The following is a 230,686-nucleotide window of genomic DNA, read 5'->3' on the forward strand; positions in this document are numbered from 1 at the left end:
ATTGATGCCGCTGACAAAGCGTCGAGATTCATCCGTTTTTGCGACGCGTTTCATATTCCGCTATTGACGATCGCTGATGTTCCTGGATTTCTTCCGGGCCTTCAGCAGGAACATGCGGGAATCATCCGTCACGGAGCAAAATTGCTGTATGCTTTTGCCGAAGCGACGGTGCCGAAAGTGACGCTCATCATCAGAAAAGCTTACGGAGGCGCCTATGTGGCCATGAATTCGAAAGGGCTCGGGGCAGATCTTGTATTCGCCTGGCCCAATGCGGAAATCGCCGTGATGGGAGCGGAAGGCGCGGCGTCGATTTTATACAGCAGAGACATACAGGCTTCTGACGACCCGGAGAAAACGAAGCGCGAAAAAAAAGCCATATACGAAAAGGAAAACGCCGGTCCGTATAAAGCGGCGGCCTGCGGAATGGTGGATGATATCATCCGGCCGGAAGACTCGAGGAAAAAATTGATTCAGGCATTTGACATGCTTGCGCATAAGGAAGAGGAAAGACCGAAAAAAAAGCACGGTAATATACCGCTTTAAACGGAGGGAACTGAAAATGGTAAACGAAAAACGTCTGCTTGAAGAATTTCTTGAACTCGTTCAAATTGATTCAGAGACAAAACATGAAGCGGAAATCAGCAAAGTGCTCAAACAAAAATTCACTGATTTAGGATTGAGCGTAAAAGAAGATGGTACAAAAGAAGTGACCGGGCATGGAGCCGGCAACTTAATCTGTACGTTAAAGGGCACAAAAGATGCGGATACGATTTATTTTACATCGCATATGGACACGGTTGTCCCGGGCAAAGGCGTTAAGCCGATTGTGGAAGACGGCTATGTAAAATCCGACGGCACGACGATTCTAGGCGCTGATGATAAGACGGGTCTTGCCGCAATGTTTGAAGCCATTAAAGTGCTGAAAGAACAAAACATCGAGCACGGCACCATTGAATTCATTATCACGGCCGGAGAAGAATCGGGATTAGTCGGGGCAAAAGCAATGGATCGTTCAGACATTACCGCGAAATACGGTTTTGCGCTTGATTCAGACGGAAAAGTCGGCAACATTATTGTAGCCGCACCGACACAAGCGAAAGTGAGAGCAACCATTTTCGGGAAAACGGCTCATGCAGGGGTAGAACCGGAAAAAGGCATCTCCGCGATTACAATCGCATCAAAAGCAATCTCTAAAATGCCGCTCGGCCGTATTGATAAAGAAACAACGGCTAATATCGGACGTTTCGAAGGCGGCACGCAAACCAATATCGTCTGCGACCAGGTTGATATTCTGGCTGAAGCGCGTTCATTAGTGCCTGAAAAAATGGAAGCGCAAGTGCAGAAAATGAAAGAAGCTTTCGAATCTGCTGCAGCTGAGATGGGAGGCCGCGCGGAAGTGGACATCGCGGTCATGTATCCGGGTTTCAAATATCAGGACGGCGATCAGGTTGTGGAAGTCGCGAAAAAAGCGGCGGCAAAAATCGGCCGGCCGAGCGAACTTCAGACAAGCGGCGGCGGAAGTGACGCAAACGTCATTGCCGGCCACGGTATTCCGACAGTCAACCTGTCAGTAGGCTATGAACAAATCCATACGAAAAATGAAAAAATGCCGATTGAAGAGCTCGTCAAAACGGCGGAAATGGTCGTTGCCATTATCGAAACAGCGGCCAATTAAAAACGAAGCACCCAGTTGATTGGGTGCTTTTTTCATTCTTCATGATAATTGGCTTAAAGCCTTACAGATACAAGAAAAAACCCTGCCGGATAGGTTCCGGCAGGGTTTCAGTATTATGATTTGGCGGGCTCCGCCTGAGCCGCAGCTTGTTTCTTTTTATGATGCGTCTGCTGTAAAAGTACATTCTGCACTGTCAAAAACAGTCCGCTTGTAAACCAGTAAAGCGGCAGCGCAGCCGGTACGTTAAGTGAAAAAACGGTCATCATGACCGGGAAAATAAAGACCATGATTTTTGCTGACTGCATCGTAGCCGGATTTTGAGCGGCCGGTGAATATTTCTCGTTTAATTTTTGGGAAATATAAGCCTGTAAGAAATACATGGCCCCCGCGCACAGTGATACAAGAATATCAGAATGCCCTAAGCTGAACCACAGAAATGAGTGTGAAGCGATTTCCGGCGTTGAGCGGATGGCGTAATAAAAACCGATCAAAATCGGGAATTGCACCAGCATCGGAAGACATCCCATTGCCATCGGATTCAGATTGTGCTCACGGTAAAGCTTCATCATTTCCATTTGCAGTTCTTTTTGTTTTTCCGCATCTTTCGTTTGTTTCATTTTAGCCTGAATGCTGTCGACCTGGGGTTTGATCACAGCCATTTTTTCCTGGAACACCCGCTGTTTCTTAAATTGGTTCACAAACAAAGGCAAAACAACGATCCGGACGATAATCGTCACCAGAATAATCGACAATCCGTACTCACCGTGGAACAGGCCCGCCACACCTTTTAAAAGTGCCGAAAACGGCTCGATCAGGTAATCGTGGAAAAACCCGATATTCCCGAGGCCTCCCGTCTGAGTCTGAGATGTCGCCGCAAAAGCCGAGCGGCCTGTGCACAGTACGATAAAAAACAATCCGAATGCAATCCATTTTTGATATGTTTTAGACAATTATGTCTCCTCCTTTTTATCTTCACTTGCCGTTATAAAAGGAGGAATCTGACATCTTCATCATCATTCGCCGGTGAATTCATGCGGATGACTTTACGTATCCAAGTTGTAATGCGATGATATATAATAATAAGAAAGTCTGTTCGGTTCAGCTGAACGACTGCTTGATGTTCATCTATTCGTTTCGTTCTCCAATGCTCGCCTGCGCGGCGCTCACGCAAAAGAAAAGCGATGCCGATCGCGGTCAGAGCGGGAAGAATAATTGTGAAAAAATCGACTAAAAATAAAAAGTCATTCATTGACTCAAGAATCATTTTATCACATCCATTCAGCTCTTATTTTACTACATATATATAAGGTTGTCTATGAAAGGAAAGGAGGCGCCGGGAGTGGCCGGAAAAGGGAGAATTATATTTCATATCGATATGAACAGTTTTTATGCCTCCGTAGAAATGGCGTATGATCCGTCTTTAAGAGGAAAACCTATCGCCGTTGCCGGAAACGTGAAGGAACGGAAAGGAATCATCGTCACCTGCAGCTATGAAGCGAGAGCGCGGGGCGTAAAGACCACCATGCCGGTGTGGCGGGCAAAACGCCTCTGTCCGGAACTCATCGTCGTGCCTCCGAATTTTGACCGCTATCGGAGTTCGTCAAAAGAAATGTTCAGCATTCTGAGGGAGTATACGGATTTAGTCGAGCCTGTTTCTATTGATGAAGGATACATGGATATTACGGACACACCGCACAGCCACAGGGCGTATGAGACAGCCGCAGACATTCAGGCGAGACTGCAAAAAGAGCTTTTGCTTCCGTCAAGCATCGGCATCGCCCCGAATAAATTTCTCGCTAAAATGGCTTCTGACATGAAAAAACCGCTCGGCATCACCATTTTAAGAAAAAGAGAGCTGCCGGACGTATTATGGCCTCTTCCGATTGAAGAGATGCACGGTATAGGAACGAAAACTGCGGAAAAAATAAAAACGCTCGGCATCAAAACGATCGGTGATTTGGCAAAAGGAGATGAACATGCGCTGAAAACGCTTCTCGGCATAAACGGCCCGAGGCTGAAGGATAAAGCGAACGGCATCCATCCTGCAGAAGTCAATCCCGAGCGGATATATGAATTTAAAAGCGTCGGCAACTCATCCACCCTGTCGCATGATTCGGCTGACTGGGATGAATTAACGGGCGTGTTTGACCGGCTCGCGCTGTCTGTGAGCGAACGGCTCCAGCGTAAGGAGGTCATGGCCTGCCGGCTGTTCATCATGATTCGGTATGCGGATTGGAAAACGGTCACAAGAAGTATGACCCTCAGCAATCCGGCTGATCAGAAAAAAGACATCATGGAAGCGGCGATGGAACTGTTTGACAAGCACTGGAACCAAAATCCGGTAAGGCTTCTCGGCATCACCGGAACGGAACTGGTTGAAAAACAGCAGGCGTATAAACAGCTTGATCTGTTTTCATTCAAGGAGGACGCAAAGGATGAGCCGATTTTTCAGATGATGAACGAGCTGAATGAAAAGTACGGCCAAAACCTGATCAGAAAAGGCGCCGTTATAAAAAAAGAAGAAAGCAAAACAAGGGGAACGAGCTTTAACAGAGACTTTTTTCAGGATGAAAAGAAAAGGTGAATAACTTGAAAAAAGGGGTCATGTATGATAATTTCTTTAGTATAAATATCATTTTATTTTAATTTAAATTTTAAAATGGTTAAACGTTTGAAGAAGGGACGTTAGAATATGTCAAAACAACAAATCGGAGTTATCGGTCTTGCGGTAATGGGTAAAAATCTGGCTCTTAACATCGAAAGCCGGGGATTTTCTGTGTCTGTATACAACAGATCAAGCAGCAAAACGGAAGAGTTTTTAGAAGAGGCAAAAGGCAAAAATGTTGTTGGTACATACAGCATTGAGGAGTTTGTCCAGTCTCTTGAAACACCCCGTAAAATTTTATTAATGGTTAAAGCGGGAACTGCAACGGATGCGACGATTCAATCTCTTCTTCCTCATCTGGAAAAAGACGATATTTTGATTGACGGCGGAAATACATACTATAAAGATACACAGCGCCGGAACAAAGAGCTTGCCGAAAGCGGCATTCACTTTATCGGAACGGGTGTATCAGGCGGTGAAGAGGGAGCGCTGAAAGGGCCTTCTATTATGCCGGGCGGCCAAAAGGAAGCGCACGAACTCGTAAAACCGATTTTAGAAGCCATTTCTGCTAAAGTGGACGGAGAAGCTTGTACGACATACATCGGCCCGGACGGAGCGGGGCACTATGTAAAAATGGTGCACAACGGTATCGAATACGGTGACATGCAGCTGATCTCTGAGTCATATTTCATTTTGAAACAGGTGCTCGGATTGTCTGCCGAAGAGCTTCACGAAGTATTCGCTGAGTGGAACAAAGGAGAGCTTGACAGCTATCTGATCGAAATCACGGCTGACATTTTCACTAAAAAAGATGAAGAAACGGGCAAACCGCTAGTTGACGTGATCCTTGATAAAGCAGGCCAAAAAGGAACGGGTAAATGGACAAGCCAAAGCGCTCTTGACTTAGGCGTGCCGCTTCCGATTATCACTGAATCTGTTTTTGCGCGTTTCATTTCCGCAATGAAAGAAGAGCGTGTGAAAGCAAGCAGCCTTCTGTCCGGACCAGACGTTAAGCCGGTCACTGAAAATAAAGAAGAGCTGATTGAAGCGGTCAGAAAAGCGCTCTTCATGAGTAAAATCTGTTCTTACGCACAAGGCTTCGCCCAAATGAAAGCCGCGTCTGAAGAGTATAACTGGGATCTGAAATACGGTGAAATCGCGATGATCTTCCGCGGCGGCTGTATCATCCGCGCGGCGTTCCTGCAAAAGATCAAAGACGCATATGACCGTGAACCGGAGCTTGACAACCTGCTGTTAGACAGCTATTTCAAAAACATTGCAGAAAGCTACCAAGGCGCCCTTCGCCAAGTGATTTCACTTGCCGTAGCCCAAGGCGTGCCGGTACCTTCGTTCTCAAGCGCACTTGCGTATTACGACAGCTACCGTACGGCAGTGCTTCCTGCAAACTTGATTCAAGCGCAGCGTGATTACTTCGGCGCGCATACGTATGAACGCACAGATAAAGAAGGCATTTTCCATACTGAATGGATGAAGTAATGAAGAAGCCCCCACAGTTATTGAGGGGGCTTTTCTGATATTAAAAACCGCGGGCCGTCATGAACGGCGCCGCGGTTTTTGATGTTTTCTTATATATTCCACCAGTGGAGACCGTCTTTTTCAAGAAGATCGTCCGAAGCTTTCGGTCCCATTGACCCGGCTTCATAATTCGGAGAAAGGGTTTTGTCGGCTGCCCACGTTTCGGAAATCGCATCGACGAAATTCCATGAAAGCGCCACTTCGTCCCAATGGGCAAAGTTTGTCGCATCACCGAGCAGACAGTCATGGATTAATTTTTCATAGGCTTCCGGTGTGTTCATTTCGTCACTGCAGTTGCTGCAGTAATCCAGCTTAATCGGCTGAGCATGAGCGGCTCCGCCTAATTTTTTAGCGTTCAGATATAGTGTGATGCCTTCGTCCGGCTGAATATGGATGACAAGCAGGTTCGGATTTACATTCGTTTCATTGCCGTAATAAAGGTTCATCGGAATGTCTTTAAATTGAACGACGATTTTCGTTGATTTTTCTTTCATCCGTTTCCCTGTGCGGATATAAAACGGAACGCCGGCCCAGCGGAAGTTATCGATTAACAGCTTTCCGGACACGAATGTTTCCGTATTGGAATCCGGTGCTACATTTTGTTCATCTGTATAGCTCGGTACAGCGTTTCCGTCAATCGTTCCCGCTTGGTATTGTCCGCGGACGAAGAAGTCACTCACTTCGTTTGGAGCGACAGGGCGGAGAGCTCTCAGCACCTTCACTTTTTCGCTGCGGATTTCTTCCGTGTTCAGTTTAATCGGCGGTTCCATCGCCAAGAGAGCGACCATTTGTAAAATATGGTTTTGAACCATGTCACGGAGTGCGCCTGATTTCTCGTAATATCTCGCACGATCCTCAACGCCGAGATCCTCACTTGACGTAATCTGGATGTTTGAGATGTAGCGGTTATTCCACAGCGGCTCAAACAGCGCATTCGCAAACCGGATGACTTCGATATTTTGAACCATTTGTTTGCCTAAGTAATGGTCGATCCGGTAAATTTGATCTTCCGTGAAAGCTTCGCGTATTTCTTTGTTAAGCTCTTTCGCACTCGGCAGGTCATGGCCGAACGGTTTTTCAATGACGAGACGGGACCAGCCATTTGTCGCTGTGACACCTTCGTTTTTAAGTGATTTTGCGATAGTGCCGAAAAACTCAGGAGCCATCGCCAAGTAAAACATTCTGTTGTTCGGGATTTCATATGTATGTTCAAGCTGATCAAGCAGGACATTCAGCTCCTGATAGGAACCCGGATTCGTTACATCAAACGGATGGTAATAAAAATGAGATGTGAAATCGTCTATGTCTTTTTGCCCGGCAGAAGAAACAGACGTTTTAACGGTTTCCCGGAGGTCCTCGTTTGACCAAGGTCTTCTTCCAACACCTACAACTGCAAACTCTTCACCAATTTGACCATTTTTATATAAACGGTGAATGGATGGGTAAAGTTTTCGTTTTGCCAAATCCCCTGTGGCACCAAATATTACAATTACTGCTTTTGGTTTGTCGTTTGTTTTCACTTAGAGTACCTCACTTTATCTGAAGCATGGTTTAAAACCCCGCATATTTCCTTCATTTTAAATCTAAAATTCGTTGAAAGCAAACATTTCAGCCTGTTTTTTGCGGTTTGCGGAAAAAAATTAATCAGGCCGGAGAAGGCCCGGGTGAATTCACATTTTCAGCCTGATCCTGTATCCTTAGTAGTACAAAGATCTAGGAGGAAGCATTGTGGAATTATTATTTTTAGGGACGGGGGCCGGCATGCCGGCAAAGACGAGAAACGTAACGTCCGTCGCGCTGAAGCTTCTTGAAGAAAGGCGTTCCGTATGGCTGTTTGATTGCGGAGAAGCCACTCAGCATCAGATATTACATACAACAATCAAACCGAGGAAAATTGAGAAGATTTTCATCACCCACCTTCACGGCGACCATGTTTACGGGCTTCCGGGTCTGTTGGGGAGCCGTTCATTTCAGGGCGGTGAAGAAGAGCTGACGATTTACGGGCCAAAAGGCATTAAAGCCTTTATCGAAACAAGCCTGAACGTGACGGCGACTCATCTGACGTATCCTCTTACCGTACATGAAATCGAAGAGGGGACGGTTTTTGAAGATGAGCAATTCATTGTTACCGCAGTATCCGTCATTCACGGCGTGGAAGCGTTCGGCTACCGGGTTCAGGAAAAGGATATTCCCGGCGCATTGCAGGCCGGCAGATTGAAAGAAATGAATATCCCGCCCGGACCCGTCTATCAGAAAATCAAAAACGGCGAAACGGTCACACTTGACGATGGCAGAATCATTAACGGGCGGGATTTTCTGGAACCCCCGAAAAAAGGAAGAATCGTCGCTTTTTCCGGGGATACGAGGGTATCAGAGCGGGTAACGGAGCTGGCGCACAATGCGGATGTGCTTGTTCATGAAGCAACATTTGCAAAGGAAGATGCAAAGCTCGCGCATAATTATTATCATGCGACGACAGAACAGGCTGCGCAAACGGCAAAAAAAGCAGGCGCCAAACAGCTGATCTTAACTCATATCAGCGCAAGGTATCAGGGTGAATCGCCGATAGAGCGTCTCGAACATGAGGCGAAAGCGGTATTTGAAAACAGTAAGATCGCATTTGACTTCATGGAGGTCACTGTGGAGCGGTCTTAAAAAATGGACGCTTGACATTTTTTTCTGATGAGATATAATAAAACGCAATAATTACGATTTAAAGGGGTGGAAATGATGCGTGTGAATGTTACATTGGCCTGTACAGAGACAGGGGACAGAAATTATATTACGACGAAGAACAAACGGACGAATCCGGACCGGTTAGAAATGAAAAAGTATTCACCCCGGTTGAAAAAGTATACGCTGCATCGTGAGACAAAATAGATCACGATAACAAAAGCCATTGTGCCGTTGCACAATGGCTTTTGTTTTATCAGTTTACCGCCTGATAGGCAGGAGCATTCATTTGCTGGCGCACCGCGCACCAAACATCATAAATGGCAAGGTGGACGATGTGCGGTTCATCGTGGTGAATGGCATGAGAACTGTTTTTGGCCTGAATCCATCCGCTTTGATAAGAGACATCAAGCATGCTTCTGTGCAGTTTCACCCATTGTTCATGAGCGTGCTTTAAACGCTCATCCCGCTCTCCCGATGATAAAATCAACAGCGGCATATCGCCGAAATGAATCTGCTGATGCTTGATCTGACGAAGGCTCGTCAAAAATTCGGCGTGTGATCCTTCCAATATGAACTGTTTCAAATAGGCGGCTTTCATTTCTTCGGGAAGAAGCGGAAGCACTTTCGTCTCCTGATCCTCAGAAACCGGATCAAGCATCACCATCCCGAGAATATCCCGGCGGTTCCGGCTCGCCCAAAGTCTGCTGATAATCGCGCCGTATGAATGCGAGACGACAAGATAAGGAGGCTTGACGCCGGCCTTCAGAAGAAGAGCGTTTAATTCCTGTACCATGTGGTCCGCCGTTCTCTTGTTTCGGCTTTGTCCGCTTTTGCCGATTCCGGCTCTGTCATATGTGAAAACCCCAAATTCTTCATCTATGTCAGCGAGTAATGATGTCCATGTTTCAGAAGAAGTGCCGTAGCCGGCTTCAAAGACGATCGTCACTTCGCCGGCGCCTTTACGGTGTTTCGTATAAAACGGACACCCGTCAATCAGATATGTCCTTTCCATCCATGCTGCTTTCATTGGAGTCATCCCCTCTAATTGGTTCTATAGGGAAGACGGAGAAGCTTCGGCAATCGTTTCTCAAAAAATAAAAAAAGAGACAGCCGGATCGAAAAACTCCGGCTGTCACTTCATCACCATGCTCTGTCGTATTGAACCGGTGACGGTATTTCAGTATTCAGCTGCTTCGCTGCACTCCTTGCAAAGTGCGGATCGCGCAGAAGTTCTCTTGCGACAAAAATAAGGTCAGCGCGGTTGTTTTGCAGAATTTCTTCCGCCATTGTTCCCGTCGTTATCAAACCGACGGCGCCTGTTGCGATTTCGGCCTGTTCACGGATTTTCTCTGCGAAGCTCACTTGGTAGCCTGGGAAGACATTAATATCAGCTTGAACGAGTGCGCCTGAGCTGCAATCAATGAGGTCGACTCCCTGTTCTTTCATCCACTTCGCAAAACCGATATGATCCGCAATGTCCAGCCCTTTGTCTGTATAATCCGATGCAGAAATACGGACAAATAACGGGCCGTCCCAGACTTCCTTGACAGCTTCAATGGTCTCGCCTAAGAAGCGGTAGCGATTTTCATGTGAGCCTCCGTATTCGTCTGTACGGTGATTGGACAGAGGGGACAAAAATTCGTGCATTAAGTAGCCGTGTGCCGCATGAAGTTCAATAATATCAAAGCCGGCTTCTTTCGCGCGCGCCGCTGCCTGTTTGAATTCCTGAATGGTTTCTTTAATTTGTTCTGTCGTCATTTCAGCCGGTGTTTTGGACTGCTCATCGAACGGAATGGCTGACGGAGCGTAAATGTCTCCCTCAAGCTCAGCTTTACGTCCGGCGTGCGCAAGCTGAATGCCGATTTTAGATCCTTGCGCTTTCACTTGTTCCGTCAGTTTGGCAAAACCTTCGATATGATCATCGCTCCAAATGCCCAAATCCTGATCGGAAATGCGCCCCTGCGGATTAACGGCTGTCGCTTCCACGATAATCAGGCCGACCTGTCCGATTGCACGCGATATGTAGTGCGCCATATGAAAAGGCTGCAGTTTTCCGTCCTTCTCATGTGAGGAATACATGCACATCGGTGCCATAACAATACGGTTTTTGATCGTTACATCTTTAACGGTCCATGGTGTGAATAATTTTCTGGCCATTTATTTCGCCTCCCGGAATGTTTTTAGACATTGATTATAACAACTCATGATCATTCAGTCATATAAACTGCTCACAACTGAACACATCGTTCTTATTGTTCTGGACGGGCATTTTTTTATACACAGCGGTGCCGTATCTTCATAACAGGCATTTACAGCCGATCATATAGCAAATATAGATGAGAAACGCACCGATGACTGCGTGGCCTCCTTTGAACCAGTTTGTCAGGATGAAAATAGAGCTGATGAAGATCACCGCGCCGAAGGCACCGAATATTCCGTTTTTTTGAGCGGCTCTGAAATCGTCGGGGCTCATATTTTTCAGCTGCAAGTGAATATTCAGTAACGTCATGGGCGCAGCCTGTATTAAAGTGGCTTTCTTATGTGCCGGTCTGCATTCTTACAGCAAACGCTTTTGATCAATTGGCCGGGTTTGATCGTGCTTATCCCGACCATCGTGATCGCCTTGAAAACAAAAAGTTTGACCGTGACGGTGGTGAGCGGGGTTATTTCGGTGTCGGGCTTTCGTCTGTTTATATAAAAAAAGCATCAACGGCACATGCTGTTGATGCTTTTTTTGAAATGCTAGGGTTTGGAGAGCACTTCAATTCCGACGTTGACCATTTTGTCCAGTCCCATAAAAGACAGGCAGATTTTGGCGCGTCTTTTTCTTTTATCGATCTTTTTAATAATGCCTTCCATTCCTTTAAGAGGCCCTGAGGCAACGGTTACTTTTGAATTTTCAATATAGACTTTTGAATAATCTACAGTGTCTCCTTCTCCGATCAGCCTGATGATAGGGAGGATTTCTTCATCCGTAATTGTCGTGAAATAGGTTTTACGCTCTTTGGAATAATATGCGCCGTTATTCACGATTCTGCATGAAATGGGGAGTTCTTTGATTTTATGAAATGTCCGCTCTGTCATCTTCGTTTTAAACAGCACATATCCCGGAAACATCTTTTTGAGTGCCTCGTATTTGATTCCGGCTTTTCGTTCTGTGACTTTTTTCTTGGGTATGATTGAGTAGAGAGCCTGCTCATCAAACTGCAGACGCAGAAATTTTTGAACTGTTTCTTCTTTTCCGGACTCTACAAAAAGTGCGTACCATTTCATGACTGGGTCCTCCTTAGAATAATAAGAAATTATTATACAAAGAAAGTATTTAATGGATAGTATTTAAAATGATTAAAAATTTTTCTAATTCGTCTTTTTTTTACATAATATACGAAAATGAAAAATAAGTATAGACCCAATTGACAGGGAAGCGATGAAATTTTCTTTGACATGAAAAGGGTTCAGGGAATTATCTGACATTTATCCCGAAACAATTATGCCGACTGTCCACCGAATATAAAACTGTGGAATAAATGTCAGAAAATAACGAAATAAAGCCTTGACATTATTATCTATAAATTGATATTATTCTCTTTAAATAGCAACTATTTGTTAAATTTATTAAATTGATGTAAAGCACCTATTAAATTTCAATCGCTGTTTCGGCACGTTGAAGAGGAAATAGGGATTATAAAAATGATTGTAGTGTATATATCTACATATACATGATAAGGGAGAAGTGTGCCGTCATGGCTGTTTTCGGGCATATTGGCACTGCAGCTTGTCATGCGAAACATTCGGTAAACAAGCAAGATGTCTTTATATAAATTATGTTAGAAAAGGAAAACACAATGCGTTTGCGATTTTTAAACCTGTGCTGAATCGCAAACGCGTTTGTGTTTTTATTTTTATGCCGGTGTTTACACCAGTCAATATATGAAATAAGAGACGTTTTTGTATGGAGATCCACATGTGATGTGATGTACAAAATTGGCGATGCGGAAAGGATGAGGATAAGATGCTTACGTTTGTGTTCCCGGGGCAGGGTTCTCAATTTAAAGGAATGGGAGCCGGACTGTTTGATGAATTTCAAGATCTGACACGTCAGGCTGATGACATATTAGGCTACTCTATAGAAGAATTGTGTCTGGAGGATCCGAATCACCAGCTGGGGAAAACGCAATTTACCCAGCCGGCGTTATATACGGTGAGTGCACTCAGTTATTTAAAGAAAATGAAAGAGTCCGGCAGAGAGCCTGATTACGCCGCAGGGCACAGTTTAGGAGAATATAATGCGTTATTTGCGGCCGGCTGCTTTGATTTTGAGACCGGTTTGCAGCTTGTAAAAAAAAGAGGGGAGCTCATGAGCAAGGCAGCTCCCGGAGGCATGGCGGCGGTTTTGGGGTTTACCGCTGAACAAGTAAAAGAGGTTCTATCCGATTATCATCTGACCGGCATTGATATCGCTAACCACAATTCACCTTCGCAAATTGTGATCGCCGGAACGAAACAAGACATTGAAAAAGCGGGCCCCGTCTTTGAAAAAGCCGGCGTGAGAATGTACCTTCCTTTAAATGTGAGCGGCGCCTTCCATTCCCGCTATATGAAAGATGCTGAAAAAGAGTTCGCGGATTATTTAGAAGAAACGGCGTTTTTGCCTCTTCGTTTTCCGGTGATCTCAAATCTTCATGCCGCACCTTATAAGAATGATGAAATCAAAACAAATCTGACTTTACAAATGACCAATCAGGTAAAGTGGACGGACACGATACGCCGTCTGATGGGACTTGAAAATAATGAAATTGCAGAAGTCGGGCCCGGGGAAGTGCTGACAAAACTGACGCGTCAGATTAAAAAAGATGCCGTCCCATTACCTATGCCGAAAGAAGAGTCTGATACTGCTGATGTTAAAGCATCGGCAGCTGATCCGCAAAAAACGGCGGGAATGAGATTAGGGAACGAAGATTTTAAAAAAGATTATAACATCCAATATGCTTACATGACGGGCTCCATGTACAGGGGAATTGCTTCGGAACAGATGGTCATTAAAGCGGCAAAAGCGGGAATGCTGGGCTTTTTCGGAACGGGCGGATTGAGTATCGAACGGATCGGACAGGCCATCGGAACCATCCGGTCTGCACTGCGGCAAGGGGAAACATTCGGAATGAATCTTCTTCATCATATGATGTCACCTGACAAGGAAGTCAGAATGATAGATTTATATTTGAAAAACGGCATTCATCTTATTGAAGCATCGGCATTTATGGGCATAACCCCCGCTCTTGTTATATACAGGGCAAAGGGATTAACCAGGAATCATGACGGGTCGGTGTCAGTTCAAAACAGAATCATCGCGAAAGTATCCCGGCCTGAAGTCGCTGAGGCCTTTCTGAATCCGGCTCCGGCTCATGTGCTGGAAAGACTTGTGTCTGACAATCGGCTGACAGCCGGGGAAGCGGCGCTTGCAAAAGAAATTCCGATGGCTGATGACATTTGCGTTGAAGCGGATTCAGGAGGGCATACCGACCAAGGGATTCCGTATACATTAATGCCTGCCATGATCAGACTCAGAGACCGCATGATGGAGAAGCACGGTTATGCGAAAAAAGTAAGAATCGGCGCAGCGGGCGGCATCGGCACTCCGGAAGCGGCTGCTGCCGCGTTTCTGCTCGGCGCCGAATTTATCGGAACCGGTTCTATTAATCAATGCACGGTCGAAGCCGGGACAAGTGATTCAGTGAAAGATCTGCTTCAGGAAGCGAACGTTCAGGATACGTCATACGCTCCCGCGGGAGATATGTTTGAAGCGGGAGCAAGGGTGCAGGTGCTGAAAAAAGGCCTGTTTTTCCCGGCAAGAGCCAATAAACTCTTTGACTTGTACAGACAATACAATTCTTTAGATGAAATAGATGAAAAAACGAAAACATTAATTGAAGAAAAGTATTTCCAGCGCAGTTTTGAAGAGGTGTATGAGCAGTTGAAACGTGATAAATCTCCTGAGCAGATCGCCAAAGCCGAACAGAATCCGAAACACAAAATGGCGATGGTATTTAAATGGTATTTTTCTTATACGACAAGGCTCGCTCTGGAAGGAAAAAGCGAAAGTAAAATAGATTACCAAATTCATTGCGGCCCTGCGCTCGGCGCGTTTAATCAATGGGTGAAAGGAACCCCGCTTGAAAATTGGAGAAACAGGCATGTCGATCTGATCGGCAAACAGCTCATGGAAGAAACAGCCGGCCTTCTTGCGCAAAGGCTGGTATCGATTACAGGCTGAGTATGACCAGCCATTACATTTTTTCTGCGGAGGACAGACCATGCTGATTGAAAATCATGAATTAACGATGAGCCATGTCGGGTTAGGGAATTTGAATGAGTACGCGCTGCTGCTGTTATTCGGCAACGCACACAGTCACCATTTAACGGACGGAACGGGATTCCGGCCTGATCAGATGGCCGATCACCAAGGGCTGATTTTGTATCCGGCTTATTTTATGACACATCTCAAAGTTCCTTCAGATCAGCCTCTTGATCAGTACCGATTATGGGACGAGGTTTCCATCGGAGTCGATATCTCCCGGTTTGGAGAAACCATATTAGAATCTGATTATTTGTTCGGGCCGAAAGGAGCGGTCAGCTCTGATAAAAGCGAGTGGGACCGGGGACGGTTTCCTTCTATGAAAGCCAATAGTTTAATTGTCGTCGACGTCACACAAACAGAAGGTTCGACGCGCAAAGTCTCAGCGCCTAAGGCTGAATGCATTGCGGAACTTTCTAAGCTAGCCAAGCCGCCTTACGCCCTGATGCGGTCAAAGAAAATCAGAACGGACGCCTTCGGTATGAAGCCGGGCAATCTCAAAACAGCAGACCCCGTTTCATATCGGGTTCCTGTTGATCAGGATGCTGCGCCCGGGCATGCCATGGTGTTTGCGAAATTCAGCAAGATAATGGATGCGGCGGAATTTGAATGGATGACGCGCCGATCGAAGCCGGGTTTTCCGGTTTCAATCGCGCGGCATTTATTTTTGCTTGAAAGAGAGACGTATTATTACGGAAATTGTTTTGCAGATGAAGAGCTTGATATTTATATGACGGGACACATTGAAGAATGCGATCCCGACTTTCACGGTGAGTCCCTCGGTATGATCTCAGTGGCGAAAATCAGCTATCAGATTGAAGTCTATATGAAAAGAAATCATACATTGCTGGCCATTTCCAAGGTGGACAAGCTGCTGGCGGTGCCGACCTCTTCACAAGATCATATTCCGGATTATAAGCGGGTCATCAGAAGTTTATAAAATGAAGAATGGAGCTGAAAGCAAATGGAACAAACCAAGGAAATGAAGCAGATCATCGCTCAAATCATTCAGGATATTCAAGAACAGCAGTCATATCGGGCCGTCGAAGCGGGAGATGATGTGAGAGTCATAGAGGATCTGGGCTTCTCATCACTGGATATCGCTCAATTAGTCGCACAGATGGAGATGGAAACCGGAGTAGATCCTTTTTCCCAAGGAGAAACAATTTCAAGCATTACAACCGTCGGCAGCATTTGTGATATTTATCAAAAATATATGGACAGTGCTCAATCATGAAAACAGAAAGCGGGGGAGATATCAGCTGGGTGACTGATAAGCTTAGGGAAACGCAAGACAGTGAGTTTCTCATTTTTAAAGGGCAGACTTTTACGTATGATGATTTACTGGCACGAATTAGCTTTTTTCAGAAAGAACTTGAACAAAACGGAATACGTGAAGGAGAATGTGTGGCGCTTATCGGGGATTATTCCCCGAACGCTATTTTTTTGCTGATGGCGCTTTTGTTAAACCGAAATATCGTTGTCCCTCTCAGCAATGAATCAAGGGAAAAGCATCTCGATATGTTTGAAGACGCGAAAGTGAATCAAATCATTGAAATAAATGAAAATGACAGCTGGACGCTTCGTGAAGGTTCTGAAAGCGCCTCCCACCCTCTGCTTGATGACCTGCGCGAGAGAGGGGAGTCAGGCATTATTATTTTCACATCGGGAACCTCCGGCAAAAGCAAAGCATCCGTGTTAAGCGCCGGCCGGCTGCTTGAAAAATATAAAACGGCGAAGAGAAAACCGCTGCGTACGCTCATTTTTCTGAAATTGGATCATATCGGCGGCATTAATACGCTGTTTGCGATTCTGTTTAACGGGGGGACCATCGTCACATCAGACAGCAGAACGCCGGAGTCCGTTTATCAGGCGGTCGACAAGCATGCTGTCCAAGTGCTCCCCGCAACCCCGACCTTTTTAAACATGCTGCTGATGTCCAAGGCGGATGCCGGCTATAACCTCTCTTCACTCCGGCTGATCACTTACGGCACAGAACCGATGCCCCAATCAACGCTGCGCGGCATTCACCGGCTGTTTCCGGATGTACGGCTGAAACAAACATACGGATTAACTGAACTGGGTATATTCTCAACGAAATCAAAAGACAGCCAATCCACTTGGATGAAAGTGGGCGGTGCCGGAACAGAGACCAAAATTACCGGAGGCACGCTTTGGGTCCGTTCTGAGTCGGCGATGCTCGGCTATTTAAACGCACCGTCACCTTTCGATGAAGACGGCTGGTATGACACCGGTGACCAGGTGGAAACAGACGGCGAATATATAAGAATCCTTGGAAGAAAGAGTGAAATCATTAATGTGGGCGGAGAGAAAGTGTTTCCGGCAGAGGTGGAAAGCGTCTTTCTGGAGATACCGAATGTCCGGGATGTTCTCATAACGGGAAGAAAAAATCCGATTACGGGCGAGATTGTCGCAGCAGAGGCCGTGCTTGAAAAAGAGGAAGATATCAAATCTTTCAGAAAGCGGGCCGTAGCTCATTGCAAACAAAAGCTGCAGCCATATCAGATACCGCAGATCATCTCTGTTACAGATCGGAAACTGTCTAATGACCGATTTAAAAAAATAAGAAACGTGTAAAACAGGAGGCAAATATGAATAACGGAAAAGTAGCGGTCGTCAGCGGAGGAAGCCGGGGGCTCGGAAAAGCGATTGTACAGACGCTTTTGGATGAGGATTACAAAGTAGCCGCTTTCAGCCGCAGTGAATCTGATTTTATTAACACATTGAGAGAGAGTGAAAAGTACCGCGGCCGCTTTTATTGGGAAGCGGCGGATGCGGCGGATGATGCCGCCATGAAACAGTTTGTTCTTCAAGTATACCGCAAGTTTTCCAGAATAGACGGCTTGGTCAATAACGCCGGTTTGAACCTTGATCAGCTGCTGCCCCTGACCAATGATGAAGACATTGACCGCATCCTCAACCTGAATATCGGTTCAGTCATCAAGCTGACCCGAAACGTTTCCCGTGTCATGCTGAAACAAAATTCCGGATCAATCGTTAACATAAGCTCCATTATCGGCTCAAGAGGATTTAAAGGCACTTCAGTTTACAGCGCATCCAAAGCGGCTCTTGACGGCTTAACGCGAAGCCTGGCCAGGGAGCTCGGGTCTAAAGGAATCCGTGTCAATTCACTTGCGCCCGGTTTTGTGGACACCGATATGACGAAAAATATGCCGGAAAAACAAAAATCGCAGATTATCAGAAGGACGCCGATGGGACGTTTAGGCGAAACAGACGATATGACCGGACTCGTTCGTTTCCTGCTTTCTCCTGAATCGTCCTTTATGACCGGACAGACAATGGCAATAGACGGCGGATTAACTTGTTAAAGCACAGAAAAATTCTTTTGTACAAGGGATGGTATCCTCATGAAATGTATTAACGAATTTTTAAGAACGGTAATAGCGGAAAAGCTGGGTGCCGAGGTAACCGAAGCGGAAGATAAAACCGCTTTTTTTACTCTTGGCGTGACGTCTCTCATCAGTGAAGAAATCATGACCATATTGCATAAAGAGTTTACCGGCCTTTCTGAAACGCTGCTGTTTGAATATCCGAACATTGAGAAATTGAGTGAGTTTTTAAGTGCGCAGAAACGAAATCCCGAAAGCGTTCTTGAATTCAAAGAAACGGAGCCTGATACGGGAAGCCCGCAGGAAGAAGAATTGCTTCCCGTACAGGCGGCTGAAAAGGTGCCTGAACCGGCAACGGACGGGAGCTCTGATATTGCGGTTATCGGAATGAGCGGGATGTTTCCGAAAGCGGAAAACCAGCATGATTTTTGGGACAATTTAATGGAAAATAAAGATTGTGTCTCCGAAATCCCAGAGGACAGATGGGACAGCTCTTATTACTCGGAAGAGAAAACGGCAGAATACGCGTCATACAGTAAATGGGGAGGTTTTATTGATCATCCGGATCAATTTGACCCGCTGTTTTTTTCTGTTTCCCCGTGGGAAGCTGATTTAATGGACCCCCAGCAAAAATTGTATGTCACGTGCTGCTGGGAAGCGATGGAGGATGCCGGTTACGGGAACCCGGCGGCGAGGCCGACGGATCAAATCGGTGTATTCGCCGGAGTGACCTGGAATGAATATTCATTAATTGCACACGAAGAAGGTTTCCTCAAAGATCAGTACAAAGGCCCCGGCTCCTTATATTGGGGCATTCCGAACCGGGTTTCTTATTTCCTTGATCTCCATGGCCCGAGCATCGCTGTTGATACGGCGTGTTCTTCATCGCTTGTCGCCGTCCATCAGGCTTGTCAGGCCATTATGTCGGGCGACTGTGAAATGGCGCTGGCCGGAGGCGTCAACCTCAGCTTACATCCGCAAAAATACATGTTTTTAAGCCAATCGCATTTTCTGTCTTCTGAAGGAAAATGCCGCAGTTTCGGTGAAGGCGGAGACGGTTACGTGCCCGGCGAAGGCGCGGGAGCCGTTTTGTTAAAACCATTGAAAAAAGCGATTGCGGATAAAGACCACATCTACGGTGTCATTAAGGGGTCCGCCACTAACCACGGCGGCAAAACGACCGGGTATACGGTGCCGAATCCGGAAGCGCACCGGGACCTGATTTTATCCGCTCTAAACAGAGCCGCGGTAAGTCCGGCGGATATCAGCTACATTGAAGCTCACGGAACCGGCACGGCACTCGGCGATCCGATTGAGATACGCGGCCTGTCTATGGCATTTGATAAACAGACCGATGAGAAAAATGACTGCGGAATCGGCTCGGTGAAATCCAATATCGGACATTTGGAAGCGGCTGCAGGGATCGCCGGTTTAATCAAGGTGCTTTTAAGCATGAAACATGAAACGCTTCCCGCCAGTCTGCACTCCGAGGAACTGAACCGCAAGATTTCTTTTTCTGATTCGCCATTTTATGTCGTCCGAAACAACCGGCCGTGGCCGGCTGAAGGAGATAAACCGAGAATCGCCGCAATCAGTTCATTCGGCGCAGGAGGCTCTAATGCCCATCTGATCGTAGGTGCTTATCAGCCAAAACGGCAAGCGGACGGGAATACTGAGCAAAAACCGCATGCCGTCGTATTAAGCGCACATTCCGAACAGCAGCTGAAAGAATATGCCGGGAAATTAAGCTCCTTTCTTGCCCGATTGGAAAACCTGCCTTCTGCCGGTGGATACAGTCTAAAAAATATCGCTGCCACCTTATTGTCAGGCAGAGAGCCTTTCTCCTTCCGGCTTGCTGTCATTGCATCATCCCTTTCTGAGCTGAAACGGCGATTGGACGGATTTGTAAGCGGTCACAGCGACGGCAGGTATATGTATTTCGGAAAAGCGTCACCCGGGCGTCCGGACGTTTCAGGCCAATCCGTTTCAGATCCTGAGAAATTTGCCGCGCTGTGGGTGAAAGGCCTTCAAGGTTGCAAAAAGCCGGAAACGCCGTATCAGAAAGTTCCGCTTCCTACGTATCCGTTTTTAAAGGAAACGTCCTGGCTGACCGATCAAAAAAAGCGGTATACAAAAAAGCCCCAAAATATCAAAAGGCGTGAAGCGCTGCATCCTCTGCTTGATGAGAATATTTCATCCGCCCGGAAAGGGACGTTTCAAAAGATATTTTCCAAGGATGAATATTTCTTTAAAGATCATTTAGTGAACGAAAAATATGTGCTTCCCGGAGTCTGTCATCTGGAAATGGCGGCATACGGCGCGGGATTGTGGGGAGAACGCCCGGCCGTCTCTCTTCAAAGTGTGTGGTACATGGAGCCGATTGTGACAGGGACAGACCCAAGATCCGTCATGATAGAGTTTGAAGCAGAAAAAGAGCGTATAAGCTATGTCATTAAAGAAAAAGGAGCGGACGGCACCCTCTTTTCGCAAGGAGAAGTGATTTGTAAAGAAAAAGGAGCGTCTTTTGAGGCCCCGGCCTTTCAGCTCCCGGCGGCATTTGCGCAGAGAACGGAGCCGGAAGACATCTATCACTCGTTCTCTGAGGCGGGAATCGTGCAAAAGGACAGTTTTCAGGTCATCCGCGAATTCTCTTATACAGAAAGGAAAGCACTGGCCAAATTAACGCTCCCATCACACTTGGAAGCCGATTTTAAACAGTACATCCTACATCCGTCCTTAATGGATGGCGCTGTTCAAACCGCAATGGCGCATGTGCTGCAATTTCAAAAAGAGCCTATGCTTATCGTACCGTTTTCCTTCGGAGAAATACAGCTGCTTGAACCGTTAGCGAAAACCGTATTTGTGCATGCAGAGGTAAAAGCGGCCTCCGTTCACCAATTTGATCTGCATATTTGTGATGAGCGCGGCGTGCTGTTGGCGGCAGTGAAAGATTTTATCATAAAAGAGGTGCAGGAAAGCGCCGGGTTTAACCAAAAAGCCGGCGTCACGCCGAAGACAAGCCGTGAAACGGAATTGCTTATGACACCGGTTTGGAACACCGTCACCATTCCGGAAACCGGCATGTCTTTCATGCGTGAAGAAAAAATAATCGTCATCGGGGCCGGGCCGGATTTTCAGCAGGCTTTGAAAGAGATGTATTCCGATGTCCGTTTTCCGGACATCACTTCTTTGGACAGCGCGGAACAAATGGCTGAAACACTGAAAGCGCAAGGCTCTTTTCAACACATGATATGGGCGGCGCCGGATCATCCCATTCCATCCGTTTATGATGCGGGTACGGCCGAGGGACAGGAGCACGGGGTCATGCAGCTTTTCCGGCTGGTAAAAGCGCTTCTGCTTCTGAATTTTGACACGGAACAACTATCATTGACAATCTGCACGTTTCAAGCACAGCCGATTCATGAACATGATGAGGTCAATCCGAGTCATGCAAGCATACACGGATTAGCGGGGTCGCTCGCAAAAGAATACAGCAATTGGAGCATCCGGCTTCTTGATTTGGAATCTCAAAGGGGAGACCGGCATCTTCCCGATGTCTTCTCTTTAACGGCGGATCCCGAGGGAAATCCGTGGGTCTTTCGTGCAGGTCAGTGGCACCGCCAGCAATTGGCCGTCTGCCGGCCTCATGCAGATGAGCCTTCATTATACCGGCACGGCGGGGTTTATGTGATTATCGGCGGAGCAGGCGGAATAGGAGAAGTATGGACTGAATATATGATTCAGACCTATCAGGCGAAAATTATCTGGATCGGGAGACGGAAAAAAGATACACAGATTGAAAGAAAGCTGAAAAGACTTGCGGCTTTAGGTCCCGCACCGCAATATTTCAGCGCAGATGCTGCCAATTATGACTCTCTCAAACGGGCATATGACACCATTGTGAAGGAAAATGGAAAGGTCCGCGGAATCATCCATTCCGCCATCGTGTTATCAGACCGAAGTTTTGCCAATATGGAAGAGGATCAGTTCCGCGCGTCACTTTCTGCAAAAACTGATGTCAGCTTGCAGATTGCCCGGGTAGCTGAGGGGGAGCCCCTGGATTTCTTGCTGTTTTTCTCTTCGATGATGTCGTTTCAAAAAGCGCCGGGACAGAGCAATTATGCCGCCGGGTGCACGTTTAAAGACGCTTTTGCTAAGCGGATCTCACAGAAAGCGCCGTATGCCGTAAAAGTTGTCAATTGGGGCTTTTGGGGAAGTGTCGGCGTTGTCGCTTCAGAACAATACCGGAAACGGATGGAGCGGGACGGAATCGCTTCTATTGAGGCGCCCGAAGCGATGAAAACGCTGGAAACCCTGCTTTCCGGACCCCATGACCAGCTGGCGCTGATCAAAACGACAGATCCGGTTTTTATGAAAGACGATCTGAATGAACAAGTAACGGTTTATCCGGAAAAGATTCCTTCCGCACTCGGACAATTAACGGTTAACATCACGCAGAATGACGAAGCTGAACGGTTAAAAGCTTCAAGTGTCATGAGCTGCATGAGAGAGATGGAATCCCTTATTGAAAAAATGCTTGTATCAACCCTTTATGAGATGGGAGCCGGGCTTGATCAGGCTTTGCCGTTATTTCAATCCGCTGCCGGCATAACGGAACAATACAGCAGATGGCTGAAAGAGAGCTTTGTCCTCCTGAATAAATTAGCGCTTGCTCCGGAAAAAACGGATTTAGGGCAGGTGTGGGAGGAATGGGAGCGGAAAAAAGAGACTTGGCTGCGCCAGAAAGACATGAGGGCGCATGTCAGATTGGCAGAAGAGACATTGCGTGTGCTTCCAGACATTTTAACCGGTAAGCTTCCGGCAACGGAAGTGATGTTCCCTGACTCCTCCTTCCGTCTTGTGGAAGGCATTTACCGCAATAATATCATTTCTGATTTTTTCAATGACAAGCTTGCTGACACATTGATTGCTGTTTTGAAGGAACGTCTGGAAAAAGATCCGCAGGCGAAAATCCGCATTTTAGAAATCGGAGCCGGAACGGGCGGGACAAGCGCTGCGGTCATGAGAAAATTGAAACCGTATGAAGCGCATATTGTCGAATATTGTTTCACGGATATTTCTAAAGCATTTCTTTTACATGCAGAAGACATATTCGGTCCGGAATATCCTTATGTCACTTATAAAATATTCAACGCTGAGCAGCCGGTATCAGCAGAAGCGCCGGACATCGGCACGTATGACGCAGTGATCGCGACCAATGTGCTTCATGCGACAAAAAATATCCGCTCTACGCTGCGCCATGCGAAAGCAATGCTGCAAAAAAACGGCCAGCTGTTTATAAATGAGATCAACAGCCGCACCATATTCAACCATGTGACGTTCGGCCTTCTTGAAGGCTGGTGGCTGTATGAGGATCATGATTTACGGATTCCGGGCTGTCCGGGGGTTGATCCGGCCGGCTGGGCGGAAGCGCTTTCGCTTGAAGGATTCGTCCATCCTCTGTTTCCGGCTGAAGCCGCACACGACTTAGGCCAGCAGATTATAGCGGCTGAAAGTGACGGAACGGTCAGGCTTGCCCTCACACAGGCGTCAGAAGAGAAGCCGGAGCGCCGTCCGTATGACGCAGAAGGTCTTTCGGATGATACTTTGCATGTCAGCCTGAGAGAAAAAAGCGTTGAACTGATGAAGAAGGTAATCGGTGAAGCGCTTAAAGTGCCGGCGCATCGTCTTTTATCCCATGAACCTTTAACCGCATACGGATTGGATTCCATACTGGTCGTCAGACTGACCAACGCGTTAAAAGACGTCTTCGGTTCTGTCAGCAGCACTTTGTTTTTTGAATATCAAACCATTGATGAACTTGCTGATTACTTTCTGTCTTCCCGTAAAGAAGCGCTCGAGCGGCAATTCGGGAATGGACGGGCTCATCCCGAAAACGCCGGACGGGTGCAGGCTCCCGCAGAAAGCGCCGCACCGATTCCAAACGTAAGGGAACGGGGCATCACATATCTGACGGAATTAATAGGAAAAACGCTGAAGATTCCGAGCGGGAGAATGGATCCGTCGGTTTCCTTAACCGCATACGGTTTGGATTCTATTCTGGTCGTCAGGCTCACAAATGCCTTTCGTAACGTGTTTGACCAAATGACCAGCACCCTCTTTTTTGAATATCAGACGATAGAAGAAATCGCGGATTACCTGCTTCTTTCTCAGCGGGGAGCATTTATGAAAGCGATGGGTGTGCGTGAGGCACAGCTGTCTGATCACACAGATAACCTGAATGTAAAACAAAACAAGATTCCTCAAAACGAGGAAGGCGAAAGGACGAACGGAGATCCTTCTATCCAGGATATCGCTGTCATCGGTCTGTCAGGCCGGTATCCGGGCGCCGATCACGTTGATGAGCTGTGGGAAAATGTAAAAGCCGGCAGGCATTCTATTACTGAAGTGCCGAAAGATCGCTGGGACTGGAAAACGTTTTATAACGAGGAACGCGGAAAATGGGGGTCCATTTATTCAAAATGGGGCGGTTTTCTCGATGACATTGATACATTTGATCCGCTGTTTTTCCGTATATCTCCCGCGGAAGCTGAAAGGATGGATCCGCAGGAAAGGTTGTTTCTGCAGACTGCTTATTCAAGCATTGAAGATGCGGGGTACACCCCGGCCACGCTTTGTGACAGCCGGAAAATCGGAGTCTTTGTCGGTGTGATGAACAGCAATTACCCGACAGTTCCCAGCGACTGGTCTATCGCAAACAGAGTATCGTTTTTGTTCAATTTCCAAGGGCCGAGTATGGCTGTGGATACAGCATGCTCTTCTTCTTTAACAGCTGTCCATCTCGCCGCAGAAAGCCTGCGGAGCGGAATGAGTGAAACAGCGATTGCCGGCGGAGTCAATCTTATCGTTGATCCGGCCCACTATGAGCGGCTGTCCGCTTTTTCAATGCTGTCTCCCGGTGATAAATGCAAATCTTTCGGAGACAGTGCGGACGGTTTTGTTGACGGTGAAGGAGTAGGGGCGATTGTGTTAAAGCCGCTTGCTCAAGCGGAGAAAGACGGCGATCATATTTACGGTGTTATCAAAGGAAGCATGCTGAACGCAGCAGGAAGAACAAACGCTTATATGGTGCCGAATCCGAAAGCGCAGTTTGATCTGATCGCAGAGACGTTGAAACGGACAGACATTCACCCGAGAACGGTCAGTTACTTGGAAGCCCACGGAACGGGCACTGCGCTCGGTGATCCGATTGAAATCGACGGGTTAACGAAAGCTTTTCGCCTGACAACAGAAGATCGGCAGTTTTGTTCCATCGGTTCCATTAAATCAAATATCGGACATTTAGAAAGCGCTGCCGGGATTGCGGGGATCACCAAACTGCTTCTGCAATTGAAACATAAGAGGATTGCCCCTTCATTGCATGCGGCGGAATTGAATCCGAATATTGAGTTTGAGCACACTCCGTTTTTCGTACAGCAAAAAGAAACGGAATGGAAGCGACCTGTCTTGAATATCACGGGTGAAATGAAGGAATATCCGCGAATTGCCGGCATTTCCTCGTTTGGAGCAGGAGGTTCAAACGCGCATGTCATCATTCAGGAATTTGTGCCGTCTGACAGCCTGAAACCAATGGAAAACGCGTCTGTTTCTCCGCAAAAACCGGCTGTTATTATTTTATCAGCGCGAAATGAGCAGCAATTGACAGAGCGCGCCCGCCAGCTTCTGGATGATGTCATAAGAAAAAAACGTTCTGACGGGGATTTAGCCAAGATCGCTTACACGCTTCAGGCGGGAAGAGAACCGATGGCTGAGCGGCTTGCATTTACGGCCGAGTCGATAGAAGAACTGAAAATGAAGCTTATGAGTTTCTCAAACGATCATAATATCGAACATGCTCATATCTGGCGGGGCAGGACAGCCAAACATCATTCATTGGCGGCTTCGCTCACTTCTGATGAAGATATGGCGCTTACCATAAATGCCTGGCTGAGAAAAGGGAAATACGGAAAGCTGCTTGACCTTTGGGTTAAAGGACTTGACGTCGATTGGTCAGCTCTTTATCAGCGCAACCCGGGCCGCATCAGTCTCCCGGCCTACCCTTTTGCCAAAGACCGATATTGGGTGACAAAAGCTGATGTGTCACTTGACAAAACAGGCTCAGCGAAAAGTGAGAAAGCAGCCAGACTTCACCCGCTGCTCCATGCGAATACATCGACTTTTACCGCCCAGCGCTTTACTTCTGTTTTTTCAGGACACGAACCGTTTTTTGCCGATCACATCGTCAATGGAAAACCGGTGCTTCCGGGCGCGGCTGCTTTAGAAATGACCCGGGCCGCCGTTACACTTGCCGCCGAAGACTTGCCCGGCGGGAAAACGGGTGTCCGGCTCAAACAGATCGTTTGGCTCCGTCCGGTGATGGCGCTTTCTGAAGGAGTGACGCTTCATGTAAAGCTTCAGCCGGAAGAAAACGGAGACATCGCTTTTGAAGCGTATGCCGAAGGAGAAGAGCCGCTTGTCTTTTTCCAGGGAAAGGCCGTGCTCGAAGAGACGGAGCGTGCTCCTGTTCTCGATGTGGAAGCGGTTCAGGCGCGCTGCAGCGGCCGTCACTTGTCAAAGGCTGAGTGCTATGAAGCGTTCGACAGCCTCGGCATCACCTACGGACCGTCTCATCAGGCGCTTGACGCCGTCTATGCCGGAAACGGAGAAGTGCTCGCGAAGCTCACTCTTCCGCCGTCCGCCCGCGAAGAAAAGGAGCCGTTCATCCTGCATCCGAGCATGCTGGACGCCGCCCTTCAGGCTTCTATCGGTCTCGTGCTCTCAGACGGTTCCGCGTCCGGACGGCCGTTTCTGCCGTTTGCCCTGCAGGATATGCAGGTGTTTTCTGCGTGCCGGGAGACGATGTGGGCGGTGCTTTCCTCAGCGGACGGCGCCTATCATATTGAGCTGTGTGATGAAAACGGCGCGGTATGTGTCCGATTGACGGGGCTCACCGCCCGTTTTCTGGAAGAGGAAACGGAGGAAAAACCGCTCTTGCTTCAGCCAAAGTGGCAGGAATCACCGCCGGGTGAAGGCGGCGGACAAGAAGAGTCTTTCAGATACGTGACGCTGTATGGCGGAATGAACGCTGAGGACATAAGCGGCGCCGTATGTGCGGCTGACGGCGAAGGTCCGATTGAAGACCGTTATGACGCCTGCGCGGCGGAGCTGTCAGCGATCGTCACGCGTCTTATCAAAGAAAAACAGAAGAAAAAAACGCTGATCCAGCTTCTTGTCCCCGACAGGGGGGAAGACAATGTATTGGCGGGGCTGGCCGCTTTCCTGAAAACGGCTCACCTTGAACATCCGAAGCTGTACGGCCAAGTCATCCAAGCCGATCCGGACGAGTCAGCATCAGCGCTTCTTGCCAAGCTGAAAGAAAACCGGGCGCATCCTGAACAAGCGGAAATCCGTTATGAAGCCGGCAAACGTCTCGTCAGAAACTGGCGTCATCTGCCGGCGCCTCAAAGCGGCGCCGTTCCGTGGAAAGACGAAGGGGTCTACCTCCTCACCGGGGGAGCGGGCGGCATCGGCCTGATTGTCGCTGAAGAAATAGCCTTCCGCGTCAAAAACGCCGTCCTCGTATTAACGGGGAGGGCGGAAGCGCTTGATGAAGACCGCTCCGCCCGCTTACGGCGCTTGGAAGCGTCGGGTGCCCGCGTACTGTATCAACCGGTAGACGTGACAGACAGGGCGGCGGTCATCGCCCTCGTCCGCGGCATACAGGAGGAGCACGGAACACTCGACGGGATCATTCACGGCGCAGGCGTGATCGCTGACAACTACATTCTGAACCAGACAGAAAACGAACGGAAGACCGTCATGGCGCCGAAGGTGAAAGGGCTTATCAATCTTGATGAAGCAGCGAAAGATGTGCGGCTGGACTTTTTCATCCTGTTTTCTTCCTTGGCGGGAGGTATGGGAAATCCGGGGCAGGCCGGTTATGCGGCAGCCAACGCATTTATGGATGTTTATGCAGCCCGCCGGAACCGTCTCGTGCGGGACAACAAGCGGAGCGGGCAGACTCTGTCCGTCAACTGGCCGCTTTGGGAAGAAGGCGGTATGCGCGTGGACAAAGAGACCGAACGGCTGATGTATGAACAGACCGGAATGAAAGCCATGCGATCGGCCTCAGGCATCCAAGCGCTGTACGCCGCTTTTGCCTCCGGAGAACACCAGGTCATGGTGGCAGAAGGCGACGAAAAACGGATTCGAAAAAACCTGATGCCTGAAACGCCGGAACCGTCCCGTAGCATTCATGTGTCAAGGAAGACGCCCGTCCATATGCCGAATAAAGTACAAGCGGAACTCAAACATATGATATCAGGCATTCTGAAGGTGAAAGAAGACGAGATAGATGCTGAATCAGAGATGAGAGATTATGGCTTTGATTCGGTTTCATTCACGCAGTTTGCAAATGAACTAAATAAAATGTATGGGCTTGAACTGACACCGGCCGTGTTTTTTGAATACCCGACAGTCTTTCGTTTTGCCCAATACTTGCTGACGGAACATCCGGATACATTCGGATCACAGGCAGAAACAGAAACGGAGAAACCGGTTGTGCGTAAAAAAATGAAGACGGAGCCATTCTTGATTCCGTCCCGCCTTCCTAAAACAAAAACCGCAGCTGCACCTGAGCCCGTGGCGATAATCGGAATCAGCTGTGCATTTCCAATGGCTGAAAATCCGGAAATGTTTTGGGAGAATTTAGCCGGAGAAAAGGACTGCATTTCTGAAATACCGCCGGAGCGCTGGGACTGGAGACAGTATTACGGAGATCCGCAGAAAGATAAAAATGCGAGCAATGTAAAGTGGGGCGGCTTCATTGATGAAACCGCTCAATTTGATCCATTATTTTTCGGTATTTCTCCGCATGAAGCCGAAATGATGGATCCTCAGCAAAGACTTTTAATGATGCATGTATGGAAAGCGATTGAAGATGCCGGCTGCTCTGCCAAAAGCCTGTCAGGTACAAATACAGGCATTTTTGCAGGCACGACAAACAGCGGTTACGCCCAGGAAGCTTCAAAGTTCCATATAGAGATTGAGGGTTCTTCCGCCGCCGGGACGGTTCCGTCAATCGGTCCGAACCGTATGAGCTATTTTCTGAATATACATGGGCCGAGCGAACCGATTGAAACCGCCTGTTCAAGCTCATTGGTCGCTGTTCACCGTGCGGTCAGGGCAATTCAGGCCGGAGACTGCGGCATCGCGATTGCAGGAGGCGTCAATGCTATTGTATCGCCGGATATGCATATCAGCTTTAATAAAGCGGGAATGCTCAGTGAAGACGGGCGATGCAAAACATTTTCCGATCAAGCGGACGGGTATGTCAGAGCTGAAGGTGCGGGCATGATTGTTTTGAAAACATTATCCGATGCGGAACGTGACGGCGACCGTATTTATGCCGTTATACGCGGAACGGCGGAAAATCATGGCGGACGGGCGGCTTCCCTTACATCGCCGAATCCGAAAGCACAGACAGAAGTCATGATAAAAGCGTATCAGCAAGCGAACATCGACCCCCGTACAGTGAGTTATATTGAAGCCCACGGCACGGGAACGGCGCTCGGAGATCCGATAGAAATCAACGGACTCAAAGCGGCTTTTGCAGCGCTTTATCAGAAAGCCGAAGTAACGGCACCCGATCAGCCTCATTGCGCCATCGGTTCCGTCAAAACGAATATCGGCCACACAGAGCTTGCCGCCGGCATGGCCGGGCTTTTAAAAATTATTTTGCAGATGCAGCACAAAACGCTCGTGAAAAGTCTGCATTGTGAAACCGTTAATCCGTATATCAGCCTCGACGGCAGCCCGTTTTATTTCGTCCGCGACACTCAGCCGTGGAAAGCGGCGACTGATGATAGCGGAAATGAACTGCCGCGGAGAGCGGGTGTCAGCTCGTTCGGATTTGGCGGTGTCAATGCTCATGTCGTGCTCGAAGAATATGTTTCTCCTGTTGAAGAGAAACAATGGACGGCCGGTGAACTTCAGCCGTCCTTATTCATTCTCTCGGCAAAGACGGCGGAACAGCTGAAGGAACGTGCGGAACAGCTGCGCAGATATTTGGAAAAGACACATTCAGCTGACGGAGCTCTTGCGGGTATCGCTTATACGCTTCAGCTTGGCCGGGATGAAATGGAAGAGCGCCTTGCCGTTATTGCTGAAACAAAAGAAGAGCTTACGAACGCGCTGAATGATTTCCTCAGCGGCAAGGAGACGGGGCAGAATTTCTTTACAGGCCGGAACAAAGCGATGAAACAGCTGTTTACAGAGATGACGGACAACGCAGAAATGAGCGGGACAGTAGATCAATGGATTGAAGCAGGAAAGTATACAATGCTTGCAAAATTATGGGTGCAAGGTTTACATGTCGACTGGAATAAATTATATCCGGACCAAAGGCCAAAAAAAGTCAGCCTGCCCGTCTATCCTTTTGCGAAAACACATTGCTGGATACCGCACAGTGCGCAGCATATAAGGCACCGGGAGACTTATGAGATTGATACGTCCCCGCTGGAGACTTATGAACGCCTGCTTGATGAATTGGAGAAAAACGAAATAAGCATAGAAGCCGCTGTAAAAAGAACGATCGGTTTTTACAGGGATTAGCGTAATGGAGGAAACCATATGAAAGAGTTTCTGCACCGGGTTTTTTCTGACGTCAAAAATAAAAAAATGACAAAACAGGATGCGATCGGCATTTTGCGCGATTATGATATGCGGATGGGACTTCGCCAAGCGGCTTCCCTTCATCCGCTTGCTCAGCAGCATATTTCCGATGAAACGGGACAGGGATTCTCGGCAGCTTTCAGCGGCCGGGAATTTTTTCTCGCTGATGTTTCTTTACAGCGTAAAAAGCTTATGCCCGGAGAACTTCTTTTGGAAATGGCGAGAGCTGCGGCTGTTTTGACAGTAAAGGAGACTGAGGCTGTCCGGCTGACACATATCGTGTGGTCAAAGCCCATTCTGACTGAGGCTGAACCGTTCCATATCGAAATCAGGCTGATACCCGCAGAGGGTGAAGCCAAAAGGTTTGAGATTTACAATCCATTTTCTGCCGATTTCAGTCATCATGATGTGTACAGCCAAGGGACGATTCAGCCAGTTGATGCTGCGCCTGGCATGCTGGATATCAGCCGCTTGAAGGAAAACAGCGGCTTCCTGATGGATCAGCAGCAAATTGAAGCCATCACTCAGAACGATACCGTTCAATACAGTGAGCACATGAAAGGAATTGAGCGTATTTACGCCTCAGCAGGACGGATGCTGGCAGACATATCAATTCCATTGACAAACCAAAAAGAATGCGCCCGATTCGGCCTCCCTCCCTGTGTGATGCAAAGTGTGACAGAGGCATGCGCGCTGCTTGGCGGCAAAGAATATAAAACGCTCGCCCCGGTTTCATTGGACGAGCTTTTGTTTTATGAATCTTGTCCTGACAAGGTATGGGCCGAGATACAAGAGAAGGCGGGGAGCTTTTATATTGATTTATGTGACGAAGAAGGGAAAATATGGGCTTCCCTGTCGGGGTTGAAGCTGCAGCCTGTCATCAAGACGGGCGCTCCCGGAAAAACCAATGCCGAACACCGCAGTGAACGTTTGTATGAACAAACGCTTCTTCAGCTCAAAACGCTTTTTGCCCTGACTGCAAAAATTGCTGTTTCCAACATAGATACTGAAGAGCCGCTGGAAACCTACGGAATCGACTCAGTCACTGTGACGAAATTGAACCGCGAATTGTCTCTGCTTTTCGGTGACCTTTCCAAAACGGTTTTTTACGAATATAAGACACTGGGCTCCCTGGCAGCTCACTTTGTCACGGATTATCCGAATGAATGCCGAAAATGGACAAATGATGATGAGCACCGTTCAGGCATATCAGAACAGGTTTTGGCAAATGAAGATTTTCCGGTGCTTCCGTCGTTTATCAAGCGAAAGAAACGACCTGCTTTTTCCAATGAGAAACAGACAAAAGAAGGGATTGCGATTATCGGAGTCAGCGGACGTTATCCGCAAGCTGAAACACTTGAAGAGTACTGGGATAACTTAGCGGCCGGAAAAGACTGTGTGACGGAAATTCCCGAAGAGCGCTGGGAAAAGGACAAGTACTACAACCCTGATCCCGAAGCGGCCGTGAAAGAAGGGAAAAGTTACAGTAAGCGGGGCGGGTTTCTGAAAGATGCCGCTTTCTTTGATCCGCTGTTTTTTCAAATTTCACCCCGTGATGCTTTGAATATGGACCCGCAGGAGCGTCTCTTTATTGAAATGTGCTGGCAGGTGCTGGAGGATGCCGGTTATACGAAGGAACAGCTTGAGAATTTGTATAACGGCCGGGTCGGCGTTTTTGCGGGCATTACGAAAAACGGGTACGGAATGTACTGGAAAAACGGCGGCGCCCTGCAGCCGAAAACGTCGTTCAGTTCAGCGGCCAACAGAGTTTCCTATTTTCTTAATCTGAAAGGGCCGAGCATGCCGGTCGACACGATGTGCTCGTCTTCGCTGACTGCAATCCATGAAGCGTGTGAAAACATCCTTCGCGGCGAATGCGACATGGCGATTGCCGGCGGTGTGAATGTGTATACGCATCCTTCGGCTTATGCGGAGCTCAGCGCCTATCGAATGCTTTCAAAAGACGGAACGTGCAAAAGTTTCGGTGAAGGCGGGGACGGATTTGTTCCCGGGGAAGGCGTCGGGGCCGTGCTGTTAAAGCCGCTGTCAAAAGCGATGGCTGATAAGGACCATATTTACGGGGTGATTCGCGGCACTCATATCAATCACGGCGGCAGAACAAACGGGTATACAGTGCCGAGTCCGAGCGCCCAGGCTGACGTGATTTCCGGCGCGCTTGAAAAATCAGGAATACATCCGCGGATGATCAGCTGTATCGAAGCCCACGGCACGGGCACTGAACTCGGAGATCCGATCGAAATAGACGGTTTGACCCGCGCATTTCAAACGAAAACGTCAGATAAAGGCTTTTGCGCCATCAGCTCAGTTAAATCCAATATCGGGCATTTGGAAGCCGCGGCAGGCATTGCCGGTGTAACGAAACTGCTGCTTCAGTTTCAAAAACGACAGCTGGCTCCCTCTTTACATTGCCGAAAATTGAATCCGAATATTGCATTCGACCGGACGCCGTTTGTGGTGCAGCGTGAATTGGCAGACTGGAAACGGCCGGTCATTGAGGAAAACGGAGCGCAAAAAGAGATTCCGAGAATCGCGGGAATCTCTTCTTTTGGCGCGGGCGGGGCAAATGCCCACATATTGATAGAAGAATATATTGAACCTGATAGGGAGATTTATGAGCCATTCACAGATGAAGATCCCGCAGTCATTTTATTATCCGCCAAACAGGAGGCCAGCCTGAAGCAGCGGGCGCAGCAGCTTCTTCAAGCGATCAGAAAAAATGACGTCACAGACCGCAGCCTCCGGGATGCGGCTTACACCCTTCAAACCGGAAGAGAAGCGATGGAAGAACGTGCTGCGTTTATCGTGACGTCGACAGAGCAGTTAGCGGAAAAACTGCAGCGTTTTATTGACGGCGGGACAGACGGCTGCTTCAGGGGAAAAAGCAAACAGTATAAAGACATTCTAGCCGTTTTTAAGGATGAAGATATGCAGGAAGCCGTCCGTAAATGGATGAAAAGAAAAAAATTCGCGAAGCTTCTGGAACTTTGGGTAAAAGGGCTGAAGATTGAATGGTCAGAGCTTTATAACGGCAGCCTGCCGCATCGCATCAGCCTTCCCGGTTATCCATTTATAAAGGATCGGTATTGGCCGGACGATGCAGCGCCGGACAATGTTCGTGATGCTGAATCACATTCTGAAACATTTCGTGAAATCCGCTTTTTACAGAAAAGCTGGGCAGAAAGCAGCCGTGTTCCGGCTAAGGAAGTGCGGGGCGTCATCGGAATAGCTGCTGATCACCAGACAGGAAATTTAGCCGTTGAGCTGTCCCGTTATTTCCCCGAGTCTGAAATCATTGACGCTGCATCACCGGAAATATCCGGGGACGCGGCCCGATTCGGCGGTTTGATTGATGTGACCGGATGCGGGACGGAAATCAATCATGATGACGGCTGGATTCATCGTCTGCAGTCTCTCATTGACAACAGAAACCGCGGCCGAAAGCTTCAGCTGCTTTGTGTGACAAAGGGGCTTGAACCCTTTGCAAATGAAACGATAAATCTCTCAGGTGCAAAAAAGGCCGGATTGTACCGGATGCTCCAAAGTGAGTATAAGGATATCCGCTCACGGCATATGGATGCAGAACGGACTGCCGAAGATCCTGAGCTGGCAAACCAGATCGCAGAGGAGTTTTTTCGCGATTCTGAAGACATCGAAGTGTGTTACCGAAACGGTGTGCGCTATCACGCGCGGTTAAAGGAAACAAACAGCTTAGCTGAAAAAGAATTTTCATTTCCGAAAGACCATGTGCTCTGGATCACCGGAGGAACCCGGGGACTCGGATATTTATTCGCCCGGCATTTTGCCGAACGATACGGAGTCACGAAACTCGTGCTTACCGGAAAAGAAACAATGCCGCCGAAAGCGGAATGGGATGATCATATCAAACGGAATTCCCCTTTTTCCGATAAGGTGAGAAGAATCAGAGAGCTCGAACAAAAAGGTGTCCGAACGGAAGTGCTGTCTGTATCTTCCGGCCCTGAATATGAGCAGGCCGTCAGCCGTGTGAAAGATCAAATGGGGCCGATAGGAGGCGTGTTACACGCAGCGGGAGCCGTAGATCTCGATCATCCGGCCTTTATCCGCAAAACAAGCGAACAGATGATGCCCGTGCTTGAGCCTAAAACAGACGGACTGGACCTTTTGTATCAAGCGCTGCACAAGGAGCCTCTCCGGTTTTTTGCGCTGTTTTCTTCAGTGTCCGGCGTGATGCCGGAATTAGGAGCGGGACAAAGCGATTATGCCATGGCTAACGCCTATATGGATTATTTTGCGGCCGCAAAAGGTTTTCCGGTGCTGAGCATCCAGTGGCCGAGCTGGAAAGAAACGGGTATGGGCGAATCAAAAAGCCGGGCTTATCTGAAAAGCGGTTTAAAGAGCATCACTGACAGAGAAGGGCTGAGCCTGTTTGATGCCATCATGGCAGGAGATTGCGGGTCTGTTATTATGCCGGCCGTCATTCACCCGGAAAAATGGGAGCCTGACCGTCTGCTGCTTTCATCCGGCCTTACTGAAACAAAGCAGCAGGAACAGGCCGATACAGAAAGCGTTGAGGAGTGGCTGACGGGCATTTGCTGCCGGGAATTAAGACTGGAGCCGTCAAGATTTGAATCTGATACACCGTTTCAAGATTACGGAGCCGATTCCATTATGCTTGCTCAAGTGTCCAGAGCGATCGGAAAGAGGATCAAAGCTGACCTTGATCCGGCGGTGCTGTATGAATACCCTACGGTTGCTGCGCTGGCGGGATGGCTTGAAACAGCATATCCGGAAATCAAAGCTGCCGTTTCAAAACCGGTTCAGCCTGAAATTCCGGACGTTCCCAAACAAACGGCAGCCGCTGTTATTCAGCCTTCTGGTGCTAGAGCGGCGCAGGACATTGCTGTGATCGGAATGTCCTGCCGTTTTCCGGGAGCTGAATCAATCGAAGCTTATTGGAAGCTGCTGTCTGAAGGAACGTCAGCCATTCAAAGGGTGCCGAAAGAGCGCTGGAAAACGGAGAAGGCGGATTATGCGGGCCTTTTACAAAATGTAACGCATTTTGACCCGGAGTTTTTCCTTATTCCGGAAGAAGACATCAAGGCAATGGATATCCAGTCCTTTCTTATATTAGAAGAAGCGCTTCATCTGTTCAGAGACAGCGGGTACTCTTTACAAGAAATGAAAGGCAGGTCAGCCGGTGTCTATTTAGGAGGACGCGGCGGCAGTATGCCTGACGAAAACCATCTGAAGCATGCAAAAAATCCGATAGTCGCCGCCGGCCCGAATTACTTGGCGGCCAATCTTTCTCAGTTCTTTGATTTGAAGGGGCCGAGTCTCGTTTTGGATACGGCCTGTTCTTCAGCGCTTGTCGGTATGAATATGGCGATACAGGCGCTTTCTTGCGGTGAAATCGACTCAGCGGTGGTCGGGGGAGTCAGTCTGCTGGAATCCGGTCAAACCCACCGGATGTTCGAACTTCGCAATCTGTTAAGCGAAGAGGCTGCGTTTCATATTTTTGACCGCCGCACCGGCGGCATTGTATTGGGAGAAGGCGTCGGAATGGTGTATTTAAAAACAGCGGCCCAGGCTGTAAAAGACGGGGACCGGATTCATGCGGTCATTAAAGGCATTTCCGTAAACAATGACGGCAGAACCGCGGGGCCTGCCACACCGAATATACAGGCGCAGAAAGAAGTGATGGCCAATGCGCTTGCCAAAAGCGGCAGAAAAGCGGAGGATATCAGCTACATTGAAGCAAACGGTTCAGGCTCTGAAGTAACGGATCTTTTGGAACTGAGGGCGATTGAAGCGGTCTACCGTATGCAAAACAGCGCGCCTTGTGAATTGGGATCGATGAAGCCGAATATCGGACACCCGTTATGCGCTGAAGGGATTGCCGGATTCATTAAAACAGTGCTTATGCTCTCGCGCCGAATGCGTGTGCCTTTCCTTTCGGGCAAAGAGCCGATGACGCATTACGATCTGTCCGCCTCGCCGTTTTATTTTTCGCACGTTCTGCGTGAATGGACGGATTCACCGCGGATTGCCGCTGTCAGCAGTTTCGCTGACGGAGGGACAAATGCCCATGTCATAGTGGAAGCCTGGGAGCAAGAGGCGTATACCCCTGTTAGAAAGCCTTTGCCGAGACAGGAATTAAAACGCCGGCCTATTCGTCCGGACAAAGCCGAAAGCCTGCATGAAAACACACATAAGTCCCGTCCGAATACGTTTTGGAAACAAATGAAGACTTACTGATTGCGCTGAAAATTGAACGTCGATATGGAGGAAGTTCATATGCAAGAGCAGCTTCTTATTAACAATCAGCATCCCGTTCTGAAACATCATAAAGCCTATGGAAAGGAACTGCTGCCGGGTCTGGCTTATATTGACCTGATCTATCAGACTTTCAGAGAAAACGGTTTTTTTCATGCCGGCCTTGAACTCAGGCACTTATCGATTTTTCACCCTTTAGCTCCTGAACAGGGAGAAACAATCCTGCTTTCCGTTGACTGTACAGAGAACGGCGAAGAGCAGTGGAAGGTAGAGGTGAAAGGGCAAAAACAAGGTGACGAAGCAGCAGAGACAAAGGTATATGCCGCGGCGCAAATGCATTCCGTCAATCCCGCCGGCTTCCAAGAGAGCGTCCCGATGGATGCCGTAAAACAAACGGCGGCAGAAATACCGCTTGAGGACATTTACGCGGAATGCAGGGATCAAGAACTGGTTCATTCAGGAATGATGAAAGGCTGCGGAAGCGTCTACCAAACTGAAAAAGAGATTTATATTGATCTGTCGGTGCAAAAGGATCAGCTGGAACATGCAGAAGAGGCGATGTTTCATCCCGCATTGATAGATGCGAGCAGCATCGGCTCCAATGTATATCTCGCTCCTTTGACGAGGGAGGAGGGGCAATTATTTCTGCCGCTGTTTTATGAATCGTTTTATTGCACCGAATTGCTGCAGACAACATGTATCACCAAGATAAAAAAAGAATCCGTCACCCGTAAGAAAGATCTCGTTTACGTGACAATGGAGTTTTTCAATGAGGAAGGCAGAAAAGTCGGCGAACTGAAAAACTTCGCCAATAAACTGGTGAGGGACCCGGAACTGATCAATCAGAAACGGCTAAAGAAAGAACCTGACGGGCGGAATGCCGTCCCGGCTCCGCAAGCGGAACCGGCGCCTTCTGAGCCCCGCCGTGCGGAGGCTTCCGCCGGCCTTACTGAAGAGTGCATCCTTTATTTAAAAGAATTGCTTGCCGCCCGATTGAACAAACCTGTGAAAGAGATTGACCCGGATATCGGCTACTATGAAATGGGGCTGGATTCTCCGGGGCTGTTGGACATGGTAAAGGAAATTGAACGAAAAATCGGAACGCAGCTTCTGCCGACACTGTTATTTGAATACACGACAATCGCGGAATTGGCGGGATATTTGTGCGAACATTACGGAGCCGGTTTCGGCCATGCTCAAAGCGGGCATTCAAGTGCTGAGCCTTTGCACCGGGAAAAAAAGAGGACGACCCAAATCCGCGTGAAAAAATCGGCGTCAGCCGGAACGCAGAATGGAGATATTGCGATCGTCGGGATGGCGGGACGGTACCCCGGCGCCAAAAATCTTCGTGAATTTTGGGCAAATTTAAAAAATGGAGAAAACAGCGTAACGGAAGTGCCCCGTTCCCGCTGGGATACGAGGACATATGAGCATTTGCGATCGCCGTCCGGCAAGCCGATTTCCAAATGGGGCGGTTTTATAGACGATCCGGATTGTTTTGATGCGAAATTTTTTCGGATTTCTCCGCGGGAGGCAGAAGCTAAAGATCCGCAAGAACGATTGTTTTTAGAAACATGCTGGGAAACGATTGAGGATGCGGGCTACACCCCGGAAACAATCGTTCAGCCGAAAGGGCCGAATAAGAGAATGAACGTCGGTGTGTTTGCCGGGGTGATGCATATGGATTATTCTCTCGCCGGCGCTGAAGCTGCGGCTAAAGGGCTGGTCTTTCCTTATCCCTTGAACTATGCGCCGATCGCAAACCGGGTTTCATATTTTTGCAATTTTCACGGGCCGAGCATGGCGGTTGACACGGTGTGTTCGTCATCTTTGACGGCCGTTCATATGGCGGCGGAAAGTCTGAGACGCGGTGAATGTGAAGCAGCTCTTGCCGGCGGCGTCAATTTATCATTGCACCCGACAAAATATATCACATACGGCTTGATGGATATGCATTCGAGTGACGGGCTGTGCCGCACGTTCGGCGAAGGAGGCACAGGCTATGTCTCAGCTGACGGCATCGGAGCCGTGCTGCTGAAGCCGCTCCACAAAGCCGAAGAAGATAAGGATCATATTTATGCGGTGATAAAAGGCAGCGCCGTCAATCACGTGGGGACCGTCAGCGGGATTACCGTGCCGAGCCCCGTGGCGCAGGGGGATATGATAGCTGAATGTCTTGAAAAGACGGGGATCGATCCCCGGACGATTTCTTATGTGGAAGCGCACGGAACCGGAACTTCTTTAGGAGATCCGATTGAAATACAAGGCCTTGTTAAAGCTTACCGCACGTTTACGGAGGATCGGCAATTTTGTGCGATCGGTTCCGTTAAATCGAATATCGGACATGCGGAATCAGCTGCCGGGATCAGCGGGCTTCATAAAACGGTTTTGCAGCTGTTTCACAAAACGCTTGTCCCTTCTTTGCACTCAGAGACGATTAATCCGTATCTCCGTTTAGAGGACTCGCCATTTTACGTGCAGCAAAAAACCGAGTCATGGAAAAAGCCGGCGTATACAGAGAACGGCCGTGAACATGCCTGCCCGAGACGCGCAGGCATCAGTTCATTCGGGGCGACGGGTTCAAACGTTCATCTCATTTTAGAAGAGTACAGGCCTAAAAACCCCGGCATTACGGAGAATCAAGAGAGACCGTATATCGTGCCTCTGTCAGCGAAAAATCTGGAGCGGCTGAAGGAATACGCTGCCCGCCTGCTGATGTTTCTCAAAGATAAAGCGCTTGAAGGAAGCGGTCCGCTTCATGACAAAATAGATACAATGCAAAATCAGCTGGAAAATGCGTTGCGAGGTGTTCTGGCCGAAGTTCTGCATGTTGCGGCCGGCTCGGTAGATGATGAACAGGATTGGAAGGAATTCGGCTTGGATGTCATGCAGCTGACACAGTTTTCTGAGCTGATGACGGATCAATACGGGCTGGCAATAGACATGACTGATCTCATACAGCATACTTCCGTCCGGACTTTAGCAGAATGTCTTACAAACGATGAGAAACATAAGAATATTCTTTCCGGTCTTTTCGGTCAGTCCGGCTTAGATAAGCAGCCTGATGAATCTTTTTCCCTGCTGTCACTGGCGTATACGCTGCAAACGGGACGGCTGGCAATGGAAGAGCGGCTTGTTTTTTTAGTGAACGATCAAGCAGACCTGATCAGGAAATTAACTGAATTTACAGAACAAAAACGGCAGATTGACGGCTGCTTTCAAGGGCGGTCTGACAGCGGAACGGAAATCAGGGGTTTCCTGAATGATGATCAGGATACGGAGGAGCTGATCCGAAAATGGATGGACAGCGGCACTTACAAAAAACTTGCGGAGCTGTGGTCAAAAGGATTTGAGATAGACTGGACGCGGCTGTATCAGGAGGAGAAACCGCGCAGGATGAGTCTGCCGACGTATCCGTTTGCAAAGGAACGATATTGGATACCGGAGCCCGATCATCCCGTCACTTCCGTAAATACAGAAAGCAGGCTTCACCCGCTGCTTCACCGCAATACATCAGATTTGCTAGAACAAAAATTCAGTACGATACTGAACGGAGATGAATTCTTCTTAGCCGATCATATCGTCCGAAACAAGCGTGTTCTCCCCGGGGCGGCTTATCTTGAAATGGCGAGAGCCGCGGCTGAACTGGCTGCCGCGCCGTTAGCCGCTGAATACACGGCTAAAACCGGCATTTCGCTGCGGTATATCAGCTGGATACGCCAGGCCGTTCACAAAAAAGAGACGCTGCGTATGACGACAGGGCTTTCTTTGGAGGATAACGGCAATGTTTCATTTCAAGTGTACAGCAATGAAAATGATTCAGACATTTATTGTGAAGGCAGTGCTGTGATTGAGCCGCTGTCTGAGGCGCCGGTTTTGCATATTGAACAGCTGAAAGCGCGATGCCGCAAAAAAGTGCTGTCAAAAGAAGACTGCTATGCGGCGTTTGCAAAGACGGAAATTGTATACGGACCTTCACATCAAGGAATTGATCACATTTATTGCGGGGAAAAAGAAGCCTTGGCTAAATTGGTGCTCCCTGCTTCCGTTTCTGATGAGGCTGAACAGTTTGTGCTCCATCCTAGTCTGATAGATTCCGCTTTTCAGGCGGCCATCGGCGTTATGAATGAAGATCAAGCGGGTTATCCGGAGCAGCCGTTAATGCCTTTTGAATTGCATGAACTGACCGTTTTTCATCCGTGCAGGCCAAACATGTGGGCTGCCGTGTTTGTGACGCATGAAACACCGGCCGTGCGAAGAATGGACATTGATATATGTGATGAACGCGGCAATGTGTGTGTAAGGATAAAAGGATTTTCTGCCCGGATGGCCGAAAGTGAACCGGCCGTTACCGATAATAAGCAATACGATCTCCCGGGTAACCTTACCGGAGCCGTCAAACTGATGCAGGTATGGGACGCGGAACCGATAGACAACCAAACCGGCTTCCCCATTTCTGAAGCAAAAGCGGTCATCATAGGCGGTACAGACGGGCAGGCGGACGCGGTTTTACGATTGTTTCCTAAAGCTGTGCGATTTGATATCGGCCAAAGTGCTTCCGTTGAAGTGATATCTGATCGGCTCCGCCGTCTCGGTGAAATTCAGCATATGGTCTGGTTTGCCCCTCAGCCGGCTGATTCTGACAGCCATGATCAAAAAAGCGGGGTGCTGCAAATTTTCAGAGCGGCCAAAGCTCTTATCGGTCTCGGGTATGGAAAAGAGCAGCTCGGGATGACGGTGATTACGCACCAAGCACAGCCTATTACCCAATATGATGAGGTGCGTCCCGCTCATTCCAGTGTGCACGGTTTCGTCGGGTCTCTCGCTAAAGAACATCCGAGCTGGCACATCCGTCTCGCCGATCTTGAAGACGGGGGGGATTTCCCCGCAGAAGACATATTCAGCCTGCCCCGCGACCGTACGGGTAAAGCATGGGTGCGCAGACATCAGGAATGGTACCGGCCTCAATTGCTTCCGGTCCAAAGCGGGCCGTCTGAAAGTGTTCCTTACCGCTATGGAGGCGTATATGTCATCATCGGCGGTGCGGGAGGCATCGGCGAGGTTTGGACAGATTATATGGTGACGACGTATAAAGCCCGAGTCGTCTGGATCGGGAGGCGGCCGCTGGACAGCCGGATACGCCAAAAAATAGACCGGTACCGGCCATCAGGCCCGGCTCCCGAATATATAGCCGCAGATGCTTCTGATCTTCCATCGCTTCAGCGCGCCTATGAACAGATTAAAAACACATACGGCACCATCAGCGGCGTCGTTCATTCAGCGATGGTATTTGCGAATGAAAGCGTAAAAGATATGGAAGAATCACAGTTTCACGCCGGCCTTGCGGCGAAAGTGGATATTTCCGTCAACATTGCCGAAGTATTTGCGAAAGAGTCTTTGGACTTTATTCTCTTTTTCTCTTCGGTTATTTCATATATTAAGAATCCGAATCAAAGCCATTATGCGGCGGGATGCGCATTTAAAGACGCATTTGCCCATGAGCTTTCCGGACGGCTGTCATGCCGGGTCAAAGTGATGAACTGGGGTTATTGGGAGCGGGCTGACAATCACATTTCTGAAGAGTTTGACAGACTGAGTGCAATCGGTCTCGGGCTGATCAGCCGGGCGGAAGGGATGCAGGCGCTGGAAACTCTGCTGACGCAGCCGATCTCCCGCATGGGGCTGATGAAGCTGACCAAGCCGATTCCGATCGAGGGAATGAACCCTCATGAATTTGTGACTATCTGATTGCCTGTCAAAATGACGGAGCAAATTTAATTTTCTTAGGAGGATAAGGTTTTGGGTAAGGGAGACAAACAAAAAGACCGTACACAGTTATCCTTAAGAACAGAAATAAGCAATCAAATGAAAGAATTGAATCGGCTTTTGCTGCAAGTGCTGCGGGTGACGCTGCGTTCAATGGGTCTGACCGGCGAAGCGCCGGCGGCTTCCTGTCTGCCTTTATATGAACGCTGGCTGGAAGAAAGCATCCGTCTTTTAGACAGCGATTTTAAAAGCGGTGAAACGGCCGCGGTTTGGGAAGAGTGGCATAAGAAGAAAAACGAATGGCTGAAAGATTCGGATATGAAAGCGCAGGTTCTGCTGGCGGATACCGTCATTCAAGCTTTGCCTGACATTTTAACAGGCAAAATAAAAGCCACTGACGTGATGTTTCCCGATTCTTCAATGGAGCTTGTTGAAGGAATCTATAAGCATAACATTCTCGCTGATTATTACAACGATGTGCTGGCAAATGAAGCGTGTATGTATGTGGAAAATGTAATGAAAAACAATCCTGATGCAAACATCCGTCTGCTGGAGATCGGAGCGGGCACCGGCGGAACGAGCAGCACACTGTTTAAAAAGCTCCGCCCCTATCAAAACCATATTCAGGAATACTGTTATACCGACTTGTCAAAAGCTTTTTTAATGCATGCCGAAAAGGAATACGGCGCGGACAATCCGTATTTGACGTATCAGCTGTTTAATGTGGAGCAGCCTGCGGCGGGCCAGGGATTACATCTGCGAACCTACGATATCGCTATTGCCGCAAACGTGCTGCATGCCACCAAAAATATCCGGAAAACCTTACGGACGGCAAAAGCCGTATTGAAAAAGGACGGTTTGCTGCTCGTTAATGAACTGGGCGGGCATACGCCGTTTACACATGTTACATTCGGCTTATTAGAGGGCTGGTGGCTGTACGAAGACGAGGCGCTGCGGATTCCGGGGTGCCCCGGTCTTTATCCGGAAACATGGAAATCCGTTTTAATGGCTGAAGGTTTTCATTCCATTCAATTTCCGGCTGAAAACGAACGTCTGCACACCCAGCAGATTATCACGGCGAAAAGCAACGGAGTCATCAGGCAGAGCAGGGAAGCTTACACCGCGCAAAAGCGCCAATCAAACGTACCGCAAACATCCTCTGATCGTCAGCTCCCCATCAAACAAGCGGGAGAGGGGCTTTCGGAAAAGACAGCGGCTTTTCTGATAAAGGCTGCGGCAAAAGTATTAAAAATGCCGGCAGAAGAGATAAATCCGCTGGCTCCTCTGGATGAATACGGCATTGACTCTATTCTGATCGTTCAGCTGACGAATGAGCTGCGGGATCTCGTCCCTGATATCAGCAGCACGCTGTTTTTTGAATACCGGACGATAGGAGAGCTTGCCGCATTCTTGGCTGAAACGAAGGAGCGCGAACTGCATGCGCAATTTTCTGAAGAAGTCCCTCATACTGAAGCGGCATCATCCGGCTCTTTGCTTGAAAAAAGCACAGAGTACCTGAAACAGATCGTCAGCGCCATCTTAAAGATGCCGATTGAGGACGTTCAAGCCCATACGCCCCTTGAAGAATACGGAATCGATTCCATCTTAATCGTACAGCTGACCAACCGCGTGCGGGAAGACGTCCCTGATATCAGCAGCACTTTGTTCTTCGAGTATCCGACAATCGGCGGATTAGCGGACTATCTCGTCAGCTCAAGACAGGAAGATATGGCTGGGATTTTCAAGACAAATAAAGAAGCCGAAAAGGCGCCGCACACTTTACAGAAAAAGCAAAGCCGTAAAAAAAGCGCCGGATTGACGAAGCGCCAAGCGGCATCTTTTTCTGAAAAAGCGCCGCCCGCTTCCGAACCGCCGTCAAAACACTTTGAAGTGGCAATTGTCGGTCTTGCCGGACGGTATCCCGGAGCTGAAAATGTTAATGAGTTCTGGGAACGGTTAAAGACCGGTGAACACGGAATCACCGAAATTCCGAAAGACCGCTGGGATTGGCGGGACTACTATGATGAGACAAAAGGTAAGGAAGGCCGGATGTATACAAAGTGGGGCGGCTTTTTAACAGATATTGATAAATTTGATACGCTGTTTTTTAAAATCTCCCCGAAAGAAGCGGAGCGCATGGACCCGCAGGAGAGACTGTTTCTGGAAACCGCTTATGCGGCCCTGGAGGATGCCGGATATACCCCTGATTCACTATGCGCCGGTAAAAAGGTTGGTGTCTTTGCGGGTGTTATGAACGGCAACTATCCGACAGGGGCCCACTACCACTTTATCCCGAACCGCGTATCCTATGTGTTTGATTTTCACGGTCCGAGCATCGCGGTCGATACCGCATGCTCCTCATCCTTAACCGCCATTCATCTCGCCGCAGAAAGCATCAGAACAGGTGCATCTGAATGCGCGATTGCCGGCGGCGTAAACCTGATTACAGATCCGGTTCATTATATCGGACTTTCTTCTATGAGAATGCTGTCACCGTCAAACGCGTGCAAAGCGTTCGGTGATAAGGCTGACGGGTTTGTTGACGGAGAGGGCGTCGGCTGTATCGTGTTAAAGCCGTTGAAAAAGGCTGTTGAAGATCATGATCATATATACGGTGTCATTAAAGGAAGCGCTCTGAACGCCGGCGGCAAAACGAACGGGTTCACCGTTCCGAATCCGAAAGCACAAGGAGAAGTGATCGCAGACGCGATGGAGCGGGCAGGGATTGACCCGAGAGCAATCAGCTATCTGGAAGCCCACGGCACCGGCACTTCCTTGGGAGATCCGATTGAAATCGCAGGGTTAACCAAGGCTTTCCGCCGCTATACGGATGCAAAGCAATTTTGTTCCATCGGTTCTGTTAAATCCAATATCGGACACCTGGAAAGTGCGGCGGGCATTGCTGCGGTCACCAAAATTCTTCTTCAGATGAAACACGGATACCTGGTGCCGTCGCTGCATTCAAAGCAGCTGAACCCGGAAATTGATTTTGAAACTTCTCCTTTTATCGTGCAGCAGGAAACAGCGGAATGGAGACGGCCGGTCATAGAATCTGAAGGAGTAACACGGGAATATCCGAGAATCGCGGGTACATCTTCTTTCGGAGCGGGCGGTGCAAATGCTCACCTGCTGATAGAAGAGTATGAACCGGCTGAAATGACTTCGGCAGACACCGGCCGTCCGGCGCTTTTTGTTTTATCGGCAAAAGATAAAGACCGCTTGCGCGAGCGGGCTCTGTTGCTGTCGGATGCCGCCGGAAACGGAACAATTACAGATGCGAATCTGCTTGACGCGGCATTTACCCTTCAAGTCGGCAGGGTCCCGATGGAAGAACGGCTGGCGATGACAGCGGACTCTGTTTCTGAATTGGAACAGAAGCTGACTGCTTTTCTGAATAATTCCGGTTCTGTAAGCGGGGTGTTTACGGGCCGGAGTGATAGTGCTGTCACGGAGACGGGAGGCACAGTCAGTGAATGGATGGAAAAACGTCAATTTGACAGTCTTTTGAATGCCTGGGTTCACGGGGCGCCCGTCGATTGGGCATCTTTATATAAAGGCGCGCTGCCGCATCGTATCAGTCTGCCGTCTTATCCATTTGCAAAAGAAAGCTACTGGATGAAGCGGGAAGAACCAAAAACAGGAACAACTGAATATGTGCATCCTTTCCTGCATGAAAATACGTCAACCTTGGCGGAGCAAAGCTATCATACATCTTTTACAGGCCGGGAACACGTTTTCCAGGATGTGAGCGGGGAGCGGGTTCTGTCGGCAGCCGTTTATTTAGAAATGGCGCTTGCGGCTTTTCATCATGCGGCAGACAGCTCTGAAGAAAAAGAGATATGGATCCGAACGGCGGCATGGACTGACCCGATTACCGGCGGACATCACGGTGCGGGCGTCAATCTCTCCCTTCTGTCTGAAGACGAGGAAGGCATCCATTATGAAATATACAGTGACGAAGAGAAGCTGCATCATTATGGAATCATCGGACAAGGGAACATACAGCCATCCCGCGTGCTTGATATTGCCTCCTTACAAAAAGACTGCCGCCCGCTGTCATTCGATTATGAAACACCAGGCACATCAGGTGTAACGATCAGTAAGGAGTTCCGCACCGTTGAAAAGCTTTATGCGGGAGAAAGTGCGGTTTGGGCGAAGCTTGCTCTCACAGATGAAAGCGGCCGTAATCCGGGATATCATCTGCCGCCGGAATTTCTGGACGCAGCTTTTCATGTCCTGGCAAAAACGGAGCCGTCAGTCCATATCGTGCCTGAAGCGGTTGAAGAACTGCGCGTCATGCGTCCGTGCTCATCCGGCATGTGGATGTATATGAATAAAAAGAATCAAACCGGCTGTGACATTCAATTTTGTGACGAAACCGGCACTGTCTGCGCAGAAATCAAAGGGATAAGAATGAGACAGCCGTCTCAGCAGGATCACGGGCAAGAGGAACAATCCGAGATGATGATATTTGAAGAAATGTGGACGCAGCAGCCTCTGAAGAAATCTATTCATGAAGAGCTGAAAACGGTCATCTGTTTTCTTACGGGAGAAGCTGCCAGAAAGCATGCTTATCAGTCTTTACAAACCCTTTATCCGGGAGCCGGCGTGTTTTTTATTTCACAGGGTGAGGAAACTCAAAAGCTTTCAAACACGCATTATCAAATTAAAATCACTGACGGACAAGCATATCAAGAAACGTTTCGGCATATTGAAACGGCTGCAGGCAAAGCAGATGCCGTTTTATATGGATGGCCGCTTGAAGATGAAAAGGCCGTGAAAGACTATTCCGTTCTGTATCATGTGATCCGCGCAGCTGCTTCTTTGCGTTCTAAACCGAGGCGGATCCTTCTTTCCGCTCAGTGCGGGAGCGATACCGATATCAGTTACGCCGAGTCATGGATCGGCCTGGAACGGTCGCTGAAACTGATCTTGCCGGAGACGGATACGGCCGCGGTTTATTTTGAACAAAAAGGACCGTTAGAAAAACTGATCCATAACGTATGTGAAGAACTTCACAGCGAGTCGTTCGGCAGTGTCATGTACAGTGGGGAAATCCGCCACGTCATGGAAATGAAGCAGACGGATATTGCCCCTGTTGAGAAGCGTGTGATAAAGAGCGGAAAAACGTACTTGATTACCGGCGGATGCGGGGGTTTAGGCTTGTTATTTGCCGGATATTTCGCTGAAAAAGGACCGGTTACGCTCATTTTGACGGGGAGATCAGCGGCAGCCGGCCCGGTGCTGAACAAGATAAAGAGATTGGAAGAATCAGGCGCCAAGGTGTTTTACGTGCAGGCGGATGCCGCAGATCAGGCCCAGATGGAGAAAGGTTTGCAAGAAGTGAAAGAGAAAGGATGCGGGCCGATTCACGGTGTCATTCACGCTGCAGGTCTTCAAGGCACTGAAAGCATTCTGGAGAAAGATCTGCAAACCTTTCAGCAAGTCTTATCGCCAAAAGCGGACGGCACCGCGGTGTTAGATCAGGTTCTGTCACGGGAGCCGCTTGACTTCTTCTGTTGTTTCTCTTCTTCTTCAGCGATTTTAGGAGACTTTGGTTCTTGTGACTACGCGATGGGGAACCGCTTCCAAATGGCTTTTGTCCGTCATCGGGATAAACTTGTGAGCCTCGGGCTCAGAAGCGGCAAGTCACTTGCAATCAATTGGCCGCTTTGGAAAGAAGGGGGGATGCATGTCGGCACGGCGGAAAGCACCGATATATATTTAAAATCAAGCGGACAGCGTTATTTATACACTGAGGAAGGACTCGAAGCTTTTGAAACATTGTTAGTCCAGCCGTCCAGCCAGTATCTCGTCCTGGCCGGTTTTCCGTCGAGGGCCAAACGCTTCCTGCAGATAGATCAAGGCGAACGGCCGATTTCGGGTTCTGTAAACAGGAACGTCCCGTTTTCAGGAAGGCGGAGTGAAATGAAAGGCTTTACACTGGAAGAATGCGTAAGCTGGGATGTGAAAGAACTGGCGGCGGGGCTTTTGAAAATAGACAAGAACAGACTGACGGACGCTGACAATCTGGCTGATTTCGGCTTTGATTCTATCAGTTTGGCGGAATTCGCCTCTTCTTTGTCCGCCCATTACGGAATTGAAGTGACACCGGCCCTGTTTTTCGGACATTCCACACTGGAGAAGGTCGTCCGCTATTTTCTGACGGAACACCAGTCCGTCATGGAGCATGTCTATGAAGAAAAGAAACCTGAATCCGCAGATCAATCTGTCTTTGAAAAGGCAGGAACGGAAAAGCGAAAGAAGCAGAGGGGAAGAAATAAGCTGAACGCCGGAACCGAGGGCAGTCAGGCAGCTGATTCCATTGCCATTATCGGCATGAGCGGCCGATTTCCTCAGGCGCGCACGGCGGACGAGCTGTGGGATATTCTGTTTCAGGAAAAGGACGTTGTCGCACCGGTCGCAAAAAAAGGCTTCATAAGTTCAAAATGGAAACTCGGTGCTGTACCGGGGGCGGACGAATTCGACCCTTTATTTTTTGAAATATCGCCGAGGGAAGCTGAAACGATGGATCCGAAACAGCGGCTGCTTCTTCAGGAAGCGTGGAGGGCCCTTGAGGACGCCGGCTACGGCGCCAGTCACATCAAGCAGCAGACGATCGGTATGTTTGTGGGGGCGGAAGAAGGAGATTATCACCTTTTAACACGGGACAAAGGCAATGTCACGTCTCATCATAACGGTATTTTGGCGGCGCGGCTGGCTTATCACTTGAATTTATCCGGTCCTGTGATGGCGATAAATACAGCATGTTCTTCGGGGCTCGTTTCTGTCCATCAGGCGGTATTAAGCCTGCAGAATAAAGAGTGCACAACAGCTGTTGCGGCCGGGGTGAATATCATGAATACCCCGGACTTTTTTGAAACGATAGATAAAGCCGGAATGCTGTCGGAAAACGGGACATGCTTCGCGTTTGATAAAAGGGCTGACGGCATGGTTCCGGGGGAAGCGGCCGCGGCGGTTGTTCTGAAGCCGCTGAGAGAGGCGGAAAAAGATGGTGATCCGATTTACGGGGTGATTCGGGCGAGCGGCATCAATTATGATGGGAAAACAAACGGAATTACCGCTCCGAGCGGCGTCGCGCAGACCCGGCTGCTTACTTCCGTTTATGACCGGGGGCGTATCAACCCTGAAGATATCGAATATATCGTCACACACGGCACAGGTACAAAACTCGGTGATCCGGTGGAAATTAACGCGCTTTATGACGCATTTTCTGCCTATACAAACGAAGAAGCTTTTTGCGCGCTCACATCAATTAAAACCAATATCGGCCACACGTTTGCCGCATCAGGCATTGTCAGTTTAATCAGTCTTTTACAGGCGTTCTCCCGTGAGATGATTCCCGCCAGTCTGCATTGCAGCGGGGAAAACCGCTATATCAACTGGGAGAAGAGTCCTTTTTATGTGAATAAAACGGGTAAACCGTGGCCTTCTCTGCCGGGTAAAAACCGAATGGGGGCAGTCAGCGCATTCGGGATGAGCGGAACAAACGCCCATGTCGTTATGGAAAGCTATAAGCGCAGCGCTTCACCTCATCGTGATGCCCCTGCATATTTACTTACTTTGTCTGCAAAAACAGAGGAGGCCCTTCAGGAAAAAATCGAAGATATGATCACTTGGGCGGAAAATGGCGGACTGAAAGAAAATGATCTGGCCCAGCTCAGCTATACGTTGTTAAAAGGACGGCATCACTTTAACCATCGCGCCGCCATCGTGGTGCAAGATGCTGATGACGCAGTGTATGTATGGAAGCAGGCAAAGCTTAATGAACATCATCCTTATGTGTTTTCGGGAAAAGTACCGCAGCACTTTGCAGGGCGTCAGCATATTCAGGAGCACATAATAGAAGTGCTCGGCAAGTGCAGCGCCTCATATTCTGACCATAGAAAATATCAGGAGCTGTTATGCGTGCTGGCAGATTTTTATTGTCAAGGTTATGAAATCGAAGGGGACTTGCTTTATGGCGGACCTTTGCCGCGAATCGGCAATCTGCCGGGCTACCCGTTTGCCAGGCAGACGTATTGGGCGTCCGATCGTCTTCAGGGAGAGCTTGAAAGCCGGAATTCAGACGAACGTGAAAAGCTTCACCCGCTGCTCCATGCGAATACATCGACCTTGACCGCCCAGCGCTTTACTTCTGTTTTTTCAGGGCATGAACCGTTTTTTGCCGATCACATCGTCAATGGAAAACCGGTGCTTCCGGGCGCGGCTGCTTTAGAAATGGCCCGGGCCGCCGTTACGCTTGCCGCCGAAGACTTGGCCGGCGGGAAAACGGGTGTAAGGCTCAAACAGATCGTTTGGCTCCGTCCGGTGACGGCGCTTTCTGAAGGAGTGACGCTTCATGTAAAGCTTCAGCCGGAAGAAAACGGAGACATTGCTTTTGAAGCGTATGCCGAAGGAGAAGAGCCGCTTGTCTTTTTCCAGGGAAAGGCCGTGCTCGAAGAGACGGAGCGTGCTCCGGTACTCGATGTGGAAGCGGTTCAGGCGCGCTGCGGCGGCCGTCACTTGTCAAAGGCTGAGTGCTATGAAGCGTTCGACAGCCTCGGCATCACCTACGGACCGTCGCATCAGGCGCTTGACGCCGTCTATGCCGGAAGCGGAGAAGTGCTCGCGAAGCTCACTCTTCCGCCGTCCGCCCGCGAAGAAAAGGAGCCGTTCATCCTGCATCCGAGCATGCTGGACGCCGCCCTTCAGGCTTCTATCGGTCTCGTGCTCTCAGACGGTTCCGCGTCCGGACGGCCGTTTCTGCCGTTTGCCCTGCAGGATATGCAGGTGTTTTCTGCGTGCCGGGAGACGATGTGGGCGGTGCTTTCCTCAGCGGACGGCGCCTATCATATTGAGCTGTGTGATGAAAACGGCGCGGTATGTGTCCGATTGACGGGGCTCACCGCCCGTTTTCTGGAAGAGGAAACGGAGGAAAAACCGCTCTTGCTTCAGCCAAAGTGGCAGGAATCACCGCCGGGTGAAGGCGGCGGACAAGAAGAGTCTTTCAGATACGTGACGCTGTATGGCGGAATGAACGCTGAGGACATAAGCGGCGCCGTATGTGCGGCTGACGGCGAAGGTCCGATTGAAGACCGTTATGACGCCTGCGCGGCGGAGCTGTCAGCGATCGTCACGCGTCTTATCAAAGAAAAACAGAAGAAAAAAACGCTGATCCAGCTTCTTGTCCCCGACAGGGGGGAAGACAATGTATTGGCGGGGCTGGCCGCTTTTCTGAAAACGGCTCACCTTGAACATCCGAAGCTGTACGGCCAAGTCATCCAAGCCAATCCGGGCGAGTCAGCCTCGGCGCTTCTTGCCAAGCTGAAAGAAAACCGGGCGCATCCTGAACAAGCGGAAATCCGTTATGAAGCCGGCAAACGTCTCGTCAGAAACTGGCGTCACCTGCCTGCCCCTCAAAGCGGCGCCGTTCCGTGGAAAGACGAAGGGGTTTACCTCCTCACCGGGGGAGCGGGCGGCATCGGCCTGATTTTCGCTGAAGAAATAGCCTCCCGCGTCAAAAATGCCGTTCTCATATTAACGGGGAGGGCGGAAGCGCTTGATGAAGACCGCTCCGCCCGCTTACGGCGCTTGGAAGCGTCGGGTGCCCGTGTATTGTATCAACCGGTTGACGTGACAGACAGGGCGGCGGTCATCGCCCTCGTCCGCGGCATACAGGAGGAGCACGGAACACTCGACGGGATCATTCACGGCGCAGGCGTAATCGCTGACAATTACATTCTGAACCAGACAGAAAACGAACGGAAGACCGTCATGGCGCCGAAAGTGAAAGGGCTTATCAATCTTGATGAAGCAGCGAAAGATGCGCGGCTGGACTTTTTCATTCTGTTTTCTTCCTTGGCGGGAGGTATGGGAAATCCGGGGCAGGCCGGTTATGCGGCAGCCAACGCATTTATGGACGTTTATGCAGCCCGCCGGAACCGTCTCGTGCGGGACAACAGGCGGAGCGGGCAGACCCTGTCCGTCAACTGGCCGCTTTGGGAAGAAGGCGGTATGCGTGTGGACAAAGAGACCGAACGGCTGATGTACGAACAGACCGGAATGAAAGCCATGCGATCGGCCTCAGGCATCCAAGCGCTTTACGCCGCTTTTGCCTCCGGAGAACACCAGGTCATGGTGGCAGAAGGCGACGAAAAACGGATCCGCAGCCATATTTTCGATCTGGGGGAAGAACAAAGCGCCGCCGGACAAGCTCCGGCAGTGACAGATGCAACAGATCTGAAAGATCAGGTTCAAGAGAAACTAAAGCGGCATGTATCAGATCTTTTAAAGGTAAGCATGAAAGATATCGAGGCTGACAGCGAACTGACGGAATACGGATTTGATTCGATCATTTTCACTGAATTTACAAATCTATTAAATCGGTCTTACCAGCTTGAGCTCAGCCCGACTATCTTCTTTGAATTTCCGACATTGCGCAAACTGAGCGGCCATTTGATATCTGAATGGAAAGAAGCATTCAGCGGCTTAGAAAGAGAGAGTTTAAAAACCGCTCCAAAAGCCGGAGTAAGAAAAGCTGAAGCTCCGGCGGCCGTTCATGTCAAGCGGGAAACGCCCGTATCCGTAAAAGGAAAATCAGAAGAAAAAACCGAACCGATAGCCATTATCGGAATCAGCGGTATTTTTCCGCAGGCGAAAGACATAGATGAATTCTGGACACGTTTACAAAAAGGAGAGCATTGCATCACAGAAATTCCCCGAGATCGCTGGGATTGGCGCGAATATTACGGCGATCCGGCAGCGGATGCAAATAAAACGTCAATTAAATGGGGCGGTTTTATAGATGGAATCGCCGGGTTTGACCCGCTGTTTTTCGGGATATCTCCGAAAGAAGCTGAAATGATGGATCCTCAGCAGCGTCTATTAATGATGTATGTGTGGAAAGCCATTGAAGACGCGGGGTACTCAGCAAAACGGATTGCCGGAACAAAAACCGGCATTTTCACCGGCACACTGGGAAGCGGATATCAAACTTTAATCAATAAGGCGGGTCTTCCTGTCGAGGGGTATACGATGACCGGAATCGTGCCGTCCGTCGGGCCGAACCGGATGAGTTATTTTCTTGATATCCACGGGCCGAGCGAGCCGGTAGAAACCGCTTGTTCAAGCTCTTTAGTCGCCATTCACCGCGCGGTAAAAGCCATTGAAACGGGAGATTGTGATATGGCGGTCGCAGGGGGCGTCAACACGATCGTCACGCCTGAAGGGCATATCGGTTTTCAAAAAGCAGGCATGCTCAGTGAAGACGGGCGCTGCAAAACATTTTCCGATCAGGCTGACGGTTATGTCAGAGGAGAGGGTGCCGGCATGATTGTCTTGAAAAAGCTTTCAGAGGCAGAGCATGACAGGGATCACATCTACGGCCTCATCCGCGGTACAGCGGAAAATCACGGCGGACGCTCAGCGTCACTTACCGCGCCGAATCCGCATGCTCAGACGGATGTGCTGAAAAGCGCTTATCAAAAAGCCGATATTCACCCGTCAACCATCACTTATATAGAAGCGCACGGAACCGGAACGGCACTCGGCGATCCGATTGAGATCAATGCATTGAAAAAAGCTTTCCAAACAGACGGGGCGCCGGGCGGATATTGCGGGATAGGCTCAGTGAAGACAAATATCGGACATTTGGAGCTCGCAGCAGGTATTGCGGGCGTTATCAAAGTATTGATGCAGCTGAAACATCGGACGCTCGCCAAAAGTCTGCATTGCGAGAACATCAATCCCCATATCAAATTGAAGGACAGCCCGTTTTACATTGTGACAGAAACAAAGGAGTGGGAAGCGCTACGTGATGAAAACGGCCGGGTCCTGCCCCGCCGGGCGGGTGTAAGCTCATTCGGTTTCGGAGGTGTCAATGCGCATATCGTTATTGAAGAATACATGGGCAGAAGTGAGACGGAACAGCAGGAAACCCGTGAGAAAGCGTCATCTCTTTTTGTTTTGTCGGCTAAAAATGAAGAGCGGCTGAAAGAAAGAGCGCGTCTCCTTCGCGATTTTATCCAAAACGGATCATCCCGCCATATCGATCTTGCAGATGCCGCATACACACTGCAGACCGGACGGGATGCGATGGAAGCGAGGCTGGGAATCATTGCAGGCTCCGCAGAGGAACTGACTGAAAAACTGAACGCGTTTCTGATGGGAAAAAACAGCGAAGATATCATCAGCGGCCGTAAAAAACGCGAGAATAACACGATCTCCATGTTCTCAGACGATAAAGACGCTGCTGACCTCGTCAGCGCCTGGCTTGAGAAAAAGAAATACAGGAAAGTGCTGCGGCTCTGGGCAAACGGATTTGACACGGATTGGGAGCAGCTGTATACGGACAGGAAGCCGCGCCGCATCAGCCTGCCCTCCTATCCGTTCAGAGCCGACCGCTATTGGGTGCCGAAACGGGAGCAGCTGCCGCTTTCGAATCAAAAAACAGTATTATTGCAAAAAACATGGGAACCGTGCGAGGCAGTGTCTTCATCCGAGCCGTTCAACAACAAAATAGCGCTCATCGTCTCTGAAGATACAAAAGACCTTGCCGCCGAGGTGAAAAAACAGCTGAATGATGCTGACATTGTGCAGGAAAATCAGCTCATCTCTTTCTTACAGGGTCCGAACGCGGCCATCTATTCCGGGTTTATTGACTTCACCGGCTGCGGCTCCCGACAAAAGCGGCAGGACATCAGCTGGGTGGCATCGCTGCAGCAGCTGATTGAATACGGCCGCGGACAAGAAAACATGAAAATGCTTTACCTTACAAAAGGGCTTGAAGCCTTCAAAAATAAGGCTGCCGTTATGCATGGTATTGAAAAAGCGGGGCTTTATCGCATGCTGCGGAATGAATACAGCCATATTCTCACTTGTCACGCCGATATTGATCCTGAAGGGCCGCTGGAGCAGACAGCCGCTTTTATTAAACAAGAAATTCAATCAGACTTAACGGAGTCTGCTGTTTGCTATAGGGACGGCATGCGCTTCAGCTATGTTCTTCGGCAGACTGATCAGATTGAACCAGAAGCCGTGCAAACAGACCGGACTGCGTTTCCAAAAGACGCCGTCCTGGTGATAACCGGAGGAACGCGCGGACTCGGCGCGTTATGCGCCAAGCATTTCGTTTCCGCATACGGTGTGAAGAAACTGCTTCTGACAGGCAGAAAGGAGCTGCCGCCGAAAACCGAGTGGGATCTTGAGCAAACAGACCCTGTCGTTTCGGAAAAAATACAGCTTATCCGGCAGCTGGAATCACAAGGCGTAAAAGTGTGCGTCTCAGCAGTTGATCTGACGGATAAGCAGGCCGTCGGACGGCTTATAAAAGAGGTAACCTCAACGCTCGGACCTGTCGGAGGCATTCTGCATTGCGCGGGAATTGCGGACCGTGAAAACCCTGCTTTTCTCCGCAAATCCAAAGACAGTATTGCGCGGGTGCTCGCCCCGAAAGCAGACGGCCTTCACAGTCTGTATGAGAGTGTAAAGGATGGTGCGCCGGCATTTTTCGTCCTGTTTTCATCTGTCTCGGCAGCCGTCCCGATTCTTGCGACGGGTCAGAGCGATTATGCGATGGCTAATTCTTACATGGACTATTTTGCAGAAAACAATGAGAGCGGTATCATTAGCATACAATGGCCGGCATGGGATGATACGGGCATGAGCAGGGATACAAAAAGCGGGATGTATCAGCAAACGGGATTGCTGCGGCACTCTGACGCGGAAGGTCTCAAGATGCTTGATTACATTTTAAGAGAAAGACCCGGAGCTGTCGTGCTGCCGGCACAAGTGAAACATGATTGGGACATCAAAGCGCTGGAAAACGCCAAGCCAGCCGCCAATAAAGGAATGAAAGCAGCTTCCAAACCCCCTGAAACCAAAAAACGGGAACATAACCGGATTGATATTCAATCTTGGCTGAGGTCGCTTTTGGCAAAAGAGCTGAGTATCGATGAAACGCATATGGATATCGATGTGCCTTTTCAGGAATACGGAATGGATTCTATCTTTCTGGCGCAAGTGCTGACAAAGATCGATCAAAAACTGCCGTCCGTTTCAATTGATCCGACTGTCCTTCTGGAACACCCTACCATAGAACAGCTCGCGGATTATTTAGCCGCACATTGTCCGGAAGCTTTTTCGGCAGATGCAACAGTTCCCGCGGAGAAGGTCCCTTTGCAGAAGACGCCGAAACGGAGCAAAAAAACGGCAGATAACCCCGGGAAACGGGGAAAGGTTGCGATCATCGGCATGGCCTGCCATTTTCCGAAAGCGGGGGATATAAGAGAATTTTGGAAGAATCTCCGCAGCGGAACGGATGCCGTCACTGAAGTTCCGCCGGACAGATGGAACGCCGGGGAACACTATCGGCCGGGTGAATATCAAGAAGGAAAAAGCATCAGTAAATGGGGCGGTTTTATTCACGATATTGATCAATTTGACCCGGAGTATTTTAATATTTCAGAAACGCTGGCACCGATGATAGACCCGCTGCAAAGGCAGTGGCTCGAAGTGAGCGCGGAAGCTTTGGCCGATGCCGGTTATCAAAAAGAGGATCTCTGGGGCCGCCGTATCGGCGTTTTTGCCGGTGCAAGGGCAGGTGCGTTTCATCAGAAATTTCAATATTTGCAAAAAGACGCGATTATTGGCGCGGGGCAAAATTTTATTACCGCACACATGGCGCACATTTATAACTTTACAGGGCCCAACCTGGTCGTGGATACGGCCTGCTCCAGTTCGCTTACGGCAATTCATTTGGCCGTGCAGGCCATTCAAAATGGAGAAGCGGAAGCGGCCTTTGCGGGCGGGGTTGACATTTTGCTTGATGAAAAACCTTTTCTCACAATGAGCGCGGCGAGAATCTTATCGCCAAATGGCCGTTCAAAATCTTTCGATGCCGATGCGGACGGAACAGGAATCGGAGAGGGCTGCGGTGTGCTGATGCTGAAGCCGCTCGAAAAAGCGATAGAAGACGAAGATAAAATATACGGCGTTATTGACGGCTCTGCGATAAATAATGACGGCAGCACAATGGGCGTGACGACGCCGAATCCCCGGGCGCAGCAGGACTTGATTGAGCAGGCGGTTCAATCAGCGGAAATCGATCCGGACACCATGACATACGTAGAGACGCACGGAACCGGTACATTGATCGGCGACCCGATTGAATTAAAGGGATTAACCAATGTCTTGTCTGCTTATTCCGATGAAAAACAATTTTGCGGTGTAGGAAGCGTCAAAAGCAATATCGGCCACTTGCTGAGTGCGGCGGGCGCGGCGGGAATCATCAAAGTTTTGCTGGCGATTGCCAATGAAGAACTGCCGCCGACTTTGCATTGCCATAAACCGAACCCCCGCTTCCAATTTAAAGATTCTCCGCTTTATCCTGTGCTTGAGCTGAAGCGGTGGAACGGAAAAAAAGAGATACTCAGGGCCGGGGTCAGCGCGTTCGGTTTGGGCGGGAATAACGCCCATATCATTGTCAGCAACGAAGGAATTCCGAAAGAGCGAAAAGCGGCCATGGAACCGAAAGGCGGCCAGACAGTATACCGAAAACAACGGTATTGGCCTGAAAAAGCACAGTTGTCCGAAGCGGAAGAAAATGAGGCGGGCACAGAAGCAATGTTTGAAATAAGCGAGGTGTGATAGATTGGCAGTTGCTACCGATCAAGTCAAAACGTTCCTGCAGAAAATCAGCCATACGAATTATATCGTCCGGGATCATCGCGTTCATCAAATCCGCGTCCTCCCGGGCGTGACTTTAATAGATATGCTGTATCGGCTCGCCGCCGGGTATCTCGGTGAACGGCCTATAGAATTAAGACAGATTATTTTTAAGCAGCCTGTTGTAACATCTGAAGAGTTTGATAAACACCTGTATGTGACCTTTACGCCGGCGCGTGACAGCTGGAAAGTTGAGATTACTAGCGAAAAAGCAAAAAACGGCACACCGCTTGGCGGAAACCGGGATGAGAATATGGAATGTCAGCTTTATTTGCAAGAAGACACGCCGCGGGCAAAAGAACTGAATATTGAAGCGTTCATGAAAAACGCAAGCCGAAAATGGGACATGCATGACATTTATGGAATTGCAAGAAGAAGCCATATTGAGCATGGCGAGTTTATGAAAAATGAAGGGGCCGTTTATCAGCTTCAGGATAAAGAAGAATTAATGGAGCTTACTCTGAGTGATTTGGCTGAAGGATTCCGGGAGAAATTTAAGGCGCATCCGGCTTTTTTGGATGCGTCCACCCTTGCCGGCTCTTCCTTTGCATTGTCGGCCCAAAAGCAGAATGACACACCTTATATTCCTTTTATGATCAATCGTTTTTGCATGTATCAGCCGTTTCCGAAAACGATTTACACTTATTCTGCGAAAAACAGCCGCACTGAAAGCGGCGTATCAGATAGCGAACCTGATGTTTATTCGGCCGACTTCACGATTTACGACAGGGCAGGGAACGTATTGGCCGAATGTGAGAAACTGACAGTAAAAAGGGTCAGACAAGCGAATATGATTACCCATCTGATAGACAAAGAGAAGCCGCCTCAGCAGAACAGAAGCGGCCGTGGTGAGTCGGAAAATTCTGTGGCCGCAGAAGACGTGTCTGAACAGCAAACGCCGGAACAAAACATGGTGACTTACATAAAGTCGGAAATCGCCAGGCTGGTCAATCGTCCGGCACAGGATATTGATGTGAGGAAAGGCTTTTATGATATGGGGCTTGACTCGGCGCATTTGCTGAAGCTTGTAAAGATATTAGAGCAGACTTTTCAGCAGCAGTTTTATCCGACACTGCTTTTTGAATATTCATCTGTCCGCCGCCTTGCGGATTACCTTATCAATGAAGCGGGCTGTGTGCTGAAAGATTCGGCAAAAGAACGCCATACATCAGACGCTGACACTGCTGATGAGGTTCTGTTTTTTGAACCCGCCTGGAAAGATCATCCGCTGGAAACGGCGGTGCAGAACGGGCAAAAACACACCCGTCATCTCATTATCGCTGCCGATGCAGGACCCCGTCTCACAGGTGAACTCGGCACATATTGCCCGGAAGCGGAAGTGATAGAACTGAAAAGGGAGCATGAGGCTGCAGATGAGCAGTTTGGAGCAGATGCCGAGCGCATATTTCGTATGCTCAAACGGGAACTGACAGACCATCCGAAAGAACATACATTGATTCAGCTTGTATGCGCCGTTGAGAATGGAGCGGCATTGTCATCCGCTCTCGGGGCTATGCTGAAAACGGCACATCTGGAAAATCCAGCTCTTCGCATTCAGGTCATCACCTTCTGTGAAAAGAATGAGAGATTGCCAAGTGAGACGGCCGCAATCATTAGAACAGAAGCAGACTGCTCTCATGCAGGATGTACAGACATTCGGTATAAAGACAATATGCGGCAGATCAGATTGTTCGAACGTATTGAGAAACTGGACGGGCAGACACAGTCTCCTTGGAAACAAAACGGCGTATATGCCATTACAGGAGGCCTCGGCGGTCTTGGATTTCTGCTTGCCCGTCACCTTGCAGAAAAAGAAAAAGTGAAGCTCGCACTCATCGGCCGTTCGCCGGAACAGTCTGAGAAGATCAGCAGACTGAAAGCATTGGGCGCAGAAGTTCTTTACGTTCAAGCGGACATCGGCAATAAAGCCGAAACAGAGCGGGCATTTGCTCAGATTACAGAAACCTTCGGCCGGCTGACGGGCATTTTTCATTGCGCCGGTGTTTTAAAAGATCAATTTATCATCCAAAAAGACAGTTCTGACTTGAAGGGGGTGTTCCTGCCGAAAATCAGCGGCCTGATTCATGCGGACGAAGCTTCACGGCATGAACCGCTTGAATTTTTCGCCGTATTTTCCTCATTCTCGGCGTTGGCCGGAAATGCGGGCCAGACAGATTATGCCGCAGCGAACGCTTTTATGGATGAATATATGAAATATCGCGATTGCAAAGCGGAAAAAGGCGAACGGACCGGGGCTTCTATGACGATCAACTGGCCGCTTTGGGAAGATGGCGGCATGCAGGTTGACAGCTTGATGAAAGAGATCATGAATGCTGCAACTGGCACCAGCCCGCTTCCGGCCAGGGAAGGGATGGCTGCACTTGAATATATGCTGCGTCTCGGCAAGCTGCAATCCGCTATTTTATACGGGAAGGAGCCCGCTGTAACTGAAAGCATGGCCCGATTGGTTCCGATGGCAGACAAGAACCGCTCTTCATTATCCCATGCAGCTGTCAAGAGAAGGAGCCGAAAACAAGAGAGACATACAGAAGAGCGCGATATTGCGGTAATCGGATTGGCGGGAAAATACCCGCAGGCGGGAAGCATTGATGAATTTTACCAAAATCTGCGCTCGGGGAAAGACTGCATCACAACAATGCCGAAAGACAGATGGAAAGGTTATCCTTTCTCATATGAAGCAGATCAGTTCTACCGTTACGGAGGATTTTTAGATCGCATAGACAGCTTTGATCCGCTGTTTTTCAATCTGACTCCTCGCCAGGCTGAAATGATGGACCCGCAGGCGCGGCTGTTTTTAGAGACGGCTTGGGAAGCTTGTGAAGATGCCGGTTTTTATCAGGACAGAACGGCGCGCGGGCCATCTTCGCAAAAGAGAAAACGCGTCGGGGTATTCGCAGGTGTGTTTTGGAGCCATTATGAGCTGTTCGGGGCTGAAATCACACAGCGGGGCACACCGCTGTCTATGGGCGTGACGCCTGCCTCTGTTCCGAATATCGTGTCTCACTGCCTGAACTTTACGGGACCGTCAATGGCTGTTGATACGATGTGCTCTTCTTCGCTCACATCCATACATTTGGCATGTGAAAGCATTAAAAGAGGGGAGTGTGAATTCGCCATTGCCGGCGGTGTGAATGCGGTCACACACCCGCATAAGTATGCGTTTTTGGCGAATGCCGGATTTCTGTCTTCAGAAGGCGTCTGCAAAAGCTTCGCCGACGGCGGTGACGGTTATGTGCCGGGAGAAGGCGTCGGCGCGGTGTTACTGACAACCGTTCAAGAAGCGCAAAGAATGGGCTGTCCGATATATGGCGTCATAAAAGGCTCCGCTTTAAACCATGTCGGAAAAACATCCGGTTTGACCGTGCCTGATCCGGCATCACAGGCGGAAGTCATTACAGATTCTTTTCGGGGTGCCGGCATTGATCCGGAGACACTGAGCTATATTGAAGCCCACGGAACAGGCACGTCTCTGGGTGATCCGATTGAAATTGAAGGGCTGAGCCGCGCTTTCCGCAAATGGACAAACAAGAAGCGGTTTTGCGCCATCGGCTCTGCCAAATCAAATATCGGCCATTTAGAAGGAGCAGCCGGGATCGCCGGATTAACAAAGGTGCTTTTGCAGCTGAAGCATGGAGAAATCTTTCCGTCATTGCACGCGGACACGCTGAATCCCCATATTCCGTTTCCGGACACGCCGTTTTATGTGGCGGACCGGCTGGAAGAATGGGAACGGCCGTCACATTCTGACCAGCCGAGAAGAGCGGGTTTAAGTTCTTTTGGCGCCAGCGGGAGCAATGCCCATTTTGTCATAGAAGAATATCTGCCGCCGCAGGCTGAAAAGAAATCGGTGAATATACGGGAAGACGAGCCGGTTCTGTTTCTGCTTTCGGCAAAAAATGAAGAACGCCTATTAGAATATGTCAAACGGTATGACCGCTTTTTACGGGAAAAAGAAGTCAACCTTAAAGACCTGGCCTACACGCTTCAAGCTGGCAGAGAAGCGATGCCTGAACGGCTGGCATTTATCGTTACATCCGTTTGCGGCCTGCAAGCGAAGCTGAAGGATGTGCTTGAACGGAAAACAGAAATTGAAGGATGTTTCCGCGGACGTGCTCAAGATGATATTTCATCAAGTGGAATGGCCGAGCTGCTGAAAAACAAGCAATATTCCAGATTGCTCACTGAGTGGGCAAAAGGAGCCGCCGTTGACTGGAGCCTGTTATACGAAGGAGAGAAGCCGAAACGGGTCAGCCTTCCTGTATATCCGTTCGCGAAGGAGCGGTATTGGGTACCTGTGCCTGCGGATATCCGGAAACAGACAGACGAACCGGCGGAAAACCAAAAGATCATTCTTCAAAAAGACTGGAAGCAGCAAGATCCGGCGGAATCTGAAGCATTATCAGGAACAGTAATGATACTTGCAACTGATAAGACGAGCCGATTGGCTGATGCTCTTTTTAAAGGAAACGGCCATATTGAAACGATCTGCTTCATCCATCAGGCAAAAGACGGCGCCGATTATTATGCCGCCGCATCGGGGCGAAACCTTTACGGCAGAGTGCGGGAGTCTCTTCAAAACAAACAGATACTCGGGGTCGTCGACATAACCGCATATGACGCGGAATATGAACGGCAGGAAGAGATAGAACACGGAAAGCTTGCCTTTTTACAGCAGGCTCTGGAATCACTCCGTCATAGCGGCGCTGTGTTCAGCCAAGTGACACACCGCCTCCAGCCTTTCAAGGAAAGTAAACCTCTGATGCAAGGGGCGAAAACGGCGGGGCTGTACCGGATGCTGGGCGCTGAGTATGCCAACATTCATTCTTTTACGATAGATAGCGATTGTGAGATTGAGCATACAGAAGAATTAAGCAGACAGATTGAGATTGAATTTTTACAGCCGCGGGCCAAAAGCGTCAGTGAATGCTGCTACAGGCTGAATCGCCGTTATGTGCCGTTTCTGAAGCAGGGTATGAATGTTTCGGCGGCGCCTGAGCTTTCCTATTCGTCTGATGATGTGCTGTTAATAACGGGCGGATCGCGCGGGATCGGCGCAATTGCGGCGGAGCATGCCGTTTCACGCGGCTGCAGGAAACTGGTCATCATGGGGCGGGAGCCGCTTCCCGATTCCTCAGAGTGGGCAGACATGAAAAAGGACGGCATTCTCCCGGAAAAAGCCGAGCGGATGCAGAGGTTAGCCGAGCGGGGCGCGGAGATCCGTTATTACAGCGTTTCTCTTACGGATCAAAAGGGGCTCCGGAACATGACGGACGGCATCCGCGGCACGATGGGGCCGATTACCGGCGTTTTTCATTGCGCGGGTGCAATGGGAGAACACCCCGCTTTTTATAACAAAACCGAAACTGAAATCAAAAGCGTTTGCACACCGAAAGTAACAGGGCTTCGCGGTCTCTTTGAAGCCGTTCAGAATGAGCCGCTGTCGTTTTTTATTTTGTTCTCATCCGTTTCGGGTCTGATCCCTTCGCTTGCTGCGGGGCAAAGTGACTACGCGATGGCTAATTCATTTATGGACTCTTTTGCAAATCATCAAGCAGGTAAAGGAAACGTGTTTGTTAAAGCCGTTCAATGGCCCGTCTGGAAAGAAACCGGCATGGCTGAAGGCCTGCCGGAAACACCTGCTTATCAAAAATCAGGACTTTCCAGGCTGTCTGCTGAAGACGGACTGAAGTTTTTAGATTACATCATCTTAAACGGACAAAGCTGCGGAATTCCTTGTGTTCCCGAAGACAGTGAGGCTGATTTTGGTGATCTTCTGAAGGTGAAGAAAGCTGAAGCTCCCACGAAAAAAAGCACTGCCGGTGACCAAAAGGTGAAGGATATGATTCGTCAATGGGTGCGCACCGTTTTCAGCGAAGAACTGAAAATGACGGATGAGCAGATAAAAGATGATATGCCGTTTGATGAATACGGGATTGACTCAATACTCTTTGCGGAATTGGTTCAATCATTGCAAAAACGGATCAGCATAAAGTTAACACCGTCCTTAATGCTTCAATATCAAACGATTACAGAAATGGTTGACTATTTCGCAGCGCATCATGAAGCCGATTTTGTGACAAAAGAAAATGGTTTCGTTCAAGACAGGGACGTAGAGCCTGATTTAATCGCTGACGCTGAAGAGAGAACATTCATGGAGCCGAAAGCGGATACTGAAGACGATATTGCCGTCGTCGGCATATCCTGCCGTTTTCCGGGGGCGGGCGGAACGGATGCTTTTTGGGAGCTGCTGATGAAAGGGAACACCGCCATTCGGCCTGTCCCCGCATCGCGCTGGCATGCAACAGCAAATACAAAGGATTATGCGGGGTGGATTGATGATATCGACATGTTTGATGCGGGCTTTTTCGGCATCTCTGAAAAAGACGCGGCAATTATGGATCCGCAGGCGCGGATCATATTAGAAGAAGCGGTTCATTCTGTTTATGATGCCGGGTACGGCCAAAAGGATTTATCGGGCCGGAAAGTCGGCGTGTACATCGGCGGCAGGGCGCAGCCTTCAGCCGGTATAGAACATATCCTGCAGGCGCCTAACCCGATTTTGGGGGCGGGACAAAACTATTTGGCGGCCAACATTTCACGATTTTTGAATGTCACAGGGCCGAGCCTTGTCGTGGATACAGCATGTTCCTCAGGGCTGATCGGGCTGTCCTTTGCAAAAGACGCCCTTTTGGCCGGAAGGATTGACGCGGCCTTAGTCGGTTCGGTGAGTCTGCTCTTATCTCCGTCTGCGCACCGGTTATTCGGAGCGCGCCATATTTTAAATGAGAACGGCGTGTTTCATATATTCGACCGTGAATCAGCGGGAGAAGTGCTCGGAGAAGGAGCGGGGGCGGTTTTTATCAAACGATTGAGCGATGCGGTACGGGACGGAGACCGTATTTACGGCGTCATAAAAGCCGTCTCGGTAAACAATGACGGCCGGACGCTCGGTCCCGGTTCACCGAATATAAGAGCGCAGAGAGACGCCATTCAAACTGCGCTTGACATGGCGGAAAAGTCGCCCGAAGACATTGGATATATAGAAGTGAACGGAGGCGGTTCCCCAATCGTTGATTCGGTGGAAATCAAGGCACTCTCAGATGTCTATCAGCTGAACCGGAAAACGCTTCTGCCCTGCCGGATCGGATCGGTGAAACCGAATGTGGGGCATTTGCTTCTGTCTTCAGGTCTTGCGGGCTTCATCCGATGTGTGCTGAGCGTCTATCATAAGCGGATTCCGCCTTTCTTATCAGCGCGTGAGCCATTTGAACATTATGACTTTGAAGCGTCGCGTATTCATTTTAATCGTGAACCCGTTGATTGGCATTCAGAGAAGAAACCCCGCGTCGCAGCTCAGAGTTCATTTCCTGACGGCGGGACAAATGCTCATATCCTCGTTGAAGAATACAGAGGTGAAAGGCAGCGGGAACACCACCTGGCGCCTCAGCCGCCGGAATTCAGAAAAAAACACTACCCGCTTTTGGGCGGCTGGAACAGCACGGAGAATGAAGCGGAAAAAACAAGTAATGAAAAAACAGACATTGCGGATATTTTAAAGAAATATGAGAAAAAAGCAGAGACAAGCACTGCACCTGCAGACTCGTTTTGGCAGGTGACAACGTGACGTTTTTAAAAGGGGACGAACCATGAAAAAAACAGTGAATCTGCGTCTGACGGCAGAACATCCCATTATGAAACACCATCTTGTTCACGGAGAATCTGTCATGCCCGGTCTGGCCTATATTGATATGCTGTATCAGCTGGCAAAGCAAAGCCTTGATCTTTCATTCCGTTCCATCTGTCTGAAACGGGTGACCATTTATCATCCTTTATCAGTGAAACGGTCAGAGCGGCTTGATGTGAGTGTCATATTCAGTAAAGAAAAGGAGTTCTGGACTGCCTTGATTTGCGGGGCGGATTCCGGGACGGTTTTCTTATCAGCGGAGGTGCATGAAGGGGTTTTCTCATCAGATAAGCGCCTTGACGCGGAAGAGAAAAAACAAGTTGCGCTTCCATCAGTCTCCTTGCATACGGTTTACGAAGCCGCGAGAAGCCGCGGACTGTCGCATGACGGGCTGATGAAGCCGGAGGGAGAGATCTATGCAAATGAAGAGGAATGTTTCCTTGATATTCGGCAGTCTGATTCATGCCAGGAAAATCTCCCCGGCGCTCTCTTTCATCCCGCGCTGATGGACGGTGCCGCCATGGCCTCCGGCGTATTGCAGACAGCTGCAGGCGCCGGTTTGTTTTTACCGATTTATTATGATTCGTTTAGTGCCGCTGAAACCGTTACGGAGCGCTGTTACGCGGTGATTTCGAAAAAATCCGGCACGCCTTCTGAAATGGTGAAAATGGATATTGACTTTTACAACCCCAGCGGTGCGCATATTGCTTCACTGCTCGGCCTGACAGCCAAAAAGGTGCGGACAGACCGGCAGCTGATATCAGGCGTTCAGCAGATGGATGAAACCTTATACCGCATTTTTTCAACATACGTAGGCCGTCCTGTCACAAGAAATGATGCGCACACCGTGTTTTTTGAATTAGGCCTTGAATCGTCACAGCTTCTGGCCATTATTAAAGACATCGAAGGGGCGTTTGATCTGCGGCTGAATCCGACTCTTTTATTTGAGTGCAGCAGCATATCCGAACTGCTTGAAGACATAAAAACAAAAGGAACAGGTGAATCTTCCGGCCTTGTCGCGGATGCAGCACCGGTCTCTGAAACGCAATCAGTCAGTCAGACATTTACTTTCTATGAACATGAATCATTCCTTCAGGATCATCTGGTTTTCGGCAAACCGGCACTGATGGGTGTAGTGTATCCGTGTCTGGTGCTTGAAGCATCCGGCACGTATCCCGCCGAGCTGAAAGATATCCGCTTTACGGGCGGGCCCGTCACGCTGGAGCCGGGAGAGGCCGCACAGATTGACATTTCATTTGCGGCAGAAAAGAGTGCCGAACGCTTTACCGCAAGCTGCACTGTTTCCGGTAAAGAAAGCCGGAAGACGTGTGCCGAAGGAGAAATAAGCAGATATACAGAGGCACCCGTAAAAAAATCGTATGACGTTGAACAAATGAAGGCGCATGCACAAAAGGTGGCGCCGGATGTTATTTCCCGTCTGTACGATTCGGTTGCCGGCTTCACGATAGGCCCGATGCTGAAAACGGTAACGGCGGGATACAAAATGAGTGAGAGCTCCTTTTTATTGCAGCTGGACTTATCAGGAAAAAAAGAAAAAGGCGATCTGCGTCACTTTGCATTTGACCCGCTTATATTGAATTCTTGTTATATGTCGCTCGGTGAAGAAGAATTGCAGCTGAAAAAGCGGATTCACGTCCCGCTCATGATTGAGAGGCTGACGCTGTACGGACCAGTCATGTCTGATACCGCCTATGTGGTGAATACAATCAAACATAAAAAAGACGGGTTTCTCTCATTTGATGCCGCAGTCCTCAGTCATACCGGGGAACAGCTGGCGGAATTGAAAAACGCGTCTGTGAAAGAAGTGCTTCAGCCAAATCGGCTTGAAAATGCGTCTTTTGCCCCGTCCGGGAATCAAAGCCGTCAGAAAACGAAAGGAAAACCGCTGGATATTGCCATTGTCGGGATTTCCGGCAAGTATCCGCAGGCCGATGATATCAATGCGTTTTGGGAAAATCTCAAACAAGGAAAGGATTGTATTACCGAAATTCCGAAAGACCGCTGGAAATGGGAACATTACTTTTCCGAGGACCGGACGGCGCCGGGAGCGATTTACAGCAAATGGGGCGGATTCATTGACGGGATCGCCGATTTTGATCCTGAGTTCTTTAAGATTTCCCCCCGTGAAGCGGAACACCTTGATCCTCAGGAACGGCTGTTTTTAATGCATGCGTGGATGGCCATGGAGGATGCGGGATATACGAGGACATCACCTGAACTTGGCCGTCAGGTAGGTGTGTATGCCGGTGTCATGTATCAGGAATACCCGCTATTCGCGGCTGAAGCGGGAGTGAAAGGACGGCATATCGGGCTCCCCGGCGGGATTTCATCCATTGCTAACCGTGTCTCCTATTTTTGTGATTTTCAAGGGCCGAGCATTTCGGTCGATACGATGTGTTCGGGTTCGCTGACTTCATTGTACATGGCGTGCCGGGATCTGCGGGATCATCGGATTCGCGCGGCGCTTGCCGGCGGAGTGAATCTCACCGTTCATCCTAACAAGTACTTCATGCTGAGCCAGGGGCAGTTCATCTCATCTAAAGGACACTGCGGGAGTTTCGGCGCCGGGGGTGACGGCTATATTCCGGCAGAAGGGGTCGGGGTGCTGCTTCTTAAACGTTTAGAAGACGCCGTACAAGACGGAGATCGGATTTACGGCGTCATTAAAGGAGCTGCCATTAATCATGGCGGGAGAGCGAGCGGTTACACCGTACCGAACCCCAAGGCGCAAAGCGAAGTCATTTCTCAAGCTTTACAGGAGGCGGGGGTATCTCCGGGCCAGATCAGCTATGTGGAAGCGCACGGGACAGGGACGAAATTAGGCGATCCGATTGAAATCCGGGCTTTAACCGATGCATTCGGTGATGTTTCTGAAACATGTCTCATCGGGTCTGTCAAATCAAATATCGGACATGGGGAATCTGCAGCGGGCATCGCCGCTGTCACAAAAGTGCTGCTGCAGATGAAGCACAAACAAATCGCCCCATCTTTGCATGCGGATGTTTTAAATCCGAATATCCAATTTGACGAAGGGCCGTTTTCCGTCTGCCGGGAATTAACAGATTGGAAACGGATTTCAGCAGACGGAGCAGAACAGCTGCTCAGGGCGGGGGTCAGCAGCTTTGGGGCGGGCGGTTCTAACGCGCATATCATTATTGAAGAATATGAGGCTCCTGTCAAACAAGCAATCAGCAGCCAAGAGCCGGCTGTCATTCTGCTGTCTGCGAAAAATGGGGAGCGTCTGACAGAATATGCGGAGCGCCTTCTTGCTTTTCTTCAAAAGAAGCATACGGATAAGCCGGACTTATTTGATGTCGCGTACACTTTACAAGCGGGGCGGGAAGCGATGGATGAGCGGCTGGCTTTCATTGCGGACTCTCTTAAGGAGCTGGAGGACAAGCTCAGATCGTACTTGGAAAATGAAAACGCACCGCATCTTTACAGGGGGCGGGCGAAGCGAAATCATGAGACAGTGGCTGTGTTTGAATCTGATGAAGATTTGCAGGAAGCCATGGTCAAATGGCTGAAAAAGAGAAAGTACGGTCATTTGCTGAACATGTGGGTGCAGGGAGTCGATGTGGACTGGAACTTGTTATATTCGGGACAAAAACCCCGGAGAATCAGCCTTCCCGCCTATCCGTTTGCAAAGGTCAGATGCTGGATTCAAGATGAAGCCGAGGCGGTTTCAAAACGGAATGACGGCAAAACGGTGATCCATCCGCTGCTTCATGAAAACACATCCGATCTGTGGGAGCTGAAATTCACCTCTGTTTTTACCGGACGGGAATTCTTTTTCACTGATCACACAGTCAATGGACAGAAGGTGCTCCCGGGAGCCGCCGTGATCGAAATGGCCAGGGCGGCCGTTGAGCGTGCCGCATACGCTGTGCCGGACGGACGTAAAGGAATGTATTTGAAAGATCTCATATGGATGAGGCCTGTCGTTCATAAGGGGACGGATGTAGAAGTCCATATCAGCCTTATCCTTAAGGGAAATGAAGACATTGAATTTACGATTTACAGCCTATCGGAAGAACCCGGGGGAGAACGGATTTTATACAGTAAAGGCACCGCGGTATCAGGAGAGATAGCAGCGGTTCCGTCAGTTCACTTAGAGGGCTGGCTGTCCGGCTGCAGCCAATCGGTTATGACGTCTGATGAGGTTTATCAGGCTTTCCGGCATGCGGGTATGATATACGGGCCGAGCCATCAAGGAATTGATCAGCTGATGATCGGAGAGAGGGGTGCTGCAGCCCGGCTGTCGCTGCCGGAATCGGCAGACAGTACCGCCGATCAGTTTGTCATCCACCCGAGTCTTTTAGATGCCGCGTTTCAGGCGTCACTGGGTGCCGGTTCAGATACTGCCGGAGACACTCCGATGCTGCCGTTTTCCCTGCGGCAGGCAGAAATATTTCAGCCGACTCAGAAAACGATGTGGGCGCTTGTCCGCAAACAGAGCGATCGGTCAGATAACGGAGCGCTGACGCTGGATATTGATTTATGTGATGAAAACGGCGCTGTTTGTATGAGGTTAACAGGATTCTCCTGCCGGGCTGTCCGGCAGACAAACCAAACCGAAAGCAAACGGCAGGAAGTTCAGACGGCGATGCTTGCCCCTGTTTGGGACAAAACTTTCTTTTCTCTGGAAGAAAATCGAGCGGTTGATCAGGAACAATTGCTGATCATCGGAAAGCCGGGAAATACAATAAAGGCTGCGGCAAAAATGTGGCCCCGCGCCCATCTGGCGGAGACGCCGGATCATTCAAGCGAGCAAACATTACGTGAATTGACAGCCGGGTATCAGGATATCCGCCATTTCTTATGGATTGCGCCGGATCGTTTCGCACCCGCATCCGTCAGTCAGGAAATGCTTGATGAGCAGGAGAATGGGGTGATTCAATGTTTCCGTTTCATCAAAGCGCTGCTGTCACTCGGGTATGGAAACCGAAACATCAGCTTTACGGCGGTGACCCGGCAGACACAGTCCGTGTATCCGGGTGATCTGCCGCAGCCTGAGCATGCAGGCGTACACGGTTTGATCGGTTCATTGGCAAAAGAATATCCAAACTGGGACTTCAGGCTGATTGATGCAGAAGAAGGCAGTGATTCGTCTGAAATGAAAGACATCTGGCGCCTCCCTCCAGATCCGGACGGAAATGCTGCCGCGTACCGTAACGGAGCTTGGCACAAGCAAAAAACAGTCCGGGTGCTGACAAGTTCCGCTCCGCGTATGTCGTACAGAGAAGGCGGCGTTTATGCTGTCATCGGCGGAGCGGGCGGCATCGGAGAAGCATGGAGCAAATACATGGTCACCCGTTACAAGGCACGGATGATATGGATCGGCAGGCGGCCGAAGGATCAGGAGATTCAGAGCAAAATAGACAGGCTGGCGCTATCAGGCCCCGCGCCGCATTATATACAGGCTGATGCTCAAGATGCCGCAGCGCTTAAAGCGGCCGTCCGTTCCGTAAGAGAGCAATACGGCAATATAACGGGAGTCATCCATTCCGCGATAACGCTTGCCGACAAAAGTATGGCGAATATGGATGAAGCTTCTTTCAGAAACGCTTATTCAGCTAAGGTGAATACGAGCGTCCGAATGATCGAAGCTTTTAAGGAAGAACCGCTTGATTTTGTGCTGTTTTTCTCATCCGTTAATTCTTTCACAAAAAATGCCGGGCAAAGCAACTATGCGGCAGGGTGTACATTTCAAGACGCCTTTGCCCGCCATATCGCTTCCTTGCTTGATTGTGAAGTGAAAGTCATGAATTGGGGATATTGGGGCAGTCTGGGTGTTGTATCAGACCCGTCTTACAGAAAACGAATGGAGGCGTCAGGAATCGGTTCTATTGAACCCGATGAAGCAATGGAGGCGCTGGAAGTCTTACTATCAGAACCGTTCAGCCAAGCGGCATTCATCAAAGCTGCTCCGCACGGCTTAGCCGCGCTGACGGATCAAGATGCAATATCGGTTGTATCCGGCCCGAAGCCTTCATTTATGGAAAGCGTCAAGCGGCAAAATCCGGATCGGAATGAACGGCTTGAGACTTTAAAACGAGAAATGGAGTTGCGCATATGAACAGCCTTCTTTGCAAACTGCTCTTTTACCAATTACAATCAATCGGGTTTTTCAGCGAGCCTGTCACCACACCTGCAGCATCCATGCGGAGCGCCGGCGTGATCGGCACATACGGCAGATGGCTGGAAGAAAGCCTGAATCTATTAAAAGAAAACGGATATATCGCGTATGACGGATACACGATCACTCTTCTCACGGATCAGCCCCCGGACGGCCGCACAGTCTGGAATGAGTGGAATGCCCATAAACGCCTGCTTCCCAATGGGGAGCAGGCACAAGCTGAATTGGCCGAGGCGACGATAAAAGCGATGCCTTCCATTTTAAAAGGAGAACGTCCGGCTACGGATATCGTATTTCCCGATTCATCAATGCGGCTCGTTGAAGGTGTTTATAAGCATAATCCTGTCGCGGATTATTTTAATGAAGTGTTAGCAGATTCCGCGGCCGCTTACCTGAAAGCCTATCTTACAGAACACTCCGATGCCCGTATCAGGCTGATAGAAGTAGGGGCCGGGACGGGCGGAACGAGCGCCATGCTGTTTACAAAACTGAAACCATTTGCAAAACAGATTGCGGAATATTGTTATACGGACGTTTCTAAAGCTTTTTTAATGCATGCCGAACAGGAATACGGACCTGATGTGCCGTATTTGACAACAGCCTTGTTTAATGCGGAGGAGCCTTGCGAATCACAAAATATCAAAACGGGTGTTTACGATATTGTCATCGCCGCCAATGTGCTTCACGCCACAAAAAATATCGGTTTGACACTGCGCCGTCTGAAAGCGCTCCTGAAATACAACGGGATGATTTTGATAAACGAAATCAGCGATCGTTCTGTTTTTACCCATTTAACCTTCGGGCTGCTTGACGGCTGGTGGTCCTATGAGGATGCTGAGCTTCGGATTCCGGGAAGTCCCGGCCTATATCCAAAATCGTGGGAGCGTGTGCTGCATTCGGAAGGATACAGAGCGGTTTGTTTCCCTGCTGAAACGGCTCATGATTTAGGCCAGCAGATTATCGCAGCTGAGAGTGACGGACTCGTTCGGATGCAAGGGATCAGAGACGGCAGAAAGCCATACGCCGCCCCGGCCGAAGTTTTCCGAAAGCCCGCGCAGCCTGTTTCCCGCAGCCGCGCGCCAGAGGAGCATCAAGCTGTTAAGGCTGATGGGGAATCGGTCGCTTCCCATGTCCGCTCTGTCATCAAAACAAGTATTGCCGATGTATTAAAAATGAAAGAAGAGGATATTCAGGAAGAACTGAATTTCTCTGAATACGGCATTGATTCCATTCTGGCCGTCAATGTGATTAACGAGATTAATAAGCGATTGAATCTTACACTGCAGACAACGATTTTATTTGATTACTATCATGTGAAACTGCTGACCGGTTATATCTCGGAAGAATACGAAACCATCATAGCCTCGTCTCTGAAGACCGATAGAGCGAAAATCCGCCCGGCGCTTCAGGAAGAACGGCCTGCTGAAAAACCTCTGCAGACGAAAAGAAAGGAAAACGGTTATCAGAAACCGAAACAAGAACGTATGCCGCCTTCTTTCGCAAAGTCCGATGACTCGGGAATGTTCCGGGTTGTGATTGACCGTCCGGGCGGCATTGAAGATCTGACGATTGCCCGCAGTGAGGTGCCCGAGACAAAAGATGACGAAGTTCAAATAGCCGTCCGCGCCTTTTCTTTAAACTTCGGAGACTTGCTTTGTGTCAGAGGGCTGTACCCGACGATGCCGCCTTATCCGTTCACTCCGGGATTTGAAGCAAGCGGCGTCGTGATCAAGACAGGGAGGCATGTAACATCCGTCATTCCAGGTGATGAAGTGATTGTCGGCATGGGAGAGGAATTTGGATCTCAGGCGAATCTCATCACATGTAAAGAACATCAAGTCTATCATAAACCGGCCCGGCTGACCTTTGAAGAAGCATGCGCTCTTCCCACCGTGGCGGTGACCATGATAGACGCCTTCCGGAAAGCCGGACTTAAAAAAGGCGAAAAAATATTAATTCAGACCGCGACGGGAGGAACGGGGCTGATCGCGGTGCAAATGGCCCGGCATATCGGCGCGGAAATATATGCCACGGCCGGATCACAGAAAAAAATTGAGTATTTGCATTCGCTAGGGGTCCGTAATACCATTTGCTATTTAGAAGAAGATTTTGAAACGGAAATCATGCGAATGACCGGCGGCCGTGGGGTGGATGTTGTCATTAATACCCTGGCCGGTGATGCCTTGCAAAAAGGAATGAATTGCCTGGCGCCGGGCGGAAGATATATCGAAATTGCCATGACTGCGCTGAAATCCGCTAAATCAGTCGACTTGTCCGTCCTTCATAACAATCAATCGTTTCACAGCGTGGATTTGCGGAAGCTGTCCCTTCAAAATCCGGACCAGGTCAAGGACTATCAATTGGAATTGCAGCGGCTGGCTGAAGAGGGAGTCATTCAGCCTGTCATCTCAAAAATCTTTTCCTTTGAAGACATAAAAGAAGCGTATCACTGTCTGGATGACCGCGGAAATATCGGGAAAATCGTCATCAGCGTTTCTGAGCCGTATCAAATGACGTACCGCCCCGAACAAAAGGATCCGGCCGATACAGTAAACTCAGCAGCTGTGTTACCTGAAAAAGAACCGATCGCGATTATCGGGATGAGCGGGCGGTTTGCTGAATCGGAGAATCTCCATGAGTTTTGGGAACACTTAGCCGCCGGTCAGGATCTGATTAAAAAAGCAGACAGATGGGATGTCTCTGACAGCCAATGCCAGTATGGCAGTTTTATAGAGGACATTGAATGTTTTGACCCCGTTTTCTTTCATATATCGGGACGTGAAGCGACCTATATGGACCCTCAGCAGCGGCTGTTTTTGGAAGAATCATGGAAAGCGCTTGAAGATGCGGGATATGCGGGAGACTCGGTAAGAGGCCGGGAATGCGGCGTGTATGCCGGCTCCTGCGGTGGAGATTACCAGGCCATTTTTAAACAGCAGGGGCCCGCGCAGGCTTTTTGGGGCAATCACAATTCCGTCACTCCGGCAAGGATCGCCTATCACCTTAATTTACAAGGGCCGGCGATCACTGTTGATACAGCATGTTCCAGTTCACTGACAGCCATTCATTTGGCATGTCAGGGGCTCTGGACGAAAGAAACGGAAATGGCGGTGGCGGGCGGGGTTTTCATTCAATCCACTCCCGCTTTTTATCAGTCGTCAAATAAGGCGAATATGCTGTCACCGACCGGACGCTGCCATACGTTTGATCAAAGCGCGGACGGGTTCGTGCCGGGTGAAGGCGTGGGAGCGGTGGTGCTGAAACGTCTTAGCGACGCCGTTAGTGACGGAGATCATGTGTACGGCGTCATAAAAGGATCTGCAATGAATCAGGACGGCGCTACAAACGGAATCACCGCTCCAAGCGCGCTTTCTCAAGAACGATTGGAACGTCATGTCTATGATACTTTTCACATTGATCCGGAAACCATTCAAATGGTGGAAGCTCACGGAACGGGCACTGCACTGGGCGACCCGATCGAATTCGGCGCCTTAACGCGCGCTTTCCGCCGCTATACGGATAAAAAAGGATATTGCGCCATCGGCTCTGTAAAAACCAATCTCGGACATGCCGCTGCGGCCGCGGGGATGGCCGGACTGTTTAAAATCCTGCTGTCGCTGAAGCATCGGCAGATTCCGGCTTCCCTGCATTTTCACCAAGCCAATCAGCATATTCAATTTGCGGACAGCCCGTTTTTTGTGAATGAAAAGCTGATACCGTGGGAACGGAATCCGGATACACCGCGCAGAGCCGCCATCAGTTCATTCGGATTCAGCGGAACAAATGCCCATCTTGTGATTGAAGAGGCGCCGCAAACCGTGCGCCGGTCGCCGGCAAAACCGGCCTGCCTCATTCCTTTATCTGCGCGGACGGAGCGTCAGCTGGAAATTCAGGCAGAACGCCTGCTGGATTCACTCAGCAAGAACAAAGACAGCGATCTGGGAAATATAAGTTATACGCTCCTGCTCGGCAGGAAGCATTTACATCACCGGTTTGCCTGTATCGTAAGCAGTGCGGACGAACTGAAGCGGGTATTATCGGAGTGGCTTGTAAAAAGAGAGCTTCCGGGTGTGTTTATGTCCAATTTGAAGGATCAGAAGCCGGCAGAAGAAGCCGGAATGAAAACATTCGGAATGGAATGCATTGAACAGTGCCGCTCGGCGGCTTCGCCCGCACAGTACAGAGAAAACCTGGCACATATCGCTGACCTTTTTTGCAGAGGGTATGATCTTCCTTTTACACGGCTTTTTGACGGAGGACAATATTATAAAACGCCGCTGCCGGCCTACCCGTTTTTAAAAGAAAGGTATTGGGCGGCTGATGTAAACAGTTCTTTACCAGGCCAAGCCATGAAAAAGTCTGAAACGCAAACCGTTCTCCCGTCTTCGCCGCAGCCTGAACATGAAGGGCTGATTTCTCTGAGTCCTTTAACTGAGATCGAAATGAGAGCGTTTGAACCGGAGACATTGCAAAAGCCAATCGTGTTACAGCCTTTGGATTGTACTGTTTCTGTCCAACAGCCGAAAAAAGCCGTTTCCGAAGACAATAGAACATTGCTTGAAGAATTGAGGACAAGCCTGGCAGATATTTTATTTTTGTCACCGGAAGATATTGATGCTGATGAGCCTTTCATCGATATGGGTCTTGACTCCATTATCGGGGTTGAATGGATACAAACAGTAAATAAAACGTACCACACTGAGATTACTGCCAATAAGGTGTATGAACACCCGACGCTTGAAGAGCTTGCGGAATATATAGCGGGACAAATAAAGAAACCCGAGTATGCTGAAGCGGAGGAAACCGCGGTACGTCCGGAAATCCCGGAAGCAGAAACTCCCCTTGCCGGCATCTCTGACGGCACTTTGCGCAAAGAGCTCAAAGAAAGCCTTGCGGACATCCTGTTTCTGAAGCCGGAAGATATTGATGAGCATGAGGCATTCATTGAGATGGGGCTGGATTCTATTATCGGTGTGGAATGGGTTCAGTCCATTAATAAAACCTATCAAGCGTCTATTACGGCAAATCTGGTCTATGAATACCCGACAATCGCAACATTAGCCGGGTATCTGACCGGTTCTGTCCAAAAAGACACTGAGGAAGTACATGGGGAACATACGAAACAAAACGATATATCAGAAGAGACAGATGATCAAGAACCGCCCGAGCTAATCTGTCTTAACCCGGGGGGAAAGGGAAGACCGATTTTCTGGTTTCATTCCGCGCTGGGGGCAGTGGAGCTGTACCAGCCTGTTGCCGAACGGACCGGGCGTCCTTTTTACGGAATTCAGGCAAGAGGGTGGATGACAGACCGGGAACCGATCCGCGGCATTAAAAACATGGCGGAATATTACGTTAAGCTCATACGTACCGTGCAGCCCCGGGGTCCTTACGATGTAGGCGGCTATTCATTAGGGGGCATGCTCGCTTATGAAGTCACCCGGCAATTGCAGCTGGCTGGAGAAACCGTTGAGTCAATCGTCATGCTCGATTCCTTTGACTCAGCTGGTGCGCGGGAAATAAACATTCCTGATGAATTATTTGATAAAAATATGATGCTGCAGACGGTGAACATGGCTTTATTTGCACCGGTCTATCAACATCCGGAACGCATTTCTGAAAACTTGATTCACCGTGATGAACTAGATGCCGATCTTCATGAAGACATATTTTTAGAGCAATTAATCGCAAAAGCCAAACAGCGGGGGTTAACGAAGACGGACGCGTTGGTGAAAAATCTGATCAGGCAGAATATAAACGTTCAGGACGCTTACGAAATCACTGATTACGAACTCCTGCCGCTTCCGGATCCGAACGGGGTGACATGCTATTATTTCCGAAATAAAAACGGTATTTTCTTGGGTGAGCTTGATCCGTATTTTACGATCAGGGCCGATATTTTATCCGCTGATTTCGTCAACTACTGGAGCCAGTGGGAAGAGCATATGACAAACATCGCCATCATGGATGTGGCGGTATCCAACCATATGACGTTATTGGCTGAAGACAGCGCAGCCGAAACGATTTCTGAATTTTGCGGCGTTTTATATTCGGCAGACGGAATGAGAGAATACAGCTTTCTGCAGCTGCAGGAAAAGATACTGAACGTGCATGGTGAGATGCTGAAGCAGCCCGCCAAAACAAGACCGTAAATTCACATATCCGCCCGCCGGGTTTACTCGTAAGCTTTGGCGGGTCATTTCAAATCTTGATCACATCTTGGAGGAATGAAAATGACCAGTTTAACAAAAATCAGACAGCAGCAGCCGTACAAGTGGTACCAAACGATGAGAGAAACCTCTCCCGTTCATTACAATGAAAAGGAAGATTGCTGGGAAATCTTCACCTATGATGAAGTGAAGCGGGTGATTTCTGACTACAGTCATTTTTCTTCCGATCATAAATACTTAAGTGCGGACAAACAGGAAAAAATGATCCGGCATATTAACAAAGACAGCCTTTTGAAAATGGACCCGCCCGAACACACCGTCTTCAGAAAATTGGTCAATCAGCCGTTCATGCCGAAATCGGTTGAGTCTCTTGCACCGCGTATAGCCGCTATCGCTGATGACCTGCTTCAGGCCGTCCGTTCAAAAGACAGGATGGACATTATTGAAGATTACGCATTTCCGCTTCCGATTATCGTGATCGCAGAGCTTTTAGGATTTCCTCCGAAAGACAGAGATATCTTTAAAAGCTGGGTCGACCAAAGCCAGAATGTAAAAGATGAAAAGAAAATGAATGAAGTGCAAAAGCAGATGATCGGATACTTCATGCAGTTTATTTTACAGCGGAGAAAACAGCCGCAAAATGATTTAATCAGTCATTTAATTTCAGCTGATTTAGACGGAGAGCCGCTGTCAGACAAGCAATTAATCGGTTTTTGCGGCTTGTTGATCGTCGCGGGGCACGTAACGACGGAAAATGTGATCGGAAATTCATTTCTCAGTCTCAAGGAGTTCCCGCACATTCTGCCCCGGCTGCTTGAAAACAAGGCGCTCCTTCCTGACTTTATTGAGGAAGTCATCCGCCTCAGACCTTCCATTCAGCGGGTAACCCGCTACACTGCGGTTGAGAGCGAGATTGGCGGAAAAACGATTCCGGCCGGAGAAAAAGTGTATGCGTGGATTGGATCGGCGAACAGAGATGAAAAGAAGTTTGAAAATGCCGATCAGATTGACTTGGGACGAAAGCCGAATCAGCATCTGTCATTCGGTCAGGGCAGCCATTATTGTTTAGGAGCGCCGCTGGCCAGGCTTGAAGCGAAAATCGCGCTTTCCCACTTTTTTGAACAGATGCCCGCATGGCGTTTTACTGAGGATCAAGAGCCGAATCTGGTTCCGAGCCCTGTATTTCACGGCGTTGACAGGCTGCTTGTTGAGTTTTGAGCGAAAAAATAAAAGAGGCTTCCACAGGAAGCCTCTTTACTCTGGGGGCTTGGAGAAATGAATGTAGGAATCGAAGCAATGAACGTTTTTGGCGGAACCGCGTATGTAGACGTCATGGAGCTTGCGGAACATCGGAACTTGGATAAAAAAAGGTTTGAGAACCTGCTGATGAAAGAAAAAGTGGTGGCGCTTCCGTTTGAAGATCCGATTACGTTCGCCGTAAATGCCGCAAAACCGATTATCGACTCTCTGTCAGAAGAGGAACGGAATCAGATTGAAATGGTCATCACCTGTACGGAATCCGGGATTGATTTTGGCAAATCCATCAGTACATACGTCCATGATTATTTGCAGCTGAAGCGGAATTGCCGGTTATTTGAGGTGAAACAGGCTTGCTATTCTTTAACGGCCGGGTTTCAAATGGGCGTGAATCTCATCTTATCGCAAACATCGCCGGGAGCGAAAGCGCTCATCATCGGAACGGATATTTCCCGCTTTTTAGTGGCTGAAGGCGGTGACGCGTTGACGGAGGAATGGTCCTATGCCGAACCGAGTGCGGGGGCGGGAGCTGTGGCGCTTTTAGTCAGCAGCACCCCTCATGTCTTTTTGCTTGATCAAGGCGCAAGCGGGTATTACGGGTATGAAGTCATGGATACCTGCCGCCCGATTCCGGATAGTGAAGCGGGGGATGCTGATCTGTCGCTCATGTCTTATTTGGACTGCTGTGAAAAATCATTTCAGGAATACCGAAAGCGTGTGAGCGGGGCGGATTATAAGAATACATTTCAATACCTTTCTTTTCATACTCCGTTTGGCGGAATGGTAAAAGGAGCGCATCGGACGATGATGAGAAAATTGGCAAAGGCTAAGCCGCAAGACATTGAAGCGGATTTTCAGCAACGCGTGCTGCCTGGGATTCAATACTGTCAGCGCGTCGGCAACATCATGGGGGCCACCGTATTTTTATCTCTTGCCAGCACGATTGATAACGGCTCTTTTGAAACGCCGAAACGCGTCGGCTGTTTTTCATACGGTTCGGGCTGCTGCTCTGAATTTTACAGCGGTGTCGTTATGCCGCAAAGCCGTACGCGGCAGAATCAATTTCAGATCAGCCGGCATTTGGATGAACGCGTCCGTTTATCGATGGCTGATTACGACCGGCTGCTCCAAGACAGCGGCATCGTAAAATTCGGCACAAGAAATGCCGCGCCCGCAGCAGACATCCCGAATGCGCATCAAGGAAAAACGCGATTGGTGCTGACTGAAATAAAAGAGTTTCACAGAAAGTATGAATGGACGACTTAATATCAGAAACACTCAGAGCCGGAAAGGCTTGAGTATTTTTAAAGAAACGGAGAATAAACATGAATCCAATGATTGATGTACAGGAAACAGAACCGGGCATTGTGCAGGTCACAATGCAGGATACGGCCGGGAAAAACGGGCTGTCAGAAGAGTTTGTCAGAGAGCTGCACCGGGTATTCCGAGACATCAATGCCCATCCGTCCTATAAAACCGTCCTTCTGACGGGTTACGGAAATTATTTCTGCACCGGAGGAACGCAGGAGGGGCTTTTGACCATTCAGAGCGGAAAGCTTCAATTTACAGATTTAAAGCTTCACAGTCTTTTATTGGATTGCAGGATTCCCGTGATTTCCGTCATGCAGGGGCATGCGATCGGAGCCGGCTTTACGATCGGTCTGAGCGCGGATTTCGTGATTTTAAGCAGAGAGAGTTTTTATTCTTGTAATTATATGAAGTACGGATTTACACCGGGAATGGGCGCGACGTATATTGTGCCTGAAAAACTGGGAATTGTCCTCGGGGAAGAAATGCTGTTTACTGCCGCGAATTTCAGCGGCGCCGCTCTGGAAAAACGGGGAGTTCCGTTTGAAGTGCTGCCGAAAAAAGACGTCCTTCAAAGAGGCCGCGAATTAGCCCGGCTGCTGGCGGATAAACCGAGAGCCTCACTGGTTGCGCTGAAAACCAATGTGACCGCACGGATCAAAAGAGAGCTGACAAAAGCGGTTGAGGAAGAGGTGAACATGCACGAAGCCACATTCCATCTTCCTGAAGTAAAAGAGAGAATCAGCCGCTTATACGGCAGTTAAACAGAATGAAAAAAGCATGGGAAGCCCCATGCTTTATCACTGGTCCGTCTTTTGCAGAACGGAGCCTGCGAATTGTTTTTTAATTTCGGCGCTCCGAGCTGCGGTTTCTGCGATGCAGTGCATGATGGCTTCTTCAAAGCGGCGCTCTTCTAATGCGCGAAGGCCTGCTTCAGTCGTGCCGCCCGGGCTTGTGATTTCCTTGCGCAGGCGTTCAGGCCGTTTGCTGCTTGTTCTGAGCATTTCCGTCGCCCCGGCCATGGTTTGTAAAATCAGCTCTTTTGCCGTTTCTTCCGGCAGGCCGGCTTGAAGGGCGGCCTTTTCCATTGCTTCGACATACCGGTACACATAGGCGGGACCGCTTCCGGCAATGGCTGTAACGGCGTCAAGGTGTTTTTCTTCAAAGCGCGTCGCTTCTCCGATTGTTTCCAGAAGCTCTTTTGCCGTCCGGATTTCAGCTTCACTCGCCTCTGAGCTTGCGGAAAAACCGGTCGCCGATTGCTGAATGGCCGCGGATGTATTCGGCATCGCCCGGATGATGGTGAGCTTTCTGCCGAAATATTGCTGAATCGTGTGAATCGTCAGCCCTGCGATGACAGAAATCACAAGCTGATCTTTCACGTATTCGCGAATGTTCTCAATGCTTTCTGCCGCATCTTTCGGTTTAAAGGCGAGAACGAGAATGTCGGTATTGCTGAAAAACTCTTCTTTATCCCGGCACGGTTTTACTCCGTACGTTTTTTGGAGCTCTTCAAGCCGGCTGTCATTTGACCGGTTTGTCATATATATATGTCCGGGGGCTGTCATTCCGCTTTGCAGCAGTCCGTCCACCATTGCTTCCGCCATTGATCCGGCCCCGATAAAACCGATTTTCTTCATATAAATCCTCCTTCTTCTCAAAACACAAAAAACCTTCCCGTCAAAAAGGACGAAAAGGTTTCGCGGTACCACCTTACATTAGCACGAATCAGCCGTGCTCAGCTCAAATCCCGTAACGAGGGGATACGTTTAGGTTTTCCTAACCGCTCTGAGGGCAGGTTCTGTAAACAAGAGGGCCGCAATGTCTTTCAGCCGGGGACATTGCTCTCTGCTGCCGTTGTTTATATACTAGTTCCTCGTCATCGCGTTCCGTGTTTTCTAGTTTGTTGTTCATTATGCTATGCGCAAGAGCGGGATGTCAATCTTTTTTTCCGATATGCGGCAATAATGACACAGTGAAAAGAAAACGCTAAAATATGATTATTCAGGAATGAAAAGAACGAAGGAGCGTAAACATGGCAGCGAGAAAGATCATTCCGATACGTGTGCCGACTCCGTTTGCAGTCGGCGACGTTATCGTTTATTTAGTAAAAGATGAAGCCTTAACCCTTATTGATTGCGGCCCGAATACAAAGGAAGCGGCTGAATCGCTCTCATTGCAGCTTAAGGAACACGGGGTTTCTGCGGCGGATATAGAACAGGTGGTGCTCACTCATCATCACGCAGATCATTCAGGTCTGCTGCACCTTTTTTCCGACGATGCGGAAGTAATAGGGCATCCGCTGAATGACAGGTACATTACTCAGGATCAGTCGTATATCGCCCGGCAGGAGGACTTTTTTCTGTCGCTTATGACTGAAATGGACGTTCCCCTGACGCCTGAAGACATACATAAAACAGTTAAGCTGTCATACTTATTTTCTGCAAACCGTCCGTTAACGAAAACAGTGAGGGAAGGCGGAAAAATTGACGGGCTTAACGGCTGGACGGTGCTCGAAATCCCGGGTCATGCCGCTTCTCACATTGCGCTCTACCATGAAAAAAGCGGTGAAATGTTCAGCGGCGATCTGCTTTTGTCCAACAGCTCCACCAATCCGATTCTGGAAGCTCCGGAAAAGGGGGGCGTGCGCGCGGCCCCGATGCTCGACTACTTGAACTCAATGAAGCGGCTGTATGACGTAAACCCGTCCTTTTTATATCCGGGACACGGCGATCTGCTGACAGACGTAAAGCCTGCTTTTGACAGGCGGCTTGAAAAACAGAGAAACCGGTCGGAATATGTGCTGCGCCTGTTGTCAGAGGAAACGCTGACGGCTTTCCAGGTATGCCGGCGGCTGTTTCCGGCTGTGTATGAAAATGAATTGTTTTTAACGATGTCAGAAACGATCGGCCATCTTGACGTGCTGGCCGCCGAAGGGAAGGCTGTATCCTTTCAGTCGGGGAACACTCTGAAGTTTAAAGCTGTGAAGGGGTGAAGGAAATGGGCAGATTAACGGATAAGCGGATTTGGATCACCGGAGCATCCGGCGGACTCGGAGAACGGCTTGCATATTCCTGCGCGGCAGAAGGGGCTCATGTTTTTTTATCCGCCAGGCGGGAGGACCGCTTGCAGGAAGTGAAAAAGACGATTACCGCGCGCGGCGGACAGTGTGATGTCGTTCCGTTTGACGTCCGGCATGCAGAAGAGGCTGAAAACGTAAGGCGTTTGATCGGTCATGTTGACGTATTAATCAACAACGCCGGCTTCGGCATTTTTGAAACGGCCGCTGATTCATCTTTGGATGATATGAAGGCAATGTTTGAAGTCAACGTCTTCGGATTAATCGCCTGTACGAAGGCCTGTCTTCCTGTGATGCTTCATGCGAAAAGCGGCCATATTATCAATATCGCCTCACAGGCCGGCAAATTGGCGACGCCGAAATCAAGCCTTTATTCCGCAACGAAGCACGCCGTGTTAGGGTATTCCAATGCGTTGCGGCTTGAGCTGGACGGTACGGGTGTAGCCGTGACAACGGTTAATCCCGGTCCGATCAAAACAGACTTCTTTACAATTGCAGATAAAGAGGGCGGTTATGTGAAAAGCGTCGGCAGATGGATGCTTGATGCCGACCATGTGGCAGAGCGTATTACATCCGTGATTCTGACGGATAAACGGGAAATGAATCTTCCGCGATGGATGAGCCTCGGGACGAAGCTGTATCAGCTTTTCCCATCGTTTACAGAAAAACTGGCCGGCCGCGCATTAAAGAAAAAGTAACAAGGGGGAAAAAGGAATGTCCGACCGGGATATACACAAGGCATTGATGGCAGAGCCTCTAGTCAGGCAAATGGCGGAGGCGCGTGAAGTATTTTGGATCAATCCGCATAAAACCGATGATCCAGTAAAGCATGGCGCTGAATGGAAAAAGGAGATTGCCGAAGCGGAAGAAAGGCTGCGCCGGTTTGCGCCTTATATCGCGTCGGCTTTTCCGGAGACGGAAGCGGAGGGAGGCCTCATTGAATCTCCGCTTGTCTTGATTAATGAAATGAAGAAGCATCTGGAACACAGCGCCGCTCAGGCTTTCCCCGGGCGTCTGCTTTTGAAATGCGACGACGAACTTCCGATTTCCGGTTCCATTAAAGCGCGCGGCGGGATTTACGAAGTGCTGAAGCATGCCGAAGATCTCGCGGTAAAAGCGGGAATGCTCTCAGCAGACGACGATTACAGCATATTGACTGAAGAACGGTTTACCGCTTTTTTCTCAAAATACTCTATAGCCGTCGGCTCTACGGGCAATTTAGGTCTGAGTATCGGCATAATCGGCGCGAAGCTCGGCTTTTGTGTGACCGTTCATATGTCCAGTGACGCAAAGCAGTGGAAAAAGGAGCTGCTCCGGGAAAAGGGGGTTCGCGTCATCGAATATGAAGCAGACTACAGTCTGGCTGTCAAAGAGGGGCGCATGCAGGCGAAGCAGGACCCTTATTGTTATTTTATTGATGATGAGCATTCCCGGGATCTGTTTTTGGGGTATGCCGTTGCGGGAAGCCGTGTGAAAAAGCAGCTCGACCAAATGAACATAAAGCCTGATGCAGATGAACCGCTTTTCGTTTATTTGCCGTGCGGGGTCGGAGGAGGCCCGGGCGGCGTCGCGCTTGCGCTAAAGCTGATCTATGGCGAGCATGTCCATATTTTTTTCGGTGAGCCGACGCATTCACCGTGTATGCTGTTAGGACTGTTTTCCGGCTTGCATGACGGAATCAGCGTGCAGGATATCGGTCTTGATAATCAAACGGCCGCCGACGGACTCGCGGTGGGAAGGCCGTCCGGACTGGCCGGCCCTCTGATGGAGCCTATAATCAGCGGCTGTTATACCGCCGATGACGGCACGCTTTTTTCGCTGCTTTATCAATTAAGGGCGGCCGAGAATAAGAGCCTTGAACCCTCTGCACTCGCCGGACTGGCCGGAGCCGTCAAGGTCGTTCAGACCGAAGCCGGAAACCGTTATATAAAAGAGCGGGGGCTTGAGATGGAAAATGCCGTGCACCTTGTGTGGAGCACCGGCGGAAGCATGGTTCCGGAGGAGGAAATGGAAGAGTACAGCCGGATCGGTTCCTCATTTTTGAAAAAAATGGGCAGACAGTGAAGCGGTTTTCCGTTACAATCTTTGTAAGCGTTTGTTTTTTTATCGGAAAGCCATACAGAGAGATTGGTGTGAATTGTGAAAAGTAAAGAATTGAACTTACATACATTGTATACGCAGCACAGCCGCGAGTCGTGGGCCGGATTCGGCGGCCATCTTTCCATTGCCGTTTCAGAGGAAGAAGCCAAGGCCGTAGAGGGGCTGAATGACTACCTGTCGGTGGACGAAGTAGAAACGATTTACATTCCGCTTGTGCGCCTGCTCCATCTTCATGTCACGTCTGCCGCAAGACGGAATCAGCATGTCAATGTGTTTCTGAAGCATCCGCATTCAGCGAAAATCCCGTTTATCATCGGAATCGCGGGCAGCGTCGCCGTCGGCAAAAGCACGACGGCGAGAATTTTGCAAAAGCTTCTTTCCCGTCTGCCGGACAGGCCGAAGGTGAGCCTGGTGACAACTGACGGTTTCTTGTATCCGACGGCGGAATTAAAAAGGAAAAACCTTCTGTCCAGAAAGGGATTCCCGGAAAGCTACGACGTGAAAGCGCTGCTTGAGTTTCTGAACGATATAAAGTCGGGGAAAGAGAGAGTGGAGGCGCCCGTATATTCCCATCTTACGTATGACAGGGAAGAGGGCGCCGTCGAGGTTGTCGAAGGTGCGGATATCGTTATTATCGAAGGAATCAATGTCCTGCAGTCGCCGACCTTAGAGGACGACAGGGAAGATCCGCGGATTTTTGTATCGGATTTCTTTGATTTTTCGATCTATGTGGATGCCGAAGAAAGCCGGATTTTCACGTGGTATTTGGAGCGTTTCCGCCTCTTAAGAGAAACCGCTTTTCAGGATCCGGCTTCTTATTTTCATAAATTTAAGGATTTGTCTGATGCAGAAGCGGATACCATGGCCGCCTCCATTTGGGAGAGCGTCAACCGTCCGAATCTGTATGAAAATATCCTGCCGACAAAATTCAGATCGGATTTGATTTTGAGAAAAGGTGACGGCCATAAAGTTGAAGAGGTGCTGGTAAGGCGGGTGTGATGTGAGGAGGAAGCGAATATTATGATGCATCATATTGAGTTGTATGTATCTGACTTGAAAGCCTCCGCCCGGTTTTGGGGATGGTTTTTAGGTGAGCTCGGTTATAGGGAATTTCAAAATTGGGACTCCGGCATCAGCTGGAAAAACGCAGGATTTTATGTTGTGCTTGTACAGACAGAGGAGCGTTTTTTAACACCGGAGTACCACAGATGCCGGGTCGGGCTGAATCATCTGGCTTTTCATGCTGCATCAAGAGAGCAGGTTGACGAGATGACAGAAAAGCTGCTTGCCAGAGGATGCCCCGTGCTTTACAGGGACCGCCATCCATATGCAGGCGGAAGCACGCATTACGCCGTATACACGGAGGACCCGGATCGGATAAAAGTGGAGCTCGTTGCGCCTGCTTCTGAATGAACTATAACTTTTCGTTTTTTTCTTCGCGCAGCGCGTCGAGTTTCTTTTCGATTCTGTCCAATTGTATGCGGCGCTTGTTCAAGCTTCTGAATACGTATATCACGGCAAACAGGAAAAATGCGGCTGCAGTAAATGAAATCAATTGAAAAATGACATCACCGATGTTCATCTTTTTTACCTCCGTGTGCGGCGGGCTTCTTCAGCCCGCCGTTTTTTCATTTTGACCGATATGAAGACATGGGGGATGAATCATTTCTCTCCTAGCTTTGTTTTTTTTCTGAGAATGAATAGTTTCTGCATGTGGCTTATGACCACTTTTGCGGCCGCATATCCCGGAATGGCCAGCAGCATCCCGGCAATTCCTGAGAATTTGCCGGCGGCAAGCAGAAGAAAAATAATGGTCAGCGGGTGAATGTCCAGCTTCCGTCCCATAATTTGCGGGGAAATCAGCTGGCTTTCAAGCTGCTGGACAATGACGACGACCGTAATCACCAGCACCGCCTCGGTCGGTGAATCGAACAATCCGACAATGACTCCGGGAAATGTGCCGATCCAAGGCCCGATAAACGGAATCAGGTTTGTCACCATGGCGAACGCGCCCAGAACGAGCGGATAATCGAGCCCGATTATAAAATAGCCGATCGTGACGAGAACGCCGACACAGAAACTGACGAGCAGCTGTCCTTGTATGTATGAACTGAGAGCTTCATCCATATCCCGAAGGATTTGTTTTCCTTCTTTTTGATGTTTTTCCGGAAGAAGCCGCAGCAGTCGCCGAGGGGCTTTGTTTCCTTCTTTTAACATGTAATACAGCGCAAACGGAATAATAGCTGCGGTGATGGCGGCATTGGCAGCCGTACCGGCCAGGCTGCTGAGAGAATCAGCGATTGAACCGGAATAATTTGCGGCTTTGTCTGCTAATTTTTTAAAGGAATCCCCATGCTGAAGCCGGGAAAACCATTTGCTGTCCTGGAGATGCCCGATCCAATTTTCAGCTTTTGCGGAAAGCTCCGGAATATGATCTGTGAAGGCTGTAAACTGTTTTTGAACGGCAGGGCCCGCCGTATAAAGGAAGAGGACAAAAAGGCCGGCTGTTCCCGCATAAATCGCTAAAATCGCGATTCCTTCGGGCAGCTTTAATTTCGCATGCAGCACTCTGACGAGCGGGCGGCACAAATAGTAAAGGACGCCCGATAATACAATGGGCGGAAACAAGGTTTTAACCGTAATCACAACAGGCTGGAACAAAAAGTCTATTAATGTTCCGAGATAAATGATGAGAAATAACAGAAGAACGGCATAGCCGATCCTGAAATAAGGCCCGACAGGCATATCCTGCACCACGCAATCTTTAAAGGTTTACTCTCGGACATTTCCCTTATCGCCGGGTGCATAAACGTCCGTGTCAGGAAAACTGCCCTTGATTGGTGACGTAATCGTAGATAATATCTTCTACATGGGCATGGAGATCCTCATCGGGTTCTTCATTCCTTCTTTCTTCTAAAGCTTTTTTTAAACTCTGTTTTTCATAGGGGCTCAGCGGATCTGTCGACACATTCCGTCCATACTGGCGGAGGGCTTGTCCCAGCATTTTTTCTATAAATTGATCCATCATATATTCTCCTATTCTTGTCATTCATCTTTATTCTACTAAATATCATGTGATCCTCCCACTCTTCTATCATATTTTCTGTCAGGGCCGGGTTAGGATTTTTATTCCAATTCAGCTGAGAGAATACGATGAAACGGCAGCGTTAACGCATCTTCATCGTTTATGATTTTTAAACGCTTTTCGTCATGCCTCACTTGTTTTACCCAGCCCCAAAAGCGGCGGGGGCCGTGTGCGGAAGCGTAGGTGACCGAAATGGCCCTGTCTTCTTCAATCGACGCCGCAATGATGCGGTTCATGTCGTTCAGTTGCTCTTCGCTCAGTTCCGGAGGCCGGAATTCCCGTTCTTTTCGTTTTTTCGCAAGCAGCTGCTCCCGATGTTCGGGCAGCATCATCCGGCTTGATTCCCACATGACATTATACCCGGGTGTTAATTTGTTCGGATTCATGTATATCACCTCAAATTATTTGTAATGCCCGCCGATTTTTTCAGCCCGGTGAAAGGCTTGGCCGGCCTCTGTCAGTGAAGCGGCATGGAGGAGCGACGCAGGGCCGTACCGCTCATGAATATCATCCAATACTTTGCCGAGACTGATCTTTTTTTCCTGGGCATCGAACAGGCTCAGCTGAACATAATCACAAGGCTCCAGCTGGGAAAGGGAGACGCCGGCGCTGCGGACGGGCTCACCGTTCCAATGCTCTTTGAAGAGCTTGACCGCCGTTTTAAAAATATCCATTCCGAAATTAGTCGGTGACACCAGCTTTCTCTGTCTGTGAAAACCTGAAGGGAATTCAAAATCAGCGCCTCTGATGCTGACCGAAACCGTATGGCCGATGTATTGTTTGAAACGGGCGCGGCGGGCCACTTCTTCGCTTAACTCCAGCAGCACGACTTTGATATCCTCAAAGCGGCTGTAGTCTCTCGGGAGGGTCATGTTATGGCCGATCGCTTTTTGCCGGCTGTGCGTGTTGACGGTGACCGGAGAGGGATCGATGCCGCGGGCTGTCCGCTGAAGCAATTCGCCGTTAATGCCCCAGCGTTTTTTCAGCAATTCGGCGGGGTGTCCGGCAAGCCCGCCGATTGTGCTGATGCCCATCCGTCTTAAATGATGCTCCATCCGTTTTCCGATGCCGAATAATTTTCCGACCGGCAGCGGCCACAGATCCTGCCTGATATTTGACATATCCAATCTGTGGATGCCGGATGCGTTTTTTTTGGCAAAATGGTCGCAAGCCATTTTCGCGAGCGCCTTATTCGGCCCGATGCCGACACGGGCATAAATGCCGAATTCACGCATAATCGCTTGCTGAATGCTTTTGGCAATTGTAAAAGGATCACCGAACAGCCGCCTGCTTCCGGTCACGTCGAGAAACTGCTCATCGATGGAGTAGGGTTCTACAAGATCGGTATACCGTTCAAACAGTTCGGTAATCATGACGGATACATCAATATACCGCTGCATCCGCGGACGGACAATAACGGCATCGGGACATTTGGCCTGCGCTTCCCACAGCCGTTCGGCATTTTTTACGCCGTATCGTTTGGCGAGCGGACAAGCCGCAAGCACGACGCCGCTGCGTCTTTCGGGATCTCCCGAGACAATCACGGGCCGGCTTTTGAGATGAGGCGCTTCCGCTTTTTCCACAGACGCATAAAACGATTGCATATCTACAAGAAGAATATCAGCCATAAAAAAACCTCCGGGAACGTTTGTTCTGTTTTTCATTGTACCCGAACAATGACCACGTTTATACTGGTAAATCATTCCCCGGCTGGAAGACGTGCTGATTTGTTTGCTTGAAAAGAAATCATTTACAATTGCAAACAACCCACATATAATTTTTTATATTCCAATGAGAAGAGCTGACATTCATTTTGCCGGACGAAAAGGAGAGTCAATCGATAATGGATATTCGAACAATTACCTCTGAAGACTATGAAATGGTTACGTCTGTTTTGAATGAATGGTGGGGCGGCAGGCAGATGAAAGACAAACTGCCGCGCTTGTTTTTTGAACATTTTCAGGACACAAGCTTTATCACGTACGGGCCGGAGGGAATGACCGGTTTTTTAATCGGTTTTCAGTCGCAATCAGACCCTGAGACAGCCTACATTCATTTTTCCGGTGTGCATCCGGATTTCAGAAAAATGCAAATTGGAAAACAGCTCTACGACCGATTTATGGAGACGGTGAAGAAAAGGGGCTGCACAAAAGTCAATTGCGTGACGGCGCCTGTCAATAAAGTATCAATCGCTTATCATACAAAATTAGGCTTTGAAGCTGAAAAAGGAACCAAAACCGTAAACGGAATCCCTGTTTTTGCGAATTATGACGGTCCGGGAGAAGACCGGATTCTGTTTGTGAAATATATGTAGAGGGGGATGAATATGGGTTTTTTAGCTGACACGCCCAAACCGCCCTATTATGCGGTCATTTTTTCATCAATAAAGGGAAAATATGATGAGGAATATGAACATACGGCAGAGCGCATGATGAATTTGGCAGGCGGACAGCCGGGCTTTTTAGGCGCGGAAAGCGTTCGGGAGGAAAACGGCTGCGGCATCACGGTTTCCTACTGGGACAGCCTGGAAGCGATTAAAAGGTGGAAAGACCATACGGACCACCAGGCGGCAAAACAAAAAGGAAAAACCGCCTGGTATGAAGCGTACGCGGTCCGCATTACGAAGACGGAGTCACAGCGGATGTTTGCGTCAAAAGGGGCGGAAGATTGATTACATTTTTACAGCATACACAAGAACAGACCGCGCGGGAAATTGCGGCGGTTCAGCGCTGCTCTTATCAAAAAGAAGCAGAGCTGATCGGCTTTTTCGGCATCCCCGCCTTGCATGAAACACCCGATGATATACAGCGGTCACGGGAGACGTTTGCCGGTTTCAAGGAAAAAGATCAGCTTGCAGGCGTCATTTCGTATGAAAAAAAGGGATATGACCTTGTCATATGCAGGCTGACGGTGCACCCGTCCGGCTTTCGAAAAGGAATCGGACGGGCGCTTATTCAATTTGTGATAGACGAGAACCGGGACGCCCAAAAAATAGAGGCGGCTACCGCCAGCCAAAACGTTCCGGCAGTCTCTCTCTATTTAAAAACAGGTTTCACAGAAGCCGGACAGATAGAGACGCCGGAAGGGCTGGCCCTCTCGTTTTTTCATCTTTATCCGAAGAGGAAAGCGGAAGTTGTTCCGTACAAGCCGGAATGGAAAGAAATGTTTGAAAGAGAGAAGGCGGACTTGATCCGAATCTTCGGCCCAGCACTTCATTCTGTCAGACACATCGGCAGCACCTCTATCCCGGGGATGGCCGCCAAACCCGTCATTGATATACTGGCGGAGGTTAAAGATATTTCGGACGCTGACCGATTCAGTCCGCAGCTGGAAGCACTCGGCTATGAGGCGAAAGGGGAAAACGGGCTAGAGGGCCGGCGTTTCTTTCAAAAAGGCGGCAGCAAGCGCACACACCACGTTCACATATACGAAACAGGCCATCCGGACGTGAAGCGTCATCTGCTGTTCCGGGATTTCCTCACCGCAAAGCCTGAAAAAGCGGCTCAATACATGGAACTGAAACGGCACCTCGCTAAGACGTACCCATACGATATGGAAAAATATAGTGAAGGAAAAAATGATTGGATCAAGGCGGCTGAACAAGAGGCAAAGGTCTGGGAGAGCGGGCTGCTGTAAAGAAAGCAGAAACAATGCATACAGCGGCTCGGTATGCTACAATGGCGAAAATGAAAAACGGAGGATCATCTATGCAAATACATGTGACGGATGCGGCGAAACACACACTTCAGCAGGCAATGGACGCCAACCCGGGGAAAAAAGCGCAGCTCCGCTATGACGCAGAAGGCTGCGGGTGCGCGGTGAGCGGCGTGCCGACCATCTGGCTGGCGGACGAATTAACGGGACAATGCGAAGCCATTGAAACCAACGGACTTCCGCTTTACATCCAGACCTCACAAAAAGTGTTTTTTGACGAGGAAATGACAATCGATTACAATGAAAAGGCAAAAACGCTCGTCTTAAAAAGCCCGGCAGAGATGCTGAGCCCGAGAATGAGCATATTAGTAAAGCAGGGAGAAACGGAAAGTGAATCAAAAGCTGAAAGCCATTAAACAGACGGCACAGCATAAAACGTGGGTATCCTTTCTGAACAACAACCACCCGTACAGTCTGCTGCACTGGTCCATCGGAGGCGCTGAATCCGTTCAGAAGGATGTCTGGCTGCTTCAGGATGAGATGACCTTCAAAGCGCAGGAGTTTACGACAATCGACCTCGCCATTGACTGGATCGGAGAAAATATGGACGGGATTACCGACGTTTTATGACGTGAAAGCGAAAGAACCAGCATACGTTCTTTCGCTTTTTTACGTTTGCGTCATGGTATCTAAAAAGGTTTGAACGGCTTTACGGTAGCTCTCCGGATTTTTGGTGTACGACATGGCATGCCCGCCCGATTCGGCCAGATAGAGCATCTTAGGGCCGCGTTTTTTGCGGTGCAGCAATTCGGAACAAGCGGGAGGTATATAATCATCTTCCTTACTGTGAATAAACAGCACGGGCTGCCGGATTCGGCTGATAACCGATAGAGGCGATACATCACGGATACGGTATCCTTCTCTCATCCGCAAAAAGAAATCAGCCAAAGGCAGAAGCGGCCACGGAGGCAGCCGGAACTCCCGCTTCACCCTGTAGGCGAGCTGATCGCGAAAGCTTGCGAACGGACAGTCCGCAATATAAAAATCAGCGCCGTTTTCATCCTGATGCCCGCCCGCGTATAATAAGGCCGTCACCGCTCCCATCGATTCCCCGTGGATGCCGATTTGACCGCCGTCTCCGGTTTTGTGTCTCACCCAATTCACGGCTTCTTCCAAATCATCTTTTTCAAAATAGCCGTAGCTCGTCGTTCTGCCGCCGCTTTTTCCGTGCCCGCGGTGGTCATATACGAGCACATTCCATCCTAAATCTAAAAATAAATCCATGTATTTCAATGAATTGAACGAATTTACGGTAACGCCGTGACAAATAATCATGGTGTTTGCCGTATGATGCGGGGCGACGTAAAAGCCTTTGATCTCATACCCGTGGCGTGACAGGATGACAGCCTCTTCTTTTTCCATGGCCTGAAAGGAATCAAATCTATCATGCCCGTCCGCCGTTTCTTTTTTCATGATATCTTCATCCGTCTTTTTCTTCATAAACATAATCAGATTCGTAAAAGCGAATCCGGCAGCCAAAAAGACTGCGCAAGCCGAACCGAACACCGCCAGCCGTTTTTTCACACAGGCACCCTCCTTTCATATGAAAAATCCTTCCTCCGGCTTTTCAGGACCGTGAACGTTGCCGGCCTCCGGCGCTCCGTGGTACACTTGCTTCACCATATTCAGATACGGGGGGCGTAATGATGAAAAAGCAGCTGCCTAAAGAAAAACACAGCTTAAAAGACGATCTGGAGGAAGATCTGAAGGCCAGGCTTTTGCAAATGAAAAGTGAGCTGAAGGAAGAAGACGAGAAAAAACAGGCGCAGCAAAAGGCGGAACAAATCAGAAAACGAAAAGAAAAAGAAAAACATAAAAGCTTTGAAGAGCTGCTGAATGAAAGCAGTCTCGATTGGCACAAATATAAATAAACCGGCATCTGAAAAGGTGCCGGTTTTATGATTTAAGAACGATGGGCTTCGTATACGTCCCGTTTTGTATGGTATTGCAGGGCTTTGATTTCCTGGCTGCTTAAACGCCGGGCCTCTGCAGCCGAACAGTTTTCTCTCAGCTGCTCAAGTGAGCTGGCTCCGGTGATGACAGAAGCGACGGCCTGCTGTGACAGTAAGTATTGAAGAGAAAGCTCCGTCATGCTCAAGTCAGGTGCGGCAGCGCTGATCGCTTTTTTGGTTTCTGCCAGTTCTGCAAAAGAATATGTTAAATAGCCGTTCTCTTTTACGCTTGCGGCCGCTTGATCAAGCGGTTTTTCCGTAAGAAGCCCTTTAGCGACAGGCCCTCTTGCGACTACGCTGATTCCGTTCTCCTCTAAAAGGGGAAGCCACTCCTCGGGACGCCGGTCCAGCAGGCTGTATTGCATCATAATGCTGGTGATATTTGATTTTTTCACATATTCTTTAATAACATTCGGACGAATCGAGGAAATGCCGTAATACCGGATGACACCTTCCTGTTTTAAGTCCTCAAATGCTTCGATCGTTTCGTCAATATGATCTTCCATCGTGCCGCCATGCAGCTGATAAAGGTCGATATAGTCCGTTTTCAGCCGGCGCAGGCTGTTTTTGACCGCTTCTTTTATGTATCCTTTGGAAGCGTCCCAATGCCAGCCGTCTTTATCATCATTCCAGCGGTTTCCGGCTTTCGTGGCTAAAATGATGTCGTGTCTGCGGTTTTTGACGGCCTCCCCGACAATTTCCTCATTTCTGCCGAAATCATAAAGATCAGCGGTATCTAAATAATTGATTCCAAGCTCGATCGCTTCATCCAAAATAGACAGCGCTTTAACTTTATCCGTGCCCAGCGACATACAGCCGAGCCCGATTTCGCTTATTTCTAAATCAGAATGTCCCAGTGTGCGTTTTCTCATCGTTTCGCTCCTTTTTATAGTCTTTTATTGACCGTAATATAAAGGCGCGAAGTTTTCAACTGTTAAGGCCCGGTGATCCAATCTCCGACATAGCGGAATGTCCGTCCGTATTCTTTCAGTTTAGCCCGCACTTCCCACGCCTTTCCGACCAATACGATACTTTTATCCTTCCGGTACACCTTCAATCGAAAAGCACCTCCCTCTCATGCATGTATGATAAAATATATGAGGCATAATAGAGAGACAGAACGGGAGATGACATGATGAGACATTTAGAAGAAAAAACACTTGCGAAAAAAAAGCTGTATGACGGGAAAGTCATAGATCTTTACTTAGAGGATGTAGAGCTCCCGAACGGAAAAACAAGCAAGCGGGAAATCGTCAAACATCCGGGAGCGGTGGCCGTACTTGCGGTGACCGAGGAAGGAAAAATCATTTTGGTGAACCAGTTCAGAAAGCCGCTGGAACGGACAATCGTTGAAATTCCGGCCGGGAAGCTTGAAAAGGGGGAAGAGCCGGAACATACGGCGTTAAGAGAGCTCGAGGAAGAAACGGGATATACGGCGGAAACCTTGACGAAAATCACCGCTTTTTATACATCACCCGGGTTTGCTGATGAAATCGTGCATCTCTTTCTTGCGGAAGGGCTTTCGCCGCTGGAAGAAAAACGAGAGCTGGATGAGGATGAATTTGTCGAAGTCATGCAGGTCACGCTTGAAGAGGCCGTGAAGCTGATTGAATCCCGCAGGGTGTATGACGCAAAAACGGCGTACGCGATTCAGTATCTCCAGCTGAAAGAAGCGCTGAAGGAAAAATGATGAAAACCATCTATGCGGATCTGCATATTCATATCGGCCGCACCTATACGGGAAAACCGGTCAAAATCACCGGGGCCAAAACGTTGACGCTGCACCGGATTTTAGAAGAAGCCAGTGAGGGGAAGGGAATTGAACTATTGGGCATCATCGACTGCCATTCCCCGGAAGTCATAGAAGAAATCGAGCGCGGAATTGATGAAGGCAGATACCGTGAGCTGAAAGAAGGCGGCATCCGGTATCGGAATACGACGCTTCTGTTGGGCAGTGAGCTTGAAATCTATGATCACACATGCCGCGGGCCGATTCACGCTCTCGTCTTTATGCCGTCTCTTGCCGAAATGAAGATGTTTTCTGAGTGGCTTGCAAAAAGGCTTAAAAATATCCATCTCAGTTCCCAGCGCATTTATGAAACCGGTTTGAATCTTCAAAGGAAAACAAAGGAATTGGGCGGGCTGTTTATTCCCGCCCATATGTTCACCCCGCATAAAAGCCTGTACGGAAAAGGAGTCATATCTTCTTTGACAGAAGTTTTCGACCCGGCGCTCATTGACGCGGCGGAACTCGGATTAAGCTGTGACACCGACATGGCTTCGCGGGTAACAGAACTTGATCCGTATACATTTTTAACAAATTCTGATGCGCATTCCTTAGGAAAAATCGGCAGAGAATATAATGAAATGCTTCTTAAAGAAGCGAATTTCACGGAATTTTCGCTGGCTTTAAAAGGGAAGGACGGAAGAAAAATCACGGCGAATTACGGGCTGAACCCGAAGCTCGGGAAGTATTACCGGACGGCTTGCGACCGCTGCGGCAGCCCGGTTGAAAAAGGAGCTTCCGCATGTCCGGAGTGCGGGGGGAAAACAATGACAAAAGGGGTCAGTGAACGGCTGGAGGAACTGAGCGGACCGAAAAAAAGCCGCATGCCGCGGCCGCCGTATATTCATCAAATCCCGCTGCAGTTCATTCCCGGGGTCGGGCCGAAAACGTTAGAAAAACTGAAGCGGGCCTTCGGGACGGAGATGGCGATTCTTCATCAGGCGCAAGAAGAGGAATTGGCGCGTGTCGTCCAGCCTAAAATAGCGGCTGTCATTCATAAAGCGCGTACCGGGCAGCTCGTCCTTGAGGCCGGGGGCGGAGGGACGTACGGCAGAATCAAGCCGTAAAAGCCGGTTTTTAGCGGAGCTCCTCCTGCACCTTCTTTTTCGTGCGGACAAACGCAATCAATTCGATGATTTCATCCTGATTCAGCGGCTGTCCGTCAACGGTCAGTGTGCCGCGGCCTTGTGCGGCGTTTGTTAATTCGATGGTCTGGGCAAACGGCTCCGCCTTTTTTTCAGTGCGCCCGAGTAAATCGTCGCACGTCGTGTCAAACAGATCGGCAAGCGTGCCTAGCGCCTCGAATGACGGACGCCGGTATCCTGATTCATACCCGGCGTACGTGCTTTTGGCGATGCCGAGACGGTCAGCCGTATATTGAAGAGACCAATTTTTCTTTTTTCTCAGTTCAGTTAAACGATCTAAATTCATATTCAAAACCGCTCCTTTTCACTTGAGCAAATTATATCATATCGATATGCAAAAGTGTACGCGAATTGAATAATAATCACTTGATTAATTTCATTCGTCTGTCTATAATTTGATTAAAAGTATGCGAAAAGCGAATGCTTAACACATCTTGAGAAATGGATGAAGAGGTGCAGGGTATGAAAAAATTATTGCTGTTAACAACCGGAGGAACAATCGCCTCAGTCGAAGGAGAAAACGGGCTTGCACCCGGGGTGAAAGCAGACGAATTGTTAACCTACGTATCAAAACTTGATAACGATTACACGATGGAAACCCATTCGTTAATGAACATCGACAGCACAAATATGCAGCCTGAATATTGGGCCGAAATCGCAAATGCTGTCAAAGAAAAATATGACGCATATGACGGGTTCGTCATTACGCACGGGACAGACACAATGGCTTATACATCAGCGGCACTGTCTTATATGCTTCAGCATGCTGATAAACCGATCGTCATTACGGGTTCGCAAATCCCGATTACATTTCAAAAAACCGATGCCAAAAAAAATATCACGGACGCGATCCGCTTCGCATGTGAAGGGGTGGGCGGCGTATACGTCGTATTTGACGGCAGAGTCATTCAAGGCACACGCGCCATTAAATTAAGAACGAAAAGCTATGATGCATTTGAGAGCATTAACTATCCGTATATCGCGTTTATTACCGAAAACGGAATTGAATACAACAAACAAGTGCACATCCCAAAAGACGATGCTTTTACGGTCAATACTTCACTTTGCACGGACGTGTGCCTGCTCAAGCTCCACCCGGGGCTGAAACCGGAAATGTTTGACGCATTAAAGGGCATGTACAAAGGAATCGTCATTGAAAGCTACGGCAGCGGCGGTGTGCCGTTTGAAGGAAGAGACATTCTCGCCAAAGTCAATGAAATGATTGAAAGCGGCATTGTCGTCGTCATTACGACACAATGTCTTGAAGAAGGAGAGGACATGAGCGTCTATGAAGTCGGCCGAAGAGTCAATCAAGATCTCATTATCCGCTCCAGAAATATGAACACGGAAGCCATCGTGCCGAAATTAATGTGGGCGCTCGGCCAGTCTCACAACTTGGCTGAAGTCAAAAACATTATGGAGACACCGATCGCAGACGACGTTGTACTGTAAAAACATGACTACCACAAAGAGAAAGTAGGGTTTTAGCATGACAAACGCGCAAAAAGAATATCGTCAGGAAAAAGATTTCCTCGGAGAAAAACAAATTGAAGCTGATGTGTATTACGGAATACAAACGCTGCGCGCGAAAGAAAACTTTCCGATTACCGGCTACCGCATCCACGAAGAAATGATTAATGCGCTCGCCATCGTCAAAAAAGCGGCGGCGCTTGCCAACATGGATGTAAAACGGCTGTATGAAGGAATCGGAAATGCGATTGTACAGGCCGCAGATGAAATTCTTGAGGGAAAATGGCATGACCAATTTATCGTCGATCCGATCCAAGGGGGAGCCGGAACGTCCATGAACATGAATGCCAACGAAGTAATCGGCAACAGGGCTCTTGAAATCATGGGGCATAAAAAAGGTGAATACATTCACCTCAGCCCGAACACACACGTCAACATGTCACAATCGACGAACGACGTGTTCCCGACGGCAATCCATATTTCAACATTGAAACTTTTGGATAAGCTCCTTGATACGATGGCGCATATGCTCAGTGTCTTTAAAGATAAAGCGAAACAATTTGATTCTGTCATTAAAATGGGGCGCACACACCTTCAGGACGCTGTGCCGATCCGTCTCGGACAGGAATTTGAAGCATACAGCCGCGTGCTTGAGCGTGACATAAAGCGAATTAAACAATCCCGCCAGCATCTGTATGAAGTAAACATGGGGGCAACGGCCGTAGGTACGGGGCTTAACGCCGATCCGCGCTACATAGAACAGGTTGTGAAACACCTGGCTGACATCAGCGGACTGCCGCTTGTCGGCGCCGGCCATTTGGTTGACGCCACACAAAACACTGATGCGTATACGGAAGTTTCAGCCGCGTTGAAAGTATGCATGATGAACATGTCTAAAATCGCCAACGATCTGCGCTTAATGGCTTCAGGTCCGCGCGCGGGACTTGCGGAAATTTCACTGCCCGCCCGTCAGCCGGGATCATCCATTATGCCTGGGAAAGTCAACCCTGTAATGGCAGAGCTGATCAACCAAATCGCCTTCCAGGTCATCGGGAATGACAATACGATCTGCCTCGCTTCAGAAGCGGGCCAGCTGGAGCTTAACGTAATGGAGCCGGTACTCGTATTTAACCTGCTTCAATCCATCAGCATCATGAATAACGGGTTCCGTTCATTTACCGATCATTGTCTGGCGGGAATTGAAGCCAACGAAAAACGTCTGAAGCAATACGTGGAAAAAAGCGTCGGCGTCATTACAGCGGTCAATCCGCATCTCGGGTATGAAGCGGCTGCGCGAATTGCCCGTGAAGCAATCATGACGGGGCAATCTGTAAGAGATCTTTGCCTTCAAAATGATGTACTGACAGAAGAAGAATTGGATATCATTTTGAATCCGTATGAAATGACAAAACCGGGGATTGCCGGAAAAGATCTATTAGAAAAATAAATTTTAAAGCAACAACAGCCGCCTTTTCACGTTTTTTAGTGAATAGGCGGTTGCCATACAAAGGGATGAGGCAGTATAGTATAATTTGTTATATCATTTGATGAAAGCGTTTTAGCTTTTTTCTTCTAGGGGGATTTTCTTGTGAAAGAGGCCAGATTGCCAAATTTATTGGAAATTATTATCTTATTATTCGGGTTTTTAGCGCTTGTCTTATCATTTACAGTATTTTTAGACCTGCCGATTCAGCTTGCTCTATTTATATCCTGGTTTATCGCTATTATTCTCGGAGTCAGACTGGGATATTCATATAAAGACTTGCAGGCTTCGATTGTCACCGGGATATCAAACGGTCTTGAAGCAGTGTTGATTCTTGTTTCGGTCGGTGCGCTCGTCGGGACATGGATTGCCGGCGGCGTTGTGCCGACGTTAATTTATTATGGTTTAGAGTTTATTAATCCTCATGTTTTCCTTCTGGCTACACTGGTTATTTGTTCCGTTATGTCCGTTGCGACCGGAACGTCGTGGGGAACCGTGGGAACCGCGGGAATCGCCATGATTGCCATCGGAGAGGGAATGGGTATACCGCTTCCGATCGTGGCGGGAGCCGTTTTGTCCGGCGCTTACTTCGGAGACAAGCTTTCACCGCTGTCTGACAGTACGGTGCTTGCCTCCACGCTTTCTAAGGTGGATGTGCTGTCACACGTCAGAGCGATGATGTATCTGTCAATTCCGTCCTATATTATTACGGCCATTCTGTTTACCGTAACGGGATTTATATACGGCGGAAAAAATATTGATCTTGGCAAAGTGGAATTTTTAAAATCTTCATTGCAGAAAACGTTTGACATTCATATATGGATGCTCATTCCGGCTGTTGTCGTCGTTGTCCTTCTGATTTTGAAAAAGCCGTCTATGCCCGTTATCGTCATCGGTGCTTTGCTTGGCGCAATCTGGGCTTCCGTCTTTCAGGGAATGAATTTTGCCAGTGCCATCGCGACTGCTTATAATGGTTTTTCCATTAAAACGGACGTCGAATTTTTAAACGGCCTGTTAAACCGCGGAGGCATTACCGGTATGCTGGATACGTTAGTCGTTATCCTTTTCGGTCTTGGTTTTGGAGGAATTCTTGAGAAGCTCGGCGTATTAAAAGTGATTGTCTCAACTTTTGAGAAAAAGCTGACCACACCGGGAAATGTGACGCTTTCGACATTGATCGTCGCCCTTTTAGGAAACATTTTCGGCTGTGCGATGTACGTGTCATTGATCCTGACGCCGAAAATCATGGAGAACAGTTATGATAAACTGAAACTTGACAGAAGAGTTTTATCCCGGAACGCAGAGGTGGGCGGCACGCTTACTTCAGGGATGGTGCCGTGGTCTGATAACGGCATCTATATGGCCGGCATTCTCGGCGTATCCACATTTTCTTATCTGCCGTTCATGTGGCTCAGTTTTGTATCTATCGGACTGGCAATATTGTACGGGTACACGGGGAAATTCATTTGGTACACGAAAGAAAAATCCTTGCAATCTCAAAAATTGGGTTAGGAGGTTCATTTCATGATTACAAAGCATATGATTCGGACGTTAATGATTGAAACGCCGACTGTTCCCGGAAATCTCGGAAAAGTGGCAACCGCCATCGGAGTGATGGGCGGAGATATCGGGGAAGTTGAAACCGTTAAAGTCGGCCCGAACTACACAATGCGCAACATCACTGTGCAGGCCGAAAATGAAGAGCAGCTGCAGGAAATCATTCAAGCCATTGAAGCTCTCGGTGAAGGCATCCGGCTTCATACAGTCTCAGATGAAGTGCTCTCTGCTCATGAAGGCGGCAAAATTCAGATGAAAAGCAAAATGCCGATCCGGACATTGGCTGAGCTTGGCCGTGTTTATACGCCGGGTGTCGCCGATGTGTGCCGACTGATTGAAAACGAGCCTGATAAAGCGTCCATCTATACGACAATCAGCAATTCTGTCGCCATTGTCACCGACGGAACGGCGATTCTCGGCCTCGGCAATATCGGCTCTGTCGCCGGAATGCCCGTAATGGAAGGGAAAGCCGCGCTTTTTGACCAGCTGGCGGGTATCAGCGGAATTCCGATTTTGCTCGATACCTCTGATCCGGAAGAAATCATTCGCACGGTAAAACATATTTCCCCGGGGTTCAGCGGAATTCTGCTTGAAGATATCGGTTCGCCCCACTGCTTTGACATTGAAGACCGCCTGAAAGAAGAACTGGACATTCCGGTTATGCACGATGACCAGCACGGCACGGCGGTCGTCACGCTCGCCGCAGCCATTTCCGCTTGTAAAAGCGCCGGTCTTGATTTAAAAGAAGCGAAGGTCGGTCAGATCGGTCTCGGCGCGGCAGGCGTCGCCATCTGCCGCATGTTTATGGCATACGGAGTCAAAGCGGTCTGCGGAACGGACAAGTCAGAAGACGCAATGAACCGCCTCGCTCAGTACGGAGGTCAGCCGCTTGGAAGCATCAAAGAATTAATGGACACGTGTGACATTGTGATCAGCACCACAGGAGTTCCGGGTCTCATTAAAAAAGAGGATGTCAGAAAAGGACACGTCATTCTGGCTTTATCTAATCCGAAGCCGGAGATTGAACCGGAAGAGGCATTACAAGCCGGAGCCGCTTATGCAGCTGACGGCCGTTCGGTCAATAATGTTCTCGGCTTCCCGGGGATTTTCCGCGGCGCGCTGAACGCCAAAAGCAAGAAAATCGACCATGAAATGCTTGTGGCGGCCGCAGAAGCCATCGCCTCTTGCACAAAACACGGCGATCTCGTGCCTCAGCCTTTGGATGCCGACGTGCATCAAGCCGTATCAGCAGCCGTAGAACGGGCCGCGGCAGGGAAATAAACAACTCTTACAGTACCGGATGTGTGCCGGTGCTGTTTTTTTATCATGAATAGGAAGCGGAATTCTTAGGCAGGCTAACAGATAGCAAAAGACGGAATAAAGAGGTGTCGATGTGGATTATTTTCCGCTGATCCATACAAATATTTGGGATGCTGTGATCGGCGTGCCGGTCGTCTTATGCGTCACACAGCTGATCAAAGTGTTCTGCCGGGTTCCGGGCATATTCGTTCCCACGATTGCCCTTGCTGCCGGAAATATAGTGTCTATCGTTTTCGGTCATCATGAACACGTGTATGCGGGGATTTTTATGGGGTTTTTTTACGGATACGCCGCAATGGGGAGCTATTCATCTGCCAAAACGTCTCTGCGCGCTTACCGGTCGAAACATGAGCCGTATTCATGAACACATCTGGATTTTTTTGTTATGATAAAGAAAAGGGAAAAAGGAGCGATTGGCACATGGCGAAGAGCAAAACGAAAAAAATGCGGGAGCATCTCAAAAGAAACGGAATGCGTGACGCAGTCCTGTCAAGGGGGACGGCGCCGTCTTTCAGCACCCATGAAAGAGTGACGAAGACCAAAAAAGACAGGCTTGAAAGAATAAAGCATAAAAAAAGGAACCCCTATGATCACCGGAGTGATGACGGGGGTTCTTTTTTTATGCCCGAATCTCGCGCCTTTCTATGATTTCTCTGTCATGTTTTCTCTTTTCTTTCATACAATCTACTAAATCAAGTCAATAGATTAGCGGGAGGAAAGCGGTATGAGAAAACAATCGTACAAAGAACTGTTTTTTCGCCATGTAAAGGATCATCTGTCACTTTATATATTTGTGTTCGTCTTGTTTTTTATGGGAGTCATTTTCGGGGCGATCATCGTCAACAGCATGACCATCACGCAGAAAGAAGATTTGTATTACTATTTAAGCAAGTTTTTCGGACAGCTGTCTGACGGAAAACATGCCGGCGCTTCAGAAATGTTTTGGCAGGCCGTCTTTCATGATGTAAAATATTTGGGGCTGATGTGGATCCTCGGTATTTCCGTGATCGGTCTTCCGGTTATTTTCATTATGGTGTTTTTAAAAGGAATCGTCGTCGGCTTCACGGTCGGTTTTTTAGTGAATCAAATGGGGATGAACGGGTTTTTCCTGTCATTTATTTCGGTTCTGCCGCAAAACGTCGTTCTCATTCCGGCGTATCTTATCATGGGGACATGCTCTATCGCTTTTTCACTGAAACTGATCCGGCAGCTGTTTGTCAAACGCAGCCTTCATGACGCGCCGATCCAATGGTTCGGACGCTACGCCTTCGTGCTGATTCTCATCGTTTTCTTCTCGGTCATCGCTTCGCTGCTCGAGGCGTACGTGTCTCCGCTGTTTATGGAAAAGCTGTCATCACGCATATTTTAGAATGATTATCACAAAATAATACTTTTATTTATCAGTTTATAATAATTATAGTTGGAACTCTGCGCGTATTTTGTTATAATGAGTCATGGAATGCGGCGTAGGAGGGAAAGACATGGAAAACCGTATTGATCGAATTAAAAAGCAGCTGCACTCGTCAAGCTACAAGCTTACGCCACAGCGGGAAGCAACGGTAAGAGTGCTGCTTGAAAACGAAGAAGACCATTTAAGCGCAGAAGATGTATACCTCCTCGTAAAAGAGAAATCTCCTGAAATTGGTCTCGCTACAGTATACCGTACATTAGAATTATTAACAGAATTAAAAGTCGTTGATAAAATTAACTTCGGGGACGGCGTATCCCGCTACGACCTTCGCAAAGAAGGCGCGGCTCACTTTCATCACCATTTGGTGTGCATGGAGTGCGGAGCCGTCGATGAAATTGAAGAAGATCTGCTTGAAGACGTTGAAGAAGTGATTGAACGTGATTGGAAATTTAAAATTAAAGATCATAGATTGACTTTTCACGGAATCTGCCACCGCTGCCGCGGGGATGAAACAGAGTAAAAGCCTACGAACCTTTTCTGCCAGGAAAGGGTTTTTTGCTGTTTTTATGTATAAAAGCCTTTGAAATTGGCATAAGGTGTACTAACAGCCGCCAAAAGAAAGGGTCGATCGAAAGATGGGCAGATTCTTAAAAACAGCCGCGGATACGATCAAAGTGTTTATTCTGTTCACAGGTTTTACCGCGCTGTTCTATTATGCTATGATATGGGTGAATTCAGAGTATGAAAACTATCATCGGTACGATAAACCGGAAGGCTCCGCCGTCAAAGTGGCCAAAACGGAACATGAGGAGAAAGACGGCTGGTTCGGCCGATTGATCTTTTTTTACCAAAACGGGGAGTAGATCAAGAGTGAAGGATCAAATTAAGGATTTCATCCATTATGTGAGGGTTGAAAGAGGGCTGTCCCAAAATACGATGATGTCCTATGAGCGTGATCTGAAAAGTTATTCTCTCTTCTTAACTGAAAGCCTTCAGATCACTTCATGGAATGATGTGACCCGTCTTCATATTATTCAATATTTAAAGCATATAAAGGACTCCGGGAAATCCGGCAAGACGTCTGCGAGGCATTTGGCGTCGATCCGGTCTTTTCATCAATTTCTGTTAAGGGAAAAAGCCGCGGATAAAGATCCTTCGGTACATATTGAAACACAAAAAACAGAGCGGACGCTTCCGAAAGTATTGGCGCTTCACGAAGTTGAGCGGTTATTGGACACGCCTAAGCTTGACAGCCCGTTCGGTCTCAGGGATAAAGCCATGCTTGAACTGCTGTACGCAACCGGTATCAGGGTCAGCGAGATGATCGAGCTAAAATTATCCGACGTCCATTTGACGATGGGATTTGTCCGCTGCTTCGGAAAAGGGCGGAAAGAGCGGATTGTGCCGATTGGTGAAGCCGCTTCCCATGCGATAGAAGCATACATTGAAAAAGCCAGAGGGAAATTATTAAAGAAAAACGTAACCGAAGCGCTTTTTCTGAATCATCACGGCAGGCAGATCAGCCGTCAGGGATTCTGGAAAAACCTGAAAAAAATCGCCCTTGAAGCGGGGATTAAAAAAGAGCTGACACCGCACACGCTCCGGCACTCCTTTGCAACGCACCTGCTCGAAAACGGGGCGGATCTGCGCGCCGTGCAGGAGATGCTCGGACATGCCGATATTTCCACGACGCAAATTTATACGCATGTGACGAAAACAAGGCTGAAGGACGTGTACAAACAGTATCATCCGCGCGCTTAGGAGCCGCTGCCAGAGGGGCCGCGGCTTTTTTGCCGGATTGGCGGAATACAGAGAAGGTTCTAATTATTTGAATCGGCATTGTCAACAAGAATGTAAACGGTTTATACTTGAGTTGTCTGACCTCTGTAAGCTACAATGGACAGATGGAAGAAAAGGAGGCTTTTATGATGTCTGAATACAAATATAACCGGGTATTTTTGATCGTAATGGATTCTGTCGGAATCGGTGAAGCGCCGGACGCCGCCGATTTTAATGATATAGGCGCAAATACGCTCGGACACATCGCAGAGCACATGAACGGCTTACATATGCCCCATATGGCGCAGCTCGGTCTCGGACTGATCGGAGACATTAAGGGCGTGGAAAAAACGGAGCACCCTCTTGCGTACTACGGAAAAATGCAGGAGGCGTCAAACGGGAAAGATACGATGACGGGGCACTGGGAGATTATGGGCCTCTACATTGAAAAACCGTTTAAAGTGTTCCCGGAAGGATTTCCGGATGAACTTCTTCAGGAACTTGAGCGGCGTTCAGGACGGAAAATCATCGGAAATAAGCCGGCTTCAGGCACGGCGATTCTGGATGAGCTCGGAAAAGAACATATGGAAACGGGTGCGCTGATCGTTTATACATCAGCAGATTCCGTACTGCAGATTGCGGCTCACGAAGATGTCGTTCCGCTTGACGAACTGTACAGCATCTGTGAAACGGCAAGAGAACTGACGCTTGATCCGAAGTACATGGTCGGCCGGATTATCGCAAGACCGTTCGTCGGAGAACCGGGCAGCTTCAAACGCACGCCGAACCGTCATGATTATGCGCTCAAACCGTTCGGCCGCACGGTAATGAACGGAATGAAAGACAGCGGATTAGACGTCATTTCCATCGGCAAAATTTCTGATATTTATGACGGAGAAGGCATTACATCTTCCCGCCGGACGGTATCTAATATGGACGGCATGGACAAAGTGATTGAAACGCTCGGTGAAGAGTTCACGGGCCTGAGCTTTGCCAACCTCGTTGATTTTGACGCGCTGTACGGACACCGCCGCGATCCGGAAGGGTACGGAAAAGCGCTCGAGGAATTCGACGCAAGGCTTCCGGAAGTGTTTGAGAAAATGAAAGAAGACGATCTGCTTATCATCACTGCGGATCACGGCAATGATCCTGTCCATCACGGCACGGATCACACGCGGGAGTATGTGCCGCTTCTTGTGTACAGCAAAAAGCACAAACACACTGAACAGCTGCCGCTTGCGGATACATTTGCCGATATCGGCGCAACCATTGCGGATAATTTCAAAACGGAAAAGCCGGAATACGGAAAAAGCTTTTTATCAAGATTACAGTAGGGGGACTTTTTTTGAAACAAAAGATCGAACGTGCTGCTGCATTTATTAAAGAACACGTGAAAGAAACACCAAAGATCGGTCTGATTTTAGGGTCAGGGCTCGGCGTATTGGCCGATGAAATTGAAGGAGCTGTCAAGCTTACATATGAAACGATCCCTGATTTTCCGGTCTCAACGGTAGAAGGCCATGCCGGCCAGCTTGTGATGGGAACGCTTGAAGGTGTGCAGGTCATCGCGATGCAGGGCCGCTTTCATTACTATGAAGGCTACTCAATGGATCAGGTCACATTTCCCGTCCGCGTAATGAAGGCGCTCGGCGTTGAATCCCTTGTCGTGACGAACGCAGCCGGCGGTATCAACACTGAATTCCGGGCCGGCGATCTGATGATTATTACAGACCACATCAACTTTACGGGCACCAACCCGTTAATCGGGCCGAACGAAGCTGAATTCGGACCGAGATTCCCGGACATGTCAGAAGCCTATGACAAAGAGCTGTCAGGCTTGGCTGAAAAAACGGCCGATGAGCTGGGCATTCCTGTTCAAAAAGGGGTGTATACAGCTGTTACGGGGCCATCTTACGAAACGCCAGCTGAGGTTCGGTTTTTAAGAACGATGGGTTCTGACGCTGTCGGCATGTCGACCGTGCCGGAAGTCATCGTCGCCAACCACGCGGGGATGCGCGTGCTCGGCATCTCATGCATTTCCAACGCGGCGGCAGGTATTCTTGACCAGCCGTTATCCCATGAAGAAGTAATGGAAATGACGGAAAAAGTAAAAGGCGGCTTTTTGAAGCTTGTAAAAGCCGTAGTCGCACGATCTCAAAAATAAGTCAGCATCAGTCAGCTGTTTCTTCGGAAGCAGCTGTTTTTTTGTGCCCTCAACACGAAACATTTTCCAGATGAGGCGTATAAAACCACCGGATTTGGAAAAAATAAAAAGGATTATGAAATGGAGGGCTATGGAGATGAAACGTCTTATATCCACTTTGTTGATTGGCATTTTATTAACGGCATCAGCACCGTCCGCTTTTGCAAAGCCGGACGGAAAACATACATCGGAGCTCGCTCATGAAGCCAAAAGCGCCGTGCTGATTGAACGCGATACGGGAAGCATTCTTTATAACAAGAACAGCCGGGAGCGTCTGGCGCCGGCAAGCATGACGAAAATTATGACCATGCTTTTAATCATGGAAGCGCTTGACAAAGGGAAAATAAAGATGAGCGATAAAGTCAGGACGAGTGAACATGCCGCGTCCATGGGCGGATCACAGATTTTCCTTGAACCCGGAGAAGAAATGACGGTAAAAGAAATGCTCAAAGGAATTGCGATAGCTTCCGGAAATGACGCATCCGTCGCAATGGCGGAGTATATTGCCGGTTCAGAAGAGGATTTCGTCAACCGGATGAACAAAAAAGCAAAAGAATTGGGATTGAAAGATACCTCCTTCAAAAACCCGACGGGACTGCCTGAAAAAGACCATTACAGCTCTGCTTATGACATGGCGAAAATGGCGAAGGAATTATTAAAGTATGATAAAATCACTCAATTTACGGGAACGTATGAGGATTATTTAAGAGAAAATACAGACAAAAAGTTCTGGCTCGTCAATACAAACCGGCTGATCAAATTTTATCCGGGTGTAGACGGCGTGAAGACGGGCTTTACAGGCGAAGCGAAGTATTGTTTAACCGCCACCGCTAAAAAAGGAAATATGAGGGTCATTGCTGTTGTTTTCGGAGCCAGCACTCCGAAAGAAAGAAATGCCCAAGTGACCAAAATGCTTGATTACGCCTTCAGCCAGTTCAAAACACACCCGCTGTACAAACGGGATCAAATCGTCGGAACGGTAAAAGTGAAAAAAGGAAAACAGAAACTGATCAAGCTGACCACATCTGAGCCGATTTCTCTTCTGGCCAAAAAGGGAGAGAACATGGACAAAGTAAAAAAAGAAGTGAAAATCAACGGCAATGTAACGGCTCCGGTTAAAAAAGGAGACGTGCTCGGCAGCCTCGTTCTGAAAAAAGACGGAAAGGTGCTCGTTGAAAGCCCGGTCACGGCAAAAGACGACATGGAAAAAGCGGGTTTTCTCACTTTTCTGAAGCGGACGATGGGAGATTGGACTAAATTTAAATAATCGTGGCGAACGGGCACTAGTTTTGTCATAGTGAAGGAATTGCTTTCCCGAAAATCGAAACACTCATTATCCGATCATATCAAGGAGGAATGAGCATGAGCCTTGGAATTGACTTTCATGTCAAAGAATCCGTGCTTTGTATTCGATTAACAGGTGAACTCGACCATCATACGGCAGAATCATTAAAACAAAAGGTTACTGAATCGCTGGAGGCTGACGGCATCCGTCACATTGTGCTGAACCTTGAAGATCTTACCTTCATGGACAGCTCCGGCCTCGGTGTGATTTTAGGGCGTTATAAACAAATTAAACAGCTCGGCGGAGAAATGGTCGTGTGCGCGATTTCACCCGCGGTGAGACGTCTGTTTGACATGTCCGGCCTGTTTAAAATCATCAGGTTCGAACAATCAGAACAAAAAGCGCTTTTAACGTTGGGGGTGGCATCATGAAAAACGAGATGCATCTTGAATTTTCAGCCCTCAGTCAGAACGAATCGTTTGCGCGCGTAACAGTTGCTTCTTTTATCGCACAGCTCGACCCGACGATGGATGAGCTGACGGAAATCAAGACCGTCGTATCAGAAGCGGTAACAAACGCGATCATCCACGGCTATGAAGAAAACTGCGACGGAAAGGTGTACATCTCCGTTACGCTGGAGGATCATGTCGTCTATCTGACCATACGTGACGAAGGTCTCGGGATCACGGATCTTGAGGAAGCGCGCCAGCCGCTCTTTACGACAAAACCCGAGCTTGAGCGCTCCGGAATGGGCTTTACCATTATGGAAAACTTCATGGATGATGTCACGATTGATTCCTCGCCGGAGATGGGAACGACGATACGCTTAACAAAACACCTATCAAAAAGCAAAGCGCTTTGTAATTAAGGAGATTTGTTATGGATGTGGAGGTTAAGAAAAACAGCAAAAACGCGCAGCTCAAGGACCATGAAGTCAAAGAATTAATCAAAAAGAGCCAAGAGGGCGACCAGCAGGCAAGAGACCTCCTCATAGAAAAAAACATGCGTCTTGTGTGGTCCGTCGTTCAAAGGTTCTTAAACAGAGGCTATGAGCCGGATGATCTGTTTCAGATCGGCTGTATCGGATTGTTAAAATCCGTTGATAAATTCGATTTGTCCTATGATGTCCGTTTTTCAACTTATGCCGTGCCGATGATTATCGGAGAAATCCAGCGCTTCATCCGCGATGACGGAACCGTCAAAGTTTCAAGATCTTTAAAAGAGCTCGGCAATAAAATACGCCGGGCGAAAGATGAACTGTCAAAAACATACGGAAGAGTGCCGACCGTCCAGGAAATCGCGGACCATTTAGAAATTGACGCGGAGGATGTGGTGCTTGCGCAGGAAGCGGTGCGGGCGCCTTCATCCATTCATGAGACCGTATATGAAAATGACGGAGACCCGATCACCCTGCTTGATCAGATCGCCGATCATTCAGAAGAGAAGTGGTTTGACAAAATCGCCCTCAAGGAAGCGATCAGTGATTTGGAAGAACGGGAAAAACTCATTGTCTATCTGAGATATTATAAAGATCAGACACAGTCGGAAGTAGCCGAACGGCTCGGGATTTCCCAAGTCCAGGTATCGAGGCTGGAGAAAAAAATATTAAAGCAGATTAAAGTGCAGATGGATCATACGGAAAGCTGACCTTTTACGGGCCGGCTTTTTTTATTTGTGTATCGGTGGTAATTTATGGTCTTTTGCCGCTGATGAATGAGAACAAAAGTGAACCGCATACTACATATATAACCACCCGAAAGATGGTGATGCAAGATGGAAAGACGAATATTTCTCAGACTTCGCCACCGCGTGAAGGCTCATACCGGAGATATCATCACAATCGGCGACGCCGCGCAGATTGCGGGACAGCAAAAGCTGAAAAAAAAACTGTCGGCACTGCCGCTGTATAAGGTCACGAAAAAAGATAAAAATATCGTCGTGCTGGACATCATAAAAGTGCTGAAAACCATTCATACCGCTTTTCCCGCTCTTGATGTACAGACCGTCGGCGGCGCTGAAACGATAGTGGAAATCCATTACCAAAAAAAGCAGCTGTCAGCCGTTTTGTTCGTCGGTGTCTGGCTCCTGCTTTTTATCGGTTCATGTCTTGCCATTATGAATTTTCATGAAGATGTCAGTATGAGAGAAGTTCATATCGCCTTATATGAAATCATAACGGGCGAACGGAATGAATATCCGTATCTGCTTCAGATTCCATACAGCATCGGCCTCGGTCTCGGTATGATCGTCTTTTTTAATCACATCTTCAAAAAACGCCTGAATGAAGAGCCAAGCCCGCTGGAAGTCGAGATGTTTAATTATCAGCTTGATCTCGATCATTATGTCGCAATGCACGAAAATGAAGAGACGATGAAAGATCTGCATGATCGTTAGCATTCTTTTCGTTATGTTTGTCGGGCTTGGCGGAGGGCTGACCGTGGGTGCGGGCTTTGTGGCTTTTTTAACCGTTATGGGAATCGTCCCCCGCCTTATGCAGCTGACAAAAACAATGCGCTTTGTACAGGCCTACGAAGGAGCTGTTATTTCAGGAGCTGTGTTCGGCGGCTGGGAAACCTTAAATATGAATCATTTTTTTTTATCTGAATGGCTGGCCGTTCCGGTCGGGCTTTTGGCCGGCATGTTTGTCGGCATGCTGGCCGCCGCGCTTACAGAAGTGCTGAATGTGCTTCCCATTCTTGCCAAACGGATCGGCTTCGGCAGCAAAATCATCATATTGCTGATGGCCATTGTGTTCGGCAAAATAGCCGGCTCTTTATTTCATTGGCTGTATTTTATCCATCATTCATAAGGAGGAACCGACATGACAAACTTAAAAGAAAATTACAAAACAAAAGTGAAAGACTATCAGCCGAAACCGCCATATGTTTGGAATTGCGTCAAAGCCTTTCTGATCGGCGGTTTGATCTGTCTGATCGGGCAGGCTCTTCAAGACTTTTACATCCACTTTTTTAATTTTAATGAAAAAACAGCGGGCAACCCGACGGCCGCCACTCTTATTTTAATTTCCGCCCTTTTGACCGGATTCGGCATTTATGACAGACTCGGGCAGTTTGCCGGAGCGGGTTCAGCCGTGCCGGTGACGGGTTTTGCTAACAGTATGACAAGCGCCGCTCTCGAACACAGAAGTGAAGGACTCGTACTCGGAGTAGCGACAAACATGTTTAAATTGGCGGGAAACGTCATTGTATTCGGCGTGGTGGCAGCCTATATCGTAGGCCTGATACGGTTTGCTTGTGAAAAACTGTTTTCGTAGGAGGAGAAAAAATGAAATTGACCGGAAAGCAAACCTGGGTATTTGAAAACCCGTTATTTGTAAATGCGGCGGGGACGGCAGCCGGACCGAAAGAAAAAGACGGCCCGCTCGGTTCGCTGTTTGATAAGACATACGATGAAATGCACTGCAATCAGAAAAACTGGGAAATGGCGGAACGTCAGTTAATGGAAGATGCCATCAACTCCGCTTTGCAAAAACAGAATTTGAAAAAGAGCGATATTGATTTGTTACTCGCGGGGGATCTTTTAAATCAAAATGTGACCGCCAACTACGTCGCCAGACATCTGAAAATTCCGTTCCTCTGTCTGTTCGGCGCCTGTTCGACTTCAATGGAAACGATTGCCGTCGCATCCGCGCTCATTGACGGCGGTTTTGCGAACCGGGCGATCGCAGCCACGAGCAGCCATAACGCGACGGCAGAACGGCAATTCCGCAATCCGACGGAGTACGGCGGGCAAAAACCGGATACCGCCACTTCAACGGTCACGGGGGGCGGGGCGGTCATCATCAGTCAAAACCCTTCTGATATCAAGATTACAAGCGCAACAGTGGGAAAAGTAAGCGACCTCGGAATAACAGATCCGTTCGATATGGGATCCGCCATGGCGCCCGCTGCCGCCGACACAATCAAACAGCACCTGCAGGACTTAAACCGCACGGCGGATGATTATGATCTGATTTTAACGGGAGACCTTTCAGGCGTCGGCTCGCCGATCGTGAAAGATTTGCTCAAAGAAGAAGGCTATCCCGTGGGAACGAAACACGATGACTGCGGTCTTCTCATCTATACGCCGGACCAGCAGGTGTTTGCGGGCGGAAGCGGCTGCGCCTGCTCTGCGCTTGTTACGTACACACATATTTTTAACCAATTAAAAGCGGGGACTCTAAACAGAGTACTCGTTGTCGCGACAGGAGCGCTTTTAAGTCCGACAATGATCCAGCAGAAGGAAACCATTCCGACCATCGCGCACGGTGTGGTATTTGAGCGGGCGGGAGGTGCATCATAAATGGAATATCTGTTGGCTTTTGTTTGCGGGGGAATCATATGCATTATCGGTCAGCTGCTGCTTGACATTTTTAAACTGACACCCGCCCATGTGATGACAACTTTTGTCGTCATCGGCGCCTTGTTAGATGGGTTCGGAATTTATGACAAATTTATCGAATTCGCAGGCGCGGGCGCGACGGTTCCCATCGTCAGCTTCGGTCACAGCTTATTGCACGGCGCCATGCATCAAGCTCACGAGCATGGATTTATCGGGATCGCCATGGGGATTTTTGAACTTACTTCCGCCGGTATATCTTCAGCGATTTTATTCGCATTTCTTGTAGCCGTTATTTTTAAACCGAAAGGATAATGCCTGATGACGAAACGGAAGGTCATTCTTGTGACAGACGGGGACGTATACGCCGCCAAAACAATTGAATACGCCGCGGAAAAAGCAGGCGGACGGTGTATTTCCCAATCAAAGGGCAATCCGTCAACGAGAAGCGGCCCCGAACTTGTTCAGCTGATTAAAGCCGCGCCGAATGACCCGGTGTTTGTCATGTTTGACGATTCAGGCCTGCAAGGGGAAGGGCCGGGCGAAACGGCGCTGAAATATGTCGCCTCACATCAGGACATTGAAGTGCTGGGGGTGATTGCGGTCGCTTCTAAGACCCATCAGGCAGAATGGACGAAAGTCGATGTCTCCATTGACCGTGATGGAGAAGTGACGGAGTTTGGCGTCGATAAAACCGGAATGAGAGAAATGGACGAGCACAGAATGAACGGAGATACGGTGTATTGTCTGGATAAATTGGACGTTCCCCTCATTGTGGGCATCGGCGACATAGGTAAGATGGGAAGAAAAGATGACATATCAAAAGGCTCGCCGATCACGATGAAGGCGGTCGAATTCATTTTAGAAAGGAGCGAAAGCCATGCCGGAAAAACCGGAAAACATGATCAAGGTGTACCGGGATCCTAGAAAAAATGAACAATTTTTTAAAGACCGCGTCGGTATGGGAACGAGCTATGATGTCGGCGTCCGCAAAGTTCGAGTATTAGACCGGGAAGTCCAGATTTACTTTGTCAACGGATTAACCGATACTTTGTTTATCATTCATTTAATGGAACAGCTCGTCGACGTCAATAATTATGACGAGAATGCGGATGAAGCGATTGACGTTGTTGAAAACAGACTTGTCAATCAGCAGGTTCAAAAAGTCAAAACGCTCGACGAAGCAACGGATCAAGTTCTTTCCGGACTTGTGGCGGTTATCGTTGAAGACGCGGGCTTCGCCTTTATCGTTGACGTCAGAAGTTATCCCGGACGCACGCCTGAAGAACCGGATACGGAAAAGGTCGTCCGCGGGGCAAGAGACGGTTTTATCGAAAATATCGTCATTAATACAGCATTGATCAGAAGACGAATCAGGGACGAAAGGCTCCGCGTCAAAATTACGAAAGTCGGCGAGCGCTCTAAGACCGATCTTGCGATTGTGTATATAGAGGACATCGCTGACCCGGACCTTGTCAGCATCGTCGAAAACGAAGTGAATGCGATTGACATTGACGGACTGACGATGGCTGATAAAACGGTGGAGGAATTCATCGTCAAACAAGGCTACAATCCGTTTCCGATGGTCAGATACACGGAGCGGCCGGATGTGGCCGCCAATCACATTTTGGAAGGGCACGTCATCATCGTCGTCGATACGTCACCGAGCGTGATCATAACGCCGACAACGATATTTCACCATGTTCAGCATGCGGAAGAATACAGGCAGGCGCCTTCAGTGGGCACATTTTTAAGATGGATCAGGTTTTTCGGTATTATCGCTTCAACCGTTCTGCTTCCGATTTGGTTCCTCTTTGTTCTCGAACCGTCTCTTCTGCCCGAAAGATTGGATTTTATCGGTTTAAATAAAAATACGCACATCCCGATCATTCTGCAAATCTTTTTGGCCGATTTGGGGATTGAGTTTCTCAGGATGGCCGCGATCCATACGCCGACCGCTTTATCCACCGCCATGGGTCTGATTGCGGCGGTGCTGATCGGTCAAATCGCCATAGCGGTGGGGCTGTTTTCAGCAGAAGTGATTCTGTACGTATCGATCGCCGCCATCGGATCATTTACCACGCCGAGCTATGAGCTCAGCCTCGCCAATAAAATGATACGCCTCATCTTAATGGTTCTCGTAGCCATTTTCCAAGTGAAAGGCTTTGTGATAGGTTTTACATTGCTGCTGATCATAATGGCGAATATCCGCTCGTTTCACACGCCGTATTTATGGCCGTTTTTACCGTTTAACGGCAAGGCGCTGTGGCAGGTGCTCGTCCGGACGACAGTGCCGGGAGCGAAAGTCAGACCGAGCATTGTTCACCCGAAAGACCGTCAAAGACAGCCAAGCGGTTCATAATCGCATTGAAACCGACAGAAGATTATGATATTGTATGTCTTAACTTATACGGGACTTGTATAAGGACAGCTCAAAAGAAGCTGTCCTTTTCACCCATATGCGGATCAGAAAGAGGGAATGAGCATTGTTCTTACATGGCACAAGCAGACAAAACAAACTAGGTCATTTGGAAATCGGAGGTGTGGACGCGCTGTATTTAGCGGAGCATTACGGCACGCCTCTTTATGTTTACGATGTGGCTTTAATACGTGAGCGCGCTAAAAGCTTTAAACAGGCATTCATTGACGCGGATTTAAAGGCGCAGGTCGCGTACGCGAGCAAGGCGTTTTCTTCTGTTGCGATGATACAGCTCGCTGAGCAGGAGGGGCTCTCACTGGACGTTGTATCCGGCGGAGAGCTGTTTACGGCGGTTGCGGCTGGTTTTCCGGCTGACAGGATTCATTTTCACGGCAATAACAAAAGCGAAGAAGAGTTGAAAATGGCGCTCGATCATCAAATCGGCTGCATTGTCGTTGATAATTTTTATGAAATATCCTTACTCGCGGAACTGTGCCGCAAATCAGGGCGCACAATGGATGTGCTTCTGCGGATCACTCCGGGGGTAGAGGCGCATACGCATGATTATATTACGACGGGACAGGAAGATTCCAAATTCGGTTTTGATCTGCATAACGGGCAAATAGAAAAGGCGATTGAACAAGTATTACAGTCAGACCATATCCGCCTTCTCGGCGTTCACTGCCACATCGGATCGCAAATTTTTGATACGGCGGGCTTTGTGCTGGCCGCAGAAAAAATCTTCACAAAACTGAATGAATGGAGAGAATCATTCGGCTTTGTTTCTGAAGTGCTGAATTTAGGGGGCGGCTTTGGCATCCGCTACACGGAGGAGGATGAACCCCTTCATCCTGCCGTTTATGTGGAAAAAATTATCGAAGCGGTAAAAGAAAACGCAGCGCTGCACGCTTTTGACATTCCGGAGATCTGGATTGAACCGGGACGCTCGCTCGTCGGAGACGCCGGAACGACGCTTTATACCATCGGTTCGCAAAAAGAAGTGCCCGGCACCCGTAAATATGCAGCGGTTGACGGGGGCATGAGCGATAATATCCGTCCTGCCCTGTATCAGGCGAAATATGAAGCCGTATCGGCAAACAGAATCGGAGAACACCACGATAAAACGGTATCCATCGCGGGTAAGTGCTGTGAAAGCGGTGATATGCTCATTTGGGATATAGATCTTCCGGAAGTGAAAGAAGGCGATCTTCTCGCCGTTTTCTGCACGGGAGCATACGGATACAGCATGGCTAACAACTACAACCGCATTCCGCGTCCCGCCGTCGTTTTTGTGGAAGACGGCGAAGCGTATCTTGTCATTAGAAGGGAAACTTATGAAGACATTGTAAAACTGGATCTGCCGTTTAAGACGGGGGTCAAACAATAAATAAAAAAGAGACCGGAACAATGGCGTCCGGTCTCTTTTTGCATTCAGCTGTTAGAACTTGATCCGCTGTCTCCTGTAAATACAGACACGATCGCATTCCAAATCGAAGCGAAGAAATCAATGACTTTTTGAACAAAGCTTTTGCCTTCATCGGATTGAATGAACTTCGTGATTTTGTCTTTTGCCTTGTCAAGCTGGCTGCCGACTTGGCCCCAATCAATCTTGGCATTTTTCATTTTATTAAACAATGAAACGAGCTGGTCTTTTTGAGCGTCAGTCAGTGTAATGTTGAGGTTTGAAGCCGCATCATCGACCTTTTTCTCGATTCCTTCTTTTGTATCGGGCACACCGTTTTTCGCGAAATCATCTTTAATGTTTGCGATGAGCGCGGAGGCGTTTTTATCCCCGATTTTATCCCCGAGATTTGAAGTGGTGACAAGCTCTTGGTTGGCGACCTGTTTTACATCTTCTGAAATCGCTTTGTCTGATGAAACTTCATATGCCTTGATGATTCCCGTTAATGCTGCGGTGCCTGATACCTCAAACGGCGCCGTCACGTATACTTTCGCATCTTTCACTCCTGCTGTCATCAGGGCGTTTAAGTACATTTCATCCGTGATGGAATCGATATTATGGGTCTTAACGTCAAGCCCGGACCCTTTCTTTGCCACCGTGATGGATGATGAAGAGATGGCTCTTGTGCCGATTTGGGCATTCGATATATATTTTCCCAGATATTCATGTTCTTCTTTATTCGTAACCGTCACTTTTGTCGCGTTATCAGGGACATTTAATTCGTCAAGCACTTTCTGACGGTTTTCGTTTGACAGATCCGCCCCCAGTGTGACGATGACATCTCCGACTGCGGCATCGGCCAGGCTGATTTTCGGTATTGTGCACAATACAACGGCCGCCGCCAGCAATCCAATCCACATTTTTTTCAAAGCGGTTAACCTCCTTCTTTTCAAAATGCCGTTTTGAAGCGGTTTGTGAGGGCCTGCGTGAAGCAGTTCCGATACATAGACGGCTGTGAAGCTGTTCTGGTTTCATTTTCTTTCTGCGGAAGCGGGGAGATTCGTTTTCCGGCTGAAGGTGTGGTATAATAGCCGCGAAAAGAAGAGCAGAGGCCTCTTCCTTCAAAAGAATATCAAAAAGAAAGCCGGCTTACAATTGAAATTCATATTGAAGAAGGCTTTGACAAAAAACAATACGGAAGTAGGAATGAGAATGAAAACTGGTTACATCGAAATGGAAAACGGCAGCAGAATTGAATTTGAACTTTATCCGAATGAAGCGCCTAATACAGTCGCTAACTTTGAAAACCTGGCGAATACGGGCTTTTATGACGGCGTTATTTTCCACCGCGTGATTCCGGGCTTTGTCAGCCAAGGCGGAGATCCGACTGGGACAGGCATGGGCGGAAGCGGAAAAACGATCAAATGTGAAACAGAAGGCAATCCGCATAAGCACGAAGCCGGTTCTTTATCAATGGCGCATGCCGGTAAAGACACGGGTTCAAGCCAATTCTTCATCGTACATGAGCCGCAGCCGCATTTAAACGGCGTTCATACTGTATTCGGAAAAGTGACAAGCGGTTTAGAGCATGCGAAAAACATGTCTAACGGAGACAAAATGAAAGAAATCCGTGTAGAAGGATAATGACGGAAAACCCGCCTTTTTCAGGCGGGTTTTTTTATGTATATGAAAATTCTCATGTGTAAATCATGAAAAAATACATATATGAACATCAGCGATCATTCTGGTATAGTGAAAAAGACCGATTACAACAATGAAAAGAGGTAGAAACGTTGGTTCAATTGGCAACCGTTTTATTTGTCATTCTCATTCTCGCACTTATGATTTGGTTCAGGGTGAAAAAGGGAAACAGGCCGATTAAAGGCGGCGGCTTCGGCATCATTCTCCCGCTATTGATTATCGCCGTCATTTTTACATTCAGCATCAGCCAGCTCATGAATATCCCGGGAAAGCCGTTTCATTTTCCCGCTCTTTGGGAGCTCGCCATCGCCGGACTGTTAGGCGCGGTATTCGGCGTCATCATGCTGTCGCAAACCGCCTATGAAATCCGGGAAGACGGCTTTGTCTACTCCAAGCGGAATAAAAACTTTAAATATGTCATTATCGCGATTATTGCGATCCGTATCGTGCTCAGCCAATATTTCAAAAACATTGACGCGGCGGAATTCGCCGTTTTAACGATGGAACTTGCTTTTGTGTATTTGTGCATTTGGCGGATCGGAAGCTTCGTGAAATACCGTAAAATCAGCAGATCCGGCTTATAAAATGAAAAAAATGGATGAGGTGCGGGGCTTATTTGCCCTCTGTGCAGGGATTCATGGTAAAATAAAAACGACCATGGCTAATGGGAGGAAATCACTTGAAATCAGAAAAAGAAAAAACTTCTAAAAAAAGCGCCGTACTTGATTGGGCGAAAGCCATTATCATCGCTGTCGTTCTGGCACTGCTCATCCGAAACTTTTTATTTGCCCCTTATCTCGTTGATGGAAGATCAATGGATCCGACGCTGCATGACCGCGAGAGAATCTTTGTCAATATGACGGTCAAATACATAAGCGACTTCAAACGCGGCCAGATCGTCGTGCTGAACGGAGAAAATGAGCACTATGTCAAACGGATTATCGGACTTCCTGGCGACACGGTGCAAATGAAAAACGATCAGCTGTACATCAACGGCAAAAAAGTGTCCGAACCGTATTTAGCGGCAAACAAGCACAAGGCGAAGCAAGAAGGCTATGACCGGCTGACAGAAGACTTCGGCCCGGTGAAGGTGCCGGACGACAAATATTTCGTCATGGGTGATAACCGCAGAGAATCTATGGACAGCCGCAACGGCCTCGGTCTCTTTACGAAAAAACAAATAGCGGGCACATCAAAATTCGTCTTCTTCCCGTTTAACGAAATTCGCAAGACGAAATAAACCGTACAGGCAGTTTTCTTCATGAGGAAAACTGCTTTTTTATATAAATTTATCTTTCCACCCTCAAAAACAGAACATAAATTCGTATATCTATTTAATAGATAGAAAGTTTTACAGATACATGAAACATCTTCCCTTTATGAAACGTTATATGAATAACTCACGCAGGGAAGAACGTTTTTCTATTCATGAAAAAAAGGAATATGACATAGTAATGAATAGATTGATACGGGCTGGAGGTAGAAAAATGGGAAGAATTAAAACAAAAGCAGCCATTTTACTTGTACTGCTGCTGTTATTAGCGGGCGGTTATATGGTCATAAACGATATTGAACTGAAAGACGTGCCGACTGCAATCGGACAAACCCTGTCCCAGGAAAAAGAAGAATATACAGTCAAAACATATAAAATTACGAAAATCGAAGGAACTGAGTACCACGGTACGGCAGAAAACGGCACAAAAATTATTTTTAACGGCGACAAGCTGAAGCAGGATCTCTCCGATGTGAAAAAGGGAGATAAGATTAAAGCGTATTTCAGCAAATCAAACCGGATTGACGGCTTATTGAAGGTCGTCAAAGTGAACGAATAAATAAAGGCGCCTTTTATGGGAAAAGGGCGCTTTTTATTTTTCTGAATAATTAGGTGCAAATTCATTGCGCCTGCCGCAAAGGATGTTATAATAGCGGATAAGGACAAAAAAATATTGATTGTATCCTTCGGGGCTGGGTGAAAATCCCGACCGGCGGTAATAAGGCGTTTTGCGCTTTACAGCCCGTGACCCGTATGCATCTGTATACGGTGGATTCAGTGAAAAGCTGAAGCCGACAGTGAAAGTCTGGATGGGAGAAGGATGAGAGAAGCTATGCAAAAAATAAACTTACTGTATAGTCTTATTTCCTATGGATTAAAACTGGCAAAGCCCCGAACTGTGTAAACATTCGGGGCTTTTTTGACGCCAAATTGCGTGGAAGAAGGGAGGGATAACGATGGAAGAATATTATATGAATACGGCAATAGAACTTGCCAGACGCGGTGAAGGACAGACACAGTCCAATCCTCTTGTCGGCGCTGTCGTCGTCAAAAACGGACAGATCGTCGGAATGGGCGCCCATTTGCAATACGGAGAAGCGCATGCCGAGGTTCACGCGATTCATATGGCCGGCAGACACGCAAAAGGCGCCGATTTGTATGTGACGCTGGAGCCTTGCAGCCATTACGGAAAAACACCGCCATGCGCCGAACTGATCATAAAGTCGGGGATAAAAAGGGTGTTTATCGCTGTGAAAGATCCGAATCCGCTTGTAGCCGGAAAAGGCATCGGAATGCTGGAAGCAGCGGGCATCGAAGTGAAAACCGGACTTCTCAGGCAGCAGGCAGAAGAGCTGAATAAAATGTTTCTTCACTTCATGCGGACCGGACTTCCGTATGTCACCTTGAAAGCGGCCGCGAGCCTTGACGGGAAAACAGCGACTGAAACCGGTGACAGCAAATGGATTACATCAGAGGCGGCAAGGCTTGATGCCCAGCAATACAGGAAATCGCATCAAAGCATTCTTGTCGGAGCAGGCACAGTCAAAGCCGATAATCCGAGCCTGACCTGCAGGCTTCCTGATGCGGTGAAGCAGCCGGTCAGAGTGATTCTCGATACAAAGCTGACCATTCCTGAAACGGCAAATGTGCTCACTGACGGCGCTGCGCCGACATGGATATTTACGGCCAAAGGTGCAGACGTGCAAAAGACAGACCGGCTGACCGCACTCGGAATAAAAGTTATTCCGCTGGAAACAGACCGCATTCACGTCCCTGAGGTGCTCGGTATTCTCGCTGAAAACGGCATAATGTCCGTTTATGTGGAAGGCGGAGCATCCGTACACGGAAGTTTTGTCAAGGAAGGCTGTTTCCAAGAGCTTCATTTCTATTTCGCCCCTAAATTAATCGGAGGAACGCTTGCTCCCAGCTTGATCTCCGGTGAAGGTTTTCAATCAATGAAAGATGTCCCCCATTTACAATTCACACAAATCACCCAAATCGGGCCGGATATAAAACTGACGGCCATACCTAAAGATGGAAAGGATGGTGACGATGTTTACAGGAATCGTTGAAGAAACAGGCACGATCCAAGCAATCAAAAAGACAGGCCTTTCCATGGCATTAACCATCGCCGCTTCAAAAGTGACAAGTGATGTGAAACTTGGCGACAGCATTGCGGTAAACGGCATCTGCCTGACCGTAACCGGATTTTCTGACAATCAATTTACGGTTGATGTCATGCCGGAAACAGTGAAAGCCACTTCGCTGAACGGCTTGTCAAAAGGCAGTAAAGTAAACCTGGAAAGAGCGATGTCCGCCAACGGACGGTTCGGCGGCCACTTTGTATCAGGGCACGTGGACGGAACGGCGGAAATTACGCGGATCGAGAAAAAAAGCAACGCGGTCTATTACGATTTAAAACTTTCGCCGGAATTGACAAAAACGCTCGTATTGAAAGGTTCAATTACGGTAGACGGCGTGAGCCTGACGATTTTCGGTTTATCAGACGAAAGCGTGACGGTATCCATCATTCCGCATACCATCTCAGAAACGATTTTTCAGACGAAAACAGTCGGGTCGATCGTAAATATTGAGTGTGACATGATCGGCAAATACTTATACCGCTTTTTGCACAAAACAGAACAAACGAAAAGCAATCAAACTATCACGGAAGCCTTTTTAAGCGAGAACGGCTTTTAGAAAGGAAGATCGATATGTTTCATCCGATAGAAGAGGCGTTAGAGGCGCTGAAAAAAGGTGAAGTCATCATTGTTGTCGATGATGAAGACAGAGAAAACGAAGGAGATTTCGTAGCGCTGGCTGAGCATGCCACGCCTGAAGTGGTTAATTTTATGGCGACCCATGGGAGAGGCCTGATCTGCACGCCGCTGTCTGAAGACATCGCCGGCCGGCTGGATCTTCACCCGATGGTCGATCATAATACGGACTCACATGAGACCGCGTTTACGGTCAGTATTGACCACAGGCTGACAAAAACGGGCATCAGCGCGCAGGAACGATCCTTTACCATTCAGGCGCTGTTGAACGAAGAATCTGTGTCTGACGATTTTCAGCGTCCGGGCCACATTTTCCCCTTAATTGCAAAAAAAGGAGGCGTCCTGAAGCGGGCCGGCCATACGGAAGCAGCCGTTGACCTTGCAAAAGCCTGCGGATCTCAGGGAGCGGGCGTCATTTGTGAAATTATGAATGAAGACGGCACAATGGCCAGAGTGCCGGAGTTAGCCGAAATCGCCGAACGCCACCAGCTGAAAATGATTACGATAAAAGACTTAATAGAGTACCGTTACAACATTACGACACTTGTGAACAGAGAAGTTGATATTACGCTGCCGACTGACTTCGGCACGTTTAGAGTTTACGGATATACAAACGAGGTTGACGGAAAAGAACATCTCGCCTTTGTCATGGGAGATGTCCCGTTTAACAGCGAACCCGTTCTTGTCAGAGTGCACTCAGAATGCCTGACGGGCGATGTGTTTGCATCCCATCGCTGTGATTGCGGACCTCAGCTTCATGCCGCGCTTGCGCAAATTGCTGAAGAAGGCCGCGGCGTTCTATTGTATTTGCGCCAGGAAGGCAGAGGAATCGGTTTAATCAATAAGCTGAAGGCGTACCGATTGCAGGAACAAGGGTATGACACGGTTGAAGCGAACAAAGCGCTCGGCTTTCTGCCTGATCTGCGCAACTACGGCATCGGCGCCCAGATTCTCCGCGACTTAGGGGTTCAGCATATGAAACTTTTAACCAATAACCCCCGGAAGATCGCCGGCCTCGAAGGATACGGTCTCAGCATTTCAGAACGGGTGCCGCTTCAAATGGACGCGAGTGAGCATAACAAGCAATATTTACAGACCAAAATGAAAAAACTTGGACATCTGCTTCATTTCTAAAAACAAATCTCACAAAAAAGGATGGATAACATATGAATATCATACAAGGAAACCTAGTAGGAACAGGACTTAAAATCGGAATCGTCGTCGGCAGATTTAATGAATTTATAACGAGCAAGCTGTTAAGCGGAGCGGAAGACACGCTGCTTCGCCACGGTGTAGAATCAAACGACATTGACGTCGCTTGGGTGCCGGGAGCGTTTGAAATCCCGTTTGCGGCAAAGAAAATGGCGGAAACGAAAAAATACGATGCCGTCATTACGCTCGGCACGGTTATCAGAGGAGCGACAACGCATTATGACTATGTCTGCAATGAAGCGGCAAAAGGCATTGCCCAGGCGGGAACGGCGACGGGCGTCCCGGTTATCTTCGGCATCGTGACGACTGAAACCATTGAGCAGGCCATCGAACGAGCCGGAACAAAAGCCGGAAATAAGGGAGCGGATTGCGCAGTATCTGCCATTGAAATGGCAAATTTAAACCGTTCATTTGAATAATTTGTTGAAAAGCGTTTAAAACAGCGGCGAAAATGATATAATGTGAGGAAACGGATCGCCTTTATGTATCCGTTTGATAGGACATGAATGGACATTTTGGATATAGAGGGGTTTTTATGTTAATTCGTTATAAAAAATCGTTTGAAAAGATTGCGATGGGTCTTCTGTCATTTATGCCGAATGAAAAAGATCTCAAGCAGCTTCAGCAGACAATAAAGGACTATGAAACGGATACTGGCCGCCAGCTCTTTCTTTGGAAAGAGGATGAAGATATCGTCGGAGCGATCGGAGTCGAAAAAAAGGACTCAGAAGTTGAAATCCGGCATATCAGCGTGAATCCTTCTCACCGCCATCAAGGAATCGGAAAGCAAATGATGGACGCCTTAAAACGTCTGTTCAAAACGGAGGCACTCGTTCCGAATGAATTAACGCAAAGCTTTTTTGAACGCTGTCAACATCAAAAAGATCAGGATATCTCATATAATAACTGACAAATGCTCCCGGAATCTTCACGGTTTCGGGAGCTGTTTTGATATAGAAAAAGCAGGGCTGACCGTCAGCCTCTGCTTTTTTTTCTTCTCTCAATTTCCCGTTCGCGTTCCTTAATGACATCCGTCCTGTCCCGCAGGCGGTGTTTATGAATAAGAAAGGTATCTGATACGCCGTCTTGCCCCCATGTATAGCCCTTTCGGCGGCATTCGGCAAGACATGCTTCTTTCAGGGCTTCATCTGTAATCGGCAGCATAACACTTCTGTAAGGCACGCCCGCTTCTATATCGTCTGACAGCGTTTCTATCAGCTCAATCAGCTTCGGATGGCTGAGACCGAGGGAACAGACCGCCTGCTTTTCAGACCGGAGAATACGTAAGCTGTTGGCAATCAGCCGTTTCGCCCCGGCTTCATTTCCCCTGCGCTGGTGATACAGAGCGACGGCAAGCTGAATCAGGCCGACCCAATGAACGCTCCGCTTTTCAGCCGGGCTTTCTTTCCAATATTCCTCTAACAGTTCATGACACTCAAAATAATCTCTTGATGCGTGAAATTCGGCCAAAAAGCCGATATAAGCTTTAGGATACAAGCCGCTTCCTCCTTTTATGCTAAAACCAGTGTACCACAGCGCTATGAAAAGGAAAAAAGAGCGGCTTGGTGTCTGAAGCCTGAGGAACTAGCAGATGTAAGATGCTCCTACGACAACGAGCAAAATAAACAGAACGACAATTAATGCAAAACCTCCGCCGAAACAAGCTCCGCTCATGTGAAATCAGCCTCCCTTTGTTTCAAGTTTACACGGCTATCATATGTGCATCCGCCTTTAAAGGTATAGGCGTATATCTTCTTTTTCAGTATTTTCTAAATAACAGAGGGTGTGTATAAAAGTATTGGACGAGAGCATTTCGGTGGATTATACTAAAGGGTAGCCAGTTTTTCCGGCAATGAGAGTGATATTGAAAATGGTGAGATAATGGTAGAATATCAAGTGAAAATTGATACGTTTGAAGGCCCATTGGACCTGCTGCTTCATCTGATTAACCGTCTTGAAATCGACATATACGACATACCCGTGGCAACCATTACTGAACAATATTTATTATATGTACATACAATGCAAGAGCTTGAACTTGATGTCGCCAGTGAATATCTGGTCATGGCGGCGACGCTTCTCAGCATTAAAAGCAGAATGCTGCTTCCGAAACAAGAGGAAGAGCTGTTTGAAGACGAAATGCTTGAAGAAGAAGACCCTCGGGACGAGCTGATTGAAAAGCTGATTGAGTATAGAAAGTATAAAACCGCTGCGAAGGATTTAAAAGAGCGGGAAGAAGAAAGACAAAAGTCATTTACAAAGCCGCCGAGTGATTTAAGTGAGTATGCAAAAGAAATCAAACAGACGGAGCAGAAACTGTCGGTGACCGTTTATGACATGATCGGCGCGTTTCAAAAGGTGCTTCAGCGTAAAAAAATCACGCGGCCGAAAGAAACGACCATTACAAGGCAGGAAATACCGATTGAAGACAGAATGAACGAAATCGTAAAAAGCTTAAAAACGGCGGGGAGAAGAATAAACTTCACGGAGCTTTTTCCTTCTCGGCAAAAGGACCATCTCGTCGTGACGTTTTTAGCAGTCCTGGAACTGATGAAAAATCAGCAGATTATCATTGAACAGGAAGAAAACTTTTCAGATATATACATTACGGGGAGTGAATCCATTCATGGCGCTTGATATCGTGAATTGGAAAGCGATTGTGGAAGCCCTGCTATATGCGGCGGGTGATGAAGGGCTGACCAAAAAGCAATTGGTGACGGTGCTTGAAATAGAAGAAGCGGAACTGGCCGGAATCATGGAAGAAGTGGCGGCTCAGTACAAGGAAGACGACAGAGGCATCGAGCTTACCGAATATGCGGATACGTATATGCTTGGAACGAAAAAAGAATTCGTGCCTTATTTGAAAAAACTAATCGAAGTGCCGTCAAAAGGGCTGTCACAGGCTTCTTTGGAAGTGCTGGCAATCGTTTCGTACAAGCAGCCGATCACACGGGCGGAAATTGAAGATATCCGGGGCGTGAAGTCTGAGCGGATTCTGCACAGCCTCGTGTCAAAAGCGCTGCTGTGTGAGGTGGGCCGCGCCGACGGTCCCGGCCGGGCGATTTTATACGGCACGACACCGGTGTTTCTTGAACAATTCGGCTTAAAAACATTGGAGGAGCTCCCGCCGCTTCCTGAAAATGCGGAGGAAGACGTTCTCCAGGAGGAAGCCGATTTATTCTTTGAAAACTTCAACCAAACTTTTGAGGATATTAAATAATAATCGTTTTTCATCATACGATAGTAGGGAAAGGCCATTGATGAATGACGCAAATGACGACGTACAAGAGAGGAAGGAAACGGACGGAAATGGGAAATTCGATTGTGAGGGCCCATACTGAAGAAACTGGTGAATTTTTAGCCGAGGTTGTCACGATGGTCAGCAGCTATTTAAATCATACAACTTTGCCGGAGATGCGGGCTCAAGGAGAGGCGGATGAGGCATACTGCCGCGACGTGCTCAGTGTGCTGAGGAGGATGACCGTCTTTTGCGAAGGCGCCCAGGAAGCCTGCCGCCGGCTTTTAATGCAGGAGCCGTTTCATGAGGCGAGAGCGGAAAAAACGCTGTATAAAGTATATCATCAGTGCGTGGAAGAGTTTTTCATGCCGAAAAAGGATACATGGTACGAAAACAGCCGCGCCGCTTATACAGGCCAAAGCGCGATTGAATTCTACCAGCAAGTGCCGGATTCGCTGCGGAGCCTTCTGCTTTCGCTCAGCAGTGAATTTCTGCGCATGCGGGAAGAATTGGCGCAATATGAAGCATCAGGCTCAAATATGGCACCAGTCAGATAAAAACTCTTCCTTTTGGGAGAGTTTTTTATGTGAAAGTGATGCAATTGGTATTCATAAGTCATGGACATGCGCATAAACTTGTACAAACCCACAACAAGGACGTGAGCATTCATGCGCTTTCTCAAAAAAGCTGCCGTATTTCTTTTGACTTTTGTTATTCTTTTTTCCATTACAGACGGCAATACGGCACATGCCCAAATACATGTCAGCGCAAAAAGCGCGATTATAATCGACGGAGCATCTGGCAGGGTGTTATTCGCCAAGGATGAACATCATAAGCGGCGGATTGCAAGCATTACGAAAATCATGACGGCGGTGCTGGCGATTGAATCAGGGAAGATGGAAGAGACCGTGACGGTTTCCCCGAATGCCGTAAAAACGGAAGGCTCAGCCATTTATCTTCAGCCGGGACAAAAAGTAAAGCTGAAAGATCTCGTATACGGGCTTATGCTGAGATCAGGAAATGACGCCGCTGCGGCAATAGCGGAATATGTCGGCGGAAGCCTTGACGGTTTTGTATTTTTGATGAACAAAAAAGCCGAGCAAATCGGGATGGAAAATACAAAATTTCAAAATCCGCACGGGCTGGACGACCATGAAAATTTATATTCAACGGCGTTTGACATGGCGCTTTTGACTAAATACGCGATGAAAATCAAGGAATACCGGACCGTTTCAGGCACAAAAGTGTATAAGGCGGAAACGATGGACCGGGTATGGAAAAATAAAAACAAGCTTCTGACCGGGCTCTACCGTTACAGCACAGGCGGAAAAACGGGTTACACAAAAATCGCGAAACGGACGCTCGTCTCGACGGCCTCAAAAGACGGTACGGATCTCATCGCGGTCACCATAAATGATCCGGATGATTGGGATGATCATATGAATATGTTTAATTATGTCTTTGATCACTATAAAACCTATGTCATCGCCAAAAAAGGCGGCATTCCGAAGCTGAAAAAGACGTTTTACGGAAAGCGCGCTTTTATTGCCCGGGATGTCAAATATTTGTTAAAAAAAGATGAAATCGACGATGTAAAAATCAGTACAACCTTAATAAAACCGAAAAAAGCCTGGAAAAAGGACGCCTCTCTCATTCCTGATGTCGTCGGCCGGATGACTGTTATGCATGATGGGAAAGTGATCGCCAAGATCCCCGTCTATTATGAAAATGAGCGCCATAAAAAACCGAAAAAGCATTTCATTGAGACGTTTACGAGCCTGTTTATGAGCGCGGCGGGCGGTTCGTCATGGTCAATTTAATCTGGGTATGTCTGACGGTAATCGGACTTGTCTTTGCGATGTTTAACGGTACCTTGCAGGATGTGAATGAAGCCGTTTTTAAAGGAGCGAAAGAAGCGGTTACGATCTCGTTCGGATTAATGAGCGTTCTCGTGTTCTGGCTCGGCCTGATGAAAATAGCCGAGCAGTCCGGCCTTTTGGATATATTCAGCAGAATGTGCCGCCCGTTTATTTCTAAGCTGTTTCCCGATATTCCCCCTGATCATCCGGCGATGGGATACATCTTATCAAATCTCATGGCAAACTTTTTCGGACTGGGAAATGCGGCGACACCGCTCGGCATTAAAGCCATGGAGCAGATGAAAAAGCTGAATGGAGGTAAGTCTGAGGCCAGCCGTTCCATGATTACCTTTTTGGCGGTAAATACTTCGAGTATTACATTGATACCGACAACCGTCATTGCCGTGCGCATGGCTTACTCGGCGAAATCACCGACCGATATCGTCGGGCCGACCATCTTAGCGACTTTAATTTCGGGAATCGGCGCGATTTTCATTGACCGCTACTTCTGGTACCGCCGCAAAAGAAAAGGGAGGTAAGCGAATGGAAATGGTGAATTGGCTGTCTTTAGCCATGATTCCGATTATTATCGCCGGTATATTGATATACGGCACGATCAAAAAAGTGCCGACGTATGAATCGTTCGTTGAAGGCGGAAAAGAAGGAATTGAGATTGCGTTTTCCATCATTCCGTATTTGGTCGGGATGCTGGTGGCGATTACCGTATTCCGGGCCTCGGGTGCGCTGGATTTTGTCATGGGGCTGTGCAAGCCTTTCTTTACAACGCTCGGCATTCCCGCAGAAGTCGTGCCGCTTGCTCTGATCCGCCCGATTTCGGGGACGGCGGCGCTCGGCATGACGACTGATCTGATCGCCGTGTACGGGCCTGATTCATTTATCGGCAGACTGGCCTCGGTCATGCAGGGATCGACTGACACGACGCTGTATGTCCTGACGGTGTATTTCGGGGCGGTAGGCATCAAAAAAATGGGGGATGCTTTAAAGGTTGGTCTTCTTGCTGATTTGATCGGGGTGGTTGCATCAATCATCATAGTTACGTTATTATTTGGAAGCGCCTGAAATCAGGCGCTTTTTATATATCAGAATAACTCTCCTTGAAAAAGCTTGTTTGTTCAAGGGGAAAAAAGTAAGATTATACTTGAGGTGAACGACATGGAAAGACTGCAAAAAGTTATTGCTCATGCCGGCGTGGCATCACGCAGAAAGGCGGAAGAGCTGATAAAAGAAGGAAAAGTAAAGGTGAATGGAAAAGTAATAACAGAGCTCGGCGTAAAAGTGACCGGTTCTGATCAGATTGAAGTAAACGGATTAAAGGTGGAGCGGGAAGAACCCGTGTACTTTCTGCTTTATAAACCGAGAGGAGTGATCTCAGCAGCTGATGACGACAAAGGGCGGAAAGTGGTGACCGACTTTTTCAAAGAAGTGCCGCAGCGCATTTATCCGATCGGCAGGCTTGATTATGATACGAGCGGACTTTTATTGCTGACAAATGACGGCGAGTTTGCCAACAAACTCATGCATCCGAAATACGAAATTGATAAGACGTACGTCGCCAAAGTGAAGGGGATTCCTTCCAAGGAACTTCTGAGAAAGCTTGAGCGCGGCATTCAGCTTGAAGAAGGCAAGACGGCGCCGGCCAGAGCGAAAATGCTTTCCCTGGACAAAAGAAAGCAGACGAGCATCATTCAGCTGACGATTCATGAAGGCCGGAACAGACAGGTCCGCCGCATGTTCGAGGCGATCGGTCATGACGTGCTGAAACTAAAACGTGAAGAATACGCATTTTTAGATTTAAGAGGCCTGCGCACAGGAGACGCAAGAGAATTGTCGCCGCATGAGGTGAAAAGGCTGCGGGCTTTAGCTGAACACGGTAAAAACGCTTTCTAATTTTCACATAACCTTCAAAAATTACAAAACGTGTTGATGATATAATTGAATGGATTTGCAGGCAGGGGAGGGGAGCAGTGTACAATGAACAAAAAACGGCGGCGTTTATTCATTCGGACCGGCATCCTTCTCATCTTACTCTGCGCGCTCGGATATACCATCTATAATGCCGTATACACAAACGGTGAGCGTATATCTGAGGGGTCCAAAGCCCCGAATTTCGCGCTGAAAGATACAGAGGGCAGACTCATAGAACTGAGTCAGTTAAAAGGAAAAGGTGTTTTTCTGAATTTCTGGGGAACGTGGTGTGAGCCGTGCAAGCAGGAATTTCCCTACATGGAGAATCAATACAAGCATTTTAAAGACCTCGGTGTCGAGGTGGTTGCGGTAAATGTCGGCGAATCAAAAATTGCAGTACATAATTTTATGAAAACATACGGCGTCAATTTCCCGGTTGCGCTCGATACTGACCGGCAAGTGCTGGACGCGTACGGCGTATCACCTATTCCGACGACATTTTTGATCAATCCCGACGGAAAAGTCGTGAAAGTGGTGACCGGCACGATGACAGAACGCATGGTTCATGACTATATGAATTTAATTAAGCCGGAGGCGTCTTCATGAAAAAGGTCAAATGTGAATGCGGGCACGTGAATCCAGCCGGGACGGTTTTGTGCGAGTCGTGCGGGAAGCCGCTTGATGATCAAAAATCGCCGCTTGCCGATATGCGGTACGACGGCAGCGCAAGGCGTTCGCAAACATATAATAAAACAATCGTAGATAAGGTATGGAACTTCTTTTCTTCCGTAAAAGTCGGAATATGGCTGATCGTCATTACTCTGGCGGCGTCTGCTTTCGGCACGGTTTTTCCGCAGGAAGCTTATCTGCCGCCGGGCGCCCAGCCGGATACATATTATGAACAGCAGTACGGCATAATCGGCCAAATGTATTATCTGTTGGGATTTCATCACCTGTACGGCTCATGGTGGTATATGCTCCTGATCGCATCTATTGGCATATCACTGGTCATCTGCAGCCTGGACCGGGTGATTCCTTTGTACAGGGCGCTGAAAAATCAAGGAGTTCGGCGGAATCCGGTCTTTTTGAAGAGGCAGCGTCTATACAGTCGGACAGAAACCGAGCTGAGCGGGGATGCGGCTGATGGCCTCAGAACACGATTGAAAAAAAAGCATTATAGAGTGCGAGAACAAGAGGGAAGCATTCTGGCGGAAAAAGGCCGTTTTTCAAGGTGGGGGCCCTACGTCAATCATATCGGCCTGATCATTTTTCTGATCGGAGCCATGCTGAGATTTGTACCCGGTATGTATGTCGATGAAACGCTCTGGGTCCGTGAAGGCGAAACCGCCCAGATCCCCGGTACTGACGGCAAATATTACTTAAAAAACAACCGGTTCACGATGCAGACATATAACAAAGACACTGAGAAAAAAGTATTCGCCGACGCCATTGACAGAGCCGGAAACGGCAAAGTCGCCAAATCCTTCACAACGGACGCGGTTTTGTACAAGAGGGAAGGCGACATTGTATTCGGTGAAAAGCCGAAGCTTAAAAGAGTCAAAGAAAACAATATCCGCGTCAATGAACCGCTGCGTTTTGACTCCTATTCTGTGTATCAGGTGGACTATAAAGAAAACCAGCTCGATCAGATGGTATTTCAGCTGATCGACCAAAAAACAAAACAGTCATTTGGCAAACTGAAGATCAATCTTCTTGATCCCGACACGGACTATGATCTTGGTAACGGTTACAAAGTGCAGATCGCCAGTTATCTTCCTGATTTTTATTTTAACAAGGACGGAGAACCGAGCACGAAAACGAAGGTTCCTAACAATCCGGCTTTTGTCTTTAAAATCACGGCTCCTGACAAGCCGAAAGGGGAGAAAAGTTTTGTTGCGATTCAGCAGACTGTTGAAGGTTCCGAAAGTAACAAGTACAAATTAAAATTCGACCATGTGGAAACGAAAAACATTACAGGACTCACCGTCAGAAAAGATTTAACCTTATGGGTGCTTGCCGTCGGCGGCGCGATCTTTATGATCGGCGTCATTCAAGGAATGTACTGGCAGCACAGAAGGATCTGGATCAAAACAGGTGATCATGAAGTGCTTGTGGCGGGACATACGAACAAAAACTGGTTCGGTCTGAAAAAAGATATCGAATTTGTTCTTAGCGGGACCGGGATTCAAGAGCCAGCCGATCAAAAAGAATTGGCCAAAAATCAGGCCTAGTGAAAAAGGAGTGGTGTCATGGCGGAGCTGAGCGCAAATTTTCTTTATGCTGCCTTTTTGATTTATTTAATTGCCGTCCCGGTTTTCGGCGGCGCCATCCGGGGAACAAAAGGTGCTAAGGACGGTAAGGGCCGCTGGTCGGCTATCGGAATCACGTTAACCATTTTCGGATTTCTTTGTCATCTCGGCTACTTCATTGCGAGATGGTCGGCAAGCGGACATGCGCCTGTCAGCAATATGTTTGAATTTACGACGTCATTCGGCATGATGCTTGTTCTCGCTTTTATTATTATTTACTTTATTTACAGACTGCCTTCATTAGGCATGTTCACATTGTCTATCGCGCTTTTGCTTATCGCATATGCAAGCATGTTTCCGACAGACATTACGCCGCTTATTCCGTCACTGCAGAGCAATTGGCTGTACATTCACGTCACGACGGCGGCGCTCGGGCAGGCGATTCTTGCGATCAGTTTTGTAGCCGGCGTCATTTTCCTGTTAAAGCATGTCGACCAATCCAGACCGGGCAAAAAAACGTTCTGGCTTGAAGTCATCATGTTTATACTCGTGACGACCGTGGCATTTATCGCCGTCACGTCGGCATTCCGGCTGGCGGACTACAAAGCTGAATTTAATTGGGTGGATAAAAAAGAAGCTAAAAGCGTCATGATATATGATATGCCTGCGCTTGTCGGCCCGCATGAGGGAGAACTGCTTACGGAAGGCGCAATGAAGCCGCTTATTGAGCTTCCGGCCATTTTTTCAGGCAGAAAGGTCAATACGGTGATCTGGTCGTTTGGCGCAGGTCTCGTTTTATACGGTGCGCTCAGGCTGATATTCAGAAAGAGAATCAGCGCTCTTATCAGCCCGCTCGTCAAAAATGTGAATCTGGACTTGGTCGATGAAGTCGGCTACCGCGCTGTTTCCATCGGTTTTCCGGTATTTACACTCGGCGCGCTTGTGTTTGCGATGATTTGGGCGCAGCTTGCATGGACGCGTTTTTGGGGCTGGGACCCGAAGGAAGTATGGGCGCTGATCACCTTTTTATTTTACGCAGCGTATTTGCATTTGCGGCTGTCAAGAGGCTGGCACGGCGAAAAGTCCGCGTGGCTTGCCGTCATCGGCTTCGCCATTATTATGTTTAACTTAATTTTTGTGAATCTCGTGCTTGCCGGACTTCATTCGTACGCATAGATGTAAAAAGCCGATACAGTTCTCAAGCTGCCGCACAGTTTGTTAAAATGAAAGTAACAGAAGGAAAGCAGGGGGAAAACGATGGATCAAACAAATGAAACTAAAATATTAGTAGTAGATGATGAAGCCAGAATTCGACGCCTTTTAAGAATGTACCTTGAACGGGAAAACTATGTGATTGAAGAAGCGGAAAACGGCGACGAGGCCATTAAAATGGGGCTGGCATCAGATTATGATCTGGTGCTCTTGGATTTAATGATGCCGGGAACGGACGGAATCGAAGTATGCCGGCAGCTCAGAGAAAAAAAAGCGACGCCGATTATCATGCTGACGGCAAAAGGGGAAGAAGCCAACCGCGTCCAGGGGTTTGAAGCGGGTACGGACGATTATATCGTCAAGCCTTTCAGCCCGAGAGAAGTGGTGCTTCGGGTAAAGGCGCTTTTAAGAAGGGCTTCCCAAACATCTTATCTGACAGCAAATACCCCGACAAAAAATGTGCTCGTCTTTTCGCATCTATCCATTGATCACGATGCTCACAGGGTGACTGCGGACGGCACGGAGGTGAGCCTGACGCCGAAGGAATATGAACTGCTGTACTTTCTGGCGAAAACACCGGACAAAGTGTACGACAGGGAAAAGCTTTTAAAAGAAGTGTGGCAGTATGAATTTTTCGGAGACCTCAGAACGGTGGACACCCATGTCAAACGGCTCCGTGAAAAATTAAATAAAGTGTCCCCGGGGGCGGCGAAAAAAATCGTCACCGTCTGGGGAGTCGGATACAAATTTGAGGTAGGCGCTGAATGAAGTTTTGGAAAAGCGTAGTAGGTAAGCTTTGGTTTACCATTCTTTCACTCGTGTTAATTGTTTTATTTATATTAACGGTGCTGCTTCTGGAATTTATAGAAAATTACCACGTTGAAGAAGCGGAAAAAGATTTAACGCAGCTTGCCGATAAAATTGCGGTCATAATAGAAAATCATGAAGACCAGCCGCTTGCCAGATCCATCACGTGGGAACTGGCGGACAATTTAACGAGCATCGCGATCATTCAGGATGATAAACATGTCTGGTATTCGCCCAATGACGATAATCATTTATCCTCTATTACATTAGAGCAGATCAAACATGACCGGGATCTGCACAAGGCGCTGACAGACCGCAAAAAAGTAAGCAAACGCGCGGTCCCCAACAATGCCGGTTCGGATAACGAACGGCTGATCGTCGGAGTGCCGTATGAAAAAGACGGCAAAAAAGGCATGGTCTTTTTATCCCAATCGCTGCTTGCCGTCAAAGATACGACGAAACATACGACACGCTATATTTTTCTTGCGGCGGGCATTGCCATCGTCTTGACAACGTTTTTCGCGTTCTTTTTATCCAGCAGGGTGACATATCCCCTTCGGAAAATGCGGGAAGGCGCCCAAGACTTGGCGAAAGGAAAGTTTGATACAAAAATTCCGATTCTGACCCAAGATGAAATCGGGGAACTGGCCATTGCCTTTAATCAGATGGGACGGCAGCTCAATTTCCATATTAACGCGCTGAATCAGGAAAAAGAACAGCTGTCCAATATTTTAAGCAGTATGGCAGACGGGGTCATCACCATTAATATCGACGGCACCATTTTGGTGACCAACCCGCCGGCCGAACGTTTTCTGCAGGCATGGTATTATGAGCAGAACATGAACATTAAAGAAGGAGACAACCTTCCCCCTGAAGCAAAAGAGCTATTTCAAAATGCAGTGAACACGGAAAAAGAGCAAATGATTGAAATGACGCTTCAAGGAAGGTCATGGGTTTTATTGATGTCGCCTCTTTATGCGGAATCACACGTCCGCGGCGCCGTGGCCGTGCTCCGTGATATGACCGAAGAGCGCAGGCTGGATAAATTGCGTGAAGACTTCATTGCCAATGTCAGTCATGAGCTCAGAACCCCGATTTCTATGCTGCAGGGATACAGCGAAGCAATAGTGGACGACATTGCAAGCACCGAAGAGGAGAAAAAAGAAATCGCACAGATCATTTATGATGAATCTCTTCGCATGGGCCGGCTCGTCAATGATTTGCTGGATTTGGCCAGAATGGAATCCGGACATACGGGCCTGCATTATGAAACGGTAAACCTGCATGAATTTCTGGAGAAGATCTCCCGCAAATTTTCCGGGGTAGCGAAGGAAAAAGGCGTTTCGCTCACAGAGGACATCTCAGTGTCTCAGCCGGAGTGTGTCTTTGATGAAGACAAAATGGAACAGGTGTTTACCAACCTTATAGATAATGCGCTGCGCCATACGGAGTCAGGCGGAAGCGTTCATATCGCGGCTCAGACCGTAAAAGACGGACTGAAGATCGATATCAAAGATTCCGGCTCTGGTATACCGGAAGAGGACCTGCCTTTTATTTTTGAACGTTTTTATAAAGCGGACAAAGCAAGAACAAGAGGCAGGGCGGGAACCGGACTCGGGCTCGCCATCGTAAAAAATATCGTGGAAGCCCACGGCGGCTCAATTGCGGTTCACAGCAGCATCGACAAAGGGACGACGTTTACATTTTATATTCCGACAAAAGTGCAGGATGACGTCTGAAATTGACGAACAATCTTGTTCCATACGAAACACCCGCATGTTCTGCGGGTGTTTTTTATTTGTTTCTCCTTTAAAAATTTAAGAATATGTTAATATAAATTCCCTTCCAAATTCCAGTTTCTCGTAATATAGTTGTAATGTAACTTTTCAACGCATTTTTACGACAAAAAAGTGAACGGAGGGGTTTCCCATGGAAGAAACCTTTCAGATATTATATGATGCATACCATCAAGATTTATATCAATTTTTATTTTATATGGTAAAAGATAAGTCGCAGGCTGAAGATTTGACGCAGGAAGTGTATATCCGCGTCTTGAATTCCTATCATACATTTGAAGGAAGAAGCAGTGAAAAAACATGGCTGTTATCCATCGCACGCCATGTGGCGATTGACTGGTTCCGCAAGCAGCAGACGATCAGACAGCGTATTATGGGTACGTTTGATTGGGATACACAAGATGTCAGAGATCAGCATTTGCTTCCGGATGAACTCGCCGTACAGCATGAAAACGTCCGGGAAATATATACCGCGCTTGATCATTGCACCATTGATCAAAGAGCTGTTATTATCTTGAGATTTATTCAGGGATATTCCATTCAGGAAACAGCCGCCGCTCTCCGCTTCTCGGAAAGCAAAGTCAAAACGACCCAACACAGAGGGCTCAAAATACTTCGGAAACAGATGGAGCTTTTGAGGGAGGAGCTAATGGATGATGAAGTCATATTGGAACGAAGAAAGAGTAGAGGAGTTGTTAAGACAACTTCCGGCGGTTAGAGATCATCGTTCACCCGAGGCCATTTACCGGAATATTGAAACAGGTAAACCGTACAGGAAAAAACCGGCTCGAAGCTGGATCGGCCCCGCCGCAGCCGGCGTCTGCGCATTGTGCATCGCTCTGATTATATCTCCTCACCTGATGACAAACAAATCTGCCGGTGATCTTACAGCTGACAGCGGTCAAGCTGAAAAAGCCAGTCAGTCAGCTGCTGTCAAGCCGGATCAGAAGACGTTTGTCGTTTCTAACGAAAACAAAAACAATTACATTACTTTGGCGTTTGCCGATTCAGATACATCCGCCGTCATACCGGTCAGTTTTGAAAAAAAGAAGCCGGATGAATCGGTATCAGAGGCTTTATCCGAAGCAGAAAACCTAGAAGTGCCCGAATCCTTCCTGTCTGTGCCGAACCTTTTGGAAGGTGTGCAGGTAACGGCGGATAAGAAGGATTTGCTTGTGCAGGTAAACGGACGGCTTTCTATCGAATCAGTTGCCGATGCTGACTTATTGAAAAAGATGCTGAAAGAGACTTTGACATGGAGTCCTTACGAGCGGATTAAATTGAAAAAGGTTCAAAACGGAGCCGGACAGGATTTTTATAAATCTTACGGCATATCCGCTGAGATGTCCGTACATAAACAGACAAACCGGGCGTATTTTTCTTATAGCGACAGTCTGGGACAAGAGTATCTGATCCCGTCTGAACAAACCTATTATTCAGTATATCAGGCTATTGACGGGATGAAGACAACAGACGGAGGCTCACAGACCGCGAGCATTATAGAAGCCGATGCGATTGCATCGGTATCGGAAAGGGAAGACGGCGAGCAGCTGCGGATTCAATTGTCCGAAAAACATAAGGTTGAAGATTCGCTGGAAGGGATTTTAATGATCGAAGGGCTTCTGTTAACTGCGAAGGAATTCGGTTATTCTGAGGTGCTGTTCACACATGCGCATACAAAGAAAATCGGTAATTATGATGTGACAAAACCTATCGCTGTGCCTGCCGCGCCTAATCCGCTTCCAAGCCATTAAACGTAAAAAAACCCAAAACTTATGAATGTTTTGGGTTTTTTGTTGGTTACGGAAGATCAATCAGTTTAACGGAAACAATATCCTGAATTGAAGTCAGCTCATTGACGACTTTATCATCTAAATGTTTATCAAAAGAAAGCATCATAATGGCTTCTCCGCCTTTTTCTTTACGGCCTACCTGCATGGTAGCGATATTGATATCGTTATCGCCGAGGATGCGTCCTACGCGTCCGATTACACCGGTCGTATCCTGGTGCTGGATATAAACGAGGTGGCCGGCAGGATTTAAGTCAATATTAAAGCCGTTCAGTTCAACGATTCGTTCACCGAAGTGAGGGATATACGTAGCCGTTAACGTAAATGTGCTCCGGTCTCCGGTTACTTTTACGCTGATGCAGTTATCATATCCTGATTCATTGGAGGAAATCTTCTCGCTGAAGCTGATTCCGCGTTCTTTTGCTACACCGCCGGCGTTCACTTCATTGACCGTTGAGTCTACACGCGGTTTTAAGAAACCGGACAGCAGGCTTTTTGTAATAAATGATGTTTCAAGTTTGGCGATGGTGCCTTCATATTGAATCGCAACATCTTTGACGGGTTCCTTCATACATTGTGACACGAGACTTCCGATTTTATCGGCAATTTGGTGATAAGGCTGGATTTTTTTGAATTCATCTTTCGTCATCGCAGGCAGGTTGATCGCTGACATGACAGGCAGACCTTTTGCAAACTGCAGCACTTCTTCAGAAACCTGTGCCGCGACATTCAGCTGTGCTTCTTTCGTTGAAGCGCCTAAGTGAGGTGTGGCGATCACCAGCGGATGGTCGGGAAGCTTTGATTCAACTGGCGGTTCCACTTCAAATACGTCAAGGGCAGCGCCTGCGACATGGCCGCTTTCCAGCGCTTCCAAAAGCGCCGCTTCATCAATAATGCCGCCTCTTGCGCAGTTGATAAGACGGACGCCTTTTTTCGTTTTGGCAATGGTTTCTCTGTTAAGCAGTCCTTTTGTTTCCTTTGTTAAAGGCGTGTGGACGGTAATGATATCCGCGCTTTCAAGCACTTCTTCGAATGTCCGGCTGTTTACGCCGATTTTGCCGGCTCTCTCTTCGGTTAAGAAAGGATCGAATACATGAACCGTCATACCGAACGCTCTGGCGCGCTGGGCAATCTCGCTTCCGATCCGGCCCAGACCGACAATGCCTAAAGTCTTTCCGTAGAGCTCCGCCCCGACAAAAGCCGTCCGGTTCCATTCTCTTGATTTTACTGAGATATTGGCTTGCGGAATGTGTCTCATTAATGAAGAAATCATCGCGAATGTATGCTCTGCCGTTGAAATGGTGTTTCCATTCGGCGCGTTTATCACGATAACTCCATGTTTTGTGGCCTCATCGATGTCGATGTTGTCTACGCCGACACCGGCTCTGCCGACGATTTTTAAAGAGGTCATTTTTTTAAACAATTCTTCGGTTACTTTCGTGGCACTGCGGACTAACAGGGCATCAAAGGTATGTAATTCATCTTCTGCATCCGCGACGTTTTTTTGAACAATTTCTATAAAGTCTGATTCCATCAGCGGCTTTAAGCCGTCATTGCTCATCTTATCTGAGACCAAAACTCGAAACATTGTTAGATTTCCTCCTAGTTTAGCTGACTAAATATCTGATAATTTATCATATTCTCAATAGAGTGTCAATGTGTATTGACGCAGTAAAGGAGAAAAGGAAACCGCTGAATCAGCTTAAATTGGGCTTCCCCAATATTTTATTTAAATTTGAGCAGTTCTCTATACAATTGCAACTTGATCATATATAATGTGAATAAATTCATAAGATCAATCTTCGGGGCAGGGTGAAATTCCCTACCGGCGGTGATGAGCATCACGCTCTAAGCCCGCGAGCTGCTTCGGCGGCAGGATCCGGTGAGATTCCGGAGCCGACAGTATAGTCTGGATGGGAGAAGATGGAGGTTCAGCAGACGTTTTGATGCTTATATCAAACGTTTCTTTGCCAAGCCTTAGTAAGCTCCCGCTTTTTAACAAAAGCGGTTTTTTTATTGGGGCGCAAAAGAACCTTTCCTCTTTTCGAGAGATTTGATCGAAAAGGAGAGAGCATTGTGAAAGTAAAAAAATTAGTTGTCATCAGTATGCTTAGCAGTATTGCTTTTGTGCTTATGCTGTTAAATTTCCCGTTTCCGGGGCTGCCGGATTACTTGAAAATTGATTTCAGTGACGTTCCTGCAATTATCGCCATTTTGGTTTACGGGCCTGCGGCGGGGATTGCGGTTGAAGCGATTAAAAATATTCTGCAGTATATCATTCAAGGAAGCATGGCCGGCGTGCCTGTCGGGCAGGCAGCCAATTTTATCGCGGGAACGCTGTTTATTCTGCCGACGGCGTTTATGTTTAAAAAGCTCAATTCGACAAAAGGGCTTGCAGTGAGCCTGCTGGCCGGAACCGCGGCGATGACCGTATTGATGAGCATTTTGAACTATATTCTTATCCTGCCCGCGTATACTTGGTTTTTACATTCACCGGCACTGTCAAACAGCCAGTTAAAAACGGCGGTTGTCGCAGGAATCCTGCCGTTTAACATTGTAAAAGGCGTTATCATCACCATCGTCTTTACGTTCATCTTTACGAAGCTGAAACCTTGGATTGAACAAAAACGCAGCATCCAGACACAATAACCACTCCAAAGCGCCCGCTCTGTAAAACACAGACCGGGCGCTTTTTTGATTGTTTGATCACGCAAAAAAAATAAGACTCCGGCCGATAACAGCCGGAGTCTTATTCAGGACGAAAAAGCTCCTCTCACGGGGAGGGCTTTTTTATTCGTATTTCAGCGGGTCGCCTTCGAATGGTTCATCCGCAACTTTGATTGAATCAGTAGGGCATCCTTCAAATGCGTCAATCATATCTTCTTCCAGAACTTCCGGAACTTCGACGACGCCTTTATTTTCGTCAAGCGTAACGAACGCAATGCCTTCATCATCATAATCATAAATGTCTGGTGCCGCAGCTCCGCAGGCGCCGCATGCAATACACGTATCTTTATCTACAATTGTGTACTTTGCCATGAATAAAACCTCCCAGATTGTTCGTGTTGGAACAAATGGTTTACCTTATATATTTTTAAATATAACACCTATTCCTCTTACTTATTGTAATGATGTTAGTGTCAAATTTCAACAGAAAAATGATTGAGAATGCTTATCACATAAGGGATTCTCTTTAGCACTTCCCCCTAAAAGATGACTTTAAACGTCAAATTTATATGAAAATCTGTTAAAATAAAAAGAACCAAAAAACGAAACTTGTCACAGAAGAAATGTAGGTGTGTTTAGATTGGCGATAAACTACTTTGATACCGTGGTTCTCGACTGTCTGGACAAAATAGACGGCGAACGGACTCCGAGTGCTGTGTTTCATTTATTAAAAGGAAAAAAGTCGTCTCAAACCATTCAGGATGCCGGCTTATTTCAGATCGCTAAATATTTCGGCATGGCTTCACATTGTGAACGCGGCGATATTGCGGCTTCTTTGCATAAACTCACCGAGAACTCATACATTACAGCCGGAAAAGAAGAGGGAACGTGGAAAGTGACTGCGCGCGGCGTTCAAAAGCTTGAACGGGCGTTTGCCGAGCGGCCTTGGCCGAAGCACTGCCACGGCGCGAATTATCAAACGCCTGCTGTTACCCTGTGGAGGCGGCTTTCCCTGCTCATTCAAGTCCTGTCAAACAAAGAGCATCAATGTAATCAATATATCCCGGTTACCAACGATGTGCAGACGCTGAGATGGGTCAAACGGTTCATACGGAAAAACATAGACGCTAAAGAGCTCTCCGTCCAAATGCATGAGACGCTGTTTCACCTTCTGCAAGGCGTAAGTGAACGGCAGGCGCTTATTTTTGTCTATTCTTTAACTTCATTCAACAGAATCGGCAAAACGAATAAGCAGCTGGCTCTCCAGCTGAACGAAGATGAATGGTATGTGTCCGTCCAGTTTTGGGGAGCGGTACATTATGTTATTCAATCGCTTCCGCAATGTGCATATCCCGCTCTGCGCGAGCTGTTGTCCGATCTGCAGGCGGAAAGCGCGCTGACACAGTCTGCCAGAAAAACCTTTGAGCTGTTGGAAAAAGGGTTTCCGATTGAACGGATCGCCGCGGTCAGAAATTTAAAAACCGCCACAATCGAAGATCATATCGTAGAAATATCATTGCATCAGCCTGCATTTTTTACAGAACAGTATCTTTCTGCAGAGGAACAGCGTATGATAACGGCATTTGCAAAACAGCATCAAACGAATAAAATTAAACGGATTCGCGAAGGAATGCAGATGCGCTTCAGCTATTTTCAGATCAGGCTGGCGCTGGCAAAGACGGTGAATCAGCATGACTGAGCTGCATAAAGCTTTATCCAGGTATTTTGGTTTGCATTCCTTTAAAAAAGGGCAGGAAGAGATTATGACTAGCGTGCTCCAAAAAAAAGATACGATCGCCATGCTTCCGACCGGCGGGGGAAAATCATTATGCTATCAGCTCCCGGGTTACATGATGGACGGGCTGGTGCTGATTATTTCGCCGCTCCTTTCATTAATGGAAGATCAGGTGCAGCAGCTGAAAGCGAAAGGAGAAAAGCGGGTTGCTGCATTAAACAGCATGCTGAATTCCGCAGAGCGGCATTTTATCCTCAGCAACATCAGCCGGTATAAATTTCTCTATATGTCTCCTGAAGCCCTTTCTTCACCTTATGTGCTGAACCGTTTGAAAAATGTCCCGGTCAGTTTATTTGTTATTGATGAGGCTCATTGCATATCAGAATGGGGACATGATTTCAGGCCTGATTACTCGAAGCTCGGGCCTTTCAGGCAGGCACTCGGAAAGCCGCCTGTATTGGCGCTGACCGCAACAGCGACAAAAGAAACGCTCAGAGACGTGACGGATGTGCTCGGACTTGAGCATGCGGTGCGTCATCTTTATTCAGTCAACCGGCCGAACATTCTCCTGGCGGCAGAACATTTGGCTGATAATACCGAAAAAATAAGCAGGCTCACGGAGCTTGCCGAAAAGCTTGAAGGCCCGGGTATCATATATTGTCCGACCAGAAAATGGGCGGAAGAGCTTGCGGCTGAGCTGAACGAAAAAACGGGAAAGCGGACGGATTATTATCACGGCGGAATGGATACAGGCGACAGGATTTTAATCCAGCAGCAATTTATCCATAACCAGCTTGATTGCATCTGCTGCACCAATGCGTTCGGCATGGGTGTGGATAAGTCAGATATCCGCTTTGTCATTCACTTTTATCCTCCCCAAACGGCCGAGGCCTTTATGCAGGAAATCGGCAGAGCGGGACGCGACGGCAGCCCGAGTGTCAGTATTTTGCTGAGGGCGCCCGGCGATACCGAGCTTCAGCAGCAGATTATTCAGACAGAAAGCCTGTCTGATTATGACCTGGAAGGCATTCTGGCCGTCATACGGGATGCCGGTACGAGTGATGAACGAAAGCTTCGGGACGTTCTGATCAATAAGGGCGTCCAGGAAACACAGGCGCGAACGGCCGTCCATCTGTTTCTGCAAGGAAAAACCACAAAAGACCAGCTGCAGGAAGAACTGACATACCGCGTGGAAAAGAAGCTGCGTAAAATGAATCGTTTTTCGGCGTTATTAGAGCGGAAAGAATGTATAAGAGAAGCGCTGCTGTCTTATTTTGATGAACCGTATGAGCCTGATGGTCAAACCGGACAATGCTGCAGCAGCTGCGGACTTGATCTGGCTCCGTACGAGCAAAAAGGAGAACGTAAAAATATGGAACGGTTTGAAGATTGGAAGCTGGAATTAGGCCGGATTTTCGGATCAGAGTCTGCGGGTGAGTTCAGCTGAGACGGCAAAGCGAATTGATCCGGCAGCTCTCAGACCGGGAGATTGTGATGCAGCTGTATGCCACCCAATTGCTCATATTGGCGGTTTCAGCTGTTATCGGCTTTTTCTTTTTTACCGACATTCACGATTTTTTAAAGCTGTGGCATATACGTGACGATAATATCATATGGTACGGTGTAACTCTTGCCGTCCTTGTCATTTTTGCCGATCTGGCGGTGATGAAATGGTGTCCTTCGCATTTATATGATGACGGCGGCATTAATGTATTGCTTTTTAAGAACAGGCCGGTGCTGCACATTTTGTTTTTGACGCTCCTCATTTCGTTCAGCGAAGAGATTTTGTTCAGAGGCGTTCTGCAGACACATATCGGCTTATGGGCCGCCAGCTTCATTTTTACCTTGCTTCATTTCAGATACTTGGCGAAGTGGCTTCTGTTTATGATGGTTGCGGGTATCAGTCTTTTGCTGGGGCTTATCTATGAATGGACCGGCAATTTATTCGTTCCGGTTACAGCGCATTTTATTATTGATGCGGTATTTGCCTGTCAGATCCGTTTTCAATATGTTAGGAGGGGTTTGCATGACGGAAATGTCAAGAGTTGAAAGAAGAAAAGCTCAGCTGCGTGCCGAGCAGCAGGTTGCCGCGGCCGCGGATGAACAAATTGAATATCTTGAAGACAGCCTCCCGACAAGACAATCTGTAAAAGAGGAGCGTAAAAAAAAGGAAGAGCAGGTGAAGGAAAAAACCAAAACAAAAACGCCGCTGTTCACTTTTCTGACCGTCCTGTTCATTATCGTAACAATCGGTGTCTTTTTCGGTCTTCTTTATATGACGAACAGCAGCAGATTTGACCCGAAGGACTATGAAGATGTCTTCATAGACCACAGTGAAAGCGCGCCTGCCGTTATTCCGAAAGGCGCTCAGAAAAAAACGTCAGAAACCGCTCTTTTAGAACAACCGAAAAAAAAGTCTGACGACAAAGATAAGAAAGAAGCGGCTGCACCTGAAAAAACGAAAGAAAAACCAAGTGAAAAACCAAGTGAAAAAACACCTAAAAAAACGGAAACGCCCTCAGAAAAACAAGTAAAGCCGACAGACACCGAATACGCGGAGACAAAACAGCAGTCTCCGCCGGCTGTCCGTGAAAAAGCGGCTCCGGCTGAGGCGAGTGATCAAGCCGGGACTGTCCCAAAAAAAGTGCGGACCGTACAGCATACTGTACAGCCGAAAGAAACGCTTTACCGTATTTCAATGAAATACTATAAAAGCCGGGCGGGCGAAGAAAAAATCCGCAGCTACAACGGATTAAACGGAAACGACGTGTACACCGGCCAGGTTCTGAACATTCCGCTGTCTGATTAAAATAAATGCATGTTTTCACCGCGTTTTTCATATAGTGTACCAATGAAAACGGACAAGGTGTGAAGCGCATGGATTCTTTATGGAAGCAATTAGACCGATTTGCTGACGGACCGACGAAACAGATGCTTCAGGCGCTGGTGAAACGGAAATTAAAATACGAAAATTATGCCGCACAATGCCGAAGATGGCAGTGGGCGTCCCTCGTTTGTTTTTCCCTGATGTGCATACTGCTGATGTTTAAAAGCTTTAATGCCCCCCAAGCCTCTCCGCAGCTGATTCTGCAGGAAATATTAGGCCATACGGTTTACTTGTGCTGGATTATGGCTTCCGCTTTTGCGTATTGCACTTCTTATTATTTTAAAAAAAAGGAAGAAAAAGCTGAGGGTGAATTTCATAAACTGAGATGTGAAATTATCCAAAAAAGCACGGATTTATGGCCCCAGCCTGAAAAATGGAGGGCGAGAGAATCTGTTTTTCACTTGATGAAACATCGGTATGATATCAATCTTTATTTTGAAAGCAAATAAAATGAGGCGTTTTCCGGAAAGGATAGAAACGTCTTTTTTTGTTTGTCCGTCTAATATAAGACAATGACAGAATGGAGAGTGCGTTTATGAAGCTTACAGCGGGAATTCTCGGCTCATTGGCGGGAGCGGCTGCGGTTATGGCGGCCGTTATGTACAAAACGGCAAACGGCAGCCATCTGAAAACACATACATTTACGCTTGATAAAATGAAGGGGATGAAGCCGCTCACCATCTTTTTTATATCTGACGTGCACCGCCGTTTAATTGATGAAAAGCTTCTCCGCGAAGCGGCAGGTTATAAGCCGGATGCCGTTTTGCTCGGCGGTGATTTGGCGGAGGGCGGAGTTCCTTACGCCAGAATTGAAGAAAACATCAAACGTCTGACGGCTCTCGCGCCTGTCATGTATGTGTGGGGAAATAACGATTACGAGGTCAGCCAGCAAAAACTGCTCTCTCTTTTACGGGCATACAAAGTGATCCCGCTGAGAAATGAATCGGTTCAGTTTACTTATAAAGGGGAAACCGTTACGATCTGCGGCGTGGATGATATCAGGATGATGATGGATGATTATGATTCTGCAATCAGATATACGGATGCTGACAAAGTAAACCTCCTGCTTTGCCATAACCCCGACATCCATGAGCAGATGAGGGAGTCAGACGGGATTGACGCTGTGTTCAGCGGCCATACGCATGGCGGCCAAATCCGTTTCGGACGGTTCGGGCCGTACGAATTGGGCGGGACGGGAACGGTAAAAAAAGCGCATTACCTGATCAGCAACGGCTACGGGACGACAAAAGTTCCGCTGAGGCTCGGGGCGAAACCGGAGACGCATATGATTACGCTGTGCGGACCGGATGAGCCGTCTTCCTGAAACAAACCCGGCCGAGGTGATAAAAAACGGCATTCTGCTTGTCTTCCCGCTGTACACGGTGTAAACTGATAACAAATTAAGAACCTATGATTCATTTATTCATATACTGTGTTATATGATTTGTGTGCAAGAAGAGGCAGGAGGGAACATTATGCGGCTTGAGCGTCTGAACTATAATAAGATTAAAATCTTTTTAACCCTCGACGATCTGACTGATCGGGGACTGACAAAAGAAGACCTCTGGAAGGACTCGTTTAAAGTCCACCAGTTATTTAAAGATATGATGAATGAAGCAAATACAGAGCTCGGCTTTGAAGCGAATGGTCCGATCGCGGTGGAAGTATATTCTCTTCAGGCACAAGGCATGGTTGTGATTGTAACGAAAAATCATGACGCGGACGCAGAAGATGACGAATATGACGATGATTATATCGAGATGCAGGTCAAACTTGACGAAAGCCCGGATATTATTTATCAGTTCCATTCGTTTGAAGATATCATTCAGCTTGCCGGAAGCCTTCACCGAATCGGGATTACCGGCGGCACCGTCTACCACTATGAGAACCAATACTATGTAAGCCTTGAAGACCTCGGCTCCCGTTCCGCCGAAGGCGTCATCGCGGTGCTGGCTGAATACGGACACCCGGCGACGATTACGATTTACAGGCTCCATGAGTACGGAAAACTCATCATGGACGGCAATGCTGTGGAGACCATCCAGAAACATTTTTCATAAAAAAGATTTGAAACGGCAGCTGTTTTCAGCGGCCGTCTTTTTTTAAGCGAAATAATGGAAAAATCATTGTCTTTCTTCTATGCACGGAGATATTGAAGGTGTATACTAGTCACTGAAAGGGAGCATGAGAGAAACAGAAGATTTTAGGAGGTTAACTCAAATGGCAGCCGATCGATTCACCGGTCATAATGAAGAAGACAAACATGATGTATTAAAATCAACCCAAACCGTAATACATAAAGCTCTGGAAAAATTGGGGTATCCAGAAGAAGTGTATGAACTGCTGAAAGAGCCGCTCAGATTATTAACGGTTAAAATTCCTGTTCGGATGGATGACGGGTCTGTGAAAATATTTACAGGCTATCGTGCGCAGCACAATGACTCCGTAGGTCCGACAAAAGGCGGCATTCGTTTTCACCCGAATGTAACTGAAAAAGAGGTGAAAGCACTTTCCATCTGGATGAGTTTAAAATGCGGAATTATTGATCTTCCTTATGGCGGTGGTAAAGGCGGAATTGTTTGTGATCCGAGAAATATGTCATTCAGAGAGCTTGAAAGGCTGAGCAGGGGATATGTCAGAGCAATCAGTCAGATTGTCGGACCGACTAAAGACGTCCCGGCGCCTGACGTATTTACAAACTCGCAGATTATGGCTTGGATGATGGATGAATATTCAAGAATTGATGAATTTAACTCACCCGGCTTTATTACGGGAAAACCGCTTGTACTCGGCGGGTCCCACGGCAGGGAATCAGCGACGGCAAAAGGCGTCACCATCTGCATAAAAGAAGCGGCCAAGAAAAAAGGTCTCGATATTCAGAACGCGCGCGTCGTCGTACAAGGTTTCGGAAACGCGGGCAGCTATCTGGCCAAGTTTATGCATGACGCCGGCGCGAAAGTTGTCGGAATTTCTGACGCGTACGGAGGCCTTTACGATCCGGACGGTCTTGATATTGATTATCTGCTTGACCGCAGAGACAGCTTCGGAACGGTGACGAAGCTTTTCAATGACACCATTACGAATCAGGATCTGCTTGAGCTGGACTGTGATATACTTGTCCCGGCGGCGATCGAAAACCAAATTACAGAAGAGAACGCTGACCGCATCAAAGCGAAAATCGTTGTAGAAGCGGCAAACGGACCGACGACACTGGAAGGAACGAAAATCCTGACAGACAAAGGAACGCTGCTGGTTCCCGATGTTCTGGCGAGCGCCGGCGGTGTAACGGTTTCTTATTTTGAATGGGTTCAAAACAACCAAGGCTTCTACTGGAGTGAAGAAGAAGTCGAGGAAAAACTGGAAAATATGATGATAAAATCGTTTAATAATATTTATGAAATGTCCCAAAACCGCCGGATTGACATGAGGCTTGCGGCTTACATGGTCGGCGTGCGGAAAATGGCGGAGGCTTCGCGTTTCAGAGGCTGGATATAAACCAATCGTTTGCATAAACAAAAAAAATCTCCTATGATAATATAGGAGATTTTTTATATGAGTGGAAACTTATGATGGAAATGCCAATCGCAGGAGTTGAAGGACATGACAGAAGAAAAAGCAATTATAATAGGCGGAGGTCCTTGCGGATTATCGGCGGCTATACATCTGAAGCAAATTGGCGTGAACGCGCTTGTAATCGAAAAAGGGAATGTCGTAAACAGCATTTATAACTATCCGACCCACCAAACTTTTTTCAGTTCAAGTGAAAAATTGGAGATTGGCGATGTCGCCTTTATTACGGAAAACAGAAAACCGGTCCGAATACAGGCTCTCTCTTACTACAGAGAGGTTGTCAGAAGAAAAGAGCTGCGCGTAAACGCCTTTGAAACGGTGGAGCGCGTAACGAAACAGGAAGACGGCCGTTTTCTTGTAGAAACATCAAAAGACCGCTACCTCACTCCGTTTTGTATCATTGCGACAGGATATTATGATCATCCGAATTATATGAACATACCGGGTGAAGGGCTTCCTAAGGTATTTCATTACTTTAAAGAAGGCCATCCTTATTTTGATAAAGATGTTGCTGTGATCGGCGGGAAAAACTCAAGTGTGGACGCGGCTTTGGAACTGGTGAAGTCCGGTGCGCGCGTCACGGTGCTCTACAGAGGACATGAGTACTCCCCGAGCATCAAGCCGTGGATTCTGCCTGAGTTTGAGGCCCTCGTCAGAAACGGCACAATCCGGATGGAATTCGGCGCTTGTCTTGAAGAAGTGACGGAAGATGAAATCATTTTCCGCTCCGGCCGAAATGAGACGGTCCGGCTGAAAAACGATTTCGTATTTGCCATGACGGGATACCATCCCGATCACGGTTTCCTCGAAAAAATCGGTGTGCGGATTGATGCGGAATCAGGCCGGCCGTTTTTCCGGGAAGAAACGATGGAAACAAATGTTGACGGTGTTTTTATCGCCGGAGTCATTGCGGCTGGAAATAACGCCAACGAAATTTTTATCGAGAACGGCCGTTTTCACGGCGGCTTGATCGCAAATGAAATATCAAAACGGCTGGGTGCAGAGAGCATATGATCATTCATATGCTCTTTTTTAAAAAAATTGAAAGATGTAAAAATGTGAACAACATGGTACGATAGATATAGGAATATAAAGGAAAGAGGTTGCCTGATGTTTGCAATCATCTCTGCAGGAATTGCTCCCGGCATTGCGCTGTTAAGCTATTTTTATTTAAAAGATCAGTATGACAATGAACCCGTACATATGGTGCTGAGGTCTTTTTTTCTCGGGGTTGTCCTTGTGTTTCCGACCATGTTTATCCAATATGTTCTTGAAAAAGAGCATGTGGGGGGAGGAAGCTTTTTCGTTTCGTTTTTGTCTTCGGGATTTCTGGAAGAATCGGTGAAATGGTTCGTTCTGATGATCAGTGTGTATCCGCATGCTCATTTTGATGAGCATTATGACGGAATCGTTTACGGGGCCAGTGTGTCTTTAGGATTTGCCACGCTTGAAAATATTCTGTATTTATTCGGCCACGGCGTTGAGCATGCTTTCATCAGGGCGCTTCTGCCGGTCTCCTGCCATGCGCTGATCGGAGTGATTATGGGATTTTATCTCGGAAAAGCCCGCTTTTCGCAGAAAAAAGCCCGTGTCAAATGGCTTGTGATTTCGCTGGCCGTGCCTTCATGTCTGCACGGTTCTTACGATTTTATTCTTACCGCCCTCAATCATTGGGTATATTATATGCTGCCGTTTATGCTGTTTTTATGGTGGTTCGGGCTGCGAAAGGCAAAAAAAGCACGCTCCGTCAATATGATCCAAGTGTGAAGAAACCGCGCGTCGCGTGCGGTTTCTTTTTTATGCCTTGACAGGGGATAAGAAGGAAACGTGCATAAAAATAACCTCGTGACAGACAATACGGGTACACTTTAAATTTTGCAGTAGGAGGCTTGAAGAGATGAAGTGCAAAGGAGCCTTTATGGCATGTCTCATTCTATTTTCTTTCGCCGCTGCTTTCTTCGATCATCATGAAACGGTTCATGCGTTTTCAAATCAAGTGATTCAAAGAGGCGCGACGGGTGATGATGTTATAGAATTGCAGGCCCGTCTTCAATATAACGGATTTTATAACGGGAAAATCGATGGTGTTTACGGCTGGACCACATACTGGGCCGTGAGAAATTTTCAGGAGAAATTCGGCATGAAGCCGGTTGACGGCCTCGTCGGCGCGAAAACCAAACAGGTGCTGATTTCTAAATCAAAATATTACCGTGAATATGTAATGGAGCAGATCCAAAAAGGGAATACGTTCACTCATTATGGCAACGTCCCATTGGAAAACCAAACAAAACCGAGGGCCGGAACGCAGAAGCCGGCGGAAACGAATAAGCCTGCTCAAAAGCCGCAAAACAATACAGGCGGTCAGTCAAATCAAAAGCAAAATACGACAGCGGCCAATATGCCTGGCGGTTTCTCAAACAACGACATCAATCTTCTGGCACAGGCTGTGTACGGGGAAGCGCGCGGTGAGCCGTTTGAAGGGCAGGTTGCCATCGCCGCGGTTATTTTAAACCGTATTAAAAGCCCGTTATTTCCGAATACGGTGGCCGGCGTCATTTTCGAACCGCTCGCGTTTACCGCCGTTGCCGACGGCCAAATATATATGCAGCCGAATGAAAGAGCAAAAGAAGCGGTTCTTGATGCGATCAACGGCTGGGATCCTTCTGAAAACGCAATTTATTATTTTAATCCTGATACGGCGACAAGCAAATGGATTTGGGGACGTCCGCAGATAAAAAGAATCGGAAAACACATTTTCTGTGAGTAAAAGTACGCAAAATGAGGTGTTAACATGATTAGAGGAATCATTATCGCTGTTCTCGGTGTCGCGATCGCCGCAACCGGATATTGGGGATATAAAGAGCATCAAGAAAAAGATGCGGTCCTTCTGCATGCGGAAAATAATTATCAGAGGGCTTTTCATGAATTAACGTACCATGTAGATCAGCTTCACGACAAAATCGGGACGACGCTTGCGATGAACAGTAAAAAATCTCTGTCTCCGGCGCTCATTGATGTATGGAGAATAACATCTGAAGCTCATAACAATGTGAGCCAGCTGCCCCTGACTCTCATGCCTTTTAATAAGACGGAGGAGTTTTTATCCAACATAGGAGATTTCAGCTATAAAACATCCGTCCGGGATTTAGACCAAAAACCGCTTGATAAGAAAGAATATACAACACTGAACAGCCTGTACAAACAGGCGGAGAACATTCAAAACCAGCTCCGCAGCGTTCAGCATCTCGTCATGAGCAAAAATTTACGGTGGATGGATGTTGAGATGGCGCTCGCCTCTGACAAAAAACAAAGCGATAATACGATCGTCGACAGCTTTAAAACAGTCGAAAAAAATGTAGGCGCTTTTTCTGAAGACAGCATCAGCCCCACATTTACAGGAGCAAATACAGAACGAAAAGGTTTTACGCATCTGAAAGGAAAACAAATTACGGAAAAAGAAGCGGTCAAAATCGCGCAACGGTTTGCGCCTGATCATAATTATTCAATTAAAGTGGTCAAAAGCGGCAGGAAAACGAATCGGGACGTATACAGCATCCGCATGAAAGACGCCGACAACAAATCTTTTATCTATATGGATATTACCCAAAAAGGGGGACATCCTGTCTATTTGATTCAAAAACGGGCCGTGAAGAAACAAAAGATCAGCCTCAATGAAGCATCTAACCGGGCTGTCGCGTTTTTAAAGAAAAACGGATATGAAACAAAAGGCCTCGAAATTGATGAAAGCGCGCAATATAATAACATCGGCGTCTTTTCTTTTATTCCCGTGGAGAAAAACGTCCGCATTTATCCGGAAGCCATCCGAATGAAAGTGGCGCTGGATGATGGTGAAGTCGTCGGTTTTTCCGCGCGTGATTACCTGTCGGCGCACCGCACGAGAACGATTCCGGCTCCCGCTTTGTCAGCTGATGAAGCGAAAGCGAAGCTGAATAAAAATGTTGAAGTGCGGGAGACCCGGCAGGCGCTGATCACGAATGAGCTCGGTCAGGAAGTGCTTTGCTACGAAATGCTCGGGACGATCGGGAAAGACACGTATCAAATGTTCATTAATGCGGACGACGGAAAAGAGGAAAAAATAGAAAAGTTAAAAAGTGCAGAACCTATATATAAAGACCTATAAAAATAAAGGAGGAAAGGACTAAAAGTCTTTTCCTTTTTTTCATTACATGCTTTAATAAAAGCATAAATAATGAAAGAGTGAAGGCCCATGATAGCTGTCGGAGATTATATTTGGATTGAATATATAGAGAACAATGAGCCCAAAAAAGCGAGGAGCAAAGCAGTAAGCGTTGAAAACGGCGAACTCCACATCTCATATCCCGTCGATCTGGATTCGGGACGGACGGTCTTTTTGCATAAAGGATTGGAAATAAAAGCGGAATTTATGGGGGAAGGCCAAGTGCCGTATCAATTTAAAAGCATAATCAAAGGAAAGAAAAAAGACCCCATCCCGATGATCGGATTGGACATCCCCCCTCAGGAGGAAATGAAACGGATTCAAAGACGCCGATACGTCCGTGCAGACGCAGTATTGGATGTATCCGTCAAAATGGAAGCGAAAAAAACCGCTTTCCAAACGGTTTCCTCTAATATCAGCGCCGGCGGCATCGCTGTTGTGATGCCTGAGCATATTTCCGCGGAACCAGGTGAAAAGCTGTATGTCTCATTTTCTCTTCCCGGCAAAGAAAATACAGCCGATATTACGGCCGAGGCTGTTACCCAGCGGATTTTTTATGATGAAAAGGCGGATAAACAAAAAATAACGCTTGAATTTACAGAAATCGGTCCCGCATCGCAGCAGCTTTTACTCCAATATTGTATGCGCGCGCAGCTGCAGCAGAGAAGAAACAGTCTGTCGGAATAAACAGCAGCGCACTTTTCCATACTAATCCTAATGGAGGTGCGCGTGTATGAAAACGTTTGAACGTCTGCTGGTCAAATTGGTCTGCATTCAGCTTATCATTTTGGGCGCGGTGCAGTTTTTGCTTCATTATCAGCCTATTGAACCTTATATATCGAAAGCTGTGAAATATGAGGGAGTTGATAAAATGGAGAAAAAAGAATGGATTGAAACGGTAAAGCGGTAAATCAGCTCAATTTTTTCGCCCCTTTTCCGGCAGTTCATGATACAATCCATAGAGGAGTAAAGAGCAAGGAGAGAGATTATGGACAAGAAATTATCAATTGCGATCGACGGGCCGGCCGCTGCCGGAAAAAGCACCGTTGCTAAAATAGTGGCTGAGAAAAAATCATATGTGTACATTGATACAGGGGCGATGTATCGTGCCATTACATATACGGCGCTCAAGCAGAATGCCGATTTAACCGATGAAGCCGCGCTTACAGAGCTGCTGAAGCGCACGGAAATTGAGCTTGTATCCGCTCCGGAAGGACAAATCGTTCTGGTAAACGGAGAAGATGTGACAGAAGAAATCCGAAAAGACGAAGTCAGCAACCAAGTATCAATCGCCGCCAAGCATAAAGGCGTCAGAGAAGAAATGGTCAAAAGACAGCAGCAGCTCGGAGAAAAAGGCGGTGTCGTCATGGACGGCCGTGATATCGGTACTCATGTGCTGCCTGATGCCGAAGTGAAAATTTTTCTGCTCGCGTCCGTAGAGGAAAGAGCGAAGCGCCGATATGAAGAGAATAAGAAAAAAGGCTATGACGTGAATTACGAGACGCTCATTGAAGAAATTGCCAGACGAGACAAACTCGATTCAGAGAGGGAAGTTTCCCCGCTGCGCAAAGCGGAAGACGCGATTGAAATCGATACGACGTCACTCAGCATTGCCGAAGTCGCAGGGAAAATTCTGGAGATCGTCAAACAGAAATCACGTTAAGTCCGGGCGGAGCGCTTTATAATTTTTTTCGAAAGACAAGATGTTATTGCTTGACAAACCAGTCCATTTATTAGAAGTTAATACTAATAAAACTTTTTATTGATCATTCAAAATCTTTTTTGGATGATTCTTTAATACATATTCGGCTGAAAAGCGGACATTCACATGTTCGGCTTTCAAACCGTATTAATTAAGCTGTGTAGGTTTGGACCAAGGAGGTTATTCAAATGACAGAGGAAATGAATCAAATTGATGTTCAAGTGCCAGAGGTTGGAGATGTAGTAAAAGGGATTGTGACAAAGGTAGAGGACAAGCATGTAGATGTCGAAATTGTCAATGTCAAACAGTCCGGAATCATTCCAATCAGTGAATTATCAAGTCTTCATGTAGAGAAAGCATCGGATGTCGTAAAAGTTGACGACGAGCTTGACCTGAAAGTAACAAAAGTGGAAGACGATGCTTTGATTTTATCTAAACGTGCCGTTGATGCTGACCGCGCTTGGGAAGACCTTGAAAAAAAATTCGACACAAAAGAAGTGTTTGAAGCTGAAGTGAAAGATGTGGTGAAAGGCGGTCTCGTCGTTGATATCGGCGTTCGCGGCTTCATTCCCGCATCACTTGTCGAAGCTCATTTCGTCGAGGATTTCACTGACTATAAAGGGAAAACCCTCTCTCTTATCGTCGTTGAACTCGACCGTGATAAAAACCGGGTGATTCTGTCACACCGGGCTGTAGTGGAAAAAGAACAGACAGCCAAAAAGCATGATTTTCTCCAAACGCTTGAGGTTGGAAGCGTGCTTGAAGGAAAAGTGCAGCGTCTGACTGATTTCGGCGCATTTGTCGACATCGGCGGAATTGACGGGCTTGTTCATATTTCGCAGCTGTCTCATTCACACGTCGAAAAACCGTCTGACGTGGTGGAAGAAGGTCAGGACGTAAAAGTGAAAGTACTGTCCGTAGACCGCGATAACGAGCGTATTTCTTTATCTATTAAAGAAACGCTGCCGGGACCTTGGAGCCAGATCGGCGAAAAGGTAAAACAGGGAGATGTGCTTGAAGGGAAAGTGCAGCGCCTTGTAAGCTTCGGCGCCTTCGTTGAAATTCTTCCGGGCGTGGAAGGACTTGTGCACATTTCGCAAATTTCCAATAAACATATCGGAACGCCGCATGAAGTGCTAGAAGAAGGACAGACTGTTAAAGTGAAAGTGCTTGACGTGAACGAAAGCGAAGAGCGCATTTCCTTAAGCATGCGTGAGCTTGAAGAAGCGCCGAAAGCCGATCAGGAGGACTTCCGCCAATACCAGGCGAAAGAAGAGCCGAGCACCGGCTTCCAGCTTGGCGATTTAATCGGAGACAAGCTTAATAAATTAAAATAAATTGGTGATAAAACGTGACACGAGCAGAACGAAAAAGAGAACATATAAATCATGCGCTGTCTACCGGCCAAAACCGGGAAACAGGGCTTGATGATATTACGTTTGTTCATGTCAGCCTACCGAACCTAGCATTGGAAAAAGTGGATATATCAACGAAAATCGGCGGACTCACAAGCAGTTCGCCGATTTTTATCAATGCGATGACAGGCGGCGGCGGACAGCTTACATACGAAATTAACAGATCGCTGGCAAGAGCCGCGTGCAAAGCCGGCATGCCGCTGGCTGTCGGTTCGCAAATGTCAGCTTTAAAAGATCCCTCCGAACGGTATTCTTACGAGATCGTCAGAAAAGAGAATCCGGACGGGCTGATATTTGCCAATTTAGGCAGCGAGGCGGATGCCGAGCAGGCGAAAAGGGCAGTTGATATGATTCAAGCAGATGCCCTCCAGATTCATTTAAATGTGATTCAGGAGATCGTCATGCCAGAGGGTGACAGAAGCTTTACTGGCGCTCTCGGCCGTATTGAGCGGATTGCGGCGGAAGCGGGAGTGCCCGTTTTTGTCAAAGAAGTCGGCTTCGGAATGAGCAGGGAATCGGCACGGCAGTTATTTGATGCTGGCGCAGCAGCAGTTGATGCCGGCGGATACGGCGGTACAAATTTCTCTAAGATCGAAAATATGCGCAGAGAGAAGGCGCTTCAATTTTTTAATACGTGGGGAATTTCCACTGCCGCAAGCTTAGCGGAAATCCACTCGCTCTCCGCTGATCAATCAATTATCGCATCCGGCGGGCTGCAAAGTGCCCTGGATGTCGCCAAATCGATTGCCCTCGGCGCTTCCAGCGCGGGAATGGCGGGCACTTTCCTGAAAGCTCTCACCTCTAAAGGAGAAGAGGGCCTGTTTGACGAGATGACGGCGCTTTTACAAGAGCTGAAAATGATTATGACCGCCCTCGGATGCCAATCGGTTGCCCAATTGCAAAAGGCGCCTTTGGTCATAAAAGGTGACACACATCACTGGCTTTCTGAACGGGGAATTGACACATCCCGTTTCAGCAGACGTTAAAAGGCATGCGAACCCGCATGCCTTTTTCTGTTTTTTACGATTTTCTTTTTCGGAATTCCCCGTTTTGCTCAAGGCTTGTCGCTCCTTTATGGTGAATCGAATCATCGCGATCAGATTCCACTCGTCGGGAGGCTTTCAGTTTTTTCTCCTGTCTGTCTTTTCCCATCCTTATCCGCTCCTTTCAGGCATAATTGGTTTAAAAAATGCGTTCCCGCTCCATACTGATCAGAGGAGGAGCGATTATGGAACCGTTTTATTATTACTGGTCAATGTGGTTTTTATGGATACTTGCGACTTTTATTTTTGCCAAAACAAAAAGCCGTTTTTACGTATCAGTCTTTATTTTGACTAATATGATGGCAAGCATACATCAGATTACGGCTTATTTTACGTTGAATGCGGCATATGTCATGTTTTTTGCTGCGGCATTTGTTTATGCGGGAAGCCTCGGCATGCATAAACGGCTCCGTCATATTGTGATTCATCTGACGGCGTCTGCGGCGTACGGCTTTATTTTTCTTTTTGCATTATATGATCCTGTTTGGTTTATCATAAAACCTGAATGGGCGGCGGTTATACTGCTTACCGTTATTACACTTTCCGTTGAGGGGCGGTTCCCTGAGAGGCTTTGTCTTTTTGTTCTCGGCATGTGCCAGGGGGAGTTATTGTATGCTGCGGTCATCCGCAACATTGCGGGTGCGGCAGCCGTCGGTGATTATAAATGGCTTTCAGGCTGTTCGGCGGGAGTGATTCTGCTCGTCGGGCTGACTACATATGAACAGCTTGCGGCGCGCATCAGCCAAAAAAGCAAAAAGCAGGGCAAAGGAGCGACAAAAATGTCTTGAAAACAGACGGAGACTGTTACATGAATGCGAAACATTTTGAAGAATACATTGTGATCTCAGTGAAAACTGATATAATAAATGAGTTAAGCCCTTCTGTTTGAAGGGTTCTTTTCATAGCGAAGATGATTTTTAATAACCGGTTGAACAATTTTTTGTGAAAATGTAAGCGGCTGGATTGAAAGGAAGGGTACTATGGGTAAACCTGTCGTAGCCATTGTCGGAAGACCGAATGTGGGAAAATCCACAATCTTTAACCGGATTGCGGGTGAAAGAATTTCAATAGTAGAAGATACCCCCGGAGTGACGCGGGACCGGATATACAGTTCGGCGGAATGGCTGAATTATGATTTTAACCTGATTGATACGGGCGGAATTGATATCGGAGACGAACCGTTTCTGACACAGATCCGCCAGCAGGCTGAAATCGCCATGGACGAGGCTGATGTGATCATCTTTATGGTGAACGGCCGCGAAGGTGTGACGTCTGCGGATGAAGAAGTGGCAAAAATACTGTACCGGACGAAAAAACCGGTCGTATTAGCCGTTAATAAATTAGATAATACCGAAATGAGAGCGAACATCTATGACTTTTATGCGCTCGGCTTTGGAGAACCGTATCCGATTTCGGGCACACACGGTTTAGGATTGGGAGATTTGCTCGATGCTTGTGCCGAGCATTTTAAAAACATTCCGGAGACGAAGTACAGTGATGATGTCGTTCAATTCTGCCTGATCGGCCGCCCGAATGTCGGAAAATCATCCCTTGTCAATGCGATGCTCGGCGAAGAGCGGGTTATCGTGAGCAACGTAGCCGGAACGACTAGAGACGCTGTGGATACGGCGTTCACCTACAATCAGCAGGAATTTGTAATCGTTGACACGGCGGGAATGAGAAAAAAGGGTAAAGTATATGAAACAACAGAAAAATACAGTGTGCTTCGGGCGTTAAAAGCCATTGACCGCTCAGACGTCGTCGGCGTTGTGCTGAATGCAGAAGAAGGCATCCTTGAGCAGGACAAGCGGATCGCCGGATACGCCCATGAAGCCGGGAAAGCCGTCGTCATTATCGTAAACAAATGGGATGCCGTTGATAAAGACGAACGCACGATGAAAGAATTTGAACAGAATATTCGGGAACATTTCCAATTTCTCGATTACGCGCCGGTGCTGTTTATGTCGGCACTGACGACAAAGCGGATTCATACACTCATGCCTGCGATTATTAAAGCGAGTGAAAACCACTCTCTCCGCGTACAGACAAATGTCTTAAATGATGTCATTATGGATGCGGTCGCCATGAATCCGACTCCGACGCACAACGGCTCCCGTCTGAAAATTTATTATGCGACTCAAGTCGCTGTTAAGCCGCCGAGCTTCGTTGTTTTTGTCAACGATCCGGAACTGATGCATTTTTCTTATGAACGCTTTTTAGAAAACCGAATCCGGGACGCTTTCGGATTTGAAGGTACGCCAATTAAAATATTTGCAAGAGCAAGAAAATAAAAAGGTGTGATACAGAGATGAAAAAAGTGGCAATGCTTGGAGCGGGAAGCTGGGGCACTGCACTTTCTTTAGTGCTGGCTGATAACGGACATCAAGTCATGATGTGGGGACACCGTGCCGAATTGATCGATCAAATCAACGAACTGCATGAAAACAAAGATTACCTGCCGGGGGTGGAGCTATCAAGTTCTATCATCGGTACAGCTGATTTAAGCGAGGCTTTAAAAGGAGCTGACTTCATCATTGTGGCAGTTCCGACAAAAGCCATTCGGGAAGTGCTGAAAAAGGCTCTGCCGTACATCCCGAAACAATCGATTTTTGTTCATGTCAGCAAGGGAATTGAGCCGGATTCGCTTCTCCGCATTTCAGAATTAATGGAAGAGGAGCTGCCTGAGGAGTACAGAAAAGACATCGTCGTGCTTTCAGGGCCGAGCCACGCTGAGGAAGTCGGATTAAGACACCCGACGACTGTTACATCATCTTCAAAAAATATCAAGGCTGCAGAAGCGGTTCAGGATTTATTTATGAACCAGCATTTCCGCGTCTATACCAATCCGGATATGATCGGTGTGGAAATAGGGGGAGCGTTAAAGAATATCATCGCTCTTGCAGCGGGGATTACAGACGGATTGGGATACGGAGATAATGCAAAAGCGGCCTTAATCACCCGAGGTCTTGCTGAAATCGCCAGACTCGGCACAAAGATGGGCGGAAATCCGCTCACCTTTTCCGGCCTGACCGGCGTAGGCGATTTAATCGTGACGTGTACAAGCGTTCATTCCCGAAACTGGCGCGCCGGCAACCTGCTCGGCAAAGGATATAAGCTGGAAGCTGTCCTGGATAAGATGGGGATGGTTGTTGAAGGCGTGCGGACGACGAAAGCTGCGTATCAGCTGTCTCAAAAATACCAAGTGAAAATGCCGATCACAGAGGCGCTTCACCAAGTATTATTTAACGGGCAGAAGGTAGAAACGGCCGTAGAATCCTTAATGGCCAGAGTGAAAACCCATGAGATGGAAGACTTGGTCAACACATTCGAAAACCGGGTGAAGTGACAATAACATGCCGTCAGCATATTCTGAAGTGACGAAAGTCCAAAACGCAGAACTCTCCGGCTGAAATCGCTTAAAACATTTGCTGATTTAGGCAGAAGAGGATGCAGACGTATGCATCTGCGCATACTATAGCATCGAAGTCCAAGAGAGTGTATCTCAGACGTACAGGTGAATATAGTCAACTTGACTGAAGCAAAGTCCCCCTCTTTGCTTCAGTTTTTTTTGTTTTTTCAATAGATGGAAAACCTGTTGATCTTTTCAACATTTGTATATTAAAATGAAATATAACGCTTACAATGATGGGACGGGGGGCACGAACATGAGTGTGGCATTAATGAAAATGTGGTTTGCGCTTGGTGCTATGGGATTAATGTTTGTTGCGGTGGCCTCTATTTATGTCAGCAGGTACAAAGTGAAAAACAAACTGATAAAAGCAGCGGTTTCTTCACTCGCTTATGCCTGCATGGTCATCTCGGGATTGATCGTGTTAATGGTCGTTTTCAGCGGGCCTGTCAATGAATAAAGCAAAAAGGGGGCGCGGAATGCATAAGTTAAAAATGGCCGTCATAACGGCAATGGCGGTGCTTCTGCTGTCCGGCTGTCTGTACCCTGAAGCAAAAAAAACTGAAAATAAAGTATCTTACAAACATCAGCTTCAGCAGGTGCAAGCGGCAGTGGATGAATTTAAAAAGGCGAACGGCGGACTTCTGCCGATTCAGACAAAAGATATGAAAACACCGCTCTATCAAAAATATCCGATAGATTTTAAGCGGCTCGCGCCCAGATACATAGAGGAGCCGCCGGCCTCAGCTTATGAAAGCGGAGGAATGTACCAATACGTGCTTGTCGATGTGGAAAATAAGCCGACCGTCAAGCTGGTCGATCTCCAAATGGCAGAAGCAATCCGCGACATGAAGCTGCGTGTCAAAATGTATCAGGAAAAGCATACATATCCTCCTTATGAGGACGCCGTTTCACAAGGGCTGTTCACTTTAAATAAAAAAAAGCTCGGCATGAAAGACTCTCCTTCAGTCAAAAGTCCGGTTTCAGGCACGTCTCTGCCGCTTTTAATCGGCGCTGACGGAGAAATCTATGCCGACTATCGCGTCGATCTCGCCCGCTGCCTGAAGGAAAACAAAAAGAAAATCAAACCGGGCGCGGAAATTCAAGATATTTTATGGAAAGAGACTCCTTTCGTCCCGGCCTTTTCAGTCACATACACCGTAAATGAAAAACAGGAACCCGTTTTTTTAGAAAGTCAGACGAAACAGGAATGAACCTTTTTCCCGCGCATACAAATAGGGAGAAAGGTTTTTTTGATTTTGATAGAAAAGACTGCCTGAAAATTTTCTAAAGATGTCATATTGAAATAGGACAACGTCATACACATATAGTGTCCTGTATTTGATTGGAGAATGGTGAATGAAAAATGATAAGGATAGGAAGTCCGGGAGGGGATCACTTGGAAAAGGTCGATATTTTCAAGGATATCGCTGAACGAACAGGGGGCGATATATACTTAGGAGTCGTTGGCGCTGTCCGTACAGGGAAATCTACATTCATTAAAAAATTTATGGAGCTCGTGGTGCTCCCGAATATCAGCAATGAGGCCGACCGAGCGCGGGCGCAGGATGAGCTTCCGCAAAGCGCAGCAGGAAAAACGATAATGACCACAGAACCAAAATTTGTCCCGAATCAAGCCATGTCCGTTCATGTCGCGGAAGGACTTGATGTCAACATCCGTCTTGTGGATTGTGTGGGATATACGGTTCCCGGGGCGAAGGGATATGAGGATGAAAACGGCCCGAGAATGATCAATACACCTTGGTACGAAGAACCGATTCCCTTTCATGAGGCAGCGGAAATCGGTACGAGAAAAGTCATCCAGGAACACTCCACAATCGGGGTCGTCATTACGACAGACGGCTCAATCGGCGATATTGCGCGGGGCGATTACGTGGAAGCGGAAGAAAGAGTCATCGACGAGCTGAAGGAAGTCGGCAAACCGTTTATTATGGTTATCAACTCGGTAAAACCGTACCACCCGGAAACAGAAGCGCTCAGAGCTGAATTAAGCGCGAAATATGATATTCCCGTCCTCGCCATGAGTGTTGAAAGCATGCGGGAAACAGATGTGTTAAGCGTCCTCAGAGAAGCGCTTTACGAGTTCCCTGTGCTGGAAGTCAATGTCAACCTTCCGAGCTGGGTCATGGTGCTGAAAGAAAATCACTGGCTCAGAGAGAGCTACCAGGAATCAGTGAAAGAAACCGTAAAAGATATTAAACGCCTGCGCGATGTCGACCGGGTTGTCGGCCACTTCAGTGAATTTGAGTTTATTGAAAGCGCCGGATTGGCCGGAATCGAACTTGGCCAGGGTGTCGCAGAAATTGATTTGTATGCGCCGGATCATTTATATGACCAGATTTTAAAAGAAGTGGTCGGCGTTGAAATCCGCGGGAAAGACCACCTGCTTGAATTAATGCAGGACTTCGCCCACGCGAAAAAAGAATATGATCAGGTATCAGATGCGCTGAAAATGGTGAAACAGACCGGCTACGGCATTGCCGCCCCGGCCTTAGCCGATATGAGCCTTGATGAACCGGAAATCATCAGACAGGGATCAAGATTCGGAGTAAGGCTCAAAGCGGTCGCTCCGTCCATTCATATGATCAAAGTGGATGTGGAAAGTGAATTCGCGCCGATCATCGGGACGGAAAAACAAAGTGAAGAACTTGTCCGTTACTTAATGCAGGACTTTGAAGATGATCCGCTTTCTATCTGGAACTCCGATATTTTCGGCAGATCATTGAGCTCTATCGTAAGAGAAGGAATCTCCGCAAAACTGTCACTCATGCCGGAAAATGCGAGATATAAATTGAAAGAAACGCTGGAGAGAATTATTAACGAAGGCTCAGGCGGCCTGATCGCCATTATTTTGTAAGCTGAAGGACCTCTTCCTGAAACGGGGGGTCTTTTTTTATTCTTTTTAGATACTGGAAATCAATCAAGGATTAGGAGGAAAAAAGCAAAAAAAGGAATATTTGTTCGGTAAAACACGTGAAAACCTTGACGAGCAAGGGATTGAGGCTTTAAAATGCTTGATATGGCTTTTTATATGTGTTACTCTACATACAGAAAATCTTCACTTTGTTGGACAAACATTCCTCAAAGTGTCTGTTTTCTTTTGAAAAGCCGTTTACTTGTCTGTTCTTCCCTGCTTTGATTTTTTATCAGACAGGTTTAGAATCAGGCTGAACTGTGAAGAAATGATAATAAACTGCTGATTTGATACCCTTTTGGGAGGAGGTGAAAGGCATGAACAAGACAGAACTAATCAATGCGGTTGCTGAAGCAAGCGAATTGTCTAAAAAAGACGCTACAAAAGCAGTTGATTCTGTTTTTGATACGATTTTAGATGCACTTAAAAACGGTGATAAAATCCAACTGATCGGTTTCGGTAACTTTGAGGTGCGCGAGCGCTCTGCACGTAAAGGACGTAACCCGCAAACTGGTGAAGAAATCGAAATCCCTGCAAGCAAGGTACCTGCTTTCAAACCAGGTAAAGCTCTTAAAGACGCTGTTGCAGGAAAATAATTGTGAATATAGATCGTGTATGCATCTGATACATACACTTTGTTTCTTCACAGAAAAGCCCCTTGATAAAGGGGCTTTTCATATTTAAGCAGCCTCGGTCACCGGGCAGGACTTTCGTTTTGCTTTTGGCGCGGCAAATGTGCTAGAATCGAAATTAAATGTATTCAATGGTGGAGGACACAGACAATGAAAGAAGTTAATAAAGAACAGATTGAACAGGCGGTTCGCCAGATTTTAGAGGCGATTGGAGAAGACCCGGACCGGGAAGGGCTTTTAGATACGCCGAAACGCGTGGCGAAAATGTACGCGGAAGTATTCTCGGGATTAAATGAAGACCCGAAAGAACACTTTAAAACCGTTTTCGGAGAAGACCATGAGGAGCTTGTTCTTGTAAAAGATATCGCGTTTCATTCCATGTGTGAACATCACCTTGTTCCTTTTTACGGAAAAGCGCATATTGCCTACATTCCGCGCGGCGGCAAAGTGACGGGCCTGAGTAAATTGGCGCGGGCGGTGGAAGCCGTCTCAAAACGCCCGCAGCTGCAGGAGCGCATCACTTCAACGATTGCAGAAAGCATCGTAGAGACCTTAGATCCCCACGGCGTCATGGTTGTCGTCGAGGCTGAGCATATGTGCATGACAATGAGGGGCGTAAGAAAGCCAGGTGCAAAAACAGTGACTTCCGCTGTAAGAGGTATTTTTAAAGATGACGCAGCGGCGCGTTCCGAAGTGTTAGAACATATTAAACGTGCGGATTAATAATGATAGAGGGTGCAGATATGAATTCAAAGCATTCAAGTGATTTTGTCGTCATTAAAGCGGTCGAGGACGGCGTGAACGTCATCGGTTTAACGAGAGGAACGGATACGAAATTTCACCATTCCGAAAAACTGGACAAAGGCGAAGTGATTATCGCTCAGTTTACTGAGCATACCTCTGCCATCAAAGTGAGAGGCAACGCCCTCATCCAGACCGCTTACGGAGAAATGAACAGCGAAAAAAAATAAGCCGGCTGTTTCCCGCTTTTGCCAAATGCCCGCAAACGGCGGGAGAATACAGCCAATTTCTTTTTTTTATGCTATAATGATACCTGCGAATAATAATGACGAGTAAATCTCATACATATTAGAATAAATGTGAATTTGGGGACAAGGGTGATATTTTTGCAAGACATCTACGGAACTTTAGCGAATCTAAATACGAAATTAAAACAAAAGCTGTCTCATCCTTATTTAGCGAAACATATTTCTGCGCCTAAAATCGATGAGGATAAGCTTCTTCTTTTTCACGCTTTGTTTGAAGAGGCGGACATTAAGAACAACGACAGAGAAAATTACATAGTAACTGCGATGCTTGTCCAAAGCGCCCTTGATACCCACGATGAAGTGACAACAGCCAGAGCGTTAAAGCGAGACGAAAATAAAAACCGGCAGCTCACCGTGCTTGCCGGCGACTATTTCAGCGGACTGTATTATTCGCTTTTATCTGAAATGAAGGATATCTATATGATTCGGACGCTCGCTACGGCAATTAAAGAAATCAATGAGCATAAAATCCGTCTGTACGATCGGTCTGTCAATGACTTGAATCAATTGATCGAAAGCATGGCGATTGTGGAAGCGGCCCTGTTTCACAGAGTGTCAGACCACTTTAATCTTCCGCGCTGGAAAGAGCTGGCGAGTGATTTTTTTGTATATAAGCGGCTGATGAACGGCAATGCTATATTTCTCGATGTCATCGGCAATATTGTAAAGTCAGGGAAATCAAAGGCTGACATAATGGAAGATAGCTTCCGAAAGGCAAAGCAAAGCATTGAAACGCTGCTGCCGCTCAATTCACCAATCCAAAACCTCATGCTGAACCGGCTTAAAGCGATCAGCCAGGACAAAACATATCATCAGAAAGTGGAAGAAGGGTAATCAACATGCAGGAGTCAAAAGAACAGCGCGTACACGGCGTGTTTGAAAAAATCTATAAAAATTATGACCAAATGAACTCTGTCATCAGTTTTCAGCAGCATAAAAAATGGCGCGATAAAACGATGCAGATCATGAATGTAAAAGAAGGCGCAAAAGCGCTTGATGTCTGCTGCGGAACGGCTGACTGGACGATTGCCCTCGCAGAAGCGGCCGGAAAAAGCGGCGAAATCAAAGGACTGGATTTCAGCAAAAATATGCTGAGCATCGGTGAGAAAAAAGTGAAAGAGGGCGGTTACAGCCAAATTGAGCTTTTGCACGGAAATGCGATGGAGCTTCCTTTCGCTGATGATTCTTTTGATTTTGTCACCATCGGCTTCGGGCTGCGGAACGTTCCCGACTATCTGACCGTGCTGAAAGAAATGCGGCGGGTCGTCAAACCGGGCGGGCAGGTCGTATGTCTGGAAACATCCCAGCCGGAAATGTTCGGATTCAGACAGGCGTATTTTCTTTATTTTAAATACATCATGCCTTTCTTCGGAAAAATGTTTGCGAAGAGCTATAAAGAATATTCTTGGCTTCAAGAATCGGCAAGAGAATTTCCCGGTATGAAAGAACTTGCGCGTCTGTTTGAAGAAGCGGGCCTGACGAATGTCAAATACCATTCGTTTACCGGCGGAGTGGCCGCTACGCATATCGGTTGGAAATGATGAATATACAGATGTTTGGGTGAATGATATGAAATTTAAAATGGCCTATTCTTTTTTAAATGACGATATTGATGTGATTGAAAGGGAGCTTGAGCAAACGGTGCGGTCAGACTATCCTTTGCTGAGTGAAGCCGGGCTTCACCTGCTCCAGGCGGGCGGCAAGCGGATCCGCCCTGTTTTCGTATTGCTTTCCGGCATGTTTGGCGACTATGACATTAATAAAATAAAATATGTTGCGGTGACGCTGGAAATGATTCATATGGCGTCCCTCGTGCATGACGACGTCATTGATGACGCCGAGCTGCGGAGGGGAAAACCGACCATCAAAGCCAAGTGGGACAACCGCATCGCTATGTATACCGGTGATTATATGCTTGCGGGCTCACTTGAGATGATGACGAGATTGGATGAGCCGAAAGCCCACCGGATCTTGTCCAAAACCATCGTAGAAGTATGCCTCGGAGAAATTGAACAGATCAGAGATAAATACAATATGGAACAAAACCTCAGAACCTATTTGCGCCGCATCAAACGGAAAACGGCTCTTCTCATTGCCGTCAGCTGCCAGCTCGGCGCCATCGCTTCGGGAGCTGATGAGAAGATTCACAAAGCATTATATTGGTTCGGTTATTACGTGGGCATGTCCTATCAGATTATTGACGACATTCTTGATTTCACTTCAACGGAAGAGGAACTGGGAAAACCGGTCGGAGGGGATCTGCTGCAAGGAAATGTCACTCTGCCCGTTTTGTACGCGCTCCGTCAGCCTGAATTGAAAAATCAGCTGAAATTAATTAACAGTGAAACAACACAGGAGCAGCTCGCCCCCATTATTGAAAATATTAAACGCACAGACGCGATTGAAAAATCAATGGCCGTCAGTGACAGGTACTTAAAAAAAGCGTTTGAAAAACTGAATACACTGCCGAGAGGACGTGCGCGCTCATCATTGGCCGCCATCGCCAAATATATCGGCAAACGGAAATTTTAAATTCCTTTTACGAACAAGATGTGAACATTCTCCGCCCTGGATTGATTAATTGTCAGAAAGATGTTACGATTTCGGTGTGCAACTTGAAAGCCTATACATAATGATGGGGTGGAGAATCTTATGGAAAAAACTTTTATCATGGTAAAACCGGACGGCGTACAGCGCCAGCTAATCGGAGAGATTTTATCCAGATTTGAGCGTAAGGGCTTACAATTGGCAGGAGCCAAGCTAATGCAAGTTTCAGAACAGATGGCTGAAAACCATTATGCTGAACATAAAGGGAAGCCGTTTTTCAGCGAGCTTGTGGAATTCATTACATCAGGACCCGTATTTGCAATGGTATGGGAAGGGGAAAATGTAGTAGAGATCACAAGACAGCTGATCGGAAAAACGAACCCGAAAGATGCACTGCCGGGCACGATCCGCGGTGACTACGGCATGTTTGTCGGCAAAAATATCATTCACGGTTCAGACTCCTTAGAAAGCGCTGAGCGGGAAATTGACATTTTCTTCAAACAGGAAGAGCTTGTACCGTATCAAAAATTAATGGCCGACTGGGTGTACTAAGCCGTCAGCCTTTCTTTTTCTCTTGTTATGAAAAGGTTTACATATTTTAAGAAAGACAGAGGCTGCGCTGCCCTGTCTTTTCATTTCTCACAAATCAGCCCGCGGGCTGATTTTTTTATTGAAATCGTACAAATTAGAAAGAAAACAGGCTATACTAGGACAAAAGACAGCGAGATTGGGAGAGAAGCAATGGAGCCTTACGACATTTTTATCACCAAGTGGAAACAAATAACCGGCGTTGATTTATCTTTATACAAAGAAGCACAGATGAAAAGGCGGCTGACGTCCCTTTATGAAAAGAAGGGGTTCAGAGATTTTCAGGAATTTGCCGCCGCTTTGGAAAAGGACAAGCTTTTATTAAACGAAACATTGGACAGAATGACGATCAATGTTTCTGAATTTTACCGAAATTATAAACGGTGGGAAGTTCTTGAAACCTCAATTCTCCCATTAATAAAGCATAAAAAACCGTTAAAAATATGGAGTGCGGCCTGTTCAACGGGAGAGGAGCCCTATACTTTGGCTATGATTCTCAATCAGCAGACGGGACTGGCCGGATTTGATATATTGGCGACAGATATTGATGAAAAGGCGCTAAGCAAAGCTAAGCGGGGCATCTATCAGGAACGCTCGCTGCAAGAGGTGCCAGCTTCCGTGAAAAGCCGTTATTTCACCAAGCAGGCTGACAACAGTTATCAAGTAAAACAAGAAATTCAGAAAAACATCCGGTTTAAGCGGCACAACCTGCTTGCCGACAGCTATGAACAGGATTTTGATCTGATCGTCTGCCGCAACGTCTTTATTTATTTTACTGAAAAAGCAAAAGAAGAGCTGTATGTGAAAATGGCGGGCAGTCTGAAAAAGAACGGAATTCTGTTTGTCGGCAGTACAGAACAAATTTTCAGCCCGGAAAAATTCGGCCTTGAGAGCACTGATACATTTTTTTATCAAAAAAGATAGAAGACATTTAATGAAAACTTGTGGTATAGTTTTACTTAAAAGCGTTAATGCGATGAAGGGAGAAGAAAGAAATGAGATACTTAACAGCCGGAGAATCACACGGTCCGCAGCTGACGACAATTATAGAAGGTGTGCCTGCGGGGCTTTATATAACTGAAGAAGACATTAATTTTGAGCTTGCCAGACGTCAAAAAGGGCACGGCCGCGGACGCCGTATGCAGATTGAAACGGACAGAGCGAAGATCACAAGCGGCGTGCGGCATGCCCGGACACTCGGTTCACCGATCGCGCTCGTTGTAGAAAATAAAGACTGGACCCACTGGACAAAAATTATGGGCGCCGCACCGATTACAGAAGAAGAAGAAAGTGAAATGAAACGCCAGATTTCAAGACCGAGACCGGGGCACGCAGATTTGAACGGTGCTATTAAGTATAATCACCGTGATATGAGAAATGTGTTAGAACGATCTTCCGCGCGTGAGACAACGGTTCGCGTAGCTGCCGGAGCCGTTGCTAAAAAGATTTTAGCGGAGCTTGGCATTAAAGTCGCCGGGCATGTCCTGCAAATCGGCAGCGTAAAAGCAGAGAAAACCGATTACACATCCATTGAGGATCTCAAACGGGTAACGGAAGAATCACCGGTCAGATGCTACGATGAAGAAGCAGGCCGTCAAATGATGGCAGCCATTGATGAAGCGAAGGCAAACGGCGACTCGATCGGCGGAATCGTTGAAGTGATCGTCGAAGGTATGCCGGTCGGTGTCGGAAGCTATGTCCACTATGACCGTAAGCTGGACAGCAAGCTCGCTGCTGCCGTTCTGTCGATTAACGCGTTTAAAGGCGTAGAGTTCGGCATCGGTTTTGAAGCGGCCGGCAAAAACGGCAGTGAAGTTCATGATGAAATCGTATGGGATGAAGAGAAAGGCTATACACGCGCCACAAACAGGCTCGGAGGATTAGAAGGCGGTATGACGACGGGAATGCCGATTGTCGTCCGCGGCGTTATGAAACCGATCCCTACTTTGTACAAGCCGCTGAAAAGCGTCGACATTGAAACGAAAGAACCGTTTACAGCGAGCATTGAACGTTCAGACAGCTGCGCGGTTCCGGCAGCAAGTGTAGTGGCTGAAGCAGCAGTGGCCTGGGAAATCGCAAATGCAGTCGTCGAACAATTCGGGCTTGACCAGATCGACCGCATTAAAGAAAATGTTGAAAACATGAAAAAACTATCGAGGGAATTCTGATGAAAGAGCTTGAGGTTCGGACAGCTTCCTCCGCATATCCCGTGTATATCGGTGAAGGCATAAGGAAACAGGCCGCTGCCCTTTTGTCTTCACTGAACAGGCCGCTGACAAAGATCCTTCTCATCATCGATGCTGAAGTTGACCGGCTTTACGGTGATGAGATGTTCCGGCTTTTAAACGAAACATGGCCCGTGAAAAAAGTGATCGTTCCAAGCGGAGAAGAAGCGAAGTCTCTAAAAGAGTATGAACGGATTCAAACGGAAGCGATCGCTTTCCATATGGACCGCTCCTCATGTATGATCGCCTTCGGAGGCGGCGTGACGGGTGATTTGGCCGGCTTTTGCGCAGCAACTTTTATGCGCGGAATTGATTTCATTCAAATGCCGACGACACTGCTTGCCCATGACAGCGCGGTCGGCGGCAAGGTGGCCGTCAACCATAAACTCGGAAAGAACTTAATCGGCGCGTTTTATCAGCCGAAAGCGGTGATTTACGATACGGAGCTACTGAAAACCCTGCCGGAACAAGAGCTGAGATCGGGCATGGCTGAAGTGATCAAACACGCGTTTATCGCCGATCATGCTTTTTTAGAAAAACTTCTCACGTTTGACACGTTGCAAGGACTGACAAGCGCTGAGCTGAATGAAATGATTTATAAAGGAATTTCAATCAAATCGGCCGTCGTGCGTGAGGACGAAAAGGAAGAGGGGATAAGAGCTTTTCTGAATTTCGGCCATACGCTCGGCCATGCCGTTGAGGCGGAATACGGCTACGGACGGATTACACATGGAGATGCGGTCGCCCTCGGCATGCAGTTTGCCCTTTACGTGAGTGAACAGGTTGCGGGTTGCAAGATGAACAGGAAAGAACTCACACAATGGCTGATTGGGCTCGGCTACCCGGGAAGCATCAGACAAGATATTGAAACGCCGGTTCTCTCCGCCCGGATGATGAATGATAAAAAAACGCGCGGAGGCATGACACAGTTCATCGTGTTAAAGGAATTAGGCGAAGCGCGGGACTGCATGCTTTCAAAAGATGAGCTCGAAAATTTGCTGAACAAATGGCGAATGGAGGAAACAGCATGATGATACGCGGCATTCGCGGAGCAACAACGGTGGAACAAGACACCGAACAAGAAATTTTAGAAAAAACACAGCAGCTGCTTGAAAAAATCATTGAACAAAATGGATGCAAGCCGGAAGACGTTGTACAGATCCTGTTATCCGCCACGCCTGATATCCATTCCGTATTTCCGGCAAAAGCGGTCCGCCGCCTTTCCGGGTGGCAGTACGTCCCGGTGACGTGCATGCAGGAAATGGATGTTACCGGCGCTCTGCAAAAGTGTATCCGTGTCCTGATGACGGTTCAGACGGATACGCCTCAGGATGAAATCAAGCATGTCTATTTAGAAAAAGCCGTTGTGTTAAGGCCGGATTTATCATTGACAAAAAATACTGACATGTAATACGATAAACAAAGCTTAGAAATACACAAGAGTGTGTATAGAGCTGGTAAGTAAGACATTGAACAGTTGAGTTTAGAATAGGGTAGCAGAGAATGAGTTTAGCTGAGCTGAGATAAACACGTTTTTATTCTGCCCAAAAGAAGCCTTTCTTTTGGGTTTATTTCTTATACGCAAGACTCCTCTCACTCTTCATCTCATTCTCCTTACCGTAAGGAGGAGAATCATGAATTTACAATCGGATGTTTCTTTATTTTTAAAGGACAGTCTGACACACCGCACCATTCCAATCGCAGAGACTTTTACGGTCGACACGATCACACCCATTCAGATGGTTGAAAAACTGGACAGAAACATTACGTATCTTTTAGAAAGCAAGGATGAGTCGTCAAGCTGGTCGAGATACTCTTTTATCGGCCTTGATCCTTTTATCACCATTAAAGAGAGTCATAACACATTCACTGCCGCTGATCCAAACGGGCATACGCTGTTTGAAGCCGGAGAATTAAAAGCCGTGCTTGACTGGATGAATGAGAGCTTTCGCATTAAAACACCCGAGCTTGATATCCCATTTTCGGGAGGGGCGGTCGGTTATCTGAGCTATGACATGATTCCTTTGATTGAGCCTTCCGTGCCAAGCCACGCGAAAGTAACAGATTTCGAAAAATGTATGCTGTTTGTCTGCCGGAAAATCATCGCGTACGACCACGAAACGAAACAAGTGCATTTCATTCAATATGCGGCGCTTAACGGCCGGGAGACGGAGGAAGAAAAGCGGGCCGTTTTTAAAGAAAATTGCGCGGAGCTTCGTAAGCTTATCGGTATTTTGACAGAATCGAAAGATATGAAAGAGCCGTTTTTTTCTAAAGAAACGTTTGACACGCCAAGTTTTGCCGCTGTGACATCCAATTATACGAAAGAAGAGTTTATGGCCGGCGTCAATAAACTGAAAGAATATATAAAAGCGGGAGACATTTTTCAAGGGGTGCTTTCGCAAAAGTTTGACATTCCGGTATCCAGACATTCATTTGAGCTGTACAGGGTGCTCCGCATCATCAATCCTTCACCCTATATGTACTATATCAAACTGCCTGACAGAGACATTGTCGGGAGTTCGCCTGAACGTCTGATCCGCGTGCATGACAGGCACCTGGAAATTCATCCGATTGCCGGAACGAGAAGAAGAGGCACCGGAACGAAAGAAGATGAACGCCTGAAAAAAGAGCTGATGAATGACGAAAAAGAAAAAGCTGAACATTACATGCTCGTCGATCTTGCGCGCAATGACATCGGCAGAGTTGCGGAGTACGGTTCCGTAGCCGTTCCGGAATTCACAAAGGTCGTTTCTTTTTCACATGTGATGCACATCATCTCTGTTGTAACCGGCCGTTTAAAGCAGGGCGTCCATCCCGTTGACGCGCTGATGTCGGCATTCCCGGCAGGAACACTCACGGGCGCTCCGAAAATCCGCGCGATGCAGCTTTTAAATGAATTAGAACCGACTTCCAGAGAAACCTACGGCGGATGTATCGCTTATATCGGATTTGACGGGTCAATTGATTCGTGTATTACCATCCGCACCATGAGTGTCAAAAACGGTATGGCGTCGGTGCAGGCGGGTGCGGGAATAGTCGCCGATTCCGTCCCTGAAGCCGAATATGAAGAAAGCTGTAACAAAGCGGGGGCGCTTTTAAAAACGATTCAAATTGCAGAAGACATCTTTTCTGGCGGGGAGGAGAAGACGGATGAACAAATTTCTGCAATCGTGCGTTAATGGCCGTACGCTGAAAACCGGAGAAGCCGAAAAGCTGATGGAGATGATGATGAACGGGGACATGTCGCAGTCTGAGATCGGCGGGATTTTATCGGTATTAGCCCACCGAGGTGAAACGGCGGAGGAGCTTGCCGGATTTGTAAAAGTGATGCGGGCGCGGGCACAGACATCAGGTGGCTTGGCGGATGTCGTTGATACGTGCGGAACAGGCGGAGACGGGATTTCTACGTTTAACATATCCACGGCAGCGGCGATTACAGCTTCTGCCGCCGGAGCTAAAGTTGCCAAGCACGGAAATCGCTCCGTTTCGTCTAAAAGCGGCAGCGCGGATGTGCTGGAAAAGCTGGGGGTTTCCATTCAAGCCACTCCAGAAAGCGTTCAACGCAGCATTGAAATGAAACAAATGGGGTTTTTGTTTGCGCCGCTGTTTCATTCGTCAATGAAGCACGTCGCCGCCGCAAGAAAAGAGCTTGGCTTCCGAACCGTATTTAATCTGCTGGGCCCGCTCAGCAACCCGCTGCAGGTGAAGCGGCAGGTGATCGGCGTCTATTCATTAGATAAAGCGCGCCTGATGGCAAGCGCGTTGGAACAATTTGATGTCAGACACGTCATGCTTGTGTCGGCCCGTGACGGATTAGATGAACTGTCCATCACAGCACCGACCGATATTATTGAACTGAAAAACGGTGAACGTCTGGAATATTCCGTTTCACCTGAACAATTCGGTTTTGCAGAAGGTTCACTAAAGGATATTCAAGTGAGTTCATCGGAAGAAAGCGCGCTCCTCATTCAGAATATTTTTGCAAATGAAGCTCCGTCATCCGCTCTGCATATTACCGCCTTAAATGCGGGCGCGGCCATTTATACGGCAGGTCTTGCAAACGATCTGAAAGAAGGAACGAAAACCGCCTTAGAAGCGATTCAAAACGGAGATGCCAAAAGGCAGCTCGAACGTCTGAAACAGAAAGAGGAAGAAATGTATGCTTGATCAAATCATTCAGCAGAAAAAAGAAGAAATCAAATCCATCGTGCTGCCGGAAACTTGTCAAATTGAACGGAGATCCTTTAAAGAAGCGCTCCTGAACCCGAACCGTTTTATCGGGCTGATTGCCGAAGTGAAAAAAGCTTCGCCGTCTAAAGGATTGATTAAAGAGCATTTTGTTCCGGAAACGATTGCGGCGGATTATGAAGCGGCTAAAGCCGACGCCCTTTCGGTTCTCACGGATACCCGTTTTTTTCAGGGGAGAAATCAATTTCTGACAGATGTTAAACAAACCGTGTCTCTTCCCGTGCTGAGAAAAGATTTTATTATTGATTCCCTTCAGGTGGAGGAATCGTTCAGGATCGGCGCCGATGCCATTTTGCTGATCGGGGAAGCGCTGGAACCTTCAGAGCTTCATGAGCTTTATCTGGAAGCCCGCGAGAAGGGCATGGACGTTCTCGTTGAAATCCATGATGAAACTGTGCTTGAACGGATTTTACAAGTGTTTCAGCCGGACATTCTCGGCATAAACAACCGGGACTTAAAAACGTTCCGTACTTCTGTTTCGCAAACGGAAAAAATAGCGCAGCTTGTACCGGACGGCTGCCTGCTGGTCAGCGAAAGCGGCATCGGTTCTTTGGCTGACCTGCAATTCGTCAACAAGCACGGGGCGCAGGCTGTATTGGTCGGAGAATCCTTAATGAGAGAGGATTCGCAGCAAAAGGCGATCCGCGGACTGTTCGGGGAGTGATGATATGAAAAAGCCTGAGGTAAAGTACTGCGGGATACGATCGAAGCGTGATTACGAACTTGCGGCAGCTTCAGGAGCGGATTATCTGGGATTTATTTTTGCCGCAAGCAAACGGAGAGTAACGCCGGATGAGGTCCGGAAATGGAAAGAGCAGGTCCGGACAGACAAGAAACATGTCGGAGTATTTGTAAATGAAACGATAGAAAACATCGCGCAAATCGCCTCTGATCTGGCACTTGACGCCATCCAGCTTCACGGTGATGAATCGCCTGAGGATGCCCTCCGTCTCCGTCCGCTTGTGCGCTCGGAGATATGGAAAGCGCTCCATCACGGGGAAGGGACGCTTCGTCAGATGGCTCAATTTGCACCTGCTGTCGACGGATATGTCATTGATTCTTCAGTAAAAGGAATGAGAGGCGGCACGGGAATCGCGTTTTCATGGGCTCGTGTCCCCTTGTACCGAAAGCAGGCTCAAAATGCAAACAAGCGCTGTTTTATTGCGGGCGGCGTTAATCCTGAAACGATTACCGGCTTACTGAGATCGCGTCCGTGCGGTATAGATCTTGCCAGCGGAATTGAAAAAAACGGACAAAAGGATCAAACACTGATCCGGCTTTTAGAAGAAAGGATGAACCACTATGTATCCATATCCAAATGAAATCGGAAGATACGGCGAATTCGGCGGCAAATTTGTCCCTGAAACATTGATGCGGCCCCTTGAGGAAATCGAAACGGCTTTCAAAGAATTAAAGAATGATCCCGTTTTTCATGCCGAATATAAAAAGCTATTGTTTGATTACTCCGGAAGACCGACCGCATTAACGTTCGCAGACAGGGTGTCAGAGTATTTGGGAGGGGCGAAAATCTATCTGAAAAGAGAAGATTTAAACCATACCGGCTCTCATAAAATTAACAACGCGTTAGGCCAGATTCTGCTTGCTAAAAAGATGGGCAAAACGAAAATCATCGCCGAAACCGGCGCGGGACAGCACGGTGTGGCTGCCGCGACAGCCGCCGCAAAATTCGGTTTTAAGTGTACAGTTTTTATGGGTGAAGAAGACGTTGCACGCCAGTCGCTGAACGTATTCCGGATGAAACTGCTCGGCGCGGAAGTGGTGCCGGTCACAAGCGGCAACGGCACGCTGAAAGATGCGACGAATGAGGCGATCAGGTATTGGGTCCAGCATTGTGAAGATCATTTCTACCTTATCGGTTCTGTAGTGGGGCCGCACCCGTATCCATATATCGTTCGCGAATTTCAGAAAATCATCGGCGAGGAAGCGAAAGAACAGCTCCGCCGGGTTGAAGGAACGCTCCCGGACAAGGTTGTTGCATGTGTCGGCGGCGGAAGCAATGCGATGGGCATATTTCAGGCCTTTTTAGACGAAGATATTGAGCTGATCGGCGCCGAGGCTGCCGGAAAAGGAATTGATACGCCGCTGCATGCGGCAACGATCGCAAAAGGGACGCTCGGGGTGATTCACGGTTCAATGACCTATTTAATACAAGATGAATACGGGCAGATTATCGAACCGTATTCCATTTCAGCAGGCCTTGATTACCCGGGGATCGGTCCTGAGCACGCCTACCTGCACAAAAGCGGCCGTGTAACGTACGAAAGCGTGACAGACGATGAAGCGATTGCCGCGTTACGTCTGCTTTCTGAAACAGAAGGTATTCTTCCGGCTATTGAATCTGCCCACGCCCTGGCAAAAGCGTTTGAAATGGCAAAAGACATGGATAAAGACAAAATCATTCTCGTCAGTTTGTCGGGAAGAGGAGATAAAGACGTTCATACGCTGATGAATGTTTTGGAAAACGGGGTGGAGACACATGTTTAATCTGCGAGATTCTGAAAAATTATTTATCCCTTTTATTACAGCTGGCGATCCGCTTCCTGACATTTCTGTTGAGCTGGCAATATCATTGCAGAATGCAGGCGCTTCTGCCCTTGAAATCGGCGTTCCTTACACAGATCCGCTTGCGGACGGACCCGTCATACAACGGGCTTCAAAACGGGCTCTGGAAAACGGAATGAATATCGTAAAAGCCATTGAACTTGGCGGCAAAATGAAAAAAAACGGCGTTCATATTCCAATTATCCTCTTTACGTATTATAATCCTGTGTTACAATTAGAAAAAGAATACTTTTTCGCTTTACTGCGGGAAAACGACATAGACGGTCTGCTTGTACCCGACCTTCCATTAGAGGAAAGCGCCCTTTTGCAAATGACATGCAAAAAGGAGAACATCGCTTATATCTCTCTGGTTGCGCCGACAAGTGAAGACCGTTTGAAAATAATTACTGAACAGGCCTGCGGCTTTGTGTATTGTGTATCCTCTTTAGGAGTGACGGGCGTACGCAGCGAATTCGACCCGTCTGTATACTCTTTCATACGTAAGGTGAAAGAATTCAGCCCTGTTCCGGTGGCGGTCGGTTTTGGCATTTCAAACCGCAAACAGGTTGACGGGATGAATGAAATATCTGACGGTGTCGTTGTCGGCAGCGCGCTTGTCAAAAAAGTTGAAGAGCTTAAAACAAAGCTTGTGAATCCCGGCACAAGAGCCGATGCGCTTCTTGAATTTGAAGAATACGCAAAGACGTTCGGACGACTGTACAGTGTAAAATGAGGTGACTGGATTTGCAGATTAAAGAACAGCTGCGGCAGCTGAAACCGTATCAGCCGGGCAAACCAATAGAAGAAGTGAAAATGGAATACGGGCTTGAGAAAGTAGTAAAACTCGCTTCTAACGAAAATCCGTTCGGCTGTTCACAGGCCGCTAAAGATGCGCTGCATCAGGAGATTGAGCAGCTTGCGCTGTATCCCGACGGTTACAGTGCCGCTTTGAGAACACGGCTCAGTGAGCATCTGCAGGTCAGTGAATCTTCGATCATTTTCGGCAACGGCTCTGATGAGCTTGTGCAGATTATCTGCCGTTCTTTATTAAATGATCAAGCAAACACGATTACCGCCGCCCCGACTTTCCCGCAATACAGACACAATGCGGTGATTGAAGGCGCTGAGGTGCGCGAGGTGCCGCTCCGCAGTGACGGCGCTCATGATTTGGACCGGATGCTGGAAGCAATTGACGGCGGGACGAAAGTCATATGGGTATGCAACCCCAATAATCCGACGGGGACATATACTTCTGAGCAAGAGCTAATTGCCTTTTTAAACAGAGTTCCCGAGCATATACTCGTTGTACTTGATGAAGCGTACTACGAGTATGTTACGGCGGAAGATTACCCAGAAAGCATTCCGCTTTTAAAGCAATATCCGAATGTTATGATCCTCCGCACCTTCTCTAAAGCGTACGGACTTGCCGCGCTGCGCGTCGGATACGGCATTGCGGACGAAGCACTGATCCGCCAGATTGAACCGGCGAGAGAGCCGTTCAATACGAGCAGAATCGGTCAGGCTTCGGCACTGGCAGCGCTTGATGACCAGACATTTATTCAGGAATGCGTCGAGAAAAATAAAGCAGGCCTTAAGCAGTATTATGATTTTGCAGAAACTCACGGATTAACTTGTTATCCTTCACAAACCAACTTTGTGCTCATTGATTTTAACCGCCCGGCGGATGAACTGTTCCAAGCCCTGTTGGAAAAAGGATATATCGTCCGCTCAGGACAGGCGCTCGGATTTCCGACAGCGTTAAGGATTACGGTCGGTACGAAAGAGCAGAATGAGGAAATTCTCACAATTTTAGCTGAAATATTATAAGAGGTGATCAGGCATCACCTCTTTGCTCTATTAAAATAGTTGAAAAAGGAAATGAGTGAAATGAAGGATACTATATTGCTTGCGGGGATCGGGCTGATCGGCGGATCGATCGCATTGGCCATCAAAAAGGAGCATCCGCATAAACGGATTATCGGTGTGGATATTTCGAAAGAACAGCTCACTGCCGCGCTGAAGCTCGGAATTATTGACGAGCGGGCCGGCTCATTTACGGAAGGTGTGCAGCAAGCGTCTGTTGTCATTATCGCCACGCCTGTCGCCCAAACGCTGAAAATGCTCGATGTGCTGGCTTCATCAGACATCACCCACGAACTCCTGATTACGGATGTGAGCAGCACGAAACAGAAAGTCGTCAGCTACGCCGACAAAGTGCTTCCGGCTCACTATCAATTTGTCGGCGGTCATCCGATGGCGGGATCTCATAAATCCGGGGCCGCTGCCGCGAAAGAATTTTTATTCGAAAATGCGTTTTACATTTTAACACCCGGAAAATCAACTTCTAAAGAGTCAGTAATGCATCTGAAGGAACTCTTGAAAGCGGCAAACGCCCACTTTGTGGAGATGACCCCCGAGGAGCATGACGGCGTAACGAGCGTCATCAGCCATTTCCCTCATATCGTTGCTGCAAGCCTCGTACATCAGGCTCATCATGCTGAAGAAGATTATCCGTTTTTGAAACGTTTCGCAGCCGGCGGTTTTCGGGACATCACCAGGATCGCCTCAAGCAGCCCGGCGATGTGGAGGGACATACTTCTTCATAACAAAGATAAACTGCTTGACCGCTTCAAAGAATGGAAACGGGAGATTGACACGATCGAATCTTATGTAGAAAATGAAGATGCGGACAGCCTGTTCGGATATTTTAAAAAAGCGAAAGATTATCGCGACGGTCTGCCGCTCCGTCAAAAAGGAGCGATCCCGTCCTTTTATGACCTTTATGTCGATGTTCCCGATCATCCTGGGGTCATTTCGGAAATTACGGCGATATTGGCAGAAGAAAAAATCAGTATCACCAACATCCGCATTATCGAAACAAGAGAAGATATTAACGGAATTCTCAGAATCAGTTTCCAGACTGATGATGACCGGAAGCGCGCGGAAACCTGCATTCAATCCCGCGCCAAATATGACACATTTTACGCTGACTGAGGTGGAAAACATTGAAAAGAGAAAAAGTGACGTCTTTAAACGGTGAAATTCATATTCCGGGGGATAAATCCATCTCCCACCGTTCTGTTATGTTCGGAGCGCTTGCGGAAGGAACGACAACGGTAAAAAACTTTTTGCCCGGAGCCGATTGTCTGAGCACCATTGCCTGCTTCAGAAAAATGGGTGTCTCCATTGAACAAAACGGAAGTGATGTAACGATATACGGGAAGGGCATTGACGCACTTTGTGAGCCTGACAGCCTTCTTGATGTCGGAAATTCCGGCACGACCATCCGCCTGATGCTCGGCATTTTAGCCGGACGCCCATTTCACAGTACGGTAGCGGGCGACGAAAGTATTGCAAAGCGCCCGATGAAGAGGGTGACGGAGCCTTTAAAACAGATGGGAGCCGCGATTGACGGAAGAGCGGACGGAGGATTTACGCCTTTATCCGTAAGAGGCGGACAATTGAAAGGCATTGATTACGTCTCCCCTGTTGCAAGCGCGCAGATCAAATCCGCCGTGCTGCTTGCCGGATTGCAGGCTGAAGGGACGACGACCGTCACTGAGCCTCATAAATCAAGAGACCATACGGAACGGATGCTGAACGCTTTTGGCGCCGAGCTTGCGGAAACGGAGACGAGCGCTTCCGTAACGGGCGGTCAGAATCTCCGGGGAGCTGATATTTTCGTGCCCGGCGATATTTCTTCAGCAGCCTTTTTCCTCGCGGCAGGCGCTGTCGTTCCCGGAAGTCGGATTGTGCTGAAAAATGTCGGCCTGAACCCGACACGCACGGGAATGATTGATGTCTTAAAGCAAATGGGGGCTTCACTTGAAGTGATTCCTTCAGAAGCGGACAGCGCAGAGCCTTACGGAGACCTGGTTATTGAAACTTCAGATCTGAAAGCGGCAGAAATCGGCGGAGAAATCATTCCCCGTTTAATTGACGAGATCCCGATTATCGCCCTTTTGGCAACGCAGGCTGAAGGCACAACTGTCATTAAAGACGCTGCGGAGCTGAAGGTGAAGGAAACGAACCGGATCGACACCGTCGTATCAGAGCTCCGGAAAATCGGCGCAGACATTGAACCGACTGAAGACGGCATGAAAATACACGGCAAAAAAACGCTTGCGGGCGGAGCCGATGTGTCAAGCCACGGTGACCACCGCATCGGCATGATGCTCGGTGTCGCTTCATGCCTGACAGAAGAGCCGATTGACATCTGTGATACTGAGGCAATCCATGTCTCATATCCGACATTTTTTGAGCATTTAGATCAATTAGCCAAAAAAGCCTGAAGACGATTCTTCGGGCTTTTTTCTTCATGTGTCATAAAACTTTGGGCTTTGACATAGCTTGTCTTAAACAGAAAATAACAGAAAGGGGGAATGCGTTTTCGTTACAGAAACAGCCGGAACAAATTGCGCTGTTTGCGTATAAAGATGCCGTCCCCTTTTTTGCCGTTTTCCTCTTAACCATTTTCTGATAAACTATAATGCCGGGTGAAGCATCTTATTTGCGGGCAGGCCCTGTCTGAATTATGATAAGAATAACCCGAATAAAAACCCTTTTCATTGGTTGATGAGGTATAGGAAAAGAAAGGACCGGTCTGATTTGAATACATTGATCCAAGAAGCCATAAAATTAGTTGAAGCAGGTGAAACCGAAAAGGGACTAAAAGCGCTTTCAAAAGCTGAAACGCAGCTTCATGACGAAGACAAAGCCATTGCAGCCCAGCTCTACTATGAATGGGGAAACGCCGAAAAAGCGTTAGCGCTGATCAGTGATCTGCATGACCTTTATCCGGATGAGTCTGAGCTGACGAATTTTTACGCCGAATTGTTAATAGATATTGATGAAGAAGAAAAAGCTCTTGAGGTGCTGGAGACAATTTCTCCGGAAGACCCGTCTTACGCGGAAAGCCTTCTTTTAATGGCTGATCTGTATCAGATGCAGGGCTTATTTGAAGTAAGTGAGCAAAAGCTGTTACAGGCGAAAGCGATGTTACAAGATGAACCTGTTATTGATTTCGCTCTGGGGGAATTATACTTCACTCAGGGATCATACGCAAAAGCCGTTCCTTACTATGAAGAGACGGCAAAAGAACGGCACGAAATCGGCGGCGTAAATGTTCATCAGAGGCTGGCTGAGTCATTGAGCGCGGCGGGTGAATTTGAGGAAGCGATTTCATGGTATGAAAAAGCGGCGGCAGAACATACAGAACCGAATACGATTTTCGGGTACGGGTTCACAGCCTATCAGGCGGGAATGGTCAAAACAGCCATCAAGCAGCTGTCTGATTTAAAAGGGCTTGATCCTTCCTATTCATCGCTTTATATGCCGCTTGCAAAAAGCTACGAGGCAGAAGGCATGTATGAAGATGCATTAAAAACCGCTAAAGAAGGTATTACTTACGATGAATACAATAAAGAGCTTTTTCTCTATGCGGCGAAAATGGCGTTAAAGCTCGGCAACGAAGAGGAAGGCAAAAAGCTTCTTCAGGAAGCGCTGGCGCTCGATCCGGGTTACGTGGAAGCGCTCCATACGCTTTTAGCCGTCTATCATAAAGAAGAAAGTTTTGAAGAGATTATTGATCTGATTCAGGAAGTCCGCGGCTACGGAGAAGAAGATCCGAAATACAATTGGTATTTGGCGGGTGCTTATACAGGCCTTGAGCAATACGCTGAAGCGAAAAAAAGCTTCGAAGCTGCGTATCTCCATTATCAGGATGATCGGGATTTCTTATATGAATACGCTCACTTCTTATTGGAAGAGGGTCTCCAGAAAGAAGCGCTGCCGCTTTTAAAACAAGTGCTTTCAATGGATGGAACAAACGAAGAGCTTGAAGAAACAATCTTACGGATAGAGGATGAATTTTTAAGATAAGCAGGATTTTGGACCATGCTTGCTGAATGTATAAGTGATGTCAGATTATACGATCGATAGAGGAGGGAATTACATGCAGACCCCTGTTTCTGTCAATGAAAAAAAGGATTTTATCCGTTGGTTTTTAAATCATTATCAGCTTAAACGCCGGGAGTGCGTCTGGATTTTAAATTATTTAATGAGTCATGATTCATTAATGGAAAAAGTCCATTTTGTAGAACAAGCCGAATTTTGCCCGAGAGGCATTATCATGTCTACTCATTGCGTTGATGAGGTGCCGTTTAGGTTTTACAAAGAAAATGTCATGACTACGGACGCGGAAAAATCTTTTCACGACATCCGGTTAAATAAACAGCAGGATTTATTTATCCAGCTGAATTTCCGTTCGGCCTACAGCTCACCGGAATATGCCGCTGTTCTTGAATCAAATCCGCATCTGCCGAAAGACCTGTTTGAAAATAAACAGGATCAGGGGATGGCCGAAAAAATATTAGAACATGCCATCTCCACTTTCCGGCGGGAAAAGCTGCTTAAAGATATCGACGAGGCGCTGGACCGCCACGACAAAGAAACATTTGAAAAGCTTTCCCGCCAATTGAATCAGCTCACATAAATGACAGCCTTGCAGAATATGCAAGGCTTGTTGCGTAAAGAGGAGGAACGAGACATGAGATGGAGGGCCGCTGATGCCGATGCCTATTTACAATCTGCGGATTACATTGATACCGCTGTCATTCCGTTAATTTCCATAACATCTTCAGGAGGCTTAAAAGAGGCCGTTGAACAGGGGGAAAGCACCCAATTGCTTTCTGAAGAGCTTGAGCGCCAATTGAAGGGACGGGTATATTTATTCCCCTCTTATACATATGTTGATATAGACCAATCACAAATCGCCCTGCTTCAAAAACTCAAAGACGAGGTGATGACCAACTTTCGGCACGTCTTGTTCCTGACGGCAGACGAAAAATGGAAGGATTCTGAAATAGGGTCTGATGTCATATACATACCTGCCGTTCCGTTTGAACATATGAAAGACTCTTTAAAGAGAAAAATTGCGGATGACAAGTGCGGAGAAATTTTGAACGTTTTGTTACAGAAGTGGAACAATTCTTAAAAACACCAGGCATCCCGCAAAACACCCGTTTTGCCTCTGTTGACCTTGCTGAAAGATTCATATATTATGAGGGTGTTAAATCTCAGAATTATTTTCTATTTTAGTTAATTTTTGGTCAATCTTTAGGGGGGGAAGAGATGGGCGGAAAACAAGATATATCAAGAAGACAATTTTTAAACTATGCGCTCACCGGCGTGGGGGGATTTATGGCCGCCAGTGCGCTTATGCCCATGGTCCGTTTTGCGCTGGACCCGGTATTAAAACCGACGGGAGATCAAAAAATGGTGCAGGTTGTCAGTGTGGATGAGCTGACGAAGGAGCCGAAGCGGTTTGACTTTAAAATTCATCAAGTCGACGCCTGGTACGAATCGGAAGAATCCAGGTCAGCCTGGGTTTATAAGCATGGGGATGAAATTATAGCGCTTTCTCCGATCTGTAAGCATTTGGGCTGCACCGTAAACTGGAACAATGATCCTAAAAATCCGAACAAGTTCTTTTGTCCCTGCCATTACGGGCTGTATGAAAAAGACGGCACGAACGTTCCGGGCACGCCGCCGCTCGCGCCTCTTGACCGTTATGAGCAAAAAGTAAAGGACGGCTTTTTGTATCTTGGAAAAGCAAAGCCTAGGGGGGAAGGGTGACATGCTGAACAAAATTTATGACTGGGTGGATGAACGTCTCGATATTACGCCGATGTGGCGGGATATCGCCGACCATGAAGTGCCGGAACATGTAAATCCCGCTCACCATTTCTCGGCTTTTGTCTATTGTTTCGGCGGTTTGACGTTTTTTGTAACCGTTATCCAAGTGTTGTCCGGGATGTTTTTAACGATGTATTATGTGCCGGATATAAAAAACGCGTGGGAATCTGTGTATTATTTGCAGAATGAAGTCGCTTTCGGGCAGATTGTAAGGGGTATGCACCATTGGGGTGCAAGTTTAGTCATTGTGATGATGTTTTTACATACGCTGCGGGTTTTCTTTCAGGGAGCTTATAAAAAGCCTCGGGAATTGAACTGGATCGTCGGTGTTCTGATCTTTTTTGTGATGCTCGGTCTCGGTTTTACAGGGTATCTGCTTCCATGGGATATGAAGGCGCTGTTTGCGACAAAGGTAGGTCTTCAGATTGCGGAGGCGACGCCATTGATCGGAGCGCAGGTGAAAACTCTTCTTGCCGGCCACCACGATATTGTCGGCGCCCAAACGCTGACGAGATTTTTTGCGATTCACGTATTTTTTCTCCCTGCCGCTTTGTTTGCGCTCATGGGCGCCCACTTTGTCATGATCCGCAAGCAGGGAATTTCAGGACCGCTTTAATACAAATCTGATATAAAAGGGAGGGGATGACATGCACCGGGGGAAAGGAATGAAGTTTGTAGGAGATTCAAGGATACCGGCTGAAAAAAAACCGAATATACCGAAAGACTATTCAGAGTATCCTGGAAAGACAGAGGCGTTTTGGCCGAACTTCCTGCTGAAAGAATGGATGGTCGGGGCCGTTTTCCTCGTCGGATTTCTCGTTTTAACGATTGTGCACGAGCCGCCTTTGGAACGGGTGGCGGACCCGACGGATACAGGGTATATTCCGCTGCCTGATTGGTATTTTCTATTTTTATACCAGCTATTAAAATATGAATATGCCGCAGGGAGCTACACCGTTATCGGCGCGATGATTATACCGGGTCTTGCCTTCGGGTCGCTGCTTTTGGCTCCGTTTCTCGACAGGGGGTCTGAAAGAAGGCCGTGGAAGCGTCCGGTTGCGGTCGGCATGATGCTTTTGGCGCTTTGCGCTACGGTCTTTTTAACGTGGCAGTCAGTCGCGACGCATGACTGGGCGAAGGCGGAGGAGCAAGGGAAAATCAAAAAAGAAGCCGCCATTGATACTGAATCAGACGGTTATAAGGTATTTAAAGAACAAGGCTGTATTTCCTGTCACGGGGATAATCTTCAAGGCGGAAGCGCCGGTCCGTCCCTGGTCGATAACGGGCTGAGCCCGGAAGAAATTAAAAAAATCGCCGTCAAAGGGAAAGGGCAGATGCCAGCCGGTATTTTTAAAGGGAATGACAAACAGCTTGATCAGCTGGCGAAGTTCATTTCTGAAACGACAGCAAAATAACGATTGTGAAGTAGACAATAGCAGGATATACTTTTATGAAAAGAGCTGACCGGATGTCAGCTTTTTTTGCATGATACATACTTTTTACGGACTGAGAGTTGATGGTATGAGGTGGATTTCTTATCTTTTAGGGTTGCGCGGCATGCTTCTGCTTGTTCTTGCCGTTAATTTTATCGGTACGGTGTACGGCTATTATTGGTATGTGCCTCAGCTTGCGGACACGCCGTTCCGATTTCTGATATTTGTACCTGACAGCCCGACGGCGACGTTTTTCTTCCTGTTCGTGCTTCTGGCATTTCTTATGGGAAGAAACGCGCCGCTGTTTGAAGCGCTGGCTCTTGTAACCCTTGTAAAATACGGGCTGTGGGCGGTCGGAATGAATGTCTTTGTGCTGGTCAAAATGGGGCAGATGCCTTGGGAAGGGTACATGCTGATTGCTTCACATTTTGCCATGGCCGTTCAAGGCGTTTTATACAGCCCGTATTTTCGGTTCCGGTTAAGGCATCTTGCCGTTGCTGCTGTTTGGACGCTTCATAATGATGTCATTGATTATCTTTTCGGCATGATGCCCCGCTACTCAATGCTCAATGACTATATGCAAGAGATCGGCTATGCTACATTCTGGCTGAGCATATTTTCACTCGGCCTTGCATACTATTTGGTGATTTCCAAAAGACGGATAAAGCTTGACTTACACTGATAGAATCTTGGTCTAACCTTGTCCCGCTCCTCATATTCTGTAAAGAGAAGGAGTGGGAGGGACCTCTATGAAACGAAAGCTGACGATCTGTCTTTTACTTGCTCTTATGTGTTTCATCACAACTGCCAAAGCTGAAGATGAGGGCGGTCTCAAGGAACTGAACGACCTTTCGGATACCGTTTTCCAAATGACGCGGCATTCGCAGTATGATGAGGCTCTGCAAGTGCTTGGCTACTTTAAGAAAAAAATGACACACGTAAACTCACTGAGCGGCGCCGAAGTCAGGCAGGTGACTCTGGGTTTCAATGATTTAGTGCGCGTTCTAAAACAGGCAGACGCCTCAGATACCGAAAAAATCCGGGCAGCCGCCCAGTTCAGGTTGGTAATGGATGCGATGGAAGACCACTCCGATCCGCTGTGGGGTTCGCTTGAAAGACCGATTATGGCGACATTCAGCGCCTTAAAAGAAGATGTCAGCGGAAACGGAAGTGAAAATTTCAATGAAAAGTGGAATGAATTTATATCATTATATGATTTAATTTATCCCAGCCTGACAATGGATGTGTCGGCCGGCCAGCTTGATACGGTGGCGAAACATATCGAGGTGATTGAGCAGGACGGGTTTCAGCAGATGACAAAAGGAACAAAGCTTGAGCGTCTGACGCTCCTGCAGCAGGATTTAAAGCGGGTTTTTGACAAGGTGGAGCGGGATGACGCTGACCCTTCGCTGCTCTGGGTCATTCTGACAACTGGCGGTATCATTATTACTGCGCTGACATATGTCGGCTACCGAAAATACAGAGCGGAAAAAAAGAAAGAGAAAAAGCGTGAGTATCCTAAGTCTAAATAAACACAAATTGCTGTAAAGGAGCTAAGCCAGTGAAAAAACTCATCCAGCAATTGGCTTCAAAACACCTCCCGCAGCCGATCAGAGGCAGAAAAGGGGCGACTGACGAAGGACCGCGAAACCTCGCGCGTGACTTCCAGAATCCTGACATGCTCGTTCCGCCTTCAACGGATGCAGGAACGGTTCAAAACTTAAAATTCTCATTTTCTGATACGCATATGAGGCTTGAAGACGGCGGATGGTCCAGAGAGGTGACGGTCAGGGAACTGCCGGTATCCAAAAACATCGCGGCGGTGAACATGAGACTGAAGCCGGGAGCTGTGCGGGAGCTTCATTGGCATAAAGAAGCCGAATGGGGATATGTGATTAACGGAGGAGTCCGTTTAACTGCGGTCGATCAAAATGGAAGGAATTTTATTGACAACGTAAGTGAAGGGGATCTGTGGTATTTTCCTTCCGGCATTCCTCATTCCATTCAAGGATTAGAGCAGGGCAGTGAGTTTTTGCTCGTCTTTGATGACGGCTCTTTTTCAGAAAACAGCACCTTTTCAGTAACGGACTGGTTTGCCCATACCCCGCGCAGCGTGCTGGAGGCGAACTTCGGTGTTCCCGGATATGACTTGGCCTACATTCACAAGAAAGAGCGTTACATGTTCCAGCTGGAACCGCCTCCCCCGATTGAAAAGGCAGCAGTTTCTTCCCCGGAAGGCACCGTTTTGGAGCCGTTCAGCTACAAGCTTTCCCGGCAGGAGCCCCTTGTTACCAGCGGGGGAAGAGTAAAGATTGTCGATTCAAAAACGTTTAAGGTGTCAAAAACGATTGCCGTAGCTCTCGTGGAAGTCGAACCCGGAGGCATGAGAGAATTGCATTGGCATCCGAATACGGACGAGTGGCAGTATTATCTTTCAGGAGAAGCGAAAATGACGGTGTTTGCGGCGGAGGGAAGAGCGCGGACATTTAACTATCAAGCGGGTGACGTAGGATATGTTCCTTTTGCAATGGGACATTATGTTCAGAATACCGGTGACACCGTGCTTCGCTTTCTGGAAATCTTCAAAAGCGACCGTTTTGAAGATGTCTCTTTAAACCAATGGCTGGCACTGACGCCGCAGCGCTTCGTCGAGCAGACGCTCAATGTCAGTCCGGCATTCGCCCGCCGATTGAAAAAGAAAAAATCACCGGTTGTCAAATGGAAACACAAACAGTAAAGGCGGCAAAAGCCGCCTTTTTATTATCGTCTGATCGGATTTTTATTTTCATCAAGCGTAAATCCTTCGCCGAGCACATCATGAACGTCGCTTACTGCAACAAAGGCGTGCGGGTCAACGGAAGTGATGACGCTTTTCAAAAGCACAATTTCGTTTTTCGGAACGACGCAGTAAAGAACGTCCCTGTCTTCTTTTGTATATGACCCCTGTCCTTTTAAAACAGTGACGCCGCGCTCCATCTCTTCAATGATTTTTTGCTGGATCAAATCGTTTTTCGAAGAAATAATCGTTGCCCCTTTTGCGGCATAGCCGCCTTCCTGGATAAAATCAATCAATCTCGCAGCGACAAAAACGGCTACAAGCGTGTACATCGCTTCCTTGTAAGAAAGATACGTAAACAAAGAAAGCAGAATGACACAGGCGTCAAAGGCAAACATCGTCCGGCCCATCGGAATTCCGAAAAATTTGTTGATCAGCCTGGCGATGATATCGACCCCGCCCGTCGTGCCGCCGTATTTAAAAATAATGCCGAGACCCGCGCCGATAAATACACCGGCGAATAAGGCGGCCAGCGCTAAATCATGCGACAGCGGCATATGAATTTCGTAACGCTGAAAAACACTCAGAAAAACAGAAAGAGAGACGGTGCCGATCAGGGTATAGACAAACATCGTCCGGCCGAGCATACGCCAGCCGATGAAAAAGATAGGAATGTTCAATACCAGGTTGGAAATAGAAGGGCTGATGTGGAATAACGCATATAAAAGCAGCGTAATGCCGGTAAATCCGCCTTCCGCCAAATTGTTCTGCATATTAAAGTGAACCAGTCCGAATGAAAAAACAGCGGCACCGATTAAAATAAAGCAAATGTTTTTAATTCTGATTTCTCCAAGCATTGCATCAAACCCCTTTTCCTTCCATAAGATTGCGTAAATATTATAGTGGATACAAAAGAAAACAGCAAACTGCCGTTTTTAACATTTGTCAAATGTACTTGAATTAGCTAACATGGAAGAGATGACAGGAGGTATTCGCACAGTGAGTGACAAAACGATGAAAGACTTACAAGCTGAGGTCGATGAATATATCGGCCAATTCAAAGAAGGCTATTTCAGCCCGCTTGCCATGATGGCCCGTCTCACGGAAGAACTGGGCGAACTTGCAAGAGAAGTCAACCATTATTATGGGGAAAAGCCGAAGAAAACGACGGAAAATGAGAAAAGCATGGAAGAGGAAATGGGCGATGTGCTGTTCGTCCTGATCTGCCTCGCCAACTCCCTTGATATTTCATTGGAGGAAGCTCATAACCGCGTCATGCATAAATTTAATACACGTGATAAAGACCGCTGGACTAGAAAAGAAGAAGGAAAGTAGGAGAAACCATGTCAAATGAAACCATTAAAGTCGTCATTGCCGGACCGAGAGGCAGAATGGGCCAGGAGGCCGTAAAACTTGCCGTCCGCACGCCTCATTTTGAGCTTGTCGGCGCCATTGACCATACATACGATCAGCAAACATTGCGGGAAGTGATGTCAGCTGATTCAGACGCTCTTATTTATACGGATATCCGCGCATGTTTCCAAGAAACAAAACCGGATGTGCTGATCGATTTGACAACGCCTGAAATCGGCAAAAAACATACGAAAGCCGCTCTTGAACACGGCGTCCGCCCCGTTGTGGGAACGACCGGATTTTCTGAAGCGGATTTAGAGGAGCTTCAAGCCTTGACTGAAGAAAAAGGAATCGGCGCCATCATCGCTCCGAACTTTGCATTGGGCGCGGTGCTGATGATGAAGTTCTCACAAATGGCCGCCAACTATTTTGAAGATGTAGAAATCATTGAGCTTCATCATGATCAAAAGCTGGATGCCCCGAGCGGAACGGCGCTGAAAACAGCGGAAATGATCTCAAGCGTCCGTACAGAAAAGCAGCAGGGCCATCCTGATGAAAAAGAAATTCTGCCGGGCGCCCGCGGTGCTGAATTAAACGGCATCCGCCTTCACAGCGTGCGTCTGCCGGGCCTTATCGCCCACCAGGAAATCATGTTCGGCATGGACGGCCAGACGCTGAAACTGCGCCATGACTCCTATAACCGGGCTTCCTTTATGTCAGGAGTGAAGCTGTCAGTGGAGCAAGTGATGAAAATCGACCAGCTTGTATACGGACTCGAAAATATTATCGACTGAATCGGCAAGGGGGAGAACATCAAATGAAAATCGCTTTGATTGCTCACGATAAGAAAAAGCAGGATATGGTTCAGTTTACGACCGCATATAAAGATATACTGAGCCATCATGAGTTATACGCGACAGGTACGACAGGCCTGAAAATCCAGGAAGCGACCGGATTGTCTGTTGAACGTTTTCAATCCGGCCCGCTCGGCGGAGATCAGCAAATCGGCGCATTGATTGCGGCAAATGCCCTGGATCTCGTCATTTTTCTGCGCGATCCGTTAACTGCGCAGCCTCATGAACCGGATGTCTCGGCGCTGATCCGGCTGTGTGACGTATACGCGATCCCGCTCGCCACAAATATGGGGACAGCGGAAATCCTCGTCCGGACGCTGGACGGCGGGGCATTTGATTTCCGTAATCTTGTGCGCGGAGGAGAGCCGAATGTCTGAACACGTTGATATTCTGGCGTTCGGCGCCCATAGTGATGATGTCGAGATCGGTATGGGCGGCACGATCGCAAAGTTTACGGCTCAAGGAAAAACCGCGGTGATATGCGATTTGACCGAGGCCGAACTATCATCCAACGGAACGGTAAGGATAAGAAAAGAAGAAGCGGCAAAGGCGGCCCGAATTCTCGGCGTAAAAGAGAGAATCCAGCTTACGCTTCCCGACCGCGGGCTTTTGAAAAGTGAGGACGGCATCCGCCGGATTGTCAGTGTCATCAGAGCCTGCCGGCCGAAAACCGTTTTCATGCCTTATCCGAAAGACCGCCATCCTGACCACGGCAATGCGGCGGCTTTGGTCGAAGAAGCGGTGTTCTCGGCGGGAATTCATAAATACAGAGATCACCAGGAACTGCCGGCTCATAAGGCTCAGCGCGTATACTATTATATGATCAACGGGTTTCACCGTCCGGACTTTGTAATCGACATAACGGAAACCATCGATCTGAAAAAAGAAAGCTTGCACGCCTATCAAAGCCAGTTTATTCCTACGGCGCAGTCAGTGAACACACCGCTGACCAACGGTTATATCGAAATGGTGGAAGCGCGGGAAAAACTGTATGGCAAAGAAGCAGGGACGGGGTATGCCGAAGGCTTCTTTTCAAAACAGCTTCCCGTTTTGAATGATGATGTTTTTGGGGGCGGACAATGAGACCATTAAAAATAGGGATTACATGCTACCCGAGTGTCGGAGGCTCGGGTATTATTGCGACGGAACTCGGCAAGCTGCTTGCGGAAAAAGGGCACCAGGTTCATTTCATCACATCAAGCATCCCGTTCAGATTAAATACATATCATCCGAATATTCATTTTCATGAGGTGGAAGTCAACCAATACGCGGTATTTAAATATCCGCCTTATGACCTTACGCTGGCGAGCAAAATCGCCGAGGTTGCCGCGCGGGAAAATCTTGATATCATTCACGCGCACTATGCGCTGCCTCATGCGGTATGCGCTTATCTTGCCAAACAGATGCTCAAGCGCGACATCGGCATCGTGACGACGCTTCACGGTACGGACATCACCGTTTTAGGATATGATCCGTCATTAAAAGATTTAATCCGTTTTGCCATCGAAGCGTCCGACAGAGTGACGGCGGTATCAACCGCGCTTGCCGGAGAAACATATGACTTAATCAAGCCGGATAAAAAAATTGAGACCATCTACAACTTTATTGATGAACGTGTTTATCTTAAGAAAAATACAGAGAGTATAAAAGAGAAACATGGCATTTTGCCGGATGAAAAGGTCGTCATCCATGTTTCGAACTTCAGAAAAGTAAAACGTGTTAAAGATGTCATCCGCGTTTTCCGTAATATCGCAGCCAAAACAAAGGCGAAGCTCCTGCTTGTCGGCGACGGACCGGAAAAGTGCGTCGCTTGGCAGCTTGTCGAAAAATACGGACTGCAAGATCAAGTGCTGCTCCTCGGAAATCAGGACAGGGTGGAAGAGCTGTATTCCATCAGTGACCTTAAGCTCCTTCTTTCTGAAAAAGAAAGTTTCGGACTCGTCCTCCTTGAAGCGATGGCCTGCGGCGTGCCGTGCATCGGAACAAATATCGGCGGAATCCCGGAAGTGATTAAAGATCAAGTAAGCGGTTTTCTGGTGGAAGTCGGCGATATTCAGGCGGCATCTGAAAAAGCGCTTGCCGTTTTAGAAGATAAACAGCTCAGCAAACGATTGACTGATCATGCGCTGAAAATGGCGGAGACCGCCTTTTCTTCGCAAAGAATCGTCAGTCAGTATGAACGGATTTATGACGAATTGGCAGGACCGGAGTGATCTTATGGAACAGGAATTTGTCAAAGCCCTCCCCATCCTTCATCACCTGATGAAGGCGGGCCATCAGGCGTACTTTGTCGGGGGAGCCGTCAGAGACAGCTATATGAAACGAAAAATAGGTGATGTGGACATCGCAACCAGCGCTTCGCCGAATGAGGTGGAGCGTCTCTTTAAGCGGACTGTCGATGTAGGAAAAGAGCACGGCACCGTCATCGTCTTGTGGGAAGATGAAACCTATGAAGTCACCACTTTTCGTGCCGAATCAGAATATAAGGACTACCGGCGCCCTGAAGCTGTGCGGTTCATTACTTCTTTATCAGAAGACTTAAAGCGGAGAGACTTAACGATTAATGCGATGGCGATGTCTGCCGAAGGAGAGCTGCTTGATTATTTCGGAGGCGCACATGATATCGGACAAAAGCTGATCCGTACGGTGGGTAATCCTGAAGACCGTTTTCGGGAAGACGCTCTGCGGATGATGAGAGCCGTCCGCTTTATGAGTCAGCTCGGCTTTCTGTTAGAAAAAGAAACAAGAGAGGCCGTTATAAAAGACAGGGAGCTTTTGGCACATGTATCAGTAGAACGAAAGACCGTCGAGTTTGAAAAGCTGCTGCAGGGCGCTTTCTCACAGGATGCAATTCAAACGATGGTGCAGACAGGTTTGATACAAGAGCTGCCCGGCCTTTCCGGTTATGAGCGGCAAATGCTGGAAGCGAGCGGCTTTCCGTTTTCTTCTTTAGATGCACGCGAAGAACGCTGGGCAGCGCTGTTATTGTTTCTCGGTCTTTGTCCGAAAAGCGCCGAGGCGTTTTTAAAACAATGGAAACTGCCGGGAAAAGTCATAAAAAAAGCGGTGCAGATCATAAGCGTTTATCCGGCGCAGCTGGAAGCGGAAGCGATGTACCGGGCGGGAGAGGCGCTGTTATCAGCCGTTAAAATCGGGATGCTGAAAAAGCATAAGACGATTGATGAACAAAAGCTGAAAGAGGTTCAGAGCCTGTATGAGAAGCTGCCGATCAAAAGCCTTCGAGACCTCGACATTTCAGGCGCTGATCTGATGGAGCTCAGAAACCGCCGCGCGGGTAAATGGGTGGCCGAAGAACTTCGCCGGATTGAAGAAGCGGTATTGGCAGGGAAGCTCCCTAACCGAAAACATGACATAAAGGAGTGGCTCGCATCATGGGATCAACATTAAGAACCCGATTAATTGATTTATTTTCTGAGGCGGGTGACGGCTTTATCTCCGGGCAGAAAATAAGTGACGCGCTCGGCTGCTCGAGAACCGCCGTTTGGAAACATATAGAGGAGCTCCGCAAAGAGGGCTATGAGGTTGAGGCGGTCAGGCGAAAAGGGTACAGGCTCATTAAAAAACCGGGGAAACTCAGTGAATCCGAAATCCGTTTCGGGCTGAAAACAGAGGTTTTGGGCAAACAGCTTCATTACCGGGACGTCCTGCCGTCCACCCAAAAAACCGCTCATGAACTTGCCAATGACGGCGCGCCGGAAGGGACGCTCGTAGTCGCCGATAAACAAACGGCAGGCAGAGGAAGAATGGCCAGAGTATGGCATTCACAGGAGGGAAACGGGATTTGGATGAGCCTCATTCTGAGACCCGACGTTCCTTTGCAAAAAACGCCGCAGCTCACCCTGTTATCCGCCGTTGCGGTCGTACAGGCCATCGAGGCTTTTACAGGTGTACAGCCCGCCATTAAATGGCCGAATGATTTAATGATTCACGGCAAAAAAGCCGTCGGGATTTTAACTGAGCTGCAGGCAGAAGAAGACCGTGTCCGTTCGGTTATTCTCGGGATCGGGATCAACGTGAACCAGCAGGAAACCGATTTTCCCGGCGAGCTTCAGGACATTGCGACAAGCCTCAGCATGGAAGCCGGCGAAAAAATTGACAGAGCGGGTCTGATACAAGAGATTCTGCTGACTTTTGAAAAACGCTATCAGGATTACTTGAATCACGGCTTTACACCGATCAAGCTGCTATGGGAAAGCTATGCGGTCGGACTGGGGAACGAGCTCAGAGCGAGAACGCTGCAAGGGACGTTTTACGGGAAATCGCTCGGCATTGATGATGAGGGAGTTCTTCTCTTGGAAACGAGAGACGGTATAAAGAAGATCTATTCTGCCGATATTGAGCTCAATTAATCTTAGTTGGTACAAGCCTCGTGAATTTGGTATACTTCCTATGGGCAGTATCATAATGAACTGCACCTGATCAGCAGAACAGAGATTACGAAAAGTCTGCCTTGATCCAAAAAAGGACTGGGACAGAGGGATGACATTCGCCGAAGGTTAAACAAGTGGGGATCCTTCTTATTTTACAGAAGGCTTTTTTGCTTGCGAAGAATTGGCGGCTCATCTCCTCACCGTTTAGAGGAGGAGAAACAGAATGAAAACAAAACTGGATTTCATGAAAATGAAGGAAAACGGAGAGCCGATCGTGATGCTGACCGCTTACGATTATCCGCAGGCAAAGCTTGCGGAACAGGCGGGAGTCGACATGATTTTAGTCGGGGATTCGCTCGGAATGGTCGTGCTCGGACTCGATTCAACAGTCGGCGTAACGGTCAGTGACATGATTCACCATACAAAAGCGGTAAAACGCGGTGCGAAAAATACGTTTATCGTAACTGACATGCCGTTTATGTCTTACCATCTTTCAAAAGAGGACACATTGAAAAACGCCGCGGCCATTATTCAGGAAAGCGGCGCGGACGCGTTAAAGCTTGAAGGCGGAGACGGCGTTTTTGAATCCATCCGCGCACTGACTCTAGGCGGAATTCCTGTCGTCAGCCATTTAGGCCTCACACCGCAGTCTGTCGGCGTATTAGGCGGATATAAAGTGCAGGGAAAAGATGAGCAAAGCGCGAAAAAGCTCATTGAAGACAGCATCAAATGCGAGCAGGCGGGAGCGATGATGCTCGTGCTTGAATGCGTGCCTGCTGAACTGACTGCTAAAATAAAAGAAGAAGTATCCATTCCCGTCATCGGAATCGGAGCCGGTTCAAAAGCGGACGGCCAAGTCCTTGTCTATCATGACGTCGTCGGCCACGGCGTGGACAGAACACCGAAGTTCGTGAAGCAATACGCCAAAATCGACGGCAAGATTGAGTCGGCCCTCAGCGATTACGTCCGTGATGTGAAAGAACGGGTTTTCCCGGAAGAAAAGCATTCCTTTCAGATAAACCAAACTGTGCTGCAAGGCTTGTACGGAGGAAAGTAAGCGATGAAACAACTGACAGAAACTCAACAGCTGAAAGAATTAATTGCACAATACCGCTCAGAAGGCCGGACGATCGGATTCGTCCCGACAATGGGTTTTCTTCATGAAGGACATCTGACGCTGGTTGAAAAAGCAAGCAAAGAAAACGATATTGTTGTGATGAGCATCTTTGTCAATCCGACTCAATTCGGACCGGGCGAGGATTACGAAGCATATCCGCGAGATTTAAAGCGCGATGCCCGGCTTGCAGAACAGGCTGGGGCAGATGTTTTGTTTACGCCGTCTCCAAGTGATATGTATAAAGGCGAGCAAAATGTTGCCGTGCAAGTGAAAAGGAGAACTGACGTGTTGTGCGGCGCCTCCCGCGTCGGCCATTTTGACGGAGTGGCCACTGTGCTGACGAAGTTTTTCAATCTCGTTAAACCGACCCGCGCCTACTTCGGCCTGAAAGATGCCCAGCAGGCAGCGGTTGTGGACGGATTAATTGAGGATTTCTTTATGGATATCGAATTGGTTGCAGTGGACACGGTCAGAGAAGAAGACGGACTTGCCAAAAGCTCTCGCAACGTCTATCTGACTGAGCAGGAACGCAAAGAAGCGCCGATGATCTATAAAGCATTGCAGCAAGGCGCTGAACTGATCAGAGAGGGTGAAAGAAATCCGGAAACCGTTATAAAAACCGTCACCGATATCATCGAAAACACAAGCGGCGTCATTGATTATGCCGAACTGTACGCTTATCCGGAGCTGACTCCGCTTAAAACATTAAACGGCAAGGTCATTCTGGCCTGCGCCGTCCAATTTTCTAAAGCCAGACTGATTGATAATATCATTATTGATATTGATGAATGGGAGAGATCATAATATGTACCGCACTATGATGGCCGGAAAACTGCACCGCGCTACCGTGACGGAAGCCAATTTAAACTATGTCGGCAGCATTACGATTGATGAAGATCTTTTAGATGCCGTCGGAATGCTCGCTAATGAAAAAGTTCAGATTGTGAATAATAATAACGGAGCGAGACTTGAAACGTATATTATTCCCGGTAAGCGGGGGAGCGGCGTCATCTGTTTAAACGGAGCTGCCGCCCGTCTCGTCCAAGAAGGAGATAAAGTCATTATTATTTCTTATCAAATGATGTCTGATCAGGAAGCAAAAAGCCATCAGCCGAAGGTGGCCGTTCTGGATGATCAGAATAAAATCGAGCAGATGCTGGGCCAGGAGCCGGCACACACGATTTTGTAAAAGAGCCCCCTTCATGGGGGTTTTCTTTTAAGATTTAGGGGCAAAAGCTGTTTTTCCGCTCCATTTCTCAACAAAACGTGTTACACTTTTCTCGTATGCAAGAATTGAGGTGTCCATTTTAATGAACAAACAACGGTTCGTTGTCATAGATGTCGAAACAACAGGAAATTCGCCGAAAAAGGGCGATAAAATCATTCAAATCGCAGCGGTTGTCATTGAAAATGGACAAATAACTGAGCGGTTTTCAAAATATATCAATCCGAATCAGGCCATCCCGCCGTTTATTGAACAGCTGACCGGAATTTCGTCCGGAATGGTTGAAAATGAACTGCCGTTTGAAGCGGTCGCGGAGGAGATTTTTCATCTGCTTGACGGCGCGTATTTTGTTGCTCACAATATTCATTTCGACCTCGGATTTGTCCGGCATGAACTGAGCGAAGCGGGCTATGAGCTGCCGGATTGTGAAGTGCTTGATACGGTTGAGCTTTCACGTATTGTTTTCCCGGGGTTTGAAGGATATAAGCTCGGTGAGTTGTGCGCGGAGCTGAATATTGTTCATGACCGACCTCACCGCGCAGACAGCGATGCGGAGGTTACGGGACTGGTCTTTTTAGACATTTTACATAAACTGAAACATTTGCCTTTACCGACATTAAAGCAGCTTAGAAGGCTTTCACAGCATTTTATCAGCGATTTGACGCTGCTTTTGGATTCTTTTATACATGAAAGCAGGCCGGCGGAAGAAAAGCGCTGCATTCCATACGCCTCTTTTTCAATTAAAGAGCCCGATCACATTCCGGTTTCCCGTCCGGTGAATGCGGCCATTGATCTTGAAAAGTGGAACGAAGAAAAAGAACGGATCTTATCCGGCATCATCCCCCGCTATGAAATGCGGAAAGGGCAGCTTTCGATGATGGATGAAGTGCTTGGCGCCTTCCGCAATCGGGAGCATGCGCTGATTGAAGCGGCACCCGGCATCGGAAAAACGATCGGTTATCTCGTTCCGGCTGTTTTATTTGCCAAAGCGGAGCAAACTCCCGTGATTATCAGCACGTACTCTACTCTTTTGCAGCAGCAGATCATGTCTAAAGATCTTCCGCTTTTGGAGCGTATGTTTCCTTGGCCGGTTAAAGCCGCTATTTTAAAAGGGAAATCACATTATCTGTGCCTGCCTAAGTTTGAACATATTCTGCATGAGGAAGATGACAACTATGATGCGGTTTTGACGAAAGCGCAGCTTCTCGTCTGGCTGACGGAGACTGAAACGGGCGACGCCGCTGAGCTGAATCTTCCATCAGGCGGCAGGTTGCTGTGGGAGCGCATGGCTTACGATGAGAATTCTTTTTTGAAAAAAGGGAAGGACTCGGTTGCCGGGTTTTATGAACGGGCTAAAGAAAAGGCGCAGGCCGCAGATCTGATTATCACAAACCATGCTTTGCTGTTTTCAGATCAAAGCAGTGAAACGAAAAAACTGCCTGCAAGCGGAACGATCATCATTGATGAAGCGCATCATTTCGAACGCGCTGCCAGCGAGCACCTGGGGAAGAGAGCTTCATACATCGGACTGCACACAAAGCTCAGCCGAATCGGAACTTTAAAGGAACACGGACTGTTAAAGCGGATGAGAAAACTGTTTTATACGTATGAACTGCCGGCGGAAAGTTTTTTTGACGCCGATGAGTGGATGAAGCATATTCAATCGGAAAGCGACGCATTTTTCAGTTCAGTGCATTCTTTTGTCAAACGAAGAAAACCTAAAGACGATCTGAACCGTCTCGTTTATAGTCTCAATCATAAAAGCCAGGATAAAGGGTTTCACATGATAACGGACGGAGCGGAGCGGCTTTGTGCGATGCTGGATCAGCTGCTTGATATGTTTTCAGTACAGGAGAAACTGTTACATCAAAAGCTTGATCAGATGAAAAGCGGAGCGGCTTTTTTAGCGGCCGAATATGTAAAGTGTATCAGGGGGCTGAAAGAATATCGCGATACGTTCAGCAGGCTGCTGTTTGAAAATGATGAGAAAGAAGCCGTTTGGGTTGAAATTGACGCGAAGGGCGCAAAAAATGCCGTCAGCATCTATGCGCAGCCTTTGGAGCCCGGTGAAATGCTGGCAGACCAGTTTTTCGCCCGCAAAAAAAGCGTTGTGCTCACATCAGCGACCTTAATGGTGGAGCATTCTTTTCAATTTATGATTGAAAGGCTCGGACTTGCGGATTTTTATCCGCGCACCAAAAGCATCCCGTCTCCTTTTTCTTACGATGATCAGATGAACGTCATCATTCCGAAAGAGATGAAATCCGTTAAATATGACGGAGAGCGGGAAGTCATTGAGCATATTGCCAAGTATGCAGAAATCATGTCAAAGGGAAAACAGCCGAAGATCCTTGTCCTGTTTACGTCTCATGATATGCTGAAAAAAGTGTATCAGGAACTGAAACTCAGTATGGAGATATCAGGCATTCAGCTTCTCGCCCAAGGTATTTCGGGCGGGAGTCCCGGTAAATTAATGAAAACCTTTAAAACGGCAAGCCGGGCGATTTTGCTCGGGACAAATCATTTCTGGGAAGGCGTTGATTTTCCGGGGGATGAATTGTCAACCGTCATGATCGCAAGACTTCCTTTCAGGGCGCCTGACAATCCGCTTCATGCCGCAAAATGCGAATTTGCCAAGAAGCAGGGGAAAAATCCGTTTCAGACGATTTCCCTGCCTGAGGCCGTGTTAACGTTCAGACAGGGGATCGGGCGCCTGCTCCGTACGGCGGGAGACAAGGGAACAATCGTTCTTTTAGATCAGCGTGTAAAGACGGCGGGATACGGACGGCTGTTTCTTGAAGCGCTCCCGACTTCATCTCTTTTGGAGCTGACGGATGCCGAACTCGGGGATTATGTCAGCCAAACGGAATAAAAGCCGCATAAACGCGGCTTTCGTGGTGTGGGATGAGGAATTGTTTTTATAGTAAAAGCGGGTTCATGCCGCCTTGTGATTTTATTATGCCGCGGGCGCATCCCGTTATGACTAACAAAATTTGTTCGACCGATGGAGGGTATAAAAATGGAAAGCAAAATTGAAATTCTGTCAACGATTAATGTGGAGCATTCAGATGATTTATATAAAATCGTCGATACATTAAACCGGACTTTGAAACGGGACAATCTGATGTTCGGGCTTGCGCTCGACGAAGAAAATCAAAATGAAGCGGTCTTCACCATTTATCGCACATAGGTGAAAAAGATGAGAAAAAAAGCATTAATATTTACAGCCGTATTTGGTATTATTTTTTTAGCAGTTCTTTTATTTTCGGCCAGCATTTTTAAATCTGCAATGGCTCAAAAAGAAGAAGGCCACGAAACAGCTGCCGCAGCCGCTAAAGAAAAAACGGATCTGACAGATGCTGAGAAAGTGGAGACCTTTGTCGGCAAACAGAAATATTATGTTGTTACCGGAACGGATAAACATGGAAAAGATATGTATGTATGGGTTCCGGCCGACAAAAAAGCAAAAATTCTCTCAAAAAAAGCCAGTGACGGCATTTCAAGCGGCAAGGCTGCCAAGATCGTTCGGGACGAAGGGCTTGTTTCCAAGCTGAATGGCGTTCACCCGGCGAGAGAAAACAATGTTCCGTTATGGGAAGTGACCTATATCAACAAAAGCGGGCAGTATAGCTTTAGTTATGTGGACTTTACAAGCGGCAAGATTCTCAAAAACATCACACCGTGAGACGTATTAGGGGGAGTTCAAGTTGAAATTGGCAAAAAGAGTATCCGCATTAACACCGTCTGCAACACTTGCAATTACTGCAAAAGCGAAAGAGCTGAAAGCAGAAGGCCATGATGTCATCGGCCTCGGAGCAGGAGAACCGGATTTTAATACGCCTCAGCACATTATAGCTGCCGCGGTGCGTTCCATGAATGAAGGCCATACGAAATATACGCCATCAGGCGGTCTGCCGGCGCTGAAAGACAGTATTGCAAAAAAATTCAAAAACGACCAGGGGATTGAATATAAGCCGTCAGAAATCATTGTCTGCACCGGAGCGAAACACGCTCTGTATACATTATTTCAGGTTATTCTCGATGAAGGGGACGAAGTGATTATACCGACTCCTTACTGGGTCAGCTACCCTGAGCAGGTGAAACTGGCAGGGGGGCGTCCCGTCTATGCAGAAGGGCTGGAATCCAATCAGTTTAAAATTTCACCGGAGCAGCTGAAGCAGGCTATCACCGAGAAAACAAAAGCGCTCATTATCAATTCACCGAGCAACCCGACAGGTGTTATGTATACGAAAGAAGAGCTTGCGGAACTCGGAAAAGTGTGTCTGGAGCATGGCATTCTGATCGTTTCCGACGAGATTTATGAGAAGCTTACATACGGAGGAAAAAAACACGTCTCAATCGCACAGCTTTCAGATAAATTGAAAGAGCAGACGATTATCATTAACGGCGTGTCGAAATCTCACAGCATGACGGGCTGGAGGATCGGCTATGCGGCGGGTTCGGAGACGATTATTAAAGCGATGACGAGCCTTGCAAGCCACAGCACATCAAATCCGACGTCCATCGCTCAATACGGCGCCATTGCGGCCTATAACGGTCCGGCTGAGCCGCTGGAAGAGATGAGACAGGCATTTGAGCACAGACTGAACACCATTTACGCTCAGCTCGGTGAAATTCCCGGATTCACCTGTGTCAAACCTGAAGGGGCGTTTTACTTGTTCCCTAACGCCAAAGCGGCCGCAGAAAACTGCGGATTCAAAGATGTCGATGAATACGTCAAGGCGCTTCTGGAAGAAGAAAAAGTCGCCGTCGTACCGGGCTCGGGCTTCGGCTCACCGGACAACGTCCGTTTATCTTACGCAACGTCACTCGATCTTTTAGAAGAAGCGGTCGAAAGAATCCGCCGCTTCACGGAAAAACACAGCTGATTCTGAAAAAGCGGCTTTTAAAGCCGCTTTTCACTTGCATTGACCCCGTTAGAGTAGAACGGGTATAATAAAGTGATGAAAAAAGAGATTCAGGCAGATTCCTGAATGTCTTTCTTGTTCTGGAGGGAAAGAGTTTGAAAACAACAATCAACCAAGTGTATAAACACACAGGCGAGGAAGTAACGATTGGAGCTTGGGTCGCTAATAAACGCTCAAGCGGTAAAATCGCATTTTTACAGCTGAGAGACGGTACCGGCTTCATTCAGGGAGTTGTCGTCAAAGCTGAAGTAGAAGAAGACATCTTCCAAATCGCGAAATCAGTGACGCAGGAAACGTCACTTTATGTAAAAGGAATTGTGAAAGAGGACGAGCGTTCACCGCTTGGCTATGAGCTTGCTGTTACATCCATTGAAGTCATTCACGAAGCGACTGATTATCCGATTACGCCTAAAGAGCACGGTACGGAATTCTTAATGGATCACAGACATTTATGGCTCCGTTCGAAACGCCAGCACGCAATTATGAAAATCCGCAACGAAATCATTCGTGCGACTTATGAATTTTTCAACAAAGAAGGCTTCGTGAAAGTTGATCCGCCGATTTTGACGGGAAGCGCTCCCGAAGGCACGACTGAGCTGTTCGCGACGAAATATTTTGATGAAGACGCCTTCTTGTCTCAAAGCGGCCAGCTGTATATGGAAGCAGCTGCAATGGCGCTCGGAAAAGTATTCTCTTTCGGACCGACGTTCAGAGCGGAAAAATCGAAAACGAAACGCCATCTCATCGAATTCTGGATGATTGAGCCTGAAATGGCATTTGTTGAATTTGAAGAAAACCTTGAAGTTCAGGAGAATTATGTTGCATACATCGTACAAAGTGTGCTGGAACATTGTAAGATCGAGCTGAACACATTAGGTAGAGACACATCGAAGCTTGAACAAATCAAAGCGCCATTCCCGCGCATTACGTACGATAAAGCGATCGAATTCCTGAAAGAAAAAGGCTTTGACGATATTGAGTGGGGAGATGACTTCGGTGCGCCGCATGAAACAGCGATCGCAGAAAGCTATGACAAACCGGTGTTTATCACTCATTATCCGACGTCATTAAAACCGTTTTATATGCAGCCTGCCAAAGATCGTGACGATGTCGTGTTATGTGCCGACTTAATCGCTCCGGAAGGCTACGGGGAAATCATCGGCGGTTCAGAACGCGTTCATGATATGGATTTATTGGAAGAAAGATTAAAAGAACACGGTCTGGATTCAGAGGCTTACAAATGGTATGCTGAACTCAGACAATACGGTTCTGTTCCGCACTCCGGCTTTGGCCTCGGACTTGAGCGGACAGTGGCTTGGATCAGCGGAGCGCCTCACGTGCGTGAAACGATTCCGTTCCCGAGACTTCTGAACCGTCTGTATCCGTAATAGTTATGAAAAACGAAGTCTCCTGCAAGGGAGACTTTTTCTAAGTAAAGGGGAAAGCTCCCGGAGATAACCTTTTACAGTAAGAGGTGTAAGGATGAAAAAACAGCAATTTATAGATATGCAGGAACTCGGCATTTCAAGCATTCCCAACCTGCTGTTGACACATTACCGGCAGCTCGGGCTGAATGAAACCGAATTGATCCTGCTTTTGAAGATTAAAATGCATTTGGAAAAGGGCTCTTATTTTCCGACGCCGTTTGAACTTCAGTCAGGCATGTCCATCTCTGCTGAAGAATGTACAAGCTGCCTGAGAATGTTTATTCAAAAAGGTTTTCTGTTTATTGAAGAATGTGAAGACCATAACGGCATAAAGTTTGAAAAATATTCTCTGCAGCCGTTATGGGCGAAGCTGTATGATTACATGCAGCATTCACAAAACGAAACGCAGGAAAGAACGTCAGAAAGAGAACAAAAAAGCCTGTATACCATCTTTGAAGAAGAGTTCGGAAGACCGCTGTCACCGCTTGAATGCGAGACGCTGGCCATATGGCAGGATCAGGATCAGCATGATGCGATTCTGATTAAACACGCCTTAAAAGAAGCTGTTTTATCGGGGAAACTCAGTTTTCGCTATATTGACCGGATTTTATTTGAATGGAAAAAGAACGGCTTCAAAACGGTTGAGCAGGCGAAGGCGCACAGCCAAAAATTCCGGCGTGTTCAAACGAAACAAAATGATCCGCAAAAAGAGTATACGAGGCAGGTGCCTTTTTACAATTGGCTGGAACAATAACATGAGAAGGGGAGAAACGTGTTAAATTTAAAGCAGATTGAATATTGTCTTGAAAAAATCGGCGATATGTTTCCGCACGCAGAATGTGAACTTGTCCATTCAAATCCTTTCGAATTGGTTGTGGCAGTCGCATTATCCGCGCAATGTACGGATGCTCTCGTCAACAGAGTGACAAAAACGCTATTTCAAAAATATAAACGGCCCGAAGATTATCTTGCCGTATCGCTGGAAGAACTCCAGCAGGATATTAAATCAATCGGCCTGTACCGTAATAAAGCCAAAAATATTCAAAAGCTGAGCAAAATGATCATCGAAGAGTACGGCGGAGAAGTGCCGAAAGACCGGGATGAGCTTGTGAATCTGCCGGGTGTCGGACGGAAAACGGCAAATGTGGTCGTGTCTGTTGCTTTCGGCGTACCTGCGATCGCAGTAGACACTCATGTGGAGCGGGTCTCTAAACGGCTCGGTATCTGCCGCTGGAAGGACTCTGTTTTGGAAGTAGAGAAAACATTAATGAAAAAAGTGCCGAAAGAGGATTGGTCTGTTACACACCACAGATTAATATTTTTCGGCAGGTATCATTGTAAAGCGCAATCTCCCCGCTGTGCGGAATGTCCTTTGCTTCCGCTGTGCAGAGAAGGGCAGAAGCGTGACAAAAAAGGGCTGGTGAAACGGTGACGGCGATTGACATTCTGGCAGGCTATGAAACATACCTACGCAGCCTTACGGACTTGGAAAGCCTCGAGGTCAAAACGGCGTTGCGCCGCCATCCGCTGTATATGGATTTCAGCGGTCAGCCAACAGTGCAGCCATGGAGGGAAAGGGGCGAATATGTCCCGTTTCTGTTTCAGATTTGGAGCGAGACGAAAGAAACGCTGCTTCCCGTTTTTCAAACAAGAAAATCGAGATGTGATCAAAATGACATGCTGAAGGGAATTGCCTGTCTGATTGCCGCTTTTCACTGGACGGCAGGGGAGCGGGTCACATCACTCGATTGGTCTGTGCTTGAAACAAAGCATTTTCCCGCCGAACCGATCAATTGGGCGGAGCGAATGGCGTTTATTTTAACGAAACCGACTCAATTTCACTCGTTTATTCAGCTGGATGAATTGATGACGGAGATGAAGAAACAATATCATAAATATGAAGCCATGAACAAAGGTTAAAAACCTCCTTTTCTCATAAGGAGGTTTTTTTGTATGAAAAAAATCCTTCACCTGGTTGAGGTGAAGGATTTCGTCCGCTAACGAGCGGGATTTGACTGGATGGTTGACGAATTGGACTGCCCGTTGATATTTGAAGATGAGTCTTGGTTTTTGTCCGTTTGACCGTTGTCAGGTTTATTTGAGCCGTCTGAACCGGAATCGGAATCATTATCAGAGCCGTTATCTTGCTGTCCGTTGTTATCGGTCCCGTTACCGGGCTGATTCTGATTGTTGTTATCTGTTTGATCCTTATCGGATTGATCCTGATTTTTATCCGGGTCATCAGTTGGTGTTTGATCCGATCCGTCAGACGTATCTGTCTGATTGTCATCTGTGTTTGAATCATCGGTTTGCGTTTTGTCTTTGTCTTTATCTTCATCAGACTTCTGTTCATCGTCAGTCGCTTTATCTTTATCCGCATCGTCTTCTTCATCTTTCGGGACTTTGAAAGAAGCTGATGCCGTATCGCTTTTTCCGTCATCGTTTTCCGCTGTCACCTGGAAGCTGTATGTGGAGCCTGGTGTGACATCTGAGACGACGGCTTCTTTTGCCGAACTGTTTTGAATGTCACTGTAGCTTCCGCCGTCAACGGATTGTTTGACATTGAATGTTGCATCACCGTCATAATTCCAGCTTAAAGTTAATGATTTTTTATCTTTGTCGTATTTCACTTGCAATCCTGTCGGTTTATCGGCTTTTTCTTTCGTGTACGTTTTAGAAACGGCAGTTGGCTGCGTTCCTTTCACGAAGTACTCCGTCACTTTTTTATCATCCGGCGTATTCGGTCCGGCTAAAGCGGCAGGATTCGAGCCTTTCTCAACTGTTTCTTTGACGACACTGTCAGGCTGCTTGAAGCTTCCTTTACCGTCATCAACGTAAGAGATCAGCTTTTGGAAAATCCGTTTTGCGACTTGCTGGTCTGCAGAAGACAGTGATTTCTTGCCTGCTTTGTTGCCAGACTCAACTCCGGTCCAAACCGCCGCTGTATATTGAGGGGTGTATCCGACAAACCATGAGTCTGGGACTCCGCCCGGAGCAATGTTATATTTTTGAATGTCCTCTTTAGTAAAGTTGGTCGTACCCGTTTTACCGGCGACTTCCACGTTCGGCACCTGAGCCAGTTTACCTGTTCCTGATTCGACAGCTGATTTGAGCATATCGGTAATCATAAACGCTGTGTAGTCGCTCATAGCACTTTTCGGTTTCGGTGTTAAATCAAGCTTAGTGCCGTCATTAAATTCAATCGATGTGACCGCGTGCGGTTCGTTGTACGTTCCGTTATTTCCGAACGCACTGTAGGCGCCTGCCATGGTCATAGTAGATACACCGCGGTTACCCTCACCAAATCCCCCGATAGAGTAAGGTTCATATACTTGATCTTTGTTTAATCCCAATCCTAAGTCGTTTGCGAAGTCGACGGCATTATCTTTTCCTGCTGCTTGGTATGCTTTTAAAGCAGGAATATTACGTGAGTCTGCGAGGGCCTCTCGCATAGATATCTGACCTCTGTATTTATTGTCCCAATCATGAATCGGTGTGCCGTCAGAGTACGTATAAGCCGAATCATCAATCTGCTCATACGTCGACCATTTTTTATTTTCAATGACCGGCCCGTAATCAAGAATTGGTTTTATCGTTGAACCGGGCTGGGTTTTACCTTGTGTTGCATAATTGAATCCCCCGGTAGTTCTGTTCCGTCCTGCTCCGATAGCGCGGATTTCTCCGTTTGTCGTATCAAGGAGAGTGACGCCGCCCTGCATGCCTTCCGAAAAGCCGGCTGTATCTCCGTTCATCAATTGATCAAGATAATCTTGTGCTTTCGTATCAAGAGTCGTGTAAATTTTCAATCCGTCAGTTGAAATATCGACGTCTTTCTTTTCTTTTGTCTCAATTTCTTTCATAACTTCTTCGACAAAAGCGCTGTATTTATTTGTGTCCTTTTTATCGTATTCCTTTTGGCTGACGACGCCTTCATCTTTCATGGACACTTTCTTTGCTTTTTGGTAGTCAGAATTTGAAATGAATCCTTGTTTTTCCATTAAGCTGAGAACAATGTTTCGGCGTTTTTCGGAAGCCTTCGGATTTTTAACCGGGTTATATCCGGTCGGGCTTTGCGGCATTCCGGCAAGCGTCGCCGCCTGTTCAACCGTAAGCTTGCTCAAGTCTTTTACGCCGAAGAATTCTTCAGCCGCTTTACCGACGCCGTAGGCACGCGGTGAGAAATAAATTCTGTTTAAATACATCTCTAAGATTTCATCTTTAGAATAATGGCGCTCCAGCTGCAGTGAAAGCCACACTTCCTGTGCTTTCCGTTTAATCGTTTTCTGATGGGTCAAAAGCGAGTTTTTCACAACCTGCTGGGTGATTGTGCTTCCTCCCTCTGAACCGAATCCATCCGTAAAGTTTGCGACCAAGGCGCCTCCGATCCGGATCGGGTCTATACCGTGGTGCTTATAAAAACGGGCGTCTTCAGTTGCGATAAATGCTTCTTTCACAACATCGGGTATATCCTTAATCGGGACGTAGGTTCGTTTTTCACCGCCCACTTCCGCGATTTCTTTGCCGTTTTTATCGTAAATCGTTGAAGAGTAAGGCGTTTTCAGCTTGGCTTCGTCCAAAGACGGCGCGCCGGAAACCAAAACGGCAAATGCCGCCGCTCCGCCGACTATGCCAAGGACAAACAGAATAACCAAGGACAGTACAATCTTTTTGAATAAACCGCCTTTACGCTGTTTCTTGCCTTTTTTCGGTGAAGAGGGCTTAGTGCTTTTCGTCTGCCTTGCCTTACGGCGTTCTTCACGGCTCGTAAATTGATCTGACATAACATCTCAACCTTTCGTTTATCAACCTTTCGCTCAGTCTACTGTTCCTGCGAAAAATAAAGCTGTTCAATAATACTAATATAATCAATTCTCGGTGAGTATCCAAGGGAAATCGGAAAGGAAGCATCTTCTAATTCGTCTTTGCGAATTGATTTTCTGCCATTGTTCTCCTTTCTCTCCCAAAAGACAAACAGCTTGTCGGCTTCGAGGAAATAAACCTTTCCGAAAGCGGATATAATAACAAAACAAATGCCGTCTTGCCTGACCACCTGCTTCATATGCTCAATCTGATGATCGTGAAAATTATGCAGGGGAAATGCCGTTTTGTTTTTTGTTTCTTTTGCCTCAAAATCAATGTAGCGTCCTTTATAAATGCCGTTGTAGTCAGTTGTGGAAGACTGTTTAAAATAAGCTTCCTTAATGACTGCGGCGCTTCTTTTCGGATAGTGGACGTTTACAATCTGGACGGGTGTCGGCTTTTTGTGAATGACAGCAATTTGGTTAGCCAGATAATACTTATTCGTTTCATTCAGGTCGTCTTCGAGGGTCATGCCGCGATTACTGTATGAATGGGACCGTTTCTGGCTGTTTTGGGATGAAACCGTTTTGTTCGGCTGAAAAGTTTTTCCATTCGGGTACCGAATCACTTTTTCCATCCTCCTTATCAAACTAATAGTGACGGAAGTGAATGAACGTGCATAAACGACAGACCGTAACCGCCATTCTTCGCCTGATCGAAAAAGAGACGAAAATAAAAAATGCCGATAATATTTCCCGGACGAATGCCTATAAAGCATATTATGACCGCCATCCTGAGATCAAGTGGCCGCTTTTGGCATCCTTTGTGTCCCGCAATGCGGGCTGGTCGATGACTGATTTAAGAGGCGTCCTTTATCAGGAGGGCCTTGACAGCAGTCAGAAAAACTGGTTTTTCCTTTCGTATGAAAGGGCGAATTGGCTGATTTTTTCTGATGCCTATCCTCAGCTTCTGGTCTACCAGTGGTCAAAACAAATCGGCGAACCTCTTTTCCGTCATCTTCCTCATTTCCGCGTCTCGGCTTTTATGCAGGAAGAGTGGTTTCGCTTTTGGCGTGACGGAGATACGGAACGGCTCATGTATGCTCTTATTATAAATGAACAAAACACTATCCAAGCACCTATTATACAAAATCCTTCGTTTAAAAAGAATGTTTTTGGCACGATTCCTTTTTATTTAAGTGATTGGTTTCACTTTAATACGGTGATATTCCCTTCAATTGACGGACATTTATACGGAATTTCCGTCAAACGGTTTTCAAAAACCGAAGAGAGAATTACGCTCGGAAAACAGCTGGCCCGCCTTCTGTTCAGCCCTGATCTTCACGCTTCTTTTTACCGTTTTCTTGATACCGTTCCTCATACCGGTTCACGCTTTGATATGGAGAAAATGATCGGCATCAAAAAAAGAACATCACCGATGCTGAGGACAACCTATCCCATTGTTGCCCACCCATTAGACGGCGAAAGGGCGGATTGGTTTCAAAAAAGGTTAAGAAAAGGGGCTTTCTTACAGGAGAAAATGCCGAAACAGCTTGAACTGACGGACTGGTACTTCCAGAAAAGACGGGAGCTCCATGCGCTCTTCGCGGTTAAAGAGTGGCTGAAGAAATGAAAAAGCCCGAAACCGTTCGCTGGGGTTTCGGGCTGCTGATGTGTTACGTGGAAGGGCGGTTTGGGCCGCCTAATTTTTTATCAAGCGTATCAGTCGTTTTTGCTTCGGTTTTTTGCTGTTTACCTGCATTTTTCGGTCTCGTTTTCATACGGCACCTCCTCAACTGTATCGTTTGCATTAACGTGCCGGTTCATACAAAGTTTGCGGCACTTTTTTTGTCGAAAGGCACGCCTTTTAGGATAATCTCTGTTTGTTTGCCGAACTGCTTCTAGTTTTGTCATGTGCAGAGGAGAGCGGTATGAAAACGAGAATTATATTCTAAAGAGACGCAAGTGATAAAAGGGAGGAACATGAATGTCTGTTTACACGAGCAAGGCTGATATTCTCCGTCTGCTTTCTGATATCGAATTCCGGATTTCTGCTGCTGAAAAGACGCTTACCCAAGCAGTCAGATCCTGTCAGGCGGAAGCTGAAGAAATCAGACAGGAGAAACTTTCCCGCCTTGAGGAAGAGGCGCGGGAGCTTCATGTTTGTATTGATGACCTGTTTTTGACTGACCGGCGTAAAAAGGATTTGCCGAGAGCCTGCCGGATCAGCTGATTTTATGCAAAAACTTTGGTACCATATGTACTGAGGTGAGTCCGTTTGCAGACACAGTCGTTATTGGAGCTGACAGAACAAATGATAGAGGCGGTTCTGGAAGCCGAAAAAAGGTATCAGGATGGAAAAGAGTCAGGCCGTTCATATGATTTTTTTGAGATTATTAAACCCGATGTTGAAAAAAGAGACCGGCTTTGCGCGCTTTGGACAGAAGCAGCGCTTGCGTTTATTCAGGAAAACCGTCCGAAATACGTTCATCACGCACAAATTCAGGCCGTTACAGAAAATTTCGGAGAGCTGATGCTCCAATCATATGTTCATCATATTCATAAAAAAAGATACAGGGATTTAACTGAATCTGTTTTATATACGCTTCGTATATTGAGGGATGAAATTGAAAAAGAAGGCAGCTGAAAATGGCTGCCTTCTTTTATATAAAGGGGTCGGGTATGTTATTCATACGCCGGGTTTTCTGCTCCACTTGCTTCGAGAACCTTCATACTGTTTCGAAATTCGGTTGCGGTGAGATGACCTTGAATATAGAGGAATTTTGCAAAGTCCATCAGTTTATCTGCACAATCTGTTTCATATTTTTTCACTTCAGCAAAACGCTTTCTTAAGTATGATACGTTCATAATGGTGCATCCCCTCTCATGTATGTTGAGATTATGGTAACATAACGATTCGACTTTTTTCTGTTTTTAAAAAATTAAGACTTTCGACAGCATTTGACAAAAATCAGAATCACCGAAAGCACATAACCACGGCGGAATTCATACATATATAGCAGAAACTTAGTGAGAGACAAGGGGGAATGTCGTATGCAATGGAGAGCAGAGCCATATCAAAATATGTACCAGCAGCCGGCGGGATATTTCTACCCGCAGCAGATACAGCCGCTGCAGCAGCCGTATCCGCAGCAGATACAGCCATTGCAGCAGCCGCCATATCATCAGCAAGGGCAGTACCCGCAGCAATTTTATCCGAATCAGGAATACGGTCATATGCAGCAGCCGTTTGCTCCCTCTCCTCCTCAGGCAGCCATGCCCGGGGGGCAGCCGGGGTTTGTGAATCCTTACCCCGTTCCCAGACCGAATCAGCAGCAGTCTTCCCAATTCTCAGGCATACTCTCCCAGTTTAAAAAAACGAACGGACAGTTTGACTTTAATAAAATGATAGATACAACGGGGCAGATGGTAAGCGCCGTAAATCAGGTCGGATCGCTGGTGAAAGGCTTCACCAGTATCTTCAAATAAAAAGCATGAATGATATCCATCATTCATGCTTATTTTTTAGGGAAAAAGAGGGTAAGCGTCTGTTCATTCCAGGATGTTTCCATATCTTCTTCACTCACCTTATAAGGGAGGACAACGGTTCTTGTCATGCTTGAAGACACATGGGATGAATGAGCCTGTTTATGATCGTAGCGGATTGTAACGTGAAGGTAGCACCCCTTCGTTTCCACCAGCATATCCCCGTCACGGAACGTCTCGGGAACGCCGATATCAACCGCGAGGCCCTTCGGCTCTTCTCTGACGTCAATCGTCACTTGCGCTTCAGTAAAAGCCGAATTGACAAGGTGCTGAAAACCCTGCATCAATTCTGCGAAGGGACCTGAGTGAAAAAATTGGTCCATCGCATGGCTGATGATGTCCTCATTACTTTGCGGATCAAGTTTATCGTTTTGTGATTGATCCATATGACCACCGCCTTTTTACAAACAGACTATGCGATGTTATGCCGTATGGTTAAGAATTGAAGGAAAAAAGAAAGTATGGTTAAATAGTGGAGAATAAACTGGTAACGGATTCACATTTAGGAAGGGGAGCACAACACATTGCTGAAAAAATTATTCGGATTGGGAGACAGCCGGAAAAAGCCGGCCGAGGAAGTGATTTTTTCTCCGGCTGACGGAGCGGTGATGGATTTGGCTTCAGTGCCGGATCCCGTATTTTCACAAAAAATGATGGGGGACGGGATCGCCGTCGAGCCTGCAAACGGAGACATTGTTTCACCGGTTGAGGGAGAAGTGATTCAGCTGTTCCATACAAAACATGCTGTCGGCATCCGCACCCTTTCCGGAGCGGAACTTTTGATACATGTCGGTTTGGATACCGTCAATATGAACGGCGAAGGCTTTGAAGCGCATGTAAAAGAAGGAGACAAAGTGAAAACAGGCGATCTGCTTTTAACGTGCCGGCTGGATTTAATAAAAGAAAAAGCAAGCAGCACCGTCATCCCTATGGTGATTATGAATGGCGATGCCGCAGAACCTTTGCAATTTGCAGGCGCAAACGAAGCGAAAAAAGGACAAACAGAGCTTTTTACGATAAAAATGAAGTAGGCAGGGGCTGATTCCCTGCTTTTTTTCTTGTGCAGGATTTTCATCTAGCCAGGCAAACAAATATTCGGTAAACTGTACCTCATAAAGAGGTGTGAACGATGAAGAAAAAATCACTGAGCGAACTGATTCAGGAATTAAAAAATCATGAAAATATTGTGCATTGGCATGAAGAGGAACCGCGGGAGGCGAAAACCATGCCGATGCCGGAGCAAGTAGATCGGAAAATTCGGGCGGCTCTCGAAAAGAGGGGGATCGAGCGGCTCTTTACACATCAATACTCCGCTTTTCAGACGGTTCAAAACGGAGAAAGCATTGTGGCTGTCACACCGACGGCCTCCGGAAAAACACTGTGCTATAATCTTCCGGTTCTTCAGTCTATCGCGGAAGATGCCTCAAGCCGCGCGCTTTATTTATTTCCGACAAAGGCGCTCGCGCAGGATCAAAAAAGCGAGCTGAACGAAATCATAGACGAGACGGGCATGGACATTAAAAGCTTTACCTATGACGGAGATACGTCTCCGGCCATCAGGCAGAAAGTCAGAAAAGCCGGGCATATTGTGATCACAAATCCCGATATGCTTCATTCAGCCATTCTTCCCCACCATACAAAATGGGTGAGTCTGTTTGAAAACCTGAAATATATCGTCATTGATGAATTACATACGTACCGGGGCGTATTCGGCAGCCATGTGGCGAACGTCATCCGCCGTTTAATGAGAATCTGCGCTTTTTACGGAAGCACGCCGTCATTTATCTGCACATCCGCCACAATCGCCAATCCGAGGGAATTGGCGGAGCAGCTGACGGGAAAATCAGTGCGCCTGATTGACGATAACGGCGCCCCGGCCGGAAGAAAGCACTTTGCTTTTTACAATCCTCCGATTGTAAATAAACCGCTGCATATTCGAAAAAGCGCCACCGTGGAAGTGAACGAACTTGCCAAAACTTTTTTAAAAAATAAGATCCAGACGATTGTTTTTGCCAGAAGCCGTGTCCGGGTTGAAATTATTTTAAGCCACATTCAGGAGATCGTAAAAAAAGAAATCGGCGCGAAGTCTGTCAGAGGTTATCGCGGCGGATATCTTCCGAAAGAAAGAAGAGAAATAGAGCGGGGGTTAAGAGACGGCAGCATTCTCGGCGTTGTCAGCACAAACGCGCTGGAGCTCGGCGTTGATATCGGCCAGCTTCAGGTCTGCGTGATGACGGGGTACCCGGGCAGTGTCGCGAGCGCATGGCAGCAGGCGGGCCGGGCCGGGCGGCGGCAGGGAGAGGCGCTTATCGTGATGGTGGCGAACTCTGATCCGATTGACCAATATATTGTGCGCCATCCTGATTATTTCTTTAAACGCTCGCCTGAATCTGCAAGGATTAATCCCGATAATCTCATTATACTGGTCGATCACCTGAAATGCGCCGCGTATGAGCTGCCTTTCAGAGCCGATGAAACATTCGGAGAAAATGATGCAAGAGATATTCTCGAGTATTTAGAAGAAGAAGGGGTGCTTCACGAAAACCGCGAACGCTATCACTGGGCGAGCGAATCTTTTCCCGCCTCCAACATCAGTCTCCGTTCGGCGTCACAGGAAAACGTGGTCATCGTTGACCGGTCAGAGACGGCTGATGTAAAAATCATCGGAGAAATGGACCGCTTCAGCGCGATGACGCTTCTTCATGATGAAGCGATTTATCTTCATGAAGGGGTGCAGTACCAGGTTGAAAAGCTTGATTGGGATCATAAAAAAGCGTACGTGCGAAAGGTCGATGTCGAATATTATACAGATGCCAATTTAGCGGTGCAGCTGAAAGTGCTGGACATTGACAGAACGGACAGCAGAAAGAAAACGGCCTTACATTTCGGCGATGTAACCGTGAACGCACTTCCGACAATATTTAAAAAAATTAAAATGACGACATTTGAAAATATAGGATCAGGGCCGATTCATCTTCCAGAAGAAGAACTGCATACCAGTGCTGCCTGGCTTGAATTGAAAGAGACGGATTCGGAGATCGGCGAAAAAACGCTTGAACAGCTGCTTTTAGGCATTGCCCACGTCCTGCAGCATATCGTGCCTGTATACGTCATGTGCGACCGAAATGACGTGCATGTCGTGCCGCAAATCAAAGCCGCACATACCGGACTTCCGACAATCTTTCTGTATGATCATTATCCGGGCGGAATCGGACTTGCCGATGAAGTATATAAGCGATTTGATGAAATCAATGAAGGGGCTGAGCGCCTGATCAGACAATGTCCATGTCAAGACGGATGCCCTTCCTGCATCGGCTCCGAAATAGAAGGAATAGATGCAAAGAAAGCGATACTCCGGCTCTTGAATTACGTGTAAAAGAAAAGGGGGACGAAAGATGTCCTTGAAAAATAAATTAAAGCGGATGAAAAACCACCTGAATGTGCCGGAAGCTGAAAAAAAGCCGGCAGCTTCACAACTTTCGGTCTCGGATATTCAAGTCCCATTTAGAGAAGAATGGGAGGCATTCGGAGTGAAGCCTTTCTTTTTTGAGGATGAATACTGTCTTATCCGCGAAACCGTCTATCCGCTTTCGCACCGCCACGGACGGTACAGCTTCAGTGAACTTGATGACGTCATGGCATTATGGAATAAAGGCGGTTTGACGCATACTTTATCAGCAGAAGGATACGAAAAAAGCCAGCTGTTCTTCTTTGATACTGAAACGACCGGCCTCGGCGGCGGGGCCGGCAATATGATTTTTTTGCTCGGTCATGCAAGAGTGTATGAAGACCGTGTCGCGGTTAAACAGCATCTGCTTCCTAAACCGGGAAACGAGACGGCTCTTTACAAAAGCTTTTTAAGTGAGGTTGACATTACGTCTCTTGTTACGTATAACGGAAAAGCCTTTGACTGGCCGCAGGTAAAAACTAGGCATACATTGCTGCGGGACAGGCTTCCGAAACTTCCTGACTTCGGACACTTTGATCTTCTGCACGGGGCGAGACGGCTTTGGAAACATAAATTAGAGCGTGTATCGCTTTCGGCGGTTGAAAATGAAGAGCTTGCTTTTAAAAGGGACGAAGACACACCTGGTTATTTGGCGCCGATGCTGTATTTTCAATTTTTAAAGGCGGAGGATCCGGCTCTTTTAAAGGGAGTGCTCTCGCATAATGAACAAGATGTGCTTTCCCTCATCGCTCTTTACATCCATATGTCAAAAAAGATTTTTGCATCTTCTGATCAGACGTCAGAACGTCAGGAAGCATACGCCATGGCGAAATGGTTTATCGCTCATAAAGAAACCGATCGGGCTGTTTCACAGCTGGAAGCGCTGCAAGGCAAAGCCTTTGAAGATTCGGATCGGGCCCTTTTTGACTTAGCAATGCTTTATAAAAAACAAAACCGCAGGCAAGACGCCGTGCCCCTTTGGGAGAAACTGACGGGCTCTGATCTTCACATATGCAGACACCAATCAGCGGTAGAGCTGGCGATCTATTTTGAGCATCACGCAAAAAATTATAAAAAAGCTCTGCAGGCCGCGCAGCAGGCGGCAGAAGACGGGGAAATTTCGGAAAAAGAAGCCGAGAAGCTCAATGTGAGAATTGCCCGGCTTAAGAGGAAATATTCTTCTTGAAATATTGCCCGGGAAAGCGCAAAAGCCGAGCTGTTTCGCCAAAAATATTTTTTTCTGAATCCGCATCGATTTTGTTGTAGAATGGTGCCGCATCTTGTAAAATAGCGTTAGTTATTTATAGGGGAGAGTTGGTATGTATAAAGGTGTTTTTTACTTGTTCTTTGTCGTGGTTTTTTTGATTGCGTTTGTATTTTCGAATTTTAAAGACAGCTTGCTGACACACTTTTAAATTGGGTGATTGAATTAGAACATGCACCCTCTTTTCTTCATAACCTAACAGTGTAATAAAAGTTAATGGAGAGGGGATTTAGCATGTTTCATCATCATTGTTGCAGACCAAACGTGATGCCGCCGATTGTCCATCCGACTCATTGCTGTGAACACCATTGCTTTTCTAACACGGTTGTGCCGCATATTCATCCGCAACATACAACTAACGTAAATCACCACAACTTTGAGCACGTTCATTACTATCCGCACACTTTTTCAAATGTTGACCCGACAACTCACCAGCATTTTCAGTGCGGAAGCCCTTGCTGCGATCATTAGTATTGAACGCTTAAGCAAGATCGGTTAGGATATCAGCAAATCAAAATGGGGCCCGATGGGGAGCCCCATTTTTTAAGCAGGTGATCAATTGAAAGTATTAGCCGTAACAGGATACAAGCCGTTTGAACTCGGAATTTTTAAACAGGATGACCGGGCGCTTGTTTATATAAAAAAGGCGATAGAAACCAGACTCAGAAGCTTTATTGACGAAGGCTTGGAATGGATTCTCATATCCGGACAGCTGGGGACTGAGCTTTGGGCGGCAGAAACGGCGTACGATCTCAGGGAAGAGTATCCGGAATTAAAGGTTGCCGTTATCACGCCTTTCTACGGCCAAGAAGAAAAGTGGAAGGAACCGAATAAAGAAATGTATGAAGCGGTGCTTGCTCAGGCAGATTATGAGGAGAGCCTGACGCATCGGCCGTACGAAAGTCCGCTCCAATTCCGGCAGAAAAACGCGTTCTTTATTGAAAAGTCAGATGCGCTTTTGCTTTTATATGATCCTGAAATGGAAGGATCGCCGAAATATATGCTGCAGCAGGCAGAAAAACGCCGTGAAACAGACGGATATCCGATTTATTCGATTACGATGGATGATCTCCGTGCCGCCGTTGAAGAAGAAGATTTCTTTACATAACACGTCAGAGAATATTTGACAACGGGACGTGTTTCTGAATAAAATATAACATGATGATTCACGATATGAGGTGAAAAAGATGCTTGCTGATAAAGTAAAGCTTTCTGCGAAAGACATTTTGGAAAAAGAATTTAAAACAGGCGTTAGAGGTTACAGACAAGAAGACGTTGACAAATTTTTAGATATGATTATTAAGGATTATGAAACCTTTCATCAAGAAATTGAAGAACTGCAGCAAGAAAATCTGCAGCTGAAAAAACAGCTTGAAGAAGCAAGCAAAAAACAGCCGGTGCAGTCCAATACGACCAACTTTGACATTCTGAAAAGGCTGTCCAACCTTGAGAAACATGTATTCGGCAGCAAACTTTATGACGAATAGGGCAGATGCACTTGTCAAATGAGACAAGTTGCTTTATAATGAACAAGTGTTCTTAACGTTCGGGTAATCGCTGCAGATCTTTGAATCTGTAGAGGAAAGTCCATGCTCGCACGGTGCTGAGATGCCCGTAGTGTTCGTGCCTAGCGAAGAAATAAGCTAGGGCAGCCTTGATAGGCTGACGGCAGGAAAAAAGCCTACGTCTCCGGATATGGCTGAGTATCCTTGAAAGTGCCACAGTGACGAAGTCTCATCAGAAATGGTGAGAGTGGAACGCGGTAAACCCCTCGAGCGAGAAACCCAAATTTTGGTAGGGGAACCTTCTTGAAGGAATTGAACAGATAGAAGGACAGAATGCTTTCTGTAGATAGATGATTGCCGCCTGAGTACGAGGTGATGAGCCGATTGCAGTACGACGGAACAAAACATGGCTTACAGAACGTTAAACATTATTGATATGACAAATTAGAGCTCTCCTTTAAAGGGGAGCTTTTATCTTGAATGAAACGAAAGCTTAAAAGAGACAGGGTGATACGATGAAGAAGTACACACTAATAGCGACGGCGCCGATGGGAATTGAAGCGATCGTCGCCAAAGAAGTGCGTGATTTAGGTTATGAATGCAAAGTAGACAACGGAAAAGTCATTTTTGAAGGAGATGCGCTTGCGATCTGCCGCGCTAACTTATGGCTGCGGACGGCTGACCGCATCAAAGTACAGGTCGCCGAGTTTCAGGCGAAAACGTTTGATGAGCTGTTTGAAAAAACAAAAGCGATTGACTGGCGCGCGTACATTCCGGAAAACGCAAAGTTTCCCGTTATCGGAAAATCCGTGAAATCAGTGCTTGCCAGTGTGCCTGACTGCCAGCGGATCGTCAAAAAGGCGATAGCGGAAAAGCTGAAACTTCAATCAGGAAAACAAAATGAATGGATTGAAGAAACGGGCCCCGAGTATAAGGTGGAGATTTCCCTTTTAAAAGATAAAGCCGTGCTTACACTGGATTCATCAGGAACAGGCCTTCACAAACGGGGATACAGGGTTGATCAGGGAGGAGCTCCGATTAAAGAGACGCTCGCTGCCGCGTTAATTCAGTTAACCAACTGGACGCCTGACCGTCCGTTCGTCGATCCGTTCTGCGGTTCCGGCACGATCGCCATTGAAGCCGCTTTAATCGGACAAAACATTGCTCCCGGTTTTAACCGTGATTTTGTTTCAGAAGACTGGGAATGGATCGGAAAAGAACTGTGGGACAAGGCGCGTCTTGAAGTGGAAGAAAAGGCGAACTATGATCAGCCGCTGCAGATCTTTGCCAGTGACGTGGATCACCGGATGGTAAACATCGCCAAAGAAAACGCAGAAGAAGCGGGACTCGGTGACCTGATCGAATGCAAGCAAATGCGGGTGCAGGATTTTACGACGAAACTCGAATACGGCGTAATCGTCGGAAACCCTCCGTACGGCGAACGGCTCGGCGAAAAAAGGGAAGTCGAGCAGATGTATAAAGAAATGGGCCGGGCATTTGAATCTCTTGATACATGGTCTGTCTACATGTTGACGTCAAATGAACAATTTGAAGAGGTCTACGGAAGAAAAGCAACCAAAAAACGGAAGCTCTTTAACGGTTTTATCAAAACGGATTATTATCAGTACTGGGCTAAAGTGCGGCCGCAGCGGAAAAAGCCGCAACAAAGAGAAGACGCCTGAAACAGCGTCTTCTCCGGCATCTTTACGTTTTATTCTGCCATTACCAGCGGTGCGCTTTTGCGTTGCTCCGTAAAATAATGTTGGTCTGGGACATTTCGGTGTGGCCGTTCACTTGCGATTTAGAGCGTTTCGGCCGCGTCCAATTGTGATGAAACAATTCAGAATGCTGATCTAATCGATCTTTATAACTCATGTAACCATCACTCCCGGATAGAATAATTTTGTGAAGATGGATATTCGATCGAATATCTGTTGTAGTTTGTGCAGGTCAGGTGCGGATCATTCAGAATGGCATGTATAGAAAGTGAAGCATCGGCATAGAATGATGATTATTTCTATTTGAGAGGTGATCTATTTTATGCTGAACAGCGAGCATTTCAGTAAAATACGTAAGGCGTTAGACGCAACTGCTTTCCGGCTGGAGGAAGCCGGAGCGGAGTTCGGTCCTTCCGCCATGACACACGCACAGGAAGAACTTGAAAATGCGGTAAAACATACACATTCAACAGACCATCCGTTCCTATGTACACATATCATTAACCGGAAATGATAATGGCAAAAACTTGGCGAGGCCAAGTTTTTTTGTTGTATTGAAAAGGGTTAAATGATATTATAGATGGTCTGAATGCCGAATAGTTAGGGGTTGGAGTTGGGTGACAACATCACGTTTGCCTTTTGCTTTAACAAAAGAAAAGAATTTTTACGAAGAATTGAACAATTGGATTGGTGACGTGTTTTACGATATCCTTCCCGAGAAAGGCTTTGACCTTCGGGATGAGCAGGTATTTATGGCGTTTCAGCTTGAACGGGCATTTAAAGAGAAAAAGGTCATGTTCGCTGAGGCAGGAGTCGGTACGGGGAAAACGCTGGTATATCTGCTGTTTGCCATCAGCTATGCCAGATATACGGGTAAACCGGCCATTATCGCCTGCGCCGATGAAACGTTAATTGAACAGCTTGTCAAAAAAGAAGGCGACATTTCCAAGCTGACAGAACATTTGGATCTGCAGATTGATACACGGCTGTCCAAATCCCATGAGCAGTATCTGTGTCTGAAAAAGCTTGAGAAAACGATGCAGCGTTCTGATGATGAAAAGTGGCTGGATCTTTATGAGTCCCTGCCTTCATTCGTACACGAATCACAAGCGATGCAGCGCTTTTATCCGTACGGCGACCGCAAACAGTACGCTGATTTGACGAATGAAGAGTGGGCAGGCGTCAGCTATGATTCCTTCCAAGATTGTTTAACTTGTGATATGAGACATAGATGCGGTTTAACACTTTCAAGAGATCATTACAGAAAATCAACGGATCTGATTGTTTGCTCCCATGATTTCTACATGGAGCATGTATGGACGGAAGAATCACGCAAAAGGGAAGGACAGCTGCCGCTTTTGCCGGATCACAGCGCCGTCGTGTTTGATGAAGGACATCTGCTGGAATTCGCCGCGCAAAAAGCGTTAACGTATCGTGTGAAGCAGTCGACGCTTGAGCTGTTTTTAGAGCGTCTGCTTCAAAATGATATCAGAGAGGAATTCGCCGAACTGATTGAAGATGCCCTTGCCGCAAACGATGAGTTTTTCTATGTGCTGTCAGAGGAATCGAAGGAAATCGCAGGCTCTCACCGATTGGACATCCAAAACGATCAGCGTGTTAAGCGTGCGGCTGACGAACTGTGCCGTCTGCTCGATAAAATCGGCGAGGCGCTCGTATTTGAATCGGAAATGTATACGATCGATAAGTACGAGCTGTCAGTTGTAGAAGAATACGTCGAACAAATGGCATATTCGCTGTCGCTGTATCAAAAGGATGCCATCAGCTGGCTTGAAACGCGGGATACAGACTCAACGTTTGTCGTTATGCCGAGAACAGTAGCCGAAGTTTTGGGAGAAAAGGTCTTTTCTAAAAAGATCCCTTATATCTTCTCATCGGCCACTCTTTCTGAGGGCGGTTCATTTGATTATATCGCTGACAGCCTCGGAATCCGTGATCCTTTATCATTCACCGTTGAATCTCCGTACGATTACGAGGAGCAAATGTCTGTTGCGCTTCACGGTGACATGACGTCTGAGCAGAAAACAGCCGAAACGATTGAAACCATTAAGAAGAATGAAGGACGCACCCTCGTTCTTTTCCCTTCCTTTGAAGACATGAAGGAATTTAAAGAACAGGCTGCCGCGTGGGAGCTGCCGTATCCGATATACTACGAAGGTGACGAAGAGATCAGCAGTCTGGTCGAAAAATTCCAGCGGGATGAAGAATCCGTGCTTTGTTCCGTCCACTTATGGGAAGGTCTTGACATTCCCGGTGACTCGCTCCGGAATGTGACCATTTGGGCATTGCCGTATCCGCCTCATGATCCCGTGTTTACCGCAAAGCGGAATGGAGCGAAAAAAGATCCGTTTGAGGAAGTTGATCTGCCGTACATGCTCTTAAGAGTCCGGCAGGGAATCGGCCGCCTCATCCGTTCTAATCAGGACAGCGGAACCATATCCATTTATGCGGGCGGAGAAAGTGAACGGGTCTTGGCCGAAGTCAAAAAGGTTTTGCCTGTTACACCGAAAATCGTATAAAAACAACAGCTGCAGGATTCTTATCCTGCGGCTTTTTTAAATCTGGGAAGTTGACTTTATCACGGCATTCCATTAGCCTGTAATTGATAGTGAAAAGGGAGGGGAACGGATATGGATTTACATACATATGAAAAAGAGTTTTTTGATCTGTTAAAAAGGGTGTCCCACTATGAAGAAGCCATTGCGCTTATGCACTGGGACTTAAGAACGGGAGCCCCGAAAAAAGGCTCTGATGACCGGGCGGAAAGCATCGGACAGCTGTCGGCTGACGTTTTTCAAATCCAGACATCCGACCGGATGAAAGAGCTGATCGACATCCTTCTCGCGCATGCAGAGGAGCTCTCTGAAGATACAGTGAAAGCGGCGGAACTTGCGAAAAAAGATTATGATCATAATAAAAAAATTCCTGAAGATGAGTATAAAGAATATGTCATTTTAACATCGAAAGCTGAAACGGCTTGGGAGGATGCAAAGGCTGCCTCTGATTTTTCTATGTTTGCTCCGTACCTTGAGAAGCTGATTGATTTTAATAAGCGGTTTATTTCGTATTGGGGCTATGAAGATCATCCATACAACGCATTGCTCGATATTTTCGAACCGGGTGTTACGGTAAAGGTGCTGGATCAGCTGTTTTCTGAATTGAAGGAAGCGATTATTCCGCTTATCAAAAAAGTGACGGAATCCGGCAATAAACCGGACACTTCCTTTATAACGAAAACGTTTTCGAAAGAACAACAAAGAGCCCTCTCCTTGTATTTCTTAAAAGAGTTCGGGTATGATTTTGACGGCGGCCGCCTGGACGAGACGGTGCATCCGTTTGCGACGACAATCAACCGGGGCGATGTGCGGGTGACGACCAGATATGACGAAAACGATTTCCGCACGGCAATTTTCGGAACGATTCATGAATGCGGGCATGCGATCTACGAGCAGAATATTGACGAAGCGTTGAGCGGAACGAACTTATCTGACGGTGCATCCATGGGAATTCATGAATCCCAATCATTATTTTATGAAAACTTTATCGCCAGAAATCAACATTTCTGGACCGCCTATTATGAAAAAATGGTTGAGGCTTCGCCTGATCAATTTCAAGATGTGAAAAGAGAGGACTTTGTACGCGCCGTAAATGAGGCGAAACCGACATTTATCCGAATTGAAGCCGATGAGCTGACATATCCGCTTCATATTATTATCCGTTATGAAATTGAAAAAGCGATTTTCAGCAATGAAGTGACAGTGGAAGAACTGCCTGCATTGTGGAATCAAAAATATCATGATTATTTAGGCATTACGCCGCCATCTGACGCAAAAGGCATTTTGCAGGACGTACATTGGGCGGGCGGCGATTTCGGCTATTTCCCTTCCTATGCGCTCGGATATATGTATGCGGCACAGCTGAAGCATACCATGCTTGACGATCTGCCTGAATTTGACCAATTAATAGAACGGGGCGATTTTGAGCCGATCAAACAATGGCTGACAGAAAAGGTTCATCAGCACGGAAGACGCAAAATGCCGCTTGACATCATAAAAGATGCAACGGGAGAAGAGCTGAACGTTCAATATCTCATTGAGTATCTCGTCGGCAAATATTCAAATTTATATTTATAAACGAAACGCCCGGTATACACCGGGTGTTTTTCTAAAAATTCTAAAAACACGAATAATCGAAAACAAATTCTTTGTAAAAGTTCGGAAATATTCAAATTTCACTATGCAAAAGAAGTGTATCTTGTTATAATTTGATTAATATCATACGAACACTCATATAATCGCGTGGATATGGCACGCAAGTTTCTACCGGTCACCGTAAATGTCCGACTATGAGTGAGCAATGGGACGGCTTTTATTCGGCCGTTGCGTGTAGATCATTCGGCATTGCTTGCTCTTTTTTTGGAGAGCGGGCAATGCTTTTTTTATTTTTTTATAAGCGGGGGTAATCATTGTGGAAGCATTAAAACGAAAAATAGCAGAAGACGGAATTGTTCTTTCTGATCAAGTGCTGAAAGTGGATTCTTTTTTAAACCATCAAATTGATCCGGTTCTCATGCAGCAGATCGGCCGGGAATTTGCGCGCCGTTTTGAAAAAGACGAGATAACCAAAATCGTCACAATTGAATCTTCGGGCATTGCCCCTGCGGTGATGGCCGGCCTTGAACTCGGCGTTCCCGTCATCTTTGCGAGAAAAAGGAAGTCTCTCACATTAACAGATGATCTGCTGACGGCATCCGTCTATTCTTTCACGAAAAAAACAGAAAGTCAGATTGCTGTCTCCGGAAATCATCTGTCGAAAGAAGACCGCGTGTTAATCATTGACGACTTTTTAGCGAACGGACAGGCGGCAGAAGGACTTTTATCCATCGTAAAACAAGCAGGCGCAGCGGTTTGCGGGATCGGAATCGTCATTGAAAAGTCATTTCAGCCGGGAAGAGATGAGCTGGTGAAAAAAGGATGCCGGGTCGAATCACTGGCGAGAATTCAATCGCTTGAAGACGGAAAAGTGACATTTGTACAGGAGGTCCGTTCATGAAAAACGGCTATGCCAAAACACTTTCCCTCGGTATCCAACACGTGCTTGCCATGTATGCCGGCGCCGTCGTCGTTCCTTTAATTGTAGGAGCGGCATTGGGACTGAACGCAGAACAGCTGACATATCTCGTATCAATTGACATTTTTATGTGCGGGGCGGCTACGCTGCTTCAAGTATGGAGGAATAAATGTTTCGGCATCGGCTTGCCTGTTGTGCTCGGCTGTACGTTCACCGCGGTAGCGCCGATTATTTCCATCGGTAAGGAGTACGGGATTTCAGCCATTTACGGAAGCATTTTGGCATCGGGTCTGCTTGTCATTCTGCTGTCGTTTTTCTTTGGCAAGCTCGTATCCTTTTTCCCGCCTGTCGTAACCGGATCTGTCGTGACGATTATCGGGATGACCTTAATGCCGGTCGCGATGAATCATATTGCCGGCGGGGAAGGCAGCAAGGATTTCGGTGATCCGGCTAACCTTGCCCTCGGATTTACGGTGCTCGTCATCATCGTGCTGCTTTATCGGTTTACAAAAGGATTTTTGAAATCCATTTCGATTTTAATCGGCATTGTCATCGGGACGGCCATCGCATATTTTATGGGAAAAGTGCAATTTGACAATGTGGCGAATGCTGACGCAATTCAAATGATTAAACCGTTTTACTTCGGGACGCCGACATTTCATGCGGCACCGATTATTACGATGTCCATCGTTGCCATTGTCAGCCTTGTTGAGTCAACCGGCGTCTATTTCGCTCTCGGTGACCTGACAAACAGGCGCCTGTCTGAACGTGATTTAGCAAAAGGCTACCGCGCGGAAGGTCTGGCGGTGTTCATCAGCGGCATTTTCAATGCTTTTCCGTATACGGCCTATTCCCAAAACGTCGGTCTCGTGCAGCTGACGGGGATTAAGAAAAACGCGGTCATCGGTGTCACGGGCGCACTTTTAATGCTCTTCGGCCTTTTTCCGAAAATCGCAGCCTTCACGACCATCATCCCGTCTTCCGTACTGGGAGGCGCGATGGTGGCCATGTTCGGCATGGTCATCTCCTACGGCATTAAAATGCTCAGTCAAATTGACTTTAAAAAGCAGGAAAACCTTCTGATTGTCGCGTGTTCGGTCGGATTGGGACTCGGTGTAACCGTCGTTCCCGATATGTTTAAGCACCTGCCGTCTTACTTAAATCTGCTGACCACAAACGGAATCGTCGCCGGAAGCTTTACCGCCGTCCTTTTGAATATTATTTATAATATGATTCCTAAAACGAAAAAAACCCTTGATGTGACAAGGGTTCAAGAGGGTTAGTCATCCGTTTTTCTTTAAAATAACATCTTATTCTATCCAGATCGAGGATGCTTCCGAAAGTTTGCTGAACTTTTTGTGAGGCATCCTCTTTCATTTATTAGTTTCATTGTTTGAAAAGAAACAAATTGAGTGATGAGGCATCCGCCTTATTTCGCCGAAAAACCGTCCCGGACTATATGTACGTGAACGAGTATCTTGTGCATGGATCCTTACAAATGAGAGTGAAAAGAAGGGAAAGCCCCTTCTTTTAATTAATCCATCCTTCAAAAGTTGCACGATAGAACCCTTCGATTATCTCTACTTTCTTAAGGTAATATGTAACACCATTCTTAACAGTTGTATTTGGGATATCCCATCTATGAAGGTAATCTATTGTAAAAGAATCTTTGGTCGCTTGTGTCGAAATTTTTGTTTGAGTTGAGTCGCTATTTGTATGACCAGGGCTAGATGCAAAAGCAGGGGCAGCGGAAACGAGTAAAGCGAGAGACAAGGCAGAACCAGTTAAAACTTTTTTTAATTTCATTTTAAACACTCCTTTGTTTTTTAATACACTTGTATTATTACATACAATACAAAAATAACCAAGGTTTTTTTTGTTAATATTTTGTGAGCGTGAATGTAGTTAGGGGCAGTCCTTTCATTCACTGTTGCGGCTTATTTCAGAATATTGATAAGTATATAGAGAAAAAGAGTTGAATATTGCTGGCTTCTGGTGAGCTGCAGCTTTTGAGTGAGTGCTTGCTTTTAGCTATTCCAGCGCTTTTCCAACGGGGAAGGTGCGATATGAAATTTAACACTGAA

At 47.6% G+C, this 230,686-nt stretch carries 197 protein-coding genes, 1 other RNA gene, 4 pseudogenes and 3 riboswitches (1 of these 205 cut by a window edge); of the genes and pseudogenes, 171 read left to right on the forward strand and 31 right to left on the reverse strand.

What is annotated here, in order from left to right; genetic code table 11:
- Both SB24_RS17615 and SB24_RS17620 read left to right on the forward strand, forming a co-directional pair.
- Window positions 1-543, forward strand: partial view of an acyl-CoA carboxylase subunit beta gene (locus SB24_RS17615; RefSeq protein WP_039254553.1) — the 3' portion only. 981 nt of this gene lie to the left of the window's left edge; the window shows 543 of its 1,524 coding nt (coding positions 982-1,524); its start codon lies beyond the left edge, outside the window; it ends in the stop codon at window positions 541-543.
- Between the two features lie 16 nt (window positions 544-559).
- Complete coding sequence (locus tag SB24_RS17620; RefSeq protein ID WP_039254556.1) at window positions 560-1,675, forward strand: M20/M25/M40 family metallo-hydrolase; 1,116 nt, start codon at window positions 560-562, stop codon at window positions 1,673-1,675.
- Between the two features lie 113 nt (window positions 1,676-1,788).
- Here the strand turns inward: SB24_RS17620 and SB24_RS17625 are convergent, their stop codons facing one another.
- Together SB24_RS17625 and SB24_RS17630 are read right to left on the reverse strand one after the other, a co-directional pair.
- Entirely contained in the window at window positions 1,789-2,625 is an 837-nt protein-coding gene (locus SB24_RS17625) for a membrane protein insertase YidC (protein ID WP_015417781.1), read from the reverse strand.
- Window positions 2,626-2,657: 32 nt separating this feature from the next.
- Entirely contained in the window at window positions 2,658-2,939 is a 282-nt protein-coding gene (locus tag SB24_RS17630) for a hypothetical protein (protein WP_039254558.1), read from the reverse strand.
- Between the two features lie 75 nt (window positions 2,940-3,014).
- Between SB24_RS17630 and SB24_RS17635 the strand changes: the two genes are divergently transcribed.
- Together SB24_RS17635 and gndA are read left to right on the forward strand one after the other, a co-directional pair.
- The gene (locus tag SB24_RS17635; RefSeq protein ID WP_039254561.1) at window positions 3,015-4,259 is read left to right on the forward strand and encodes a DNA polymerase IV; all 1,245 of its coding nucleotides are present in this window, start codon (window positions 3,015-3,017) and stop codon (window positions 4,257-4,259) included.
- Window positions 4,260-4,367: 108 nt separating this feature from the next.
- Window positions 4,368-5,777: an NADP-dependent phosphogluconate dehydrogenase gene (gene gndA / locus SB24_RS17640; RefSeq protein ID WP_007408395.1), complete on the forward strand. Its 1,410-nt coding sequence runs from the start codon at window positions 4,368-4,370 to the stop codon at window positions 5,775-5,777.
- 89 nt (window positions 5,778-5,866) lie between these two features.
- On the opposite strand, the gene zwf is transcribed toward gndA, so the two are convergent.
- A complete protein-coding gene (zwf, locus tag SB24_RS17645; protein WP_012117935.1) occupies window positions 5,867-7,336 on the reverse strand; it encodes a glucose-6-phosphate dehydrogenase in 1,470 nt (489 codons plus the stop codon).
- 208 nt (window positions 7,337-7,544) lie between these two features.
- Between zwf and rnz the strand changes: the two genes are divergently transcribed.
- Together rnz and rpmG are read left to right on the forward strand one after the other, a co-directional pair.
- Window positions 7,545-8,471 carry a ribonuclease Z gene (gene rnz, locus SB24_RS17650; RefSeq protein WP_015417779.1) on the forward strand — a complete coding sequence of 309 codons (927 nt, stop codon included), beginning with the start codon at window positions 7,545-7,547 and terminating at the stop codon, window positions 8,469-8,471.
- 75 nt (window positions 8,472-8,546) lie between these two features.
- Window positions 8,547-8,696, forward strand: a complete 150-nt coding sequence (gene rpmG / locus SB24_RS17655) for a 50S ribosomal protein L33 (RefSeq protein WP_003153246.1) — start codon at window positions 8,547-8,549, stop codon at window positions 8,694-8,696.
- Window positions 8,697-8,745: 49 nt separating this feature from the next.
- Here rpmG and SB24_RS17660 read toward each other — a convergent pair whose 3' ends face one another.
- The 3 genes and pseudogenes from SB24_RS17660 to SB24_RS17670 form a co-directional block, all read right to left on the reverse strand.
- Window positions 8,746-9,519 (reverse strand): alpha/beta fold hydrolase, encoded by a 774-nt coding sequence (locus tag SB24_RS17660; RefSeq protein WP_012117933.1) that lies wholly within the window; start codon window positions 9,517-9,519, stop codon window positions 8,746-8,748.
- 113 nt (window positions 9,520-9,632) lie between these two features.
- Entirely contained in the window at window positions 9,633-10,649 is a 1,017-nt protein-coding gene (gene namA / locus SB24_RS17665; RefSeq protein WP_003153250.1) for an NADPH dehydrogenase NamA, read from the reverse strand.
- A 139-nt stretch (window positions 10,650-10,788) separates the two neighbouring features.
- Window positions 10,789-11,001 (reverse strand): annotated as a pseudogene (locus SB24_RS17670) (hypothetical protein); the annotation flags it as partial.
- A gap of 5 nt (window positions 11,002-11,006) precedes the next feature.
- Here SB24_RS17670 and SB24_RS20060 point away from each other — a divergent pair.
- Window positions 11,007-11,190 (forward strand): annotated as a pseudogene (locus tag SB24_RS20060) (AzlD domain-containing protein); the annotation flags it as partial.
- Window positions 11,191-11,234: 44 nt separating this feature from the next.
- Here SB24_RS20060 and loaP read toward each other — a convergent pair.
- On the reverse strand, window positions 11,235-11,765 hold the full coding sequence (gene loaP / locus SB24_RS17680) for an antiterminator LoaP (RefSeq protein ID WP_022552995.1): 531 nt from the start codon (window positions 11,763-11,765) through the stop codon (window positions 11,235-11,237).
- 739 nt (window positions 11,766-12,504) lie between these two features.
- On the opposite strand from loaP, the gene fabD reads away from it, so the two are divergent.
- The 15 genes from fabD to SB24_RS17755 all read left to right on the forward strand — a co-directional run bounded on the left by fabD (window position 12,505) and on the right by SB24_RS17755 (window position 82,016).
- Window positions 12,505-14,763: an ACP S-malonyltransferase gene (gene fabD, locus SB24_RS17685; RefSeq protein WP_015417777.1), complete on the forward strand. Its 2,259-nt coding sequence runs from the start codon at window positions 12,505-12,507 to the stop codon at window positions 14,761-14,763.
- 40 nt (window positions 14,764-14,803) lie between these two features.
- Window positions 14,804-15,784: an LnmK family bifunctional acyltransferase/decarboxylase gene (locus SB24_RS17690; RefSeq protein WP_039254572.1), complete on the forward strand. Its 981-nt coding sequence runs from the start codon at window positions 14,804-14,806 to the stop codon at window positions 15,782-15,784.
- Between the two features lie 24 nt (window positions 15,785-15,808).
- Window positions 15,809-16,081: an acyl carrier protein gene (locus SB24_RS17695; protein WP_003153264.1), complete on the forward strand. Its 273-nt coding sequence runs from the start codon at window positions 15,809-15,811 to the stop codon at window positions 16,079-16,081.
- The gene (locus tag SB24_RS17700; protein WP_015417775.1) at window positions 16,078-17,442 is read left to right on the forward strand and encodes a long-chain fatty acid--CoA ligase; all 1,365 of its coding nucleotides are present in this window, start codon (window positions 16,078-16,080) and stop codon (window positions 17,440-17,442) included. The genes SB24_RS17695 and SB24_RS17700 overlap by 4 nt, the downstream gene beginning before the upstream one ends.
- Before the next feature lie 14 nt (window positions 17,443-17,456).
- On the forward strand, window positions 17,457-18,194 hold the full coding sequence (locus SB24_RS17705) for an SDR family oxidoreductase (protein WP_007408405.1): 738 nt from the start codon (window positions 17,457-17,459) through the stop codon (window positions 18,192-18,194).
- A gap of 39 nt (window positions 18,195-18,233) precedes the next feature.
- Entirely contained in the window at window positions 18,234-30,827 is a 12,594-nt protein-coding gene (locus tag SB24_RS17710) for a type I polyketide synthase (RefSeq protein ID WP_039254575.1), read from the forward strand.
- Between the two features lie 18 nt (window positions 30,828-30,845).
- Window positions 30,846-37,142, forward strand: a complete 6,297-nt coding sequence (locus SB24_RS17715) for a type I polyketide synthase (RefSeq protein ID WP_039254578.1) — start codon at window positions 30,846-30,848, stop codon at window positions 37,140-37,142.
- 39 nt (window positions 37,143-37,181) lie between these two features.
- Window positions 37,182-42,908, forward strand: coding sequence for a type I polyketide synthase (locus SB24_RS17720; RefSeq protein ID WP_039254580.1), 5,727 nt, complete (start codon window positions 37,182-37,184; stop codon window positions 42,906-42,908).
- Window positions 42,909-42,959: 51 nt separating this feature from the next.
- Window positions 42,960-58,574, forward strand: coding sequence for an SDR family NAD(P)-dependent oxidoreductase (locus SB24_RS17725; RefSeq protein WP_039254581.1), 15,615 nt, complete (start codon window positions 42,960-42,962; stop codon window positions 58,572-58,574).
- Between the two features lie 4 nt (window positions 58,575-58,578).
- Window positions 58,579-66,297, forward strand: a complete 7,719-nt coding sequence (locus SB24_RS17730) for an SDR family NAD(P)-dependent oxidoreductase (RefSeq protein WP_039254583.1) — start codon at window positions 58,579-58,581, stop codon at window positions 66,295-66,297.
- 22 nt (window positions 66,298-66,319) lie between these two features.
- On the forward strand, window positions 66,320-72,457 hold the full coding sequence (locus SB24_RS17735) for a type I polyketide synthase (protein ID WP_039254598.1): 6,138 nt from the start codon (window positions 66,320-66,322) through the stop codon (window positions 72,455-72,457).
- Window positions 72,454-78,669, forward strand: a complete 6,216-nt coding sequence (locus tag SB24_RS17740) for a beta-ketoacyl synthase N-terminal-like domain-containing protein (protein WP_039254605.1) — start codon at window positions 72,454-72,456, stop codon at window positions 78,667-78,669. The genes SB24_RS17735 and SB24_RS17740 overlap by 4 nt, the downstream gene beginning before the upstream one ends.
- A gap of 81 nt (window positions 78,670-78,750) precedes the next feature.
- Window positions 78,751-79,905 (forward strand): cytochrome P450, encoded by a 1,155-nt coding sequence (locus SB24_RS17745; RefSeq protein ID WP_032866364.1) that lies wholly within the window; start codon window positions 78,751-78,753, stop codon window positions 79,903-79,905.
- 57 nt (window positions 79,906-79,962) lie between these two features.
- The gene (locus SB24_RS17750) at window positions 79,963-81,210 is read left to right on the forward strand and encodes a hydroxymethylglutaryl-CoA synthase family protein (protein ID WP_032866358.1); all 1,248 of its coding nucleotides are present in this window, start codon (window positions 79,963-79,965) and stop codon (window positions 81,208-81,210) included.
- 59 nt (window positions 81,211-81,269) lie between these two features.
- Window positions 81,270-82,016, forward strand: coding sequence for a polyketide synthase (locus SB24_RS17755; protein ID WP_023842868.1), 747 nt, complete (start codon window positions 81,270-81,272; stop codon window positions 82,014-82,016).
- A gap of 36 nt (window positions 82,017-82,052) precedes the next feature.
- Here SB24_RS17755 and proC read toward each other — a convergent pair whose 3' ends face one another.
- On the reverse strand, window positions 82,053-82,892 hold the full coding sequence (proC, locus tag SB24_RS17760) for a pyrroline-5-carboxylate reductase (RefSeq protein ID WP_039254613.1): 840 nt from the start codon (window positions 82,890-82,892) through the stop codon (window positions 82,053-82,055).
- Window positions 82,893-83,287: 395 nt separating this feature from the next.
- Between proC and SB24_RS17765 the strand changes: the two genes are divergently transcribed.
- The 5 genes from SB24_RS17765 (at window position 83,288) to SB24_RS17785 (ending at window position 87,844) form a co-directional block, all read left to right on the forward strand.
- Window positions 83,288-84,247 (forward strand): MBL fold metallo-hydrolase, encoded by a 960-nt coding sequence (locus tag SB24_RS17765; RefSeq protein ID WP_015417764.1) that lies wholly within the window; start codon window positions 83,288-83,290, stop codon window positions 84,245-84,247.
- Window positions 84,248-84,252: 5 nt separating this feature from the next.
- Window positions 84,253-85,029 (forward strand): SDR family NAD(P)-dependent oxidoreductase, encoded by a 777-nt coding sequence (locus SB24_RS17770; protein WP_031378961.1) that lies wholly within the window; start codon window positions 84,253-84,255, stop codon window positions 85,027-85,029.
- 16 nt (window positions 85,030-85,045) lie between these two features.
- Complete coding sequence (dsdA, locus tag SB24_RS17775; protein ID WP_039254614.1) at window positions 85,046-86,395, forward strand: D-serine ammonia-lyase; 1,350 nt, start codon at window positions 85,046-85,048, stop codon at window positions 86,393-86,395.
- A 75-nt stretch (window positions 86,396-86,470) separates the two neighbouring features.
- A complete protein-coding gene (gene coaA / locus SB24_RS17780) occupies window positions 86,471-87,430 on the forward strand; it encodes a type I pantothenate kinase (protein ID WP_015417761.1) in 960 nt (319 codons plus the stop codon).
- Between the two features lie 24 nt (window positions 87,431-87,454).
- Window positions 87,455-87,844, forward strand: coding sequence for a VOC family protein (locus SB24_RS17785; RefSeq protein WP_029973629.1), 390 nt, complete (start codon window positions 87,455-87,457; stop codon window positions 87,842-87,844).
- Between the two features lies 1 nt (window position 87,845).
- Here SB24_RS17785 and SB24_RS20065 read toward each other — a convergent pair whose 3' ends face one another.
- The 5 genes from SB24_RS20065 to SB24_RS17805 all read right to left on the reverse strand — a co-directional run bounded on the left by SB24_RS20065 (window position 87,846) and on the right by SB24_RS17805 (window position 91,144).
- Window positions 87,846-88,013 carry a DUF4083 domain-containing protein gene (locus SB24_RS20065; RefSeq protein WP_094032266.1) on the reverse strand — a complete coding sequence of 56 codons (168 nt, stop codon included), beginning with the start codon at window positions 88,011-88,013 and terminating at the stop codon, window positions 87,846-87,848.
- An 80-nt stretch (window positions 88,014-88,093) separates the two neighbouring features.
- Window positions 88,094-89,176: an AI-2E family transporter gene (locus SB24_RS17790; RefSeq protein WP_015417760.1), complete on the reverse strand. Its 1,083-nt coding sequence runs from the start codon at window positions 89,174-89,176 to the stop codon at window positions 88,094-88,096.
- Window positions 89,177-89,249: 73 nt separating this feature from the next.
- Complete coding sequence (locus SB24_RS17795; protein ID WP_003153294.1) at window positions 89,250-89,456, reverse strand: YqzH family protein; 207 nt, start codon at window positions 89,454-89,456, stop codon at window positions 89,250-89,252.
- Between the two features lie 101 nt (window positions 89,457-89,557).
- Window positions 89,558-89,902: a YolD-like family protein gene (locus tag SB24_RS17800; protein ID WP_007409390.1), complete on the reverse strand. Its 345-nt coding sequence runs from the start codon at window positions 89,900-89,902 to the stop codon at window positions 89,558-89,560.
- Window positions 89,903-89,917: 15 nt separating this feature from the next.
- Entirely contained in the window at window positions 89,918-91,144 is a 1,227-nt protein-coding gene (locus SB24_RS17805; protein ID WP_015417758.1) for a DNA polymerase IV, read from the reverse strand.
- A 215-nt stretch (window positions 91,145-91,359) separates the two neighbouring features.
- Between SB24_RS17805 and SB24_RS17810 the strand changes: the two genes are divergently transcribed.
- The 5 genes and pseudogenes from SB24_RS17810 (at window position 91,360) to SB24_RS17830 (ending at window position 93,800) form a co-directional block, all read left to right on the forward strand.
- Window positions 91,360-91,830, forward strand: a complete 471-nt coding sequence (locus tag SB24_RS17810) for a GNAT family N-acetyltransferase (protein WP_012117908.1) — start codon at window positions 91,360-91,362, stop codon at window positions 91,828-91,830.
- A gap of 12 nt (window positions 91,831-91,842) precedes the next feature.
- Window positions 91,843-92,187, forward strand: coding sequence for an antibiotic biosynthesis monooxygenase family protein (locus SB24_RS17815; RefSeq protein ID WP_015240143.1), 345 nt, complete (start codon window positions 91,843-91,845; stop codon window positions 92,185-92,187).
- Window positions 92,184-93,149 (forward strand): annotated as a pseudogene (locus SB24_RS17820) (GNAT family N-acetyltransferase); the annotation flags it as partial. The gene SB24_RS17815 and the pseudogene SB24_RS17820, both read left to right, overlap by 4 nt.
- A 74-nt stretch (window positions 93,150-93,223) precedes the next feature.
- Entirely contained in the window at window positions 93,224-93,586 is a 363-nt protein-coding gene (locus SB24_RS17825; RefSeq protein WP_014305346.1) for an iron-sulfur cluster biosynthesis family protein, read from the forward strand.
- Complete coding sequence (locus SB24_RS17830) at window positions 93,561-93,800, forward strand: DUF2552 family protein (protein ID WP_003153307.1); 240 nt, start codon at window positions 93,561-93,563, stop codon at window positions 93,798-93,800. Before SB24_RS17825 ends, SB24_RS17830 begins: the two co-directional genes overlap by 26 nt.
- A gap of 39 nt (window positions 93,801-93,839) precedes the next feature.
- On the opposite strand, the gene SB24_RS17835 is transcribed toward SB24_RS17830, so the two are convergent.
- Complete coding sequence (locus tag SB24_RS17835) at window positions 93,840-94,754, reverse strand: alpha/beta hydrolase (RefSeq protein WP_039254624.1); 915 nt, start codon at window positions 94,752-94,754, stop codon at window positions 93,840-93,842.
- Between the two features lie 122 nt (window positions 94,755-94,876).
- On the opposite strand from SB24_RS17835, the gene SB24_RS17840 reads away from it, so the two are divergent.
- Entirely contained in the window at window positions 94,877-95,101 is a 225-nt protein-coding gene (locus SB24_RS17840; RefSeq protein WP_007409396.1) for a YqkE family protein, read from the forward strand.
- A gap of 32 nt (window positions 95,102-95,133) precedes the next feature.
- On the opposite strand, the gene SB24_RS17845 is transcribed toward SB24_RS17840, so the two are convergent.
- Both SB24_RS17845 and mciZ read right to left on the reverse strand, forming a co-directional pair.
- Entirely contained in the window at window positions 95,134-96,054 is a 921-nt protein-coding gene (locus SB24_RS17845; protein WP_015417754.1) for an aldo/keto reductase, read from the reverse strand.
- A gap of 62 nt (window positions 96,055-96,116) precedes the next feature.
- On the reverse strand, window positions 96,117-96,239 hold the full coding sequence (mciZ, locus tag SB24_RS17850) for a Z-ring formation inhibitor MciZ (protein WP_003153315.1): 123 nt from the start codon (window positions 96,237-96,239) through the stop codon (window positions 96,117-96,119).
- A gap of 78 nt (window positions 96,240-96,317) precedes the next feature.
- On the opposite strand from mciZ, the gene SB24_RS17855 reads away from it, so the two are divergent.
- Window positions 96,318-96,872, forward strand: coding sequence for an NUDIX hydrolase (locus tag SB24_RS17855; RefSeq protein ID WP_031378964.1), 555 nt, complete (start codon window positions 96,318-96,320; stop codon window positions 96,870-96,872).
- Window positions 96,872-98,035 (forward strand): TIGR00375 family protein, encoded by a 1,164-nt coding sequence (locus tag SB24_RS17860; RefSeq protein WP_039254626.1) that lies wholly within the window; start codon window positions 96,872-96,874, stop codon window positions 98,033-98,035. The genes SB24_RS17855 and SB24_RS17860 overlap by 1 nt, the downstream gene beginning before the upstream one ends.
- A 10-nt stretch (window positions 98,036-98,045) precedes the next feature.
- Here SB24_RS17860 and SB24_RS17865 read toward each other — a convergent pair whose 3' ends face one another.
- Window positions 98,046-98,399, reverse strand: coding sequence for a helix-turn-helix domain-containing protein (locus tag SB24_RS17865; RefSeq protein WP_007409399.1), 354 nt, complete (start codon window positions 98,397-98,399; stop codon window positions 98,046-98,048).
- Between the two features lie 176 nt (window positions 98,400-98,575).
- Here SB24_RS17865 and SB24_RS17870 point away from each other — a divergent pair, with 176 nt between their 5' ends.
- From SB24_RS17870 to lysA, 24 genes are all read left to right on the forward strand, one after another.
- Window positions 98,576-99,565 carry a type I asparaginase gene (locus tag SB24_RS17870; RefSeq protein WP_022553011.1) on the forward strand — a complete coding sequence of 330 codons (990 nt, stop codon included), beginning with the start codon at window positions 98,576-98,578 and terminating at the stop codon, window positions 99,563-99,565.
- A gap of 37 nt (window positions 99,566-99,602) precedes the next feature.
- Window positions 99,603-101,030 carry an aspartate ammonia-lyase gene (gene aspA / locus SB24_RS17875; protein ID WP_003153322.1) on the forward strand — a complete coding sequence of 476 codons (1,428 nt, stop codon included), beginning with the start codon at window positions 99,603-99,605 and terminating at the stop codon, window positions 101,028-101,030.
- 141 nt (window positions 101,031-101,171) lie between these two features.
- Window positions 101,172-102,578: a Na+/H+ antiporter NhaC gene (gene nhaC / locus SB24_RS17880; protein ID WP_039254630.1), complete on the forward strand. Its 1,407-nt coding sequence runs from the start codon at window positions 101,172-101,174 to the stop codon at window positions 102,576-102,578.
- A 12-nt stretch (window positions 102,579-102,590) separates the two neighbouring features.
- Entirely contained in the window at window positions 102,591-103,904 is a 1,314-nt protein-coding gene (locus SB24_RS17885) for an NAD-dependent malic enzyme (RefSeq protein WP_039254631.1), read from the forward strand.
- A 112-nt stretch (window positions 103,905-104,016) separates the two neighbouring features.
- Window positions 104,017-104,307: a hypothetical protein gene (locus SB24_RS17890; protein WP_039254632.1), complete on the forward strand. Its 291-nt coding sequence runs from the start codon at window positions 104,017-104,019 to the stop codon at window positions 104,305-104,307.
- A gap of 56 nt (window positions 104,308-104,363) precedes the next feature.
- Window positions 104,364-104,591 (forward strand): hypothetical protein, encoded by a 228-nt coding sequence (locus SB24_RS17895; RefSeq protein ID WP_012117898.1) that lies wholly within the window; start codon window positions 104,364-104,366, stop codon window positions 104,589-104,591.
- Window positions 104,592-104,667: 76 nt separating this feature from the next.
- The gene (gene spoIIM / locus SB24_RS17900) at window positions 104,668-105,312 is read left to right on the forward strand and encodes a stage II sporulation protein M (protein WP_039254634.1); all 645 of its coding nucleotides are present in this window, start codon (window positions 104,668-104,670) and stop codon (window positions 105,310-105,312) included.
- 112 nt (window positions 105,313-105,424) lie between these two features.
- Complete coding sequence (gene fur / locus SB24_RS17905) at window positions 105,425-105,874, forward strand: ferric iron uptake transcriptional regulator (protein WP_003153330.1); 450 nt, start codon at window positions 105,425-105,427, stop codon at window positions 105,872-105,874.
- A 115-nt stretch (window positions 105,875-105,989) separates the two neighbouring features.
- Window positions 105,990-106,217 carry a YqzK family protein gene (locus SB24_RS17910; protein WP_003153331.1) on the forward strand — a complete coding sequence of 76 codons (228 nt, stop codon included), beginning with the start codon at window positions 105,990-105,992 and terminating at the stop codon, window positions 106,215-106,217.
- Between the two features lie 7 nt (window positions 106,218-106,224).
- On the forward strand, window positions 106,225-107,115 hold the full coding sequence (gene xerD / locus SB24_RS17915; RefSeq protein WP_007612347.1) for a site-specific tyrosine recombinase XerD: 891 nt from the start codon (window positions 106,225-106,227) through the stop codon (window positions 107,113-107,115).
- Between the two features lie 167 nt (window positions 107,116-107,282).
- Window positions 107,283-108,467 (forward strand): phosphopentomutase, encoded by a 1,185-nt coding sequence (deoB, locus tag SB24_RS17920; RefSeq protein ID WP_015417748.1) that lies wholly within the window; start codon window positions 107,283-107,285, stop codon window positions 108,465-108,467.
- A gap of 11 nt (window positions 108,468-108,478) precedes the next feature.
- A complete protein-coding gene (locus SB24_RS17925) occupies window positions 108,479-109,297 on the forward strand; it encodes a purine-nucleoside phosphorylase (protein ID WP_007409407.1) in 819 nt (272 codons plus the stop codon).
- A gap of 136 nt (window positions 109,298-109,433) precedes the next feature.
- Window positions 109,434-110,603 (forward strand): D-alanyl-D-alanine carboxypeptidase family protein, encoded by a 1,170-nt coding sequence (locus SB24_RS17930; protein ID WP_039254642.1) that lies wholly within the window; start codon window positions 109,434-109,436, stop codon window positions 110,601-110,603.
- A 95-nt stretch (window positions 110,604-110,698) separates the two neighbouring features.
- Window positions 110,699-111,052, forward strand: coding sequence for an anti-sigma F factor antagonist (gene spoIIAA, locus SB24_RS17935; RefSeq protein WP_007409411.1), 354 nt, complete (start codon window positions 110,699-110,701; stop codon window positions 111,050-111,052).
- Window positions 111,049-111,489, forward strand: a complete 441-nt coding sequence (spoIIAB, locus tag SB24_RS17940; protein ID WP_003153347.1) for an anti-sigma F factor — start codon at window positions 111,049-111,051, stop codon at window positions 111,487-111,489. Before spoIIAA ends, spoIIAB begins: the two co-directional genes overlap by 4 nt.
- 11 nt (window positions 111,490-111,500) lie before the next feature.
- Window positions 111,501-112,268: an RNA polymerase sporulation sigma factor SigF gene (gene sigF / locus SB24_RS17945; RefSeq protein WP_003153348.1), complete on the forward strand. Its 768-nt coding sequence runs from the start codon at window positions 111,501-111,503 to the stop codon at window positions 112,266-112,268.
- A gap of 126 nt (window positions 112,269-112,394) precedes the next feature.
- Window positions 112,395-113,015 carry a stage V sporulation protein AA gene (locus SB24_RS17950; protein WP_007409412.1) on the forward strand — a complete coding sequence of 207 codons (621 nt, stop codon included), beginning with the start codon at window positions 112,395-112,397 and terminating at the stop codon, window positions 113,013-113,015.
- Window positions 113,005-113,430, forward strand: coding sequence for a stage V sporulation protein AB (locus SB24_RS17955; protein WP_014418289.1), 426 nt, complete (start codon window positions 113,005-113,007; stop codon window positions 113,428-113,430). The genes SB24_RS17950 and SB24_RS17955 overlap by 11 nt, the downstream gene beginning before the upstream one ends.
- A gap of 12 nt (window positions 113,431-113,442) precedes the next feature.
- Window positions 113,443-113,895, forward strand: coding sequence for a stage V sporulation protein AC (gene spoVAC / locus SB24_RS17960; protein WP_003153353.1), 453 nt, complete (start codon window positions 113,443-113,445; stop codon window positions 113,893-113,895).
- Between the two features lie 11 nt (window positions 113,896-113,906).
- Window positions 113,907-114,923: a stage V sporulation protein AD gene (gene spoVAD / locus SB24_RS17965; protein WP_015240132.1), complete on the forward strand. Its 1,017-nt coding sequence runs from the start codon at window positions 113,907-113,909 to the stop codon at window positions 114,921-114,923.
- The gene (spoVAE, locus tag SB24_RS17970) at window positions 114,924-115,274 is read left to right on the forward strand and encodes a stage V sporulation protein AE (RefSeq protein WP_007409415.1); all 351 of its coding nucleotides are present in this window, start codon (window positions 114,924-114,926) and stop codon (window positions 115,272-115,274) included.
- A gap of 3 nt (window positions 115,275-115,277) precedes the next feature.
- On the forward strand, window positions 115,278-115,886 hold the full coding sequence (locus SB24_RS17975) for a stage V sporulation protein SpoVABEA (protein WP_025284950.1): 609 nt from the start codon (window positions 115,278-115,280) through the stop codon (window positions 115,884-115,886).
- On the forward strand, window positions 115,840-117,321 hold the full coding sequence (locus SB24_RS17980) for a spore germination protein (RefSeq protein ID WP_007409417.1): 1,482 nt from the start codon (window positions 115,840-115,842) through the stop codon (window positions 117,319-117,321). Before SB24_RS17975 ends, SB24_RS17980 begins: the two co-directional genes overlap by 47 nt.
- 124 nt (window positions 117,322-117,445) lie before the next feature.
- The gene (gene lysA, locus SB24_RS17985) at window positions 117,446-118,765 is read left to right on the forward strand and encodes a diaminopimelate decarboxylase (RefSeq protein ID WP_015240129.1); all 1,320 of its coding nucleotides are present in this window, start codon (window positions 117,446-117,448) and stop codon (window positions 118,763-118,765) included.
- Between the two features lie 44 nt (window positions 118,766-118,809).
- Here the strand turns inward: lysA and SB24_RS17990 are convergent, their stop codons facing one another.
- Window positions 118,810-119,709, reverse strand: a complete 900-nt coding sequence (locus SB24_RS17990) for a DUF1002 domain-containing protein (protein WP_014418285.1) — start codon at window positions 119,707-119,709, stop codon at window positions 118,810-118,812.
- A 283-nt stretch (window positions 119,710-119,992) separates the two neighbouring features.
- On the opposite strand from SB24_RS17990, the gene SB24_RS17995 reads away from it, so the two are divergent.
- From SB24_RS17995 to ribT, 9 genes are all read left to right on the forward strand, one after another.
- Window positions 119,993-120,424 (forward strand): peptidylprolyl isomerase, encoded by a 432-nt coding sequence (locus SB24_RS17995; protein WP_003153363.1) that lies wholly within the window; start codon window positions 119,993-119,995, stop codon window positions 120,422-120,424.
- Window positions 120,425-120,573: 149 nt separating this feature from the next.
- Window positions 120,574-121,065, forward strand: a complete 492-nt coding sequence (locus SB24_RS18000) for a CcdC protein domain-containing protein (protein WP_015417746.1) — start codon at window positions 120,574-120,576, stop codon at window positions 121,063-121,065.
- An 80-nt stretch (window positions 121,066-121,145) separates the two neighbouring features.
- Window positions 121,146-121,721, forward strand: a complete 576-nt coding sequence (lepB, locus tag SB24_RS18005; RefSeq protein WP_033574742.1) for a signal peptidase I — start codon at window positions 121,146-121,148, stop codon at window positions 121,719-121,721.
- 247 nt (window positions 121,722-121,968) lie between these two features.
- The gene (locus SB24_RS18010; protein ID WP_007409423.1) at window positions 121,969-122,313 is read left to right on the forward strand and encodes a hypothetical protein; all 345 of its coding nucleotides are present in this window, start codon (window positions 121,969-121,971) and stop codon (window positions 122,311-122,313) included.
- A 119-nt stretch (window positions 122,314-122,432) separates the two neighbouring features.
- A riboswitch (FMN riboswitch) is annotated at window positions 122,433-122,579 on the forward strand.
- A 131-nt stretch (window positions 122,580-122,710) separates the two neighbouring features.
- Window positions 122,711-123,826: a bifunctional diaminohydroxyphosphoribosylaminopyrimidine deaminase/5-amino-6-(5-phosphoribosylamino)uracil reductase RibD gene (gene ribD / locus SB24_RS18015; RefSeq protein WP_015417744.1), complete on the forward strand. Its 1,116-nt coding sequence runs from the start codon at window positions 122,711-122,713 to the stop codon at window positions 123,824-123,826.
- Window positions 123,807-124,454, forward strand: coding sequence for a riboflavin synthase (gene ribE, locus SB24_RS18020; RefSeq protein WP_015417743.1), 648 nt, complete (start codon window positions 123,807-123,809; stop codon window positions 124,452-124,454). The genes ribD and ribE overlap by 20 nt, the downstream gene beginning before the upstream one ends.
- Window positions 124,455-124,468: 14 nt before the next feature.
- Window positions 124,469-125,665, forward strand: coding sequence for a bifunctional 3,4-dihydroxy-2-butanone-4-phosphate synthase/GTP cyclohydrolase II (locus SB24_RS18025; protein ID WP_015417742.1), 1,197 nt, complete (start codon window positions 124,469-124,471; stop codon window positions 125,663-125,665).
- A gap of 32 nt (window positions 125,666-125,697) precedes the next feature.
- Window positions 125,698-126,162 carry a 6,7-dimethyl-8-ribityllumazine synthase gene (gene ribH, locus SB24_RS18030; RefSeq protein WP_003153372.1) on the forward strand — a complete coding sequence of 155 codons (465 nt, stop codon included), beginning with the start codon at window positions 125,698-125,700 and terminating at the stop codon, window positions 126,160-126,162.
- A gap of 116 nt (window positions 126,163-126,278) precedes the next feature.
- The gene (gene ribT, locus SB24_RS18035; RefSeq protein ID WP_003153373.1) at window positions 126,279-126,653 is read left to right on the forward strand and encodes a GNAT family N-acetyltransferase RibT; all 375 of its coding nucleotides are present in this window, start codon (window positions 126,279-126,281) and stop codon (window positions 126,651-126,653) included.
- 65 nt (window positions 126,654-126,718) lie between these two features.
- Here the strand turns inward: ribT and SB24_RS18040 are convergent, their stop codons facing one another.
- Both SB24_RS18040 and SB24_RS19805 read right to left on the reverse strand, forming a co-directional pair.
- A complete protein-coding gene (locus SB24_RS18040) occupies window positions 126,719-127,240 on the reverse strand; it encodes a DUF309 domain-containing protein (protein ID WP_015417741.1) in 522 nt (173 codons plus the stop codon).
- Window positions 127,241-127,327: 87 nt separating this feature from the next.
- Entirely contained in the window at window positions 127,328-127,417 is a 90-nt protein-coding gene (locus SB24_RS19805) for a YjcZ family sporulation protein (protein ID WP_003153376.1), read from the reverse strand.
- Window positions 127,418-127,624: 207 nt separating this feature from the next.
- Between SB24_RS19805 and SB24_RS18045 the strand changes: the two genes are divergently transcribed.
- The 14 genes from SB24_RS18045 to SB24_RS18110 all read left to right on the forward strand — a co-directional run bounded on the left by SB24_RS18045 (window position 127,625) and on the right by SB24_RS18110 (window position 140,584).
- On the forward strand, window positions 127,625-128,380 hold the full coding sequence (locus SB24_RS18045) for a segregation/condensation protein A (protein WP_007409427.1): 756 nt from the start codon (window positions 127,625-127,627) through the stop codon (window positions 128,378-128,380).
- Window positions 128,370-128,963, forward strand: coding sequence for an SMC-Scp complex subunit ScpB (gene scpB, locus SB24_RS18050; RefSeq protein ID WP_007409428.1), 594 nt, complete (start codon window positions 128,370-128,372; stop codon window positions 128,961-128,963). The genes SB24_RS18045 and scpB overlap by 11 nt, the downstream gene beginning before the upstream one ends.
- A gap of 89 nt (window positions 128,964-129,052) precedes the next feature.
- The gene (locus tag SB24_RS18055; RefSeq protein ID WP_033574737.1) at window positions 129,053-129,538 is read left to right on the forward strand and encodes a DUF3907 family protein; all 486 of its coding nucleotides are present in this window, start codon (window positions 129,053-129,055) and stop codon (window positions 129,536-129,538) included.
- Between the two features lie 111 nt (window positions 129,539-129,649).
- On the forward strand, window positions 129,650-130,801 hold the full coding sequence (locus SB24_RS18060; protein ID WP_031378974.1) for a D-alanyl-D-alanine carboxypeptidase family protein: 1,152 nt from the start codon (window positions 129,650-129,652) through the stop codon (window positions 130,799-130,801).
- A complete protein-coding gene (locus tag SB24_RS18065; protein ID WP_003153385.1) occupies window positions 130,789-131,379 on the forward strand; it encodes a nucleoside recognition domain-containing protein in 591 nt (196 codons plus the stop codon). The genes SB24_RS18060 and SB24_RS18065 overlap by 13 nt, the downstream gene beginning before the upstream one ends.
- A gap of 4 nt (window positions 131,380-131,383) precedes the next feature.
- Complete coding sequence (locus SB24_RS18070; RefSeq protein WP_033574735.1) at window positions 131,384-131,920, forward strand: spore maturation protein; 537 nt, start codon at window positions 131,384-131,386, stop codon at window positions 131,918-131,920.
- A 93-nt stretch (window positions 131,921-132,013) separates the two neighbouring features.
- Window positions 132,014-132,748 (forward strand): 23S rRNA pseudouridine(2605) synthase RluB, encoded by a 735-nt coding sequence (rluB, locus tag SB24_RS18075; protein ID WP_007612296.1) that lies wholly within the window; start codon window positions 132,014-132,016, stop codon window positions 132,746-132,748.
- A gap of 84 nt (window positions 132,749-132,832) precedes the next feature.
- Window positions 132,833-133,372, forward strand: a complete 540-nt coding sequence (gene resA, locus SB24_RS18080; RefSeq protein WP_003153391.1) for a thiol-disulfide oxidoreductase ResA — start codon at window positions 132,833-132,835, stop codon at window positions 133,370-133,372.
- The gene (resB, locus tag SB24_RS18085; protein WP_015240118.1) at window positions 133,369-134,997 is read left to right on the forward strand and encodes a cytochrome c biogenesis protein ResB; all 1,629 of its coding nucleotides are present in this window, start codon (window positions 133,369-133,371) and stop codon (window positions 134,995-134,997) included. Before resA ends, resB begins: the two co-directional genes overlap by 4 nt.
- 18 nt (window positions 134,998-135,015) lie before the next feature.
- Window positions 135,016-136,191, forward strand: a complete 1,176-nt coding sequence (gene ccsB / locus SB24_RS18090) for a c-type cytochrome biogenesis protein CcsB (RefSeq protein WP_007409434.1) — start codon at window positions 135,016-135,018, stop codon at window positions 136,189-136,191.
- Between the two features lie 81 nt (window positions 136,192-136,272).
- The gene (gene resD, locus SB24_RS18095) at window positions 136,273-136,995 is read left to right on the forward strand and encodes a DNA-binding response regulator ResD (RefSeq protein ID WP_003153397.1); all 723 of its coding nucleotides are present in this window, start codon (window positions 136,273-136,275) and stop codon (window positions 136,993-136,995) included.
- A complete protein-coding gene (locus tag SB24_RS18100; RefSeq protein ID WP_007409435.1) occupies window positions 136,992-138,773 on the forward strand; it encodes an ATP-binding protein in 1,782 nt (593 codons plus the stop codon). Before resD ends, SB24_RS18100 begins: the two co-directional genes overlap by 4 nt.
- A gap of 190 nt (window positions 138,774-138,963) precedes the next feature.
- Window positions 138,964-139,548 carry an RNA polymerase sigma factor SigX gene (gene sigX / locus SB24_RS18105; protein WP_003153399.1) on the forward strand — a complete coding sequence of 195 codons (585 nt, stop codon included), beginning with the start codon at window positions 138,964-138,966 and terminating at the stop codon, window positions 139,546-139,548.
- Window positions 139,523-140,584 carry a hypothetical protein gene (locus tag SB24_RS18110; protein ID WP_031378976.1) on the forward strand — a complete coding sequence of 354 codons (1,062 nt, stop codon included), beginning with the start codon at window positions 139,523-139,525 and terminating at the stop codon, window positions 140,582-140,584. The genes sigX and SB24_RS18110 overlap by 26 nt, the downstream gene beginning before the upstream one ends.
- 46 nt (window positions 140,585-140,630) lie before the next feature.
- On the opposite strand, the gene serA is transcribed toward SB24_RS18110, so the two are convergent.
- Window positions 140,631-142,208 (reverse strand): phosphoglycerate dehydrogenase, encoded by a 1,578-nt coding sequence (serA, locus tag SB24_RS18115; RefSeq protein WP_007409437.1) that lies wholly within the window; start codon window positions 142,206-142,208, stop codon window positions 140,631-140,633.
- Window positions 142,209-142,414: 206 nt separating this feature from the next.
- A riboswitch (FMN riboswitch) is annotated at window positions 142,415-142,549 on the forward strand.
- A gap of 147 nt (window positions 142,550-142,696) precedes the next feature.
- Between serA and SB24_RS18120 the strand changes: the two genes are divergently transcribed.
- The gene (locus tag SB24_RS18120; RefSeq protein ID WP_015417737.1) at window positions 142,697-143,269 is read left to right on the forward strand and encodes a riboflavin transporter FmnP; all 573 of its coding nucleotides are present in this window, start codon (window positions 142,697-142,699) and stop codon (window positions 143,267-143,269) included.
- 141 nt (window positions 143,270-143,410) lie between these two features.
- Here the strand turns inward: SB24_RS18120 and SB24_RS18125 are convergent, their stop codons facing one another.
- Window positions 143,411-143,659 (reverse strand): ferredoxin, encoded by a 249-nt coding sequence (locus SB24_RS18125; RefSeq protein WP_003153403.1) that lies wholly within the window; start codon window positions 143,657-143,659, stop codon window positions 143,411-143,413.
- 268 nt (window positions 143,660-143,927) lie between these two features.
- On the opposite strand from SB24_RS18125, the gene SB24_RS18130 reads away from it, so the two are divergent.
- From SB24_RS18130 to fni, 17 genes are all read left to right on the forward strand, one after another.
- Complete coding sequence (locus SB24_RS18130) at window positions 143,928-144,986, forward strand: YpbB family protein (protein WP_039254660.1); 1,059 nt, start codon at window positions 143,928-143,930, stop codon at window positions 144,984-144,986.
- On the forward strand, window positions 144,979-146,469 hold the full coding sequence (locus SB24_RS18135; protein WP_039254663.1) for a RecQ family ATP-dependent DNA helicase: 1,491 nt from the start codon (window positions 144,979-144,981) through the stop codon (window positions 146,467-146,469). Before SB24_RS18130 ends, SB24_RS18135 begins: the two co-directional genes overlap by 8 nt.
- A 14-nt stretch (window positions 146,470-146,483) precedes the next feature.
- Window positions 146,484-147,071 carry a CPBP family intramembrane glutamic endopeptidase gene (locus tag SB24_RS18140; protein ID WP_079891307.1) on the forward strand — a complete coding sequence of 196 codons (588 nt, stop codon included), beginning with the start codon at window positions 146,484-146,486 and terminating at the stop codon, window positions 147,069-147,071.
- Complete coding sequence (locus SB24_RS18145; RefSeq protein WP_039254669.1) at window positions 147,049-147,831, forward strand: LysM peptidoglycan-binding domain-containing protein; 783 nt, start codon at window positions 147,049-147,051, stop codon at window positions 147,829-147,831. The genes SB24_RS18140 and SB24_RS18145 overlap by 23 nt, the downstream gene beginning before the upstream one ends.
- 68 nt (window positions 147,832-147,899) lie before the next feature.
- Window positions 147,900-148,358 carry a YpbF family protein gene (locus SB24_RS18150; RefSeq protein WP_007409443.1) on the forward strand — a complete coding sequence of 153 codons (459 nt, stop codon included), beginning with the start codon at window positions 147,900-147,902 and terminating at the stop codon, window positions 148,356-148,358.
- A gap of 86 nt (window positions 148,359-148,444) precedes the next feature.
- Complete coding sequence (locus tag SB24_RS18155) at window positions 148,445-149,233, forward strand: metallophosphoesterase (RefSeq protein ID WP_039254672.1); 789 nt, start codon at window positions 148,445-148,447, stop codon at window positions 149,231-149,233.
- A gap of 151 nt (window positions 149,234-149,384) precedes the next feature.
- Window positions 149,385-149,969, forward strand: coding sequence for a genetic competence negative regulator (locus SB24_RS18160; RefSeq protein ID WP_003153412.1), 585 nt, complete (start codon window positions 149,385-149,387; stop codon window positions 149,967-149,969).
- A 160-nt stretch (window positions 149,970-150,129) separates the two neighbouring features.
- On the forward strand, window positions 150,130-151,404 hold the full coding sequence (gene gudB / locus SB24_RS18165; RefSeq protein WP_039254676.1) for an NAD-specific glutamate dehydrogenase: 1,275 nt from the start codon (window positions 150,130-150,132) through the stop codon (window positions 151,402-151,404).
- Between the two features lie 105 nt (window positions 151,405-151,509).
- A complete protein-coding gene (locus tag SB24_RS18170) occupies window positions 151,510-152,493 on the forward strand; it encodes a YpdA family putative bacillithiol disulfide reductase (protein ID WP_012117874.1) in 984 nt (327 codons plus the stop codon).
- A gap of 96 nt (window positions 152,494-152,589) precedes the next feature.
- A complete protein-coding gene (prsW, locus tag SB24_RS18175; RefSeq protein WP_003153415.1) occupies window positions 152,590-153,246 on the forward strand; it encodes a glutamic-type intramembrane protease PrsW in 657 nt (218 codons plus the stop codon).
- A gap of 130 nt (window positions 153,247-153,376) precedes the next feature.
- Complete coding sequence (sleB, locus tag SB24_RS18180) at window positions 153,377-154,246, forward strand: spore cortex-lytic enzyme (protein WP_039254679.1); 870 nt, start codon at window positions 153,377-153,379, stop codon at window positions 154,244-154,246.
- A gap of 24 nt (window positions 154,247-154,270) precedes the next feature.
- Window positions 154,271-155,620 (forward strand): germination protein YpeB, encoded by a 1,350-nt coding sequence (gene ypeB, locus SB24_RS18185; RefSeq protein WP_039254682.1) that lies wholly within the window; start codon window positions 154,271-154,273, stop codon window positions 155,618-155,620.
- 87 nt (window positions 155,621-155,707) lie between these two features.
- Complete coding sequence (locus SB24_RS18190; RefSeq protein WP_039254683.1) at window positions 155,708-156,364, forward strand: flagellar brake protein; 657 nt, start codon at window positions 155,708-155,710, stop codon at window positions 156,362-156,364.
- 46 nt (window positions 156,365-156,410) lie between these two features.
- On the forward strand, window positions 156,411-156,587 hold the full coding sequence (locus SB24_RS20275; protein WP_003153420.1) for a YpfB family protein: 177 nt from the start codon (window positions 156,411-156,413) through the stop codon (window positions 156,585-156,587).
- Between the two features lie 78 nt (window positions 156,588-156,665).
- Window positions 156,666-157,340 (forward strand): (d)CMP kinase, encoded by a 675-nt coding sequence (gene cmk, locus SB24_RS18195; protein WP_039254686.1) that lies wholly within the window; start codon window positions 156,666-156,668, stop codon window positions 157,338-157,340.
- A gap of 227 nt (window positions 157,341-157,567) precedes the next feature.
- A complete protein-coding gene (rpsA, locus tag SB24_RS18200; RefSeq protein WP_003153426.1) occupies window positions 157,568-158,716 on the forward strand; it encodes a 30S ribosomal protein S1 in 1,149 nt (382 codons plus the stop codon).
- Window positions 158,717-158,730: 14 nt separating this feature from the next.
- Entirely contained in the window at window positions 158,731-159,780 is a 1,050-nt protein-coding gene (gene fni, locus SB24_RS18205; RefSeq protein WP_039254689.1) for a type 2 isopentenyl-diphosphate Delta-isomerase, read from the forward strand.
- 34 nt (window positions 159,781-159,814) lie between these two features.
- Here the strand turns inward: fni and SB24_RS19810 are convergent, their stop codons facing one another.
- Complete coding sequence (locus tag SB24_RS19810) at window positions 159,815-159,946, reverse strand: YpzI family protein (RefSeq protein WP_003153429.1); 132 nt, start codon at window positions 159,944-159,946, stop codon at window positions 159,815-159,817.
- A gap of 76 nt (window positions 159,947-160,022) precedes the next feature.
- Here SB24_RS19810 and SB24_RS18210 point away from each other — a divergent pair, with 76 nt between their 5' ends.
- The 35 genes from SB24_RS18210 (at window position 160,023) to SB24_RS18380 (ending at window position 191,900) form a co-directional block, all read left to right on the forward strand.
- Window positions 160,023-160,625: a YphA family membrane protein gene (locus SB24_RS18210; protein WP_017418044.1), complete on the forward strand. Its 603-nt coding sequence runs from the start codon at window positions 160,023-160,025 to the stop codon at window positions 160,623-160,625.
- A 192-nt stretch (window positions 160,626-160,817) separates the two neighbouring features.
- Window positions 160,818-162,128: a ribosome biogenesis GTPase Der gene (gene der / locus SB24_RS18215; protein WP_003153433.1), complete on the forward strand. Its 1,311-nt coding sequence runs from the start codon at window positions 160,818-160,820 to the stop codon at window positions 162,126-162,128.
- A 17-nt stretch (window positions 162,129-162,145) separates the two neighbouring features.
- Window positions 162,146-163,183: an NAD(P)H-dependent glycerol-3-phosphate dehydrogenase gene (locus SB24_RS18220; protein WP_003153434.1), complete on the forward strand. Its 1,038-nt coding sequence runs from the start codon at window positions 162,146-162,148 to the stop codon at window positions 163,181-163,183.
- A gap of 319 nt (window positions 163,184-163,502) precedes the next feature.
- Window positions 163,503-163,706, forward strand: coding sequence for a DUF2768 domain-containing protein (locus SB24_RS18225; protein WP_003153435.1), 204 nt, complete (start codon window positions 163,503-163,505; stop codon window positions 163,704-163,706).
- A gap of 19 nt (window positions 163,707-163,725) precedes the next feature.
- Window positions 163,726-164,460, forward strand: coding sequence for a hypothetical protein (locus SB24_RS18230; RefSeq protein ID WP_039254695.1), 735 nt, complete (start codon window positions 163,726-163,728; stop codon window positions 164,458-164,460).
- Between the two features lie 185 nt (window positions 164,461-164,645).
- Window positions 164,646-166,124 (forward strand): stage IV sporulation protein A, encoded by a 1,479-nt coding sequence (spoIVA, locus tag SB24_RS18235; RefSeq protein WP_007409454.1) that lies wholly within the window; start codon window positions 164,646-164,648, stop codon window positions 166,122-166,124.
- Between the two features lie 374 nt (window positions 166,125-166,498).
- Entirely contained in the window at window positions 166,499-166,777 is a 279-nt protein-coding gene (gene hbs, locus SB24_RS18240; protein WP_003153447.1) for a non-specific DNA-binding protein Hbs, read from the forward strand.
- A 186-nt stretch (window positions 166,778-166,963) separates the two neighbouring features.
- A complete protein-coding gene (gene folE, locus SB24_RS18245) occupies window positions 166,964-167,536 on the forward strand; it encodes a GTP cyclohydrolase I FolE (protein WP_003153448.1) in 573 nt (190 codons plus the stop codon).
- 20 nt (window positions 167,537-167,556) lie between these two features.
- Complete coding sequence (mtrB, locus tag SB24_RS18250; RefSeq protein WP_003153449.1) at window positions 167,557-167,784, forward strand: trp RNA-binding attenuation protein MtrB; 228 nt, start codon at window positions 167,557-167,559, stop codon at window positions 167,782-167,784.
- Window positions 167,785-167,940: 156 nt separating this feature from the next.
- Complete coding sequence (hepS, locus tag SB24_RS18255; RefSeq protein ID WP_007409455.1) at window positions 167,941-168,696, forward strand: heptaprenyl diphosphate synthase component 1; 756 nt, start codon at window positions 167,941-167,943, stop codon at window positions 168,694-168,696.
- Between the two features lie 5 nt (window positions 168,697-168,701).
- Window positions 168,702-169,403 carry a demethylmenaquinone methyltransferase gene (menG, locus tag SB24_RS18260; RefSeq protein ID WP_003153453.1) on the forward strand — a complete coding sequence of 234 codons (702 nt, stop codon included), beginning with the start codon at window positions 168,702-168,704 and terminating at the stop codon, window positions 169,401-169,403.
- 28 nt (window positions 169,404-169,431) lie between these two features.
- Entirely contained in the window at window positions 169,432-170,394 is a 963-nt protein-coding gene (gene hepT / locus SB24_RS18265; protein WP_003153454.1) for a heptaprenyl diphosphate synthase component II, read from the forward strand.
- Window positions 170,395-170,514: 120 nt separating this feature from the next.
- On the forward strand, window positions 170,515-170,961 hold the full coding sequence (gene ndk, locus SB24_RS18270; protein WP_015417727.1) for a nucleoside-diphosphate kinase: 447 nt from the start codon (window positions 170,515-170,517) through the stop codon (window positions 170,959-170,961).
- Window positions 170,962-171,150: 189 nt separating this feature from the next.
- Window positions 171,151-171,921, forward strand: a complete 771-nt coding sequence (locus SB24_RS18275; RefSeq protein ID WP_015417726.1) for a protein-glutamate O-methyltransferase — start codon at window positions 171,151-171,153, stop codon at window positions 171,919-171,921.
- Window positions 171,922-171,992: 71 nt separating this feature from the next.
- The gene (gene aroC / locus SB24_RS18280) at window positions 171,993-173,165 is read left to right on the forward strand and encodes a chorismate synthase (RefSeq protein ID WP_003153459.1); all 1,173 of its coding nucleotides are present in this window, start codon (window positions 171,993-171,995) and stop codon (window positions 173,163-173,165) included.
- Window positions 173,165-174,253: a 3-dehydroquinate synthase gene (gene aroB / locus SB24_RS18285; RefSeq protein WP_015417725.1), complete on the forward strand. Its 1,089-nt coding sequence runs from the start codon at window positions 173,165-173,167 to the stop codon at window positions 174,251-174,253. The genes aroC and aroB overlap by 1 nt, the downstream gene beginning before the upstream one ends.
- Window positions 174,250-174,633 (forward strand): chorismate mutase, encoded by a 384-nt coding sequence (aroH, locus tag SB24_RS18290; protein WP_003153463.1) that lies wholly within the window; start codon window positions 174,250-174,252, stop codon window positions 174,631-174,633. Before aroB ends, aroH begins: the two co-directional genes overlap by 4 nt.
- Before the next feature lie 223 nt (window positions 174,634-174,856).
- Complete coding sequence (trpE, locus tag SB24_RS18295) at window positions 174,857-176,404, forward strand: anthranilate synthase component I (protein ID WP_031378982.1); 1,548 nt, start codon at window positions 174,857-174,859, stop codon at window positions 176,402-176,404.
- A complete protein-coding gene (trpD, locus tag SB24_RS18300; RefSeq protein ID WP_031378983.1) occupies window positions 176,376-177,392 on the forward strand; it encodes an anthranilate phosphoribosyltransferase in 1,017 nt (338 codons plus the stop codon). The genes trpE and trpD overlap by 29 nt, the downstream gene beginning before the upstream one ends.
- Window positions 177,385-178,137: an indole-3-glycerol phosphate synthase TrpC gene (gene trpC, locus SB24_RS18305; protein WP_015417722.1), complete on the forward strand. Its 753-nt coding sequence runs from the start codon at window positions 177,385-177,387 to the stop codon at window positions 178,135-178,137. The genes trpD and trpC overlap by 8 nt, the downstream gene beginning before the upstream one ends.
- Window positions 178,138-178,141: 4 nt before the next feature.
- The gene (locus SB24_RS18310; protein WP_015417721.1) at window positions 178,142-178,795 is read left to right on the forward strand and encodes a phosphoribosylanthranilate isomerase; all 654 of its coding nucleotides are present in this window, start codon (window positions 178,142-178,144) and stop codon (window positions 178,793-178,795) included.
- Entirely contained in the window at window positions 178,776-179,978 is a 1,203-nt protein-coding gene (trpB, locus tag SB24_RS18315) for a tryptophan synthase subunit beta (protein WP_020954213.1), read from the forward strand. Before SB24_RS18310 ends, trpB begins: the two co-directional genes overlap by 20 nt.
- Window positions 179,971-180,768 (forward strand): tryptophan synthase subunit alpha, encoded by a 798-nt coding sequence (trpA, locus tag SB24_RS18320; RefSeq protein ID WP_007409464.1) that lies wholly within the window; start codon window positions 179,971-179,973, stop codon window positions 180,766-180,768. The genes trpB and trpA overlap by 8 nt, the downstream gene beginning before the upstream one ends.
- Before the next feature lie 11 nt (window positions 180,769-180,779).
- Window positions 180,780-181,862 (forward strand): histidinol-phosphate transaminase, encoded by a 1,083-nt coding sequence (gene hisC / locus SB24_RS18325; protein ID WP_039254705.1) that lies wholly within the window; start codon window positions 180,780-180,782, stop codon window positions 181,860-181,862.
- A 51-nt stretch (window positions 181,863-181,913) separates the two neighbouring features.
- Window positions 181,914-183,029 (forward strand): prephenate dehydrogenase, encoded by a 1,116-nt coding sequence (locus SB24_RS18330; RefSeq protein WP_039255079.1) that lies wholly within the window; start codon window positions 181,914-181,916, stop codon window positions 183,027-183,029.
- A gap of 11 nt (window positions 183,030-183,040) precedes the next feature.
- A complete protein-coding gene (gene aroA / locus SB24_RS18335) occupies window positions 183,041-184,327 on the forward strand; it encodes a 3-phosphoshikimate 1-carboxyvinyltransferase (protein ID WP_015417717.1) in 1,287 nt (428 codons plus the stop codon).
- A 316-nt stretch (window positions 184,328-184,643) separates the two neighbouring features.
- On the forward strand, window positions 184,644-185,915 hold the full coding sequence (locus SB24_RS18340) for a tetratricopeptide repeat protein (RefSeq protein WP_014418250.1): 1,272 nt from the start codon (window positions 184,644-184,646) through the stop codon (window positions 185,913-185,915).
- 73 nt (window positions 185,916-185,988) lie between these two features.
- The gene (locus SB24_RS18345) at window positions 185,989-186,528 is read left to right on the forward strand and encodes a ReoY family proteolytic degradation factor (protein ID WP_015417715.1); all 540 of its coding nucleotides are present in this window, start codon (window positions 185,989-185,991) and stop codon (window positions 186,526-186,528) included.
- 54 nt (window positions 186,529-186,582) lie between these two features.
- Complete coding sequence (locus SB24_RS18350; RefSeq protein ID WP_012117852.1) at window positions 186,583-187,029, forward strand: YpiF family protein; 447 nt, start codon at window positions 186,583-186,585, stop codon at window positions 187,027-187,029.
- A gap of 137 nt (window positions 187,030-187,166) precedes the next feature.
- Complete coding sequence (locus tag SB24_RS18355) at window positions 187,167-187,670, forward strand: Rieske (2Fe-2S) protein (RefSeq protein WP_003153484.1); 504 nt, start codon at window positions 187,167-187,169, stop codon at window positions 187,668-187,670.
- A gap of 1 nt (window position 187,671) precedes the next feature.
- Entirely contained in the window at window positions 187,672-188,346 is a 675-nt protein-coding gene (gene qcrB, locus SB24_RS18360; RefSeq protein ID WP_003153485.1) for a menaquinol-cytochrome c reductase cytochrome b subunit, read from the forward strand.
- Window positions 188,347-188,377: 31 nt separating this feature from the next.
- Window positions 188,378-189,145 carry a menaquinol-cytochrome c reductase cytochrome b/c subunit gene (locus tag SB24_RS18365; protein WP_007409471.1) on the forward strand — a complete coding sequence of 256 codons (768 nt, stop codon included), beginning with the start codon at window positions 188,378-188,380 and terminating at the stop codon, window positions 189,143-189,145.
- Window positions 189,146-189,251: 106 nt separating this feature from the next.
- On the forward strand, window positions 189,252-189,845 hold the full coding sequence (locus SB24_RS18370) for a lipoprotein heptaprenylglyceryl N-acetyltransferase LhaT (protein ID WP_015240097.1): 594 nt from the start codon (window positions 189,252-189,254) through the stop codon (window positions 189,843-189,845).
- A 67-nt stretch (window positions 189,846-189,912) separates the two neighbouring features.
- On the forward strand, window positions 189,913-190,695 hold the full coding sequence (gene ypjB / locus SB24_RS18375; RefSeq protein ID WP_007612217.1) for a sporulation protein YpjB: 783 nt from the start codon (window positions 189,913-189,915) through the stop codon (window positions 190,693-190,695).
- 29 nt (window positions 190,696-190,724) lie between these two features.
- Complete coding sequence (locus SB24_RS18380; protein ID WP_039254710.1) at window positions 190,725-191,900, forward strand: oxalate decarboxylase family bicupin; 1,176 nt, start codon at window positions 190,725-190,727, stop codon at window positions 191,898-191,900.
- A 23-nt stretch (window positions 191,901-191,923) separates the two neighbouring features.
- Here the strand turns inward: SB24_RS18380 and SB24_RS18385 are convergent, their stop codons facing one another.
- Window positions 191,924-192,796 carry a YitT family protein gene (locus SB24_RS18385; RefSeq protein WP_003153493.1) on the reverse strand — a complete coding sequence of 291 codons (873 nt, stop codon included), beginning with the start codon at window positions 192,794-192,796 and terminating at the stop codon, window positions 191,924-191,926.
- 142 nt (window positions 192,797-192,938) lie between these two features.
- On the opposite strand from SB24_RS18385, the gene SB24_RS18390 reads away from it, so the two are divergent.
- From SB24_RS18390 to SB24_RS18470, 18 genes are all read left to right on the forward strand, one after another.
- Entirely contained in the window at window positions 192,939-193,274 is a 336-nt protein-coding gene (locus tag SB24_RS18390; RefSeq protein WP_003153495.1) for a nucleotide pyrophosphohydrolase, read from the forward strand.
- 8 nt (window positions 193,275-193,282) lie between these two features.
- A complete protein-coding gene (gene dapB, locus SB24_RS18395; RefSeq protein ID WP_039254713.1) occupies window positions 193,283-194,086 on the forward strand; it encodes a 4-hydroxy-tetrahydrodipicolinate reductase in 804 nt (267 codons plus the stop codon).
- A 23-nt stretch (window positions 194,087-194,109) separates the two neighbouring features.
- The gene (gene mgsA / locus SB24_RS18400) at window positions 194,110-194,523 is read left to right on the forward strand and encodes a methylglyoxal synthase (RefSeq protein ID WP_003153499.1); all 414 of its coding nucleotides are present in this window, start codon (window positions 194,110-194,112) and stop codon (window positions 194,521-194,523) included.
- Window positions 194,516-195,229, forward strand: coding sequence for a bacillithiol biosynthesis deacetylase BshB1 (gene bshB1 / locus SB24_RS18405; RefSeq protein WP_039254716.1), 714 nt, complete (start codon window positions 194,516-194,518; stop codon window positions 195,227-195,229). Before mgsA ends, bshB1 begins: the two co-directional genes overlap by 8 nt.
- Window positions 195,226-196,359, forward strand: a complete 1,134-nt coding sequence (bshA, locus tag SB24_RS18410; protein ID WP_007612214.1) for an N-acetyl-alpha-D-glucosaminyl L-malate synthase BshA — start codon at window positions 195,226-195,228, stop codon at window positions 196,357-196,359. The genes bshB1 and bshA overlap by 4 nt, the downstream gene beginning before the upstream one ends.
- A gap of 4 nt (window positions 196,360-196,363) precedes the next feature.
- On the forward strand, window positions 196,364-197,554 hold the full coding sequence (locus tag SB24_RS18415; RefSeq protein ID WP_039254720.1) for a CCA tRNA nucleotidyltransferase: 1,191 nt from the start codon (window positions 196,364-196,366) through the stop codon (window positions 197,552-197,554).
- Window positions 197,539-198,516 carry a bifunctional biotin--[acetyl-CoA-carboxylase] synthetase/biotin operon repressor gene (locus SB24_RS18420; RefSeq protein WP_012117846.1) on the forward strand — a complete coding sequence of 326 codons (978 nt, stop codon included), beginning with the start codon at window positions 197,539-197,541 and terminating at the stop codon, window positions 198,514-198,516. Before SB24_RS18415 ends, SB24_RS18420 begins: the two co-directional genes overlap by 16 nt.
- 244 nt (window positions 198,517-198,760) lie before the next feature.
- On the forward strand, window positions 198,761-199,594 hold the full coding sequence (gene panB / locus SB24_RS18425; RefSeq protein ID WP_039254724.1) for a 3-methyl-2-oxobutanoate hydroxymethyltransferase: 834 nt from the start codon (window positions 198,761-198,763) through the stop codon (window positions 199,592-199,594).
- Window positions 199,595-199,597: 3 nt separating this feature from the next.
- On the forward strand, window positions 199,598-200,458 hold the full coding sequence (panC, locus tag SB24_RS18430) for a pantoate--beta-alanine ligase (RefSeq protein ID WP_039254727.1): 861 nt from the start codon (window positions 199,598-199,600) through the stop codon (window positions 200,456-200,458).
- A gap of 1 nt (window position 200,459) precedes the next feature.
- Window positions 200,460-200,843: an aspartate 1-decarboxylase gene (gene panD, locus SB24_RS18435; protein ID WP_003153510.1), complete on the forward strand. Its 384-nt coding sequence runs from the start codon at window positions 200,460-200,462 to the stop codon at window positions 200,841-200,843.
- Window positions 200,844-200,964: 121 nt separating this feature from the next.
- Entirely contained in the window at window positions 200,965-203,751 is a 2,787-nt protein-coding gene (dinG, locus tag SB24_RS18440) for an ATP-dependent DNA helicase DinG (RefSeq protein ID WP_039254730.1), read from the forward strand.
- Between the two features lie 147 nt (window positions 203,752-203,898).
- A complete protein-coding gene (locus tag SB24_RS19815) occupies window positions 203,899-204,069 on the forward strand; it encodes a YpmA family protein (protein ID WP_003153512.1) in 171 nt (56 codons plus the stop codon).
- A 9-nt stretch (window positions 204,070-204,078) separates the two neighbouring features.
- Entirely contained in the window at window positions 204,079-204,564 is a 486-nt protein-coding gene (gene tseB, locus SB24_RS18445) for a cell wall elongation/penicillin-binding protein regulator TseB (protein ID WP_007409483.1), read from the forward strand.
- Window positions 204,565-204,586: 22 nt separating this feature from the next.
- On the forward strand, window positions 204,587-205,768 hold the full coding sequence (locus tag SB24_RS18450) for a pyridoxal phosphate-dependent aminotransferase (RefSeq protein WP_015417706.1): 1,182 nt from the start codon (window positions 204,587-204,589) through the stop codon (window positions 205,766-205,768).
- Window positions 205,769-205,902: 134 nt separating this feature from the next.
- Window positions 205,903-207,195, forward strand: coding sequence for an asparagine--tRNA ligase (gene asnS / locus SB24_RS18455; protein ID WP_039254732.1), 1,293 nt, complete (start codon window positions 205,903-205,905; stop codon window positions 207,193-207,195).
- Between the two features lie 94 nt (window positions 207,196-207,289).
- Window positions 207,290-207,988: a DNA replication protein DnaD gene (dnaD, locus tag SB24_RS18460; protein ID WP_003153516.1), complete on the forward strand. Its 699-nt coding sequence runs from the start codon at window positions 207,290-207,292 to the stop codon at window positions 207,986-207,988.
- Window positions 207,989-208,006: 18 nt separating this feature from the next.
- A complete protein-coding gene (gene nth, locus SB24_RS18465; RefSeq protein WP_007612187.1) occupies window positions 208,007-208,666 on the forward strand; it encodes an endonuclease III in 660 nt (219 codons plus the stop codon).
- Window positions 208,663-209,154, forward strand: a complete 492-nt coding sequence (locus tag SB24_RS18470; RefSeq protein WP_039254733.1) for a YpoC family protein — start codon at window positions 208,663-208,665, stop codon at window positions 209,152-209,154. The genes nth and SB24_RS18470 overlap by 4 nt, the downstream gene beginning before the upstream one ends.
- A gap of 77 nt (window positions 209,155-209,231) precedes the next feature.
- Here SB24_RS18470 and SB24_RS18475 read toward each other — a convergent pair whose 3' ends face one another.
- Together SB24_RS18475 and recU are read right to left on the reverse strand one after the other, a co-directional pair.
- Window positions 209,232-212,015, reverse strand: coding sequence for a PBP1A family penicillin-binding protein (locus tag SB24_RS18475; protein ID WP_039254735.1), 2,784 nt, complete (start codon window positions 212,013-212,015; stop codon window positions 209,232-209,234).
- Between the two features lie 38 nt (window positions 212,016-212,053).
- The gene (recU, locus tag SB24_RS18480; protein WP_015417702.1) at window positions 212,054-212,662 is read right to left on the reverse strand and encodes a Holliday junction resolvase RecU; all 609 of its coding nucleotides are present in this window, start codon (window positions 212,660-212,662) and stop codon (window positions 212,054-212,056) included.
- Between the two features lie 41 nt (window positions 212,663-212,703).
- Between recU and SB24_RS18485 the strand changes: the two genes are divergently transcribed.
- On the forward strand, window positions 212,704-213,666 hold the full coding sequence (locus tag SB24_RS18485; RefSeq protein ID WP_015417701.1) for a DUF2515 domain-containing protein: 963 nt from the start codon (window positions 212,704-212,706) through the stop codon (window positions 213,664-213,666).
- 43 nt (window positions 213,667-213,709) lie between these two features.
- Here the strand turns inward: SB24_RS18485 and sspM are convergent, their stop codons facing one another.
- Window positions 213,710-213,814 carry an acid-soluble spore protein SspM gene (sspM, locus tag SB24_RS18490; RefSeq protein WP_003153525.1) on the reverse strand — a complete coding sequence of 35 codons (105 nt, stop codon included), beginning with the start codon at window positions 213,812-213,814 and terminating at the stop codon, window positions 213,710-213,712.
- Between the two features lie 206 nt (window positions 213,815-214,020).
- Here sspM and SB24_RS18495 point away from each other — a divergent pair, with 206 nt between their 5' ends.
- Together SB24_RS18495 and SB24_RS18500 are read left to right on the forward strand one after the other, a co-directional pair.
- A complete protein-coding gene (locus tag SB24_RS18495; protein WP_012117836.1) occupies window positions 214,021-214,266 on the forward strand; it encodes a DUF5446 family protein in 246 nt (81 codons plus the stop codon).
- Between the two features lie 45 nt (window positions 214,267-214,311).
- Window positions 214,312-214,680 (forward strand): YppE family protein, encoded by a 369-nt coding sequence (locus SB24_RS18500; protein WP_007409492.1) that lies wholly within the window; start codon window positions 214,312-214,314, stop codon window positions 214,678-214,680.
- A gap of 38 nt (window positions 214,681-214,718) precedes the next feature.
- Here the strand turns inward: SB24_RS18500 and SB24_RS18505 are convergent, their stop codons facing one another.
- Entirely contained in the window at window positions 214,719-214,901 is a 183-nt protein-coding gene (locus tag SB24_RS18505; RefSeq protein ID WP_003153532.1) for a YppF family protein, read from the reverse strand.
- Between the two features lie 186 nt (window positions 214,902-215,087).
- Here SB24_RS18505 and SB24_RS18510 point away from each other — a divergent pair, with 186 nt between their 5' ends.
- Window positions 215,088-215,522 (forward strand): YppG family protein, encoded by a 435-nt coding sequence (locus tag SB24_RS18510; RefSeq protein WP_007409493.1) that lies wholly within the window; start codon window positions 215,088-215,090, stop codon window positions 215,520-215,522.
- A gap of 29 nt (window positions 215,523-215,551) precedes the next feature.
- On the opposite strand, the gene SB24_RS18515 is transcribed toward SB24_RS18510, so the two are convergent.
- The gene (locus tag SB24_RS18515) at window positions 215,552-215,965 is read right to left on the reverse strand and encodes an Hsp20/alpha crystallin family protein (RefSeq protein WP_039254739.1); all 414 of its coding nucleotides are present in this window, start codon (window positions 215,963-215,965) and stop codon (window positions 215,552-215,554) included.
- A 138-nt stretch (window positions 215,966-216,103) separates the two neighbouring features.
- Here SB24_RS18515 and SB24_RS18520 point away from each other — a divergent pair, with 138 nt between their 5' ends.
- The 9 genes and pseudogenes from SB24_RS18520 to SB24_RS18545 all read left to right on the forward strand — a co-directional run bounded on the left by SB24_RS18520 (window position 216,104) and on the right by SB24_RS18545 (window position 223,478).
- Window positions 216,104-216,610, forward strand: a complete 507-nt coding sequence (locus SB24_RS18520) for a PTS sugar transporter subunit IIA (RefSeq protein WP_012117833.1) — start codon at window positions 216,104-216,106, stop codon at window positions 216,608-216,610.
- 98 nt (window positions 216,611-216,708) lie between these two features.
- Window positions 216,709-218,955, forward strand: a complete 2,247-nt coding sequence (locus tag SB24_RS18525; RefSeq protein WP_039254742.1) for a DEAD/DEAH box helicase — start codon at window positions 216,709-216,711, stop codon at window positions 218,953-218,955.
- A gap of 19 nt (window positions 218,956-218,974) precedes the next feature.
- Complete coding sequence (locus tag SB24_RS18530; protein ID WP_033574709.1) at window positions 218,975-220,213, forward strand: ribonuclease H-like domain-containing protein; 1,239 nt, start codon at window positions 218,975-218,977, stop codon at window positions 220,211-220,213.
- 121 nt (window positions 220,214-220,334) lie between these two features.
- Window positions 220,335-220,442 (forward strand): annotated as a pseudogene (locus SB24_RS20070) (hypothetical protein); the annotation flags it as partial.
- 83 nt (window positions 220,443-220,525) lie between these two features.
- Complete coding sequence (gene cotD, locus SB24_RS19820) at window positions 220,526-220,762, forward strand: spore coat protein CotD (RefSeq protein WP_003153539.1); 237 nt, start codon at window positions 220,526-220,528, stop codon at window positions 220,760-220,762.
- An 88-nt stretch (window positions 220,763-220,850) separates the two neighbouring features.
- Window positions 220,851-221,399 carry an SLOG family protein gene (locus SB24_RS18535; RefSeq protein ID WP_007409499.1) on the forward strand — a complete coding sequence of 183 codons (549 nt, stop codon included), beginning with the start codon at window positions 220,851-220,853 and terminating at the stop codon, window positions 221,397-221,399.
- A 79-nt stretch (window positions 221,400-221,478) separates the two neighbouring features.
- Window positions 221,479-221,778 (forward strand): cell division regulator GpsB, encoded by a 300-nt coding sequence (gpsB, locus tag SB24_RS18540; protein WP_003153541.1) that lies wholly within the window; start codon window positions 221,479-221,481, stop codon window positions 221,776-221,778.
- A gap of 55 nt (window positions 221,779-221,833) precedes the next feature.
- Window positions 221,834-222,215: RNase P RNA component class B (gene rnpB, locus SB24_RS19825), an RNA gene on the forward strand.
- 96 nt (window positions 222,216-222,311) lie between these two features.
- The gene (locus SB24_RS18545) at window positions 222,312-223,478 is read left to right on the forward strand and encodes a THUMP domain-containing class I SAM-dependent RNA methyltransferase (RefSeq protein WP_015417697.1); all 1,167 of its coding nucleotides are present in this window, start codon (window positions 222,312-222,314) and stop codon (window positions 223,476-223,478) included.
- 40 nt (window positions 223,479-223,518) lie between these two features.
- Here SB24_RS18545 and SB24_RS19830 read toward each other — a convergent pair whose 3' ends face one another.
- The gene (locus SB24_RS19830; RefSeq protein WP_003153548.1) at window positions 223,519-223,671 is read right to left on the reverse strand and encodes a YpzG family protein; all 153 of its coding nucleotides are present in this window, start codon (window positions 223,669-223,671) and stop codon (window positions 223,519-223,521) included.
- Window positions 223,672-223,836: 165 nt separating this feature from the next.
- Here SB24_RS19830 and SB24_RS18550 point away from each other — a divergent pair, with 165 nt between their 5' ends.
- The 5 genes from SB24_RS18550 (at window position 223,837) to pbuX (ending at window position 229,885) form a co-directional block, all read left to right on the forward strand.
- Window positions 223,837-224,028, forward strand: a complete 192-nt coding sequence (locus tag SB24_RS18550) for a hypothetical protein (RefSeq protein ID WP_039254745.1) — start codon at window positions 223,837-223,839, stop codon at window positions 224,026-224,028.
- A 103-nt stretch (window positions 224,029-224,131) separates the two neighbouring features.
- On the forward strand, window positions 224,132-226,051 hold the full coding sequence (locus tag SB24_RS18555) for an ATP-dependent DNA helicase (RefSeq protein WP_032866285.1): 1,920 nt from the start codon (window positions 224,132-224,134) through the stop codon (window positions 226,049-226,051).
- A gap of 111 nt (window positions 226,052-226,162) precedes the next feature.
- Window positions 226,163-227,665 (forward strand): carboxypeptidase M32, encoded by a 1,503-nt coding sequence (locus SB24_RS18560; protein ID WP_039254748.1) that lies wholly within the window; start codon window positions 226,163-226,165, stop codon window positions 227,663-227,665.
- Window positions 227,666-227,798: 133 nt separating this feature from the next.
- Window positions 227,799-227,898, forward strand: a riboswitch (purine riboswitch).
- A 101-nt stretch (window positions 227,899-227,999) separates the two neighbouring features.
- Window positions 228,000-228,584, forward strand: a complete 585-nt coding sequence (gene xpt, locus SB24_RS18565; protein WP_039254751.1) for a xanthine phosphoribosyltransferase — start codon at window positions 228,000-228,002, stop codon at window positions 228,582-228,584.
- Window positions 228,581-229,885: a xanthine permease PbuX gene (gene pbuX, locus SB24_RS18570; RefSeq protein WP_012117824.1), complete on the forward strand. Its 1,305-nt coding sequence runs from the start codon at window positions 228,581-228,583 to the stop codon at window positions 229,883-229,885. Before xpt ends, pbuX begins: the two co-directional genes overlap by 4 nt.
- 247 nt (window positions 229,886-230,132) lie before the next feature.
- Here pbuX and SB24_RS18575 read toward each other — a convergent pair whose 3' ends face one another.
- Window positions 230,133-230,408 carry a hypothetical protein gene (locus SB24_RS18575; protein ID WP_039254755.1) on the reverse strand — a complete coding sequence of 92 codons (276 nt, stop codon included), beginning with the start codon at window positions 230,406-230,408 and terminating at the stop codon, window positions 230,133-230,135.
- Window positions 230,409-230,686: the final 278 nt, after the last annotated feature.

The sequence above is a fragment of the Bacillus sp. Pc3 genome, from assembly GCF_000815145.1.
GTDB lineage: Bacteria > Bacillota > Bacilli > Bacillales > Bacillaceae > Bacillus > Bacillus velezensis.

Coding starts and splice junctions, on each gene's coding strand:
- SB24_RS18055 (WP_033574737.1), top strand. CDS start 129,053: ATGGGAAATTCGATTGTGAGGGCCCATACTGAAGAAACTGGTGAATTT.
- trpE (WP_031378982.1), top strand. CDS start 174,857: ATGAATTTACAATCGGATGTTTCTTTATTTTTAAAGGACAGTCTGACA.
- scpB (WP_007409428.1), top strand. CDS start 128,370: ATGGCGCTTGATATCGTGAATTGGAAAGCGATTGTGGAAGCCCTGCTA.
- SB24_RS17885 (WP_039254631.1), top strand. CDS start 102,591: ATGATTACAAAGCATATGATTCGGACGTTAATGATTGAAACGCCGACT.
- resD (WP_003153397.1), top strand. CDS start 136,273: ATGGATCAAACAAATGAAACTAAAATATTAGTAGTAGATGATGAAGCC.
- fabD (WP_015417777.1), top strand. CDS start 12,505: ATGCTTACGTTTGTGTTCCCGGGGCAGGGTTCTCAATTTAAAGGAATG.
- loaP (WP_022552995.1), bottom strand. CDS start 11,765: ATGAAATGGTACGCACTTTTTGTAGAGTCCGGAAAAGAAGAAACAGTT.
- SB24_RS18525 (WP_039254742.1), top strand. CDS start 216,709: ATGAAGAAAAAATCACTGAGCGAACTGATTCAGGAATTAAAAAATCAT.
- SB24_RS17805 (WP_015417758.1), bottom strand. CDS start 91,144: ATGGCTGATATTCTTCTTGTAGATATGCAATCGTTTTATGCGTCTGTG.
- pbuX (WP_012117824.1), top strand. CDS start 228,581: ATGAAAAACGGCTATGCCAAAACACTTTCCCTCGGTATCCAACACGTG.
- resB (WP_015240118.1), top strand. CDS start 133,369: ATGAAAAAGGTCAAATGTGAATGCGGGCACGTGAATCCAGCCGGGACG.
- SB24_RS18350 (WP_012117852.1), top strand. CDS start 186,583: ATGAGATGGAGGGCCGCTGATGCCGATGCCTATTTACAATCTGCGGAT.
- SB24_RS17810 (WP_012117908.1), top strand. CDS start 91,360: ATGGATATTCGAACAATTACCTCTGAAGACTATGAAATGGTTACGTCT.
- SB24_RS18485 (WP_015417701.1), top strand. CDS start 212,704: ATGAACGTGCATAAACGACAGACCGTAACCGCCATTCTTCGCCTGATC.
- serA (WP_007409437.1), bottom strand. CDS start 142,208: ATGTTTCGAGTTTTGGTCTCAGATAAGATGAGCAATGACGGCTTAAAG.
- aspA (WP_003153322.1), top strand. CDS start 99,603: ATGACAAACGCGCAAAAAGAATATCGTCAGGAAAAAGATTTCCTCGGA.
- spoIIAA (WP_007409411.1), top strand. CDS start 110,699: ATGAGCCTTGGAATTGACTTTCATGTCAAAGAATCCGTGCTTTGTATT.
- SB24_RS18230 (WP_039254695.1), top strand. CDS start 163,726: ATGCATAAGTTAAAAATGGCCGTCATAACGGCAATGGCGGTGCTTCTG.
- SB24_RS17840 (WP_007409396.1), top strand. CDS start 94,877: ATGAAAAAGCAGCTGCCTAAAGAAAAACACAGCTTAAAAGACGATCTG.
- SB24_RS18370 (WP_015240097.1), top strand. CDS start 189,252: ATGAGGTGGATTTCTTATCTTTTAGGGTTGCGCGGCATGCTTCTGCTT.
- spoIIM (WP_039254634.1), top strand. CDS start 104,668: ATGAGAAAACAATCGTACAAAGAACTGTTTTTTCGCCATGTAAAGGAT.
- mtrB (WP_003153449.1), top strand. CDS start 167,557: ATGAATTCAAAGCATTCAAGTGATTTTGTCGTCATTAAAGCGGTCGAG.
- mgsA (WP_003153499.1), top strand. CDS start 194,110: ATGAAAATCGCTTTGATTGCTCACGATAAGAAAAAGCAGGATATGGTT.
- SB24_RS17660 (WP_012117933.1), bottom strand. CDS start 9,519: ATGAAAGCAGCATGGATGGAAAGGACATATCTGATTGACGGGTGTCCG.
- spoIIAB (WP_003153347.1), top strand. CDS start 111,049: ATGAAAAACGAGATGCATCTTGAATTTTCAGCCCTCAGTCAGAACGAA.
- SB24_RS17765 (WP_015417764.1), top strand. CDS start 83,288: ATGGCAGCGAGAAAGATCATTCCGATACGTGTGCCGACTCCGTTTGCA.
- bshB1 (WP_039254716.1), top strand. CDS start 194,516: ATGTCTGAACACGTTGATATTCTGGCGTTCGGCGCCCATAGTGATGAT.
- SB24_RS18560 (WP_039254748.1), top strand. CDS start 226,163: ATGGATTTACATACATATGAAAAAGAGTTTTTTGATCTGTTAAAAAGG.
- panD (WP_003153510.1), top strand. CDS start 200,460: ATGTACCGCACTATGATGGCCGGAAAACTGCACCGCGCTACCGTGACG.
- menG (WP_003153453.1), top strand. CDS start 168,702: ATGCAGGAGTCAAAAGAACAGCGCGTACACGGCGTGTTTGAAAAAATC.
- SB24_RS18150 (WP_007409443.1), top strand. CDS start 147,900: ATGGATTCTTTATGGAAGCAATTAGACCGATTTGCTGACGGACCGACG.
- SB24_RS17690 (WP_039254572.1), top strand. CDS start 14,804: ATGCTGATTGAAAATCATGAATTAACGATGAGCCATGTCGGGTTAGGG.
- SB24_RS18310 (WP_015417721.1), top strand. CDS start 178,142: ATGAAAAAGCCTGAGGTAAAGTACTGCGGGATACGATCGAAGCGTGAT.
- SB24_RS17955 (WP_014418289.1), top strand. CDS start 113,005: ATGATCGTTAGCATTCTTTTCGTTATGTTTGTCGGGCTTGGCGGAGGG.
- SB24_RS17745 (WP_032866364.1), top strand. CDS start 78,751: ATGACCAGTTTAACAAAAATCAGACAGCAGCAGCCGTACAAGTGGTAC.
- SB24_RS18225 (WP_003153435.1), top strand. CDS start 163,503: ATGAGTGTGGCATTAATGAAAATGTGGTTTGCGCTTGGTGCTATGGGA.
- ccsB (WP_007409434.1), top strand. CDS start 135,016: ATGGCGGAGCTGAGCGCAAATTTTCTTTATGCTGCCTTTTTGATTTAT.
- SB24_RS18025 (WP_015417742.1), top strand. CDS start 124,469: ATGTTTCATCCGATAGAAGAGGCGTTAGAGGCGCTGAAAAAAGGTGAA.
- SB24_RS18190 (WP_039254683.1), top strand. CDS start 155,708: ATGATAGCTGTCGGAGATTATATTTGGATTGAATATATAGAGAACAAT.
- SB24_RS18505 (WP_003153532.1), bottom strand. CDS start 214,901: ATGAACGTATCATACTTAAGAAAGCGTTTTGCTGAAGTGAAAAAATAT.
- SB24_RS18365 (WP_007409471.1), top strand. CDS start 188,378: ATGCACCGGGGGAAAGGAATGAAGTTTGTAGGAGATTCAAGGATACCG.
- fur (WP_003153330.1), top strand. CDS start 105,425: ATGGAAAACCGTATTGATCGAATTAAAAAGCAGCTGCACTCGTCAAGC.
- sleB (WP_039254679.1), top strand. CDS start 153,377: ATGAAGTGCAAAGGAGCCTTTATGGCATGTCTCATTCTATTTTCTTTC.
- ribE (WP_015417743.1), top strand. CDS start 123,807: ATGTTTACAGGAATCGTTGAAGAAACAGGCACGATCCAAGCAATCAAA.
- SB24_RS17815 (WP_015240143.1), top strand. CDS start 91,843: ATGGGTTTTTTAGCTGACACGCCCAAACCGCCCTATTATGCGGTCATT.
- SB24_RS17865 (WP_007409399.1), bottom strand. CDS start 98,399: ATGAATTTAGATCGTTTAACTGAACTGAGAAAAAAGAAAAATTGGTCT.
- SB24_RS18010 (WP_007409423.1), top strand. CDS start 121,969: ATGGGAAGAATTAAAACAAAAGCAGCCATTTTACTTGTACTGCTGCTG.
- SB24_RS17710 (WP_039254575.1), top strand. CDS start 18,234: ATGAAATGTATTAACGAATTTTTAAGAACGGTAATAGCGGAAAAGCTG.
- SB24_RS18420 (WP_012117846.1), top strand. CDS start 197,539: ATGGGATCAACATTAAGAACCCGATTAATTGATTTATTTTCTGAGGCG.
- cotD (WP_003153539.1), top strand. CDS start 220,526: ATGTTTCATCATCATTGTTGCAGACCAAACGTGATGCCGCCGATTGTC.
- SB24_RS17855 (WP_031378964.1), top strand. CDS start 96,318: ATGAGACATTTAGAAGAAAAAACACTTGCGAAAAAAAAGCTGTATGAC.
- SB24_RS18530 (WP_033574709.1), top strand. CDS start 218,975: ATGTCCTTGAAAAATAAATTAAAGCGGATGAAAAACCACCTGAATGTG.
- SB24_RS17705 (WP_007408405.1), top strand. CDS start 17,457: ATGAATAACGGAAAAGTAGCGGTCGTCAGCGGAGGAAGCCGGGGGCTC.
- gpsB (WP_003153541.1), top strand. CDS start 221,479: ATGCTTGCTGATAAAGTAAAGCTTTCTGCGAAAGACATTTTGGAAAAA.
- SB24_RS17980 (WP_007409417.1), top strand. CDS start 115,840: ATGCCGGAAAAACCGGAAAACATGATCAAGGTGTACCGGGATCCTAGA.
- lepB (WP_033574742.1), top strand. CDS start 121,146: ATGGGAGGAAATCACTTGAAATCAGAAAAAGAAAAAACTTCTAAAAAA.
- SB24_RS18060 (WP_031378974.1), top strand. CDS start 129,650: ATGCGCTTTCTCAAAAAAGCTGCCGTATTTCTTTTGACTTTTGTTATT.
- trpA (WP_007409464.1), top strand. CDS start 179,971: ATGTTTAATCTGCGAGATTCTGAAAAATTATTTATCCCTTTTATTACA.
- rluB (WP_007612296.1), top strand. CDS start 132,014: ATGGAAAGACTGCAAAAAGTTATTGCTCATGCCGGCGTGGCATCACGC.
- dsdA (WP_039254614.1), top strand. CDS start 85,046: ATGTCCGACCGGGATATACACAAGGCATTGATGGCAGAGCCTCTAGTC.
- SB24_RS17995 (WP_003153363.1), top strand. CDS start 119,993: ATGAAAACTGGTTACATCGAAATGGAAAACGGCAGCAGAATTGAATTT.
- aroC (WP_003153459.1), top strand. CDS start 171,993: ATGAGATACTTAACAGCCGGAGAATCACACGGTCCGCAGCTGACGACA.
- SB24_RS17755 (WP_023842868.1), top strand. CDS start 81,270: ATGAATCCAATGATTGATGTACAGGAAACAGAACCGGGCATTGTGCAG.
- SB24_RS17700 (WP_015417775.1), top strand. CDS start 16,078: ATGAAAACAGAAAGCGGGGGAGATATCAGCTGGGTGACTGATAAGCTT.
- SB24_RS18515 (WP_039254739.1), bottom strand. CDS start 215,965: ATGGATCAATCACAAAACGATAAACTTGATCCGCAAAGTAATGAGGAC.
- gudB (WP_039254676.1), top strand. CDS start 150,130: ATGGCAGCCGATCGATTCACCGGTCATAATGAAGAAGACAAACATGAT.
- SB24_RS18210 (WP_017418044.1), top strand. CDS start 160,023: ATGGAACCGTTTTATTATTACTGGTCAATGTGGTTTTTATGGATACTT.
- hepT (WP_003153454.1), top strand. CDS start 169,432: ATGAAATTTAAAATGGCCTATTCTTTTTTAAATGACGATATTGATGTG.
- prsW (WP_003153415.1), top strand. CDS start 152,590: ATGTTTGCAATCATCTCTGCAGGAATTGCTCCCGGCATTGCGCTGTTA.
- panB (WP_039254724.1), top strand. CDS start 198,761: ATGAAAACAAAACTGGATTTCATGAAAATGAAGGAAAACGGAGAGCCG.
- rpsA (WP_003153426.1), top strand. CDS start 157,568: ATGACAGAGGAAATGAATCAAATTGATGTTCAAGTGCCAGAGGTTGGA.
- SB24_RS17750 (WP_032866358.1), top strand. CDS start 79,963: ATGAATGTAGGAATCGAAGCAATGAACGTTTTTGGCGGAACCGCGTAT.
- SB24_RS17870 (WP_022553011.1), top strand. CDS start 98,576: ATGAAAAAATTATTGCTGTTAACAACCGGAGGAACAATCGCCTCAGTC.
- SB24_RS18145 (WP_039254669.1), top strand. CDS start 147,049: ATGACGGAAATGTCAAGAGTTGAAAGAAGAAAAGCTCAGCTGCGTGCC.
- SB24_RS18345 (WP_015417715.1), top strand. CDS start 185,989: ATGCAGACCCCTGTTTCTGTCAATGAAAAAAAGGATTTTATCCGTTGG.
- SB24_RS17695 (WP_003153264.1), top strand. CDS start 15,809: ATGGAACAAACCAAGGAAATGAAGCAGATCATCGCTCAAATCATTCAG.
- trpC (WP_015417722.1), top strand. CDS start 177,385: ATGCTTGATCAAATCATTCAGCAGAAAAAAGAAGAAATCAAATCCATC.
- SB24_RS17845 (WP_015417754.1), bottom strand. CDS start 96,054: ATGAGAAAACGCACACTGGGACATTCTGATTTAGAAATAAGCGAAATC.
- resA (WP_003153391.1), top strand. CDS start 132,833: ATGAACAAAAAACGGCGGCGTTTATTCATTCGGACCGGCATCCTTCTC.
- SB24_RS17620 (WP_039254556.1), top strand. CDS start 560: ATGGTAAACGAAAAACGTCTGCTTGAAGAATTTCTTGAACTCGTTCAA.
- SB24_RS19805 (WP_003153376.1), bottom strand. CDS start 127,417: ATGAGCGGAGCTTGTTTCGGCGGAGGTTTTGCATTAATTGTCGTTCTG.
- SB24_RS18045 (WP_007409427.1), top strand. CDS start 127,625: ATGGTAGAATATCAAGTGAAAATTGATACGTTTGAAGGCCCATTGGAC.
- panC (WP_039254727.1), top strand. CDS start 199,598: ATGAAACAACTGACAGAAACTCAACAGCTGAAAGAATTAATTGCACAA.
- SB24_RS18220 (WP_003153434.1), top strand. CDS start 162,146: ATGAAAAAAGTGGCAATGCTTGGAGCGGGAAGCTGGGGCACTGCACTT.
- SB24_RS17910 (WP_003153331.1), top strand. CDS start 105,990: ATGGGCAGATTCTTAAAAACAGCCGCGGATACGATCAAAGTGTTTATT.
- ribD (WP_015417744.1), top strand. CDS start 122,711: ATGGAAGAATATTATATGAATACGGCAATAGAACTTGCCAGACGCGGT.
- sigX (WP_003153399.1), top strand. CDS start 138,964: ATGGAAGAAACCTTTCAGATATTATATGATGCATACCATCAAGATTTA.
- dinG (WP_039254730.1), top strand. CDS start 200,965: ATGAACAAACAACGGTTCGTTGTCATAGATGTCGAAACAACAGGAAAT.
- SB24_RS20065 (WP_094032266.1), bottom strand. CDS start 88,013: ATGAACATCGGTGATGTCATTTTTCAATTGATTTCATTTACTGCAGCC.
- SB24_RS17785 (WP_029973629.1), top strand. CDS start 87,455: ATGCATCATATTGAGTTGTATGTATCTGACTTGAAAGCCTCCGCCCGG.
- SB24_RS17720 (WP_039254580.1), top strand. CDS start 37,182: ATGCAAGAGCAGCTTCTTATTAACAATCAGCATCCCGTTCTGAAACAT.
- dapB (WP_039254713.1), top strand. CDS start 193,283: ATGTCAAATGAAACCATTAAAGTCGTCATTGCCGGACCGAGAGGCAGA.
- spoVAD (WP_015240132.1), top strand. CDS start 113,907: ATGAAATTGACCGGAAAGCAAACCTGGGTATTTGAAAACCCGTTATTT.
- SB24_RS17950 (WP_007409412.1), top strand. CDS start 112,395: ATGGAAAGACGAATATTTCTCAGACTTCGCCACCGCGTGAAGGCTCAT.
- SB24_RS20275 (WP_003153420.1), top strand. CDS start 156,411: ATGAAAACGTTTGAACGTCTGCTGGTCAAATTGGTCTGCATTCAGCTT.
- SB24_RS18275 (WP_015417726.1), top strand. CDS start 171,151: ATGGAGCCTTACGACATTTTTATCACCAAGTGGAAACAAATAACCGGC.
- SB24_RS17800 (WP_007409390.1), bottom strand. CDS start 89,902: ATGAATCCGAACAAATTAACACCCGGGTATAATGTCATGTGGGAATCA.
- SB24_RS17735 (WP_039254598.1), top strand. CDS start 66,320: ATGAAAAAAACAGTGAATCTGCGTCTGACGGCAGAACATCCCATTATG.
- SB24_RS18170 (WP_012117874.1), top strand. CDS start 151,510: ATGACAGAAGAAAAAGCAATTATAATAGGCGGAGGTCCTTGCGGATTA.
- bshA (WP_007612214.1), top strand. CDS start 195,226: ATGAGACCATTAAAAATAGGGATTACATGCTACCCGAGTGTCGGAGGC.
- SB24_RS18160 (WP_003153412.1), top strand. CDS start 149,385: ATGCGGCTTGAGCGTCTGAACTATAATAAGATTAAAATCTTTTTAACC.
- SB24_RS18475 (WP_039254735.1), bottom strand. CDS start 212,015: ATGTCAGATCAATTTACGAGCCGTGAAGAACGCCGTAAGGCAAGGCAG.
- SB24_RS18495 (WP_012117836.1), top strand. CDS start 214,021: ATGTCTGTTTACACGAGCAAGGCTGATATTCTCCGTCTGCTTTCTGAT.
- SB24_RS17825 (WP_014305346.1), top strand. CDS start 93,224: ATGCAAATACATGTGACGGATGCGGCGAAACACACACTTCAGCAGGCA.
- namA (WP_003153250.1), bottom strand. CDS start 10,649: ATGGCCAGAAAATTATTCACACCATGGACCGTTAAAGATGTAACGATC.
- SB24_RS18070 (WP_033574735.1), top strand. CDS start 131,384: ATGGAAATGGTGAATTGGCTGTCTTTAGCCATGATTCCGATTATTATC.
- SB24_RS17795 (WP_003153294.1), bottom strand. CDS start 89,456: ATGGATCAATTTATAGAAAAAATGCTGGGACAAGCCCTCCGCCAGTAT.
- ribT (WP_003153373.1), top strand. CDS start 126,279: ATGTTAATTCGTTATAAAAAATCGTTTGAAAAGATTGCGATGGGTCTT.
- SB24_RS18385 (WP_003153493.1), bottom strand. CDS start 192,796: ATGCTTGGAGAAATCAGAATTAAAAACATTTGCTTTATTTTAATCGGT.
- SB24_RS18510 (WP_007409493.1), top strand. CDS start 215,088: ATGCAATGGAGAGCAGAGCCATATCAAAATATGTACCAGCAGCCGGCG.
- spoVAE (WP_007409415.1), top strand. CDS start 114,924: ATGGAATATCTGTTGGCTTTTGTTTGCGGGGGAATCATATGCATTATC.
- trpB (WP_020954213.1), top strand. CDS start 178,776: ATGTATCCATATCCAAATGAAATCGGAAGATACGGCGAATTCGGCGGC.
- SB24_RS18550 (WP_039254745.1), top strand. CDS start 223,837: ATGCTGAACAGCGAGCATTTCAGTAAAATACGTAAGGCGTTAGACGCA.
- hbs (WP_003153447.1), top strand. CDS start 166,499: ATGAACAAGACAGAACTAATCAATGCGGTTGCTGAAGCAAGCGAATTG.
- SB24_RS18065 (WP_003153385.1), top strand. CDS start 130,789: ATGGTCAATTTAATCTGGGTATGTCTGACGGTAATCGGACTTGTCTTT.
- SB24_RS18415 (WP_039254720.1), top strand. CDS start 196,364: ATGGAACAGGAATTTGTCAAAGCCCTCCCCATCCTTCATCACCTGATG.
- SB24_RS17790 (WP_015417760.1), bottom strand. CDS start 89,176: ATGCCTGTCGGGCCTTATTTCAGGATCGGCTATGCCGTTCTTCTGTTA.
- folE (WP_003153448.1), top strand. CDS start 166,964: ATGAAAGAAGTTAATAAAGAACAGATTGAACAGGCGGTTCGCCAGATT.
- trpD (WP_031378983.1), top strand. CDS start 176,376: ATGAACAAATTTCTGCAATCGTGCGTTAATGGCCGTACGCTGAAAACC.
- SB24_RS19810 (WP_003153429.1), bottom strand. CDS start 159,946: ATGGGAAAAGACAGACAGGAGAAAAAACTGAAAGCCTCCCGACGAGTG.
- SB24_RS18330 (WP_039255079.1), top strand. CDS start 181,914: ATGAGTGAAATGAAGGATACTATATTGCTTGCGGGGATCGGGCTGATC.
- SB24_RS17740 (WP_039254605.1), top strand. CDS start 72,454: ATGAACAGCCTTCTTTGCAAACTGCTCTTTTACCAATTACAATCAATC.
- ribH (WP_003153372.1), top strand. CDS start 125,698: ATGAATATCATACAAGGAAACCTAGTAGGAACAGGACTTAAAATCGGA.
- spoVAC (WP_003153353.1), top strand. CDS start 113,443: ATGACAAACTTAAAAGAAAATTACAAAACAAAAGTGAAAGACTATCAG.
- deoB (WP_015417748.1), top strand. CDS start 107,283: ATGTCTGAATACAAATATAACCGGGTATTTTTGATCGTAATGGATTCT.
- rpmG (WP_003153246.1), top strand. CDS start 8,547: ATGCGTGTGAATGTTACATTGGCCTGTACAGAGACAGGGGACAGAAAT.
- dnaD (WP_003153516.1), top strand. CDS start 207,290: ATGAAAAAACAGCAATTTATAGATATGCAGGAACTCGGCATTTCAAGC.
- der (WP_003153433.1), top strand. CDS start 160,818: ATGGGTAAACCTGTCGTAGCCATTGTCGGAAGACCGAATGTGGGAAAA.
- SB24_RS18545 (WP_015417697.1), top strand. CDS start 222,312: ATGAAGAAGTACACACTAATAGCGACGGCGCCGATGGGAATTGAAGCG.
- ypjB (WP_007612217.1), top strand. CDS start 189,913: ATGAAACGAAAGCTGACGATCTGTCTTTTACTTGCTCTTATGTGTTTC.
- aroB (WP_015417725.1), top strand. CDS start 173,165: ATGAAAGAGCTTGAGGTTCGGACAGCTTCCTCCGCATATCCCGTGTAT.
- SB24_RS17715 (WP_039254578.1), top strand. CDS start 30,846: ATGAAAGAGTTTCTGCACCGGGTTTTTTCTGACGTCAAAAATAAAAAA.
- tseB (WP_007409483.1), top strand. CDS start 204,079: ATGAGAAAAAAAGCATTAATATTTACAGCCGTATTTGGTATTATTTTT.
- SB24_RS19830 (WP_003153548.1), bottom strand. CDS start 223,671: ATGAGTTATAAAGATCGATTAGATCAGCATTCTGAATTGTTTCATCAC.
- SB24_RS18135 (WP_039254663.1), top strand. CDS start 144,979: ATGACTGAGCTGCATAAAGCTTTATCCAGGTATTTTGGTTTGCATTCC.
- SB24_RS18355 (WP_003153484.1), top strand. CDS start 187,167: ATGGGCGGAAAACAAGATATATCAAGAAGACAATTTTTAAACTATGCG.
- SB24_RS17770 (WP_031378961.1), top strand. CDS start 84,253: ATGGGCAGATTAACGGATAAGCGGATTTGGATCACCGGAGCATCCGGC.
- gndA (WP_007408395.1), top strand. CDS start 4,368: ATGTCAAAACAACAAATCGGAGTTATCGGTCTTGCGGTAATGGGTAAA.
- aroH (WP_003153463.1), top strand. CDS start 174,250: ATGATGATACGCGGCATTCGCGGAGCAACAACGGTGGAACAAGACACC.
- SB24_RS18100 (WP_007409435.1), top strand. CDS start 136,992: ATGAAGTTTTGGAAAAGCGTAGTAGGTAAGCTTTGGTTTACCATTCTT.
- SB24_RS18155 (WP_039254672.1), top strand. CDS start 148,445: ATGAAGCTTACAGCGGGAATTCTCGGCTCATTGGCGGGAGCGGCTGCG.
- cmk (WP_039254686.1), top strand. CDS start 156,666: ATGGACAAGAAATTATCAATTGCGATCGACGGGCCGGCCGCTGCCGGA.
- sspM (WP_003153525.1), bottom strand. CDS start 213,814: ATGAAAACGAGACCGAAAAATGCAGGTAAACAGCAAAAAACCGAAGCA.
- qcrB (WP_003153485.1), top strand. CDS start 187,672: ATGCTGAACAAAATTTATGACTGGGTGGATGAACGTCTCGATATTACG.
- ypeB (WP_039254682.1), top strand. CDS start 154,271: ATGATTAGAGGAATCATTATCGCTGTTCTCGGTGTCGCGATCGCCGCA.
- sigF (WP_003153348.1), top strand. CDS start 111,501: ATGGATGTGGAGGTTAAGAAAAACAGCAAAAACGCGCAGCTCAAGGAC.
- ndk (WP_015417727.1), top strand. CDS start 170,515: ATGGAAAAAACTTTTATCATGGTAAAACCGGACGGCGTACAGCGCCAG.
- proC (WP_039254613.1), bottom strand. CDS start 82,892: ATGAAGAAAATCGGTTTTATCGGGGCCGGATCAATGGCGGAAGCAATG.
- SB24_RS18575 (WP_039254755.1), bottom strand. CDS start 230,408: ATGAAATTAAAAAAAGTTTTAACTGGTTCTGCCTTGTCTCTCGCTTTA.
- SB24_RS17860 (WP_039254626.1), top strand. CDS start 96,872: ATGAAAACCATCTATGCGGATCTGCATATTCATATCGGCCGCACCTAT.
- SB24_RS17930 (WP_039254642.1), top strand. CDS start 109,434: ATGAAACGTCTTATATCCACTTTGTTGATTGGCATTTTATTAACGGCA.
- SB24_RS17630 (WP_039254558.1), bottom strand. CDS start 2,939: ATGATTCTTGAGTCAATGAATGACTTTTTATTTTTAGTCGATTTTTTC.
- SB24_RS18125 (WP_003153403.1), bottom strand. CDS start 143,659: ATGGCAAAGTACACAATTGTAGATAAAGATACGTGTATTGCATGCGGC.
- SB24_RS19815 (WP_003153512.1), top strand. CDS start 203,899: ATGGAAAGCAAAATTGAAATTCTGTCAACGATTAATGTGGAGCATTCA.
- SB24_RS17895 (WP_012117898.1), top strand. CDS start 104,364: ATGGCGAAGAGCAAAACGAAAAAAATGCGGGAGCATCTCAAAAGAAAC.